General features: G+C 71.4%; 206 protein-coding genes, 1 rRNA gene, 1 pseudogene and 1 riboswitch (2 of these 209 cut by a window edge). Of the genes and pseudogenes, 62 read left to right on the top strand and 146 right to left on the bottom strand.

Annotation, left to right across the window (positions count from 1 at the left end; genetic code table 11):
• A 16S ribosomal RNA gene (locus L3i22_RS42775) occupies positions 1-124 on the bottom strand; it reaches 1,394 nt to the left of the window's first position.
• 544 nt (positions 125-668) lie between these two features.
• Positions 669-1,925, bottom strand: coding sequence for a tyrosine--tRNA ligase (tyrS, locus tag L3i22_RS42780; RefSeq protein ID WP_221323145.1), 1,257 nt, complete (start codon positions 1,923-1,925; stop codon positions 669-671).
• 60 nt (positions 1,926-1,985) lie between these two features.
• Between tyrS and L3i22_RS42785 the strand changes: the two genes are divergently transcribed.
• Both L3i22_RS42785 and L3i22_RS42790 read left to right on the top strand, forming a co-directional pair.
• Complete coding sequence (locus tag L3i22_RS42785) at positions 1,986-2,735, top strand: polyphosphate kinase 2 family protein (RefSeq protein WP_221323146.1); 750 nt, start codon at positions 1,986-1,988, stop codon at positions 2,733-2,735.
• Between the two features lie 31 nt (positions 2,736-2,766).
• The gene (locus tag L3i22_RS42790; protein ID WP_221323147.1) at positions 2,767-3,279 is read left to right on the top strand and encodes a hypothetical protein; all 513 of its coding nucleotides are present in this window, start codon (positions 2,767-2,769) and stop codon (positions 3,277-3,279) included.
• Between the two features lie 54 nt (positions 3,280-3,333).
• Here the strand turns inward: L3i22_RS42790 and ptsP are convergent, their stop codons facing one another.
• From ptsP to L3i22_RS54110, 11 genes are all read right to left on the bottom strand, one after another.
• Entirely contained in the window at positions 3,334-4,953 is a 1,620-nt protein-coding gene (gene ptsP, locus L3i22_RS42795) for a phosphoenolpyruvate--protein phosphotransferase (protein WP_221323148.1), read from the bottom strand.
• On the bottom strand, positions 4,946-5,221 hold the full coding sequence (locus L3i22_RS42800) for an HPr family phosphocarrier protein (protein ID WP_221323149.1): 276 nt from the start codon (positions 5,219-5,221) through the stop codon (positions 4,946-4,948). The genes ptsP and L3i22_RS42800 overlap by 8 nt, the downstream gene beginning before the upstream one ends.
• An 8-nt stretch (positions 5,222-5,229) precedes the next feature.
• Positions 5,230-6,270, bottom strand: coding sequence for a zinc-dependent dehydrogenase (locus L3i22_RS42805; RefSeq protein WP_221323150.1), 1,041 nt, complete (start codon positions 6,268-6,270; stop codon positions 5,230-5,232).
• Positions 6,270-6,716 (bottom strand): PTS sugar transporter subunit IIA, encoded by a 447-nt coding sequence (locus L3i22_RS42810; RefSeq protein WP_221323151.1) that lies wholly within the window; start codon positions 6,714-6,716, stop codon positions 6,270-6,272. The genes L3i22_RS42805 and L3i22_RS42810 overlap by 1 nt, the downstream gene beginning before the upstream one ends.
• The gene (locus L3i22_RS42815; protein ID WP_221323152.1) at positions 6,709-7,017 is read right to left on the bottom strand and encodes a PTS lactose transporter subunit IIB; all 309 of its coding nucleotides are present in this window, start codon (positions 7,015-7,017) and stop codon (positions 6,709-6,711) included. The genes L3i22_RS42810 and L3i22_RS42815 overlap by 8 nt, the downstream gene beginning before the upstream one ends.
• A gap of 20 nt (positions 7,018-7,037) precedes the next feature.
• Positions 7,038-8,228 carry a PTS mannitol transporter subunit IICB gene (mtlA, locus tag L3i22_RS42820; RefSeq protein ID WP_255657582.1) on the bottom strand — a complete coding sequence of 397 codons (1,191 nt, stop codon included), beginning with the start codon at positions 8,226-8,228 and terminating at the stop codon, positions 7,038-7,040.
• A gap of 152 nt (positions 8,229-8,380) precedes the next feature.
• Positions 8,381-9,322 (bottom strand): 1-phosphofructokinase, encoded by a 942-nt coding sequence (gene pfkB / locus L3i22_RS42825; RefSeq protein WP_221330421.1) that lies wholly within the window; start codon positions 9,320-9,322, stop codon positions 8,381-8,383.
• A 77-nt stretch (positions 9,323-9,399) separates the two neighbouring features.
• A complete protein-coding gene (locus tag L3i22_RS42830; protein WP_221323153.1) occupies positions 9,400-10,161 on the bottom strand; it encodes a DeoR/GlpR family DNA-binding transcription regulator in 762 nt (253 codons plus the stop codon).
• A gap of 633 nt (positions 10,162-10,794) precedes the next feature.
• Positions 10,795-11,454: a nucleoside monophosphate kinase gene (locus tag L3i22_RS42835; protein ID WP_221323154.1), complete on the bottom strand. Its 660-nt coding sequence runs from the start codon at positions 11,452-11,454 to the stop codon at positions 10,795-10,797.
• Between the two features lie 21 nt (positions 11,455-11,475).
• On the bottom strand, positions 11,476-12,132 hold the full coding sequence (locus L3i22_RS42840; RefSeq protein ID WP_221323155.1) for a hypothetical protein: 657 nt from the start codon (positions 12,130-12,132) through the stop codon (positions 11,476-11,478).
• A gap of 26 nt (positions 12,133-12,158) precedes the next feature.
• Complete coding sequence (locus L3i22_RS54110; protein WP_370644567.1) at positions 12,159-12,776, bottom strand: type II toxin-antitoxin system PemK/MazF family toxin; 618 nt, start codon at positions 12,774-12,776, stop codon at positions 12,159-12,161.
• A 101-nt stretch (positions 12,777-12,877) separates the two neighbouring features.
• On the opposite strand from L3i22_RS54110, the gene speB reads away from it, so the two are divergent.
• Positions 12,878-13,912 carry an agmatinase gene (gene speB, locus L3i22_RS42850; protein WP_221323156.1) on the top strand — a complete coding sequence of 345 codons (1,035 nt, stop codon included), beginning with the start codon at positions 12,878-12,880 and terminating at the stop codon, positions 13,910-13,912.
• On the opposite strand, the gene L3i22_RS42855 is transcribed toward speB, so the two are convergent.
• The 4 genes from L3i22_RS42855 to L3i22_RS42870 form a co-directional block, all read right to left on the bottom strand.
• The gene (locus tag L3i22_RS42855; protein WP_221323157.1) at positions 13,877-14,431 is read right to left on the bottom strand and encodes a TetR/AcrR family transcriptional regulator; all 555 of its coding nucleotides are present in this window, start codon (positions 14,429-14,431) and stop codon (positions 13,877-13,879) included. The genes speB and L3i22_RS42855 overlap by 36 nt on opposite strands.
• A gap of 12 nt (positions 14,432-14,443) precedes the next feature.
• Positions 14,444-15,211, bottom strand: a complete 768-nt coding sequence (locus L3i22_RS42860; RefSeq protein WP_221323158.1) for a CAP domain-containing protein — start codon at positions 15,209-15,211, stop codon at positions 14,444-14,446.
• Between the two features lie 117 nt (positions 15,212-15,328).
• Entirely contained in the window at positions 15,329-15,541 is a 213-nt protein-coding gene (locus L3i22_RS42865) for a DUF397 domain-containing protein (RefSeq protein ID WP_221323159.1), read from the bottom strand.
• Entirely contained in the window at positions 15,534-16,409 is an 876-nt protein-coding gene (locus L3i22_RS42870; RefSeq protein WP_221323160.1) for a helix-turn-helix transcriptional regulator, read from the bottom strand. Before L3i22_RS42870 ends, L3i22_RS42865 begins: the two co-directional genes overlap by 8 nt.
• 251 nt (positions 16,410-16,660) lie before the next feature.
• Between L3i22_RS42870 and L3i22_RS42875 the strand changes: the two genes are divergently transcribed.
• Positions 16,661-16,906 (top strand): hypothetical protein, encoded by a 246-nt coding sequence (locus tag L3i22_RS42875; protein ID WP_221323161.1) that lies wholly within the window; start codon positions 16,661-16,663, stop codon positions 16,904-16,906.
• 1 nt (position 16,907) lies between these two features.
• On the opposite strand, the gene L3i22_RS42880 is transcribed toward L3i22_RS42875, so the two are convergent.
• Positions 16,908-17,591, bottom strand: a complete 684-nt coding sequence (locus tag L3i22_RS42880; RefSeq protein ID WP_221323162.1) for a hypothetical protein — start codon at positions 17,589-17,591, stop codon at positions 16,908-16,910.
• 325 nt (positions 17,592-17,916) lie between these two features.
• The gene (locus L3i22_RS42885; protein ID WP_221323163.1) at positions 17,917-18,291 is read right to left on the bottom strand and encodes a DoxX family protein; all 375 of its coding nucleotides are present in this window, start codon (positions 18,289-18,291) and stop codon (positions 17,917-17,919) included.
• A gap of 97 nt (positions 18,292-18,388) precedes the next feature.
• Here L3i22_RS42885 and L3i22_RS42890 point away from each other — a divergent pair, with 97 nt between their 5' ends.
• Together L3i22_RS42890 and L3i22_RS42895 are read left to right on the top strand one after the other, a co-directional pair.
• Complete coding sequence (locus tag L3i22_RS42890; RefSeq protein WP_221323164.1) at positions 18,389-18,886, top strand: MarR family winged helix-turn-helix transcriptional regulator; 498 nt, start codon at positions 18,389-18,391, stop codon at positions 18,884-18,886.
• 346 nt (positions 18,887-19,232) lie between these two features.
• The gene (locus tag L3i22_RS42895) at positions 19,233-19,829 is read left to right on the top strand and encodes a DNA-3-methyladenine glycosylase (RefSeq protein ID WP_221330423.1); all 597 of its coding nucleotides are present in this window, start codon (positions 19,233-19,235) and stop codon (positions 19,827-19,829) included.
• Positions 19,830-20,313: 484 nt separating this feature from the next.
• Here the strand turns inward: L3i22_RS42895 and L3i22_RS42900 are convergent, their stop codons facing one another.
• On the bottom strand, positions 20,314-22,722 hold the full coding sequence (locus L3i22_RS42900; RefSeq protein ID WP_255657584.1) for an ATP-binding domain-containing protein: 2,409 nt from the start codon (positions 22,720-22,722) through the stop codon (positions 20,314-20,316).
• Positions 22,723-22,956: 234 nt separating this feature from the next.
• On the opposite strand from L3i22_RS42900, the gene L3i22_RS42905 reads away from it, so the two are divergent.
• Both L3i22_RS42905 and L3i22_RS42910 read left to right on the top strand, forming a co-directional pair.
• Entirely contained in the window at positions 22,957-23,466 is a 510-nt protein-coding gene (locus L3i22_RS42905; RefSeq protein WP_221323165.1) for a hypothetical protein, read from the top strand.
• 144 nt (positions 23,467-23,610) lie between these two features.
• Positions 23,611-24,462 carry a hypothetical protein gene (locus tag L3i22_RS42910; protein WP_221323166.1) on the top strand — a complete coding sequence of 284 codons (852 nt, stop codon included), beginning with the start codon at positions 23,611-23,613 and terminating at the stop codon, positions 24,460-24,462.
• 298 nt (positions 24,463-24,760) lie between these two features.
• Here the strand turns inward: L3i22_RS42910 and L3i22_RS42915 are convergent, their stop codons facing one another.
• The 5 genes from L3i22_RS42915 to L3i22_RS42935 are packed head-to-tail and all read right to left on the bottom strand — an operon-like array spanning position 24,761 to position 30,022.
• Positions 24,761-25,573 carry an ABC transporter permease gene (locus tag L3i22_RS42915; RefSeq protein WP_221323167.1) on the bottom strand — a complete coding sequence of 271 codons (813 nt, stop codon included), beginning with the start codon at positions 25,571-25,573 and terminating at the stop codon, positions 24,761-24,763.
• Positions 25,570-26,406, bottom strand: coding sequence for an ABC transporter permease (locus tag L3i22_RS42920; RefSeq protein WP_221323168.1), 837 nt, complete (start codon positions 26,404-26,406; stop codon positions 25,570-25,572). The genes L3i22_RS42915 and L3i22_RS42920 overlap by 4 nt, the downstream gene beginning before the upstream one ends.
• A 1-nt stretch (position 26,407) precedes the next feature.
• Entirely contained in the window at positions 26,408-27,589 is a 1,182-nt protein-coding gene (locus tag L3i22_RS42925; protein ID WP_221323169.1) for an ABC transporter substrate-binding protein, read from the bottom strand.
• 10 nt (positions 27,590-27,599) lie between these two features.
• Positions 27,600-28,610 (bottom strand): ABC transporter ATP-binding protein, encoded by a 1,011-nt coding sequence (locus L3i22_RS42930; RefSeq protein WP_221323170.1) that lies wholly within the window; start codon positions 28,608-28,610, stop codon positions 27,600-27,602.
• Positions 28,607-30,022, bottom strand: a complete 1,416-nt coding sequence (locus L3i22_RS42935) for an aldehyde dehydrogenase family protein (protein ID WP_255657585.1) — start codon at positions 30,020-30,022, stop codon at positions 28,607-28,609. The genes L3i22_RS42930 and L3i22_RS42935 overlap by 4 nt, the downstream gene beginning before the upstream one ends.
• Before the next feature lie 111 nt (positions 30,023-30,133).
• Here L3i22_RS42935 and L3i22_RS42940 point away from each other — a divergent pair, with 111 nt between their 5' ends.
• Complete coding sequence (locus L3i22_RS42940) at positions 30,134-31,606, top strand: PucR family transcriptional regulator (RefSeq protein WP_221323171.1); 1,473 nt, start codon at positions 30,134-30,136, stop codon at positions 31,604-31,606.
• Positions 31,607-31,650: 44 nt separating this feature from the next.
• Positions 31,651-33,243, top strand: coding sequence for a hypothetical protein (locus L3i22_RS42945; protein WP_221323172.1), 1,593 nt, complete (start codon positions 31,651-31,653; stop codon positions 33,241-33,243).
• A gap of 70 nt (positions 33,244-33,313) precedes the next feature.
• Here the strand turns inward: L3i22_RS42945 and L3i22_RS42950 are convergent, their stop codons facing one another.
• Both L3i22_RS42950 and L3i22_RS42955 read right to left on the bottom strand, forming a co-directional pair.
• Positions 33,314-33,550: a hypothetical protein gene (locus tag L3i22_RS42950; RefSeq protein ID WP_221323173.1), complete on the bottom strand. Its 237-nt coding sequence runs from the start codon at positions 33,548-33,550 to the stop codon at positions 33,314-33,316.
• A gap of 435 nt (positions 33,551-33,985) precedes the next feature.
• The gene (locus L3i22_RS42955) at positions 33,986-34,366 is read right to left on the bottom strand and encodes an STAS domain-containing protein (protein WP_221323174.1); all 381 of its coding nucleotides are present in this window, start codon (positions 34,364-34,366) and stop codon (positions 33,986-33,988) included.
• A gap of 122 nt (positions 34,367-34,488) precedes the next feature.
• Here L3i22_RS42955 and L3i22_RS42960 point away from each other — a divergent pair, with 122 nt between their 5' ends.
• A complete protein-coding gene (locus L3i22_RS42960; protein ID WP_255657586.1) occupies positions 34,489-35,499 on the top strand; it encodes a hypothetical protein in 1,011 nt (336 codons plus the stop codon).
• Here the strand turns inward: L3i22_RS42960 and L3i22_RS42965 are convergent.
• Complete coding sequence (locus tag L3i22_RS42965; protein WP_221323176.1) at positions 35,486-35,686, bottom strand: hypothetical protein; 201 nt, start codon at positions 35,684-35,686, stop codon at positions 35,486-35,488. The two genes, L3i22_RS42960 and L3i22_RS42965, sit on opposite strands and share 14 nt — an antisense overlap.
• Positions 35,687-35,762: 76 nt before the next feature.
• Here L3i22_RS42965 and L3i22_RS42970 point away from each other — a divergent pair, with 76 nt between their 5' ends.
• Genes L3i22_RS42970 through L3i22_RS42985 form a run of 4 tightly spaced genes read left to right on the top strand, consistent with a single transcriptional unit; the run spans position 35,763 to position 43,222 of the window.
• Positions 35,763-38,099: a bifunctional diguanylate cyclase/phosphodiesterase gene (locus L3i22_RS42970; RefSeq protein WP_255657587.1), complete on the top strand. Its 2,337-nt coding sequence runs from the start codon at positions 35,763-35,765 to the stop codon at positions 38,097-38,099.
• A gap of 38 nt (positions 38,100-38,137) precedes the next feature.
• Positions 38,138-39,019: a sulfite exporter TauE/SafE family protein gene (locus L3i22_RS42975; protein ID WP_221323177.1), complete on the top strand. Its 882-nt coding sequence runs from the start codon at positions 38,138-38,140 to the stop codon at positions 39,017-39,019.
• A gap of 56 nt (positions 39,020-39,075) precedes the next feature.
• Complete coding sequence (locus L3i22_RS42980; protein ID WP_221323178.1) at positions 39,076-40,794, top strand: diguanylate cyclase domain-containing protein; 1,719 nt, start codon at positions 39,076-39,078, stop codon at positions 40,792-40,794.
• Positions 40,778-43,222 (top strand): bifunctional diguanylate cyclase/phosphodiesterase, encoded by a 2,445-nt coding sequence (locus L3i22_RS42985; protein WP_221323179.1) that lies wholly within the window; start codon positions 40,778-40,780, stop codon positions 43,220-43,222. The genes L3i22_RS42980 and L3i22_RS42985 overlap by 17 nt, the downstream gene beginning before the upstream one ends.
• Here the strand turns inward: L3i22_RS42985 and L3i22_RS42990 are convergent.
• The gene (locus L3i22_RS42990; protein WP_221323180.1) at positions 43,185-43,400 is read right to left on the bottom strand and encodes a hypothetical protein; all 216 of its coding nucleotides are present in this window, start codon (positions 43,398-43,400) and stop codon (positions 43,185-43,187) included. The genes L3i22_RS42985 and L3i22_RS42990 overlap by 38 nt on opposite strands.
• A complete protein-coding gene (locus L3i22_RS42995; RefSeq protein ID WP_221323181.1) occupies positions 43,393-43,803 on the bottom strand; it encodes a hypothetical protein in 411 nt (136 codons plus the stop codon). The genes L3i22_RS42990 and L3i22_RS42995 overlap by 8 nt, the downstream gene beginning before the upstream one ends.
• A 585-nt stretch (positions 43,804-44,388) precedes the next feature.
• On the opposite strand from L3i22_RS42995, the gene L3i22_RS43000 reads away from it, so the two are divergent.
• The 3 genes from L3i22_RS43000 (at position 44,389) to L3i22_RS43010 (ending at position 46,377) form a co-directional block, all read left to right on the top strand.
• Positions 44,389-45,207: a GntR family transcriptional regulator gene (locus L3i22_RS43000; RefSeq protein WP_221323182.1), complete on the top strand. Its 819-nt coding sequence runs from the start codon at positions 44,389-44,391 to the stop codon at positions 45,205-45,207.
• Between the two features lie 113 nt (positions 45,208-45,320).
• On the top strand, positions 45,321-45,878 hold the full coding sequence (locus L3i22_RS43005) for a GNAT family N-acetyltransferase (protein ID WP_221323183.1): 558 nt from the start codon (positions 45,321-45,323) through the stop codon (positions 45,876-45,878).
• Positions 45,879-45,990: 112 nt separating this feature from the next.
• Positions 45,991-46,377: a DUF6292 family protein gene (locus L3i22_RS43010; protein WP_221323184.1), complete on the top strand. Its 387-nt coding sequence runs from the start codon at positions 45,991-45,993 to the stop codon at positions 46,375-46,377.
• Positions 46,378-46,472: 95 nt separating this feature from the next.
• Here L3i22_RS43010 and pulA read toward each other — a convergent pair whose 3' ends face one another.
• The 4 genes from pulA to L3i22_RS43030 form a co-directional block, all read right to left on the bottom strand.
• A complete protein-coding gene (gene pulA, locus L3i22_RS43015) occupies positions 46,473-51,881 on the bottom strand; it encodes a pullulanase-type alpha-1,6-glucosidase (protein WP_221323185.1) in 5,409 nt (1,802 codons plus the stop codon).
• Positions 51,882-51,944: 63 nt separating this feature from the next.
• Positions 51,945-52,790 carry a sugar ABC transporter permease gene (locus L3i22_RS43020; protein ID WP_221323186.1) on the bottom strand — a complete coding sequence of 282 codons (846 nt, stop codon included), beginning with the start codon at positions 52,788-52,790 and terminating at the stop codon, positions 51,945-51,947.
• A complete protein-coding gene (locus L3i22_RS43025; RefSeq protein WP_221323187.1) occupies positions 52,787-54,334 on the bottom strand; it encodes an ABC transporter permease subunit in 1,548 nt (515 codons plus the stop codon). The genes L3i22_RS43020 and L3i22_RS43025 overlap by 4 nt, the downstream gene beginning before the upstream one ends.
• Positions 54,334-55,593: a maltose ABC transporter substrate-binding protein gene (locus L3i22_RS43030; protein WP_221323188.1), complete on the bottom strand. Its 1,260-nt coding sequence runs from the start codon at positions 55,591-55,593 to the stop codon at positions 54,334-54,336. Before L3i22_RS43030 ends, L3i22_RS43025 begins: the two co-directional genes overlap by 1 nt.
• Positions 55,594-55,778: 185 nt before the next feature.
• Here L3i22_RS43030 and L3i22_RS43035 point away from each other — a divergent pair, with 185 nt between their 5' ends.
• Positions 55,779-56,837 (top strand): LacI family DNA-binding transcriptional regulator, encoded by a 1,059-nt coding sequence (locus tag L3i22_RS43035; protein ID WP_221323189.1) that lies wholly within the window; start codon positions 55,779-55,781, stop codon positions 56,835-56,837.
• A 334-nt stretch (positions 56,838-57,171) separates the two neighbouring features.
• Here L3i22_RS43035 and L3i22_RS43040 read toward each other — a convergent pair whose 3' ends face one another.
• Entirely contained in the window at positions 57,172-57,942 is a 771-nt protein-coding gene (locus tag L3i22_RS43040) for a hypothetical protein (RefSeq protein WP_221323190.1), read from the bottom strand.
• Between the two features lie 143 nt (positions 57,943-58,085).
• Entirely contained in the window at positions 58,086-59,144 is a 1,059-nt protein-coding gene (dapE, locus tag L3i22_RS43045) for a succinyl-diaminopimelate desuccinylase (protein ID WP_221323191.1), read from the bottom strand.
• 118 nt (positions 59,145-59,262) lie between these two features.
• On the opposite strand from dapE, the gene argH reads away from it, so the two are divergent.
• On the top strand, positions 59,263-60,693 hold the full coding sequence (argH, locus tag L3i22_RS43050) for an argininosuccinate lyase (protein ID WP_221323192.1): 1,431 nt from the start codon (positions 59,263-59,265) through the stop codon (positions 60,691-60,693).
• 10 nt (positions 60,694-60,703) lie between these two features.
• On the opposite strand, the gene L3i22_RS43055 is transcribed toward argH, so the two are convergent.
• From L3i22_RS43055 to L3i22_RS43100, 10 genes are all read right to left on the bottom strand, one after another.
• On the bottom strand, positions 60,704-61,639 hold the full coding sequence (locus tag L3i22_RS43055) for a hypothetical protein (protein ID WP_221323193.1): 936 nt from the start codon (positions 61,637-61,639) through the stop codon (positions 60,704-60,706).
• A gap of 67 nt (positions 61,640-61,706) precedes the next feature.
• Complete coding sequence (gene argG, locus L3i22_RS43060) at positions 61,707-62,945, bottom strand: argininosuccinate synthase (RefSeq protein WP_221323194.1); 1,239 nt, start codon at positions 62,943-62,945, stop codon at positions 61,707-61,709.
• On the bottom strand, positions 62,942-63,838 hold the full coding sequence (locus tag L3i22_RS43065; protein ID WP_221323195.1) for a hypothetical protein: 897 nt from the start codon (positions 63,836-63,838) through the stop codon (positions 62,942-62,944). The genes argG and L3i22_RS43065 overlap by 4 nt, the downstream gene beginning before the upstream one ends.
• Positions 63,835-64,338 (bottom strand): arginine repressor, encoded by a 504-nt coding sequence (locus tag L3i22_RS43070; protein ID WP_221323196.1) that lies wholly within the window; start codon positions 64,336-64,338, stop codon positions 63,835-63,837. The genes L3i22_RS43065 and L3i22_RS43070 overlap by 4 nt, the downstream gene beginning before the upstream one ends.
• Positions 64,335-65,267, bottom strand: a complete 933-nt coding sequence (gene argF / locus L3i22_RS43075; protein ID WP_221323197.1) for an ornithine carbamoyltransferase — start codon at positions 65,265-65,267, stop codon at positions 64,335-64,337. Before argF ends, L3i22_RS43070 begins: the two co-directional genes overlap by 4 nt.
• Positions 65,264-66,418, bottom strand: coding sequence for an acetylornithine transaminase (locus tag L3i22_RS43080; RefSeq protein WP_221323198.1), 1,155 nt, complete (start codon positions 66,416-66,418; stop codon positions 65,264-65,266). Before L3i22_RS43080 ends, argF begins: the two co-directional genes overlap by 4 nt.
• Entirely contained in the window at positions 66,415-67,281 is an 867-nt protein-coding gene (gene argB / locus L3i22_RS43085; protein ID WP_221323199.1) for an acetylglutamate kinase, read from the bottom strand. The genes L3i22_RS43080 and argB overlap by 4 nt, the downstream gene beginning before the upstream one ends.
• On the bottom strand, positions 67,278-68,447 hold the full coding sequence (argJ, locus tag L3i22_RS43090) for a bifunctional glutamate N-acetyltransferase/amino-acid acetyltransferase ArgJ (protein ID WP_221323200.1): 1,170 nt from the start codon (positions 68,445-68,447) through the stop codon (positions 67,278-67,280). The genes argB and argJ overlap by 4 nt, the downstream gene beginning before the upstream one ends.
• Positions 68,444-69,445, bottom strand: a complete 1,002-nt coding sequence (gene argC / locus L3i22_RS43095) for an N-acetyl-gamma-glutamyl-phosphate reductase (RefSeq protein WP_221323201.1) — start codon at positions 69,443-69,445, stop codon at positions 68,444-68,446. Before argC ends, argJ begins: the two co-directional genes overlap by 4 nt.
• Before the next feature lie 142 nt (positions 69,446-69,587).
• Entirely contained in the window at positions 69,588-70,610 is a 1,023-nt protein-coding gene (locus tag L3i22_RS43100) for a hypothetical protein (protein WP_221323202.1), read from the bottom strand.
• 85 nt (positions 70,611-70,695) lie between these two features.
• Here L3i22_RS43100 and L3i22_RS43105 point away from each other — a divergent pair, with 85 nt between their 5' ends.
• Positions 70,696-70,923, top strand: a complete 228-nt coding sequence (locus L3i22_RS43105) for a hypothetical protein (RefSeq protein ID WP_221323203.1) — start codon at positions 70,696-70,698, stop codon at positions 70,921-70,923.
• A 51-nt stretch (positions 70,924-70,974) separates the two neighbouring features.
• Here the strand turns inward: L3i22_RS43105 and egtD are convergent, their stop codons facing one another.
• The 4 genes from egtD to egtA are packed head-to-tail and all read right to left on the bottom strand — an operon-like array spanning position 70,975 to position 75,183.
• Positions 70,975-71,946, bottom strand: coding sequence for an L-histidine N(alpha)-methyltransferase (egtD, locus tag L3i22_RS43110; RefSeq protein WP_221323204.1), 972 nt, complete (start codon positions 71,944-71,946; stop codon positions 70,975-70,977).
• Positions 71,943-72,683, bottom strand: a complete 741-nt coding sequence (egtC, locus tag L3i22_RS43115) for an ergothioneine biosynthesis protein EgtC (RefSeq protein ID WP_221323205.1) — start codon at positions 72,681-72,683, stop codon at positions 71,943-71,945. The genes egtD and egtC overlap by 4 nt, the downstream gene beginning before the upstream one ends.
• Positions 72,683-73,972, bottom strand: a complete 1,290-nt coding sequence (gene egtB, locus L3i22_RS43120; protein ID WP_221323206.1) for an ergothioneine biosynthesis protein EgtB — start codon at positions 73,970-73,972, stop codon at positions 72,683-72,685. Before egtB ends, egtC begins: the two co-directional genes overlap by 1 nt.
• Positions 73,969-75,183 carry an ergothioneine biosynthesis glutamate--cysteine ligase EgtA gene (gene egtA, locus L3i22_RS43125; protein WP_221323207.1) on the bottom strand — a complete coding sequence of 405 codons (1,215 nt, stop codon included), beginning with the start codon at positions 75,181-75,183 and terminating at the stop codon, positions 73,969-73,971. The genes egtB and egtA overlap by 4 nt, the downstream gene beginning before the upstream one ends.
• A gap of 270 nt (positions 75,184-75,453) precedes the next feature.
• Here egtA and L3i22_RS43130 point away from each other — a divergent pair, with 270 nt between their 5' ends.
• On the top strand, positions 75,454-77,700 hold the full coding sequence (locus L3i22_RS43130; RefSeq protein WP_221323208.1) for a glycoside hydrolase family 3 N-terminal domain-containing protein: 2,247 nt from the start codon (positions 75,454-75,456) through the stop codon (positions 77,698-77,700).
• Positions 77,701-77,738: 38 nt separating this feature from the next.
• Here L3i22_RS43130 and L3i22_RS43135 read toward each other — a convergent pair whose 3' ends face one another.
• On the bottom strand, positions 77,739-78,425 hold the full coding sequence (locus L3i22_RS43135) for a GNAT family N-acetyltransferase (protein ID WP_255657591.1): 687 nt from the start codon (positions 78,423-78,425) through the stop codon (positions 77,739-77,741).
• A gap of 76 nt (positions 78,426-78,501) precedes the next feature.
• Here L3i22_RS43135 and L3i22_RS43140 point away from each other — a divergent pair, with 76 nt between their 5' ends.
• The gene (locus L3i22_RS43140; protein WP_255657592.1) at positions 78,502-79,197 is read left to right on the top strand and encodes a vancomycin high temperature exclusion protein; all 696 of its coding nucleotides are present in this window, start codon (positions 78,502-78,504) and stop codon (positions 79,195-79,197) included.
• A 215-nt stretch (positions 79,198-79,412) separates the two neighbouring features.
• Here the strand turns inward: L3i22_RS43140 and L3i22_RS43145 are convergent, their stop codons facing one another.
• Positions 79,413-80,792: an FAD-dependent monooxygenase gene (locus L3i22_RS43145; RefSeq protein WP_221323211.1), complete on the bottom strand. Its 1,380-nt coding sequence runs from the start codon at positions 80,790-80,792 to the stop codon at positions 79,413-79,415.
• A gap of 95 nt (positions 80,793-80,887) precedes the next feature.
• Here L3i22_RS43145 and L3i22_RS43150 point away from each other — a divergent pair, with 95 nt between their 5' ends.
• The 3 genes from L3i22_RS43150 to L3i22_RS43160 all read left to right on the top strand — a co-directional run bounded on the left by L3i22_RS43150 (position 80,888) and on the right by L3i22_RS43160 (position 83,766).
• Positions 80,888-81,445 carry a TetR family transcriptional regulator gene (locus L3i22_RS43150; protein WP_221323212.1) on the top strand — a complete coding sequence of 186 codons (558 nt, stop codon included), beginning with the start codon at positions 80,888-80,890 and terminating at the stop codon, positions 81,443-81,445.
• A gap of 48 nt (positions 81,446-81,493) precedes the next feature.
• Complete coding sequence (locus tag L3i22_RS43155) at positions 81,494-82,864, top strand: M20/M25/M40 family metallo-hydrolase (RefSeq protein ID WP_221323213.1); 1,371 nt, start codon at positions 81,494-81,496, stop codon at positions 82,862-82,864.
• A 155-nt stretch (positions 82,865-83,019) separates the two neighbouring features.
• A complete protein-coding gene (locus L3i22_RS43160; protein ID WP_221323214.1) occupies positions 83,020-83,766 on the top strand; it encodes a GNAT family N-acetyltransferase in 747 nt (248 codons plus the stop codon).
• On the opposite strand, the gene L3i22_RS43165 is transcribed toward L3i22_RS43160, so the two are convergent.
• Complete coding sequence (locus L3i22_RS43165) at positions 83,748-85,157, bottom strand: DUF4419 domain-containing protein (protein ID WP_221323215.1); 1,410 nt, start codon at positions 85,155-85,157, stop codon at positions 83,748-83,750. The genes L3i22_RS43160 and L3i22_RS43165 overlap by 19 nt on opposite strands.
• Before the next feature lie 23 nt (positions 85,158-85,180).
• Between L3i22_RS43165 and L3i22_RS43170 the strand changes: the two genes are divergently transcribed.
• Genes L3i22_RS43170 through L3i22_RS43185 form a run of 4 tightly spaced genes read left to right on the top strand, consistent with a single transcriptional unit; the run spans position 85,181 to position 88,724 of the window.
• Positions 85,181-85,921 (top strand): SDR family oxidoreductase, encoded by a 741-nt coding sequence (locus tag L3i22_RS43170; RefSeq protein WP_255658765.1) that lies wholly within the window; start codon positions 85,181-85,183, stop codon positions 85,919-85,921.
• Positions 85,922-85,975: 54 nt separating this feature from the next.
• A complete protein-coding gene (locus L3i22_RS43175) occupies positions 85,976-86,413 on the top strand; it encodes a MarR family winged helix-turn-helix transcriptional regulator (RefSeq protein WP_221323216.1) in 438 nt (145 codons plus the stop codon).
• Positions 86,410-88,134, top strand: coding sequence for an MFS transporter (locus tag L3i22_RS43180; protein ID WP_255657595.1), 1,725 nt, complete (start codon positions 86,410-86,412; stop codon positions 88,132-88,134). The genes L3i22_RS43175 and L3i22_RS43180 overlap by 4 nt, the downstream gene beginning before the upstream one ends.
• Positions 88,131-88,724: an isochorismatase family protein gene (locus L3i22_RS43185; protein ID WP_221323217.1), complete on the top strand. Its 594-nt coding sequence runs from the start codon at positions 88,131-88,133 to the stop codon at positions 88,722-88,724. Before L3i22_RS43180 ends, L3i22_RS43185 begins: the two co-directional genes overlap by 4 nt.
• Positions 88,725-89,311: 587 nt before the next feature.
• Here the strand turns inward: L3i22_RS43185 and pheT are convergent.
• The 9 genes from pheT to L3i22_RS43230 all read right to left on the bottom strand — a co-directional run bounded on the left by pheT (position 89,312) and on the right by L3i22_RS43230 (position 97,075).
• Positions 89,312-91,780: a phenylalanine--tRNA ligase subunit beta gene (pheT, locus tag L3i22_RS43190; RefSeq protein WP_221323218.1), complete on the bottom strand. Its 2,469-nt coding sequence runs from the start codon at positions 91,778-91,780 to the stop codon at positions 89,312-89,314.
• 4 nt (positions 91,781-91,784) lie between these two features.
• Positions 91,785-92,846, bottom strand: coding sequence for a phenylalanine--tRNA ligase subunit alpha (locus L3i22_RS43195; RefSeq protein WP_221323219.1), 1,062 nt, complete (start codon positions 92,844-92,846; stop codon positions 91,785-91,787).
• Positions 92,847-93,018: 172 nt separating this feature from the next.
• The gene (locus tag L3i22_RS43200) at positions 93,019-93,792 is read right to left on the bottom strand and encodes an RNA methyltransferase (protein ID WP_221323220.1); all 774 of its coding nucleotides are present in this window, start codon (positions 93,790-93,792) and stop codon (positions 93,019-93,021) included.
• A gap of 64 nt (positions 93,793-93,856) precedes the next feature.
• Positions 93,857-94,249, bottom strand: a complete 393-nt coding sequence (gene rplT, locus L3i22_RS43205) for a 50S ribosomal protein L20 (RefSeq protein WP_221323221.1) — start codon at positions 94,247-94,249, stop codon at positions 93,857-93,859.
• 38 nt (positions 94,250-94,287) lie between these two features.
• Positions 94,288-94,482, bottom strand: a complete 195-nt coding sequence (gene rpmI, locus L3i22_RS43210) for a 50S ribosomal protein L35 (RefSeq protein WP_221323222.1) — start codon at positions 94,480-94,482, stop codon at positions 94,288-94,290.
• A 57-nt stretch (positions 94,483-94,539) separates the two neighbouring features.
• The gene (gene infC / locus L3i22_RS43215; protein ID WP_221323223.1) at positions 94,540-95,154 is read right to left on the bottom strand and encodes a translation initiation factor IF-3; all 615 of its coding nucleotides are present in this window, start codon (positions 95,152-95,154) and stop codon (positions 94,540-94,542) included.
• A gap of 314 nt (positions 95,155-95,468) precedes the next feature.
• Positions 95,469-95,927, bottom strand: a complete 459-nt coding sequence (locus L3i22_RS43220) for a PH domain-containing protein (protein ID WP_221323224.1) — start codon at positions 95,925-95,927, stop codon at positions 95,469-95,471.
• On the bottom strand, positions 95,927-96,769 hold the full coding sequence (hisG, locus tag L3i22_RS43225) for an ATP phosphoribosyltransferase (protein WP_221323225.1): 843 nt from the start codon (positions 96,767-96,769) through the stop codon (positions 95,927-95,929). The genes L3i22_RS43220 and hisG overlap by 1 nt, the downstream gene beginning before the upstream one ends.
• A gap of 42 nt (positions 96,770-96,811) precedes the next feature.
• Positions 96,812-97,075, bottom strand: a complete 264-nt coding sequence (locus L3i22_RS43230; RefSeq protein WP_067696625.1) for a phosphoribosyl-ATP diphosphatase — start codon at positions 97,073-97,075, stop codon at positions 96,812-96,814.
• A 78-nt stretch (positions 97,076-97,153) separates the two neighbouring features.
• On the opposite strand from L3i22_RS43230, the gene L3i22_RS43235 reads away from it, so the two are divergent.
• Genes L3i22_RS43235 through L3i22_RS43245 form a run of 3 tightly spaced genes read left to right on the top strand, consistent with a single transcriptional unit; the run spans position 97,154 to position 99,602 of the window.
• Positions 97,154-98,026, top strand: coding sequence for an ABC transporter substrate-binding protein (locus L3i22_RS43235; RefSeq protein ID WP_221323226.1), 873 nt, complete (start codon positions 97,154-97,156; stop codon positions 98,024-98,026).
• Positions 98,023-98,862 carry an amino acid ABC transporter permease gene (locus tag L3i22_RS43240; RefSeq protein ID WP_221323227.1) on the top strand — a complete coding sequence of 280 codons (840 nt, stop codon included), beginning with the start codon at positions 98,023-98,025 and terminating at the stop codon, positions 98,860-98,862. Before L3i22_RS43235 ends, L3i22_RS43240 begins: the two co-directional genes overlap by 4 nt.
• Positions 98,862-99,602 (top strand): amino acid ABC transporter ATP-binding protein, encoded by a 741-nt coding sequence (locus tag L3i22_RS43245; protein ID WP_221323228.1) that lies wholly within the window; start codon positions 98,862-98,864, stop codon positions 99,600-99,602. The genes L3i22_RS43240 and L3i22_RS43245 overlap by 1 nt, the downstream gene beginning before the upstream one ends.
• A 55-nt stretch (positions 99,603-99,657) precedes the next feature.
• Here L3i22_RS43245 and L3i22_RS43250 read toward each other — a convergent pair whose 3' ends face one another.
• From L3i22_RS43250 to L3i22_RS43290, 9 genes are all read right to left on the bottom strand, one after another.
• Entirely contained in the window at positions 99,658-100,113 is a 456-nt protein-coding gene (locus L3i22_RS43250) for a hypothetical protein (protein ID WP_221323229.1), read from the bottom strand.
• An 859-nt stretch (positions 100,114-100,972) separates the two neighbouring features.
• The gene (locus L3i22_RS43255; RefSeq protein ID WP_221323230.1) at positions 100,973-101,377 is read right to left on the bottom strand and encodes a hypothetical protein; all 405 of its coding nucleotides are present in this window, start codon (positions 101,375-101,377) and stop codon (positions 100,973-100,975) included.
• Positions 101,378-101,469: 92 nt separating this feature from the next.
• Positions 101,470-101,763, bottom strand: a complete 294-nt coding sequence (locus tag L3i22_RS43260; RefSeq protein ID WP_221323231.1) for a hypothetical protein — start codon at positions 101,761-101,763, stop codon at positions 101,470-101,472.
• Between the two features lie 964 nt (positions 101,764-102,727).
• Positions 102,728-103,471, bottom strand: a complete 744-nt coding sequence (locus L3i22_RS43265; RefSeq protein ID WP_255657596.1) for a GH25 family lysozyme — start codon at positions 103,469-103,471, stop codon at positions 102,728-102,730.
• Positions 103,472-103,638: 167 nt separating this feature from the next.
• Positions 103,639-104,115, bottom strand: a complete 477-nt coding sequence (ribH, locus tag L3i22_RS43270) for a 6,7-dimethyl-8-ribityllumazine synthase (RefSeq protein WP_221323233.1) — start codon at positions 104,113-104,115, stop codon at positions 103,639-103,641.
• 46 nt (positions 104,116-104,161) lie between these two features.
• Positions 104,162-105,370 (bottom strand): bifunctional 3,4-dihydroxy-2-butanone-4-phosphate synthase/GTP cyclohydrolase II, encoded by a 1,209-nt coding sequence (locus L3i22_RS43275; protein WP_221323234.1) that lies wholly within the window; start codon positions 105,368-105,370, stop codon positions 104,162-104,164.
• Positions 105,363-105,962, bottom strand: coding sequence for a riboflavin synthase (locus L3i22_RS43280; RefSeq protein WP_221323235.1), 600 nt, complete (start codon positions 105,960-105,962; stop codon positions 105,363-105,365). The genes L3i22_RS43275 and L3i22_RS43280 overlap by 8 nt, the downstream gene beginning before the upstream one ends.
• A 3-nt stretch (positions 105,963-105,965) precedes the next feature.
• The gene (ribD, locus tag L3i22_RS43285; protein ID WP_221330429.1) at positions 105,966-107,024 is read right to left on the bottom strand and encodes a bifunctional diaminohydroxyphosphoribosylaminopyrimidine deaminase/5-amino-6-(5-phosphoribosylamino)uracil reductase RibD; all 1,059 of its coding nucleotides are present in this window, start codon (positions 107,022-107,024) and stop codon (positions 105,966-105,968) included.
• 194 nt (positions 107,025-107,218) lie between these two features.
• Positions 107,219-107,394, bottom strand: a riboswitch (FMN riboswitch).
• 61 nt (positions 107,395-107,455) lie between these two features.
• On the bottom strand, positions 107,456-108,637 hold the full coding sequence (locus tag L3i22_RS43290) for an aminotransferase class V-fold PLP-dependent enzyme (RefSeq protein WP_221323236.1): 1,182 nt from the start codon (positions 108,635-108,637) through the stop codon (positions 107,456-107,458).
• Positions 108,638-108,714: 77 nt separating this feature from the next.
• Between L3i22_RS43290 and L3i22_RS43295 the strand changes: the two genes are divergently transcribed.
• Both L3i22_RS43295 and L3i22_RS43300 read left to right on the top strand, forming a co-directional pair.
• On the top strand, positions 108,715-109,365 hold the full coding sequence (locus tag L3i22_RS43295) for a TetR/AcrR family transcriptional regulator (RefSeq protein ID WP_221323237.1): 651 nt from the start codon (positions 108,715-108,717) through the stop codon (positions 109,363-109,365).
• Positions 109,366-109,370: 5 nt separating this feature from the next.
• On the top strand, positions 109,371-110,027 hold the full coding sequence (locus tag L3i22_RS43300) for a lysophospholipid acyltransferase family protein (protein WP_370644568.1): 657 nt from the start codon (positions 109,371-109,373) through the stop codon (positions 110,025-110,027).
• Between the two features lie 464 nt (positions 110,028-110,491).
• Here L3i22_RS43300 and L3i22_RS43305 read toward each other — a convergent pair whose 3' ends face one another.
• From L3i22_RS43305 to pyrR, 21 genes are all read right to left on the bottom strand, one after another.
• Positions 110,492-111,493, bottom strand: a complete 1,002-nt coding sequence (locus L3i22_RS43305) for a response regulator (RefSeq protein ID WP_221323239.1) — start codon at positions 111,491-111,493, stop codon at positions 110,492-110,494.
• Positions 111,490-112,170, bottom strand: coding sequence for a ribulose-phosphate 3-epimerase (gene rpe / locus L3i22_RS43310; protein ID WP_221323240.1), 681 nt, complete (start codon positions 112,168-112,170; stop codon positions 111,490-111,492). The genes L3i22_RS43305 and rpe overlap by 4 nt, the downstream gene beginning before the upstream one ends.
• Positions 112,171-112,230: 60 nt before the next feature.
• Positions 112,231-112,977 carry a hypothetical protein gene (locus L3i22_RS43315; RefSeq protein ID WP_221323241.1) on the bottom strand — a complete coding sequence of 249 codons (747 nt, stop codon included), beginning with the start codon at positions 112,975-112,977 and terminating at the stop codon, positions 112,231-112,233.
• Between the two features lie 39 nt (positions 112,978-113,016).
• Positions 113,017-114,486: an RsmB/NOP family class I SAM-dependent RNA methyltransferase gene (locus tag L3i22_RS43320; protein WP_221323242.1), complete on the bottom strand. Its 1,470-nt coding sequence runs from the start codon at positions 114,484-114,486 to the stop codon at positions 113,017-113,019.
• Positions 114,483-115,409 carry a methionyl-tRNA formyltransferase gene (gene fmt / locus L3i22_RS43325; RefSeq protein ID WP_221323243.1) on the bottom strand — a complete coding sequence of 309 codons (927 nt, stop codon included), beginning with the start codon at positions 115,407-115,409 and terminating at the stop codon, positions 114,483-114,485. The genes L3i22_RS43320 and fmt overlap by 4 nt, the downstream gene beginning before the upstream one ends.
• Positions 115,410-115,413: 4 nt before the next feature.
• Positions 115,414-115,971, bottom strand: a complete 558-nt coding sequence (gene def / locus L3i22_RS43330) for a peptide deformylase (RefSeq protein WP_221323244.1) — start codon at positions 115,969-115,971, stop codon at positions 115,414-115,416.
• Between the two features lie 53 nt (positions 115,972-116,024).
• The gene (locus tag L3i22_RS43335) at positions 116,025-118,001 is read right to left on the bottom strand and encodes a primosomal protein N' (RefSeq protein ID WP_221323245.1); all 1,977 of its coding nucleotides are present in this window, start codon (positions 117,999-118,001) and stop codon (positions 116,025-116,027) included.
• A gap of 60 nt (positions 118,002-118,061) precedes the next feature.
• Entirely contained in the window at positions 118,062-118,625 is a 564-nt protein-coding gene (locus L3i22_RS43340) for a histidine phosphatase family protein (RefSeq protein ID WP_221323246.1), read from the bottom strand.
• A 566-nt stretch (positions 118,626-119,191) separates the two neighbouring features.
• Positions 119,192-120,382 (bottom strand): methionine adenosyltransferase, encoded by a 1,191-nt coding sequence (gene metK, locus L3i22_RS43345; protein WP_221323247.1) that lies wholly within the window; start codon positions 120,380-120,382, stop codon positions 119,192-119,194.
• A gap of 41 nt (positions 120,383-120,423) precedes the next feature.
• A complete protein-coding gene (gene coaBC / locus L3i22_RS43350) occupies positions 120,424-121,641 on the bottom strand; it encodes a bifunctional phosphopantothenoylcysteine decarboxylase/phosphopantothenate--cysteine ligase CoaBC (protein ID WP_221323248.1) in 1,218 nt (405 codons plus the stop codon).
• 76 nt (positions 121,642-121,717) lie between these two features.
• Entirely contained in the window at positions 121,718-121,981 is a 264-nt protein-coding gene (gene rpoZ / locus L3i22_RS43355) for a DNA-directed RNA polymerase subunit omega (protein WP_067705078.1), read from the bottom strand.
• 3 nt (positions 121,982-121,984) lie between these two features.
• Entirely contained in the window at positions 121,985-122,584 is a 600-nt protein-coding gene (gene gmk / locus L3i22_RS43360; RefSeq protein ID WP_221323249.1) for a guanylate kinase, read from the bottom strand.
• Between the two features lie 32 nt (positions 122,585-122,616).
• Entirely contained in the window at positions 122,617-122,934 is a 318-nt protein-coding gene (gene mihF / locus L3i22_RS43365; RefSeq protein ID WP_067705076.1) for an integration host factor, actinobacterial type, read from the bottom strand.
• A 174-nt stretch (positions 122,935-123,108) separates the two neighbouring features.
• Positions 123,109-123,939 (bottom strand): orotidine-5'-phosphate decarboxylase, encoded by an 831-nt coding sequence (gene pyrF / locus L3i22_RS43370; RefSeq protein WP_221323250.1) that lies wholly within the window; start codon positions 123,937-123,939, stop codon positions 123,109-123,111.
• A 21-nt stretch (positions 123,940-123,960) separates the two neighbouring features.
• The gene (locus L3i22_RS43375) at positions 123,961-125,238 is read right to left on the bottom strand and encodes an adenosylmethionine--8-amino-7-oxononanoate transaminase (protein ID WP_221323251.1); all 1,278 of its coding nucleotides are present in this window, start codon (positions 125,236-125,238) and stop codon (positions 123,961-123,963) included.
• A complete protein-coding gene (locus L3i22_RS43380) occupies positions 125,235-126,263 on the bottom strand; it encodes a quinone-dependent dihydroorotate dehydrogenase (protein WP_221323252.1) in 1,029 nt (342 codons plus the stop codon). The genes L3i22_RS43375 and L3i22_RS43380 overlap by 4 nt, the downstream gene beginning before the upstream one ends.
• The gene (gene carB / locus L3i22_RS43385; RefSeq protein ID WP_221323253.1) at positions 126,260-129,577 is read right to left on the bottom strand and encodes a carbamoyl-phosphate synthase large subunit; all 3,318 of its coding nucleotides are present in this window, start codon (positions 129,575-129,577) and stop codon (positions 126,260-126,262) included. Before carB ends, L3i22_RS43380 begins: the two co-directional genes overlap by 4 nt.
• Before the next feature lie 6 nt (positions 129,578-129,583).
• Positions 129,584-130,690, bottom strand: a complete 1,107-nt coding sequence (gene carA / locus L3i22_RS43390; protein ID WP_221323254.1) for a glutamine-hydrolyzing carbamoyl-phosphate synthase small subunit — start codon at positions 130,688-130,690, stop codon at positions 129,584-129,586.
• On the bottom strand, positions 130,687-131,958 hold the full coding sequence (locus L3i22_RS43395) for a dihydroorotase (protein WP_221323255.1): 1,272 nt from the start codon (positions 131,956-131,958) through the stop codon (positions 130,687-130,689). Before L3i22_RS43395 ends, carA begins: the two co-directional genes overlap by 4 nt.
• Positions 131,955-132,875, bottom strand: coding sequence for an aspartate carbamoyltransferase catalytic subunit (locus L3i22_RS43400; RefSeq protein ID WP_221323256.1), 921 nt, complete (start codon positions 132,873-132,875; stop codon positions 131,955-131,957). Before L3i22_RS43400 ends, L3i22_RS43395 begins: the two co-directional genes overlap by 4 nt.
• A complete protein-coding gene (gene pyrR, locus L3i22_RS43405; protein WP_370644293.1) occupies positions 132,872-133,456 on the bottom strand; it encodes a bifunctional pyr operon transcriptional regulator/uracil phosphoribosyltransferase PyrR in 585 nt (194 codons plus the stop codon). The genes L3i22_RS43400 and pyrR overlap by 4 nt, the downstream gene beginning before the upstream one ends.
• Before the next feature lie 279 nt (positions 133,457-133,735).
• Here pyrR and L3i22_RS43410 point away from each other — a divergent pair, with 279 nt between their 5' ends.
• Complete coding sequence (locus L3i22_RS43410) at positions 133,736-134,224, top strand: transcriptional regulator (RefSeq protein WP_014446326.1); 489 nt, start codon at positions 133,736-133,738, stop codon at positions 134,222-134,224.
• A 456-nt stretch (positions 134,225-134,680) separates the two neighbouring features.
• Here L3i22_RS43410 and nusB read toward each other — a convergent pair whose 3' ends face one another.
• The 14 genes from nusB to L3i22_RS43480 form a co-directional block, all read right to left on the bottom strand.
• Positions 134,681-135,115 (bottom strand): transcription antitermination factor NusB, encoded by a 435-nt coding sequence (gene nusB / locus L3i22_RS43415; RefSeq protein WP_221323258.1) that lies wholly within the window; start codon positions 135,113-135,115, stop codon positions 134,681-134,683.
• Positions 135,115-135,672 carry an elongation factor P gene (gene efp, locus L3i22_RS43420; protein WP_221323259.1) on the bottom strand — a complete coding sequence of 186 codons (558 nt, stop codon included), beginning with the start codon at positions 135,670-135,672 and terminating at the stop codon, positions 135,115-135,117. Before efp ends, nusB begins: the two co-directional genes overlap by 1 nt.
• Positions 135,673-135,758: 86 nt before the next feature.
• Positions 135,759-136,178: a type II 3-dehydroquinate dehydratase gene (aroQ, locus tag L3i22_RS43425; protein WP_221323260.1), complete on the bottom strand. Its 420-nt coding sequence runs from the start codon at positions 136,176-136,178 to the stop codon at positions 135,759-135,761.
• Positions 136,175-137,239, bottom strand: coding sequence for a 3-dehydroquinate synthase (gene aroB / locus L3i22_RS43430; RefSeq protein ID WP_370644294.1), 1,065 nt, complete (start codon positions 137,237-137,239; stop codon positions 136,175-136,177). The genes aroQ and aroB overlap by 4 nt, the downstream gene beginning before the upstream one ends.
• 74 nt (positions 137,240-137,313) lie before the next feature.
• On the bottom strand, positions 137,314-137,817 hold the full coding sequence (locus L3i22_RS43435; protein WP_221323262.1) for a shikimate kinase: 504 nt from the start codon (positions 137,815-137,817) through the stop codon (positions 137,314-137,316).
• Positions 137,817-138,995, bottom strand: a complete 1,179-nt coding sequence (aroC, locus tag L3i22_RS43440; protein WP_221323263.1) for a chorismate synthase — start codon at positions 138,993-138,995, stop codon at positions 137,817-137,819. The genes L3i22_RS43435 and aroC overlap by 1 nt, the downstream gene beginning before the upstream one ends.
• A gap of 220 nt (positions 138,996-139,215) precedes the next feature.
• Positions 139,216-140,097, bottom strand: a complete 882-nt coding sequence (locus tag L3i22_RS43445; protein ID WP_221323264.1) for a shikimate dehydrogenase — start codon at positions 140,095-140,097, stop codon at positions 139,216-139,218.
• Positions 140,098-140,113: 16 nt separating this feature from the next.
• Positions 140,114-141,304, bottom strand: a complete 1,191-nt coding sequence (gene mltG, locus L3i22_RS43450; protein WP_221323265.1) for an endolytic transglycosylase MltG — start codon at positions 141,302-141,304, stop codon at positions 140,114-140,116.
• Between the two features lie 145 nt (positions 141,305-141,449).
• Positions 141,450-142,628, bottom strand: coding sequence for an endolytic transglycosylase MltG (gene mltG, locus L3i22_RS43455; RefSeq protein WP_221323266.1), 1,179 nt, complete (start codon positions 142,626-142,628; stop codon positions 141,450-141,452).
• A complete protein-coding gene (gene ruvX / locus L3i22_RS43460; RefSeq protein WP_221323267.1) occupies positions 142,629-143,090 on the bottom strand; it encodes a Holliday junction resolvase RuvX in 462 nt (153 codons plus the stop codon).
• A gap of 226 nt (positions 143,091-143,316) precedes the next feature.
• Complete coding sequence (gene alaS, locus L3i22_RS43465) at positions 143,317-145,998, bottom strand: alanine--tRNA ligase (RefSeq protein ID WP_221323268.1); 2,682 nt, start codon at positions 145,996-145,998, stop codon at positions 143,317-143,319.
• The gene (locus tag L3i22_RS43470) at positions 145,995-146,285 is read right to left on the bottom strand and encodes a hypothetical protein (protein ID WP_221323269.1); all 291 of its coding nucleotides are present in this window, start codon (positions 146,283-146,285) and stop codon (positions 145,995-145,997) included. The genes alaS and L3i22_RS43470 overlap by 4 nt, the downstream gene beginning before the upstream one ends.
• A gap of 25 nt (positions 146,286-146,310) precedes the next feature.
• A complete protein-coding gene (locus tag L3i22_RS43475) occupies positions 146,311-146,763 on the bottom strand; it encodes a DUF948 domain-containing protein (protein WP_221323270.1) in 453 nt (150 codons plus the stop codon).
• Positions 146,764-146,843: 80 nt separating this feature from the next.
• Positions 146,844-147,749: a hypothetical protein gene (locus L3i22_RS43480; protein ID WP_255658815.1), complete on the bottom strand. Its 906-nt coding sequence runs from the start codon at positions 147,747-147,749 to the stop codon at positions 146,844-146,846.
• 1,233 nt (positions 147,750-148,982) lie between these two features.
• Here L3i22_RS43480 and L3i22_RS43485 point away from each other — a divergent pair.
• Positions 148,983-149,972, top strand: coding sequence for a hypothetical protein (locus L3i22_RS43485; RefSeq protein WP_221323271.1), 990 nt, complete (start codon positions 148,983-148,985; stop codon positions 149,970-149,972).
• Positions 149,973-151,552: 1,580 nt separating this feature from the next.
• Here the strand turns inward: L3i22_RS43485 and L3i22_RS43490 are convergent.
• From L3i22_RS43490 to L3i22_RS43505, 4 genes are all read right to left on the bottom strand, one after another.
• Positions 151,553-153,283, bottom strand: coding sequence for a replication-associated recombination protein A (locus L3i22_RS43490; RefSeq protein WP_221323272.1), 1,731 nt, complete (start codon positions 153,281-153,283; stop codon positions 151,553-151,555).
• 127 nt (positions 153,284-153,410) lie between these two features.
• Positions 153,411-153,626, bottom strand: a complete 216-nt coding sequence (locus L3i22_RS43495; RefSeq protein WP_221323273.1) for a hypothetical protein — start codon at positions 153,624-153,626, stop codon at positions 153,411-153,413.
• Positions 153,626-154,846 (bottom strand): MFS transporter, encoded by a 1,221-nt coding sequence (locus tag L3i22_RS43500; RefSeq protein ID WP_255657598.1) that lies wholly within the window; start codon positions 154,844-154,846, stop codon positions 153,626-153,628. The genes L3i22_RS43495 and L3i22_RS43500 overlap by 1 nt, the downstream gene beginning before the upstream one ends.
• A 56-nt stretch (positions 154,847-154,902) precedes the next feature.
• On the bottom strand, positions 154,903-155,505 hold the full coding sequence (locus L3i22_RS43505) for a helix-turn-helix domain-containing protein (RefSeq protein ID WP_221323275.1): 603 nt from the start codon (positions 155,503-155,505) through the stop codon (positions 154,903-154,905).
• 112 nt (positions 155,506-155,617) lie between these two features.
• On the opposite strand from L3i22_RS43505, the gene L3i22_RS43510 reads away from it, so the two are divergent.
• A complete protein-coding gene (locus L3i22_RS43510; protein ID WP_221323276.1) occupies positions 155,618-156,694 on the top strand; it encodes a questin oxidase family protein in 1,077 nt (358 codons plus the stop codon).
• 184 nt (positions 156,695-156,878) lie between these two features.
• Here L3i22_RS43510 and L3i22_RS43515 read toward each other — a convergent pair whose 3' ends face one another.
• The 5 genes from L3i22_RS43515 to L3i22_RS43535 form a co-directional block, all read right to left on the bottom strand.
• On the bottom strand, positions 156,879-157,367 hold the full coding sequence (locus L3i22_RS43515; protein ID WP_221323277.1) for a GyrI-like domain-containing protein: 489 nt from the start codon (positions 157,365-157,367) through the stop codon (positions 156,879-156,881).
• Positions 157,368-157,485: 118 nt separating this feature from the next.
• Positions 157,486-159,288 carry an aspartate--tRNA ligase gene (gene aspS / locus L3i22_RS43520; protein WP_221323278.1) on the bottom strand — a complete coding sequence of 601 codons (1,803 nt, stop codon included), beginning with the start codon at positions 159,286-159,288 and terminating at the stop codon, positions 157,486-157,488.
• 103 nt (positions 159,289-159,391) lie between these two features.
• Positions 159,392-160,510, bottom strand: coding sequence for a hypothetical protein (locus tag L3i22_RS43525; protein WP_221323279.1), 1,119 nt, complete (start codon positions 160,508-160,510; stop codon positions 159,392-159,394).
• 593 nt (positions 160,511-161,103) lie between these two features.
• Positions 161,104-161,913: a 2-phosphosulfolactate phosphatase gene (locus L3i22_RS43530; RefSeq protein ID WP_370644295.1), complete on the bottom strand. Its 810-nt coding sequence runs from the start codon at positions 161,911-161,913 to the stop codon at positions 161,104-161,106.
• 150 nt (positions 161,914-162,063) lie between these two features.
• Positions 162,064-162,408: a hypothetical protein gene (locus L3i22_RS43535; RefSeq protein WP_221323280.1), complete on the bottom strand. Its 345-nt coding sequence runs from the start codon at positions 162,406-162,408 to the stop codon at positions 162,064-162,066.
• Positions 162,409-162,700: 292 nt separating this feature from the next.
• Here L3i22_RS43535 and L3i22_RS43540 point away from each other — a divergent pair, with 292 nt between their 5' ends.
• Positions 162,701-163,231: a tetratricopeptide repeat protein gene (locus tag L3i22_RS43540; RefSeq protein WP_221323281.1), complete on the top strand. Its 531-nt coding sequence runs from the start codon at positions 162,701-162,703 to the stop codon at positions 163,229-163,231.
• Positions 163,232-163,472: 241 nt separating this feature from the next.
• Here the strand turns inward: L3i22_RS43540 and L3i22_RS43545 are convergent, their stop codons facing one another.
• On the bottom strand, positions 163,473-164,663 hold the full coding sequence (locus L3i22_RS43545; RefSeq protein WP_221323282.1) for an alanine racemase: 1,191 nt from the start codon (positions 164,661-164,663) through the stop codon (positions 163,473-163,475).
• Positions 164,660-166,300, bottom strand: a complete 1,641-nt coding sequence (locus tag L3i22_RS43550) for a beta-N-acetylhexosaminidase (RefSeq protein WP_221323283.1) — start codon at positions 166,298-166,300, stop codon at positions 164,660-164,662. Before L3i22_RS43550 ends, L3i22_RS43545 begins: the two co-directional genes overlap by 4 nt.
• A 74-nt stretch (positions 166,301-166,374) precedes the next feature.
• On the opposite strand from L3i22_RS43550, the gene L3i22_RS54490 reads away from it, so the two are divergent.
• The 11 genes and pseudogenes from L3i22_RS54490 (at position 166,375) to L3i22_RS43605 (ending at position 178,439) form a co-directional block, all read left to right on the top strand.
• A complete protein-coding gene (locus L3i22_RS54490) occupies positions 166,375-167,781 on the top strand; it encodes a helix-turn-helix domain-containing protein (protein WP_221323284.1) in 1,407 nt (468 codons plus the stop codon).
• A gap of 293 nt (positions 167,782-168,074) precedes the next feature.
• Entirely contained in the window at positions 168,075-169,217 is a 1,143-nt protein-coding gene (locus L3i22_RS43560) for an amidohydrolase/deacetylase family metallohydrolase (protein ID WP_255657599.1), read from the top strand.
• A complete protein-coding gene (locus tag L3i22_RS43565) occupies positions 169,217-169,597 on the top strand; it encodes a RidA family protein (protein WP_221323285.1) in 381 nt (126 codons plus the stop codon). Before L3i22_RS43560 ends, L3i22_RS43565 begins: the two co-directional genes overlap by 1 nt.
• 74 nt (positions 169,598-169,671) lie before the next feature.
• Positions 169,672-171,717, top strand: coding sequence for a protein kinase (locus L3i22_RS54745; protein WP_370644296.1), 2,046 nt, complete (start codon positions 169,672-169,674; stop codon positions 171,715-171,717).
• A 238-nt stretch (positions 171,718-171,955) separates the two neighbouring features.
• Positions 171,956-173,128, top strand: coding sequence for a serine/threonine-protein kinase (locus L3i22_RS43575; RefSeq protein WP_221323286.1), 1,173 nt, complete (start codon positions 171,956-171,958; stop codon positions 173,126-173,128).
• 110 nt (positions 173,129-173,238) lie between these two features.
• Entirely contained in the window at positions 173,239-173,541 is a 303-nt protein-coding gene (locus L3i22_RS43580) for an urease subunit gamma (RefSeq protein WP_221323287.1), read from the top strand.
• Positions 173,538-173,843: pseudogene (locus L3i22_RS43585) on the top strand (urease subunit beta); the annotation flags it as partial. The gene L3i22_RS43580 and the pseudogene L3i22_RS43585, both read left to right, overlap by 4 nt.
• A 107-nt stretch (positions 173,844-173,950) precedes the next feature.
• Positions 173,951-175,672: an urease subunit alpha gene (locus tag L3i22_RS43590; protein WP_221323289.1), complete on the top strand. Its 1,722-nt coding sequence runs from the start codon at positions 173,951-173,953 to the stop codon at positions 175,670-175,672.
• Positions 175,673-175,700: 28 nt separating this feature from the next.
• Entirely contained in the window at positions 175,701-176,345 is a 645-nt protein-coding gene (locus L3i22_RS43595) for an urease accessory protein UreF (RefSeq protein WP_221323290.1), read from the top strand.
• Positions 176,335-177,039 carry an urease accessory protein UreG gene (gene ureG / locus L3i22_RS43600; RefSeq protein WP_221323291.1) on the top strand — a complete coding sequence of 235 codons (705 nt, stop codon included), beginning with the start codon at positions 176,335-176,337 and terminating at the stop codon, positions 177,037-177,039. The genes L3i22_RS43595 and ureG overlap by 11 nt, the downstream gene beginning before the upstream one ends.
• Positions 177,040-177,581: 542 nt before the next feature.
• Positions 177,582-178,439, top strand: a complete 858-nt coding sequence (locus L3i22_RS43605; RefSeq protein WP_221323292.1) for an urease accessory protein UreD — start codon at positions 177,582-177,584, stop codon at positions 178,437-178,439.
• 375 nt (positions 178,440-178,814) lie between these two features.
• On the opposite strand, the gene L3i22_RS43610 is transcribed toward L3i22_RS43605, so the two are convergent.
• From L3i22_RS43610 to L3i22_RS43640, 7 genes are all read right to left on the bottom strand, one after another.
• Positions 178,815-179,720, bottom strand: coding sequence for a sigma-70 family RNA polymerase sigma factor (locus tag L3i22_RS43610; RefSeq protein ID WP_221323293.1), 906 nt, complete (start codon positions 179,718-179,720; stop codon positions 178,815-178,817).
• 206 nt (positions 179,721-179,926) lie between these two features.
• Positions 179,927-180,178 (bottom strand): hypothetical protein, encoded by a 252-nt coding sequence (locus tag L3i22_RS43615; RefSeq protein WP_221323294.1) that lies wholly within the window; start codon positions 180,176-180,178, stop codon positions 179,927-179,929.
• A gap of 285 nt (positions 180,179-180,463) precedes the next feature.
• Complete coding sequence (locus L3i22_RS43620; RefSeq protein WP_255657600.1) at positions 180,464-182,377, bottom strand: serine/threonine-protein kinase; 1,914 nt, start codon at positions 182,375-182,377, stop codon at positions 180,464-180,466.
• Positions 182,378-182,750: 373 nt separating this feature from the next.
• Positions 182,751-185,498, bottom strand: a complete 2,748-nt coding sequence (gene cphA, locus L3i22_RS43625) for a cyanophycin synthetase (RefSeq protein WP_221323296.1) — start codon at positions 185,496-185,498, stop codon at positions 182,751-182,753.
• Positions 185,389-186,276, bottom strand: coding sequence for a cyanophycinase (locus L3i22_RS43630; protein WP_221323297.1), 888 nt, complete (start codon positions 186,274-186,276; stop codon positions 185,389-185,391). Before L3i22_RS43630 ends, cphA begins: the two co-directional genes overlap by 110 nt.
• Before the next feature lie 69 nt (positions 186,277-186,345).
• The gene (locus L3i22_RS43635) at positions 186,346-187,905 is read right to left on the bottom strand and encodes an MFS transporter (RefSeq protein WP_255657601.1); all 1,560 of its coding nucleotides are present in this window, start codon (positions 187,903-187,905) and stop codon (positions 186,346-186,348) included.
• Positions 187,906-187,914: 9 nt separating this feature from the next.
• A complete protein-coding gene (locus tag L3i22_RS43640) occupies positions 187,915-188,403 on the bottom strand; it encodes a helix-turn-helix domain-containing protein (protein ID WP_221323298.1) in 489 nt (162 codons plus the stop codon).
• A 56-nt stretch (positions 188,404-188,459) separates the two neighbouring features.
• On the opposite strand from L3i22_RS43640, the gene L3i22_RS43645 reads away from it, so the two are divergent.
• The 3 genes from L3i22_RS43645 to L3i22_RS43655 all read left to right on the top strand — a co-directional run bounded on the left by L3i22_RS43645 (position 188,460) and on the right by L3i22_RS43655 (position 192,455).
• Positions 188,460-188,966, top strand: coding sequence for a PaaI family thioesterase (locus tag L3i22_RS43645; RefSeq protein ID WP_221323299.1), 507 nt, complete (start codon positions 188,460-188,462; stop codon positions 188,964-188,966).
• Between the two features lie 148 nt (positions 188,967-189,114).
• Entirely contained in the window at positions 189,115-191,886 is a 2,772-nt protein-coding gene (locus L3i22_RS43650) for an IPT/TIG domain-containing protein (RefSeq protein WP_221323300.1), read from the top strand.
• A 74-nt stretch (positions 191,887-191,960) separates the two neighbouring features.
• The gene (locus L3i22_RS43655; RefSeq protein WP_221323301.1) at positions 191,961-192,455 is read left to right on the top strand and encodes a hypothetical protein; all 495 of its coding nucleotides are present in this window, start codon (positions 191,961-191,963) and stop codon (positions 192,453-192,455) included.
• Positions 192,456-192,497: 42 nt separating this feature from the next.
• Here L3i22_RS43655 and hisS read toward each other — a convergent pair whose 3' ends face one another.
• Together hisS and L3i22_RS43665 are read right to left on the bottom strand one after the other, a co-directional pair.
• Entirely contained in the window at positions 192,498-193,811 is a 1,314-nt protein-coding gene (hisS, locus tag L3i22_RS43660) for a histidine--tRNA ligase (protein WP_221323302.1), read from the bottom strand.
• Positions 193,812-193,834: 23 nt separating this feature from the next.
• Positions 193,835-194,533 carry an MBL fold metallo-hydrolase gene (locus tag L3i22_RS43665; protein ID WP_221323303.1) on the bottom strand — a complete coding sequence of 233 codons (699 nt, stop codon included), beginning with the start codon at positions 194,531-194,533 and terminating at the stop codon, positions 193,835-193,837.
• Positions 194,534-194,692: 159 nt separating this feature from the next.
• Between L3i22_RS43665 and L3i22_RS43670 the strand changes: the two genes are divergently transcribed.
• Together L3i22_RS43670 and L3i22_RS43675 are read left to right on the top strand one after the other, a co-directional pair.
• Entirely contained in the window at positions 194,693-195,553 is an 861-nt protein-coding gene (locus L3i22_RS43670; protein ID WP_221323304.1) for a peptidylprolyl isomerase, read from the top strand.
• A 29-nt stretch (positions 195,554-195,582) separates the two neighbouring features.
• The gene (locus L3i22_RS43675) at positions 195,583-196,416 is read left to right on the top strand and encodes a peptidylprolyl isomerase (RefSeq protein WP_221330434.1); all 834 of its coding nucleotides are present in this window, start codon (positions 195,583-195,585) and stop codon (positions 196,414-196,416) included.
• Positions 196,417-196,712: 296 nt separating this feature from the next.
• Here the strand turns inward: L3i22_RS43675 and L3i22_RS43680 are convergent, their stop codons facing one another.
• The 8 genes from L3i22_RS43680 to ruvC all read right to left on the bottom strand — a co-directional run bounded on the left by L3i22_RS43680 (position 196,713) and on the right by ruvC (position 205,965).
• Positions 196,713-199,178: a bifunctional (p)ppGpp synthetase/guanosine-3',5'-bis(diphosphate) 3'-pyrophosphohydrolase gene (locus L3i22_RS43680; RefSeq protein WP_221323305.1), complete on the bottom strand. Its 2,466-nt coding sequence runs from the start codon at positions 199,176-199,178 to the stop codon at positions 196,713-196,715.
• 176 nt (positions 199,179-199,354) lie between these two features.
• Positions 199,355-199,918 carry an adenine phosphoribosyltransferase gene (locus L3i22_RS43685; RefSeq protein ID WP_221323306.1) on the bottom strand — a complete coding sequence of 188 codons (564 nt, stop codon included), beginning with the start codon at positions 199,916-199,918 and terminating at the stop codon, positions 199,355-199,357.
• Between the two features lie 66 nt (positions 199,919-199,984).
• Entirely contained in the window at positions 199,985-201,133 is a 1,149-nt protein-coding gene (gene secF / locus L3i22_RS43690) for a protein translocase subunit SecF (RefSeq protein ID WP_221323307.1), read from the bottom strand.
• Position 201,134: 1 nt separating this feature from the next.
• The gene (gene secD / locus L3i22_RS43695; protein ID WP_221323308.1) at positions 201,135-203,048 is read right to left on the bottom strand and encodes a protein translocase subunit SecD; all 1,914 of its coding nucleotides are present in this window, start codon (positions 203,046-203,048) and stop codon (positions 201,135-201,137) included.
• A gap of 165 nt (positions 203,049-203,213) precedes the next feature.
• Positions 203,214-203,627 (bottom strand): preprotein translocase subunit YajC, encoded by a 414-nt coding sequence (gene yajC / locus L3i22_RS43700; RefSeq protein WP_255657603.1) that lies wholly within the window; start codon positions 203,625-203,627, stop codon positions 203,214-203,216.
• A gap of 156 nt (positions 203,628-203,783) precedes the next feature.
• Positions 203,784-204,842, bottom strand: coding sequence for a Holliday junction branch migration DNA helicase RuvB (gene ruvB, locus L3i22_RS43705; RefSeq protein WP_221323310.1), 1,059 nt, complete (start codon positions 204,840-204,842; stop codon positions 203,784-203,786).
• Positions 204,839-205,441 (bottom strand): Holliday junction branch migration protein RuvA, encoded by a 603-nt coding sequence (gene ruvA / locus L3i22_RS43710; protein WP_221323311.1) that lies wholly within the window; start codon positions 205,439-205,441, stop codon positions 204,839-204,841. The genes ruvB and ruvA overlap by 4 nt, the downstream gene beginning before the upstream one ends.
• Positions 205,438-205,965 carry a crossover junction endodeoxyribonuclease RuvC gene (ruvC, locus tag L3i22_RS43715; protein ID WP_221323312.1) on the bottom strand — a complete coding sequence of 176 codons (528 nt, stop codon included), beginning with the start codon at positions 205,963-205,965 and terminating at the stop codon, positions 205,438-205,440. The genes ruvA and ruvC overlap by 4 nt, the downstream gene beginning before the upstream one ends.
• A gap of 97 nt (positions 205,966-206,062) precedes the next feature.
• Between ruvC and L3i22_RS43720 the strand changes: the two genes are divergently transcribed.
• Positions 206,063-206,602, top strand: coding sequence for a hypothetical protein (locus L3i22_RS43720; protein ID WP_221323313.1), 540 nt, complete (start codon positions 206,063-206,065; stop codon positions 206,600-206,602).
• A 138-nt stretch (positions 206,603-206,740) separates the two neighbouring features.
• Here the strand turns inward: L3i22_RS43720 and L3i22_RS43725 are convergent, their stop codons facing one another.
• Positions 206,741-207,496 carry a YebC/PmpR family DNA-binding transcriptional regulator gene (locus L3i22_RS43725; protein WP_221323314.1) on the bottom strand — a complete coding sequence of 252 codons (756 nt, stop codon included), beginning with the start codon at positions 207,494-207,496 and terminating at the stop codon, positions 206,741-206,743.
• Between the two features lie 15 nt (positions 207,497-207,511).
• Positions 207,512-208,117: a pyridoxal 5'-phosphate synthase glutaminase subunit PdxT gene (pdxT, locus tag L3i22_RS43730; RefSeq protein ID WP_221323315.1), complete on the bottom strand. Its 606-nt coding sequence runs from the start codon at positions 208,115-208,117 to the stop codon at positions 207,512-207,514.
• A gap of 125 nt (positions 208,118-208,242) precedes the next feature.
• Here pdxT and pdxS point away from each other — a divergent pair, with 125 nt between their 5' ends.
• Complete coding sequence (gene pdxS / locus L3i22_RS43735) at positions 208,243-209,139, top strand: pyridoxal 5'-phosphate synthase lyase subunit PdxS (protein WP_221323316.1); 897 nt, start codon at positions 208,243-208,245, stop codon at positions 209,137-209,139.
• A 662-nt stretch (positions 209,140-209,801) separates the two neighbouring features.
• On the opposite strand, the gene L3i22_RS43740 is transcribed toward pdxS, so the two are convergent.
• The 4 genes from L3i22_RS43740 to pgsA are packed head-to-tail and all read right to left on the bottom strand — an operon-like array spanning position 209,802 to position 213,009.
• Positions 209,802-210,335 carry a hypothetical protein gene (locus L3i22_RS43740; RefSeq protein ID WP_221323317.1) on the bottom strand — a complete coding sequence of 178 codons (534 nt, stop codon included), beginning with the start codon at positions 210,333-210,335 and terminating at the stop codon, positions 209,802-209,804.
• Between the two features lie 43 nt (positions 210,336-210,378).
• Positions 210,379-211,515, bottom strand: a complete 1,137-nt coding sequence (locus L3i22_RS43745; RefSeq protein ID WP_221323318.1) for a glycosyltransferase family 4 protein — start codon at positions 211,513-211,515, stop codon at positions 210,379-210,381.
• A 10-nt stretch (positions 211,516-211,525) separates the two neighbouring features.
• Positions 211,526-212,392 carry a phosphatidylinositol mannoside acyltransferase gene (locus L3i22_RS43750; RefSeq protein WP_221323319.1) on the bottom strand — a complete coding sequence of 289 codons (867 nt, stop codon included), beginning with the start codon at positions 212,390-212,392 and terminating at the stop codon, positions 211,526-211,528.
• Positions 212,389-213,009: a phosphatidylinositol phosphate synthase gene (pgsA, locus tag L3i22_RS43755; protein WP_221323320.1), complete on the bottom strand. Its 621-nt coding sequence runs from the start codon at positions 213,007-213,009 to the stop codon at positions 212,389-212,391. The genes L3i22_RS43750 and pgsA overlap by 4 nt, the downstream gene beginning before the upstream one ends.
• A 176-nt stretch (positions 213,010-213,185) precedes the next feature.
• On the opposite strand from pgsA, the gene L3i22_RS43760 reads away from it, so the two are divergent.
• Positions 213,186-215,342: an elongation factor G-like protein EF-G2 gene (locus L3i22_RS43760; RefSeq protein WP_221323321.1), complete on the top strand. Its 2,157-nt coding sequence runs from the start codon at positions 213,186-213,188 to the stop codon at positions 215,340-215,342.
• Between the two features lie 3 nt (positions 215,343-215,345).
• Here L3i22_RS43760 and L3i22_RS43765 read toward each other — a convergent pair whose 3' ends face one another.
• From L3i22_RS43765 to L3i22_RS43785, 5 genes are all read right to left on the bottom strand, one after another.
• Positions 215,346-215,843 carry an HIT domain-containing protein gene (locus tag L3i22_RS43765; RefSeq protein WP_221323322.1) on the bottom strand — a complete coding sequence of 166 codons (498 nt, stop codon included), beginning with the start codon at positions 215,841-215,843 and terminating at the stop codon, positions 215,346-215,348.
• Between the two features lie 10 nt (positions 215,844-215,853).
• Positions 215,854-217,788 carry a GGDEF domain-containing protein gene (locus tag L3i22_RS43770; RefSeq protein ID WP_221323323.1) on the bottom strand — a complete coding sequence of 645 codons (1,935 nt, stop codon included), beginning with the start codon at positions 217,786-217,788 and terminating at the stop codon, positions 215,854-215,856.
• Complete coding sequence (locus L3i22_RS43775) at positions 217,785-219,005, bottom strand: sensor domain-containing diguanylate cyclase (protein ID WP_221323324.1); 1,221 nt, start codon at positions 219,003-219,005, stop codon at positions 217,785-217,787. Before L3i22_RS43775 ends, L3i22_RS43770 begins: the two co-directional genes overlap by 4 nt.
• Before the next feature lie 77 nt (positions 219,006-219,082).
• Positions 219,083-221,080: a threonine--tRNA ligase gene (thrS, locus tag L3i22_RS43780; RefSeq protein WP_221330435.1), complete on the bottom strand. Its 1,998-nt coding sequence runs from the start codon at positions 221,078-221,080 to the stop codon at positions 219,083-219,085.
• 53 nt (positions 221,081-221,133) lie between these two features.
• A complete protein-coding gene (locus L3i22_RS43785) occupies positions 221,134-222,051 on the bottom strand; it encodes an ADP-ribosylglycohydrolase family protein (protein WP_221323325.1) in 918 nt (305 codons plus the stop codon).
• 96 nt (positions 222,052-222,147) lie between these two features.
• Between L3i22_RS43785 and L3i22_RS43790 the strand changes: the two genes are divergently transcribed.
• From L3i22_RS43790 to L3i22_RS43805, 4 genes are all read left to right on the top strand, one after another.
• Positions 222,148-222,837, top strand: a complete 690-nt coding sequence (locus tag L3i22_RS43790) for a response regulator transcription factor (protein WP_089296909.1) — start codon at positions 222,148-222,150, stop codon at positions 222,835-222,837.
• A gap of 2 nt (positions 222,838-222,839) precedes the next feature.
• Complete coding sequence (locus tag L3i22_RS43795) at positions 222,840-224,234, top strand: HAMP domain-containing sensor histidine kinase (protein WP_221323326.1); 1,395 nt, start codon at positions 222,840-222,842, stop codon at positions 224,232-224,234.
• A 339-nt stretch (positions 224,235-224,573) separates the two neighbouring features.
• On the top strand, positions 224,574-226,673 hold the full coding sequence (locus tag L3i22_RS43800) for an RICIN domain-containing protein (protein WP_255657604.1): 2,100 nt from the start codon (positions 224,574-224,576) through the stop codon (positions 226,671-226,673).
• 30 nt (positions 226,674-226,703) lie between these two features.
• Complete coding sequence (locus tag L3i22_RS43805; RefSeq protein WP_221323328.1) at positions 226,704-226,847, top strand: hypothetical protein; 144 nt, start codon at positions 226,704-226,706, stop codon at positions 226,845-226,847.
• Between the two features lie 40 nt (positions 226,848-226,887).
• Here L3i22_RS43805 and L3i22_RS43810 read toward each other — a convergent pair whose 3' ends face one another.
• Positions 226,888-227,425, bottom strand: partial view of an adenosine deaminase gene (locus tag L3i22_RS43810; RefSeq protein ID WP_221323329.1) — the 3' portion only. The gene runs 476 nt beyond the window's last position; only the last 538 of its 1,014 coding nucleotides appear in the window; its start codon lies beyond the right edge, outside the window; it ends in the stop codon at positions 226,888-226,890.

Below are 227,425 nucleotides of genomic sequence, written 5' to 3' on the forward strand. Positions count from 1 at the left end.
AGGTTACTCACGTGTTACTCACCCGTTCGCCGCTCGAGTACCCCGAAGGGCCTTTCCGCTCGACTTGCATGTGTTAAGCACGCCGCCAGCGTTCGTCCTGAGCCAGGATCAAACTCTCCAATAAAAACTTTTGGAAAAGCGTCCCGGCAACAAACAAATGTTGCCAAAGGAATCTCCCACCAGACCCGGTAAGGCCCAGCAGAATATAATGCCAATTGGCACTGGCTTTTAAAGCACCCTGTTGAGTTCTCAAAGAACAACCGCACACCGTGACTCGAACCACTTCTCCGGGGCACTCGCTCTACTTTACCCGCCATTCTCAGTTCGTCAAATCCGTGTTTCGCAACCGGATTTTCCGCACCGAAAGAACTCGCGATCGCTAGATCGCGAGATCTGGTAGGACTAGGTTTGGTAGAACATTTCCGTCAGGACGGCCGCTCCGAGCCCCTTGCGGGTCCCGGTCGCTCGCCCGTCTCCCTGGCGGCTCGGTAAACATTACCCGTCGCCCCCGGCAACTCCAAATCGGGGCGGGGCGACCACGGTCACACCCCTGGAGGCCGGAAAACCTCAGGTCAGAGGGCAAACGGCCACCCACGGCGACCGCGCAAACCCGGACAGATGAGAACGGCCCGGTCCCCCAACGAGGGACCGGGCCGCCGGGAAAAACGTCAGGCGATGAGCTCCACGCCGGCAAACGTGCGCTTGCCGCGGCGCAGGACCAGGAACTTCCCGTGCAGCAGCGCCGAAGCGGGGACGACGGCCTCACCGTCGGTGATCCGCTCGTTGTTCAGGTAGGCGCCACCCTCACCGATCGTCCGCCGCGCCTCGTTCGCGCTCGCCACCAGGCCGGCGTCCTTCAACAGGGCACCCACGGGCGGCAGCTCACCCCGTACCGAAAGCAATCCGGCCTCGGCCAGAGCGGCGCGCAAGGTGTCGGCGGACAGCTCGTCGAGCGAACCTCGCCCGAAAAGGGCCTGGCTGGCGGCGATCGCCTGGCGGGCCTCCTCCTCGCCGTGCACCAGCGCGGTCAGCTCCTCGGCCAGCGCGCGCTGCGCGAGCCGGGCCTGCGGGCGCTCGGCGGTGGCCTTCTCCAGCTCCTCCAGCTCCTCGCGGGACTTGGAGCTGAAGTACCGCAGGTACCTGCTGACGTCGCGGTCGTCGCTGTTGATCCAGAACTGGTAGAAGCTGTACGGGCTGGTCATCGTCGCGTCGAGCCAGACCGCGCCGCCCTCGGTCTTGCCGAACTTGGTGCCGTCCGCCTTGAGCACCAGCGGGGTGACGAACGCGTGCACCGGGCCGGCGCCGCGACGGCGGACGAAGTCGACCCCGGCGGTGATGTTGCCCCACTGGTCGGAGCCGCCGAACTGCAGCGTGCAGCCGTTGCGCACGTGCAGCTGGTAGAAGTCGTTCGACTGGAGCAGCTGGTAGCTGAACTCGGTGAAGCTGATCCCGCTCTCCAGCCGGTTCCGCACCACGTCGCGGGCCAGCATCTTGTTGACCGGGAAGTGCTTGCCGACGTCGCGGAGGAACTCGATGACCGAGGTCGGGCCGGTCCAGTCCAGGTTGTTGACCAGGGTGGCGGCGTTCTCCCCGGTGTAGGTGACGAACGGGGAGAGCTGCTCGCGGATGCGCTGCACCCAGCTCTCCACCACCTCCGGCGGGTTCAGCGTGCGCTCGGCGGACTCGCGCGGGTCGCCGATCTGCCCGGTCGCGCCGCCGACCAGCAGCAGCGGCTTGTGGCCGGCCTGCTGCAGCCGCATCGCGGTGCAGACCTGCATGAGGTGACCGACGTGCAGCGAGGCGGCGGTGGGGTCGAAGCCGACATAGAACGTGATCGAGCCACCGTCGAGTGCTTTGCGCAGCTCGTCGGCATCGGTCGAGTCCTGGATCAGTCCACGCCACGTCAGGTCGTCTACGAGAGTCACGCACGGATTCTCCCGCACCGCTCGGTGCGCGACACACCGGGTTTCGGGGATGCTGATCGGATGGGTCACCTGGGTAGCGCGAAGCCGCCGGTCGAGATCAGCAAGAAGAAGGCCGAGGCGCGGCTGGAAGAGGCACAGGAACGGCTGCTGCGGCTGCGGCTGCTGCTCGGCGGGCAGATCGGCGAGAAGAAGATCGGGCCGCCGCTCTGCGTGGTGTTCGAGGGGTGGGACGCGTCCGGCAAGGGCGGGGCGATCAAGCGGCTGGTGGCGCCGCTGGATCCGCGGCACGTGCGGGTGGCGCAGTTCGCCGCGCCGACCTACGACGAGAAACGCCACCACTTCCTGCAACGGTTCTGGCGGGTGCTGCCCGGGTTCGGCGGCATGGCGGTGCTGGACCGCTCCTGGTACGGGCGGGTCCTGGTGGAGCGGGTCGAGGGCTTCGCCACCGACGACCAGTGGAAGCGGGCGTACGACGAGATCAACGAGTTCGAGCGCACGCTGGCCGCCGAGGGGACGATCCTGGTCAAGTTCTGGATGCACGTCTCCGACAAGGAGCAGCTGAACCGGTTCGAGGACCGGGCGAACGATCCGTTGCGGGCCTGGAAGCTGACCGACGAGGACTGGCGGAACCGGAAGAAGCGCGGGGCCTACCAGGAGGCGATCGAGGAGATGCTGTCCCGGACCGATCAGCCGCGGGCCCGCTGGCACGTCATCCCGGGCGACGACAAGGGCTACGCCCGGTTCGCGGTGGTCGAGCAGGTCTGCGACACGGTCGAGAAGCGGCTCGCCAAGCTCGGGGTATTAGCCTGATTTGACGGCTTTTGCCCGATATCGTGACAGCATGAGTAAGTTGCTGTTGAGTCTCGCCGCTGTCGTGGTGGGTGTCGCGGGCACCGCGGGTGCCGCCATCGCGACCGAGCCGGTACCGCAGGTCACGGCCGCCTCGGCCGCCCCGGCCGCCGCCCTGCCGGCCGTGACGCCGGCCGCCGTCGTCCAGAAGGCCAAGGTCAAGCGGGCCGTCGCGGTCGTCGTCGTCCGGACCCGGTCCGGGCAGGTCGGCCAGTCGGTGTTCACCCTGGTCGGCTCGTCGTCCAAGGAGGAGGCCGACATCCTGCGGCTGGCCTCCACCCCGGCGTTCTGGTCGCTGCGGCCGAAGTACGCGCCGGCCAGCACCAAGGGCCGGTACACGTACCGGGTCGAGGCCGGTTACCAGGACAAGACCAAGAAGCGGGTGATCGTCGTCGAGGGCGCGCCCGGCACGCCGCAGGTGGCGCTGGACGTGATCCAGCGGATGACGAACCTGTCCACGCCGGACGTGTCGGTGAACTTCCCGCCCGGTTTCCCGTTCAACTGAGACCGAGACCGATCCGACGGGCTGCGGCCTCCGCCTGCGGCGGAGGCCGGCCCCTCAGCCCACCAGCTTGCGGGCCGAGGCCGCGTCCGGGGCGGCGACCGCGAGCTCCGCGAGGCGACGGCATTCGTCGTACGAGTACCGGGCCAGCGACGCCCGCACCCCCGGCAGCGCCCGCGGTGACATCGACAGGCTGCTGACGCCGAGCCCGGCGAGCACCGGGGCGAGCGCCGGGTCCGCGGCCGCCTCCCCGCACACCCCGACCGGCTTCCCGCTCGCCCGGCCCGCCGCCCCGCAGATCGCGATCAGCTGCAGCAGCGCCGGTTGCCACGGGTCGAGCAGGTCGGCCAGGTCGCCGCACATCCGGTCGGCGGCGAACGTGTACTGGCTCAGGTCGTTGGTCCCGATGCTCAGGAAGTCGACGACCCGGAGCAGGTCGGCGGCGCGCAGCGCGGCGGCCGGCACCTCGATCATCACGCCCGCCCGGGGCAGTCCCGCCTCGCGGACGGCGGCCGCGAACGACGTCGCCTCCTCGAGCGTGGACACCATCGGCGCCATCACCCAGACGTCCGCGTCGCACTCCGCCGCGGCCGCCGCGATCGCCGCGAGCTGCGTGGTCAGCACCCGCGGGCGCTGCCGGGCGATGCGCAGGCCGCGGATCCCGAGCGCCGGGTTCGGCTCGCCGTCCTGGTTCAGGAACGGCAGCGGCTTGTCGGCGCCGGCGTCCAGCGTCCGGATCACCACGCGCCGGCCGGCCATCGCGCGGAAGACGTCCCGGTACGCGCCGATCTGCTCGTCCTCGGTCGGCTCGGCGGTCCGGTCGAGGAACAGCAGCTCGGTGCGGAACAGCCCGATCCCCTCGGCGTGCGCCTGGTCGGCGGCCGGCACGTTCTTCACCGACCCGACGTTGGCCAGCAGCTTCACCGCGTGCCCGTCGGAGGTGCCACCCGGGCCGGAGACCTCCGGCAGGAGCGCGTCCTCGGCCCGCCGGACCACGAAGTCGCCGAACTCCACCTGCCCGGTCGCGCCGTCCACCTGCACCAGGGTGTGCTCCGGAATCGCCAGCACGCCCCGGCAGGCCACCACCGCGGGCAGCCCGAGCGCGCGGGCCAGGATCGCGGTGTGGCTGGTCGGGCCGCCGACCTCGGTCACCAGCGCGAGCACCTGCGTGGGGTCCAGGTCGGCGGTGTCCGCGGGGGCCAGGTCCCGGGCGGCCAGCACGTACGGGTAGCCGGGCTGCGGGACCCCCGGCATCGGCAGGCCGAGCAGCACTGCGACCGCCCGGTCCCGCAGGTCGTCCAGGTCCGCGACCCGCTCCGCGAGGTAGCCGCCGGCCTCGGCGAACATCTCCCGGAACGTGCCGAACGCGGCGTCGATCGCGTGCGGCGCGTCGGTGCCGCCCTCGACGTGCTCGCGGACCGCGTCGCGCAGCTCCTCGTCGTCGGCCATCAGCGCCTCGGCCCGCAGCACCTCGGCCACCGTCTCCTCGGCCGCGCGGGCCGCCCGCCGCTCCAGGTCCGCGACGACCTCGGCGAGCGCCGCGTAGGCCCGGGCCACCTCCGCCCCGGCGTCGGTGACCGGGCCCGGCGGGGGCAGCGCCGGCGCCGCGGCGATCCGCAACAGCGGACCGGCGGCGACCCCGGCGCACACCCCGATCCCGGTCAGACTCTCAGGCATCGTCGGCGTCCAGGTCCTTGGCGAGCAGCGCGGCCAGGCCGTCCAGGGCCTGGTCGGCGCCGTCGCCGTCGGCTTCCAGGGTCACCTCGGTGCCCTTCTTGGCGCCGAGCGCGAGCACCGACAGCATGCTCTTGGCCGGCACCGGCTTCTTCTCACCGACCCGGATGGTCACCTTCACCGGGGCTTTCGCCGCCGCCTCGACGAAGATCTTCGCGGGCCGGGCGTGCAGCCCGCTGGCGGAGCCGACGGCGACCGTACGTGTGGGCATAACGACTCCTAAGGCTCGATGGTGACCTTGATGGCCTCGCCGCGCTCGACGATGCCGAACGCCTCGATCGCCTGGTCCAGCGGCAGACGGTGGGTGATCAGGTCGGCGACCGGCACGGCGCCGGTGGCGACCAGGTCGAGCGCCTGCTTGTTGTGCGCCGGGCTGGACCCGTTCGCGCCGATGATCATCAGCTCCCGGTAGTGCACCAGGTTCGAGTCGCAGGTGATCGTCGGCTTGTCCTTGGGCAGCCCGCCGAAGAAGCTGATCCGGCCCTGCCGGGCGGCCATCTGGATGGCCTGCTCCTGCGCCTTCCCGGAGGCGGCGGCCGTGATGATCACGTCGGCGCCCCGGCCGTCGGTCAGCTTCAGCACCTCCTCGATCGGGTCGACCTCGGCGGCGCAGATCGCGGCGTCCGGCTTGACCAGGTTGGCGGCCATCTCCAGGCGCTGCCGGCTGAGCTCGACCAGGAACACCCGGGCGGCGCCGCGAGCCCGGGCCAGCCGGACGTGCAGGCAGCCGATCGGACCGGAACCGATCACCACGACGTCGTCGCCCGCGCCGACCCGGGCCAGGTTCTGCGCGTTGAGGGCGCAGGCCAGCGGCTCGGCCACCGACGCCTCGGCGAACGAGACCCCGTCCGGGATCCGGTTCAGACCATCAACCTTCAAGACCTCTTTCGGTACGACCATGAACTGCGCGAAGCCACCCTCGAAGTGGTAGCCCATCGACACCTGGTTCGGGCAGATGGTCATCCGGCCGCGCGTGCACTCGGCGCACTCACCGCACGGGATCGCGGCGATGACCTGCACCCGGTCGCCGGCGGCCCAGCCCTCGACGCCGGCGCCGACGGCGACGATCTCGCCGGCGATCTCGTGGCCCATCACCCGCGGCGGGTGGATGTGGTGGTGGCCGAACTTGGAGATCTTCACGTCGGTGCCGCAGGTGGAGCAGTTCCGGACCCGGATCTTGACCTCACCCGGGCCGGCCTCGGGCTCCGGCGCGTCCTCGAAGCGGACGTCGCCGGGAGCGTGGAATCGCACGACCTTCATCAGTTGCTGTCCTCTTCTTTCAATGCCCCGAGCAGCCGGATCACGGTCTCGGGGTCGGTGGCCTCGCGCAGTTCACGGGCCTGGTCCTCGTCGAGCAGGATCTCGGCGAGGGCGGCGAGCAGCTCGACGTGCCCGTCGCCGTTGGCGGCGATGCCGACGCACAGGGTCACCGGCTCGCCGTCCCAGTCCACCGGGTCCGGGAAGCGCAGCACCGACAGCGCGTCCCGGTTCACCAGTTCCTTGCCGCCGAGGGTGCCGTGCGGGATCGCGACACCCTCACCGACGTACGTGGAGATCGACCGCTCCCGGGCCAGCATGGTGTCGACGTAGCCGGGCTCGACCGCGCCGATGTCCACCAGGGCCTGGCCGGTGCGGCGGATCGCGTCGTCGCGGTCCGCCGCCGTCTCGGTCAGCCGGATCGCCCGGCGGTCCAGCAGCTCAGACATTGATGTCGGTGCCCTGCTGGATGGCCTTGACCACCTTGGTGACCGCGGGGTCGCCGAGGAAGACCTGGAACGGCACGATCGGCTTGCCGGGCGCGATCGAACGGGCCCGGGCGGCCAGTCCGTTGTGGCAGATCACCAGGTCGGCGTCGGCCGGGATGGAGTTCACCGGGGTGTGCTCCACGGTGACGCCGCTCTTGCCGAGCTGCTTGCGCAGGGTGCTGGCGAGCATCACGCTGCTGCCCATCCCCGCGTCACAGGCGACGACGAGCTTCTGAATGTCCTTGCCGTTGATGGTGGCCATGGCCGGACCTCCGTTTCGGATTAGGCGGTTTCGGTTTTGTCCTGCAGGACGGTCTCGGAGGAGGAGGCGGCGACGCGGTCGTCCGCGGTCGGGTGCTGGGTGCCGGCGGTCTCGGCGGCCAGGATGGCGTCGTCCGCGGCCGCCTCGTCGAGCTCCTGGTCGGACTTGAGCTTGCCGAAGCCGAGCAGGACGGAGGCGACCCCGAAGGTGACCGCGGCGGCGATCACGACGCCGAGGATCATCCCGAAGTAGCCGTCCTTCGCGGTGACCGCGAAGTAGGCGAAGATGCTGCCCGGCGCCGGGGTGGCGACCGTGCCGGTACCGGTGATCATGAAGGTGGCCACGCCGGACATGCCGCCGGCGATCATCGCGAGGATCAGGCGCGGCTTCATCAGCACATACGGGAAGTAGATCTCGTGGATGCCGCCGAGGAAGTGGATGATCATCGCGGCCGGGGCGCTGGGGCGCAGCGACTTCGGGCCGAAGAACAGGAACGCGGTGAGCAGGCCCAGACCGGGGCCGGGGTTCGACTCGATCATGAACAGGATCGACTTGCCGTGCTCCTGCACCTGCTGCACGCCGAGCGGGCCGAACACGCCGTGGTTGATGGCGTTGTTCAGGAACAGCACCTTGGCCGGCTCGACCAGGATCGAGGCGAGCGGCATCAGGCTGTGGTCGAGCAGCCAGTCGACCGCGTTGCCGGCGCCCTTGGTCAGGCCGTCGACGACCGGGCCGACGGCGAGCTTGCCGAGGATCGCGAAGCCCGCGCCGATGATGCCGGCCGAGAAGTTGTCGATCAGCATCTCGAAGCCCGGCTTGACCTTGCCGTCGATCGCGCCGTCGAACAGCTTGAGGACGTAGGCGGTGAGCGGGGCGATGATCATCGCGCCGAGGAACATCGGCACGTCCGCGCCGACCACGACGCCGAACGTGGCGATCGCGCCGACCACCGCGCCGCGCTGGCCGTGCACGATCCGGCCACCGGTGTAACCGATCAGGACCGGCAGCAGGTACTTGATCATCGGGTCGACGAGCTGCGCCAGGTTCTCGTTCGGTATCCAGCCGACCGGGATGAACAGCGCGGTGATCAGGCCCCAGGCGATCAGGGCGCCGATGTTGGGCATCACCATGCCGGCCAGATAGCCGCCGAGCTTCTGCACGGAGGCCCGGAAGCCGCCGCCGGTGACCTCGGGGGTGTACGAAGAGGCCATGAGGATCTCCATTCATTGACTGGGGTCGTGCCAATCCCCCGTACTGAAAAATCGGTTTTGTTACTGAATTTCGGTTTTGCTGCGGGTAGAGCTTCGCCGCGACCTCGCGGCCGCTGATTTTTGGATTCGGTACGTGGTGAGCAGGCGGCCGATCAGTGGGGGCTGATCGGGCGGGACGGGTCGGGGTGGGGGTCGATGCGGACAATCGTGCGGTCGACGTCCTGTGGTCGCGGCATCCGGCTGCCCGGCAGGCTGACCGCGGCCGCGCCCCACGCCAGGCCCTCGACCAGCGCCGCCTCGCCGCACGCGCCGGCCGCGAGGAACCCGGCCAGCAGCGCGTCCCCGGCGCCGACCGTGCTGCGCGGATTGGTCACCGGCGAGACGCCGGCCAGCACGCCGGACTCCTCGACCAGCACCGCGCCGTCCGCGCCGAGACTGGCCAGCACGGTCCCGGCGCCGGCCTTGCGCAGTTTCTCGCAGGCGTCCAGCACGTCGCCGAGCGTCCGCAGCTCGGTGCCGACCGCCTCGGCCAGCTCCTCCCGGTTCGGCTTGACCAGGGCGGCTCCGGCGTTGACCCCGGCGAGCAAGGCCGGGCCGCTGGAGTCGACGGCGAGCCGGGCGCCGGCCGCGACCAGCCGCTCGCAGAGCGCCGCGAACGCCGGCACCGACGGGCCCGGGGGCAGGCTGCCGCAGATCACCACCCAGTCGGCGGCTTTCGCGGCGGCCAGCACGGCGTCGCTGACCTGGTCGAACTCGGCGGTGGCGAGCACCGGGCCGGCTTCGTTGATCTTCGTGACCGTGCCGTCCGGCTCGGCCAGGGTGATGTTGGAACGGGTCCGCCCGGTGATCGGGACGGCCACCAGATCGACCCCCTCGCCCTTGAGGAGATCGACCAGCTGCTCGCCCTCGGCGCCGCCGGCCGGGACGACCGCGGTCGACCGGATGCCGTTGGCCAGCAGCGCGCGGGAGACGTTGACGCCCTTGCCGCCCGGGTCGATGTGCGAGTCCGCGGCGCGCAGGACCTGGCCGCGGACCAGCACGTCGACCTCCAGCGCGCGGTCCACGCTGGGGTTCAGGGTGACGGTGAGGATCATGCCCGGGTGGGGCGTGCCGCCGGTCATGCCCTGGTCGGGCGTGCCGGCGGTCATGCCCAGGTCGGGCGTGCCGCCGGTCATGCCTGCACCAGCCGGACGCCGGTGGCCTCGACCTCGGCGGCCAGCTCGTGGTCCAGGCCGGCGTCGGTGATCAGCAGGTCCAGCTCGGCGAGACCGCCGAACCGGGCCAGATAATCGTTGCCGATCTTGGTGTGGTCGGCGAGCAGCACCACCCGGCGGGCCGCGGCGATCATCGCCCGCTTGACCGCCGCCTCGGCCGGGTCGGGGGTGGTCATGCCGCGCTCCACGGTGCAGCCGTTGGTGCCCATGAACGCGACGTCGACATACATCTCGGACAGCGGGCGCAGCGCCCAGTCGTCCACGGTGGCCAGCGTCTTCCCGCGCACCCGGCCGCCGAGCAGCAGCACCGACAGGTTCGGCTTCACGCCCAGCATCGCGGCCAGGACCGGGGAGTTGACCACGACGGTGAGCTCCCGGTCGGCGGGCAGCAGCTGGGCCAGCCGGGCGGTGGTCGTCCCGGCATCCAGGATGATTGCGCCGTCCTCCGGGACCTCGGCCAGCGCGGCCTTCGCGATCCGCTCCTTCTCGCTGATCAGCACGGCGTCGCGGGCGGCCAGCGCGGGCTCGAAGCCGAGCCGCTCGACCGGGATCGCCCCGCCGTGCACCCGGCGCAGCACGCCGGCCCGCTCCAGCACGGTCAGGTCCCGCCGGATCGTCTCGGCCGTGACCGTGAAGCTGTCCGCCAGCGCCACCACGTCCACCCGGCCCTCGGCGCGGGCCCGCCGCACGATCTCTTGCTGCCGTTCCTCCGCGTACATCCACTCACCGCCCGCACATCAATTTGGCTTTGTCTTTGTTTACGCCCGCTTTTGCCCGAGCGCAATATGTCAAAGAGATTTCGGTCTCCTTACATCCAAACTCGTGGGCGACGAATGGAGATAGATGGGGTGATATCCCCCGCACGTGGCGTAAGCCGCGAAGGAGATCACCGATGCCCGCTTGTGTTGGTTTCCGGCACGCCCGAATGTGTTGGCTTCAGTCCGCGGCGGCCCGGGCGGCGATCGTCCCGCGGGCCGCGGCGCGCGGCCACGACCACCGCGCGCTGCGCTCCGCGGGCGGCGATCGTCGCGCGGGCTTCGACGCGCGGGGCCACGACCACCACGCGCTGGGCTCCCTCACCCGCGAGCCGAACCAGGTCCCGGCGTGCGCGACACGCGACGGCAAACGGCCGGCGCTCAGGGCTGTTGCCGGGCTCCGGGACAGCCTGAGCGGCGGCCGGGGCCGGGAGGCGCGGCCGCAGTGGCGGGGCGGGACCGGCTCGCGGGCCACCGACCCGGGCGGATGGTCGCCGGGCGGCCCGGCACCGGGGTCACCTCTCGGGCCCGGCGCCAGGGGCGCTCGGCTGCGGTTGGGGGCGGGGCGAGCCCGTACCGAAGGCTGATTTTGATCTGTCAGCGGTCCAGCGGCGGGAGGTAGGCCGGGAGGGTGAGGGTCTTGCGGATGGCGTTCTGGACCTCGTCGACCGGCGGGCGGCCGTCGACGTCGTGGACGACCTCTTTGCGCTGGAAGAGCTCGAGGACCGGCCGGGTCTTCTCGTGGTAGTCGCGCAGGCGCGCCTCGAGGGCCTCGGGGGTGTCGTCGGCGCGGGTGGTCAGCTCGTGGCCGCAGATGTCGCAGCGGCCCTCCTGCTCCGGGCGGTCGCCGATCAGGTTGTAGTCCATCCCGCAGTTCGGGCAGACGCGGCGGCTGAGCACCCGGCGGCGCACCTCGTCGTCGGGCAGCTCCAGGTGGATGACCGCGTCGATGTCGTAGCTCTCCATGAAGAACTCGGCCTGCCGGCCGTTGCGCGGGAAGCCGTCGATGATGAAGCCGTAGTTCCAGTCGTGCTGGTCCAGGCGCTCCCGGACGACCGACTCGACCAGCTCGTCACTGACCAGATCGCCGGCCGCCATGATCCGCCGGACCTGGGCGCCCATCTTCGTGTGGTTGCGGACGTGCCAGCGGAAGATGTCGCCGACGCCGATGTGGACGAGTTCGAGGTCCTGGGCGAGCAGCTGGGCCTGGGTGCCCTTGCCGCTGCCCTGAACTCCCATGATCACGTACTTGCGCATGAGCCGTGGCCTCTCGAGAGGTCAGTCCGCCGCGCCGATCCGGAGCGGGCCGGGTGCGGGACCGGTCAACGTGGTGGGATCGATGCTCCAGGCGCCGGCCACCCGGAACACGTCGCGCTCGGCGACCAGGACCGTGGACTCCTCCGGATCGAACTCGCCGGGCAGGCCGGCCTCCCGCTCGGCCGGGCCGGGCTCACCGAACCACGAGGTGACCTCGCCGGTCTGCCCGACATACCCGAACGCGCGCACGAGATCACCCTTCACCGCGCGCTGCCATCGATGCAACTCCGTTACCCGATGCGTGGCGAAGTACTGCACCTCGGTGCCGAGGGCCGCGGAGAGCCCGACGATGTCCGGGATCGGGTTCAGCAGCAGGCGGCCGAACGCCAGGATCCAGGATGTGCCGCGGGCGCCGGGCAGCGGTGGGGTCACCGCCACCCGGTCGCCGTTGAGGTGGGCCAGGTCGAGGCCGTCGCGCCAGCGGATCGGGCCCAGGTCGCGCAGTTCGAGGGCGGCTAGGACGGCTTCCGGGCCGGGCTTCGCCTCGGTCTCCGGTTCGGTCTCCGCCTGGTGCTCCGCTTCGTTCCCCGCATCGTGCTTCGCTTCGTTCGCGGAGGAGACGGCGATCGCCAGCCATGCCTGTTTGCCGCCGAAACCCGCCATGACGTCCGTATCCATGGCCCCAACGCTAACGCGTTGTCCGATTACGCCCAGCCGTAATCCCGCTGGAGCTCGGCCGCCACCCGATCGAAGCGGCCCCGGTCGAGGATCGCGCCCTCGCGGCGGATGCCGTCCTCGTGGACCTCCAGCACCCGGTCCAGGCGCAGCCAGCTCGGGCGCTGGGTGTTGTCCCAGTCGCCGGCGCCGAGCGCCATCCAGTTGCGCTGGCCGTCCCGCTCGCTCTGGCTGGACAGCATCAGGCCGAGCAGGGTGCGGTCGTCCCGGCCGACGACCAGGACCGGGCGGTCCTTGCCCTGGTTCGGGTCGTCCTCGTAGGGGACCCAGGTCCAGACGATCTCGCCGGGGTCGGCGTCGCCGTCGAGGTTCGGGGCGTAGTCGATCTTGCGGCCGCGGTCCTGGGTGGGGATGTGGCGCGGCGGGTGGGGTTTGGGCCGCTCCGCCGCGGGCTTCGGAGGCGCCGGCTTCGGGGCTGCCGGCTTCGGGGCTGCGGGCTTCGGGGGTGCCGGCTTCGGCTTGTTGGACGCGCCCGGGCGCGGGGGTGCGGCGGGCTTCGGGGGGCGCACGGTTCGGCCGGTCGACCGCGGGGTCGTGGGCTCCGCGGGCGGCGCGCCGAACAGCTTGCGCAGGAAGGAGATCAGCATTTCGAGCACCGGTGCACCTTACGGCCTGGCCGGAACTGTACGGCCATACAGTATGAAGATACAGTCCCCGCCAGCACCATCAGCCGGGAAGGATGCACAGCATGACGCGTTATGGACCGATGTTCGGGCCGGACTACACGTTCCTCGGGGTCCCCGCCTGCGACTGGCGCGAGCCGTCGTCGTACGCGGACGCCGACGTGGTGATCATCGGCGCCCCGTTCGACGGCGGCACCTCGCACCGCCCCGGCGCCCGGTTCGGCCCGCAGGTCATCCGCGGCACCGACTACCTGCCGCACGACGGCTCCCGCCCGCACCTGGCGATGCGGGTCGACGCGCTCACCGACGACCTGACCGTCAAGGACGCCGGCGACCTGGAGGTGTTCAGCGGCGAGATCGAGCGCAGCGTCCGGACCATCGAGGAGGCCGTCAGCTTCGTCGCCAAGCACGACGCGATCCCGCTGATCCTCGGCGGCGACCACACCGTGACCTGGCCGGACGTGGCCGGTGTCGCCTCCGCGCACGGTCCGGGCCGGATCTCGGTGATCCACTTCGACGCGCACGCGGACACCGGGGACATCGAGTTCGGCTCGCTCTACGGCCACGGGCAGCCGATGCGCCGCCTGATCGAGTCCGGCGCGGTCCGCGGGGACCGGTTCCTGCAGCTCGGCCTGCGCGGCTACTGGCCCGGGCCGGACGTCCTGGACTGGATGGCCGACCAGCGGATGAACTCGTTCCACATGAGCGAGATCGTCGAACGGGGGCTGGACGCGGTGCTGGACAGCGCGTTCGAGATCGCCATGGACGAGTGCGACGGGATCTTCCTGTCGGTCGACATCGACGTCTGCGACCCCGGGCACGCGCCCGGCACCGGGACCCCCGAGCCGGGTGGCTTCACCGCCCGCCAGCTGCTCGACAGCGTGTCCCGGATCTGCCACGAGCTGCCGGTGGTCGGGATGGACATCGTCGAGGTGTCGCCGCCGTTCGACCACGCGGAGATCACCGCGATGCTCGGGAACCGGGTGGTGCTCGAAGCGCTGTCCGGGATGGCGCGGCGGCGCAAGGACGGTGACGGGCCGCGGTGGAAGCGGTCGACGCCGCTGCTACAGGGCCGGGGAACGGCCGAGCAGGCGGGCTAGTCCGTCCGCCAGCAGGTCGTGGGCGGCGGCCCGGTCGATGGCCGGGTCGCCGAGGACGACCGGGAGGGCGAGGCCGTCGATCAGCGCGAGGACCTGGCGCGCGGTCCGCATCGGGTCGCCGGTGGTGATGTTCTCCGCGATCAGCCCCCGCCACCGGGTGTAGTCGTTCAGCACGTCGGCGCGGACCTCGGCATCCCGGGACGCCCAGCGCCAGCTCTCCACCCAGAGCCGCCAGGTGGTGTCGTTGCCCAGGTGGGTGGCGATCGCCAGCAGCCGCTCCCACGGGTCGGTCAAGGCTTCCAGCCGCTCGCCGACCAGCTCGAAGTCCCGCTCGGCGGCGTGCCGGAAGACCGCGATCAGCATGTCCTCGCGGGTGCCGAAGTAGTACTGCAACGTGGAGACGCCGACCCCGGTCGCGGTGCTCACGTCGGTGAACCGGGTGGCGTCGGCGCCGCGCGCCGCGACCACCTCGCCGGCCGCGGCGAGCACGTCGACCCGCTTAGCCGCTGACCGCCTCACCGGCCAGTTCTATCACCCGACGAAGTCCTGGGTCATCCAGGTGATGCCCTTGTCGTCGCGGACGATGCTCAGCCCGATCTTGGTGAAGCTCTTGCTGAGCAGGTTCTTGCGGTGCCCGTCGTTCGGCGGGGTCTCGGCCAGCATCGAGTCGGTCAGGCCGTTGGCCGCCTGGATCATGGCCGAGTCGCTGCTGCCGCTCGACCCGAAGCCGATGTTCTCCCCGGCCGAGCTCCAGTCGACGCCCTGGGCGCTGAACCGGGTGCCGATGTCGCCCTCGCCCGAGCACTGGTGGGACAGGCCGCAGCCGTCGATCATCAGTGCGTTGTGCAGGGCGGACGCCTTGGACAGGTCGGCGTCGAGCTTCAGCGCGGACAGCCCCTCGTCGGCGCGGGCGGCGTTGATGTGCGCGAGGACCTGCCCCAGGATCGACTGGTCCGTAGACCGTGCTGCCACCTTGGACGTCTCCGACTTCTTCGTCGAACCGGTGCTGGCCGTGGTGACCGAGGGCTTCGGCTTCACCGTCACCTTGGGCGACACCGAGGCCGACGGGGCGCCCGGCGTGGAGGCCGAGGCGGACGGCGCGAAGAGGCCCGCGGCCGGCGTCCCGGGCGCGTCGGGCAGGCCACCGGCGGGGACGGCGGCCAGCGGGACGTCAGCCGGCCGGGGATCGGCGGAGGCCTGCTGTCCGAGACCCATCACGATGAACCCGGCACCGAGGGCTACGGCTGCCGAACCCGCCACCAGGGTGTAACGGACACGGGAAGCAGCGTGGAGCGACACGGGTATTCACCTTTGTAAGCCGGACAGGGGACGATGCCCCTCGACTATGGGTGACCGGCCGGGCACGAAGGCGCTCGTAAAGGATTCCTTAAGGAACGGCTCACAGACTGATAAGGGTCAGCGCGAGCCGGTGTCGAACTCGCCGGCCCGGACGCCCTCGAGGAACGCGTTCCACTCCCCGCGGGAGAAGACCAGGGTCGCACCGTCCGGGTCCTTGGTGTCCCGCAGCGCCACGATCCCGGGAAGATTGCCGGCCACCTCGACGCAGTCGCCCCCGTTACCGCCGCTCCGGGTGCTCTTGTGCCAGACGGCACCGGTCAGGTCAGCCATCGCTCTCCTTGATGATCGCGCCGATCAGGTCATCGGAATCGGACTGGCTCAGCGCTGTGGCATCGAGCGCGGCCCAGATGTTCTCGTAGGTCTCGACCTCGCCGAGCTTATCCAGGTAGAGCGCGCCGGTGAGATTCTCGCAATAGATGGTGGTCGGTTCGGGCGAAGTCGTCCCGACCGCCGGGAACTCCAGCACGGTGAACTGGCCGGAGCTGGACGCCTGGTGCGGGCCGGCGGTGAACGGCACGACCCGGACGCTGACATCCGGCCCGGTGGAGACGTTGACCAGGTGGGCGAGCTGCTTCTGCATGCCCAGGGTGTCCGGCACGCCACGGCGCAGCACCCCCTCGTCGATGATCACTTCCAGCCGGGGCGCCTTGGGCCGGCTGCGGCGCAGCAGCGACTGCCGCTCCAGCCGGACAGCCACCGCGTTTTCCACCGCGGCCGGGTCGTCGCCGAGCCAGCGGCCGAAGACGAACTCCGCGTACTCCCGGGTCTGCAGCAGGCCGGGGATCACGCTCGGCGCGTACTGCCGGAGGCGGCCCGCGGCCTGCTCCATCCCGACGTAGAGCTCGAACCAGGCGGGGACGACGTCGCCGTACGCGTGCCACCAGCCCTTGGCCTTGGACTCCTGGGCCAGCCCGATCAGCACCTCGGTCATGTGGCCGGGCGCGCCGTACACCCCGCACATGGCGATCACGTCGTGCTTGCGGACCGGCACCTCGCCGTTCTCGATCCGGTACATCCGGGCGCGGGAGAACTCCAGCTCCTGCGCCGCCGCCATCAGCGAGACACCGGCCTGCTCCCGCAACTGTTTGAGCAGGCGCCCCACCTGCCGTCTCGGTACCGTCGACCCCGTCTCGGACATGCCGCGACCTCCTCCCCGTCGCACGCCGCCCCGCCTGGCGGTGTGCTGTCGCCGGCGGCCCGCCCCCGCATCGTCCCGGAGCCGCGCCACCGGCCGCGACAGCGAAGTGTCTCGAACGAGACGATCCGAACGCCTGCATCGAGACGCCGAGAATCCATTTCCGGGATTCTCGCTGTCGCGGCTTGAGCCCGAGCCTAAAGCACGCAACGCTCCAATGTGTAGCCGTCGAATCGCAGAAAGTAAGGTTCCCTATGCTCGTGCCGCGGACCGAACACGTCGGTGAGCGCCCCAAGTGGGACTGCCGGGTCTGCGGTCAGCCGTGGCCGTGCGCCACCGCCAAGGTGGAGCTCGCCGAGCAGTACCAGAGCTTTCCGCACGGGCTCGCCGTCTACCTCGGCTCGTGCATGATCGAGGCGATCGACGACTGGGCCGCCGGCAGTGGCGGCCCGCCCGCCGACCTCTACGAACGGTTCCTGGGCTGGACCGACCCGGCCTGACCTACTTGGTCACCTTCGCCTGCAGCGAGCGGTAGAGCTGGTTGTCGTCGACCGTCGTATAGAGGGTCGGATCGGAACCGGTCATCACGACCCACGGGCAGGTCTTGCCCGCGCCGTTCAGGCTGGCCTCGGCGATCTTCCGGCCGGTGGCCACCTCGTACACGGAAAGCCGGTATTTGCCGACGACCAGCGGCATCTTCGGGGTCGCCGGGAGGTCGGTCTTGCACTCCCCGACCTTGGCGCCGCCGCCGATCAGGTCCAGACACGCGACCAACTGGGCCTGCTTCGCGGCCGGGGCCCAGGCCTTCTTGCCGGCCGCGGAGCCCGAGTAGGCGTAGCGGTTCAGCGTGCGGGCCGTGCGGGTGCCCAGGTCGAGGCGCTCCTTGGCGCTGATCACGACGGGATGGGGGCCTTTGCCCTGATACTTCGGCGCGGCGGGGAAGTAGGTGTTTCCGCAGACCGCGTCGAGGTCGCCGGCCGCGCGGACCGGGTGCGTCGCCGCCTGCGGGGCGATCGGCACCGGGGCCACCGCCGAGGCCTGCGGGCCGGCGCCGGTCGGCAGATCCGCGAGCGGGATCTCCGGGGCCGCGGCGCCGCCGCCGAAGACGCCGCTGCACATCATCATCACCAGGACGACCAGGACCGCCGCGATGCCGCCGGTGGTCGCGGCGGTGCGGCGAGTCAAGAATCTCCCGATTATTTCGGTACGGAGGAAGCGCCACCTTCCGCCCGTCGAAGTCCCGGTCGCCGTCCCCGGCGCCTCGTTCGGCGCCGGCTTTGGCGCCGCTTTTGGCGTGCCGGCTGTCGCCCGGTTCGCCGCCCCCACGCCGATTTCCGACTTTTCCGGTTTTTGCGGGGCACTATTCGGAGCCGGCTCCTCAGTGCTCACCGGCTCCCCTGCCTGCGCCATCGCTCGCTCCCCAGCCCGTCCCGATGGCGGCGAACTATACCCATCGGTAACACGCTCGTCACCAGGAGCGGGCCCCCGCTTTCGGGGCGTCCGGAATGGATCAGAACGAATACGGCCCGAACCGGCCCCAAGCCACCACCGCCGACAGCACCAGCAGCACCGCGCTGGGCAGGATCGCCTGGTTCTCCTTGCGGCGGACGTGCACCACGACCGCCCCGATCATGGTGATCACCAGACCGGTCGCCGCGATCGGGACCAGCACCGGGGCGATGTCCAGCAGCGCCGGCAGCACCAGGCCGATCGCGCCGAGCACCTCCACCACCCCGATCAGCTTGACCTGGCCGTCGCTGAGATCGGCGGCCCAGCCCATGCCGGACTCGATCAGCTTCGTCTTCGGCTGCAGCGCCTTCATCGCGCCGGCGGCCAGGAAAGCGGCCGCGAGCAGGCCCGCGATGATCCACAGAACGACGTTCATGATTCCTCGTTTCACTTCAACAGTTGAGTGAAAGCTAGACCTGCTGACTTAAACATGCAAGTGATCGAGGGTTAAGCGCTTGAGCTATGCTCGGGGCATGGAGACGTCCGAGACACCATGGCTGAGCAGCGAAGAGCGCGAAGCCTGGCTGGTCCTGATGAGCCTCTTCATGCGGCTCCCGTCCGCGCTCGACACACAACTGCAACGTGACGCCGGCCTGAGCCACTTCGAATACGGGATCCTCGCCGGCCTCTCCGAGTCCCCCGAGCGGACGCTGCGGATGAGCACGCTCGCGGTGCTGGCCGAGGGGTCGCTGGCCCGGCTCTCCCAGGCGGTCGGCCGCCTGGAGAAACGCGGCTGGATCCGGCGCACCACCGACCCGGACGACGGGCGGTACACACTGGCCGTGCTCACCGACGACGGCTGGGACAAGGTGGTCGAGACCGCGCCCGGTCACGTCACCGAGGTCCGGCACCTGGTCTTCGACCAGCTCACCAAGGCGCAGATCCGGCAGCTGCGGGACATCGGACGGCGCGTGATGCGCGCTGTCGACCCGGACGACCCCTGCGGCGCCGACCGCCCCGGCCCCCGCTGACCCGACGCCGTTCCACGCCCGGGCATCCGCTGACCCCGACGCCATTCCACGCTCCGGCCTCCGCTGACACCATCCCGTTCCACGCACAGCCCCTCGCGGCCCGCGTTCGCACTCCGTGCCCGATCTTCCGCGCCGGCCATCAGGATCCGGCCGAGTTGCTCGCGTTCGGCGCTCGGCTGGGTGAGCTGCTCGCGTTCGGCGCTCGGCCGCACGAGCCGCGCGCCGGCAGGGTGCCCGTGATCGGGGTCCGGCTTCCCGGTCCGCGGCCCGGGCTGCTCGCAGCGGTCCCTGCGGACGCTCGCCTGATCGGGCCTGTGGTTGGGTGATCCGGGTGAGCTACGGATGGATGGAGCTGCCGGCCGAGGCCGTGGACGCCGCCGCGCGGGAACTGCTGGGCTGGCGGCTCACCGCGAACGGGGTGACCGTGCGGCTGACCGAGGTCGAGGCCTACAGCGGACTCGGCGCGGACCCGGCCAGCCACGCCCACCGCGGCGTCACCAACCGGAACGCGGTGATGTTCGGACCGGCCGGGCGGCTCTACGTCTACCAGATCTACGGCATGCACTTCTGCGCCAACATCGTCTGCGGCGAACCGGAGAAGGCGGCGGCCGTCCTGCTCCGGGCGGGCGAGGTGGTGGACGGCCTGGAGACGGCCCGGAACCGCCGGCCCGCGGCCCGGCGGGATGCCGATCTGGCCGCCGGGCCGGGGAAGTTGATGCAGGTACTGGCCTTGGACCGGGCGGCCAACGACACCTCCGTGGTGGACGGCACCGGGCCGGCGACGCTTACTCCGCCGGAGGGCGTGGTCGGCGCGATCGCGGCCGGTCCACGGGTCGGGGTGACCTCGGCCCACGACGTCCCGTGGCGTTTCTGGATCGCCGGGGACCCTACGGTCAGCGCCTATCGACGCCACGTCCCCAAGGCCCGCAGGGCACGGGCATAGCGCCTCCCCCGGACGCGGGCTCAGCACCACACCTCCCGCCCAGCGCGGCTCAGTACACCCCACCGGCTCAGCACGCCCCACCCCACCGGACACGGGACCGGCGCGCGCCGGGCACGGACGTCAGCGCGCCCGCGCGCCGGGCACGGACCTCAGCGCGCCCCGCCCGCCGGGCACGGACCTCAGCGCGCCCCGCCCGCCGGACACGGACGTCAGCGCGCCCGCCCGCCGGGGACGGACTCTGCGAGGCCCGCCCGCCGACGGACGCGGGCCCAGCACCGCGCCGCTCACCAGGCACCGACCCAGCACCGCCCTGGCCGCCGGGCATAGCACGTCCTGCCGGGCTTTGGGGGTTGTCCACAGTGGCGGTCTGTCCACAGGCTGCCGACGTGATCTTGCGAATTCGCTGGATAATGGCACCGAGGCGGTCAGCCCCCGGTGGGTGGGGACTTTCAGCGGCGGGGATCGGGTGGAGGTCCGGAGGGGCTCACTCCGGCAGGACGGTGAAGACGCCGAGGCGTTGGGTGGGGCGGGTCAGGGCGACATACAGGTCATTGGCGCCCCGAGGGGAGTCGGCCCGGATGCGTTCCGGGTCGACGACTATGACGGTGTCGAACTCCAAGCCCTTGGCCTGGGTGACAGTGAGCAGGACCGCGCGGTCCTCCAAATCCGGCGATGACCCCGTGGCTAATGACGGGAGGGCTTCCGCCAGGGCCGCCAGGTGTGCCGCGGGTGTGATCACCGCCAAGCGGCCCTCGCCGGTCAGGGCGATCTCCGCCGGCACGCGGGTGGTCAGCTCGGCCAGGGTCCCGACCGCCTCCCACGGGGCTTCGCCGGTGGAGCGGACCGGCCGGGGCGGGACGATCGGGGGCTCGGCGCCGGCCAGGGCCTGCTCGGTGTAGTCCATGATCTCCGCCGGGGTGCGGTAGCTGACCGTCAGCTCGGCCAGGCGCCAGCGGTCCGCGACGTAGGGGCTGAGTACGTCCGCCCAGCTCGCCGGGGCGCCGAGGGCACCGGACTGGGCCAGGTCGCCGACGATTGTCATGGAGCGGCTCGGGCAGCGGCGCATCAGCAGGCGCCAGGCCATCGGGGACAGTTCCTGGGCCTCGTCGACGATCACGTGGCCGAAGACCCAGTCGCGGTCGGCGGCGGCGCGTTCGGCGGCCGAGCGGAACTCCCGGTCGCCGAGGTGGTCGGCGAGCATGTCGGCTTCCATGATGTCGGCGATGTTCGGGATCGCGGCCTCGTCGTCGTCCTCCAGTTCATATGACTTCGAGCCGGCCGTGATGTCCAGGACCCCCTGGGCGTAGGCGAGGTGCCGTGCCTGTTCGCGGGCGGCGGCGGTCCGGGCGGCGCGGTCGTCCTCGCCGAGCAGTTCGGCCGCCTCGTCGAGCAGCGGCACGTCGGCCGGGGACCAGTCACCACCCGGCGCACGCCGGAGCAGCTCACACTCGGCCACGGTGAGCAGCGACGACACGGCACCGGGCAGCGACGAGGCGGCGGTAGGCAGCGGCGAGGCAGCACTGGGCAGCGGCGGCGCGGCGGAGAGCAGCGGCGATGCAGTGGCGGGCAGCGGGGATTCAGCAGTGGGCAGCGGCGACGCGGCGACGGGCGGCTGGGACGCGGCGGAGAGCAGGGCGGGGCGGGATCCGTACAGGTCAGTCAGTAGTTGGGTGGGGGTGAGCACCGGCCAGAGTGAGTCGATCGCCGCCCGGACCACCGGATTGGCCGCGAGGTCCGCCCTTAGGTCCGCGCGGTCGGCGTCGTCGAGCAGGTTCGGCGAGGTCAGGGCGTCGTCCTCGCCGAGCGGGTCGTCCCAGAACGGGTCGTCGCCGATCCGGTCGGCGACCTGGGCGGCGAGCGCGTCGAGCACGCCGGCGACGAAGATCGGGCGGGCCAGGTTGTGCTGGCGGCCGGAGGCGCGGGCGCGCTGCCGGGCCGGCTCGCAGTCGGTCGCGGTGAGGCGCAGCGTGTGGTGGTCGACTTCGAGTTCGAGCGGTTCCGCGGGCACGCGCTGGCGGTCCCGGACGGCGGCGGCCAGCAGGTCGGTCATCACCGCGCGGCCCTTGAGCTCGGTGACCTCCGCGGGCTCGGTGCGGCGCGCGACGATTCCCGGGTAGAGGTCGCCCGGGGTGGCCAGCCAGACGCCGGTCTCCGCGAGCGACGGCAGGACCTGGGAGATGTAGCGCAGGAAGGTGGCGTTCGGGCCGACGATCAGGACGCCGCGGACGGCGAGCTGCTCGCGGAACGTGTACAGCAGGTAGGCGGCGCGGTGCAGCGCGACCGCGGTCTTCCCGGTGCCGGGCCCGCCCTGGACGACCAGCACGCCACCGGGCTCGGCGCGGATCACCCGGTCCTGTTCGGCCTGGATGGTGGCGACGATGTCGCGCATCCGGCCGGTGCGGTTCGCGGTCAGCGCGGCGAGCAGCGCGGCCTCGCCGACCAGGGAGCGATCGGTGGCCGCGTCCAGGTCGAGAACTTCATCATCAAGTTCGACGACGGTACGGCCCCGGGTCCGGATGTACCGCCGCAACGTCACGTCGAACGGGGTGATCGCGGTCGCCACGTAGAACGGCCGGGCGGCCGGCGCGCGCCAGTCGACCAGCAGCGGCTCGTCGGTGTCGTGGATCCCGATCCGCCCGATGTGCCGGCGGGCGCCGTCGCGCAGGTCGAGCCGGCCGAAGCAGAGGCCCTCCTCGACGGCGTCGTAGCGGGCGAGGCGCTCGGCGTACGCGTAGGTCACCGCGTCCCGCTGGTAGAGCGCTCCGGGTCCGCCGCCGGACCGCAGCCGCGCCTCGTCGAGACGGTCCCGGACCTGCGCCCGGAGCTCGTCGAGACGGCGGTAGATCACGCTGAGGTGCGATTGTTCGTCGGCGAGGCTTGACAGACTTGACACCCGTACCCCCAGGGCTTATTCTGATGGTGGATTTTTCGGCTCTGGCGAGCTCAAAACACAGCAACTGCCGAGCCTAGCAGGGCGGTGCCGTTCCGGCCATGCCCGCCGACCCCGGAGGTCACGCCCGCCCAACCCGGAGGGTCATACCCGCCCGAGCTGGAGGCCATGGCCGCCGACCCCGGAAATGCCCTGAACTCGCCCGCGGCCAACGGCCGGGCACTAGCGTCTCCGGTGATGATGTCGCGTCGGGGGCTGCTGCTGTACAGCGTGCTGTGCGGGGCCGGGGTGCTGTGGGCGGGCGGGCTGATCGTCGCGCTCGCGCTGGGCCATCGCCCGGTCGACAAGGTCATCGCGGTCGGGATCGCCGCGCTGCTGACCGTGCCCGGGTTCGCCGCCGCCATCCTGTCCAACCGGCGCGGCTACCGCACCCAGCAACCCCGGCGGCTGTGGGCCCTCGCGTCCTGGGTGCCGCCGCACGTGCCGATCTGGGCGGCGGTCGCGGCCGGGCTGGCCTTCTTCGGGTTCTGGCTGGCGATCGTGCTCGCGTTCCTGACCATCAAGGGCAACCCCGAAATCCGGCCCGACGGTACGTACGTCCTGGACAAGACCACGGTGGTGGATCAGGCCACGTTCGACCGGCAGGTCGACCACCAGCAGCAGGTCTCGCTCGGCGTGCTCGGCGCGTTCGCGGTCGGCGGCACGTTCCTCTGCGCCGCCCGAGCCACCGACCACGACCCCCACTGACGAACGCGCCGCCCGAGCCACCGACCACGACCCCCACTGACGAACGCGCGGCCCGCGCCACCGCCCACGACCCCCGCCGGCAGTCGCGCCGCACGGGTGGGAGACGGGCGGTGCGGAGGCGGGTGACGGTCTACAGTCACGGGCATGCGAGGGCGGCCCATCCTTCTCACCATTGCCGCGGTCGTGCTGCTCGCCGTCGCCGGCGCGGTCGCCGTCCGGGCCGCCACCGGCCGGACCGAGCCGGTTCTGCGGCTCACCGCCACCGCCGAGCAGTGGCGGGTCCACGAGGTGAACCGGCAGCTGGCGATCGCCCTGCACAACAACGGCACCGTGCCGGTCCACGTGTCCCGGGTCGAGCCGGTCCTGCCCTCCTTCGACGGCGAGGCCGCGGCCGACACCGACGCGCTGCTGCCGGTCGGCGGGCTGCGGGTGGACGTGCCGGTGTCCTACGGGACCGGGACCTGCGCCACCACGGCGGCCGCCTCCCACGTCGTGGTCTGGGCGCGCGCCGAGGGCTCGACGGTCGTCGAGCGGCTCACCCTCCCGCTGCCGGATCCGAATCCGCTGCTCGACAAGCTTCTCAAGGCGGACTGCGCGACCCAGACGATCGACCGGGCCGTCAGCCTGAAGTTCGGCCCGTGGACCGACGCCGGGGCGGACGGCCTGCGCGGCAGCCTGGACGTGACCCGGGTCAGCGGGACGATCCAGGTGCTCGAGCTGGACGGCAACGTGATGTACGCGCTCACCCTGCCCACGAAGACACCGCTCGCCGAGGTCTCGGCCGCCACGCCGGCCGCGTCGGTGCCGCTGACCGCGAAGCCGGCGCGGTGCGACGCGCACGCGCTCGCCGAGATCAAGAAGCCGTTCGAGTTCCTGGCGACGGTCACCCTCGACGGCGGCGACAAGCTGGTCACCGCGGTCCCGGTGACCGACGCCGACAAGAAGACCCTGGACCGCATGCTCCGCCGGATCTGCAAACTGCCCCCGGCCGGCTGACCCCGCCGGTCGCGCTTCGCCGCTGGTTGCGGTCGGCTTGCCAGGCGGCGCCCGCTGCCGGTCCCGGCTGCGGCCGCCGCTCACGCTTCGCCGCCGGTCGCGGTGGCTTCGTGGGTACGTCGTGAGCCGGCGACAGCCGCGGTGGCCGGCCGGCTCACGGCGTACCTCTCAGGCAGTTGTGTTCTGGGCGAACCGCGACGTGCGGCCGCAGCCGTGAGCAACGCCGGACGCCGCCTGGCAAGCCGACCTCGACCAGCAGCGAAGCGCGAGCGGCGGCCGAAACCGCGGGATGGTCAAGTCAGGTGCGGGTGGCGGCTTCGGGGCCGGCCAGGCGCTGGGCGAGCCAGACCGGCAGGACCGAGAGGACGATCAGGATCGCGGCGACCACGTTGACGACCGGGGCCTGGTTCGGGCGGAACAGGTTGTTGAAGATCCAGATCGGGAGCGTGGTGACCCCGGGGCCGGCGGTGAACGTGGTCACGATGATCTCGTCGAAGCTGAGCGCGAAGGCCAGCAGACCGCCGGCCAGCAGGGCCGAGCGGATCAGCGGGAACGTCACGTACCGGAAGGTCTGTAAGGGTGACGCGCCCAGGTCGGCCGAGGCGTCCTCGAGGTTGGTGCCGGTGCGGCGCAGCCGCGCCAGGACGTTGTTGTAGACGGTGACCACGCAGAACGTGGCGTGCCCGACAACCACCGAGAACAGGCCCTTGCCGATGCCGAGCTCGCCCATCACCGAGCGCCACGCGCTGTCCAGCGCGATGCCGGTGACGATGCCGGGCAGCGCGATCGGCAGCACGATCAGCAGCGACACGGTGTCCCGGCCGAAGAACTGGAAGCGCTGCACCGCGAACGCGACCATGGTGCCCAGGACCAGCGCGATCGCGGTCGCGCCGAGGCCGGCCTGAACCGAGGTGACCAGGGCCTGACGGGCGCCGTCGTTCTCCCACGCGGCCGACCACCAGCGGGTGGTCCAGTCGTGCGGCGGCCAGGCGAACGTGCGGTCGCCGTTGAACGAGTTGACCAGCACCAGCATCAGCGGCACGTAGATGAAGGTCAGCCCGATCGCCATGAACAGGCGCAGCGCCCAGCGGGCCGGGGCGGACAGCGTCACAACTCCTCCAGGGCACCCGAGCGGCGAACGGCTACCAGGTAGATCACCATGATCACGACCGGGACGGTGGCGATCGCGGCGGCGAACGGCAGGTTGTTGGCCGCGCCGATGTTGGCGTAGACCAGGTTGCCGATCAGCTGGGTCTTGCCGCCGACGATCTGCACGGCGATGTAGTCGCCGAGCGACAGCGAGAACGTGAAGATCGAGCCGGCGAAGACCGACGGGATCAGGATCGGCAGCACCACCGCGCGGAACGTGCGGCCGGCCCGGGCGCCGAGGTCGGCGGAGGCCTCCAGGAGCGAGTCCGGGAGACGTTCCAGGCCGGCGTAGATCGGCAGGATCATGTACGGCAGCCACATGTAGGACAGCACCAGGATCGTCGCGAACAGCCCGTAGCCCGGGGTCGCGCCGAACACCGACTCGATCGGTCCGCCGTTGGCCAGCAGGACCCGCCAGGCGTACGCCTTGACCAGGTAGGACGCCCAGAGCGGAGTGAGGATCGCGATCACCAGCCAGTGCCGGGACCGCGGCCGGGCGACCTTGGCCATGAAGAACGCCATCGGCACGGCGAGCAGCACGCAGATCGCCGTGACCGAGGCCGCCACCCCGAGGCTGCGCAGGGTGACGTTGCGGTACACCTCCTCGGTGAGGATGGTCCGGAAGTTCGCCAGGGAGAACGTCCGGACCATCTCGCCGGTGAAGCCGTTCACCGTCCAGAAGGCCGACACCAGCAGCACCGCGAGCGCGCCGAGATACGCGACGACCAGCCACAGCAGGGGTGCGGAGAGCAGGGCCGCCAGGCGCAGGCGGGGATGCCGGTGCAGGAAACTCATCTCAGCCCTTGATCGTCGTCCAGGCCTGGGTCCAGGCCGAGTAGTCCTTGCAGGTCACGTCGGTGCGGCCGTCGACGCACTGGGCGAGCGGCGTGGTCCAGTACCAGACCTGGTCGAAGTAGGACTCGTCGTCCGCGTGGAACGTCTTGCAGTGGTTCTTGTCGGCGGTCTGCTCACACGCGAGCTTGTTCGACGGGGCCTCCCCGAACCACTCGGCGACCTGGGCGTTCGCCTTCGGCGAGACGATGTAGTTCATCCACAGGTAGCCGCAGTTCGGGTGCTTGGCCTTGGCCGCGATCATCCAGGTGTCGGACCAGCCGGTCGCGCCCTCGGTGGGCAGCACCGACTCGACCGGCGCCTTGTCGGCCTGCGCCAGGTTGACGATGACCTGCCAGGACGTACCCAGGACGGAGTTGCCGGACTTGAACGCCTGGACCTCCTTGGTGTAGTCCGACCAGTACTCGCCGATGTTCTTGTTCTGCTCCTTGAGCAGGCTGACCGCGGCGTCGAACTGCTTGTCGTCCAGCGCGTAGGGGTTCTTGATCCCCAGGTCCGGCTTGGTCTTCATCAGGTAGAGCGCGGCGTCGGCGATGTAGATCGGCGAGTCGTACGCGGTGATCTTGCCCTTGTACGGCGAGTTCGCGTCGAACACCGCGCCCCACGACGTCGGCGCCGGCGTGACCGTGTTCTTGTTGTACATCAGCACGTTCGCGCCCCGGCCGTGCGGAATGCCGTAGGCGACGCCGTCGACCGAGTTCCAGGCCTTGTTCTTCAGCCCGTCGAAGATGTCCTGGTAGTTCGCGACCAGGTCGGTGTTCACCGGCGCGACGTCCCCGCCGTAGATCAGCCGCAGCGACGCGTCGCCGGAGGCCGAGACCACGTCGTAGTCGCCGGTCTTCATCAGGGTCACCATCTCGTCCGAGGTGGCGGCGACCTTGTTGTTGACCTGGCAGCCGGTCTCCTTCTCGAACGGCGTGACCCAGTCGACGCTCTTGTCGGTGGTGCCGTCCTCGACGTAGCCGGCCCACGACACGATGTTGACCGTGCCCTCGCCGGCGCCGAGCGCCGCCAGCTTGTCGATCTTCGGGACGGTGAGGCCGCCCGGGCCGGAGCCGGTCGAGCCGCCGCCGCTGTCCCCGCACGCGGCCAGCGTGAGCACGCCCACCGCCAGTACCGCCGTCATCCATCTGCCGTTATGCCGCATCCGCGTTGTCCTTTCCGAGGGGGATTTCGATCACGTGCTCGTCAAGCCAGCTGAGCCGGACCCGCTGCCCCCGCAGCCCGGTTCGGAGCGTGCGGTTCTGCTCCACGACGACCATCCGGGCGCCGGCGTCCAGGTCCACCACGTAGCGGGTCATCGCACCCGCGTAGATCACTTCCGCGACGACGCCGTTGTGCGCGCCCTCGGTCGAGATGTCCACTTTTTCAGGACGTACTGAGAAATTTCCGTCGCGACCCACCAGCGCCTTCGCGACCTCCCCGCTGAACACGTTGGACGTGCCGACGAAGCCGGCCACGAACGCGGTCGCCGGCTTCTCGTAGACCGCGGACGGCGTGCCGACCTGCACGATCCGGCCGGCGTCGAAGACCGCGACCCGGTCGCTCATGGTCAGCGCCTCGTCCTGGTCGTGCGTCACGAAGACGAACGTGATGCCGACCTCGCGCTGGATCGCCTTCAGCTCCACCTGCATCTGCTCGCGCAGCTTGAGGTCGAGCGCGCCGAGCGGCTCGTCCAGCAGCAGCACCTTCGGCCGGTTGACCAGCGCCCGGGCCAGGGCGACGCGCTGCCGCTGGCCACCGGACATGGCGGCCGGCTTGCGCTTACCGAAGCCTTCTAGTCGGACGCTGGCCAGGGCCTGCTCGGCGCGCTCGCGACGGTCCCGCTTGCCGACCTTGCGGACCTTCAGGCCGTACTCGACGTTCTCGATCACGCTGAGGTGCGGGAACAGCGCGTAGTCCTGGAAGACCGTGTTCACGTCGCGCTCGAACGGCGCCAGCCGGGTGACGTCCCGGCCGGCCAGCTCGACCGTGCCGGCGGTGGGCAGCTCGAAGCCGGCGATCATCCGCAGCACCGTGGTCTTGCCGGAGCCGGACGGGCCGAGCATCGAGAAGAACTCGCCGTCGGCGATCTCCAGGTCGACGCCGGCCACCGCCTCCACGCTGCCGAAGGACTTGCGCAGGCCGGACAGTTTGATCGCACTCATGCGCTCACACTCACGAATCTCAGCTCGGTCATCTCGTTGATCGCGTAGGCCGGCCCCTCCCGGGTGTTGCCGGCGTCGCCGACACCCCCGTAGGGCTGCTGGTCGGCGCGGAAGGTCGGCACGTCGTTGATCAGCACGCCGCCGAACCGCAGCTCGTTCGCGGCCCGCAGGGCCGCGGCCAGGTCCGGGGTGAAGACTCCGGCCTGCAGTCGCGCTTCGCTGTCATTGGCCATCGAGATGGCTTCGCCAATTTCGCCGTACGGCGTGACCGTCACCACCGGCCCGAACACCTCCTGGCGATAGACGTCCAGGTGGCGGGCGGGATCGGCGACGACAGCCGGCGTCAGGATCGGGCCCTGCCGCTCGCCGCCGGTGACCTCCGCGCCGGCGGCCCGGGCGGCGGCCAGCCAGTCGGCGACCCGGTCGGCGGCGGCCGCGGAGATCATCGGGCCCAGTTCGGTCCGCTCGTCGAGCGGATCGCCGAGCCGCAGCGTCGCGACCGTCTCCCGCAGCAGGCCGAGCACCTCGTCGTAGACCGAGCGGTGGGCCAGCACCCGCTGGGTGGAGATGCAGACCTGCCCGGCGTACGCGAAGCCGCCGCGCCGGATCGCGGCGACCGCCCGCCGCAGGTCAGCGCCCGGCTCGATGATCACCGGGGCGTTCGAGCCCAGTTCGAGCAGCACCCGCTTGCCGGCCGCGATCCGCTGGATCCGCCGGCCCACCGGCACGCTCCCGGTGAACGACACCACGGCCGGCACCGGGTGCTCGACCAGCGGCGTGCCGGTCTCCGGCCCGGTCCCGGTCACCACCGAGATCCAGTCGCCCGGCAGCCCGGCCTCGACCAGCAGGTCGACCAGCCGGATGGCCGAGATCGGGGTCAGCTCGGCCGGTTTGAGCACGATCGGGCAGCCGGCCGCGATCGCCGGGCCCAGCTTGTGCGCCACCAGGTTGAGCGGGAAGTTGAACGGGGTGATCGCGGCGACCACGCCGGCCGGGTGCCGGACCGCGAAGCCGAGCCGGCCCGCGCCGCCCCGCGAGGCGTCCATCGGGATCAGCTCGCCGGACAGCTTGCGGGCCTCGACCGCGGAGAAGCGGAAGGTGTCCGCGGCCCGGGCCGCCTCGGCGCGGGCGTCCACGATCGGCTTGCCGGCCTCCCGGGCGATCGTGACCGCGAACTCCTCGACCCGCTCGGTCAGCGTCTCGGCGGCCCGCTCCAGCACCTCGGCCCGGGCGTGCTGCGGGAAATCCCGTCGTTCGAGCACCTTCGCGGCGGCCGCGCAGGCATCCGCCACATGGGCCGGGGTCAATGCCGGGACGCGGCCGACCGGGGCGCCGTCCCAGGGACTGCGCACCTCGATCCACTCGGCGGCGCTCACCGGGCGACCGCCGATCCGGGCCGGAACCTGCAACACTTGTGAACCTCCTGCGACGTTCCGGTCACCGTAGGGGCAGCGGAGCGTGCTGGTAAATGGACATCCGTCCAGTCCTTACGCAGACGCGTTGTGCGGCCGTACAGTCCCGCCATGACCCTGCGTCTGGCCGATGTGCTCGCCGATCCCGACCTGAGCCTGCGCCTGGTCGACGGCGCGCTGGCCGCGCTGAACCGGCCGGTCCGCTGGGTCGCGGTCACCGAGCTGGCCGACCCGCGGCCGTTCCTCAGCGGCGGCGAGCTGGTGCTGACCACCGGGCTGAGCCAGCGGTCGGCGCGGGCGCAGCGCGAGTTCGTGGCCCGGGTCGCCGAGGGCAAGGCGGCCGGGCTGGGCTTCGGGATCGGGCTGAGCCACGACAAGATCCCGGCCGGGACGCTCGCCGAGGCGCGGGTGCACGGGTTGCCGGTGCTGGAGATCCCGTACGAGACGCCGTTCATCGCGGTCGACCGGTTCGTCGCCGACCGGATCCTCGAGGAGCAGTACGGCCGGTTCGCCGACCTGCTCGACGAGCACGACACGCTGGCCAAGTCGCTGCTCTCCGGGCGCGGGCTGGGCGCGCTGATCGAGTCGCTGCACCAGATCCTGGGCGCGCCGGCGATGGTGCTCGACGTCTACGGCGGGGTGCTGGCGACCGCGCCGGAGAGCGCCGCCTGGCCGGTGGAGCAGATCCTGTTCGCGGCCCGCGGGGGCGGCACCTCCCAGGATCAGCCGGCGATCCTGCCGATCACGGTGGAGGACAGTGTGGAGGCGTACCTCTGCTGTCGCCGGCCACGGCGGTCGGCGGACGTGTTGCCGTACGCGGTCAGTCTGGTCGGTCTTGAACTTGCCCGGCGGCGCGCCGAGCTGGCCGGCAAACGGCAGCTGGCCGGGCAGGTCCTGGAGGATCTGGTCCGCGGCATCATCGGTGGCCCGGAGGCGGAGCGCCGCCTCGCGCCGTTCGGGATCCGCGCCACCGACGAGCACGCGCTGCTGGTCGCGACGGTCGCCGCGGCCGACGGGCGGCGACTGCTGACCGCTCCCCCGCTGCCCGGCGGCACCACCGCGGTCGTCGAGGACTGCCTGATCGCGGTGCTGGAGCCGGGGCAGTCGGCGCGCGACGCCGCGCAGCTGCTGCACGCCCACCTGAGCCGGCACGGCGACCCGGCCCGGGTCGGCGTCGGCGGCTGGTACACCGGGATGACCGGTCTGCGGTGGAGCTACTACGAGGCGCACGAGGCGATGACCCGCGCCCCGGGCATCAACGAGCGCGAGCAGATGAGCCTCTCCGGCCTGCTGCTGGCCAGTGAGGACGTGCCGCTGCGGGACCTGGCCCGGGACGTGCTGCGCCCGCTGCGCGACTTCGACGCCGAGCACGGCGGGGCGCTGGTCGAGACGCTGCGCGCCTATCTGGACGAGAACGGGTCGGTCGCGGCGGTCGCCGGGCGGCTGATCGTGCACCGCAACACGGTCCGGTACCGCTTGGAGCAGATCGAGCGGCTGACCGGCCGCTCGCTGACCGCCACCGCCGACCGGGTCCAGTTGTGGCTGGCGCTGTCCGCCACACGCCTGGACACCGACCGACGCTGATCCTTACGATCATCGCCTCTACTCGATTGATCACGGGGATCACGTTGCGACGACTTCCTCTGCTCGCGGCCGCCATCGCGGTGCTGCTGCCGGCCACCCTGTTGAGCACCACCGGATCGGCGTCGGCCGCCTCCGGCAAACTCACCGTCAAGACCTACGACCGGGCCGGCAAGGTCTTCAAGACCCCGGTCCGGATCATGAACAACACCACGCTGGCGACCTATTCGGCGACCAGCTTCACGGCTAAGGCCCTGCCCAAGGGCGCCTACACGGTGTTCATGGACATCAACAACACCAAGGACGGCATCGACGGGCTGGGCACCGACACGATCGGGGCGCTGATCGTCAGCGTCCCGGCGAGCTCGGTCAGCGTCACGTTCGACGCGCGCAAGGGCAAGCCGGTCAACGTCCGGCTGGACCAGAGCCCGGGCGACGGCTACACGCCGACCGTGCGGGCGGCGCTCTGCCCGGGCTACATCGGCTCGATGGCCGAGATCGACGCGTGGAACCACCCGGGACAGCTCTTCGTCATCCCGAACAGCTCGAAGCAGCTGAAGTTCGCGTACTCGGCGGTCTGGGAGAACACCGACGCCGGCAACGCGTGGATCGTGTCCGGCGGGGTCCGGACCGGGGTGCCGGCCGGGGTCAGCAGCACGGTCAAGGCGTCCTCGCTGGCCACCGTCACCGCCGTCGCCCGGCGCGGGCCGGCCGGCGGCGTCATCAACAGCATCCGGCTGTACGAGCAGGACCAGTGCCGGGCCGGGTACGGCACCGTGGCCGCCAACGGGGAGACGCCCCAGGTGGGCCGGATCCGCGCCACGCCCGGCAAGTGGACGCTGGAGGCGGAGTGGTCGGGGACCGAGACGACCGGGGATATTCCGTTCATCGGTAACGACTCGCGCAAGCTGACGCTGACCGCCGGTCAGAAGATCGGGAAGACGTTCTTCGCCTCGGCCTGGGGCCCCGGGTTCCATGTCCCGGAGATGTCCGGCAAGACGGTGAGCTTCGGCACCGACAAGATGTTCAGCGACCCGGCCGCCCCGGAGATGTTCGAGGCCAGCCAGAAGTCCCTGGTCACCCTGACCGGTAGCAAGAACGCCCTGGTCAAGCGGCAGTGGCGGACCGGCTGGGGGGACGCCGGCGACCCGCAGTTCACCGCGAAGATCACCAAGGCCGGCTGGTACATCATGCGGGTCGACGCCACCCGGTACCGGCCCGGCCTGGTCTACCCGGCCGACCTGCTCTCGCCCCGGGTCCAGGCGATCTTCCGGATGCGACTGGACCCGAAGGCGAAGCCGCGCCTGGTCGACACGCTGCTGCCGCGGCTGGTGCCGAGTGGCCTGAACCAGCTCAACCAGGGACCGGCCGGCGGCAAGACGGTCGTGCAGATCAAGCCGGAGCGCGGCACCTGGAACCCGGACGTGGCCCGCGGCACGGCGACCGTCAAGACGGTCACCCTGCAGGTGTCGTACGACGGGACGACCTGGAAGTCGATGCCGGTCAAGAAGACCGGCACGACCTGGGCGGGCACGGTCACCAACCCGGCGAGCGGGACGGTCTGGCTGCGCAGCCGGATCACCAGCACGAGCGGGGCATACGCGCAGGTCGCCATCGCCCGCGCGTACGCCGTCGGCTAGCGGGTCAGGCGGCTCGGAGGCTTGCCGGGGATCTCCGACACCCCCGGCAAGCCGGGCCTCGCGCCTGCCGTCAGCAGGCGACCTCGCTGAGCACCGTGGGGATCGGGCCGCCCATCGGCGCACCCATCGGCAGGACGGCCACCGGCTCGAGAGCCGGCTCGCCGATGGCCTGGGCAGCGGCCGTCGCGAACCCCTCGGCGGCGTCGATGGCCTCCAGCGCGATGCCGCGGCGCTCACCCAACTGGACGCACCGCGCCGCAGCCAGTTCCGCCCGTAGCGACGTCAACCTGGTGAGGCAGTCGTCCATGAGAGCCAACATCTGATCATGCATGGTGAACGCCTCCTAGCCACACACCGCGAACAGGCCGCCGCCTCACGACGACGGCCTGACGGGGTCACTTCTTCTTCTTGTTCTTCTTGTCCTTCTTCGACTTCTTCTTGTTCTTGGCCATCTCAGCCCCCCTCTGATCGGCGTGCACAGCAGGCTCGATCGTAGGCTCCGCACCGAGCCAAGGGATACCGTTTGGTCACTCGCGGTAGATCCTACGTTTACTTCTTGTTCTCCCGGTTAGCGACTTGTGAAATCTCGACACCCGGGACGCACAGCCACATCGTGGACACCCGCGATCACCTGGGAGCGCGCCCGGCGGACCCGGGAAAACCGCAGGCAGCCGTAGGAATGTGCCAAAACGCGAGCGGCCGGCCCCGAGGGGCCGGCCGGTGGATCCGTGGCAGAGGTCGGTCAGGCGAGCTCGGCGAGAGCCGCCTCGATGGCATCCCCGGTGGCGGGGGCGTAGAGGTTGTCGTCACTTCGCGGACACAGACCGGTGGCCTCCAGCGCCTGCCGGACATGACCTTCGGCATTGACCACTTCGTACCCGTGGCCGCTGCGCATCGCGCGGGTGTAGCCGACCAGCAGGACCTCGATGCACTCACTGCCGATCAGGTCCACGCCGGCCATGTCGACGACGACCCGGGCGCCACGCGACCGGCCGAACGCCTGCTTCAGCTCTTTGCGCAGGTCGGCGCTGGACTGCCGGTCGAAACAGCCGTCCAGGTGCAGGAAGACGGTCGAGCCGGTCTTGCCCGGATTGCGGTGGATCACACAGCGCACTTCGCCCATACCGTCTGGTCTACCCAAGAGATGTGTACTCACGACCAACAGCGCGATAAGACGCAATACCCGGGCCTGAGGCCTGCGTCACTGCCCGCGCCCCGGGCGACCCGGCCGTCTACCGTGTGGCGGTGGAGATCGAACCCTGGTCGGTGGTCGCCGAGCCGGAGGCGCTCGCCCTGGCCGGACCGGGGGCGACGCTGCTGACCGGCGACGGCGCGGCCTACGCGGTCGGCACGGACACGATCGTGGTGATCGCCCCGTCGGCCGACAGCGACGGCGAGATCACCCTGCCCGGCCCGTTCCCGGAGCTGATCGAGCGGCGGCTGGCCGGGGTGCTGCGGCCGGCCGTGCGCGCGTTCGCCCGCCTGCCGCAGGGCTGCCTGACGCTCGGCGTGGCCCGGTCGACCGAGCTCGGCTACCGGCGCGGGGCGCTGCACGACATCCGGCTGACCTTCGAGTCGCCGATCCCGCCCGACCTGCTCGGGCGGGTGACTCCGGGTCTGGGCTGGCTGGAACAGGTCGGGTTCGACCCGGTGAACGCGATGCGGCGGTTCATCGGGGACTGGTATGACGACGTACCTCAAATTGGGGTTTTATCTGATTTTTCGGGTCCGCCCCCGTTGCAGGAGTTCTATGCGGCGGCGGCCGGGCGGCCCGAGGTGCACGGTGTCTCCAGCGTCGTCCTCCCGCAGCCGATCGGCGGGCGCCCGGACGGCCTGCTCACCTTCGGCCATGCCGGCGACGGCATGTTCACCCTGGTCATGGAGCCCGACGAGAAAGACCCGAGGATTTGGTACGAGGGTCTGAGCGACCGCCTCCTCCCGGAACGCGAACGCCTCAGCGGCTACCTGTTGCAGGCCACCCTGGCGCGGGCCGCGATGGACGGCCCGCTCGGCGGGATGGCGTTCGTCGACCGGCCCCAGGCGCGGCGGATCATCGCTCCGCTACGCCGGGTGCCGTTGCGCCCGATGCGCTGGCCGTGCCTGTTCTCCCGGTGTTACGCCGGTCCCGGCACGATCGTGCTGATCGGCGAGGACGACACGGACTGGTTCGAGATGTACGTCGGGGTCCGCCACCCGGGGCTGCTGCGCCGGCTGCGCAAGCTGGGCCTGGACTGGGAGTCGTTCACCGACTCGTGACCAGCAGGCCGTCGCGGGCCGCGGTCAGCTCCTCGATCGCCGCGGTCAGCGAGTCCGCGCCGGGCCCGTCGTCGGCGAGATTCCGGGCGGTGGCCAGCAACCGCAGGGTGCCGGTCATGTTGGCGGTCGCGGACTCCACCCGGCGGGCCAGGTCGTCACGCAGCATCGTCAGCAGAGACTCATTCACGGGGAGCCAGATCGGCCGCTCCGGCGCCGGGCTGAAGAAACCTTCACCGTTCTTCGAAACGTCCGATGGATGGGTCATGCCCGAAGCGCACCGTGCCCTGCGCCGGATCGACCTCCCCTCGACGATGGCCGTCGGCCTGCTCGTGTTCGTGGTGGGCTGGTTCCTGATCGGCCTGGGACACGTCTGGTCGCACCCGATCGTCGGCTGGCTCCCGCTCCCGGTGATCATCGGAATCTTCGTCACCGAGTGCCACCGGCTGTTCCGCAGCACGGCCCTGGACCGGGACACCCGGCGCTTCTGGGGACGGGCCGCCCTGGCCTCGGCGGTGCTGCTCCCCGGTGTCCTCAGCAGCATGGCCGACGCGCTCGGCGGGCCGGCGCTGTCGCAGACCTTCAGCACCCGTACCGAGGTGCTGTTCGCCCTGGTCCTGGCGATCATCCTGTGGGCGCTGCTGCGGCTGCCGGCCTGGCAGCGCTCCGGCAGCGACTGGCTGCGCTTCGGTCTGGACACCACCATCGTGCTGCTCACCGGCGGCGTGCTGACCTGGCACTTCTGGCTGAGCCGGCTCGAGTTCGGCAGCTCGCCGACGACCACGCCCGCCTCGATCCTGGCGATCGTCGGGGTGGCCGTCGTCTCGCTCGTCGCGTTCCTCAAGGTCGCCTTCGCCGGGGCCGGGCGACTGGACCGCGGGTCGCTGCACCTGCTGTCGGCCGGGGTCGCGCTGGCCGCGAGCACCGGGGGCGTCGCGCCGCTGCTGGCCGACCGGCCGTATCTCAGCACGACCCTGCTCGCCGTGCCGTTCTCGCAGGTCAGCGGCGTTCTGGCGGCCCGTCGTCAGTGGCGGAACCGGAACGCGGCGCCGGTGGAACGGTCCCGGGCGCGGCGGTTCAGCGTCCTGCCGTACGTCGCGGTCGCCGCCCTCTACGCCACCGTGCTCGCCTACGAGCTGCCCCAGGGCGGCGACGAGTCGGTGATCGCGATCGCCGCGACCGTGCTGACCGTGCTGGTCGTGGTGCGCCAGATCAGCACGCTGCGGGACAACTCCCGGCTGCTGGACACCGTCGACACCAGTCTGCGGCAGCTGCGGGCGTACCAGGAGGAGCTGAATCACCAGGTCAACCATGACCCGCTGACCGGGATCACCAACCGGCCGGCGTACGCGGCCGGGCTCTCCGCCCAGCTGGCCGGCGGCGAGCCGTTCGTCGTGGTGCTGCTCGACCTGGACGACTTCAAGGTGGTCAACGACCGGCACGGGCACGAGACCGGCGACGCCCTGCTGCGCGCGATCAGCACCCGGCTGCGGCAGAGTCTGCGCCCGCGGGACATCGTGGCCCGGCTCGGCGGCGACGAGTTCACCCTGCTGCTGCCCGGGGTCGGCATGGACGAGGCGGAGGAGCTGCTGCGCGGGCTGCTGGCCACGGTGCAGCGGCCGATGATGCTCGGCGGGCGCGAGATGGCCCCGCGGATCAGCGCCGGGGTCACCCTGAGCCGGCCCGAGGACTCGCCCGAGGAGCTGCTGCGCCGCGCCGACGTGGCGATGTACGCCGCCAAGAACGCCGGCGGCGGCCGGTGGACCTGGTTCGACCCGATCATGGACTCGCGGGCGGACACCGACGCGCGGCTCGGCGCCGACCTGCGCCAGGCCATCGCCCGCGACGAGCTGTTCCTGGTCTACCAGCCGATCGTGGAGCTGCCGACCGGCCGCCTCGCCGGCCTGGAGACGCTGGTCCGCTGGCGGCACCCGGAGCACGGGCTGGTCCCGCCGGCCGACTTCATCCCGCTCGCCGAGCGCAACGGCCAGATCATCGAGGTCGGCCGGTGGATCCTGGAGCAGGCGATGCGCCGGACCGCGGCGTGGCAGCGGGAGTACGGCGACGCCGCCCCGGACAAGGTGTCGGTGAACGTGTCGGCCCGCCAGCTCAACGAACCGGGCTTCCCGGACGAGGTCGCCGCGCTGCTGGCCGCGACCGGGCTGGACCCGGCACGGCTGGTGATCGAGGTGACCGAGACCGCGGTGCTCGGCACCGGGGCCGCGCTGGAGGCGGTACGCCGGCTCGACGAACTGGGTCTCAAGATCGCGCTGGACGACTTCGGCACCGGCCAGTCGTCGCTGAGCCTGCTCGTCGACACCCCGGTCAGCTGGCTGAAGGTGGACAAGTCGTTCGTCGACGGGGTGACCACCCGGAGCCCGCAGGCGGTGATCGTGGACGGGCTGATCGGGATCACCCGAGGTCTGCGGATCCAGGCGGTGGCCGAGGGCGTGGAGACCGCTGAGCAGGCCGAACGTCTGCACGCGGCGGGGTACCGGTTCGCCCAGGGCTATCACTTCGCGCGCCCGATGCCCGACTCCGACGTGGCTCTGCTGCTGGCGGATCCCGCTCATCGGGAATCTCGACAAACTCAACTGATTTAGTAGACAAGGTGGGCGATCGTCGAGCAGAATTTCCGCCCATGGACCTGACCATGGCGCTCGCGGGACTCGGCGTCGGCATCATCGTCGGCCTGACCGGCATGGGCGGCGGCGCCCTGATGACCCCGATCCTGGTGCTCTTCTTCCACGTCAACCCGGTCGCCGCGATCGGCAGCGACCTGGCCGCGAGCGCGGTGATGAAGCCGTTCGGCGGCGCCGTGCACGCCCGCCGCGGCACGGTCAACTGGAAGCTGGTCGGCTGGCTCTGCGCCGGCAGCGTGCCCAGCGCGTTCCTCGGGGTCCTGCTGCTGCGCCTGCTCGGTGACGACGCGAGCGTCCAGCACACCGTCAAGCTCGCGCTGGGCGTGGCCCTGCTGCTGGCGGTCGGCGGCATGCTCCTCAAGGCGTGGATCAGCCGGCGCGACGCCGACGGGCCGCCGGTCGAGATCGTCGTCAAGCCGCTGCCGACGCTGCTGATCGGGATCATGGGCGGCCTGGTGGTCGGGCTCACCTCGGTCGGCTCCGGCTCACTGATCATCGTGGCGCTGCTCGCGGTCTACCCGAAGCTGCGCGCCAACGACCTGGTCGGCACCGATCTCGTGCAGGCCATCCCGCTGGTCACCGCGGCCGCCCTGGGGCACGCGCTCTTCGGCGACCTGCACCTGGACATCGCCGGCGCGGTGGTGCTCGGCTCGATCCCCGGCGTGCTGATCGGCTCCCGGATCTCCTCGCGCGCCCCCGGCGGCCTGGTCCGGTCCGCGCTGATCATCGTGTTGCTGGCCAGCTCGCTGAAGCTGTTCGACGTCGACACCACGGTGGTCGGCGTGGTGACCGGCGCCGCGGTGCTGGTGGCGATCGGGCTCGGCGTGACCAAGCCGTTCCGGCCGGCCGGGAAGACCGAGCGGGAGTCCGTCCCGGTCTGACTCATCTCCGGTCCGCCCGCGCCGATCTATCACAGGTCGGCACGGGAAAGGGACGGATGAACGTACGGCAGAAGCTCTTGAGCGGGTACCTGGTGGTGGCGCTCATGGTCGCGGCGACCGCGCTCATCGCCTGGTACACCGACCAGACCTCGGCCCGCCGCGCCGCCGCCCTGGAGGCCGCCCAGGTGGCCCGGGGGATCGGCAAGGACATCGCGTTCGGCCTGCCCGCCTACCACGTCGGCGAGCTGGAGTCCCCGCTCTACTACAGCCCCAGCGCGATGGGGAACTACCTCAAGCGGCTGCACGACTCGCAGCACCGCAGCGTGGTGGCGGTCGACTACGAGAAGTACATCATCGGCGACGCCGACCCGGACAACGTCGGCACGAAGTACACCCACGACCGGGGCGCCGAGGTCACCAAGACGATCGCGGACGGGAAGTCGCGGGTCTTCGTCGAGACCAGCCCGGACCACCCGGAGGGCATCAAGCAGGTCGTGGTGCCGATGATCGGCAGCGCGCAGACCGTGCTCGGCGCGGTCATCGTCGAGTACACCCCGCTGTACCAGCAGATGATGAACGGCGCCCGGGACGCGCAGACCGTCCTGTTCATCAGCGCGGCGATCGCGTTCGTGCTGGTCCTGCTGCTCGGCTACCTGCTGGCCAGCTCGGTGACCCGGCGGATCAGCAAGCTCACCGCGGCGGCCGGGGTGATCCGCACCGGCGACTACACGCACCGGCTGCCGGCCGGCGGCGCCGACGAGATCGCCCGGCTGGCGGTGGCCTTCAACGCGATGGCCGAGCAGCTCGACAAGTCCGCCCGGGAGATCCTGGCCAAGGAGTACACCGACAGCATCCTGGCCAACGCCGGCGAGGGCATCTGCGGGCTGGACGCCGGCGGGCGGATCGCGTTCGCGAACGCGGCCGCCGGGCGGATCACCGGGCTCGGCGTGGCCGGGCTGCTCCAGCGGGACGCCTCGGTGCTGCTCCCGGCCGGTCTGGAACCGACCCCGGGGACGACCGAAGGACGCTTGCAGCGTCCGGACCATTCGACGGTACGGATCGAATACACGATCAGTGAGATCGACAAGGCCGGCCACCGGCTGGGCGCGGTGATCGTGCTCCGCGACGTCAGCCGCCAGCGCGCGCTCGAGTTCGACCTGCGGCACCAGGCCCTGCACGACGCGCTGACCGGGCTCCCCAACCGCAAGCTGCTGATCAGCCGGCTGGAGGAGGCGCACGCCTGCGCCCGCTCCGGCGGCGAGGCGCTCGCCGTGCTCTACCTCGACCTGGACGGCTTCAAGCGGGTCAACGACAGCCTCGGCCACGACGCCGGCGACCTGCTGCTGCAGTCCGCGGCCCAGCGGCTGACCGGGGCGCTGCGCCCGCAGGACACCGTGGCCCGGCTCGGCGGCGACGAGTTCGCCGTGCTGATCGTGGGCGCCCGGCCGGACGACGTGGAGCTCCTGGCCCAGACGTGCGTGGATGCGCTGTCCCGCCCGTTCGTGCTGAACAGCCGGGAGGGCCTGGTCTCGGTGAGCGTCGGCGTGGTGCCGGACGCGAGCCGCTACGCCCGCTTCGACGAGGTGCTGCGCAACGCCGACCTGGCCATGTACGCGGCCAAGGACCAGGGCAAGAACCGCTGGCTCCGGTTCGAGGACCGGATGCACGAACGGCTGCGGAACCGGCCGGAGCTGATCGGCGCCGCGGTGATCCGGCCCGGCGCTCATCTTCCGGCCGCGGTAGCCGATCTTCATCAGGATGAACGTTCGCCGTAAGTTGCTGGCCGGCTACCTGGTGGTGGCGTGCCTCGTCGTGGCCACCGCGGCCACCGCCTGGTACACCGACATGGCCTCGGCCCGGCGGGCCGCCGCCAAGGAGGCCGCCCAGGTGGCCCGGGGCATCGGCAAGGACATCGCGCTCGGGCTGCCGGTCGACACGCCCGGCGAGCTGATCTCCCCGCTGTACTTCAACCCGAGGTCGCTGGCGAACTACATCGAGCGCCTGCACGACAGTCAGCACCGGGACGTCGTCGTGGTGGACTCCGGCAAGTACATCCTCGGCGACGCGGTGCCGGAGAATGTCGGCACGGTCTTCGACCACGACACCGGCAACCAGATCGGCAAGACCATCGACGACGGCGAGTCCCGGATCTTCGTCGAGCAGAGCGACGACTACCCGGCCGGCATCAAGCAGGTCGTGGTGCCGATGCGGGGACGCAACAACCAGATCCTCGGCGCGATCATCCTCGAGTACACCCCGCTGTACGACGGGATGCTGGCCGCCGCCCGGCAGGCCCAGTTCGTCATCCTCGGGGTCGCCGCGATCGCCTTCCTGCTGGTCCTGCTGGTCGGTCACTTCCTGGCCCGCTCGCTGACCCGGCGGATCACCTCGGTGACCACCGCGGTCGGCGTGGTCCGGACCGGCGACTTCTCGCACCGGGTGCCGACCGGGGCCGGCAACGACGAGATCGCCCGGCTGGCCGGGGCCTTCAACGAGATGGCCGAGCAGCTCGACCGGTCCGCCCGGGAGATCCTGGCCAAGGAGTACACCGACAGCATCCTGGCCAACGCCGGCGAGGGCATCTGCGGCGTGGACCGCGACGGCCGGATCACCTTCGCGAACGCGGCCGCCGGGCGGATCACCGGCCTCGGCGTGGCCGGGCTGCTCCAGCGGGAGGCCTCGGCGGTGCTGCCGGAGACCGCCGAGGACCTGGTCCCGGGCACCCGCGAGGTGTCCCTGCAACGGCCGGACGGCACCAGCGTCCGGGTCGAGTACACGACCAGCGAGATCGAGAAGGCCGGCCGCGCGATCGGCGCGGTGATCGTGCTCCGGGACGTCAGCCGGCAGCGCGCGCTCGAACACGACCTGCGGCACCAGGCCCTGCACGACGGGCTGACCGGCCTGCCCAACCGCAAGCTGCTGCTGGACCGGCTGGAGCACGCGCTCGCCCGGGCCCGGGCCACCGGCGGCCCGCTCGCGGTGTTCTACCTCGACCTGGACGGCTTCAAGCGGGTCAACGACAGCCTCGGGCACAACGCCGGCGACCTGCTGCTGCGGACCGCGGCCGAACGGCTGACCGGGGCGCTGCGCCCGCAGGACACCGTGGCCCGGCTCGGCGGCGACGAGTTCGCGGTCCTGCTGGAGGACGCCGACCCGGCGATCGTCGAGCGGCTGGCCCGGGACATCCTGGCGGTCCTGGCCCGGCCGTTCCTGATCCACAACCGGGAGGCGCTGGTCTCGGTGAGCATCGGCGTGGTGCCCGACGCGGCCGCCTACGCCGACGCCGACGAGGTGCTGCGCAACGCCGACGTGGCCATGTACGCGGCCAAGGACCAGGGCAAGAACCGCTTCCTGACCTTCGAGACCCAGATGCACGAGCAGCTGCTGAACCGGCTGGACCAGGAGTCCCGCCTGCGCGACGCGGTGCACCGGGGCGAGCTGCGGCTGCACCTGCAACCGGTGGTCGGCGTCCCGGCCGGGCAGATGGCCGGGGCCGAGGCGCTGGTCCGCTGGCAGGACCCGGAGCAGGGGCTACGGATGCCCGGCTCGTTCATCCCGCTGGCCGAGGAGACCGGCGCGATCGTCGACATCGACCGCTGGATGCTGCTGGAGGCGTGCCGCGCGGTCAAGCAGTGGCAGGACGACGACCCGGCGACCGCGCCGGCCTGGGTCAGCGTCAACCTCTCCGCCGCGCACCTGGAGGTGCCGGACCTGACCGACCAGGTGGCCTACGCCCTGACGGCCACCGGGCTCCCGGCGAACTGCCTGGTCCTGGAGCTGACCGAGACGATCCTGATGCGCGACCTGGCGGTGACCTCGGTCCGGCTGGAGGAACTGCGCGCGCTCGGCGTGAAGATCGCCATCGACGACTTCGGCACCGGCTACTCGTCCCTGGGCTACCTGCGGGACATCCCGGTGGACGTGCTCAAGATCGACCGCTCGTTCATCGACGGGATGGCCGGCAACGGCCGCCAGCAGGAGCTGGTCAACGCGGTGATCCAGCTCGGCCACACGCTCGGGCTGCGGGTCGTCGCCGAGGGCATCGAGGACGCGTCCCAGCTGGACCTGCTGACCGTGATGGGCTGCAAGTTCGCCCAGGGTTACCACCTGGGCCGCCCGGAGCCCGCCGAGGATCTGCACAACCGGCTCACCATCGCGGCCGACCTCATCGCCGCCGGCCCCGGGACACCTGAAACGCGATGAGGGTCAGCGCGGACGCGATGGTCAGCGTGGCCGCGATGACGGAGAGCGCGTCGCGACCCAGGCTGACCACCACGGCCGCGACCGACACCAGCGCGGTCATCACGAGCAGGACGACCGCGACCACGGGCCGGTGGGTCCCGTCGTGCTCCTCCGGCGGCCGCCGGCCGGGTTCAGCCATAGATCGTCACCCCGGTCGCCACGGCGCTGAGCAGGACCAGGCTCGCCACCCCGTTGGCGGACCAGATCCACAGCCAGCCCTTGATCCTGGCCTGCGAGTCGTAGGCGAAGGACCGTAGGCCGAAGGGCATCACGCTGAACCCGAAGAAGAGGGCGACGAACGCGACCACCGCCTGCCCGAGCGGCACGTCCTTACCGGTGTCCCGGGCCGCCGCGACCACCGAGCCGACCAGCGCGAAGGTGGCGGCGACCACCCAGTCGGTCCACCACAGGGCGTCTTCCCGCTCGAGACCGTGACGCCGGCCGGGCCGGGGCGTCCGGGAGATCAGTTTCAGCCACACCTGCAGGATCGCCGTGCCGGCGGCAACCGCTGCGGTGATCAGGAAGACGCGCAGAGGAACCACCTCCGGCCGACCGACGCAGCTCGATGTTCGTCGATCGTCGCAGACCGATCGCGCGGAGTCGATCCTTCGTCCGGATGTCGCCCCGGACCGAGTCGGTTCTCCGACAGCGGGGTCAGCTGGGCCAGACGGCAGCGGGGTCAGCAGGGCCAGACGGCACGAACGAAAACCGCCGCGGACGTCAGCAACATCGCGGCGGAGAGCATCAGCCAGATCAGCCACGTTCGCCGTCGGCAGACCGGGCAGACGTCGCCCTGGCCAGCGCTGGGATGAGTCATGACCGGGGGTCCCTTCCTCGGCGCTGAAGTGCTTCGGTGCTCGGCGTCGGCCGGGCGGCAAGCTCCGGGCCCGGGTCGCGGCTCGGAATCGGGCAGTAGCCCGATGGCTCAACAGGATGAAACTGTTAGGTCAACCGGCTAGTATCGTCTGGGTGAGCCCCTCTATACCACTCATCCCAACCTCCCCAACATCAACGATAGTACCCGCCTGCGACACACACGTAAACGGCTTAGGCCCTAACATCCCAGCCATGTGCCTGATACCTTCCCTTGGACTCATCCCAACCTCTCACGGGGCAGGAGGACACTGATGGCCGACCCGATGTATCGACAGATCGCCGAGGAGCTCCGGCGGCAGATCGAGAGCGGCGAGCTCGAGCCGGGCGTCAAGCTGCCCACCGAGCTGCAACTGCGCGAGTTGTTCGACAACGCCTCCCGCAACACGGTCCGCGACGCGATCCGCTCCCTGCTCACCCAGGGCCTGGTGACCACCCGCCCGGGCCAGGGCACCTTCGTGGCGCACCGGATCGAGCCGTTCCAGATCACTCTCTCCCGCGACACCGACACCGGTCTCGGCGGCGGCGAGGGCATCGCCTACCGGTCGGCCGCCCTGGCCCAGCAGCGCAAGCCCGAGGCGAGCACGCCCGAGGTGAAGATCCAGGCCGCCGACGAGGTCCCCGCCCGGGAGCTGCGGGTCCCGGCCGGCACCTCGCTCATCTGCCGGCACCAGGTGCTGCGCATCGACAAGAAGCCGTGGTCGATGCAGACCTCGTTCTACCCGATCGAGTTCGCGGCGAAGGCTCCGCTGCTGATCCAGGCGGTCGACATCGAGCAGGGCACGGTGCGCTACGTGGCCGAGACGCTCGGCTTCGAACAGGTCGGCTATCAGGACCAGGTGAGCGCCCGCCCGCCGAACTCGGGCGAGGTCTCCTTCTTCAAGCTGCCGGAGGCCGGCGTCGTGGTGATCGAGACGATCCGGACCGCGTACGAACGGTCGGGCCAGCCGATCCGCTGCACGGTCACGGTCTGGCCCGCCGACCGGAACCGTCTGGTCTACAACATCGGTGAGGTGCCGAAGGAAATCGCGTCCCCGCCGCCGTCGAACGATCCCGGAAACGGCGCCGGCTGACCGCGGAGCGTCCCCCTCGGACCGTCCCACCCTCCACTCTCCCGTCACCGGCCGGTCCCCCGCCCGCCGCCGCCGGCGTCGCGGATTCCGACCGTCAGAAACGAAACGGAGCTATGACCCCTCTATTCGCCGAACCGCGCCGGGCGGTCACCGACTCGCCGATGGCCCCACGCCTGGCCGGTCCCACCGACCTCCCGGCGATCGTCGACCTGATCGACGAGGCGTCGAGCTGGCTCGCCACCAAGGGCACCGACCAGTGGGCCCGGCCCTGGCCGTCCCCGGCCGGGCGGGACGCCCGGATCCGCCAGGGCCTGCGGGACCGGGCGACCTGGATCATCCGGGAGGGGGACTTCGCCGCCGCCACGGTCACCGTGCAGCGGACCGGCGCCGGCTTCCTCTGGACCCCGGAGGAACTGGCGCAGCCGGCCGTGTACGTGCACCGGCTGATCGTGGCCCGCAAGTACGCCGGCCAGGGCCTCGGCGCGGCGCTGGTCGACTGGGCGAGCGAGTCGGCGGCCCGTTCCTACGGCGCCCGATGCACCCGGATCGACGTGTGGACGACCAATACCGCGCTGCACGGCTATTACAAGAACATCGGCTTCGACTTCGTTCGCTACGCCAATGTTCCGGGCTATCCGTCGAGCGCGTTGTTCGAGCGTACGACGCCCTGAGGGCGGAAATTTACATCGATGTATCTGGAATTCAGCATGCGTCCTCAACGACCGTTAAGTCGTTTCGGATACGCGCGGTGACCTGATCAATCTTTTGGGTGAGAATCCACCCATGGATGACAACCTCACCCCGAGCGCGCACCCACATCCGTGGCTGGACATGCTGCGGCCCTACATCACCGACACGGTGCACGGGCTGGCCGCCGCCGGATACCACGTCCAGGACAGCTGGCTGGATCCTCGTGACCCACGGGACGCGACGATCCGGCTGGCCGGCGGCACCGCGTTGGTGTGGGACGAGGAGACCGGCTGGCGGCGCGGGCGCTTCGTGAGCGGCGCCCCCGGCCGGCGCACCGAGCTCGACGGCGTCGAGTGGCTGGCCGGCGGGCTCGTCCCGGATCCGCGCGGCGTCGCACACCTCGGCGGGCACGCCCGGGCGCCGCGGTATCGCGGCTGGCGGGACGTGCGCGACGGCCTGGACGACCACCTGCGCCGGTAGGACGCCCGGGCCGGACGGATCGGGGCGGCGGCGGAACCGAGCCGGCCCCGCCCTCCCGGGCTGAACGGGTGAGCGGGGCCGGTGTCCGGGGATCGTCAGTTCTGGACGAACACCGAGACGGTACGCGGTGGAACCGTGAACGTGCCGGTCGCCGCGGCGAACGACGCCGTGCGGACCAGCGGATCGGCCGACGACTGCTGGACCGGGTGCAGGGCGATCCGCGCCCCGGCCAGCGCCGGCACCGTCTGGGTGGTGGCCGCCGCCGTGGAGTTGAAGATCACCGTGACCGACTTCCACCGGCCGTCGAGGCCGCGGGCGTCCAGCGTCATCGTGATCACGCCGGGCGTCTCGTCCCTGCCGGAGAGCGGGAACGCCACCCGCTGCTGCACCTGCTTCGCGGTGGCCAGGCCGAAGACCGGCGAGGACGTCCGGATCCGGAGCAGTTCCTGGTACCGGGTGTCGGCCAGGGTGACCGCGGCGCAGTCCGCCTTGAGGGCCGGGTCGGCGAGCAGCGGCTTGGCGTACGGCCACTTCGACTCGTTGTCCGCCGCGGGCGGCAGCCCCTTGCCGAAGCCGTTGCCCTTGGCGCAGTCCCACTCGATCTCGTTGAACCAGTCCCCCGAGTTGAACGAGTTGCGGTCCAGCGACTTCGAGCGCAGCCGCTCGCTGCCGGCCGCCACGAAGCCGACGCCCTGGCCGAGCACGGTGGTGGCGAGCGCCACCGACTGCGATCGGGCCCGGTCGGCGGCCGTGGTCGCCGGCGGCAGCTTGTAGGCGAGCGCGTCGTACAGGATCTCGTTGTCGTGCGCGTCGACGTAGGTGATCGCCTCGTCCGGCGCGGCGGTGTAGCCGGCCGGCGCGCCGTTGTAGTCGATCTCCTTGCCCTTGGTCGTAACACCGGCCGAGGAGGTGAACGTGTAGTCCGCAAGGTTGCCGGTCAGACCGACTTTGATCAGGTCCTGGTAGTGCAGCAGCCGGGCCCGTTGCGAAGCCGCGTCCCCGTTCGCCGGGTCGCCGTTCGGCTGGTCCGCGAGGCCCGAGCCGAAGCCCTGGATCCGCGGGTTCTCGTCGAACGGGCCGCCGCCGCGGACCGCGTCCCGGAGCCGGTCGTTGAACGTGCCGATCCCGGTGCCGGCCATGTTCGCCTGGGTGGCCTGGACGAAGCGGGCGTTGTTCGCCACCTCGCCGAAGTTCCAGCCCTCGCCGTAGACGTAGATGTTCTTCCCGTCCACGCCGTCGCGCTTGAGGGTGAGCCTGTCCAGCGCCTTGCGGACGGCCAGGATGTTCGCCTTCGGGTGGTGGCCCATCAGGTCGAACCGGAACCCGTCGACCTTGTACTCCTTGGCCCAGGTGACGATCGAGTCGACGACCAGCTTGCCCATCATCGCGTTCTCCGGCGCGGTGTTGGCGCAGCAGGTCGAGTTGGCCACCGTGCCGTCGGCGAGCAGCCGCTGGTAGTAGCCCGGCACGATCTGGTCGAGCACCGACTTGTCGTCGACCCCGGCGGCCGAGGTGTGGTTGTAGACGACGTCCATCACCACGCGCAGGCCGGCGTTGTTGACCCCGGCGACCATCGAGCGGAACTCCCTGGTGCGGTTGTCCGGGTCGACGGCGTAGCCGCCCTCCGGGACCGTGTAGTGCAGCGGGTCGTAGCCCCAGTTGTAGCCGTCCCGGTCGGCGACCGCCCCGACGCAGGCCTGCTGCTGATCGGAATCGGGCGGCAGGGACGCCAGGTCACAGGCGGGCTGGGCCTGGTCGGCGCGCTTCTCCGGGATCGTCGCGAAGTCGAACACCGGCAGCAGGTGCAGGTGCGTGACTCCGGACCTACCGAGATCCGCGAGGTGCTTCATGCCGGCGGCGTTCTTCTCGGTGAAGGCGGCGTAGGTGCCCCGCTCGGCGGCCGGGACCGAGGTGTCGGCGATGGAGAAATCCCGTACCGAAAGCTCCTGAATTTGAATCTTGGCCGGCGCGGTAGCGGCGGGTTTGCGCAGGTTGTTCCAGCCGGCCGGGGCCAGCGCCGGGTCGTCCAGGGAGACGAACCGGCTGAGCTTCGAATCGGTCGACAGGGCGACCGAGTACGGATCGGTCACCGACCCGGTGACGATCTTGTCGACGGACGGCTGCCAGGCGGTGACCCGGAACTTGTAGTACTTGCCGTAGTCACCCCGGGGAACCGCCAGTGACCACACCCCGGTCCGGTTGTCCCTGGTCATCGGCTTGAGCACGGCGCTGGACCCGACCGCGTCGTAGACCTCCAGCTCGACGCCGCGCGCGGTCGGCGCCCAGACCGAGACCCGGCCGTTGCTGTAGCCCAGATCGGAATCGGTCGCCGCCGAGTAGACGTCGTCGAGCACGCCGGCCGTCTGCACCCCGGTCGCCGCGAGCAGCTTCCCGGCCGCGTCCCGCTCGGTGACCACGACCTGGCCACGCAGGATGTCCGGCACGTTCCCCGAGGAGAGCTTGAACGCCCCGTACTGCCAGAGGTGGGGGAATTTCGCTCGTTGTGCCTCGGTGAGACCGTTGCGTCGCGAGCTGAGCCGGACCGACTGATAGGAACCGGTCAGCTCGCCGCCGGTCACGCCGATCCCGCCGGTCGGCGACCAGACCAGGTCGTAGACCTTGCCGTCGGTGCCGGCGCCGACCTCCTGCAGGGTGGTGCCGGTGCCGGTCTGCCACGCGATCGTCGACCGGTCCAGCCAGACCGCGGACTCCTTGGTCAGGTCGGTCGACCCGCCCCCGGCGGCCGTCTTCACCAGCGGCAACAGCCGCGTCTCCTGCCCGGCGAGCAGCCACACCTCGTGCCCCGCCGAGGCAAAGTCGAGCCGCTGATCGGTGGGCAGGTCCTTGGCGTCGCCGTTGTGGATGATGTAGCTCAGCCCGGCGGCGCCGTCGGCCAGCGGCACCTCGAAGACCGCGCCGAAGGAGTCGATCCGGGTCGGCTTGAGCGGACTTCCCCAGTCGGTGCCGGTCGCCGCGCCGTCCCAGACGTGCAGCCCCCAGCCGTCGTAGTTGCCGTCCGCCCGGCGCCAGTGGATGACCGCTTTCGACTGGTCCTGCGTCACCGCCGGCGGGGTGGTGTAGATCGCCGGGTCGCCCTGCTTGAGCCACACCTCCGGGTTCTTGGCGGGGTCGAGCGAGCGGTCGGCGTCGGTGTCCTTCACGCCGTCCTTGCTGACCACGATGAAGCCCATGCTCTTGGCGTTCGGCGCGAGCTTGACGTAGGCGAAGCGCCCGTAGGCGTCCTCACCGGCGAACGGCTGCCCGGCGGGCCAGGTGGTCGACATCGACGGGTCGACGTCACCCCAGGTGTAGAGGCCGTAGTCGGCGTAGCCGCCGGCCGGGCGCTGGTAGTGCACGATCGCGTAGCCGGCCGTGGACGCCGCGACCGGGGTGCCGACCGTGATGTTCGTCGTCGAGGACGCGAGCCGCCCCCTGCTGTCCCGCACCACTGCTTTGTACTTCACCGGCGTGCCGCCGGCCAGCCCGTCCAGGTCGTGATAGATCCGGTAGGGCGCCTTGTCGGCGGTGCCGAGCAGCTGCCACCGGCCGGTGCCGACCTGCGCCGCGAAGGTCACCGTGGCCAGCGGGTCGCCGGTGGTCTCGGCGGTCAGCTCGGTCCGGGTCGCCACCGAGGCGCCCGCGGCCGGCTTCAGGCTCACGGTCGGTGCGGCTGACGCCGCCGGAACACCGGAACCCGCTTTCAGTACGACGGTGGACAGCCCCGGCACGGTGATCGTGACCTTGCCGGTCGCGTCCGCGGTGACCGCGCCGGCGCCGCCGTAGACGCCGGTGAACGTGGCCCCCGGCGACGAGGTGGCGAAGCTGACCGTCTGGGTGGTGGTGGCGTTGTTCGCCGCGACCACGTACTCGGCCCGCTTCGACGGGTCGGTCCGGGACACCGCGAAGACGCTCCCGGACGCGTACCGGGTGGTCTGCACGCCGTCGACCAGCGCCGGGTTCGCCTTGCGCAGCTTCGCCAGCGACGAGATCGCCCGGTAGAGCGGGTGCGCGGGGTTGTAGTTGTCGACCGCGTGGGTGCGGTCGGTGCCGATCAGGTCGTCGTCCAGGTAGTCCGCCGTCTTGCTGGCGAACATGTCCTGGCGAGCGTCCTTGTCGCCGCCCGGGCCGGTGAAGCCCTGCTCGTCGCCGGAGTAGACGACCGGCTGGCCACGGGTCAGGAACATCAGCTCGTGCGCCAGCTGGTCGCGCTTGAGCTGGGTGTCCGCGGTCGCGGTGGACGCGATGAACGAGCCGATCCGGCCCATGTCGTGGTTGCCGAGGAAGGTCGGCAGCCGCTCCGCGCTCGTGGTCGGCGTCGTGTAGAGGTCGTCCTTGGCGTACACGTCGGACAGCGCGGTGGCGTTGCCGGCGCCGGTGACGAACGCCTGCGCCGCGGCCTGGAACGAGAAGTCCAGCGTGGCGGGGAGCTCACCCTGCCGTACGTAGGTGGATTCGATCTCCTGATCGGCGCTGTAGACCTCGCCGAACATGAAGAAGTCCTTCTTGCCCGCCTGGTCGGCGGCCTTCTTGATGCCCTGCGAGAACTGCGGCCAGAAGTCCAGGTCGGTGTGCTTGACCGTGTCCAGGCGGTAGCCGTCGATACCGGTCGAGCCGATCCAGTCGGCGTAGATCTTCGTCATGCCCTGGACCACCTCGGGACGCTCGGTCCACAGGTCGTCGAGGCCGTAGAAGTCGCCGTACTCGCTGTTCTCCCCGGAGAACGTGGAGTCGCCGCGGTTGTGGTACATGTTCACGTCGTTCAGCCAGGCCGGGACCTTGACCTTACTGTCCGATTTGCTGGCGAAGACCGGCGTGTACGGGAAGCTGGTGGCATCCGTGGCGGGGAAGCTCGACGACTTCGCGTAGTTCCGGTCCTCGAAGGGCTGACCCTCGGTGTCCGTGTACGGCGAGGCGGTCTTGTCGACGTACGAATACTTGTTTTCCTGGTATTTGATGACGTCAGCGGTGTGGTTGACGATGATGTCCAGGAAGATCTTCAGGCCCCGCCGGTGCGCGAGCTTGACCAGCCGCTTCAGGTCCGCGTTCGTCCCGAAGTGCGGGTCCACCTGGGTGAAGTCGGTGATCCAGTACCCGTGGTAGCCGGCCGAGACGTCCGCCCCGGTGCCCTGCACGGGATTGTTCTTGAAGACCGGGGCGAGCCAGATCGCGGTCGTACCCAGGCCCTGGATGTAGTCGAGTTTGTCGATCACGCCCTGGAGGTCGCCACCGTGGTAGAAGCCCTTGTCGGTGGGGTCGTACCCGGTCGACAACCGGTCCCCGGTGAGGCCACCCTTGTCGTTGGACGTGTCGCCGTTGGCGAACCGGTCCGGCAGGACGAAGTAGTACTGCTCCTCGGTCCCGGTCTGCCGGTCGGCGCCCCAGTTCGCGATGGCCGCGGCGCTGGGTTCCGGCGGAGCCGCGGCGACCGGCGAGGCCGGCACCGCGATCAGTGGGAGGAGCAGGCTGAGCAGCGCGGTTCCCCACCGCGTTTTACTCGATGCCACGGTGCACCCTTTCGATGGACATCTCGCAGGCAGATTGAGTGTCGTGAATTCCTGTCGATCTGGCTATCCCTTGACCGCGCCCGCGCTGAGGCCCTCCACGATGTAGCGCTGCAGGTAGAGGAAGACGCCGACGGTCGGGATCGCGGTCAGCAGCGTGCCGGCACAGAAGATCCCGAAGTTCACGTTCCGGTCCGAGCCCTGGACCAGGCCGTAGAGGCCGACCGCCAGGGTCTTCGACGCGCCGTCCCGGAGGAACAGGTTGGCCAGCAGGAACTCGTTGATCGTGCCGATGAAGGCGAGCAGGCCGGCCACCGCGATGATCGGCGAGACCAGCGGCAGCAGGATCTTGAAGAAGATCCCGGTGTGCGAGGCGCCGTCGACGGTCGCCGACTCGTCCAGCTCCTTCGGCACCGTGTCGAAGAAGCCCTTCATCAGCCAGGTGTTCACGCCGAGCGCGCCGCCGAGGTAGAGCAGGATCATGCCCCACCAGGTGTTGAAGCCGATCCCGGGCCACAGATCGGTGATCGTCGAGAAGATCAGGAACAGCGCGACGACCGCCAGGAACTGCGGAAACATCTGGATCAAGAGCAGGAACAGCAATCCGGTACGGCGTCCCGCGAACCGCCGCCGGCTGAACGCGAACGCGGCAAGCGCGGACAGGAAGATCGACAGCACGCTGGCCAGGCCGGCGATCATGATCGAGTTCAGGAACCAGTGCGGGAAGTCGGTGTCCCGGAACAGCCGGGTGAAGTTGTCCAGCGACGCCCCGCTCGGGATCAGCGTGCTCGACGACAGCGTGCCGAGCGGGTTGAGCGCCGCCGACAGCACGAACAGGATCGGCCCGATCGAGAAGAGCACGGCGAGGATCGCGACCAGATGCCGCCAACCAGTGTCCTTGAACCACTTCATGAATAGACCTCTTCCTGGGCGCGGGTGCGTCGGAAGCTCACCGCGGAGACCACGGCCACGATCAGGAAGATGAAGATCGAGATGGCCGCGGCGAAGCCGTACTGGGCGCCGGATCCGCCGAAGGCCAGCCGGTACGTGTACGTGATCAGCAGGTCGGTGGCGCCCGCGTTCGGGTTGTCGGCCGGGAACGGGCCGCCCTCGGTGGTCAGGTAGATCGCGTTGAAGTTGTTGAAGTTGAACGCGAACGACGAGATCAGCAGCGGGGTCAGCGCGACCAGCAGCAGCGGCAGCTTGACCGCGCGGAACGACTGGAACGGCCCGGCCCCGTCCACCCGGGTGGCGTCGGTGAGCTCGGCCGGGATCGCCTGCAGCGCCCCGGTGGTCACCAGGAACATGTACGGATAGCCGAGCCAGAGCTGCACCAGCAGCACCGCCAGCTGCGCGGTGATCGGCGTGCCCAGCCAGTCGACGTGGGTCCCGAACACACTGTTGATCAGGCCGAAATCGGTGTTGAACAGGTCGCGCCAGATCAGCAGCATCGCGAACGACGGCATCGCGTACGGCAGGACCATCAGGATCCGGTAGAGCCCGCGGAACCGCATCCGGGTGGACTGCAGCGCGATCGCGCAGAACATGCCGAGCAGGAAGGTGCCGCCGGTCGACCCGATCGCGAACAGGAAGTCCCAGATCAGCGTGCCCAGGAACGACGACGCGATGGTGTCGTCGGTGAGCACCCGGGTGAAGTTCGCCAGCCCGACGCCGACCTTCCAGCCCTGGGCCAGCCGCTCGCCGTCGGCCGCGACGAACGCGCCGATCGAGTCGTCGGCCGTCCACACCTTGCCGGTGGTGGAGTCCCGGATGCTGTCCGAGGCGAAATCAAAGGCACGAACAGCTTTTCCTTCGTACGCCCGGGACAGGCCCGACGACCGGATGGCGCCCGTCGCGGTGGGCACCGCGAAGTCGGTGATCTCCTTGCTCCGGGCGCTCGCCTGACCGGCGGTGAGCACCGTATAGCCGGACGGCGGAACCCCGTCGGCCGGCTTCAGCCCGCCGGCGTCCCCGATCGACACCTGCCCGGTCTTCGGGTCGGTGATCAGGAACGCCAGCGCGTCCCCCTTGGCGAGGATCTTGAGCTGGTACTCGGTGGAGCCGGGCACCCGGGTGACCGAGGCGGTCTGGATCGCGGTGATCGCCTCGGCCTTGGTGCCCCGGTGCCCGTCGCCGAAGTTCGTGAACGCCGTGCTCGCCGTGTAGAGCACCGGGAAGATCTGGAACACGACCAGGAAGATCGTGCCCGGCACCAGGTACTTCGCCGGGACGTGCCGCGGCGTGACGTACAGGTACAGCAGGCCGGCGGTGGCCGCGACCAGCAGCCCCAGGCCCGCCCAGTGCCCGCCGTCGGCCAGCGGGAACGCGGCCCAGACCGCGATCGCGACGACCAGTCCGAGCAGCAGGATCCGGATTCCCTGGCCCAGGACCGAGGTGGTCTTCTCCTCGGGGGCGGGAAGGGCCCGCGTGGCGGGCCCTTCGAGCAACGTCGTCATTACTTGGTGATCGCGGCCGAGATGGTCTTGGCCGCGGCGTCGACGGTCGACTGGGCGTCGGCGCCACCGATCACGGCGGCCTCGGCCTTGCCGAACGGCTCCCAGACGGCGGCCATCTCGGGGATCGCCGGCAGCGGGACGGCGTTCTTGCCGGCGTCGGCCCACTTGGCCACGTCCGGGTCGGTCGCCTTGACCTGGTCCAGGGCGCTGGTCAGCGCCGGCGGACGCGGGTCGGCCTGGTAGAGCGCGACGGCCAGCTCCGGGGTGGTCACGTAGTTGGTGACGAACTCCTGGGCGAGCGCCTTGTTCTTGCCCTTCGACGCCACGTAGAAGGTCTGCACGCCGAGGAACGGGGTGGCCTCCTTGCCGCCCTTGAACCCGGGGACGGCGGTGATGTCGTACTTGATGCCGGCCTTCTTGGCGTCCGCGGTCGCCCACGGGCCGGAGACCAGGAACGCGCACTTCTTGCCGGTGAACGTGGCCACCGCGTTGTCCGGGGAGATCGAGCGCTTGAGGGCGCCGTCACCCTTCTCGCCCAGCGCGCGCAGCTTCTCGAACGCGGCGACCGAGCCCGGCTTGCCGACGCCGAGGTCCTTGGCGTCGTAGTCGCCGCTCGGGGTGGTGCCGAACAGGTAGCCGCCGGCCGAGGCGTACAGCGGGTAGGCGTGGTACGCGTCGCCGGTCGGGCCGGACTGCAGGCAGAGGATCTCCGAGACCTTCTTCTCCGCCTTCAGCTTCTTGCCCGCCGCGACCAGGTCCTCCATCGTGGCCGGCGCGTCCGGGGCGAGGTCGGTGTTGCGGATCAGGCCGATGTTCTCGGTCGCGTACGGCACGCCGTACGTCTGGCTGTTGAAGGTGACCGCCTTCAGCGCGCCGGCCTGCAGGCCGGTCTTCTGCGCGTCGGTCAGCTGCACCGGGTCGATGGCGCCGTTCTGCACCAGGTTGCCGATCCAGTCGTGCGCGCCGACCATCACGTCCGGGCCGCTGCCCTGCTGGGAGGCGGTGAGGAAGGTGGTCTGCTGGTCCTTGGAGATCGCCTGGATCTTGACGGTGACGCCGTTCTCCTGGCCGAACTTGTCGGCGAACGGCTTGAGGGCGGCCGAGCGCTTGTCGTCGGCCCAGATCACGAGCTCGCCGGTCGCTGCTTGCGCGCTCGGGTTGCCGCTCGCTTTGGTGTCGTCCTTGCTGTCGCCACAGGCGGCGACGCCGATCAGGCACAGCATGCTGGCCGCGATGGCTCCGGCGGTGCGGATGCGCATGGCAAAGCTCCCGTTCTCATACGGATTCAGTGCTGCAAAAGGGGTGATCCGGGCGGAGACATAGCTCAGCGCCCACAAGATCGGTAAGGTGTCGTCCTTGTTGCGGGGACGTTAGCAAGCTCTTGCAGTCAATGGAAGGGCTTGCAGAGCGCTGACCGGAAACGGCGCGGCACTACAGTGGCAACATGCGTGCACGGATGGCGGACATCGCCCGTCAAGCCCAGGTCAGCGAGGCGACGGTCTCTCGCGTCATCAACGACCGCCCCGGTGTCTCCCCGGAAACCAGGCAGGCGGTGCTGACCGCCCTCGACGTGCTCGGCTACGAGCGCCCCGAGCGGCTGCGCAAACGCAGCGCCGGGCTGGTCGGCCTGGTGGTGCCCGAGCTGGACAACCCGATCTTCCCGGCGTTCGCGCAGGTCATCGAGTCGACGCTGGCCCAGCAGGGGTACACGCCGGTGCTCTGCACCCAGTCCCCCGGCGGCGTCACCGAGGACGAGTACGTGGAGATGCTCCTCGATCGCCAGGTCTCCGGCATCGTCTTCGTCTCCGGCCTGCACGCCGACACCACCATGGACGTCGAGCGCTACCACCGGCTGATCGGCCGTCCGCTGCCGATCGTGCTGGTCAACGGGCACACCGCCGGCATCGACGCCCCGTTCGTCTCGTGCGACGAGCAGATGGCCGGTGACCTGGCCGTCGGGCACCTGGCCTCGCTCGGCCACCGGCGGATCGGGATGATCTCCGGCCCGCACCGGTTCAGCCCCGTGCAGCGCAAACTCGCCGGCTACCGGGCCGCCATGCAGCGCGAACTCGGCGTTCCGGCGGCCGACGCGGACGACCTGGTCGAGCTCACGCTGTTCGGCGTCGAGGGTGGCGAGGTCGCCGCCGAACGACTGCTGAACAAGGGCGTCACCGGGATCATCTGCGGCTCGGACCTGATGGCGCTCGGCGCGATCCGGGCGGCGCGGCGGCGCGGGATGAACGTGCCGACCGAGGTGTCGATCATCGGGTTCGACGACTCGCCGCTGATGGCGTTCACCGATCCGCCGCTGACGACGCTGCGCCAGCCGGTCGCGGCGATGGCGGTGGCGGCGGTGCGGTCGTTGGTGGATGACATCAACGGGCACGGTTCGCCCAGGTCGGAGTACCTTTTCCGGCCGGAGCTGGTGGTTCGGAACTCGACCGCGATGGCGCCGGCGCGGCGCGCTTCGACGGCCAGCGCGGCGGCCGCCTCGGTCGCCTGACGAGCGACTCGCGGGCGCCTCGCGGGCGGCCTGCGGGTGCCCTGTCGCCGGCCGCTGGAAGAAACTTGCTGCAACTTCTTGCATGATCTGCGAGAGAAAGACGCGATCGGGTGCGGGAGAGCGTGTTCTTGGACTCCTTCGCGCAGGCGGCGTCAGCGCAGGTCATGCGGGGAGAGCCGGAAATCTTCCGGGATCGGGCGACGTTTTCGGGCAGGAACCGCAAGGGCATGCGGGGTACTTGCAAGGCCGGGTGAGCGCAACCAGCGGCGGCCATCACTCTTCGCGACTTTTCCTGTGTGACCCGTGCCACTTTTGCTGGGTGGTGGTACCCGCTCTATTGAGGCGCGGGTGGCTCCGGGTTGTCGTGCAGGACCCGCTGGACGACCGCGTAGACCTGCTCCGGGGTGAGGTAGTAGCGCTGGGCGATGGCGTTGACGTCGTGGCCGTCGGCGTATTCGGCGACGATCGCGTCCTCGTTGGGGAACGGCTGCGGCGCGTATCCCTGCGGCGGGTAGCCCGGCGGCTGGTAGCCCGGCGGCGCATATCCGGGCGGGGCATATCCGGGCGGGGCATATCCCGGCGGGGCATATCCCGGCGGCGGGTAGCCCTGCGGCGGATAACTCTGCGGCGGGTAGGGACCCGGAGCCGGGGGCGGCGGGGCGTAACCCGGCTGCGGCGGCGCGTAGGGGTCCGGGGCAGGCGGCGGTGCGGCGTAGCCGGGCTGCGGCGGCGCGTAGGGGTCCGGGGCAGGCGGCGGTGCGGCGTAGCCGGGCTGCGGCGGCGCGTAGGGATCCGGAGCCGGAGGCGGTGGGGCGTAGCCGGGCTGCGGCGGGTAGGCGCCCGGTGCGGGCGGGGGCGCGTAATAGCCCGGCGGCGGATAGCCGGGCGGCGCGCCATGACCAGCCGGGGGCGGGCCGTACCCGGCGGGCGGCGGACCGTACCCGGGCTGGGGCGCGGGCGGGCCGGGCGGACCGACCTCGCCCTGCACGACCGCGTAGACCTGGGCCACGGTCAGCCCGTAGCGCGCGGCGATCGCTTCCACGTCGTGACCGTCGCCGAACTCGGCGACGATGCGGTCCGCCCAGCTCGGCTCGGCCTCGGTCATATTCGCCAAACTACCCGTCGCGCGCCACCCGCCACACCGAAGAAGGCGGGGCTGCCCCTGGGCGGACGAACGGGCGTTGTCCGCCGCGCCGGAAGGGGGCCGGGCTACCGCCGTACCGAAGAAAAAAGCGCAAGCGAAGCCGCTCAGCTCAGCCAGGTCGTCAGATTGCGCAGAGCCACCCGAATCTCCGGAACCGGCACGAACTCCCCGTCCGTGTGGGCGAGCAGCGGGTCCCCGGGCCCGTAGTTCACCGCCGGAATCCCGAGCGAGGCGAACCGGGACACGTCCGTCCACCCCAGCTTGGCCTGCGGCTCCCGCCCGACCAGCTCGACGAACTCCTTGGCGGCGGGCCGGTCGAGGCCGGGCCGGGCGCCGGGCGCGCGGTCGGTCACCTCGAGCTCGAAGCCGGCGAAGACCTCGCGCAGGTGGGCCTCGGCCTGGTCGGTGTCCCGGTCCGGCGCGAAACGGTAGTTGACGAAGATCGTGCAAAGATCCGGGATGACGTTGCCGGCGATCCCGCCCTCGATCTTCACCGCGTTCAGGCCCTCGTGGTACTGCAGACCGTCGACGATCGGCTGCCGGGGCACGTAGGCGCGCAGCACGTCGAGGACACCCCCGGCGCTGTGGATGGCGTTGCTGCCGCGCCAGGAGCGGGCGGCGTGCGCGGCGACCCCGGGCACGGTGATCTTGACGCGCATGGTGCCCTGGCAGCCGCCCTCGACGGTGCCGTCGGACGGCTCGCCGAGGATCGCGAAGTCACCGGTCAGCCACTCCGGATGGTTGCGGACGAGCCGGCCGAGGCCGTTGAGCGCGGCGGCCACCTCCTCGTGGTCGTAGAAGACGTAGGTGACGTCGTAACGCGGCTCGGTCAGCACGGCGGCGAGCTGGAGCATGACGGCGACGCCGGCCTTCATGTCGACGGTGCCGCGGCCGCGCAGCAGGTCCCCCTCCTCGACGACCGGCAGGTTGTTCGCGATCGGGACGGTGTCCAGGTGGCCGGCGAGCACGACCCGGGTGGGGCGGCCCAGCGCGGTCCGGGCGACCACGGCGTCACCGTCGCGCAGCACCTCCAGGTGGGCGAACCCGCGCAGCGCGCTCTCCACGGCGTCGGCGAGCCGCTTCTCGTCGCCGCTGACCGACGGGATGTCACAGAGGGTGCGGGTGAGGGCGACCACGTCGCCGGTGAGATCGAGATCAGCCATGATGTAATATTATCAGAACCAAAGCATTATTATGCGTACGGCCTCGGGACCCGTTGCCGCCCATGTGGCGACGATAGGGTCGGCGGGGCAGCGCAACATGACCGATTGAGGAGTAGGTGTGCCGGAGAGTGACGAGCCGACCCGGCTCTGGGGTGCCCGTTTCGCCGGTGGCCCGGCGGAGGCCCTGGCCCGGCTGAGCGTCAGCGTCCAGTTCGACTGGCGTCTGGCGCCGTACGACCTGCTCGCCTCCCGCGCGCACGCCCGAGTGCTGGCGAACGCGGGCCTGCTGAACGCGGACGAGCTGGGCCGGATGCTGGCGGCGCTGGATGATCTGGAGTCGGCCTGCGCCACCGGCGAGTTCCGCCCGACGATCGAGGACGAGGACGTCCACACCGCCCTGGAGCGCGGCCTGCTGGAGCGCCTCGGCGCGCTCGGCGGCAAGCTGCGCGCCGGCCGGTCCCGCAACGACCAGGTCGCCACCGACCTGCGGCTCTACCTGCGCGACCACGCCCGCGGGGTGGCCGTCTCGCTGATCGAGCTGGCCGACGCGATCACCGAGCAGGCCGCCCGGAACGTGGACACCCCGGCACCCGGGATGACCCACCTGCAGCACGCCCAGCCGGTCAGTTTCGGTCACTGGCTGCTGGCCCACGTGCAGCCGCTGCTGCGCGATCTGGAGCGCCTGCGGGACTGGGACGTGCGGACCGCGATCAGCCCGCTCGGCTCCGGCGCGCTGGCCGGCTCGTCGCTGCCGCTGGACCCGGCCGCCGTCGCCAAGGAGCTGGGCTTCTCCGCCCCCGCGCCGAACTCGATGGACGCCGTGGCGGACCGGGACTTCGTCGCCGAGTTCCTGTTCATCACCGCGCTGATCGGCGTGCACCTGTCCCGCCTCGGCGAGGAGATCGTCCTCTGGACCTCCACCGAGTTCGGCTGGGTGGAGCTGGACGACGCGTTCGCCACCGGCTCGTCGATCATGCCGCAGAAGAAGAACGCGGACATCGCCGAGCTGGCCCGGGGCAAGAGCGGCCGGCTCATCGGCGGCCTGGTCACGGTGCTGACCATGCTCAAGGGGCTGCCGCTCACCTACGACCGGGACATGCAGGAGGACAAGGAGCCGGCCTTCGACGCGGTCGACACCCTGGAGCTGCTGCTGCCCGCGCTGGCCGGGATGGTCTCCACGATGACGGTCCGGGTGGACCGGCTCGCGGCCGCCGCCCCGGTCGGCTTCTCGCTGGCCACCGAGGTCGCCGACTGGCTGGTCCGGCGCGGCGTCCCGTTCCGCGACGCGCACGAGATCACCGGCAAGCTGGTGGCGCTGTGCTCGGCGCGCGAGTGCGAGCTGGAGGACCTCACCGACGAGGACCTGACCACGGTCAGCGACCACCTGGACCCGTCGGTCCGTGAGGTCCTCTCGGTCGCCTCGGCCCTCGCGGCCCGGACGACGCCGGGCTCGACCGGCCCGGGCCCGGTCCGTGAGCAGCTGGCCACGGTCCAGCACAAGCTCGACAACTGGCGCCAGTGGGCGGTGGAGAAGGTCGTCCCCCGCTAGGCGATCCCGCTCACCGGGCCAGCACCTGGCTGGTCCGGTGGGCCAGCTCGTCCAGCTCCGGGGAGCTCCCCCGCACGCCGCGGACCAGCTCGACCGCTTCCAGCAGGTATTCCAGGGCGACGACCTGCTCGTCGTACGGCTCGTCGTCCTCGAACTGGTCGAGCAGCAGCGCGAAGTCGGCCAGCATCGCCTCGGCCCGGTCGGCGGCCCGGTCGGGGTAACCGCCGCGCTGGATGGCTCGGGCCGACTCGACCATCGCCCGGCCGACGAAGACGTAGGACTGGCCCAGCAGCCCGGTGGCGATCCGCCCGGCCAGGCCGAACGCGCGCTCCTCGTTCCCCGGGTCGGGCAGCGCGCCGAACGCCGCGGCGATCTGCCGGGCGGCCGCGACCAGCACGACGCCGTCGGTCCACTCCGGGGTGCCCTCCGGCGCGCAAGGCAGATGTCCCAGCCCGGCGATCCGGGCCTCGGCCGTGACCGAGATCGCCGTCGCCGCGGCCACCAGGGAGCCCGGCTCCGGGGACGCGAGCGCCAGGCGCGTGGCCTCGACGGCCACCGCGACGTCCTCGGGCGGGTGCGGGGCCTCGCCACGGGCGGCCCGTTCCAGCAGGGCCACCGCGGCCGCCCGCTCCTCGGCGGACGGGCCGACCGGCTCGTCGTCGACCGGAAGGCCGAGTTCGAGCTGGTAGGACGTCCAGGCCAGCGGGTCCTTGTCGCGGTCCGGCTCATTCTCCGGGAGGCCGGACGAGGCGCGGACGACGCCGCCCTGGACCCGGTCCATCGCGAGCCGCGCGTCGTCGAACGGCAGCGCGAACCGCTCGGTCAGCACGGTCAGGACGTCGCGCCGGCTGGTTCCCCCGGCGTCGGCCGTGCGCAGGAACAGCACGAGCTCGCGCATCGTCGTCCCGCGGGCCAGGCGCACGGACATGTCATCGGTCCACTCCACCCGGTAGAGGATGCCCGACCGGCGCGCCCACCGCGAACGGGGGCGCGCCCGGGCGAACCGCGGGAGGTCAGTCGGCCGGGTGGCCGGCGATCCGGGCGATGGTGCCGGGCATCGCGTACATGTGCGCGAACGCCCGCGCCTCCTCGCCGGTCCAGGCCGACGAGCCGTGGCCGTAGACCACGCCCTGCCGGGTCGCGGCGTCCAGCAGGCTGTACGGGCTCCGGCTGCCCAGCAGCACGATGTTGCCCTTGTGCAGCCGGACCCGCACGGTCCCGGAGACCCGGGTCTGGCTGGAATCCAGGAACGCCCGGAAGTCGTCCATGATCGGGTCGAAGTAGACGGCCTCGTGGAGCAGGTCGCCGTAGGTGTTCCCGAGCGTCGCCTTGGTCGCCTGCTGGCGGTTCGACAGCACGAGCTTCTCCAGCTCGCGGTGGGCCGCGATGAGGATCAGCATGCCGGGCGCCTCGAAGCCGACCCGGGCCAGGTTGCCGACCATCGTGGAGCCCATGTGGATGCCGCGGCCCACGCCGTGCTCGCCGCCGAGGACGTTGAGCGCGGAGAGGATCCCGTAGTTCGGGGCGTCGGCCGGCACGAGGGGCTCGCCGCCGTCCAGCGTCGCCGCGATGACCTGCCCCTTCTCGAACGTCAGCTGCAGCTCGACGCCGCGGTCCGGGGCGTCGGCGATCGACTTCGTGTACGTCCAGGCGTCCTCGGGAAGATAATCCCAGCTCCCGTACGTCTCCTCGCCGCCGATCGAGGTCCCGATCAGCCCCTCGTTGATCGAGTACTTCTTGACCTTCTCGCTGACCGCGAAGCCCCGGGCACGCAGGAACTCCGCCTCCTCCTCGCGGACCAGGCGCTCGTCCCGGACCGGGGTGATGATCTCCAGGTGCGGGGCGAGCGCGCGGATCACCGCGTCGTAGCGGACGTGGTCGGCGCCGGCGCCGGTCGAGCCGTGCGCGATCCCGTCCGCGCCGACCCGCAGCGCGACCTCGACGACCTTCTCCGCCTGGATCAGGCGTTCCGCGCCGACGCACGACGGGTAGGCGCCGTTGCGCAGGTAGTTCGCCTTGATCGCGTAGGTGACGACGCGGTCGTACAGCTCGGCGCGCGCGTCGACCACGTGGTGCTCGAGCGCGCCCAGCTCGGCGGCGCGGGCCGCGACGGTCTCCGCCTCGCCGCTGTGCAGGCCGCCGGTGTCGATGTTGGCGGTCACCACGTCCCAGCCCTTCTCGCGGAAGTCCACGAGGGCGTACGAGGTGTCCAACCCACCGGAGAAGGCGAGAACGATCTTGCGCTTGGTCATCGGGACAGTTCCTTCTCGAGAATCGGCACGTACGTCTTCCCGTCCCGGACGACGTGACCGGGCGGCAGGACGTGGAACTCGCTCCGGCCGGCCTCGATCGCCCGCTGCATCGCCTGCTGGCGGTCGTAGTCGAACGGGTCGAGCAGGAACGTCGGCTCCGGGTTCAGGAAACCGGCCGGGAGCGTCAGGTCGGACTGGTAGACGAACGAGCCGGGCGAGGTGTGGAACGGCACGGTCGCGACCAGCACCTTCAGCGCGCCGAACTCGGTGTGCACCTTGAGGGCGCTGTTGTCGTACTGGGTGACGCCGTCGAGCTTCTGCGCCCGGTACGCGGACAGGGCGAGCGCCTTGGCGGCCTTGCCCAGCCCGACCGCCGGCATCAGCGACCAGAGCGACCAGCCGACCCAGCGGCCCGGCTCGGCCGACGGGGCGGCGCAGTAGCCGCCGACCGGGACCGGCCCGGTGTACCCGCTGGCCCGCATGTCGTCCTGGACCTTGCGCAGCAGCTGCTTGACGTCGGTGTCGAAGCGGAACGTGGACCGCTCCACCATCGCCGCGAACTCGTCCTGCGGCAGGCTGGCGATCAGCGCGGCGGCCGGCATCAGGATCAGGTCGACCATCACCCACTGCGGCATCGGGATGCCCCGGTCGCCGAACGCGATGCCGTTGATCACGTTGAACAGGTTCAGGAACTCCCGGCACGACCAGTCGGCCTCGGTGGTGGCGGTGAAGTCCAGCCAGTTCAGCTTGTGGCCGTACGGCGTCTCGTTCAGGTGCGGGCGGACCGTCTCGTTGGAGGCGAGGAAGAACTCCACGCCGAGCCCGGCCAGCTTGCCGGTGTGGTCGGCGAAGTCCGGGAACCGGCTCTCCACCGAGGGCGGGAAGATGGTCATCGGTCCTCCAGGATGTTGGTGTCCGCCCGACTCCAGGTGTCGAGCTTGGCGGCCAGGGCGGCGCCCGACTCGGGCCCGTTGTCCCGGGCCACGACCAGGATCGTGTCGTCGCCGGCGATGGTCCCGACCACGTCCGAGAGCCCGGACCGGTCGAGCGCGCTGGCCAGGAACTGGGCCGCTCCGGGCGGGGTGCGCAGGACCGCGATGTTGCCGCTCGAGTCGACGCCGGTGAGCAGCTCCTTGAGCAGCCGGATCAGCCGGGCCGGACCCTGGCCGGTGGTCTCGCGCAACGGGCGCTTGCCGTCCTCCGGGATCAGGTAGGCGCCGCTGACCTTGACCGCGTTCAGCTCCTCCAGGTCGCGGGAGAGCGTGGCCTGGGTGACCTGCACGCCCTCGGCGGCGAGCAGGTCGGCCAGCTCGGTCTGCGAGTGCACGGTGCGGCTCCGGATCAGCTCGACGATCCGGGCGTGCCGCCCCGCGCGGGTAACCGGCGAACTCACTTCTCTTTTACCGCCAGCAACCAGGCCAGCAGGGCCTTCTGGGCGTGCAGGCGGTTCTCGGCCTCGTCGAAGACGGCGCTCTGCGGGCCGTCCATCACCTCGTCGGTGATCTCCTCGCCGCGGTGCGCGGGCAGGCAGTGCAGCACGATCGCGTCCGGCGACGCGACGTCCAGCAGCGCGCCGTTGATCTGGTACGGCCGGAACGGGGTGAGCCGGTCCTTCCCGTCCCCCTCCTGCCCCATCGACGTCCAGGTGTCGGTGGCGATCACGTGCGCGCCGTCGGCGGCCTCCCGCGGGTCGCGCAGCAGCTCGACCGAGCCGCCGGTCCACGCCGCGATCTCGGCGGCCCGGCCGACCACGGCCGGGTCCGGGTCGAACCCGGAGGGACCGGACACCCGCACGTGCATTCCGGCGGTCGCGCCGGCCAGCAGGTAGGAGTGCGCCATGTTGTTGGCGGCGTCACCGACGTACGCAAGGATCCTGCCCTTGGTCTTTCCGAATCTCTCCCGGACGGTCAGCAGGTCGGCGAGCAGCTGGCAGGGGTGATAGCCGTCGGAGAGCGCGTTGATCACCGGCACGTCCACGCCGGAGGCCAGCTCGGCGAGCCGCTCGTCCTCGTAGGTGCGGTAGACCATGGCGCTGACGTACCGGGAGACGACCCGCCCGGCGTCGGCCAGGCTCTCGCCGCGGCCGAAGTGGGTGTTCTGGGTGTCCACGATGATCGGCTGGCCGCCCAGCTCGGCGATGCCGGCCTCGAACGACAGCCGGGTGCGCAGGCTGGCCTTGTCGAAGAAGACCGCGACCGAGCGCGGGCCGGCCAGCGGCGTGAAGCCGAACCGGTTCGCCTTCATCTCGGCGGCCAGGTCGAGGACGTCGGACTGCTCCTGCGGGGTCAGGTCGTCGTCGCGGAGGAAGTGGCGCAGGGTCACCGGATACCGTCCAGGGCTGCGATCAGGGCGTCGGCCTGATCGGCGGAGATGATCAGGGGCGGGGCGATCCGGATCACGTCCGGTTTCGCGGCGTTGACCAGGAAGCCCGCGTCGCGCAGCTGAGCCGCGATCTCGGCGGCGTTCTCCTGGTTCAGCACGATGCCGAGGAGCAGGCCGGCGCCGCGGACGTGCTTGACGAACGGGTGGTTCAGGCCCTCGATCCCCCGGCGGAGCTGCTCGCCGACCCGCTTGACGTGGTCGAGCAGGCCCTCGCCGGCGATCGTCCGGACGACCGCGAGACCGGCCGCGCAGGACACCGGGTTGCCGGCGAACGTGCTGCCGTGCATGCCCGGCCGCAGCAGCTCGGCGGCCCGGCCGAAGGCGATGCAGGCGCCCAGCGGCAGGCCGCCGCCGAGGCCCTTGGCCAGGGTCACGATGTCCGGCTCGACGCCCTCGCTCTGGTGGTGGAACCAGTGCCCGGTGCGTCCGATGCCGGTCTGGATCTCGTCGAGGACGAGCAGCGCGCCCGACTTTTCGGTTATCTCGCGTGCGGCGGCCAGATATCCGGGCGGCGGCACCACGACACCGTTCTCGCCCTGGATCGGCTCCAGGATCACCATCGCGGTCTCACCTGTCACGGCGTTCCGCAGCGCCTCGACGTCACCGAACTCGACGTGCGTGACGTCCCCGGGCAACGGCCGGAAGGGATCCTGCTTCGCGGGTTGGCCGGTCAGCGCCAGCGCCCCCATGGTCCGGCCGTGGAAGGCGCCCTCGGTGGCGACCACGTGGGTGCGCCCGGTGAGCCGGGAGATCTTGAAGGCGGCCTCGTTGGCCTCCGCGCCGGAGTTGCAGAAGAGCACCCGGCCGGGCCGCCCGGCGAGCGCGAGCAGCAGCTCGGCCAGGGCGATCGACGGCTCGGAGACGAAGAAGTTGGAGACGTGGCCCAACTGCTGGATCTGGGTGGTGACGGCGGCGACCACGGCCGGGTGGGCGTGGCCGAGGGCGTTGACCGCGATGCCGCCGAGGAAGTCGACGTACTGCTTGCCGTCCTCCGCCGTGAGCACCGCGCCCTCGCCCTTGACCAGGCCGATCGCCGGCGTGCCGTAGTTGTTCATCATGCTCTGCGACCAGCGCTCGGAAAGCGTGCTCATGACGGGACCACCATCGTTCCGATTCCTTCTTCCGTGAAGACCTCGAGCAACGTCGAGTGGGCGACCCGGCCGTCGACGACGTGCGCCGACGGGACCCCGCCGCGCACCGCGCGCAGGCACGCCTCCATCTTGGGCACCATCCCGGACTCCAGGGACGGCAGCAGCTTCGCCAGCGCGTCCGCGTCGATCTCGCGGGTCAGCGACGAGGTGTCCGGCCAGTTCGTGTAGAGGCCGGGGACGTCGGTCAGCACGACCAGCTTGCGGGCGCCGAGCGCGACCGCGAGCGCCGAGGCGGCGGTGTCCGCGTTCACGTTGTGCGTCACGCCGTCGGCGTCCGGGGCGACCGAGGCGATCACCGGGATCCGGCCGGCCGCGATCAGGTCGTCGACCGCCGACGTGTCCACCCGGTCGACGTCGCCGACCAGGCCGATGTCGACCTCCGCGCCGTCGATCGTGGCGCCGCGCCGGACCGCGGTGAACAGCCGGGCGTCCTCCCCGGAGAGGCCGACCGCGTGCGGGCCGTGCTGGTTGATCAGGCCGACCAGCTCGCGACCGACCTGGCCGGTCAGCACCATCCGGACGATCTCCATCGTCTCCGGGGTGGTGACCCGCAGGCCGCCGCGGAACTCCGACTCGATGCCGACGCGCTTGAGCATCCGGCTGATCTGCGGTCCGCCACCGTGCACGACCACCGGCTTGATCCCGACGTGCCGCAGGAAGACCATGTCGGCGGCGAACGCCTCCTGGAGCGTCGCGTCGATCATGGCGTTGCCGCCGAACTTGATCACGATCGTGGCGCCGTGGAAGCGCTCCAGCCACGGAAGCGCCTCGATCAGGATTTCCGCCTTTTTATGCGCTTTCACGAGGAGTATGCCGAATTCTCGTGGACGTAGGCATGGGACAGGTCGGTGGTCCAGATGGTCGCGCTCATCTCGCCCTCGCGCAGGTTGATCGTCACCCGCACGTCTCGCTGCGAGAGATCGACCTTCGCCCGGTCCTCCGCGGCGGCGCCGTTCTTGCACACCCACACACCGTTGATCGCCACGTCGATCCGGTCCGGCTCGAAGGCGGCCGTGGTGGTGCCGACCGCGGCCAGGATCCGCCCCCAGTTCGGGTCGTTGCCGAAGAACGCGGTCTTGACCAGGTTGTTCCCGGCGACCGTGCGGCCCACCTGGACGGCGTCGGCCTCGCTGGCCGCGCCGGCCACCTCGATCGCGATGTGCTTGGTGGCGCCCTCGGCGTCGGCGATCAGCTGCTGGGCCAGGTCGTGGCAGACCTCGGTGACCGCGGCGGTCAGCTCGGCGAGCGTCGGCTGCCGGTCCGAGGCGCCGCTGGCCATCAGCAGCACGGTGTCGTTGGTCGACATGCAGCCGTCGGCGTCGATCCGGTCGAAGGTGACCCGGGTGGCCGCGCGCAACGCCGCGTCCAGCGTCTCGTTGTCCGCCGAGGCGTCCGTGGTGATCACCACGAGCATGGTGGCCAGGGCCGGGGCGAGCATGCCGGCGCCCTTCGCGATGCCGCCGACCGACCAGCCCTCGCGCTGGGCGACCGCGTTCTTGGCCACCGTGTCGGTGGTCATGATCGCCTCGGCGGCCCTCGGCCCACCGTCCGCGGCGAGCGCCTTGACCGCGGCGTTCACCCCCGGGAGCAGCTTGCCCATCGGGAGCAGCTCACCGATCAGGCCGGTGGAGCAGACCGCGATGTCACCGGGGCCGATCATCAGCTTCTTGGTCGAGCGGAGCACCGAGGCGGTGTGCTCGGCGGTGCTGTGCGTGTCCCGGAAGCCCTGCGAGCCGGTGCAGGCGTTGGCCCCGCCGGAGTTCAGCACGACCGCGCGGACCACGCCGCCCTTGAGCACCTGCTGGCTCCAGAGCACCGGCGCGGCCTTGACCCGGTTGCCGGTGAAGACGGCGGCGGCGGTGTAGTCGGGGCCGTCGTTGACGACCAGGGCGACATCGGGGTTTCCGCTGGCCTTGAGCCCGGCGGCGACGCCGGAAGCCTTGAAGCCCTTGGGGTGGGTGACGGTCACGGTGCGACTCCGTAGACGCTGAGGCCGGTCGTCTCCGGCAGGCCGAACATGATGTTGGCGTTCTGCACCGCCTGGCCGGCGGCGCCCTTGCCCAGGTTGTCGAGGGCGCTGACGACGATGATCCGGCCCGAGTCCACATCGACCGTGGCCTGCAGGTGGCACGAGTTGGAACCGGAGGTGGCCGCGGTGTGCGGCCACTGGCCCTCGGGCAGGACATGGATGAACGGCTCGTCCGCGTAGGCCGCCTGGAGCGCCTCGCGCGGGTCACCGCCGTTGCGCCGCTTCGCCGTGATCGTCGCCAGGATGCCGCGCGGCATCGGCGCCAGGATCGGCGTCATCGACAGCGACGCGGCCCCGGTGGCCTGCTTGATCTCGGCGACGTGCTGGTGCTGACCCACCTTGTACGGCGACAGGTCGCCCATGATCTCGCTGGCCAGCAGGTTCACCTTGGCGTTGCGGCCGGCGCCGGAGGTGCCGGAGCTGGCCACCACCACGACGTCCGCCGGGTCGGCGACGCCGGAGGCGATCAGCGGAGCCAGCGCGATGATGATCGTGGCCGCATAACAACCCGTGTTCGCCACCCGGTCGGAGACCTGGATCGCGGGCCGGGCGCCGGGCAGCTCGGGCAGCCCGTAGGTCCAGGTGCCGGCGTGGCCGCCACCGTAATACCGGGTCCACTGCTCGGCGCTCGCCAGCCGGAAGTCGGCGCCCAGGTCGACCACCTTGACCCCGGCCGGCAGCTGCGCGGCGACGGCCCCCGACTGCCCGTGCGGCAGCGCGAGAAAGACCAGGTCAGCGTCGCCCAGCGTGGCGGCGTCGGTGGTGCCGAGCGTCAGGTCCAGCCCGGTCAGTTGCGGATGGACGGACGTCACGTGCTGGCCGGCCTGACTGTGCGCGGTCGCCGCGATCAGGTCGAACTCGGGGTGCCCGGCGAGCAGGCGCAGCAGCTCGCCGCCCGCATACCCACTTGCTCCGGCGACTGCGACCCGGACTCCCATAAGAAAACCTTCCTCCGCATGACTATGCAAAGAACCGTATCAACTCACATTGCCGGCGGCAACCATGGCGTGCCCGGAGTCACGATCGCGCCTGAACGCGCGTCGCACCGGATAAATACTGATTTAAGCCCCGCGCGGACCTTCAGCGCGCGCGCTGCGCCCACTCACTCCACAGGGCGAGCCAGTGCTCCCCGGCCCGCATGACCGCCTCGGCCATCGGACGCGGCGCCGCCTGCCGGGTCCCCTCCCGTTCCCGCCAGGCCTCCTGCGCCGCCCGGCTGGGCACCTCCACCGACAACCCGGTCGCGAACAGCAGCGTCTCGCTGATCGCCCGCTCCCGCAGCCGGTCGTCCTCCCGGAACCAGGAGGCGCCCGACTGCAGGCTGGTGAGCTGCGTCAACAGGCTCTGCACGGCCTCCTCGGCGGCCTCCTCGGACTGGCCGGACAGCTCGGCCTGACGCTGGATCGCGGACCGCCAGACGGCCGGCCAGGACGCCGGCCGGCGCGGCGCCGGGCCGCCCTCGTCCAGCCAGACGAGCTGCTCACGGGCGCTGAGCAGGACCATGTGCACCAGCCGGCGATGCGGTTCGCCGCCGGGATCGACCGGCTCCCGGGACAGCTCGGCCTGCGGCCATCGCTGCGGCATCAGTGGTGCGTCCAGCATCTCCGCGACGACGGCGTCCGGCAGGCCGGCGAGGCGCGGTTCAAAGGCTTTCCGGTACCCGACCACGACCACCTCGAGCTCGCCGAACGCCCCGCCGTCGAACGCCGCCCAGGCCGCCCACCAGTCCTCGCCGGCGTGCAGCACGCGCGCGGTCAGCTCCCGCCCGTCCACGACGAGCGTCGCCCGCGACTCGCCCCAGGCGACGTCGGCGAACCGCACCCCGGCGCCCCGCAGGTGATGACGGAGCGTCTCGCGCAGGTCCGGCGTCGACCGGATCGTCCCGGCCCAGCGGGCGGTCTCGACACTCATCCACGACGCGTCCGGCTCGCCGTACTCGACGGCGACCGTGACCAGCAGATCGTCCGAGGTCTCCCAGCTGCTGAACCGGCCGCCCACGGCGCCCGGCACCCCGAGCACCGGCAGCCGTCCCTCGGCGAGCCCGCGCCGGAGCTCGGCACGGAGGTCCCGCCAGCCGGGTCGCCGGGGCGCGTCGAACCTCATACTCCCCATCCCATCACGGATGATGCGAGGCATGTCACCCCCTGACGATCCCCCATCCGGCGGCCGGAGCGGGTAAGCCGGACGCATGACCGACAACACCCTCACCGCGCTGCGGACGGCCGCCCTCGCCTACGCCGAAGCGGTGCGCGCCACCCAGCGGTTCTTCGACCGGGTCGTGGACGCCGACGACCCGTCCGTGCTGGCGGAGTACGCGAGCCTCGCCGAGCAGGAGAAGATCGCCGCGGAGAATCGGCTCGACGCCCTCGAGGCCGCCGGCATCGCCGTCCCCAGCATCGACAACAGCCCGGAATGACCGGATCCGGCGGGGAGCCGGCCCGCGGTGGGCGGCTCCCCGCCGTACCCCTCAGATCGGGTCGGCCTGGGCCAGCGTCAGGCTGAACCAATCCCGCGGGTCGGACCACCAGTGCCGGAGGGCGAAGCCCGACGCGGCGAGTTCCGCGGCCAGGCCCGCCCGGCGGAATTTCGCGGAGATCTCGGTCCGGATCTCCTCGCCTTCGGCGAATTCCAGATCCAGATCAAGATCATTGATGCGTACGGCCTGAGCCCGCACCGACCGCAACCGCATCTCGATCCATTCGCGCTCCGGGTCCCAGACCGCCACGTGCTCGAAGGCCAGCGGATCAAAATCGGCCCGCAGCTCCCGGTTGATCACGTGCAGCACGTTCCGGTTGAACTCGGCGGTGACCCCGGCCGCGTCGTCGTAGGCCGGCACCAGCGTCCCCGGGTCCTTCACCAGGTCGGCCCCGAGCAGCAGCCACTCCCCCGGGTGCAGCGCGGCCCGCAGCTCGCCGAGGAACGCGGCCCGCTCGGCCGGCACCAGGTTCCCGATCGTGCCGCCCAGGAAGGCCACCACCCGGTTGTCCCCGTCGGGCAGATGCCGCAGGTGGCGGGTCATGTCGCCGACCACGCCGGTGATGCTCAGCCCGGGGTAGGCGAGGCCGAGCGCGTCGACCGCCTCGACCAGGGCGGATTCGGACACGTCGAGCGGGACGAAGGAGCCGAGCGTGCCCCGGCCGAGCATCGCGTCGAGCAGCAGCCGGGTCTTCTCCGACGAGCCGGAGCCGAGCTCGACCAGCGTCTTCGCCTCGGTGAGCCGGGCGATCTCCGGGGCGTGTTCGGTCAGGATGGCGCGCTCGGTGCGGGTCGGGTAGTACTCCGGCAGCCGGGTGATGTCCTCGAAGAGCCGGCTGCCGCGGGCGTCGTAGAACCACTTCGGGGGCAGCCGTCTCGGGGTGGCCGACAACCCCTCGCGCACGTCCGCGCGCAGGGATCGGGCCAGGTCACGCTCGTCGAGGTGCTTCTCCAGCGAGGTCATAGATCTCCCATGGTCAGATCGGACACGGTGGCGGTCAGCAGGCTCCGGTCGGGCACCGCCCGCCACCCCGGGTGGTCGTCCAGAGGCTCGGAGGCGACCAGTACGGAATCGGTCAGCACCCTGATCGAGAGCGCGTGACCGACGGTGCTGGCGATGATCCGCTCGCCGTCGGTGAGGAGCAGGTTGAGCCGCGAGTCGGGCGATATCTCGGAGATGTCGGAGATCAGCGAGGCGACCGCGTCCTCAGCGGTCTTGCCCGCCCGCAACCGATGCCGGAAAAGCGCGAACAGTGCCGCCGAATCGGTCGGCGCCTCCAGGGTCAGCAGATCCTCGACCGGCAGCTCGGCGGCCGGCCCGGCCAGCGCGCCCGGGTAGCCCCGCACCACCCCGTTGTGACTGAACAGCCAGCGATCGTGGCGAAAGGGCGCGGCCGCCGTCTCGATCACCGGCATCCCGACGGTGGCCGATCGGACCGCGGCCAGGATCGCCGTCGAGGAGGTGACGGCCGCGATCCCGGGCAGGGCGGCGTCGGTCCAGAGCGGCATCGCGCTCCGATACCGGATCGGCTGATCAGCGTCGGCCGCATACCACCCGACGCCGAAGCCGTCCGCGTTGATCGTCCCGCCGCCGCGCATGTCCCGCGGCGCCCAGGCCTGGTGGGCCAGCCCGTGCGCCGGCTCGAACAGCAGCGCCGCCAGCGGCACGGGCGGGCCCAGATAGGCCAGGTGGCGGCACATCAGACGAGCTCCCGGACGCAGCGGAAGCCGCTGAAGATCTGCCGCCGGATCGGGTGGTCCCAGTTGCGGAACGTCCCGCGGACGGCGGCCGGGTCGGTGCCGAACGAGCCGCCGCGCAGCACCTTGTAGTCGCCGCCGAAGAAGACCTCGGAGTACTCCGCGTACGGGAACACCCGGAACCCCGGGTAGCCGTACCAGTCGCTGGAGGTCCACTCCCAGACGTCGCCGATCAGCTGGTGCACGCCGAGCGGCGACGCGCCCGCCGGGTACGCCCCGACCGGCGCCGGGGACAGGTGCCGCTGTCCCAGGTTGGCGTGCTCCGGGCCGGGCGGGTCGTCGCCCCACGGGTAGCGCCGGGAGCGGCCGGTCTCCGGGTCCCAGCGGGCCGCCTTCTCCCACTCGGCCTCGGTGGGCAGGCGCTTGCCGGCCCAGGCCGCGTACGCCTCGGCCTCGAAGTAGCTGACGTGCACGACCGGCTCGTCGGAGCGGATCGGGTCGACCCGCCCGAACCGCCGGTAGTGCCAGGCCCCGCCGTCGGCGAACCAGTGCATCGGCGCGGTCAGCCCGGCCGCGTTCCGGTGCGCCCAGCCCTTCGGCGACCACCAGCGGGGATCGTCGTAGCCCCCGGCGTCGATGAAGGCCGCGTAGGCGGCGTTGGTCACCGGTGCCACGTCGATCAGGAACGCCGGCACGTCGACCGCGTGCGCGGGCCGCTCGTTGTCCAGGGCCCACGGGTCGGTGTCGGTGCCCATCGTGAACGGCCCGCCCGGGATCAGCACCTCACCGCGGATCCGCCGGTTGCCCGGCGGCGGAGGCGGCGCGGAGAGCACCGGCGCGCCGGTGCGCAACTGGTGGGTGGCGAGCATCGTCTCGTCGTGCTGCTGCTCGTGCTGCACGATCATCCCGAACGCGAAACCGCCGTTGACCAGCGGCCGCTCGTCCAGCCGCACCTGGTCCAGCACGTCCAGCGCCTTGTCCCGGACCTGCGCGAGATATTTGCGCGCCTGGGCCGGGTCGAGCAGCGGCAGCGCCGGCCGGTCGCTGCGGGCGTGCTTGAACGCGTCGTAGAGGTGGTCGATGTCCGGCCGGAGCGGCTCCCGGCCGCCGACGTCCCGGACCAGCCAGAGCTCCTCCTGGCTGCCGACGTGGGCCAGGTCCCAGACCAGCGGCGACATCAGCGGGGAGTGCTGCCGGATCAGGTCGTCCTCGTCGACCGCGTCGGTGAGCAGGGCGGTGCGCGCCCGGCTCCGCTCGAGCTCCGCCGCGATCAGGTTCTTGTCGGAGGTCATCGGGGGGTTCCTTCCACGCGGGGCGGCGTCGGCAGCCGCCGGGAGATCCCGGCGAAAACGGTTTCCCGTACGGAGTCGGCCAGCCCCGTCCGGTCGAAGTTCCGGCAGGCCAGCTCGGTCAGCCCGGCCGCCGCGGCCCGGATCACCGGGTCGCCGAGCCCGTCGCGGGCGGCCGCCTCCCAGCGGTCCGCGGCCGGGGCGGCGATCCGCCGGGCCTGCGCGGTGATCGCGTCGTCGGCCAGCAGCGCGGCGACCACCGCGACCGGGGCGATCCACTCCTCGCCCGGCTGGGTGTCCAGGTACCGCACCTCGAGGTAGCCGCGCGGCCGGACCGGCGGGAACAGCGTGTTGAGGTGGTAGTCGAGGTCGGCCACGGTCGGCGGCCGGCCGATCGGGCCGGGGTCGGCGATCCACTCCGCGAAGGTGAGGCCGGGCGGCGCGGCCCAGTCGTCGCCGTCGCGGCGGACGCAGAGCAGCGGGGCGTCCAGCGCGTACCCGGCCCAGCCCTTCGCCGGGTCGCCACCGCCGTTGAGCGCCGGGGCGGTGCGGCGGGGGTCGATGCCGTACCAGGCGGCCATCCGGGCGGAGGCCCAGCCGGTGTCCCGGCCGGCGTGCCGGCGCGAGTTCGCGAACAGGGCCAGCAGCGCCGGGCCGATCTCGTGCAGCGCCGCCCAGCGGGTGGCGACCGACTCCGGCTCGCCGGCGTCCAGGCAGACCTGCAGGCCGGCGGTGCTGCCCATCATGGTCCGCCCGCTCCGGTCGAAGGCGTGCTCCATGGCGGTGTAGCGCGGGGTGTCGAGGATGCGGCGGGGCGCCCGGTGCGGGTCGATGCCGCGGTCCCCCAGCTCGATCCCGCTCCGGCCGAGCAGCTCGGCGAGGTAGGCGTGATCGGCGGTGACGGCGGCGTGCAGGCCGGCCAGTGATTCCGCCGGAGCGGAGGAGATCTCGACCTGACCGCCGGGCTCGGCGGTGACCGTGCCACCGGCGGGCAGCGGTCGTGGGTCCGGGTTGCCGAGGCTGGCGGGCGCGTGCCCGCCGAGTGCGGCTCTCAGCTCCTCGGGCCGCAGGTACGCGGTCGGGTCGCCGGTGCGATGGGTGGTCCATTCCAACTCGGCCCCGATCCATCGGGGTGGGCCGGTCTTGAAGCAGATGCCCTCGATGTGTTCGATGGCCTCGGCGGTGCTGGTCAGCACCCGTTCGATCGAGCTCATGTGTCCCCTCGCGGTGTCGGATGATCACGTAGAGTGATCGAAGTACTCCGATCCGTACGATCCTCTGGCGACCCTACCCGGATCTCCGCCGATCCGCCGCTCCGGTTCACCCCGGTTTCCGGATGTTTCCCGTATCGTCAGCCGACCGTCCGGGGGATCTAAAAGTTCCGGAACCGGGGCGGGGTGCCGGAACCGGTTCCGGACTGGAAGACTCCGTGACGTTCGTGTTTGGGAGACCGTGCTTCGCGGTCATGACGACCGGAGGCTGGCATGCCCGCAGACTTCCCCTATCTCGACCCCGCTCTCGACGTGGAATCGCGCGTCGACGACCTGCTCAGGCGCATGACGCTGCCCGAGAAGGTGGGGCAGATGCTGCAGTTGGACGCCCGGCAGGACCTGGCTGAGATCATTCAGGACAAACTGGCCGGATCCATCCTGCACACCTCGCCGGCGAAGTTGATCGAGGCGAGTGAGCTACTGGGCCGTACGCGACTGAAAATTCCGCTCCTCACCGCGGAAGACTGCATCCACGGGCACTCGTTCTGGCCGGGTGCCACGATTTTCCCAACCCAGCTCGGCATGGCCGCCTCCTGGGACCCTGACCTGCTGGAACGCGTCGCCCGGGCGACCGCGGTCGAGGTGTCGGCGACCGGCATCCACCAGACCTTCTCACCTGTGCTGTGCATCACCCGGGATCTGCGCTGGGGCCGGGTCGACGAGACCTTCGGCGAGGACCCGCTGCTGATCAGCGACCTGGGCGCGGCCATGATCCGGGGCTACCAGGGCGACGGTCTGACCGACCCGACCGGCATCCTGGCCACCGCCAAGCACTTCGCCGGCTACTCCGAGACGGTGGGCGGGCGCGACGCCAGCGAGGCCGACATCAGCCGCCGAAAGTTGCGGTCCTGGTTCCTGCCGCCGTTCGAGCGGGCCGCCAAGGAGGGCTGCCAGGTCTTCATGCTCGGCTACCAGTCGATGGACGGCGTGCCGATCACCGCGAACAAGTGGCTGCTCAACGAGGTCCTCAAGGGCGAGTGGGGCTTCACCGGCACGCTCGTCACCGACTGGGACAACGTCGGCCGGATGGTCTGGGAACAGAAGGTCTGCGCCGACTACGCGGAGGCCGCCGCGGTGGCCGTCAAGGCCGGGAACGACCTGATCATGACGACCCCGGGCTTCTTCGACGGGGCGCAGGAGGCGATCGAACGGGGCCTCCTGACCGAGGCGGACATCGATTCCGCCGTACGGCGAATTCTGCGGTTGAAGTTTGAATTGGGCCTTTTCGAGAACCCACGGACGCCGGACGCCGCACGGCAGCGCGAGGTCATCGGCTGCGCCGAGCACACCGAGCTCAACCTCGAGGTGGCCCGCCGCTCGCTGGTGCTGCTGAGCAACGACGGCACCCTGCCGCTCGACGCCGCGGTCGCCGGCCGCCGGATCGCGGTGCTCGGGCCGAACGCCGACGACGTCTCCGCGCAGCTCGGCGACTGGGCCGGCAACTCCGGCCAGGTCGGCTGGATGCCGGACGGGCACCCGCGCGAGCTGACCACCACTGTGCTGGAGGGCATCCGGGCGACCGTGCCGGCCGGCTGGGAGGTCGTCCACGAGCGCGGCGCCGACATCGAGCGCCTGGTGCCGGACCCGGAGGGCGACACGTTCCCGGACGGCCAGCCCCGCCCGCACATCTCCGAGTCCGCCCCGGTCGACCCGGCGCGGATCGCGGCGGCGGCCCGGCTCGCGGCGGACTCCGACTACGCGGTCGTGGTCGTCGGCGACACCGTCAACCTGACCGGCGAGGGCTGCTCGACCGCCACCCTGGAGCTGCTCGGCGGGCAGATCGCGCTGCTCGACGCGGTCGCCGCCACCGGCACGCCGACGATCGTGGTGCTGGTCAACTCCAAGCCGCTGTCCCTGCCGCCGTCGGCGCTCGGCGCGGCCGCGATCATCCAGGCGTTCAACCCCGGCATGCGCGGCGGCCAGGCGCTCGCCGAGCTGCTGCTCGGCTTCATCGAGCCGAGCGGCCGCCTGCCGATCTCCGCCGCGCGGCACGCCGGGCAGCAGCCGGTCTACTACAACCAGCTGCGCGGCCAGCACGGCACGCGGTACGCGGACCTGACCCAGGACCCGCTGTTCGCGTTCGGCGAGGGGCTCAGCTACACCACGGTGGTCTACGACGGGCTGGCCATCGGCGAGCCGGACGTGCCGGCCGACGGGATCGTCCGGGCGACCGTGCGGCTGTCGAACACCGGGACGCGGCCGGCGCTGGAGACCGTGCAGGCCTACGTGAGCGACCTGGTCACGAGCGTGACCTGGGCACACCGGGAGCTGAAGGGCTACCGGCAGGTGACCGTGCCGCCGGGCGAGAGCGTGACGGTGGAGATCGAGATCCCGGCCGCGGACTGCACGCTGGTCACCGCGGACGGCCACCGCGTCGTCGAGGCCGGCGACTTCGAACTGCTCGTCGGCCCCAACTCGCGCCTGTCCGCGCTGCAGTCGGCGAAGTTCCGGATCAGCTAGTTCTTACCGGACCAGGGCCCATCTCGGCCCTGGTCCGGTTATTTCTGGCGGGCTGCGGCCACTCGGCGAATCGCAAAACCCAATTTGCGGTACGTCGCCACGGCCGCCGTGTTCGAGTAGTCCGCCAGCAGGGCCACCCGCTCGCGGCCGGCCAGCAGCTCGTCGGCGGCGAACGCGCACAGGGTCGCCGCCAGGCCCCGCCCGCGCGCGTCCGGCCGGGTGGTCACCCCGGCCAGGAAGCCGATCTCGTCGGTCGACCAGGCGTCGGCGGCCACCGCGATCAGGCGCCCGTCGACGTCCCGGAGGCCGGCCCAGCGGCGCACGCCGGGCGCCCCCGGCCGGGCGTAGGAGTCCGGAAACGACTCCTCGAGCAGCGCCGAGACCTCGGGCCACTCGCGCTCCCCCAGCCAATACGGCCCGTCCTGTCCCCCACCGACCGGCTCGGTCGCCTCCATCCAGGCAAAATGGGCGCTCACCTCCAGCTCCGGCAGGCGGGCCACCACCGCGGCGACCAGGTCCTCCGGCCCGAACGGCCGGAACGTCGGGCCGACCGCCGGCATCAGCTCCCGGAGCAGGCCGGCCAGCGCGTCCGGGTCGCCGCTCAGCACCAGCCGGTCCCAGTGCGCCAGATCCGCGCAGGCCACCACGGTCGCGTCCGGCCGGTGCCAGACGCGGGCGCCCTCGGCCGCCGCCGCCCACCGGACGAACAGATCTTGTGCAGACACCCGCCCATGCTGCCCTGCCCCGGTCGGCACGGATCCGGGAGGTCCGGCTTTGCCGAGGTCTGCCAGAGTGGGCCGCGTGCCAAAGATCTCGCTCGCCCGGCTCCGCGGGTCCCGCCTGCTCCGCCGCCTGATCGTCGCCGGCGGCCTCGGCGTCGTCCTCGGCATCGTCACGGTCGCGGCCAGCAACCTGTGGGTGCTCCGGGAGTCGTCCGGCCAGATCTACTCGGTGGCGGACGTGCCCGACGCGCCGGTCGCCCTGGTCCTCGGCGCGCAGGTGGACCCGGGCGGGGTGCCGTCCGCGTTCCTGGCCGCGCGGCTGGACCTGGCCCGCGACCTCTACCAGACCGGCAAGGTCAAGGCGATCCTGGTCTCCGGCGACCACGCGCAGTGGTCCTACGACGAGCCCGGCGCGATGATGAACTACCTGGTCGCCCGCGGTGTGCCCGCCGAGCGGATCGTGATGGACCACGCCGGCTTCGACACCTACGACTCGTGCTCCCGCGCCTACAAGATCTTCGGGGTCCGGCAGGCGATCGTGGTCAGCCAGTCCTTCCACGTGCCCCGGGCGGTGGCGCTCTGCCGCGAGATGGGCATCGAGACCACCGGCGTCGGCGACGACACGGCCCGGTTGTACAAGCCGCTGTGGTTCCGCGGCCAGGTCCGGGAGTGGGCGGCCGCGGTCAAGGCCGCCTGGGACGTGACCACCCACCGCGACCCGGTCTTCCTCGGCCCCCACGAAACCGGCGTGGAAACCGCCGTCGCCCACGCCTGACCACCCACCCGCGCCGCCGCCCGCGCTGCCCTGCCCTGCGGCCCGGACCGCGAGCAGCGCGCGGGTCACGGCCCCGGCTGGCGCTCAGGGCTGCCTCGGCATGCTCGAAACAACCCTGGACACCAGCCGGAGGCGGGCGGCGGGGCCGCGGGGCGGGCAGCTCAGGCGGGCGGCTCGGGCGGGCGGGCAGCTCGGGCCGGCGGTGCGTGGGGTGGTCAGGCCGCGCTGGGGCCCAGGTGCTGGGTGAGGGCGGACCGGGCTTCGGCGGCGGGGCCCTGCCAGGCGACGTAACCGTCGGGGCGGATCAGCGACGCCTTCGGGGAGATGCGCTCCGGGGTGGCGACTTCGAGGCGTACGTCGTACCCGGAAATGTTTTGATCTTGGGTTAGAAGAACGTGTCGGCCCTGGCGAAGGGTCTCGTAGAGGCGGGATCCGCCGCGCAGCGGGACGTCGGCGGCGCGCGGCGCGGACGGGTAGTCGATGCCGACGCCGGAGAGGATGCCGGCCGCGCGGTGCATCACCGGCGGCAGTGACATCAGGGCGGAGCCGACCGCGTTGCGGGTGCCACGGCCCGCCGCCGAGCGGATCATCGCCATCCGGATCAGCGCGCCGCTGCTGCGCAGCACGAGTTTGCCGACCGGGTGGCGTTCGGCCTGGTAGGAGTCGAGGAGACCGGCCGGGGCCCAGCCCTGGACGGCGGCGGCGAGCTTCCAGCCCAGGTTCGCGGCGTCCTGAATGCCGGTGTTCATGCCCTGGCCGCCGGCCGGGGAGTGGACGTGCGCGGCGTCGCCGGCCAGGAAGACGTTGCCGGTCCGGTACGACGGGACCTGCCGCTCGTCGCTGTGGAAACGCGACATCCAGCGGCTCTCGACGATGCCGAAGTCGGTGCCGAGCGCGCGCCGGGTGACGTCCCGGATCTCGTCGAGCGTGATCGGCTCGCCGTCGCCGACCTGGTGGCGACGGTCCCACGCGAAGATCCGGTGCCAGCCGTCGCCGAACGGGGCGACGAACGCGAACGCGTCGCCGACCGCGTTGACCGCGAGCGCGTCCTCCGGCGGGGTGGCCAGGCGCACGTCGGCGAGCATGATCGAGGTCAGCACCGAGTGGCCGGGGAACGGCTGGCCGATCGCCTCGCGGACCGCGCTGCGCACGCCGTCGGCGCCGACGATCCAGTCCGCGGTGACCGGCTCCGCGTCGGCGAACCGCAGGGTGCCGCCGTCGATCCCGGTCAGCTCGGCACCGCGGACGAGCTGCGCGCCGGCCTTGATCGCCCGCTCCTCGAGCAACCGCTCGACGTTGTACTGCGGGGTGATCAGCAGGAACGGGAAGCGGGACGGCAGCTCGCCGAGGTCCACCCGGATCCGGTCGAAGAGCCGCAGCCGGGAGACCTTGGCACCGGTCCCGATCAGCTCGTCGGCGAGGCCGCGGGCGTCGAGCACCTCGAGCGTCCGGGCGTGCACGCCGAACGCCCGGGTCAGGTTGGACCCGCCCGCCCGGCGCTCGAAAACGGTCACCTCGACGCCGGCCCGGGCCAGGTCACCGGCGAGGAGCAGGCCGGTCGGGCCGGCTCCGACGATCGCCACGGTGGTATGCATGAGCTCTCCTGTCAACACTTGTTGGCCAACGCTTGTTGACAACAGTAGAACCATGCCGATGCGAGTGTCAACGCTTGTTGGCATACATTGGGCCGATGACCGCACCACGTCGCTCCGACGCCACCCGGGCCGCGATCCTGACCGCCGCACGCGAGCGGTTCGCCGCCGACGGCTTCGAGCGGGCCACCATCCGGTCCATCGCCGCCGACGCGCGGATCGACCCGTCCCTGGTGATGCGCTACTACGGCAACAAGGAAAAGCTGTTCGCCGCGGCCGCCGAGTTCGACCTGCGCCTGCCCGACCTGGACGGCGTGCCCCCGGAGGAGTACGGCACCGCCCTCGTCGAACACTTCCTGGACCGCTGGGCCGGCGACGAGAAACTGCTGGCGCTGCTGCGCTCCGGGGTCACCCACCCGGCCGCCGCCGAGCGGATGCGGGACATCTTCGCCGCCCAGGTCGGCCCGGTCGCCGCCCGCCTCGCGCCGGACCCGACGACCGCCGCGACCCGGGCCGGGCTGATCGCCACCCAGATGCTCGGGTTCGCGCTCTGCCGGTTCGTGTTGTGCCTGCCCCCGGTCGTCGAGCTGGACCGGGCGGCCGCGATCGCCTGGCTCGGCCCGACCGTGCAGCGCTACCTGCACGGCACCATCTGACATTGACGAACGTGGACATCTCGTCCAGAGTGGACCAGAGTATGAGGCATGACGAGACGGCGCGCCCTCCTCACCGCCGCGGTCGCGGCTCCCCTGGCCGCGCCGGCGCGGGCCGCGCAGGCGGCCGGCCCGCGCCGGCGCCTGCCGGATGCCGGCCTCCGGGCCGTGTTGCGCGAGATCAACCCCGAGAAGATCGAGGCGACGGTACGTCGTCTGGCCGCCTTCGGGACCCGGCACACGCTCTCCGCCCAGGACGACCCGCTCCGCGGCATCGGTGCCGCCCGCGACTGGATCAATGAACAGTTCCGGACGTACGCCGCGGCCTCGCACGGCCGGATGACCGTCGAGCTGCAGTCGTTCACCCAGCCGGTCTCCCCGCGCGTGCCCACCCCCACGGTCATCACCAACGTGATCGCCACCCTGCGCGGCAGCGTCACCCCGGAGCGGATCTACGTGGTCACCGGCCACTACGACTCGCGGGCCACCGACGTGCTGGACTTCACCAGCGACGCGCCCGGGGCGGACGACGACGCGTCCGGGGTCGCCGTGGTCCTGGAGCTGGCCCGGGTCCTGGCCACCCGCGAGCCCGAGGCGACCCTGGTGTTCGCCGCCGTGGCCGGCGAGGAGCAGGGACTCTACGGCTCCGACCACATGGCCCAGGGGTACCGGGACGCCGGCGCGGACATCCAGGCGATGTTCAGCAACGACATCGTCGGCACCGGGGACGCGCACGACGGCAGCCGGCCCGAGCCGCGCAGCGTCCGGCTCTTCGTCGAGGGCGTGCCGACCGCCGAGACCGCCGCCGAGGCGGCCACCCGGCGCAGCGTCGGCGGGGAGAACGACGGGGCGTCCCGGCAGCTCGGCCGCTTCGTCGACGAGGTCGCCTCGAACCCGCAGACCGGCATGGACGTCCGGGTCGTCTGGCGCCGCGACCGCTACCTGCGCGGCAGCGACCACGTGTCGTTCCTGCTGCGCGGCTACCCGGCGGCCCGCTTCACCGAGCCGCGGGAGAACTTCGCCCACGAGCACCAGAACGTCCAGGTCGTCGACGGTGTGCAGTACGGCGACCTGGTCGAGTTCTGCGACTTCGGCTACATCGCCCGGGTCGCCCGGGTGAACGCCGCCACGCTCTGGAGCCTGGCGAACGCCCCCGGCACCCCGAAGAACGTCGTGATCGACACCACCCTGCTGACCAACGAGACGACCCTGCGCTGGACCGTCGGCACCGAGCCCGACCTGGCCGGCTACGAGATCCTCTGGCGCGAGACGACCGCCGCCGACTGGACCCACGCGGTGACCGTCGGCAAGGTCGGCACGGCCACGATCGACATTTCCAAGGACAACGTGCAATTCGGCGTACGGGCGGTGGACACTTCCGGACATCGAAGCCCGGCGGCCGCGCCGAAGCCGTCGACCTGATAGATTCCACGGGCGATCCACGCAGACGGCGTGCGATCCACGAGTGCTCGAAAGAGTGAAGCCAGTGATTCCCGCGGCCCAAGCGGCCTGAGCCGCTGACACCTGCCCTCGCTTCAGTTCTCTCTTTCTCGAGCCCTCGAAAGGGTCATTTCACCATGGATCTGCGCATTCAGCGCGCCGTTGTCGCCAACCTGCGTACCCGCCCGAACGCCGTCGAAGCCGGCCCGTTCGTGCTCGGCCTGGACAACGGGACCGACAGTCCGCACATCAACTACGCCACGCCGATCCCCGGCACCGAGATCACCGCGGACGACGTCCGCGCCCTGGTCGAGGCGTTCGGCGCCCGGCCGCCGCGCCTGGAGTACGTCGTCAGCTGCGCTCCCGAGCTGGAGAAGCTGCTGCTCGACGCCGGTTTCGCGGTCGAGGCCCGGAACGAGTACCTGACCTGCCTGCCCACCACGATCGCGGCGCCGCCGGTCCCGGACGGCTTCGAGCTGTTCGCGCCGGAGACCGACGACGAGATCGCCGGCGTGATCACCGTGCAGAACGCGGCGTTCGGCTCCCCCGACCCGGCCGGGCCGGGCGACGTCGAACGGCAGCGCCGCGTCCGTAGCAGGGGCGGCGTGTTCATCGGCGCCCGCACCGCCGACGGCAGGTACGCCGGTGGTGGCGGCACGGTCGTGCCCAGCGACGGGATCTGCGAGATCGGCGGCATCGCGGTCGGCACGGACCACCGCCGGCACGGCCTGGGCGGCGCGATCACCGCCGAGATCGCCGGGCGGCTGTTCGGCGCCGGGGTCGACGTGGCCTGGCTGGAGGCCGGCGGCGACGACTCGTGGCGGGTCTACGAGCGGGTCGGCTTCCGCCCGTCCGGCCAGCGGCTCTACATCGCCAAGTACTGACTCAGTGATCCGCTGTCCAACTGAGTGATGTCCCCGCCGGCGTCCAGGGCCCCATCGAGCAGTCCCGCCAGGGACTGCCCGTAGACCCGGAGGCCGGCGGGGCCGTCCACCAACTCCGGACCGGACCAGGAAGCGATCGTCCAGTAGTTGCGGTCGCTCCCGAACCTGGCGACCACGGATACGAACCGGCCGTCGCCCAGGTCGAAGATCGGGGCGATCCACCAGTCGCCCTCGAGTTCGGTGATGTCGCCGAACGGTTGCAGCCGCCAGGCGCCGTCGAGCAGGACGCCCGAGCCGAAACGGCCGTAGAGCGCGACGAGCACCGGGGCGCCGACCCATGGCAGATGCTCCGCGGGGCCGTCCATCCGGCCCTCCCGCTCCAGCCGGTCCAGCACGTCGTCGAGCTCGGGCCCGCCGCGGGTGAGGTAGCAGCCCACGACCGGCCGCAGGGAACCGTCGGCGTCCTGGGCGACCGCGAGCACCCCGGCGTTCAGGGCGAGCAGCGTCTGCTCGCCGGTGACCAGGTTCTCGTAGAGCACCTTCACCCGGGACAGGGTGGCGGCCGCGGCGTCGGTCACGATGCCGGGCTCGGTCATGTCGTCGATCGGCCGGTCCAGCAGCGGGTTCGGGTGGTCCTCGTCGCCCAGGTACGGATAGAACCGGCCGATCCAGCCGGGCGCCGTGTTGCCGCCGGACGCCCTGCGCAACTTCAGGATCCGCTGCCAGAACTCCCGGTCCGCGTCGCCCTCGGCGGCCCGGACGAACTGGTCGGCGATCGGGGCCAGCGAGCGGCACCACTTCTCCAGGCCCAGGTCCATCGCGGCGAGGTGGTCCACCCGCGCGCGGATCACCCGCCAGTCCGCGGCCGTCCCGGTCAGCGTGACCGACGGGATGCCGCAGAGCGTCTCGACGCGGTAGGCGAAGTACGGCGACCAGGCGTCCATCAGCACCACCCGGCCGGCCATCCGGTCGACCGCGGAACTGGTCGAGAAGTCGAGCGCGAACACGTCGCCGAACGCGGCCGGGAGCAGTTGCTCGAACGCGGCCACCACCTCCGGCCAGACCGGCGCGCCGGGGACCCGGACGGTCAGCAACTCACGGCCCTGGTGGCCGACCAGGCGGTCGCGGAGCTCGTCGGCGTGCACGCGGATGTGCCGGGCGACGCCCTGCAGGACGGTCAGCCAGACCGCGTCCGGGGACAGGGTCAGCGGGCGATGGTCGGTGAACGCCCGCGCGACCGCACCGAGCAGCGGGTGGACGCCGTCCGGCGGCAGCACCGGCAGGTCCGGGTCGCCGGCGGTCCACAGGGCGTCCGGGTGCAGGCGGCCGAGCGGCCGGGTGGGCAGGGGGTCGGCGGCCGGGGTCACGGCGTCGGCCGGGAAGCTGATCACGGGCCTATGGTGGCAGCGTGACGATGATCGGCGCAGCCCTGGTGACCGGTGCGTCCCGAGGACTCGGGGCGCACATCGCGCGGCGGCTCGCGGCCGACGGCTGGCCGGTGGCGGTGAACTTCCGGTCCGACGCGGACGGGGCCGCGCGGGTCGTGGCGGACATCGTGGCGGGCGGGGGCCGGGCGATCGCGGCCCGGGCGGACGTGACGTCGGAGGACGACGTACGGCAGATGGCTCTTGACGTTGAATCTCGTCTCGGGCCGATCCGGGTCGTGGTGGCGAACGCGACCGGGCCGCAGCCGACCCGGCCCGCGGCGGAGGTCAGCTGGCGGGATCACCTGGACCAGCTGGAGTTCTTCGTGAAGAGCCCGACGTTGCTGCTGCGGGCCGTGCTGCCGGGGATGCGGGAGCTGGGTGGCGGGCGGTTCATCCACATCGGGTCGGAATCGCTGGAGCTGGCGTTCCCGGGGGCGTCCGCCTACAACGCGGCCAAGGGGGCGCAGCTCGCCCTGGCCCGGACGTGGGCCCGTGAGCTGGGCGTCTTCGACATCACGGTGAACGTGGTCGCGCCCGGGTGGATCCCGGTCGAGCGGCACGGGGAGGTGACCGCGGAGAACGCCGCGGGATACGTCGCGGCGGTTCCGCTGGGGCGGATGGGAACGCCGCGGGACGTGGCGGACGTGGTCGCGTTCGTGGCGTCGGACGCGTCCCGATTCGTCACCGGTGAGCAGATCACCGTGAACGGCGGCCGCGCGATCGGCTGAGATTTCTTCAGTCTGGACTGGTCAGTTTTAGCTGAAGGAATTACCGTTGGCGGCATGAGCGAGATTCCCGCGTCCGCGAGCCGGGCCGCCGGCGAGATCCGGGTGGTGTTCAGCCGGCTGCGCCGCCGCCTGCGCGAGGTGGCCGCCCTCGGCGACCTCACCCCGTCGCAGACGTCCGTGCTCAGCCGCATCGAGCGGGGTGGCCCGGCCTCGATGAGCGACCTGGCCGCCGCCGAGCGGGTCCGCCCGCAGTCGATGGCGGCGATCCTGACCGCGATCGGTGAGCACGGGCTGATCCAGCGCTCCCCCGACCCGACCGACGGGCGGCGCCAGCTGGTCTCGCTGACCGAGAGCGGGCGCGAGGCGATCGCCGGGTCCCGGCGGCAGCGGGAGGAGTGGCTGGCCCGGGCGCTCGCCGATCACTTCACCGAGACCGAGCGGCAGACGTTGCTCTCGGCGATGGCGTTGATGGACAAGCTGGCGGAGCTGTGACCGGCCCGTCCGCCGTCCGCCCCGGCACGGGCGACCTGGCCGCGGGTCGGGACGAGCCGCCGGCCGCGGGTCGTGGCGAGTCATCGGCCACGGGCCGGGGTGAGTCCCCGGCCGCGAGCCGTGGCGAGTCCCCGGCCGCGAGCCGTGGCGAGTCCCCGGCCGCGAGCCGTGGCGAGTCCCCGGCCGCGGGCCGGGGTGGGTTCAATCGGCGGCTGATCACGCCGATGGTGCTCGGGTCGATTCTGAACCCGGTCAACTCGTCGATGCTGGCCGTGGCGCTGGTGCCGATCGGGATCGCGTTCGGGGCGCCGCCGGCCGAGACCGCGTGGCTCGTCTCCGGGCTGTACCTGGCGACCGCGACCGGGCAGCCGGTCGTCGGCCGGCTGGTCGACCGGTTCGGGGCGCGCCGCTTGCACCTGCTCGGGTCGGCCGTGGTCGGGCTCGCCGGGCTGCTCGGGGCGCTCGCGCCGAGCCTGGGCGTGCTGATCCTCGCGCGGGTGCTGCTCGGCCTGGGCACCTGCGCCGGCTACCCGGCGGCGATGTACCTGATCCGCGGCGAGGCGCGGCGCACCGGCGTGGACAGTCCCGGCTCGGTGCTGACCATGCTGTCGGTCTCCGCGCAGACCATCGTGGTGATCGGCCCGACCCTCGGCGGCCTGCTGATCGGCGCCGGCGGGTGGCGCACGGTCTTCGCGATCAACATTCCGATCGCGGTGGCCACGTTCGTGCTCGGCTACATCTACCTGCCGCGGAACCGGCCCGCGCCGTCCCAGGCGTCGTTCGACATTCCCGGGATCGGGCTGTTCGCGGGCATGCTCACGGCACTGATGCTGTTCCTGATGGCGCCGTCGGTGGCCGACCTGTGGATGCTGGCGCTGGCCGTCGCGGCGGGGGTGGGCTTCGCCGTACGGGAGATGCGGGTCTCGGATCCTTTCATCGACCTCCGGGTCTTCGGTGGGAACGTGCCGCTCATCGCCACGTATGTGCGGGCGCTGCTGGCGCAGACCATCGCGTACGCGGTGATCTACGGCTTCACCCAGTGGCTGGAGGCGGGCCGGGGCCTGAGCCCGTCGCACGCCGGCCTGATCCTGCTGCCGATGTCGCTGGTCGCGATCGGGGTCTCCACGGCGACCGGCCGGCGCGCCGGGTTCCGGGCGAAGCTGCTGGTCGGCACGGTCGCACAGCTCGTCGCCGCCGGGCTGATGCTGGTCCTGAACGGCGCCAGTCCGATCTGGATCATCATCGTGATCTCGCTGATCTGCGGTCTCCCGCAGGGGCTGCACAGCCTGGCGAACCAGAACGCCGTCTACTACCAGGCCGACCCGGCCCGGATGGGTGCGTCGGCGGGCCTGTTGCGCACGTTCAGTTACCTCGGCGCGATGGTGGCGTCGGCCGCCTACGGCGCCTTCTTCCGCGACGGCGCCGGAACGGCCGGCCTCCACGAGGTAGCCGTGTTCTTGATCGTGGTCGCCACCCTCCTCCTGATCCTGATCATCGCCGACCGTTCCCTGACCCGGCTCAGCGCGGAAAGCTCCCGCAATTCCAGCAGCTCCCGCCGCAGCGCCGAGGAATCCAGCAGCCCCGACGCCACGGACAGCCCCGACGCCTCGGCCAACTCCCGCGCCACGGGCGACCCCCGCGCCGCCGACAGCTCCGGCGCCGCTGTGAGCGAGCGCGGAAACAACGATGCCAGCACCGAAGCGAAAGGCTCCCCAGCATGACCGTCACCGCCATCGACCCGAAGACCGCGCTGGTCGTGATCGACCTGCAGCACTCGATCGTCACCCGCCCGGTCACCCCGGTGCCGGCCGCCGACGTGGTCGCCCGCACGGCCGAGCTCGCCGCGGCCTTCCGCGAACGGAACCTGCCGGTCGTCCTGGTCCGGGTCGCCTTCGCCCCGGACGGCGCCGACGCCCCGCCCGGCCGCGTCCAGGCGGTCCGCCCGCCGTCGGCCACCCCGCCCCCGCCGAACGCCGGCGAGATCGTCGACGAGATCCGCGGCGCGAACGACATCATCGTCACGAAGCGCAACTGGGGCGCCTTCCACGGCACCGACCTCGACCTGCACCTGCGCCGCCGCGGCGTCACCCAGATCGTCCTGACCGGCATCGCCACCAGCATCGGCGTCGAGTCGACCGCCCGGGCCGCGCACGAGCACGGATATCACGTCACGCCGGCCTCCGACGCCATGTCCGACCTCAGCCCGGAAGCCCACCAGAACAGTCTCGACCGCATCTTTCCCCGCCTCGGTGAAGTCGCCACCACCGCCGAGATCCTCGACGTCCTCGCGAAAACGTACCCCTTGGACTGAGGCCTTCGGCGGTTGTCCACACTGGCGCTCTGTCCACAGGCCACCCACCTGATCTTGCGGTTTTCCGGCAGGATTGTCGGTGTGGAGGTCAGCCCCCTGGTGGGTGGGGACTCGCTCCGGCAGGGGGCTCGCTCCGGCAAGGGGCTCGCTCCGGCAAGGGACTTGCTCCGGCAGGGGGCTGGCGACTGCCTGCCGACGGCGAGGGCTCGCCGCGCTGGAGAGCATGGAGTCGGCGGGCCGCCGCCCACGACCGGCCGGCGGGCGCAGCCCGCCACAAGTCGACGGGCGCCAGCCGCGACTAGCCAGCGGGCGCCACAGGGCACGAGCCGACGGGTGCCGACGGGCATGAGCTGACGGGGTGTCGCAGGGCACGAGCTGCGGGCCGTTGCCGGGTGAGCCGGGCACGAGCTGCGGGCCGCTGCCGGGTGAGCCGGGCACGAGCTGCGGGCCGCTGCCGGGCGGGCCGGGCCGCTGAGGGGCGCTTAGGGAGGCGCGGGGAGGCGTGGCTCGGGGACCGGGCCTACCGCCGTACGGGAAAGGAAAAGCCCGCGGCCGGAAGCCGCGGGCTCACCTGGAGAAACACCCGGTCAGGCGCCGCGCAGCGTAGCTCCGAAGCGGCCGGCCGTGACCGCGACCGCCGCGTCGCGGGCGGCGATGGTCTCCTCGGACGTGAGGGTGCGGTCCGGGGCGCGGAACGTCAGCTTGTAGGCCAGCGACCGCTTGCCCTCGCCGAGCTGGGCGGACTCGTACACGTCGAAGAGGGTGACCGATTCCAGCAGCTCGCCGGCGCCCGAGGCGAGGGCGGTGCGGACCTCTTCGGCCGGGATCGTCGCGTCCAGGATCAGGGCGACGTCGATCAGGGCCGGCGGGAACGTGGAGATCCGCACGGCGTCGACGACCGGGGCGTCCGGGAGGGCGTCCAGGTCGATCTCCATCGCGCTGGTGCGCTTGGGGAGCTCCAGCGTGGAGATCACCGCCGGGTGCAGCTCGCCGGCGTGGCCGACGACCTTGCCGTCGACGACGATCTCGGCGCAGCGGCCCGGGTGCCACGGGGCGAGCTCCGCCGCGCGGACCGTGACCCGGGCGTCCGGGACGCCCGCGGCGCTGATCGCGACGCGGGCCGCCTCGACGGCGTCCGCCCAGGTCGCGGTGCGGCCCGCGCCCCACCAGCCGGCCGGCTCGACGTCACCGGACAGGACCGCGGCGAGGTGCCACGGCTGCTCGGGGACGATCGTGTTGGCCTGCGCCCACTCCTCGGCGGTCGGGCGCCGGTCGACGCCCAGCACCTGCGGCGCGGACGCGGTCAGGCGCGGCAGGAACACCGTGCCGGCCTCGAAGAGGGCGACGTCCCGCCGGCCGCGGCCGAGGTTGCGTTTGAGGGTGCCGAGCAGCGGGCCGAGCAGGCTGGTCCGCAGGTACGGCTCCTCCTCGGAGAGCGGGTTGGTCAGCCGCACCGTGCTGCGCCGCGGGTCGTCCGCGGGCAGTCCGAGCTGGTCGGCGGCGGTCGGCGCGACGAACGGGTAGGACAGCACCTCGACGTACCCGTTCTCGGCCAGCGCCCGGCCGACCGACCGGCGACGACGCTGGCCGGGGGTGAGGCCGTTGCTGGCGCCGGTGGGCGGCAGCACGCTGGGGATGTCGTTGTAGCCGCCGAGCCGGGCCACCTCTTCGACCAGGTCGATCGGGGTGAGCAGGTCGGGCCGCCAGCTCGGCGGGACGACGTCGCTGCCGGCGACCGTGCAGCCGACCGCGGTGAGCAGCTCGGCGATCCGGTCCGGTCCGTAGGGCAGGCCGATGATCCGGGACGGCAGCTCGGCCGGCAGGTGGATCACGGTGGGTTTCGGGACGTTGTCGATGTCGAGAACCAGCTCGTCGGGCGTGCCGCCGGCGTGTTCGGTGAGGATCTCGACGGCCCGCTGCAGGGCGACCAGCGGAAGCTGCGGGTCGACACCGCGTTCCCAGCGCTTGGCGGCCTCGCTGAACAGCTTGTGGCGGCGGGCGGTGCGCCCGACCATCACCGGGTCCCAGTGCGCGGCCTCCAGCAGGACGTTCACCGTGCCCTGCTGCCATTCGCTGGTCTCGCCGCCCATCACCGCGGCCAGCGAGATCGGCCCGGTCTCGTCGCAGATCACCATGTCCTCGGCGTCGAGCACGCGCGCGACACCGTCCAGGGTGGTCAGCTTCTCGCCCGGGTGGGCGCGGCGCACGATCAGGCCGCCGCGCAGCCGGTCCAGGTCGAAGACGTGCATCGGCTGGCCGAGTTCGAGCATCAGATAGTTGGTGATGTCGACCGGCAGGGAGATGGCGCGGATGCCGGCCGCGATCAGCCGGCGCTGCATCCACTCGGGCGATGCGGCGGACGGGTCGATGCCGCGGACGACCCGCGCCGCGAACCGGTCACATCCGACTTTGTCCTGAACTTCGACAGGATAGGGAGACTTGTCGGTCGGCTGCGTCGCCGGGCCCGCGCCGGGGTCGGTGAAGCGCACGCCGAAGTGGGTGGCCAGTTCCCGGGCCATGCCGCGGACGCTCATCTCGTACCCACGGTCGGGGGTGATCTCGACGTCGACCAGCACGTCGTTCAGCCCGACCACGGGGCGCGCGTCGGTGCCCGGGGCGGGCGCGTCCGCGGGGAGCACAATGATGCCGTCGTGATCGTTGGAGATCCCGAGTTCGGCGGCGGAGCAGATCATGCCGTGCGAGTTGCGGCCGTACGTCTTGCGCGCACCGATCTTGAACCCGCCCGGCAGTTCCCCGCCGGGCAGGATGACCACGACGAGGTCGCCCTCGGCGAAGTTCCGGGCCCCGCAGACGATCTCCTGCGGCACGTCGCGCCCGACGTCCACGGTGGTGAAACGGATCGGCTTCTTGAAGCCGGTCAGCTCCTCGATGGTCAGCACCCGGCCGACGACCAGGTCGCCCTGGATCGTGGCGGCCTGGTCGACGATCGACTCGACCTCCATGCCGAGGTTGGTCAGCGCCTGGTCGAGCCGCTCGGCGGTGAGGTCCGCGGGCAGCTCGACGTACTCGCGCAGCCACGACAGTGACGTCAACATCTCGTCAGGACTCCATTCCGAAGTTCGTGGTGAACCGCACGTCGCCCTCGACCATGTCGTGCATGTCGGAGACGCCGTTGCGGAACATCAGGGTCCGCTCGACACCCATGCCGAAGGCGAACCCGGAGTACGTGGCCGGGTCGATGCCGCAGGCGATCAGCACCCGCGGGTTGACCATGCCGCAGCCGCCCCACTCGACCCAGCGCGGGCCGTCGCGGTGCTGCGCGAACCAGACGTCGAACTCGGCGGACGGCTCGGTGAACGGGAAGTAGTGCGGCCGCCAGCGGGTCCGCGCGTCCGGCCCGAACATCGCCTTGGCGAAGTGGTCCAGGGTGCCGCGCAGGTGGGCCATCGTGATGCCCTCGTCGATGACCAGGCCCTCGATCTGGTGGAAGACCGGGCTGTGGGTGGCGTCCAGCTCGTCGGTCCGGTACGCCCGGCCGGGGCTGACGACGTGGATCGGCGGCGTCCGGGTGAGCATGGTGCGCACCTGACCGGGCGACGTGTGGGTGCGCATCACCAGGCCCGGCAGGTCCACGAAGAACGTGTCGGAGGCGCCGCGGACCGGATTGTCCGGACCGATGTTGAGCGCGTCGAAGTTGGCCCACTCCAACTCCAGCTGGGGACCGTCGACGATGTCGTAGCCCATGCCGAGGAAGACGTCGGCCATGTGGTCCATCAGCGTGGTCAGCGGGTGGCGCGCGCCGCGCGGGCGGCGGTTCCACGGCAGGGTGACGTCGACCCGCTCCTCGACCAGCACCCGGGCGGCGCGGTCGGCCTCGAGCTCGGCCTGGCGGGCGTCGTAGGCGCCCTGCACGCCCTGGCGGGCGATGTTGACGCGCTTGCCGGCGTCGGACTTCGCGGCCGGTGGCAGCGAGCCGATCTCCCGGCGCGCGAGCGACACCGGCGAGCGGTCGCCGAGGTGCGCGGGCTTCAGCGCGGCGAGCGCGTCGAGGTCGGCGGCCTGCGCGAACGCCTTCTCGGCGTCGGTGACGGCGGCCTCGAGCGACTCGGGCGCCAGCAGGACGGCCTGCTTCGGATCATACGGATCGTTGCGGTAGGACATAGTCTGGCGAACTCCCTAACACCGGATAAGCCATCGGGCAGTGTACGGAGGCACGGCTGAGCCGCAGCCCGCCGGTCACCGGGAGTCGCGCGAATGTGTCAGATCCGGCGCCCGCGACCAGCGGGCCGGATAAACAGCTCCCTCAGACCTGACATGGCGGCCAGTCTACCTCTCAGCGTTGGGCGCGAGCACTCGCATAAAGGCAGACGGCGGCCGCGGCGGCCAGGTTGAGACTCTCCGCGCCGCCGTAGATCGGCACCCGAACCCGGCGGTCCGCGCTCCTCAGCAGCTCCGGGGAGAGGCCGTGCGCCTCGGAGCCGAACAGCCAGGCGGTCGGCGCGGCCAGCTGACCGCCGTCGAGCAGCGAGTCCACGTCGTCCTCGCCGGTGCCGCTGGTGGCCAGCACCTGCAGGCCGGTGTCCTGGAGCAGGTCGAGCACGTCCAGGGGGGCGCGGACGACGTCCACGTGGAACAGGGAGCCGGCGGACGCCCGTACACACTTGCCGTTGTAAGGATCGACGGCATCGCCGGCGAAGATCACCGCGCCGGCGCCGGCGGCGTCGGCGGTGCGCAGGATGGTCCCGGCGTTGCCGGGGTCCCGGATCTCGGCGACCACCGCGACCAGCTGCGGCCGCTTGGCCAGCGCCTCGCCGATCGGCACGTCCACCTGCTCGCAGAGCGCGACCAGGCCCTGCGGGTGCACGGTCTCGGTGAGCGCTTCGAGGGCGTCGTCGGTGACCGGCGAGACCTCGGGCGCCTGCGCGGTCAGCTCGGCGTGCCGGTCCAGGCCGGCCGGGGTGCCGAACAGCTCCAGCACCACGCCGGCGGCGAGCGCCTCACGGACGGCCTGCGGCCCCTCGGCGAGGAAACGGCGCGCCTGGTCCCGGTCCCGGCGACGCTGCAGGCGCCGGGCGGCGACGATTCTCGGGGTACGCGGTGTGTACATCTGCTCCGTTTTCGGAAATGGAAACGCCCCCCGATCGCTCGGGGGGCGTCCTGTGGAACGAGACTCAGGCAGCCTGAGCGGCAGCGCCGCCGGTGCCCTCGGCCGCGACAGCCGCGCGGGCGATCTCGACGATGCCGGCGAAGGCAGCCGCGTCGTTGACCGCGAGGTCGGCCAGGATCTTCCGGTCGACCTCGACCTCGGCCAGCTTCAGACCCTGGATGAGGCGGTTGTAGGTCATGCCGTTGGACCGGGCCGCCGCGTTGATGCGGGTGATCCAGAGCTGACGGAAGTCGCCCTTGCGGTCACGGCGGTCACGGTACGAGTACTGCATCGAGTGCAGCACCTGCTCCTTGGCCTTGCGGTACAGCCGGGAGCGCTGACCGCGGTAACCACTCGCGGTCTCGAGCAGGGTGCGGCGCTTCTTCTGGGCGTTTACCGCCCGCTTGACGCGTGCCATTTCAAGTACTCCTTACAGGGGAACGTGTGAGGCGCGCGTCAGCGGCCCAGAAGCTTCTTCACTCGCGGCACGTCGACCTTGGCCACCGCGACAGTGCCGGTCATCCGGCGGGTAACGTGGGAGGACTTGTGCTCCAGCAGGTGGCGCTTGCCGGTCAGCTCACGCACGATCTTGCCCTTGCCGGTGACCTTCACCCGCTTACCCATGCCGGTGTGGCTCTTCATCTTCGGCACTTAAAACGCCTCTTTCTGATCTTTCCCCACGACCAGGGGGACACGGGGAAAAGCTGACTACTGTGCGGTGGTCTCGGCAGATTCGGCCGGCGGAACCTCGGTACCGTCGCCGTCGCCCTCACGCGGTTCCCGGGCGGGCTTGGCCCCGGCCGCGGTAGCGGCGACCGCGGCGGCCTTCGTGGCCCGGTGCGGTGCCAGCACCATGATCATGTTTCGGCCGTCCTGCTTCGGACTGGCCTCCACGAAGCCGAGCTCAGAGATCTCCTCGCTGAGCCGGCGGAGAAGCCGGAAACCCAGTTCGGGGCGGCTCTGCTCACGGCCGCGGAACATGATCGTCACCTTGACCTTGTCGCCCGCCTTGAGGAACCGCACCACGTGACCCTTTTTGGTCTCGTAGTCGTGCGGGTCGATCTTCGGCCGGAGCTTCATTTCCTTGATGACGGTCTGCTGCTGGTTGCGCCGCGCTTCGCGGGCCTTCAGTGCGCTCTCGTACTTGAACTTGCCGAAGTCCATGAGCTTGCACACCGGCGGCCGCGCCATCGGAGCAACCTCGACCAGGTCCAGATCGACATCCGCGGCCAGCTGGAGCGCGCGCTCGACCGGCACGATGCCGACCTGCTCACCCTCCGGACCGACCAGACGGACCTCTCGTGCCCGGATCTGTTCGTTCACGCGTGGTTCGACGCTGATGGGGCCTCCTCAGAACGTACCTATATCTGCCAATGTCGGTCGGCCCCGAGTCACCGTTCCCCGCAGACGGCGGGAACGGCCGGGAAAGCAGAAGGCCTCGGCGCGCACCGAATCAGTGCATGCCAAGGCCCGCTCGACCGGTCATCGGCGTCCAAAGGGAGGACGCGCCCCGAACAGGAAATATTCCCCGTACGGATGACCGGACCCAGTCACGCAGGTGACTCGGGTGGGAACCAGCGGGCTCCTCTTTCGCGTCCCGCTTTTACGCAGGACGTGGTCGACTGCCCGCCAGTCTATCAGCCCGTTTGCGAGGCCGTATGCAGGGCTCGAAGAGCCCGCACCCCGTCCACCGCGTAGTCCTTGTCGACCGCCTGCAGCGCGTGGATCGACACCTGCTCGTCGTCGAGCAGCTCCAGCTGCGCCCACGGCGAGTTCCGGTCGAACCGCACCGCCCGGACCACGTTCCACGGCAGGTCGTAGCCGCCGACCACGTTGCGCACGTGCACGCCCTGGTCGTCGGCGGCCACCCGGGGCCGGCAGAACGCCAGGATGCCGAGGCCGAACAGGACGCCCAGCCCGATCATCGCGGCCTGGTCACCCCGCTGGAAGCTGCCCGAGCCGACCTGGCCGGCGTTCTCGAACCCGGCCTGGCCGTGCAGCCCGAAACTGAGCACGGTGAAGAACACGACCACGACGGCCGCCAGCGAACCGGCCACCCAGCGGATCTTCTGCGGTCTGAAGCTCACGTCAGTCATCACAACCTACAGTTCGCGATATCCGTCACCAGAATGGCACGCGCGCCCAGTTCGTACAGCTCGTCCATCACCTTGTGCACCTGGCTGCGCTGGACCATCGCCTGCACGGCGACCCAGCCCTCGCGGTGCAGCGGGGAGACGGTCGGCGACTCGATGCCCGGGGTCAGCGCGGTGGCCTGGTCCAGCAGGTCGGCCCGGACGTCGTAGGCGAGCATCACGAAGTTGCGGGCGACCAGCACCCCGTTGAGCCGGCGCAGCAGCTGGGCGCCGCCGGCCGGGGGCTCGGCCAGCCGTCCGATCAGGATCGCCGACGAGCGCATCAGCGGCTCGCCGAGCGTGACCAGGCCGGCCTGGCGCAGCGTCGCGCCGGTCTCCACGACGTCGGCGATCAGATCGGCGACCCCGAGGCGGACCGCGTTCTCCACCGCGCCGTCGAGGCGGACCACCTCCGCCTTCAGCTCGTGCTCGGCCAGGTAGCCGCTGACCAGGCCGGGGAACGCGGTGGCGATCCGCTTCCCACCGAGCTGGTCCACCGACGACAACGTGCCGGCCGGGACGGCCCAGCGGAACGTGGCGCCGGCGAAGTTCAGGTCGAGCAGCTCGGTGGCCGGGACGCCGGAGTCGACCAGCAGGTCACGGCCGGTGATGCCGAGATCCAGATCACCCGAGCCGACGTACGTCGCGATGTCGCGCGGCCGCAGGTAGAAGAACTCGACGTTGTTGGCTTCGTCACGGCAGGCCAGGTCTTTGGGGTCGGTGCGCTGCCGGTAGCCGGCGTCCTTCAGCATCTGCGAGGCGGGCGCGGACAGGGTGCCCTTGTTCGGAATGGCGATACGCAGCATTGACGTGCTCCTTCGTTCTCGACGGACGGATCGGGGCGCACGTCAGAGATGTCGGTACACGTCCTTGAGCTCGAGACCGGTGGCGATCATCAGGACTTGTGCCTGGTAGAGCAGCTGCGAGATCTCCTCGGCAGCCCGCTCCGGGCCCTCGTGCTCGGCGGCCATCCAGGACTCGGCCGCCTCCTCGACGACCTTCTTCCCGATGAAGTGGACTCCGCGTTCGAGCGCGGCGACCGTGCCCGAACCGGGGGTCTGTTCCGCCGCCTTGCGCTGCAACTCGGCGAACAGTTCTTCGAACGTCTTCACGGGAGACGATTGTTGCAGCTCATTACGGTCCGACTACGAACGGCCCCAGCCCATGGGACGTTCTTTTAAGCTCCCGGCATGGTCAGTCGTCTCACCCCTCTCCTCATCGGCGGCGCCGTACTGGCGCTCGCCTCCGTCACGGCCTGTTCCCCGGTCGAGGACGACACCACCACGTCCGCATCCCCGTCGGCGTCCGTCGACGCCTGCCCGTCCGGCGCGCTCACCGGCACCGTCACCCCCGGCAAGCTCACGATCGGCACCGACAACCCGGCGTACGAGCCGTGGTTCAAGGACAACAAGCCGGACAACGGCCAGGGCTTCGAGTCCGCGATCGCGTACCAGGTCGCGCAGCGGCTCGGCTACACCAAGGAGCAGGTGGCCTGGACGTCCGTGACGTTCAACAACGCCATCGCCCCCGGGCCCAAGACGTTCGACTTCGACATCAACCAGTTCTCCATCACCGACGAGCGCAAGCAGGCCGTCGACTTCTCCTCGCCGTACTACCTGGTCCGGCAGACCGTCATCACCACCAAGGGCTCCAAGATCGCGAACGCCAAGACGCTCGCCGAGCTGTCCGGCGCGAAGCTCGGCGCCCAGGTCGGCACGACCAGCTACCAGGCGGTCACCGACATCATCAAGCCGACCGCCAAGCCGTCGGTGTTCAACAGCAACGACGACGCCAAGGCGGCGCTGGAGAACGGCACCGTCGACGGCATCGTGGTCGACCTGCCGACCGCGTTCTACATGACCGGGGCCGAGCTGAAGGACGGCGTGATCGTCGGCCAGCTGCCCCAGGTCGGCGTGCCCGAGCAGTTCGGCCTGGTGCTGGACAAGGGCTCCAAGCTGACCGGCTGCGTCAGCGGCGCCGTCGACCAGCTGCGCCAGGACGGCAGCCTCGCGGTTCAGGAGAAGACCTGGCTGTCCGACGGCGGAGCGCCTGAGCTCCAGTGACCTACGCGCCAAGTGCGCGGCAGCGCGAGCGGATCGTCTTTCATCGCCGGCAGGCGATCCGCTCCGTCCTGCTCGCCGCCCTCTCCACCGCCGTCGTCGGCGTCCTGATCGTCGTCGGGATCACCGGCTCGCCCGGATGGCCCCGGGTCAAGCAGTCGTTCCTCAACGTCGACGTCGCCACCAAGTACCTGCCGGACATCCTCGACGGGTTCTGGCTCAACATCCAGCTGTTCCTGGTCTGCGCGCCGCTGGCGCTGCTGCTCGGGCTGGCCATGGCGGTGCTGCGCACGCTGCGCGGGCCGGTCTTCTTCCCGGTCCGCGCGATCGCCACCGGATACACCTACATGTTCCGCGGCCTGCCGCTGATCATCACGATCTACCTGTTCGCGTTCGGCCTGCCCGGGCTGCGGCTGCAGGGCACCCCGGACGTGCTGGTGCTCGGCGGGGCGGCGATCGTCATCACCTACGGCTCGTACCTGGCCGAGGTGTTCCGGGCCGGCATCGAGTCGGTGCACCCCAGCCAGGTCGCCGCGGCTCGCTCGCTGGGGCTCAGCTACCGGCAGGCGATGCGTCACGTGGTGCTGCCGCAGGCGGTTCGCCGGGTCGCCCCGCCGCTGCTCAACGACGTGGTGTCGATGCAGAAGGACGTCGGCCTGATCTCGCTGGCCGGTCCGATCGACGCGATCCGGTCCGCTCAGATCGGCCAGGCCGGGAGCGCGAACTTCACGCCGTACGTCGTCGCCGCAGTGCTTTTCATTCTTTTGGCTCTGCCGTTGATCGTGATCACCGACCGGGTGACGCTGCGGGCCGCCCGAACCCAGAACGCGGGGTCGTGATGCTGCTCTCCTGTACCGACGTGCGCAAGACGTTCGGGGACCGCGTCGTCCTCGACGGCCTCGGCCTGGAGGTCGGCGAACACGAGGTGGTCGCGCTGATCGGGGCGTCCGGCTCGGGCAAGTCGACGCTGCTGAGGTGCGTGAACCTGCTCACCGAGATCGACGACGGCACGATCCGCCTCGACGGCGAAGAGATCACCGACCCCAAGATCAACCCCGATTTGGTACGTCGGAAGATCGGTCTCGTCTTCCAGAGTTACAACCTGTTCCCGCACATGACCGTCCTGGACAACATCACCCTCGCGCCGACCCGGGTACACAAGCGGGCCGCCGCCGAAGCCCGGGAGAACGCGATGACCTGGCTGGAGCGGGTCGGGCTGACGGACAAGGCCAAGGCCTACCCGGACGGCCTCTCCGGCGGCCAGCAGCAGCGCGTGGCGATCGTCCGCGCACTGGTCAACAGCCCCCGGCTGCTGCTGCTCGACGAGGTGACGTCAGCCCTCGACCCGGAGCTGGTCGGCGAGGTGCTCACGATGATCCGTGACCTCAAGGGCGAGGGCATGACCATGGTGCTGGCCACCCACGAGATGGGCTTCGCCAAGCAGGTCGCCGACCGCGTCGCGTTCCTCGACAACGGCCGCGTCCTCGAACAGGGGCCGCCCGAGCAGGTGCTGGGCGACCCCACCGAAGCACGCACGCGTCAGTTCCTGTCCCGCATCATCGAGGCGGGACGTCTCTGAGCCAAAGACGACCCAGCGGCGCGGTGACCGGATTCGAGGCCCGCGCCGTAGCTCCTCAATCCCGGTTCTTGAGCTGCTCGTTCCACTGTCGCGCTGTTATTCGGGTGTCTTCGTCGGCAGAACACGCCGCGGCGGCGATCACTTTCTTCCGCATCTTGACGAGGCCGACCTTGTCCAGCAGCTCAATCAATCCCCAATAGTCGGCGGCCTCCCTCGAGCCATCTTCGAGAAACCCGACCACGATTGGCGTCAAGGCCTTTTCAGAGGCGGCCGGCTCCAGTCTCGCGATCATTTGGCGGACCTTGCCGCTGCGATAGTCGAGCCCGAGCGCCAACTCTAAGAGCTGCGGGACGAGCGCCAACACGACGTCCGGCCTCGTCATATCGAACTCGTCGAGAACCTGGAGAGCGGCGTCCCGCCCCGCCGGAGTTGGGTAGGCGAAGGTCAGCGCTTCGCGCAGCGGGGGTGTCGGATCGCCTTCGAACAGTCGTGACCGAGCCTCGAGATACATCCGACGAGCCTGCAGCAGATCTTCCTAGTCGTCTGTCATGGCAGCTGGATCGCCTCCCATGGCACGCCCTTGATCAGCTTTGTGAACTTCGAGAACGACATCGTCTCAGTTGCGCGGATGGTGATGTGACCCTCCGGAATGCCATCTATTCCGCCGTCTCGGGCATAGGTCAAGCCCTTCGGGAGACTATCCATCAGCTCCAGGGCGATCCATCAGCTCCAGGGCGATTCGGAGGAGGTTCCTAGCCGCCCCACGAAGGCTCCCACCGAGGTTCTTCGCACTTCGGCCGATGGCGCCGGCTGCTCTTCCTGCGCTGCCGAGGAATCCGCTGGCTTTGCTGGCAACAGCGCCGCAGGCGCCCTTGAGCCCCGATCCCACCGTTGGACCGAATCCGGCAGTGCCCCACCGATTGCGGCGCCGATGCCGACATCGACGGCGAGGTCCCAGCCGCGTTCGCCGTCCATCCATCCGGCGACGAACGATGAGGCGGCACCCGCCAGCCGAGGATGGGCTGCCGGCGGTGCAGCCACCGCAGGCCTTGGCCAGGACCTCGGTCCCGGTGACCAGGCCGACGATGTTCTTGGCCTTGTTTACCGGACGTGTCGCTGACGCAGGTGCCGTACTGCGCGTCCACCGGCACGGTGTGCGTGTAGCTGCGCTCCAGGACGCCGAACATGTCGCGGGTGGTGTCGTCGGCGTACGCGTTGTCGGTCTGGGTGTACCGGTACGACGGCGTGCCGCCGCCGGCGATCCGCTGCCGGGTGTACGTCTCCACCGGCGAGATCCAGTTGTACCGGGCAGTTTCTGGCCCGAATCATCGAAGCCGGCCGGCTTTAGCGACCTGGAATGGCCTGAGCCGTCAGATCATTCCAGGTTCACTGCTCCCATAAGCCCGATCCCAAGCCCGGATCCAGTAATCGGCGCGCTCCACGAGCGCCGGGAAACGCGCGGCAATCCCGGCCATCAGTGACACGATCTCGGCACGAGAATCTGCGGGGAACACGTCCTCGACCCAGAGCGCGACAGCCACGCGATATTCGTCGTCACCCCGCAGCCAGCGGCGCAACACGGGAACAACGTTCGCATCGTCATCCAGATCCCAGGAGAGCTTCGCGAACACCTCTGCCAATGCCTCAGGAGGCAGGTCGGGAAGGCGACGGTCCACCAGGAAATTCGATACGTCCTCGACATTGATCACGACGTCCTCCGGAAGGTCCAGGAAGAAGCTTATCCGGGTTGATGGCCCCTCCGTCGTTCGCTTCATTACTCCAAACATGTGCGCAGAAAGCAGAGGGTTTCTTCCTCCAAAATCTCAAACCCCTGGCAGGCCAGCCCTTCAGCGACACGCACATGTACCTACTGACAAGATTGGAGGTTGCGCCTCGCATCGGCAATTTTCTTTATCAGATCTGAAAGCTCTTCAGGAACATATTCTTCAATGTCAACCGCAATCTCCTCCACGAGAAGGACAGCATCGACAACATCTTCGATGCGAGTGCTTTCGTTCACGACGCCAAGTGCCGCCATAGGCGAACCCAGCGATGACTCGACACGCCCCGGGAGCGAATCGAAGAACACCGAGTCATCGGCGCAAACTATGTCAGCAAAGCGCTGGACAGCCTTCCGGAAAGCAACTTCACTCTCATTCACTACTACTCTCCCAAAGCTTCCAACGATCAATTACTCGCAAACAACAGATGAATCACCGTCATTTCAAGTGCTTGATATCCCGACTGCCCAGACGCGCGGCGCAGAGGGCGGCCGGGAACCGAACGTGGTTGCGCTTGAGGCCACGGTCGGGCACGGAGGCATCACCGTCACCCCGCTGACGAATATTTGCCGCAATCCCATTGCACCAATAGAAACAATGTGTGTTTTGGGTCGCCATCCACTGCCGTCCCACTGCCTAGCCGACATCGCAATTCGCTGACGACCATGGCCGCATACGTCAACGCAGGCACAGAAAGCTCTTCCTGGCGCTCCCCTACCTCCACAAAGATATTTCCTGCTTTGCTCGCTACCACACTGGCAACAATAGCTGCTTCAAAACCGGAGCAGGCATTACGAAACTATCCAAACCATCTAGAGACGGCGCAGTAACGGTCCATCTCCGAAACCACCAGTCGCCACGGTTGGCCGGAATGGGCCGCGGGCTGACGCGAACGGTTTTCGCCGCCTCAATATAAACGTTAGCATCGGGATTCGACACATAAACACCGTCATCGGGGCTCGGCATATCGCCTTACTCTCGCCAAAATAGACCTCCATTCACCCAAGAGGCAGCACCCTTCTTAAGGGCCTCGTTCATCGAAGGATGCGCCTCTGGCTTGAAGCAGGACTCACACGGAAGCGTATTATGTACGAGCGACTTATTGACTTCAAGTGTCCGCCCGGCCGGCGCAGGTCGGCCAGGCCGGGAGCGCGAACTTCACGCCGTACGTCGTCGTCGCACTGCTTTTCATTCTTTTGACCCTGCCCTTGATCGTGATCACCGACCGGGTGACGCGCGTTGCTCGACAACGGCCGCGTCCCCGAACAGGGGCCGCCCGAGCAGGTGCTGGGCGACCCCGTCGAAGCGCTCAGCGTGCCTTTGGGGACAGCCGGCCTTTGCGGATCAGCACGGCCCGCCGCAGGCCATCACGCGCAGGCGGTCGGCCGGGCCGTTCCAGACGTCCTGGTCGCCGGGGAACGGCGTCTGCTTGTCCGACCACTGCCAGAACGAGTAGGTGGACCAGCCGGCCGGCACCGAGCTCGGTTTCCGGACGCCGAACTCGGCCAGCCACAGCGGGCTGGTCGAGCCGAACGCCGTGCTCCGCCCGGTGCAGGTGTTCCACCAGTTCGTCCGGGTGTAGATCACCGGCCGGCGTCCGGTCCGGGCCTGGTAGCGGTTGCTGAAGTCGCGGATCCAGTTGACCATGGGCGTGCCGCGCATCCCGTAGCACTGGTCGGGCCGACCCGGGTAGCCCTCCAGATCCACCGCGCCGGGCAGGGTCCGGCCGTCCCGGCTCCAGCCCCCACCGTGATCGACGAAGAAGTCGGCCTGGCGGGCGCCCCCACTCGTGGGGCTCGGAATGGCGAAGTGATAGGCGCCGCGGATCAATCCGGCCTGGTAGGCCCCGTTGTACTGACGGGCGAAGTTCGGATTGGTCCGGCTGCTGAGGCCCTCGGTCGCCTTCACATAGGCGAACCGGCCACCCTGCTGGAAGACGCGAGGCCAGAAATTGTCGCCCGACTGCCAGCCGGAGACGTCCAGACCCGGTGGGCCGGCCGGTGCGGCGAGAGCGGGCACCGCCGGGAACAGGGTGACACCGGCGGCGAGAGCGACGAGGGCGGCGTGGAGACGGCGGATCGATCGCATGGTTCTCCCCATCGAGAGTTCATCGGGTGATTCCGCCGGCCGGGTCGGATGCCGATGACGCTATCCCGGGAAAAATGTGAGACCAGATCCCTACTTCGTACGGATTACCCGTTCTGAACGAGAAAGGGCCGATCATCCGTACGATGATCGGCCCTTACCGGAACTTCTCAGTACTTCTGGACCTCGCGGATGGCGAGCGCCGCGTCCAGGACGGCGACCGTGCTCTGCCAGCCCTTGTCCTCGATCGAGTCCTCCAGGCCGGCCCGGTCGCGGGCCTGCCCGAGGCTGTGCACGGTGAGCACGCCGTGCGCGACCGGGGTCTCCGCGTCCAGCGCGACCCGGGTCAGGCCGGCCGTGACCGCGTCGCACACGTACTCGAAGTGCTGGGTCTCGCCCTTGATCACGACGCCGAGCGCGACCACCGCGTCGCACTTCTTCGCCAGCGCCTGAGCGACCACCGGCAGCTCCACCGAGCCGGCCACCCGGGCCACGATGACGTCGGTCACGCCGCACGCCTCGGCGGCCGCCGTGGCCCGCGAGATCATGTGGTCGACCAGGTCGTTGTGCCAGCGCGAACCGACGATGCCGAGCCGCAGCCCGGCCGCGTCGACGGGCTGGGTGTGTGGATCACCGAAGCCGGCCATCAGAGTCCCCCTTTGTCGTCATCATCGTCTTCCGAACCGGTCCCGGTCAGCCCAACGCCTCGAACAGGTGGCCCATCCGGTCCCGCTTGGTCCGCAGGTAGCGCACGTTCTCCGGGTGCAGGCGAACCGGCAGCGCCTCGCGGCCGGTGACCCGCAGGCCGTAGCCCTCCAAGCCGGCCCGCTTCGCCGGGTTGTTGGTGAGCAGGCGCATCGAGCGGACGCCCAGGTCGTACAGGATCTGGGCGCCGATGCCGTAGTCCCGCGCGTCGGCCGGCAGGCCGAGTTCCAGGTTCGCGTCGACGGTGTCGAAGCCGCGGTCCTGCAACTGGTACGCCTGCAGCTTGTGCAGCAGGCCGATCCCCCGGCCCTCGTGCCCGCGCATGTAGAGCACCACGCCCCGGCCGGCCGCGGCCACCCGCTCCAGCGCGGCGTCCAGCTGCGGGCCGCAGTCGCAGCGACGGGAGCCGAAGACATCCCCGGTCAGGCACTCGGAGTGCACCCGGACCAGCACATCCTCCCCGTCCGAGAGGTCGCCGTAGACCAGCGCGACGTGCTCGCCGTGGTCCGCCTCGGTGCGGTAGCCGACCGCGGTGAAGACGCCGTGCTCGGTCGGCATGGTGGTCTCCACCACCCGCTCGACCTGCTTGCCGTCCTTCTCCCGCAGGTAGGCGACCAGGTCGGCGATGGTGACCAGGACCAGGTCGTGCTCGATCGCGAACTTCTCCAGGTCGGGGCGGCGCTGCATGGTGCCGTCGTCGTTGACCATCTCGCAGAGCGCGCCGGACGGGCTGCACCCGGCCAGCACGGCCAGGTCGATCGCGGCCTCGGTGTGCCCGGGGCGGCGCAGCACCCCGCCGGCCTTGGCGCGCAGCGGCACGACGTGCCCGGGACGCGACAGGTCGGCGGGCTGGGTGGTGGCCGAGCCGAGCAGGCTGATCGTCCGGGCGCGGTCGGCGGCCGAGATGCCGGTGCTCACACCGTGCCGGGCGTCGACGGCCACGGCGTACGCGGTGCCCTTCTTGTCCTGGTTGGTGTGGTACATCGGGGGCAGGTCCAGCCGGTCGGCCTCCGACTCGGTGATCGCCACGCAGATGTAACCCGAGGTGTAGCGGACCATGAAGGCCACCATCTCGGGCGTGGCGTGCTCCGCGGCGAAGATGAGGTCGCCCTCGTTCTCCCGGTCCTCGTCGTCCACCACGATCACCGGCCGACCGGCCTTGATCTCGGCGATCGCGCGCTCGATGCTCTCAGACATTGCGGCTCCCCAGCATCTTCTCGACGTACTTGGCGATCACGTCGACCTCGAGGTTGACCGGTTCGCCGATGGCCTTGCTGCCCAGCACCGTGTGCTTGGAGGTGGCCGGGATCATCCCGACCGAGAACGTGTCGTCGGTGACCGCCATGACGGTCAGCGACACCCCGTCCACCGTGATCGAACCCTTCTCCACGACATATCGGGCCAGATCGGCGGGGAGTGAGAAGGTCACCACCTCCCACTGATCGGCCGGCTCGCGGCCGACCACCTTCGCCACCCCGTCCACGTGGCCCTGCACCAGGTGACCGCCGAGGCGGCTGCCCAGGGCGGCGGCCCGCTCCAGGTTGACGTTGCTGCCGACGGTCAGCGCGCCCAGCGAGGAGCGGCGCAGCGTCTCACCCATCACGTCGGCGGTGAACACCCCGTCGACGTTGTCGATGACGGTGAGACAGACGCCGTTGACGGAGATCGAGTCGCCATCGCCCGCGTCCGAGGTGACCAGTGGCCCCCGGACGGCGATGACGGCGGAGTCCTCGGCGCCCTCGGTGAGACGGACGATCTCCCCGAGTTCTTCGACGATGCCGGTGAACATTCCTCAGTTCTCCTTAGCGGGACGCAACGAAGCGGTGAAGCGCAGGTCGCCCCCGATCTGCGCGATGTCGGTGAAGTCGAGCTCCAGGGCGTCGGCGATGGTGCCGATCCCCGCGTCGACCAGGGCGGGACGGCCGGCGCCGAGCAGTTTCGGCGCGACGTAGCCGATCACCCGGTCGACCAGGCCGGCCGCGAGGAACGCGCCGGCCAGCGTCGGGCCGCCCTCCAGCAGGACGTTGCGGATGCCCCGCGCGTAGAGCTCGGTGAGCACGGCGTTCAGGTCGACCCGGCCGTCCGGCCCCTGACCGGCCTCGGCCGCGGTGACGATCCAGGTGGGTGCGGCGGCGTCACGGACGCGGGCGTTCTCCGGGGTACGCCCCCGCGAGTCGACGACCACCCGCAGCGGCTGCTTGATCGCGAGCGACCCGTCCCGCAGGTCCCGGACGGTGAGCTGCGGGTCGTCGGCGAGCACCGTGCCGACGCCGGCCACGATCGCGTCCACCGTGCTGCGCAGCTCGTGCACGTCGAAGCGGGACTCGGCCGAGCTGACCCACTGGCTCGTCCCGTCCGCGGCGGCCGAGCGACCGTCCAGCGTGGCGGCGAACTTCCAGGTCACGAACGGTCGGGCCCGGCGCACGGCGGTCAGCCAGGCGATGTTGCCCAGCTCCGCCTCGGCGCGGCGCACCCCGGTCTCGACCTGGAGGCCGGCCGCGCGCAGGGTGGCGGCGCCGCCGGAGGCCACCGGGTTCGGATCGTCGACGGCGATCACCACCCGGCGCAGGCCGGCCTGGATCAGCGCCTCCGAGCACGGGCCGGTGCGGCCGGTGTGGTTGCAGGGTTCGAGGGTGACCACGCAGACCCCGCCGCGGGCCCGCTCGCCGGCCTGGGCGAGCGCGACGATCTCGGCGTGCGGGCCGCCCGCGTAGGCGTGGAAGCCCTCGCCGACGATCTCGCCGTCGGCGCTGAGCAGCAGGCAGCCGACCACCGGGTTCGGGCTGGTCGTGCCGAGGCCACGGCCGGCCTGCGCGATCGCGCGGCGCATCGCCTCGTCCTCGGTCACCATCGGCGTGCCGTCCTCTCGCGTGGTGCGCCACGCGAGGGAAACGCGCGGCCGGTTCACGCGCGACGAGCTTGAGGGGAGAAACGCCAGGAATCGGACACGGAGGGCACGCTTCGCGCACCCGGCTGGATGCGGCCCTCACATACCGAGGACGCACCCCGGATGCACCCCTGTCGAGGGCACACCCGTCCGATTCCGCGCGCTGTCTCCCATCCGGACTGTCTGACCGGGCTTACGCCTGATCAACCGTCGGCCCTGGAGTCTCACCAGGTCCACCGGCCGCCGTTGGTGCAGCGTCCGGGTCGCGGGCTTACCGCTGCTCACGCAGCAGATCACCGCCGGTTCGGAATTTCACCGAGTCCCGCCAGCGCGTGGTGGGTTACCCCCGAGTCTTGCACGCGATTCCGGTTTTGCCACCCCACGCGTCAGGGATCTCACAACGGCTTACCGACCATCGCTCCGACCAGGGCCGCGGCGTGCTCGACCTCGTCCTCGGTGTTGTAGTAGTGCGGCGAGAAGCGGATCAGCGGCGGCGGGTTCCGGTCCTCGGTGTCGAACTGCTGGTGTCCCGGGACGGTCACGGTCACGTTCACGCCGGAGGCCGCCAGCCGGGCCACCACCTGCTCGGACTCCACCCCCTCGACGGTCGCGGTGACGATCGCGCACTGCCGGCTGCCGAGGTCGTGGAGGGTCACGCCCGGCAGGTCCTCGAGCACCCCGCGCATCCGGTCGCCGAGCTCCGCGTTGCGCTTGCCGATCTCGTCCAGCCCCAGGTTGAGCGCCTGATCGACGGCCGCGCCCAGGCCGAGCACCGCGGCGTAGTTCATCTCCCAGGTGGCGAACCGCTGCGCGCCGGGCACCCAGTCGAAGCCGCGCGCACCGTCCCAGTCCGCCGACTCGATCTCCACGACGTGCGGGTCGAGCCGCTCCAGGATCCCGTCGCGCACCCAGAGGAAGCCGGTGCCGCGCGGCCCGCGCAGGAACTTGCGCCCGGTGCCGCAGAGGAAGTCGCAGCCGATCTCGGCGACGTCGACCGGGAACTGGCCGGCCGACTGGGTGGCGTCCAGCAGGTAGGGCACGCCGGCGGCGCGGGCCACCCGGCCGATCGCGGCGGCCGGGTTGACCAGGCCACCCGCGGTCGGCACGTGGGTCACCCCGATCAGCCGGGTGCGCTCGTCGATCAGCTCGGCGAGCGCGTGCGTGTCGAGCTGGCCGTGCTCGTCGTTCGGCACCACCACGATCTCGGCGCCCACCCGACGGGCCGCCTGCAGGTAGGCGAGCACGTTGCTGCCGTACTCGTTGCGGCCGGTCAGCACCCGGTCGCCGGCCTTCAGCGGCACCGAGTAGAACGCGGCCTGCCAGGCATGTGTCGCGTTGTCGAAGAGCGCGATCTCGTCGGCCCGGCCGCCGAGCAGCTCGGCCAGCCCGGCGTAGACCGCGGCGACCCGGCCCGCCGTCGCGCCGGCCGCCTCGTAGCCGCCGATCTCGGCCTCCAGCCGCAGATGCTCGACGACCGTGTCCAGGGTGGCCTGCGACATCAGGCCCGCGCCCGCGTTGTTCAGGTGGATCCGGTGCCGGCAACCGGGGGTGCCGGCCCGAAGCGCGTCGACGTCCATGCCCCCGAGAATTTCAGACCGGCGGCCTCCGCGCACCTGCCGTAGACAGTGTCTACGCGCTCTGATAGACACTGTCTATGCCCGCTGACGACGCCTTACGTGATCGGCTGGTGCGCGTCGGGGCTGCATTGCTACGCACGGAAAGTCCCGGCGCGCTCTCACTGCGTGAGATAGCCCGTCGCGCCGGCGTCTCGCACGGAGCGCCGCGCCGCTACTTCCCGACCCACCTGTCGCTGCTCTCGGCGATCGCCCGCTCCGGCTTCGCCGACCTCTCCGACCAGGTGCGGACCGCCCTGCGGGCCGGCCCGGAAGACCCCCGAACAAAGATCAAGACAATTGCTTTCCTGTACGTACGGTTCGCCGCCGGCAACCGCGGCATGTTCGAACTGATGTTCCGCCACGATCTGCTGTCCAGCGGTGGCGAACTGGGCCTGCGGGACGCGTCCCTCCCGCTCTTCCGTCTGCTGACCGAGCTGGTCGCGGCCGCCCGCCCGCAAGCCGCCGCCGAGCCGGCCGAGCCGGTCCCCGCGGCCCACCCGCAGACCGCCGCCGAGCCGCTCCCCGCGGCACCCGCCGAGGTGACCGCCGCGGCGATCTGGGGCACCCTGCACGGCATCGCCGAGCTGTGGAACTGGGGCTCGCTGACCCTGGCCACCGCCGCCACCGACCCGGCCCCGTTCATCGACGCCACCCTGACCGCCCACCTCGGCCCGGAAGGTCCGCCATGACACGCATGCCGCCCCTCTACGCGGGTGCCCACCGCACGCTCGGCGCGCTCCTGCGCGGCCTCTGGCCCACCACGGTGACCGGCCTGGAGAACATTCCCGGCGACTCCGGCGCGATCCTGTGCCCGAACCACCACGCCATCGCCGACCAGCTCTTCCTGGGCGTCAACACGCCGCGGCACGTCGCGTTCTGGGCCAAGGCGGAATACTTCCGCTCCCCCGGCGCCCGCGGCAACCTCACGCGACGGGTCGTCACCGGGATGGGGGCGATCCCGGTCGAGCGGGGCGGCGGGCGGGCGGTGCTCTCCGCGTTCGACGCGGCGGTACCGATCCTGAAGGCGGGCGGCCTGGTCGCGGTCTTCCCGGAGGGCACCCGGTCACCGGACGGCCGCCTCTACCGCGGCCGCACCGGCGCGGTCCGCCTCGCCGCCCAGGCCGGCGTCCCGGTCGTCCCGGTCGGCATCACCGGCACCGACCACATCCGCCCGGCCGGCCGGCGCTTCCCCCGACGCCACCCGGTCACCCTGACCTTCGCCCCGCCGATCCCGGTCAAGGTCGAGTCCGCGGCGGACGCCCGCCGCCTCACCGACGACCTGATCGCCGCCATCCAGTCACTGACCGCCCAGGAATACGTCCCGTCCTACGCCCCACCCCGCACGCCCTGAACCAGCCGGACCCGCGCCACCCCGCACGCCCTGAACCAGCCGAACCCGCGCCACCCCGCACGCCCTGAACCAGCCGAACCCGCGCCACCCCGCACGCCCTGAACCAGCCGAACCCGCGCCACCCCGCACGCCCTGAACCAGCCGGGCCCGCGACCCGCGCCGCGGCCCGGGCCCGCGCAGCGCTCGCGGTCCCGGCTGGTCTTCAGGGTTGTTCCGGGGCGCCGGAGGCAGCCCTCAGCGCCAGCCGGGAGCGGGACACGCGGCTGAACCTCGACCCGGCAGCCGGCTTGCGCGGGTCCTTTTAAACCGCGCCCACCCACGGACGTCGCCCTTTCGGGTCTCGTGTTCTGGGCGCCCCGCGCCCTTGCGAGGCCCGGAAGGGTCCCCGCGGGAGCGACGATCAGTTATCGGCCGCAGCCGAGGCAATGAAGAATTTGAAGTTGATCTTCGGTTTCCGGGAAAGGCTATTCGGTTTCGCGGCGGCGGTCGATCGCGACGTACGAGCCCGGCTGGGACTTCGCGACCTTTTTCATCTCCGAGGCGACCGCGATGACCGTTCGCGGATCGACGAACTGCCGGCCGCCCCCGGTCGCCTGCGCCACCCCGATGGAGAGTGTGACCAGGGCGGCACGCTGCTTGTTGCCGCGACGGTCGGGCACCTCGATGTAGCCGCGCTGCGCGTCCTTCTGGTCGTAGAGCCGGTCGGCCGCGGACTCGAAATCGGTCACCATGCTCTTGGTCAGCGGGAGCACCTGGTCCGGATGGCAGATGAAGACGAAGTCGTCGCCGCCGATGTGACCGAGGAAGATCGACGGCTTTCCGGTCGAGGCGCTGGCCCGTTGCAGGCTCCGCGCCATTGCGGTGATGAATTCGTCGCCGCGGTCGAAACCGTAAACGTCATTGACGCTCTTGAATCTGTCGATGTCGATGTAGCCGACCGAGTAATCGCCGCCGTTCTTGATCCGGTCGGCGATCTCGCGGCGCACCCGCGCGTTGCCGGGCAGGCCGGTCAGCGGCGAGACCTCGCGGAACTCCTTGTTGCGCCGCAGCGTGGTGGAGACCCGGGCGATCAGCTCGGCGGTGTCGAACGGCTTGGTCAGGTAGTCGTCGGCGCCGCTGGTCAGGCCGACCACCTTGTCGCCGGTCATGCTCTTGGCGGTCAGCATGATCACCGGCAGCGCGGAGGTCAGCGGGTCGGCGCGCAGCTCGCGGATCAGCTCGACCCCGTCCATCCGGGGCATCATCCAGTCGACGACGGCCAGGTCCGGCCGGTGCGTCTCCATCAGGCCGAGCGCCTCCTGCCCGTCCCGGGCGCGGATCACCTCGAAGCCGTGCACCTTGAGGTTGAACTCGACGAAGCTCGCGATGTCCTGATCGTCGTCGACGACCAGGATGAGATCGGGTCGTTGCTCCTCGGCGTCGGACCCGAAGTCGTCGACCGCGGGCCCCGGCTCGGCGTTACTCACATCGAGATCCCCATGCGCTCGGCGGCCAGTGCCCGAAGCTTACGCACCGCCTCGGCGGGATCGGCAGCCCCATAGACGGCGGTGCCCGCCACGAACGCGTCGGCACCGGCCGCGGCGGCCTGCTCGATGGTGTCCGCGGCGATCCCGCCGTCCACCTCGATGCGGACGTCCAGGTTCCCGACGGACACGCGTCGGCGCACGTCACGCACCTTTTCCAGCATCTCCGGCATGAACTTCTGCCCACCGAAGCCGGCCTTGATCGTCATGATCAGCACGGTGTCCAGATAGGGCAACAACTCCAGGTACGGCTCCACGGGCGTGTCCCGGTCGATCGCCAGGCCGGCCTTGGCCCCGGCCGCCCGCAGCGACTTGGCCAGCCCGACCGGGTCGTCACAGGCCTCGGCGTGGAACGTCACGTTGTACGCCCCGGCCTCGGCATAGGCCGGCGCCCAGCGCTCCGGGTCGGTGATCATCAGGTGCACGTCGAACGGGATCGTGGTCGCCTTGCGCAGGCTCTGCACGATCGGCAGGCCGAGCGTGAGGTTCGGCACGAAGTGGTTGTCCATGACATCCACGTGCACCCAGTCGGCCGCCCCCTCGATGGCCCGCACTTCCTCACCGAGCCGGGAGAAGTCGGAGGCGAGGATGCTCGGCGCGATGATCGGCGATGACGTCACCGCTGAAGTGTAAAACCTCGGGCGGAACGCGTCGGCAGGCCTGTGGACAACGGCCGGTGCTCAGTGCTCCGGACGGCGTTCCACCCAGCCGAGCTCGGCAGCCGCACGTCCCAGCTCCCGGGAGACCGTGCCCCACGCGCCGGGCGGCGGCTCGACCGGCTCGGCCGGAGCCAGCCAGTGCGAGACGAACACCCCGGTCCGCCACTCCTCGACCACCGCTTCGGGGAAGAGATCCGGGATCGGTCCCATCCGGCTCCGGGCCCGGTCCGCGAGGTAGAAGTCGGGCGGAGTCATCGTCTCCACCCTGGCGAGCCGGGAGGGGACGGGCACCGCCTCCTCCTCCTCTACCGACGCGTAGAGCGGATCCAGTCCGTCGCAGAGCCCGCGCAGGACGGCCAGCGCCCGGGCCCGGTACCGGACCGCTTCCGCCCGGTCCTCGTCGTCCCAGTAGTCGGGGTAGCTGTAGGGCCCGAGGAACGTCATGACCGCGACGGGATGCCCACCCGCCGGGTCGGCACGGCCGAAACTGACCGCGAGCGTGCCCAGGTCCTCGATCGACATGCCGACCCGGTACTGCCGCTCGCCGGGCGCCGTCACGGGCCAGTCCGAGAGCCGGAGCGGCAGGTCGGTGACGTACTCGAAGGGAGGCGGCTCGGCGGGACCCGCCCACGCCGACCCGGTGTACGACGCGCCGAGGTCGTGCAGCGCCCGGCAGGTCTTCGCCAGCGCCTCGTCGTCGGACAGCCGATCCAGGAACAGGCCGACGACGAGGAACGGCGAATCAGGCTGGATGTCGCCCCCGGTCACGGAATCACGCCGGGCGGCCCCGTCCTTCGAGCAACACGATCAGCTGGTGCGCCGCAGCACGGCCAGGAACATCGCGTCCGTGCCGTGCCGGTGCGGCCACAGCTGCACCGTCGGGCCGGCGCCCAGCCCCGGCATGCCCGGCGGCAGCAGCGGGCGGGCGTCGACGAAGTCCACCTCGACGCCGCTGCGACGGGCGCCCTCGCTCACCGTCACCTGGGTCTCCACCATGTGCGGGGAGCACGTCACGTACGCCACCACGCCGCCCGGCCGGACCGCCCGCAACGCCGCCACCAGCAGCTCCCGCTGGAGCCGGGTGAGCGGGGGCAGGTCGGCCGGCGTCCGGCGCCAGCGGGACTCCGGGCGGCGGCGCAGCGAGCCCAGGCCGGTGCACGGCGCGTCGACCAGGACCCGGTCGAACGCCTCCTCCGGCAGGTCCGGGTCGCGGCCCACCGAGCGGCCGTCCATCGGGAAGACCGTCACCGGCATGCCCTCGGTGGCCTGCTCGACCAGGCGGGCCCGGTGCTCGGCGACCTCGACCGCGGTCACCTCGGCGCCGCGGCCGGCGGCGATCGCGCCCATCAGGCCGGTCTTGCCGCCCGGGCCGGCGCACAGGTCCAGCCAGCGGGTGTCGCGGCCCTCGATCGGGGCGGCCAGCAGCGCCGCCGCGACCAGCTGGGAGCCCTCGTCCTGGACGTGGGCGCGGCCGTCCCGGATGGCGGCCAGGTCACGCGGGGCGCCGCCGTTCAGGTACACCGCGTACGGCGAGAACGCCCCCGGGGTGCCGTCGACCTCGTCGGCCAGATCGACCGCGTCGACCCGGCCCGGGCGCGCGCACAGGTGCACGGCCGGCGGCTGGTTGTCCTCGATCAGCAGCCGGGCGGTCTCGTCCAGGTCGCCGCCGAGCGCCTCGCTGAACGCGCGGACGATCCACTGCGGGTGGTGGTGCATGACCGCGAGGTTGCCGACCGGGTCGGACTCGTAGCCCGGGGCGACCCGTTCCAGCCACGCCTCCAGCGGGGTCTCGGAGATCGTGCGCATCACCGCGTTCGCGAAGCCGGCGGCGCCGGGCGCGACCGAGCGGACCAGGTCGACGGTCTGGTTGACCGCGGCGTGCGACGGCACCCGGGTGTAGAGCAGCTGGTAGGCGCCGAGCCGCAGGGCGTCGCGGGCCGGCGGGTCGATCCGGGCCACCTCGCGGCCGGCGGCCGCGGCGACGATCAGGTCGAGGGTGCCGAGGGCCCGCAGCGTCCCGTAGGTCAGCTCGGTGGCGAACGCCGCGTCCCGCCCGGACAGGCCCATCCCGCTGAGGATGTCGCCGAGGACCAGGTTCGCGTACGCGTCGTCCCGGTGCACCGCGGCGATCGTCTCGTACGCCGCCTGACGTGCCGGGTCGGACGGCGGCCGGCCGGCCCGCGGCGCCCGCCCGCTGCGGTCGTCCCGCGAGTGTCCCGGCCCGGACGGCCGTCGCGGGCCGGCGCCGTGCGGCCGTGAAGCCCTGTGCTCAGTCACGCGAGCTTCTCCCCTGCTTCAATTCGCAATCCGCGCGCCCAGTCGGCCGCGGCCATCGGTTTCTTGCCCGCCGCGCGGACCTCGCCCAGCTGCACCGGGGTGGTGGCCGTGCCGGCCAGCACCTGGGTGCGCTCCACCCGCAGCTCGCCCGGCTGCAGGTGCGGTGCGTTGGCGATCGGCCGGACCGGGCCCAGCTTGAGCCGGTCGTCGCGCAGCGTCGTCCACGCGCCCGGCGCCGGCGTGCACGCCCGGATCCGCCGGTCGACCGCGAACGCCGGGTCGGTCCAGCGGACCCGCGCGTCCTCGGCGGTGAGTTTCGGGGCCAGGCTGATCCCGTCGTGCGGCTGCGGGTGCGCCCGGGCGGTGCCCGCCTCGATCGCGTCGAGCACCGCGACGAGCAGGCCGGCGCCCTCGTGGGCGAGCCGTTCCAGCAGGTCCCCGGAGGTGTCGTTGAACCGGATCTGGTCGGTGACGGTGCCGTAGACCGGACCGGTGTCCAGCCCGGCCTCCAGCTCGAAGACGCTGGCCCCGGTCACCTCGTCGCCGTGCAGGACGGCGTGCTGCACCGGCGCCGCGCCGCGCCAGGCGGGCAGCAGCGAGAAGTGCAGGTTCACCCAGCCGTGCGTCGGGATCTCCAGCGCGGTGGGCGGCACCAGCGCGCCGTACGCCACCACCGGCACACAGTCCGGCGCGAGCTCGCGCAGCCGCTGCTGGAACTCGGGCTCGCGCGGCCGTTCCGGGGTGAGCACCTCGATGCCGCGCTCGTCGGCCCACGCGCCGGCGGGCGAGCGGAGCAGGCGGCGGCCCCGGCCGGCCGGGGCGTCCGGACGGGTCACCACGGCGACCAGCTCGTGCCCGGACGCGGCGATCGCGTCCAGGCTGGGCAGCGCCACCTCGGGCGTGCCGGCGAAGATCAGGCGCATCGGATCACCGGCCCAGGCCGAAGATGCCCCGGCTGTGCGGGCTCTCCTTGATCGTCGGGGGCTTGGCGGCGTCGTACCACTCGGCGGAGCGGATCTGCTTCATCGCGTCCTTGCGGGCCGCGGAGTCCAGCCGGTCCAGGAAGAGCACGCCGTCCAGGTGGTCGGTCTCGTGCTGCACGCAGCGGGCCATCAGGCCGGTGCCGACCAGCTGGATCGGGTCGCCGTGCTCGTTGAAGCCGTTCGCCACCACGTTCTGCCGGCGCTTGGTGTCGATGTAGATGCCGGGGATGGAGAGGCAGCCCTCCGGGCCGTCCTGCTCCTCCTCGTCCGGGAACGAGAGCACCGGGTTGACGATGTGCCCGACCACGTCGTCGACGTCGAAGGTGAACACGCGCAGACCGACGCCGAGCTGCGGGGCGGCCAGGCCGGCGCCGCCCTCGTCCAGCATCGTGTCGGTCAGGTCCTTGACCAGTTTGCGCAGTTCCTTGTCGAAGTCGACGACCGTGTCGGCCTCAGTGCGCAGCACCGGGTCACCGAAGAGACGGATGGGCTGGACGGTCACTCGGCGGAACTCCTAGTGCTGTGGGAAAAACGGCTGCCGAACAGTCTACGGACCTAGAACAGTTCGGCCGGGTCCACCTGCACGCGGACCGCGACGGCGGCCTTGCGGGCACTGCGCACCCCGGCCGCCACGTGCAGCGCGTGGGCCAGGGCGGGCAGCTGGGACCGGGAGACCCGCAGCAGCATCCGCTCCTGCTCGTCGCCGGCCGGGACCGGGCCGAGCTGCTCGGTCCCCTCGGGCAGGTCGGCGATCGTCAGCAGCTCGCTGACGGCCGGGGCCGGACCGGTGACGCTGGCCATCCGGGCGGCCGGCGGGAAGCCCAACTCGCGGCGTTCGGCCAGCTCACGGGCGGCGAACCAGCCCGGGTCCCAGCGCAGCAGGGCCTGCACCGGGGCGAGCGAGCCGTCCGCCACCACGATCACCTTGCCGCCGTCGGGCCCCGACCGGGCCAGCGCCGATGCGTTCAGCCAGCGGCGCATGGTCTCCTCGGCGGCCCGCAGGTCGGCCCGGCTGAGCAGCGCCCAGGTGTCCAGCAGGAGCACCGCGCCGAAGCCGCCCTCGGCCACCGGCTCGGCGCCCGGGGTGGCCACGACGATGGATGCCGCACCGGGAACCGTGTCCAAGATCTCGTCCCGCCCGGAGGTGCGCACCGGCACCCCGGGGAACGCCCGCCCCAGCTCCTCGGCGGTGCGCCGGGCGCCGACCACCGACGCGCGCAGCCGCTGCCCACCACAGGCGGGGCAGGCGTAGGCCGGGAAGTTCCGCCCGCACCAGTGGCAGACCGGCACGTCCCGCGCGCCGTGCAGGCCGAGCGGACCGGAGCACTCCGGGCAGCGCGCCGGGGTGCGGCACTCGGCGCAGGCCACCGACGGCAGGTAGCCCCGGCGCGGCACCTGGACCAGCACCGGGTGGCCGGCCTGCAGCGCCTGCTTGGCGGTCAGCCAGGCCAGGCTGGGCAGCCGGGCGGTGGTCGCGGCGGCGTCCCGCGCGAGCTGCGAGTCGTCGCCGGTCGGGGAGATCGCGGGCTGGCGGCGCCGCAGGACGGCCCGCTCGGCGACGATCTCCCGGGCCCAGCCGGTCTCCAGCAGCAGCTGCGCCTCACCCGTCCGGGCGAAGCCGCCGACCAGGGCCGCGCAGTCGGCCAGCCGGGCCCGGGTGAGCAGCACGTCACGAGCGTGCGGGTACGGCGAGCGGGGCTCGGCGTGCAGGTCGTCGCCGTCGTCCCAGATCACCACCAGGCCGATGCCGGCGACCGGGGCCCACATCCCGGCGCGGGTGCCGGCCACCACCTGAACCTGGTGCCGGCTGGCGGCGAGGAACCGCCGATAGCGCTCGGCCGGACCGAGCGCCGCGTTCAGCGCGACGTGCCGGCCGGGGCCGAGCACCTCGCCGAGCGCCTTGTCGACCCGGTCGAGGTCACGCGCGTCGGCGACGACGATCACCACGCCGCGCCCGCCGGCGACCGTCGCCGCGGCCGCCTCGGCGATCCGGATCGGCCAGGTCTCCCCCGGCAGCGCCGACCAGACGGCCCGCGCGGGACGCCCTTCCGCCAGCGCCTTCAGGAAGGGCGGGCCGGCCGGATAGGAATCCCAGCCGCCGGCGGCCGGCTCGGCCGGGGCCGCGGCCGGCTCGGGGGCGGCGGTCTCCTGCGCCTCGACCCGCGCGTGCCGGGGCGGGACGGCCAGGCGCAGCACGTCGGCGAGACTGCCCGCGTAGCGATCGGCGACCGCCCGGGCCAGCCGCGCGACCTCCGGGTCGAGGACCCGCTCGGCGGCGACCACCTTCTCCAGATAGGCCAGCTTGCCCTGGTGCTCGGAGGCCTCGGCGCGCTCCAGCAGGAACCCGCTGACCAGCTGCCCGGCGAACCGCACCTTGACCCGCACCCCGGGCTGGGCGGCCTCGTCGTCGGTGCTGGGGACCAGGTAGTCGAACGGGCGATCCAGGTGCGGCAGCTGGACGTCGACACACACCCGGGCCACCGGCAGACGCTCCGCCGGCTCCCGCTCCGCTCGCACACCCTTGGTCACCATCGCCGAACATTCTGCCCGCCCCCACCGACATTTCCGGACCGGGCAGAACGCGGCGGCGGATCAGTGTGCGAGACAGCTCACTTTCTCGTTCCGCAGATCGATCTCGACGATGTCCGGGAAGCGCAGACCGGCCCAGAACCGCGCCGGGTCCGGCTCCAGCTGATACCGGCTCGCCATCCACACCGTGGGCGCCAGCCCGTGCGTCCCGAGCACCAGCGTCTGCCCGCGCTCGGCGGCCGCCGCCGCGTGCCGCACCACGGCCGCGCCGAACCGCTCGATCACCGCGTCCCGCGGCTCCCAGCCGTCCGGGCACTCGCCACCGGCGTAGGCCAGCGCCGCGCCCCGGTAGTCGTCGTCGGTGAGCCAGACGTGCGGCCGGTGGACCTCGCTGAGATCGTCATCGGTCACCACCCGCTGCGCGCCGGCGATCTCCTGCATCGTCTGCGCGGCCTTGGGCTCGCTGCTGGCCACGTAGTAGGCCGGATGGTGCACATGGAGCCGGATCAGACGAGCCGCGACCCGGCTCTCCTGGTCGAGTTGCCACTGCTCGGCCGGCACGTCCGGATCGACCGCGGGCATCGCGTGCCGGACCAGGAACAGCCGTTCACCTTGGACAGCCGTCATCGCGACAGAGTATCCGCCAGAACCTCCGAAGACCCTCATGCGAACAATCACGCAAAACCCACCCGCGTGGATCATGCGATCGCCCGATCGAGGGCCGCCCGCCGCCCCGGCTTGCGCTCCGGCCCGCGCCTGGGCTGCCCCGCTGCCGCTCACGGTCCCGGCCGCCGCCCGCTGCCCCGGCCCGGTTGCGGTTGGCTTGCCAGGCGGCACCCGCCGTTGCTCCCGGCTGCGGCCGCACGTCACGGTTCCCCAAAACACAACTGCCTGAGAGGTACGCCGTGAGCCAGCTGGTCACCCCGGCTGCCTCAACCCCTCGAAGCAGCCCTGAACACCAGCCGGGGGCTTGCGCCGACCGCGGACCGCGCCCCACGACGTACCCACGAAGCCACCGCAACCAGCAGCGCAGCGCGAGCGGCGGCCGCGACCGTGAGCAACGACGGGCGCCGCCTGGTAAGCCAGCCGCAACCAGCAGCGCAGCGCGAGCGGGCCGACCGCCGGACCGGGCGGACCGGGGAACGGCGAGAGCCGGCGCCCACCACGGGGCGCCGGCTCTCGTCAGAAGTGGATCAGGAAGCGGCGTTCTTCAGGTCCTGCGCGCGGTCGGTGCTCTCCCAGCGCAGGTCCGGCAGCTCCCGGCCGAAGTGGCCGTACGCCGCGGTCTGCTGGTAGATCGGCCGGAGCAGGTCCAGGTCGCGGATGATCGCGGCCGGGCGCAGGTCGAAGACCTCCTTGATGGCCTTCTCGATCCGCTCGACCGGCACGTTCTCGGTGCCGAAGGTCTCCACGAACAGGCTGACCGGGTGGGCCTTGCCGATCGCGTAGGCGACCTGGGTCTCGCAGCGCTCGGCCAGGCCGGCCGCGACCACGTTCTTGGCGACCCAGCGCATCGCGTACGCCGCGGACCGGTCGACCTTGGACGGGTCCTTGCCGGAGAACGCGCCGCCGCCGTGCCGGGCGTACCCGCCGTAGGTGTCGACGATGATCTTGCGGCCGGTGAGGCCGGCGTCGCCCATCGGGCCGCCGATCTCGAAGCGGCCGGTCGGGTTGACCAGCAGCCGGTAGTTCTCGGTGTCGAGGTCCAGGCCGGCCAGCTCGGGGGCGATCACGTGGTCGCGGATGTCCGGGGTCAGCAGCGACTCGAGGGAGATGTCGGCGGCGTGCTGGGTGGAGACCACGACGGTGTCCAGGCGGACCGGGCGCAGCCCGTCGTACTCGATGGTGACCTGGGTCTTGCCGTCCGGGCGCAGGTACGGAATCGTGCCGTCCTTGCGCGCGGCGGACAGCCGGCGGGCCAGGCGGTGCGCCAGCGCGATCGGCAGCGGCATCAGCTCGGGCGTCTCCGAGCAGGCGAAGCCGAACATCATGCCCTGGTCGCCGGCGCCCTGCTGGTCCAGGATGTGCTCGGAGTCACCCTCGCGCAGCTCGATGGCACTGTCCACGCCCTGGGCGATGTCCGGCGACTGGGAGCCGATTGAGACGCTCACGCCGCAGGACGCGCCGTCGAACCCCTTCTTCGACGAGTCGTAGCCGATCTTCAGGATCGTGTCGCGCACGATGCTGGGGATGTCGGCGTAGGCCTGGGTGGTGACCTCGCCCGCCACGTGCACCTGGCCGGTGGTGATGAGGGTCTCGACCGCGACACGGCTGCGCGGGTCCTGCGCGAGCAGGGCGTCGAGAATCCCGTCGCTGATCTGGTCAGCAATCTTGTCCGGGTGGCCTTCCGTGACCGACTCGGAAGTGAAAAGGCGGCGTGCCACGGTGCTCCTCAGTGTCGAATACAGGTAACGCGGAAGTGTAGTCAGAGCGGCCGACCGTCGCCGACCTGGGCATCCAGCCGGTCCACGACGTGGTCGAAGATCCTACCCGCCACATCGTCTTTGGAGAGTTCGTCGAGGGCGTCGGTGAGGCCGTCCGCGCCCAGCACAGTGACGGTGTTGCGGTCCTGGCCGAAGACCCGGTCGACGCCCACCTCGTTGACCACGATCAGGTCTGCCCGCTTTCGCGCCATTTTCCCGCGGGCGTGCTCGATCGCGTCGTGCGTCTCCGCGGCGAACGCCACGAGCAGCTGGCCGGGGCGCTTGGCGGCGCCCAGTTCGGCGGCGATGTCCGGGTTCGTGACCAGGGCGATCGGCTCCGGCGTACCGTCGTCGGATTTTTTGATCTTCTGTTCGGCGACCGTCGCGGGCCGGAAGTCGGCGGGCGCGGCGGCCATCACCACGACGTCCGCGGCGGCGAACGCCTCGACGGTGGCCTTGCGCAGTTCCTCGGTGGTGCCCACCCGGATCAGGTCGGCGCCGGCCGGGTCGGGCAGCGTCACGTTCGCGGCGATCAGCGTCACCCGGGCGCCCCGGGCGAGCGCGGCGCGGGCCAGCGCGTACCCCTGCTTGCCGGACGACCGGTTGCCGAGGAACCGCACCGGATCGAGTGGTTCCCGGGTCCCGCCCGCGGTCACCACGACGTGCCGACCCTCAAGATCTTTTTTAAGACCACTCCTGAGTACGGCCATCGCGTACTCGAAGATGGCCGACGGCTCCGGAAGCCGGCCCTTGCCGGTGTCCTTGCCGGTCAGCCGGCCGACCGCGGGCTCGATCACGATCGCGCCCCGGGAGCGCAGCGTCGCCACGTTGGCCCGGGTCGCCGGGTTCTCCCACATCTCGGTGTGCATCGCCGGCGCGTAGACGACCGGGCACGTCGCGGTCAGCAGCGTGTTGGTGAGCAGGTCGTCGGCGATCCCGTGGGCGGCCTTGGCCAGGATGTCCGCGGTGGCCGGCGCGACCACGACGAGCTCGGCGGCGCGGCCGATCCGCACGTGCGGGACCTCGTGCGCGTCGTCCCAGACCTCGGTGGCGACCGGGCGGCCGGAGAGCGCGGCCCAGGTCGGCTCGCCGACGAACTTCAGCGCCGAGGCGGTCGGCACCACGCGCACGCCGTGCCCCGACTCGGTGAACAGCCGCAGCAGCTCACAGGCCTTGTACGCGGCGATCCCGCCGCACACCCCCAGGACGACCTCGGTCACCGCTTCTCACCTCGGATAACAGACGATCCCGCGCCCAGGAGCTGGACACGGGACCGGCACTTCGACAAACAGACGATCAGGGATGGTCGGTGGGCTCGGCCGTCAGCAGGCCGGCGTTGATCTCCCGCATCGCGATGGAGAGCGGCTTCTCCTGCGGCGTGGTCTCGACCAGCGGCCCCACATACTCCAGCAGGCCCTCGCCGAGCTGGCTGTAGTAGGCGTTGACCTGGCGGGCGCGCTTGGCCGCGAAGATCACCAGCGAGTACTTCGACGAGGTCTTGTCGAGCAGCTCGTCGATCGGCGGGTTGGTGATGCCTTCGGGGTTCGCGACAGTTCCCACTTTTCAGAATTCCTTAATGCTAGCTGGCGCTAAGAATGACGAACCGAGCAAGCCTACCAGCTCATCCGCGGCACGCTCGACGAAGTCGTTCACCACGGTGTAATCGAACTCGGCCTCGGCGGCCAACTCCTCGTCGGCGTGGGCCAGGCGACGGCGGATCGTCTCCTCGTCGTCGGTGCCCCGGCCGATCAGCCGGCGCTGCAGCTCCTCCTTGCTCGGCGGAGCCAGGAAGACCAGCTGGGCGTCCGGCGTGGTGGCTCGCACCTGACGGGCGCCCTGCAGGTCGATCTTCAACAAAACGGGCCGGCCCTGTTGGAGCCAGCCCTCGACCTGCGCGCGGGGGGTGCCGTAGAGGTTTCCCGCGAATTCCGCCCACTCCAGCAGCTGTCCGCCGTCGATCAGCCGCTGGAAATCGGACCGGTTTACGAAGTGATAGTGCTCGCCGTCGGTCTCGTAGTCGCGTTTCTTGCGTGTCGTGACCGACACCGACAACCGGATCCAAGGCGAGCGCGCCCGGATCAGCTCGATCACGCTGTCCTTTCCGACCCCGGAGGGGCCGGAAAGGACGGTGAGGCGTGCTGCCGGGCGCGCGTCGTCATCCATGCTCACGGCTCATTACTACACGAGCCGGTGAGTCAGTTCGCAGCGAACTCCCCCAGGAGGGCCTTACGCTGCTGGTCGCCGAGACCCCGGAGCCGGCGGCTCTCGGCGATCTTCAGCTTCTCCATGATCTGGGTCGCACGGATCTTGCCGATGCCCGGCAGCGCCTGAAGCACGGCCGAGACCTTCAGCTTGCCGACGACCTCGTCGCCCTCCGCGCGGTCAAGCACGGCGGCGAGGGTGGTCTTGCCGGACTTGAGCTGTTCCTTGAGCTCAGCCCGAGCCTTGCGAACTTCCGCGGCCTTTTCCAGCGCGGCAGCGCGCTGCTCGGGGCTCAGTGACGGGAGCGGCACCAGTTCTCCTCAGGTCCCTATCGCGACGGTAGGTCAATACCGTCGCTTCTGTGAAACGTGGTGTGCCAGGGAACCAAAGGGGCATGTGGTTCCCGGCGCCGGGAAAACTAGCGGGCATCGGCGCGTTCGGCAACGTGGGGGTACCCCGGCGCCCGGCCCGTTACGCAGGCGGTTTCACCCGAGGGCGGCTCGGCACTCGTCCAGAACGCGGTCCGCGGCGGCCCGCAGACCGGCGATCTCCGGGCCTCCGGAGAGAACTTCGCGTGAGTACGACGGCAACACGTTGTGCAGGCTGTCACCGAAGACGGAACGCAGGTCATCGGGGGTTCCGCCCTGGGCTCCGAGCCCCGGAGCGAGCAGCGGGCCGTTGACGCCGGAAAGGTCGTGGCCGGTCTTTCCGATCGTCGCGCCGACCACCAGGCCGAAACTTCCGAGAGGGCTCATACCCGCGTTGAGCTGGGAAATCTCGTCGATCACGGTCTGCGCGACGGTCTTCCCACCAGGGCCGACGGCATGCTGGACCGAAGCGCCTTCCGGGTTGGAAGTCAGTGCGAGAACGAAAATTCCGGCGCCCGTCTCGGTCGCGAGATCGAATGCCGGCCGCAGCGAACCGACCCCGAGATAGGGACTCACAGTAATCGCGTCGGCGCGGAGAGTACTGGCCGGATTCAGATACGCGGAGGCGTACGCGGCCATCGTCGAGCCGATGTCGCCACGTTTCACATCGAGCAGGACAAGCGCCCCGGCCTCGCGAGACTGTCGGATAGTTGACTCAAGAATCGCGACGCCACGTGACCCAAATCTCTCAAAAAACGCGGACTGCGGCTTCAGTACAGCCACCCGATCGGCCAGCGCCTCGACCACCGTACGGGCGAAGCGTTCCAGGCCGGCGACATCGTCGGTAAGGCCCCAGCGGGCGAGCAGTCCGGCATGCGGATCGATCCCGACGCACAGCGGTCCGCGTTGGTCGACGGCGGCGTGCAGCCGCTCTCCGAAGGTCTCCATGGCTCAAACAACCCTTCCGTGTCAGCTGGCCGCCACCGCGGCGGCGATCCCCGCGGTAATGCGGGCCACGTCCGTCTCGTCGGTCACATAGGGCGGCATCGTGTAGATCAGGTCCCGGAACGGGCGCAACCAGACGCCGCGGGCGACCGCGGCCGCCGTCGCCCGGGGCACGTCCACGTCGTGATCGAGCTGGATCACGCCGATCGCGCCCAGGACGCGGACGTCAGCGACGCCCGGGGCCCCGCGAAGTGGCTCCAGACCGTCTTTGAGACCGATTTCGATCATCCGTACGCGATCCGCCCACCCGCCGTCGCGCAGCAGCCCCAGGGAGGCGTTGGCGACCGCGCAGGCGAGCGGGTTGCCCATGAACGTCGGCCCGTGCATCAGGCCGCCGCCCTCGCCCGCCGAGATCGCGGTGGCCACCGCGGGCGTGCAGAGCGTCGCGGCCAGCGTCAGGTAGCCACCGGTGAGCGCCTTGCCCAGGCACAGGATGTCCGGGCTGACCCCGGCGTGCTCGGCCGCGAACAGACGCCCGGTCCGGCCGAAGCCGGTGGCGATCTCGTCGAAGATCAGGAAGATCCCGTACTCGGCGGTGACCTCGCGCAGCACCCGCAGGTACTCCGGGTCGTGGAAGCGCATCCCGCCGGCGCCCTGCACCACCGGTTCGACGATCACGGCGGCGAGCTCACCCTCGTACCGGGAAATGATCTTGCGAAGTTCCTCGGCGTAAGCCGGGTCGAAGTCGGCCGGTGGTGGACCGGCGAAGACCTGTGCGGGCAGGACCCCGGTCCAGAGCGCGTGCATCCCGCCCTCGGGATCGCAGACGCTCATCGGGTGGAAGGTGTCCCCGTGGTATCCGCCGCGCCAGGTCGCCAGCCGCTGCCGGCCCGGCCGGCCCAGCGCCCGCTGGGCCTGCAGCGCCATCTTGATCGCCACCTCGACGCCGATCGACCCGGAGTCGCAGAGGAAGACGTGCTCCAGGCCGGGCGGGGTGATCTCGACGAGGGTGGCGGCCAGCTCGATCGCCGGCTGGTGGGTGAGGCCGCCGAACATCACGTGGCTCATCCGGCCGGCCTGGTCGGCCAGGGCCGCGTCGAGCACCGGGTGCCGGTAGCCGTGCACGGCCGCCCACCAGGAGGACATCCCGTCCACCAGGTCCCGGCCGTCGGCCAGGCGCAGCCGGACCCCGGCCGCGCTCTCGACCAGGTAGGGGTCGCTGCGGCCGGGCATCGGACCGTACGGGTGCCAGACGTGCGCCCGGTCGAGCGCCAGGAGGTCGTCGCGCCCGGCCGGGGTCATCGCGCCGCGTGCGTCCGGGACGGGCGGGCCCCCTGAGCGACCGCCTTGACCAGGTCCGGGCCCTTGTAGATGAACCCGGAGTAGAGCTGGACCAGGGTGGCCCCGGCGTCCAGGATCCGCGAGGCGTCGTCGGCCGACATGATCCCGCCGACCCCGATCACCGGCAGCCGGCCGCCGGTCTCGTCGTGGACGAACTTGACGACCGCGCGGGCCCGCTCGGTGAGCGGCGCGCCGGAGAGCCCGCCGGTCTCGGCGGCCAGGTGGTGGTCGCCCGGGGCCAGGCCGTCCCGGGCCAGCGTGGTGTTGGTCGCGATCAGGCCGGCCGCGCCCTGCTCCAGGCAGACCTCCAGGAGCTCGGCGATGGCCGGCTCGGTCAGGTCCGGAGCGATCTTCACCAGCACCGGGACATCGCCGCTGAGCGCCTTCAGCAGCGTGGTCAGGAAGTCCCGGTCCTGCAGGCTGCGCAGGCCGGGCGTGTTCGGCGAGGACACGTTGATCGCGATGTAGTCCGCGTACGGGTGCAGCAGCCGGTACGACTCCAGGTAGTCCTCGACCGCCTCGTCCAGCGGGGTGACCTTGGACTTGCCCAGCGAGATCCCGAGCGGGACCCCGATCGGGCCCAACTCGTCCAGGCGCTCGGCCAGGGCCGCCGCGCCGGCGTTGTTGAAGCCCATCCGGTTGATGATCGCGTCGCTGTCCCGGAGCCGGAACAGGCGCGGCTTCTCGTTGCCCGGCTGCGGCTTCGCGGTGACCGTGCCCACCTCGACGAAGCCGAACCCGAGGGCCGGCCAGGCGGGCAGCGCCAGGCCGTTCTTGTCCATCCCGGCGGCCAGGCCGACCCGGTTCGGGAAGCGGACGCCGAACGCCTCGACCGGGGCGGAGAAGGCGTAGCGGCGGCGCATCACCTCACGGGCGGCCGGCGGCATCGAGGCGAGCCGGTGCAGGGTCCACTCGTGCGCGCTCTCGGCGTCGCCGCCGCCCAGCCGGAACAGGACCGGCCGGACGGCGCTGCGGAAAAGGTTCATGCGCGATCGCTTCGGAGCATCTTGTGCAGGTCCTGCAGGGGCCGGACGGTGAGGTCGCCGCGCATCAGGGCCTCGATGCCCATCACCGCGGCGGCCGCGCCCGGCACCGTCGTGATGCACGGGATGTCGGCGGTGACCGCGGCGCTGCGGATCTCGTAACCGTCCTGGCGGGCGCTGGCGCCGGACCCGGACGGGGTGTTGATGATCAGGGCGATCTCGCCGGCCAGGATCAGCTCGACGGCGTTCTTGCCCGGGCTCTCGTAGTGCTTCGGGACGACCTCGCAGTCGACGCCGTACCGGCTGAGCACCTCGCCGGTGCCGGCCGTGGTGACGATCGTGAAGCCCAGGTCGGCGAGTCGCTTGACCGGGAAGATCATCGACCGCTTGTCCCGGTTCGACACCGACACGAAGATCTTGCCGCTGGTCGGCAGCGAGCCGTACGCCGCGGCCTGCGACTTGGCGAACGCCTGGCCGAACCCGGTGTCGATGCCCATCACCTCGCCGGTCGACTTCATCTCCGGGCTGAGCAGGCTGTCCACGTTGTTGCCGGCCAGCGTGCGGAACCGCTTGAACGGCAGCACCGCCTCCTTGATCGCGATCGGCGCGCCGGCCGGGACCGACCCGCCGTCCCGGTCGGTGATCAGGACGCCCTCGGCCCGCAGCTCGGCGATGGTGGCGCCGAGCATGATCCGGGCGGCCGCCTTGGCCAGCTGCACGCCGGTCGCCTTGGAGACGAACGGGACGGTCCGGGACGCGCGCGGGTTGGCCTCCAGCACGTAGAGCGTCTCGTCCTTGAGCGCGTACTGCACGTTCATCAGGCCGCGCACGCCGATGCCCCGGGCCAGCGACTCGGTGTAGCGGCGCACCTCGGCCAGGTGCGAGGCGGCGAGCGTGATCGGCGGCAGCGAGCAGGCCGAGTCGCCGGAGTGGATGCCGGCCTCCTCGATGTGCTCCATCACGCCGCCGATGTAGACCTCGCCGGTGGCGTCGCAGAGCGCGTCCACGTCGATCTCGACGGCGTCGTCCAGGAACCGGTCGACCAGCACCGGGTGGTCCGGGGAGATCTCGGTGGCCCGCTCGATGTAGCCCTTCAGGGTGGGCTCGTCGTAGACGATCTCCATGCCCCGGCCGCCCAGCACGTAGGACGGGCGGACCAGGACCGGGTAGCCGATCGTGTCGGCGATCGCCTTGGCCTCACTGAACGAGGTGGCGGTGCCGTGCTCGGGCGAGCGCAGGTCGTGCTCGGCGAGCAGGGTGCCGAACAGGCCGCGGTCCTCGGCGAGGTCGATCGACTCGGGCGAGGTGCCGACGATCGGGACGCCGGCCGTCTTCAGCCGGTTCGCCAGGCCGAGCGGGGTCTGGCCACCGAGCTGCACGATCACGCCGACCACGCCGGGGCCGCCGGCCGCCTTACCGGAGGTGTCCTCGGCGTGGAACACCTCGATGACGTCCTCGAACGTGAGCGGCTCGAAGTAGAGCCGGTCCGCGGTGTCGTAGTCGGTGGAGACGGTCTCCGGGTTGCAGTTGACCATCACGGTCTCGAGATCAACACCCCGGAGCGCCTGTACGGCGTGCACGCAGGAGTAGTCGAACTCGATGCCCTGCCCGATCCGGTTCGGGCCGGAGCCCAGGATCAGCACCTTGGGCCGGTCGCTCGGGGCGACCTCGGTCTCCTCGTCGTAGGACGAGTAGTGGTACGGCGTGTTCGCCGCGAACTCGGCCGCGCAGGTGTCCACGGTCTTGTAGACCGGGCGGACCGCCAGCCGGTGCCGCAGCGCCCGCACCCCGTCCTCGCCGGCCAGCTCCGGCCGCAGCGCGGCGAGCTGCTTGTCGGAGAGCCCGGACCGCTTCGCCACCCGCAGCAGTTCCTCGTCGAGGACCGGTGCGGCCAGGATCTCGGCGCGCAGGTCGATCAGGGCCTGGATCTCGTCCAGGAACCACGGGTCGATCCGGCCGCTGGCCTCGTGCACCTGCTCGATCGTCGCGCCCCGCCGCAGCGCCCGCTCGACCGTGTAGAGCCGGCCGTCGTGCGGGATCCGCAGCTGGGCCAGCAGCTCCTCGACCGTCTCGTCGGGGTCCGGAGTGGTCCAGAAGCCGGCGGCCTTGGTCTCCATCGAGCGCATCGCCTTGTTCAGCGCCTCGGCGAAGTTGCGGCCCAGGCTCATCGCCTCACCGACCGACTTCATCGTGGTGGTGAGCTCCTTGTCCGCGCCCGGGAACTTCTCGAACGCGAACCGCGGGATCTTCACGACCACGTAGTCCAGCGCCGGCTCGAACGCGGCCGGGGTCTTCAGCGTGATGTCGTTCGGGATCTCGTCGAGCGTGTAGCCGATGGCCAGCTTCGCGGCGATCTTGGCGATCGGGAAGCCGGTGGCCTTCGACGCCAGCGCCGAGGAGCGGGAGACCCGGGGGTTCATCTCGATCACGATCATCCGGCCGTCGTCCGGGTTGATCGCGAACTGGATGTTGCAGCCGCCGGTGTCCACGCCGACCTCGCGGAGCACCGCGATACCCAGGTCGCGCATCTTCTGGTACTCGCGGTCGGTGAGCGTCATGGCCGGGGCGACGGTGACGCTGTCGCCGGTGTGCACGCCCATCGGGTCGATGTTCTCGATCGAGCAGACCACCACGACGTTGTCGTGCTTGTCGCGCATCAGCTCGAGCTCGTACTCCTTCCAGCCGAGCACGCTCTCCTCGATCAGCACCTCGGTGACCGGGGAGGCGGCCAGGCCGGCGCCGGCGATCAGGGCCAGGTCCTCGTCGGTGTGCGCCATCCCGGAGCCCAGGCCGCCCATGGTGAACGACGGGCGGATGACGACCGGCAGGCCGATCTCGGCGACGGTCGCGCGGACCTCGTCCATCGAGTGGCAGACCCGCGAGCGCGGCGTCTCGCCGCCGGCCTTCGCCACGACCTCTTTGAACAGCTGCCGGTCCTCACCCTTGCGGATGGCCTCGACCTTGGCGCCGATCAGCTCGACGCCGTACTTCTCCAGCACGCCGCTCTCGTGCAGGGCGATCGCGGTGTTCAGCGCGGTCTGGCCGCCCAGGGTCGGCAGGATCGCGTCCGGGCGCTCCTTGGCGATGACCAGCTCGACGAACTCCGGGGTGATCGGCTCGACGTAGGTGGCGTCGGCGAACTCCGGGTCGGTCATGATCGTGGCCGGGTTCGAGTTGACCAGCGAGACGCGCAGCCCCTCGGCCCGCAGCACCCGGCACGCCTGGGTGCCGGAGTAGTCGAACTCGCAGGCCTGGCCGATGACGATCGGGCCGGACCCGATCACCATCACGTGCTTGAGATCCTCACGCTTCGGCACTGTTTCTCAGCCCTTCTTCTCGACGAGCTCGACGAACCTGTCGAACAGGTAGTCGGCGTCGTGCGGGCCGGCGGCGGCCTCGGGGTGGTACTGGACGGTGAAGGCGGGCACCTCGATGCCCCGGAGCCCTTCGACCACGTTGTCGTTGAGGCAGACGTGCGAGACCTCGACGCCACCGAACTCGGTGTCGACGACCGCGTCCAGCGGGGCGTTGACCGCGAAGCCGTGGTTGTGGCTGGTCACCTCGACCTTGCCGGTGGTCTTGTCGAGCACCGGCTGGTTGATGCCGCGGTGGCCGTAGCCGAGCTTGTAGGTGCCGAAGCCGAGCGCGCGCCCGAGGATCTGACTGCCGAAGCAGATCCCGAACAGCGGGACCTGGCGGCGCATCACCTCCCGGGCGAGCGCGACCGGGCCGTCCGCGGTGGCCGGGTCGCCCGGGCCGGGCGAGAAGAACACCGCGTCCGGGCTCACCGCCAGCAGGTCCTCGATCGACGAGCTCGCCGGGAAGACGTGCGTGGTCACGCCGCGGGCGGCCAGCCGCCGGGAGACGTTGCGCTTGATGCCCAGGTCCAGCGCGGCGACCGTGTAGCGGTGCTCGCCCTCGGCCGCGACGGTGTACCGCTCGCCGGTGGTGACCTGCGCGGAGAGGTCGGCGCCGAGCATCTGCGGCTGGGCCTTGACCCGGTCCCGCAGCTCCGCCGCGGTGATCCCCAGCGAGGAGATGCCGACCCGCATCGCGCCCCGCTCGCGCAGGTGACGGGTCAGGGCGCGGGTGTCGATGCCGCTGATGCCGACGACGCCCTCGGCGGCCAGGCGCTCGCCCAGGTCACCGGTGGCGCGCCAGTTCGACGGGCGGCGGGCCGGGTCGCGGACCACGTAGCCGGAGACCCAGATCCGGTCCGACTCGTCGTCCTCGTCGTTGACGCCGGTGTTGCCGATCTGCGGCGCGGTCTGCACCACGACCTGCTTGTGGAACGACGGGTCGGTCAGCACTTCCTGGTAGCCGGTCATGCCGGTGGTGAACACCGCCTCGCCGAACGTCTCCCCCACGGCGCCGTACGCCGTGCCGGAGAAGCTCCGCCCGTCCTCCAGGACCAGAATCGCCTTGGTCACTTGACTGCCTTCCCGTCCAGCACTGTTGCCTCTCCCCGCAGGAAGGTCGCGACGATGCGACCGGGCAGGGTCATACCCGCGTACGGGGTGTTGCGGCTGCGGCTCGCCAGCGCGACCGGGTCGACGACCCAGCTCGCCTTCGGGTCCACCAGCGTGAGGTTCGCCGGCGTACCGGCCTTGGTCAGGTCGCCGCCGTGTCCGGCCAGCCCGGCGATGCGGGCCGGCGCGATCGACATCCGGTCGGCGATCAGGTCCCACCGCTCACCGAAGACGCTGAGCACGATCGGGAGCGCGGTCTCCAGGCCGAGCATGCCGGGGCGGGCGTACGACCATTCGCACTCCTTGTCCTGCACGGCGTGCGGGGCGTGGTCGGTGGCGACCACGTCGATCACGCCGTCCAGGAGCGCCTGGCGCAGGGCGGTGACGTCCTTCGCCGTACGCAAGGGTGGGTTGACCTTGAAGACCGGGTCGTAACCGCTGGCCAGTTCGTCGGTCAGGATCAGGTGGTGCGGGGTGACCTCGGCGGTGACCCGCACGCCGCGGGCCTTGGCCTGGCGCAGCACCTCGACCGAGCCGGCCGTGGAGACGTGGCAGACGTGCAGGCGGCTGCCGACGTGCTCGGCGAGCAGCACGTCCCGCGCGATGATCGCCTCCTCGGCGACCGCCGGCCAGCCGGTCAGGCCGAGCCGGGTGCTGACCTCGCCCTCGTGCATCTGCGCGCCCTCGGTGAGCCGGGGCTCCTCGGCGTGCTGGGCGATCACGCCGTCGAACGCCTTCACGTATTCCAGGGCGCGGCGCATCAGCTTCGGGTCGGCGACGCAGAAGCCGTCGTCGGAGAAGATCCGCACGTTCGCGGCGGAGCTGGCCATCGCGCCCAGCTCGGCCATCTGCTTGCCGGCCAGGCCGACCGTGACCGCGCCGATCGGCTGCACGTCGACCAGCCCGGCCTCCCGGCCCAGGCGCCAGACCTGCTCGACCACGCCGGCGGTGTCGGCGACCGGCGAGGTGTTCGCCATCGCGCAGACCGCGGTGTAGCCGCCCAGGGCCGCCGAGCGCGAGCCGGTCTCCACCGTCTCGGCGTCCTCGCGGCCGGGTTCGCGCAGGTGGGTGTGCACGTCGACGAGGCCCGGCAGCGCGACCAGGCCGGTCGCGTCGATCACCGTGGCGGACTGGCCGGCCGGTTTGTCGGAGATAACGCCATCTTCGATGACGAGGTCGGTCGGCGCGGCGCCGAGGACCGAGACGCCCTTGAGCAGGTACGCCATCACTTGCCTCCCAGGAGCAGGTAGAGGACGGCCATCCGGACGCTGACGCCGTTGGCGACCTGTTCGACGATCGTGGAGCGGGGGGAGTCGGCCACCTCGGGCGCGATCTCCATCCCGCGGTTCATCGGGCCGGGGTGCATGACGATCGCGTGACCCGGCATCTTCTGGAGCCGGGGCACGTCGAGCCCGTAGCGGCGGCTGTACTCCCGCGCCGACGGGAAGTAGGAGTCCTGCATCCGCTCGGTCTGGACGCGGAGCATCATCACCACGTCGCTGTCCGGCAGGACGCTGTCCAGGTCGTAGCTGACCTGCGTCTTCTCGGACAGCGCGGCGGCGACGTCGAGCGGGATCAGGGTCGGCGGGCCGACCACGGTGACCTGCGCGCCGAGCGTGGTCAGCAGCAGCACGTTGGAGCGGGCCACCCGGCTGTGCAGCACGTCGCCGACGATCGCGACCCGGAGGCCGTCGAGACGGCCCAGGCGGGAGCGCATCGTGTACGCGTCGAGCAGCGCCTGCGTCGGGTGCTCGTGGGTGCCGTCGCCGGCGTTCACCACCGAGCCCTCCACCCAGTTCGCCAGGCGGTGCGGCGCGCCGCTGGCCGAGTGCCGGATCACCACGGCGTCGGCGCCCATCGCCTGCAGGGTCAGCGCGGTGTCCTTCAGGCTCTCGCCCTTGGAGACGCTGGAACCCTTGGCGGAAAAGTTGATCACGTCGGCGGAAAGGCGCTTGGCGGCCGCCTCGAAGGAGATCCGGGTGCGGGTGGAGTCCTCGTAGAAGAGGTTGACCACGGTACGGCCGCGCAGCGCGGGCAGCTTCTTCACCTCGCGGCCGGAGAGCGCGGCCATCTCGCCGGCGGTGTCCAGGATCAGCGTGGCGGTCTCGGCGTCCAGATCCGCGGCGGAGCGCAGGTGCTTGATCATTGGAGGCCTCCGATCAGTCGCACCTCGTCGGCGCCGTCGACCTCGGTGACGGCGACCTTGACGCTCTCGCTCAGCGCGGTCGGGATGTTCTTGCCGACGTAGTCGGCGCGGATCGGCAACTGCCGGTGACCGCGGTCGACCAGCACCGCGAGCTGCACCGAGCTGGGCCGGCCGAGGTCCTTCAGCGCGTCCAGCGCGGCGCGCACCGAGCGGCCGGAGAAGAGCACGTCGTCGACCAGGATCACCCGCAGGCCGTCGATGCCGCCGGGCGGCAGCTCGGTCTTGCCGAGCGCGCGGGTCGCCTTCAGGCGCAGGTCGTCGCGGTAGAGCGTGATGTCGACCGAGCCGACCGGGACCTCGACGCCCTCGAAGGCGTGGATCCGGGCGGCGAGGCGATGGGCGAGGGGGACACCGCGGGTCGGGATACCGAGAAGCACGGTGCCGGTGGCGCCGGAGGTCTTCTCCAGGATCTGATGCGCGATGCGGTCGACGACCCGGGACAGGTCGGATCCCGCAAGAATGATCTTGCTGGGCGCGTCTGCGCGTGGCTGTGCCACGGCGGACCTCCTTCCCCGCCTCACTGGACGGGTCGTTAAAGGACGTCTGAGCGGGCGGTTTCCCGCCCGATGGCTGACGCTACGTTACCAGTGGATAAAGCGGTGACCAGGGTGACCTGCCCGACCCGCAGACAAAGCGGACAAATCCAGCAGTTAGGGATACAGCCGGTAACTTTGGTGCGGCCCGCACGACTCATCGGTAACCAACACTTGACCGGCGGTCGCAAACTCCGTACCGTCACGCAGCGTAGCGATCCGTGAGGAAGAACCCTCCGGGCCGAGCACAGTACTGGGAGTGTCCGAATGCCGTCTGAGTACGCGAAGTCGCTGGGCGCTCGCCTGCGCTCCATTCGCCAACAGCAGGGCCTGTCCCTGCAGGGCGTCGAAGAGAAGTCCAACGGTCGATGGAAAGCCGTTGTGGTCGGCTCCTACGAGCGTGGTGACCGTGCGGTCACCGTGTCTCGCCTGGCCGAACTGGCCGACTTCTACCGTGTTCCCGTCTCCGAGCTGCTGCCCGACGGCAGTGGCATCCGTCTCGAGGCGACCAACAAGATCGTCCTGGACCTCGAGAAGCTGTACGACACCACCGGTGAGGACCTCGCCTACGTGGCGCGGTACGCCCGGGCAATTCAGCAGCAGCGTGGCGACTACAACGGCCGGGTCCTCTCGATCCGCGCCGATGACCTGCGCGCCCTTGCCATCGTCTACGACATCTCGCCGTCCGGCTTGATCGAGCGACTGACTGAGCAGGGCGTTCTGGTGGCCGACCCCCGGGCGTTCTTCGCCAGCTGACATCGGCTGCACCACCGGCTGATACTGCTATCCGAAAGAAGAGCCCGCGTCGGCCCCCCAAGATCGACGCGGGCTTACTTCATGCCCGAAACAGGCTCACCCGGCCGGATCCCGGCGCGGCTTCCGGATCAGCGCCGGCCGGAGCCGACTGGCTCGGCGGAGCGTGAGTTCTCTCCGTACCAAATCGAATTTTTTCAGGTTTTGAAACCACAAACGGCCCGGACCGAAGCGGTCCAGGCCGTTTTACGTGTTTCCGAGGCTTTCCGCACGTGGCGAACGCGGCAATCAGGTCGTTTCAGCACCTGGTGCACGCAGCCGGCCGCACGACCAGAGCCGCACACCCCCGAAACCGCACGTCCCGAGAGGTGCTCGTGCCAAAACGTGAGACGATCCCACTTTTTCGTCACCCGGCGAACCGGCCGTTTCAGCGCGTGACCACGCGGCGAAACGGCTGGCTCAGCGCGTGGCGAACGCGGCGATCCGGTCCAGCAGACCGTTGAGGAAGCGCGGGCTGTCGTCGGTCGACATCTCCTTCGCCAGCTCCACCGCCTCGGTGATCGCCACCGGATCGTCCACCTCGGGCTCGAACAGCAGCTCGTAGACGGCGATCCGGGCCAGGTTCCGGTCGACCGCGGGCATGCGGTCGATCGTCCAGCCCTCGGCGTAGCTCGCGATCAGCTCGTCGATCCGGTCCAGATTCTTGGCGACGCCCTCGATCAGGGTGACCGCGTAGGCCAGGTGCTCGGGGTGCGGCTTGGCGATCCGGTCCAGATACGTGACCAGCACCTGGCTCGGGGGCAGATTACGAAGGTCAGCCTCGAAAAGGACGTCCAGCGCCCGCTTGCGCGCCTTGCGGCGTGCCAGCCGTTCCTTCTTCGGACCTTCCGCCATCAGCTGCGGCCGAGGTAGCGGCCGTCGCGGGTGTCGATCTTGACCTTCTCACCGGTGGTGATGAAGAGCGGAACCTGAACCGTGGCGCCGGTCTCCACGGTCGCCGGCTTGGTGCCGCCGGTCGAACGGTCACCCTGCAGGCCCGGCTCGGTGTAGGTGATCTCCAGGAACACGCTGGTCGGCAGCTCGATGTAGAGCGGCACACCCTCGTGCAGAGCGACCGTGGCCTCGGCCTCGGCGAGCAGGTAGTTCGCGTTGTCACCGACGGTGGCGGTGGAGACCGGGATCTGCTCGAACGTGTCCAGGTCCATGAAGACGAAGTCTTCGCCGTCCTTGTACAGGTACTGCATCGTGCGCTTGTCCACGGTCGCGGTTTCGACCTTGGTGCCCGCGTTGAAGGTCTTGTCGACGACCTTGCCGGACAACACGTGCTTCAGCGTGGTCCGCACGAAGGCGGGACCCTTACCGGGCTTGACGTGCTGGAACTCAACGACGGACCACAGCTCCTTGTCGAGGTTGAGAACCAGGCCGTTCTTCAGGTCGTTGGTGGAAGCCATGTCCTGCCTTGATCTTGACGCGAATCGTTGACCGGACTACTTTACCGGCGTTTACCTGGTGAGAGCGAATCGGGTATCCGTGCTCTTTAGCGTGCAATGTGCTCCAGAGCCAGCCGGTAGCCGTCGAACCCGAGACCGACGATCACACCGGTCGCGACGCCCGAGATCACCGAATGATGGCGGAACTCCTCACGCGTGTGGATGTTCGAGATGTGCACCTCGACCAGCTTTCCGCTGAGCATGGCACAGGCGTCCCGTACGGCGATGTTGTAGTGCGTCCACGCGCCGGCGTTCAGCACCACGTCGGCGCCCTCGTCGGCGGCCCGGTGCAGCCAGCCGATCATCTCGTGCTCGGCGTTGGTCTGTTTCACCTCGACGGTGACACCCAGGTCCTCCGCCGTGGTCTGGCACAGGTCCACCAGGTCGGCGTAGGTGGCGCTGCCGTAGACGTCCGGCTCCCGGGTGCCCAGCCGGTTCAGGTTCGGCCCGTTCAACACGTAGATCATCGCGCCACCTCGGCATAGGCCCGCCGCAGCAGGTCGTCGTCCGGCCCGGCCAGGATGCCCGGCTTCGCCAGGCCGTCCAGAACCACGAACCGCAAGGTCGCGGCCCGCGTCTTCTTGTCGACGCGCATCCCGCTCAGCAGATCGGACCAGGCGCTTTCCGGGTACGACGTGGGCAGGTCCAGCATGTCGAGCACCGCCCGGTGGCGGGCCGCGGTCCCGTCGTCCAGCCGCCCCGACAGCCGCCCCAGCTCAGCGGCGAAGATCATGCCGACCGCGACCGCGTGCCCGTGCTTCCAGGTGTACTTCTCCCGGCGCTCGATCGCGTGCCCCAGCGTGTGCCCGTAGTTCAGGATCTCCCGCAGCCCGGACTCCCGCAGGTCCACCCCGACCACGTCGGCCTTCACCTGGATCTTGCGCTCGATCAGCTCGCGCAGCACGTCCCCGCGCGGGTCCAGGGCCGCCTCGGGGTCCGCCTCGACCAGCTCCAGGATCCGCGGGTCGGCGATGAACCCGCCCTTGACCACCTCGGCCAGCCCGGCCGCGATGTCCTCGCGCGGCAGCGTGTCCAGCGCGTCCAGGTCGCAGAGCACGCCGGCGGGCGGGTGGAACGCGCCGACCAGGTTCTTGCCGGCCGCGATGTTCACCGCCGTCTTGCCACCGACGGCGGCGTCGACCATGCCGGCGACCGACGTGGACACCGGGATCCAGCGGACACCCCGCAGCCAGGCGGCGGCAACGTACCCGGCGAGGTCCGTGGTGGCTCCGCCACCGACACCCACGACCACATCGGTACGGGTGAAGCCGGCGGCACCCAGCTCGTCCCAGCACCGGGCGGCGACCTCGACGGTCTTACCCTGCTCGGCGTCCGGGACCTCGATCGTCGTCACCCGCCGGTCACCGACCGCGGCGGCCACCGCCGCGGCCCGCTCCCGCAGCGTCGGCGGATGGATCACGGCGACCCGCGCCGCGCCGTCCAGCAGCGCCGGAAGCTCGTCGAACAGGCCGCGGCCGACGATCACGTCGTACGGACGGTCACCCTTTACCGGAATTCGCGTAACCACGGCCGTCACCCTATCCGTGCGTCGCGCACCCGTTGCTGTGGGTGCCACGCCTTCCCGTTGCGTGGAGCGGGCGCTCAGGCGCTCAGGAGGGCGGCGACCTCGGGGGCGATCTCCGTGGGCTCGCGGCCGTCGGTGATCACCGTGTGGGTGGCGACCTCCAGGTAGAGGGGGCGGCGCTGCTCCAGGAGGAACTTCAGGGTGGCTCGCGGGTTGATCGCCAGCAGCGGGCGGCCGGCGCCCAGGCCGACGCGTTTGAGGGCGTCGGTGAGCTCGACCGACAGGTAGACGACCGTGTGGTCGGCGAGGAGCTTGCGGGTGGTGTCGTCGAGGATCGCGCCGCCGCCCAGGGCCAGGACGCCGTCGAAGGTGGCCAGCGTGGTCGCGACGACCTCGCGTTCCAGCGTGCGGAACGCGGCCTCGCCCTCGTCGACGAAGATTTCCGGGATCGGCCGGCCGGCCCGCTCCTCGATGATCGCGTCGGTGTCGGCGAACGGCAGGCCCAGCGACGCGGCGACCGCCGCGCCGATCGTGGTCTTGCCCGCGCCCATCACGCCGACGATGACGGCTGCCGGAGCCATCAGCGGATCACCAGGTTTTCCAGGTACGACGCCAGGTTGCGGCGGATCTCCGGCACCGAGTCGCCACCGAACTTCTCGGTCGCCGCCTCGGCCAGCACCAGGGCGACCATCGCCTCGGCGACGACCGCGCCGGCCGGAACCGCGCAGACGTCGGAGCGCTGGTTGATCGCCGTGGTGGCCTCGCCGGTGACGATGTCGACCGTCTGCAGGGCCCGGTTCAGCGACGAGATCGGCTTGAGCGCGGCGCGCACCCGCAGCGGCTCACCGTTGGTGATGCCGCCCTCCAGGCCGCCGGCCCGGTCGGTGACCCGCCGGACGCCGGCCGCCGTCGGGATGATCTCGTCGTGGGCGACCGAACCCCGCGAACGGGCCTGGGTGAAGCCGTCGCCGATCTCCACGCCCTTGACCGACTGGATCGACATCAGGGCGGTGGCGAGGCGGGCGTCGAGCTTGCGGTCCCACTGCACGTGCGAGCCCAGGCCCGGCGGAACGTGGTAGGCCAGCACCTCGACGATGCCGCCGAGCGTGTCCGCGTCCTTCTTCGCCGCGTCGACCTCGGCGACCATCCGGGCGCTGGCCTCGGGGTCGAGGCAGCGCAGCGGGTCGGCGTCGATCCGGTCGAAGTCGTCCGGGGTCGGGATCAGGCCGGCCTTCGCGGCGACCGAGCCGAGCTCGATCACGTGCGAGACGATCTCGATGCCCAGGGCCTGCCGGATCAGGTGCTTGGCGACCACGCCGACGGCGACCCGGGCGGCGGTCTCCCGGGCGCTGGCGCGCTCCAGGATCGGCCGGGCGTCGGTGTGCCCGTACTTCTGCATGCCGGCCAGGTCGGCGTGCCCGGGCCGCGGACGGGTCAGCGGCTCGTTGCGCGACTGGGCGGCGAGGATATCCGGGTCGACCGGGTCGGCCGACATCACCGTCTCCCACTTCGGCCACTCCGTGTTACCCACCCGGATCGCGACCGGGCTGCCCAGTGTGAGGCCGTGCCGGACGCCGCCGATGAACTCGACCTCGTCCTGCTCGAACTTCATCCGGGCGCCGCGTCCGTAACCCAGACGGCGGCGCACGAGGTCACGGGTGATGTCCGCGCTCGTCACCTCCACCCCGGCGGGAACACCCTCCAGCAGCGCGACCAGAGCCGGGCCGTGCGATTCACCTGCGGTAAGCCAGCGCAACACGGTTCACAGTCTGGCACGGCACGAATGCGGTCCGGCAGGTGGTACGGCGCATCCCGACCATCGGACACCCGACTCGGTTTTCGGAACCGCAACCACCCGCGGACGTCGCCCTGGAGGGCCTCGCGTTCTGGGCGCGCCAGCGCCCTGCGAGGCCCGGAAGGGTCCCCGCGGGAGCGACGATCAGTTATTGGCCGCAGCCGAGGCAATGATGAACTTGATCTTATGAATTCCGGTTCTTGACGGCCTCGTCGAGAGCGGCCCGCATGGCCTCCTCCGGCGCCTCGGGGACGCCGGTGAACTGCTCGAACTGGCTCAGGGCCTGGGCCAGCAGCAGGTCCAGCCCGGAGACGACGGCCAGGCCGGCCGCGGTCGCCGACGCCGCGAGGGGGGTCGGCCACGGGTCGTAGATCGCGTCGAAGAGCACCGTCCCGGGGCGCCAGACGACCTCGGCGGCGAGGTGGTCGGCGGCGCCCTTGGGGACCGTGGAGATCACCGCGTCGGTGTCGAACGCGGCCGCGGCGCCGGACCAGGGCAGGCTCTCCATCTTCAGGCCGAGCGCGGCGGCGACCGGCTCCAGCTCGGCGCACGCCTCGGGGCGGCGGGTGACCACGGTGACCGACTCGGCGCCCAGTTCGGCGGCGGCGGCCAGAGCGGCGCGGGCGGTCCCGCCGCCGCCGAGCACGGTGACCCGCGGCGGGGCCTCCTTGACCGCGTGCCGGCCGGTGCCGCCGCCGAGGCCGGCCTCGCGCAGCACCCGGACCATGCCGGGGATGTCGGTGTTGTCGGCGTGCCAGCCGCCGTCGGCCTGCCGGACCAGCGTGTTGGCGACGCCGGCGGCGATCGCGACCGGGCTGGCCGAGCCGGCCAGCCGGAGCGCGGCCTCCTTGAGCGGCATGGTCACCGACAGGCCGGCCCACTCCGGGCCGAGGCCGGCGACCAGGTCGGGCAGGGCCGACTCGGCGCACTCGATCGCCTCGTAGTCCCAGCCGGTGAGCCCGGCGGCCGCGAACCCGGCCCGGTGGATCACCGGGGAGAGCGAGTGGGCGATCGGCTGGCCGAGAACGGCTGCCCGCCGAGGGCTGGTGGTCTGCACGACGTGCATTCTACGAACGCCGGGCTCAGCAGAGTGGGATGCCGTTCTGACAGGCGAGTAGCCGATTCTTGTCATGGTCGGCCGGGGTCTTGCCGTAGGCCATCGTGCCCTTGGTGTCGATGCTGATGAAGAAGTAGTACGGGAAGTTGTTGGTCGGGCTCATCGCGCCCTTCAGCGCGGCCTTTCCGGGGTTGCCGATCGGGCCGGGCGGCAGGCCCGGCTTGTCGTGGGTGTTGTACGGATTCTTCGGGTTGTGCAGTTCCGCGTTGGTCAGATGCTCCGACGCCTTGGTGCCCTTGCCGGTGATCCGCAGCCAGTAGTTGACGGTGCTGTCCAGCCCCAGGCAGTGGCAGTCGAAATTGCCGTAGGCCCGGTTGTAGACGACCCGGGACACCTTCGGCATGTCCACGTCCTTGAGCGCCTCGGCCTGCGCGATCGACGCGACGATCAGCGCCTGGTACGGCGTGATCCCACCGCGCGTCTTCTGCACCGTGGAGACGAACTCCATCTGCTCCATCTCGGCGTTGAAGTTCGCGATGATCACCTTGAGCACGCCGGTCGCGTCCGCCTTGGGCGGCAGCTCGTAGGTCGCCGGGAACAGGAAGCCCTCGATGTCGGTCTTGTCGGCCTTCTTGCCGTCGCTGCGGGTGAACCAGGAGTCGTCGAGCCCGAGCGCGGCCGGGTCCTTCGCGGCCTTCTCGAAGTCCGCCACCGGGATCTTGGTGGCCTCCGACAGTTTCTGGAACGTCTGCTGGTAGGTCAGGCCCTCCGCCAGGGTGACCTTGGTGACCCACCGGCTGGCCGGGTCGAGCAGCGCGGCGACCGCGTCGCTCGCCTTCATCTCGACCTTGAGTTTGTACCACCCGACCTGGATGTTCTTGCTGCGCGTGTTGTCCTTGGCGGCGCTGACGAACGCGTCCACCGAGGCGACGACCTTCTGGTTGTACAGCGTGGTGCCGATGTCGGTGGCCGACTCACCGGTCTTGACCTCGACGATCGCCTCGGCGCCGCCGGGACCGGGATAGTCGTCGTCGACGAAGAATCCCTTCACCTTGCTGTACGCGAACCAGCCGCCACCGGCCACCAGGCCGAGCAGGACCAGGCTGAGGAAGAACGCGATGGTGGAGCGGCCGGCCCGAGCCCGATTCCGGGTCCGTGGCTCGCCCTCGGTCGCCTGTTGCTCTTCCTCCAGTACCGAATCCAGGTCGTCGAGCATTTCCGCCTCCGCTGCGGGTCCAGCATGTCAAGCCCCCGGCTGGAACTACGTGGCGAAGAGTGCCACGGATCGACCGTCGGCGCTACCTCACACCGGTGGCCGATAGGTTTTCACCCACCGGCCACCGATCTGGCACACATCGAGGTCAGCAGATCGGAATACCGTTCTTGCAGGCCTTCTGAATGTTCGCCTCGTGCTCGGCGTTGGTCTTGCCGTACGCCATCGCGCCCTTTTGGTCGACTGTCACAAAGAAGTAGTAATCGCTCTTCGGGGCAGTAATGGCACCCTTCAGGGCGACCTCGCCGGGGCTGCTGATCGGGCCGATCGCCATGCCCTTGACGTCGTAGTTGTACGGGTTCTTCGGGTCGTGCAACTCGGTCGTGAGCAGCTTCTCCGACGACTTCGCGTCCTTGCCGCTGATCCGCAGCCAGTAGTTGACCGTGCTGTCCAGCTGCAGGCAGCTGCACGGGAAGTTGCCGGTGTACGCCCGGTTGTAGAGCACCCGCGCGACCGGTCCCATGTCCTGCGGGAGCAACGCCTCGACCTGCGCGATCGACGCGGCGACCAGCGCTTCGTACGGCGAGATCTGGAACTTCGCCGACTGGTTGACGAAGTCCAGCTTCTCCATCTCGGCGTTGAAGTGCTCGATGATGATCTTCAGGACGTCGGCGGCCTTGGCGTCCTTGGGGAACTCGTAGGTCGCCGGGTAGAGGAAGCCCTCGATGTCGGTGGGGTTGACCTTCTTGCCGTCGCGGCGCTTGAACCAGAGCGCCGGCACCCCGAGCTTCGCCGGGCTCTTCGCGGCCGTCTTGAAGTCGGCGACCGGGATGCCGGTCGCCTTCGACAGCCGGTCGAAGATCTGCAGCGAGATGATGCCCTCGGGAATGGTGACCTTGTTGACGTTCTTGTTCTTCAGATCCAGCAGCATGGACAGCGCGTCGGCCGCCTTCATCTCCTTCTTCAGGAGATACGATCCGACCTGGACATCCTTGCTCTTCGGGTTGTCCTTGGCGGCCTCGACGAACGCCGCGGCGCTCTTCACCACACCGGCTTTGTAGAGGGTGTTGGCGATGTCGGTCGCGGTGTTGCCGGACGCCACCTCGACGGCGACCTCACCGGTGCCGGGCCCGGCGTAGTCCGCGGCGCTGAAGAAGCCCTTCACCTTGCCGTAACCGACATAGCCGGCACCCGCGAGACCGCCGAGCAGCAGAAGGACCAGGGTCAGGGCCATCAAGGTCCGGCCCCCACCCTCCTTCTTGCGGTGTTTCCAGCGGCCTCGATCCTCCGCGCCCTCGAACGCCAAATCCAGGTCGTCGTCGCTCAATTAAGTCTGCCTCCGCTGCGCGTCCAGCCAGCCCTGCAGGATCTCCACGGCGGCCGCTTGATCCACGACCGCACGTTGCCGACGCCCTCGAACGCCCCGCTCGCTCAGCCTACGACTGGCGACGACGGTCGACATCCGCTCGTCGGAGAGCACGATCGGCCGCGGCGCGATAACCGCGCCGAGCCGTTGCACGTACGCCCGGACGTGGCCGGCCGCCACGCCCTCCCGCCCGTTGAGCGCGACCGGGAGGCCCACGACGACCTCAACGGCCTCGAGCTCCTCCGCGAGCCGGGCCAGCTCGGCCATGTCGGCGGGAACCTTGTCCTCGCCGGCCTGCTGATCCCGTGCCACGGTCACGACCGGGCTGGCCAGGATGCCGTCCGGATCGCACTTGGCGACCCCCACGCGCACCTGTCCGACGTCCACCCCGAGGCGCACCCCCCGAGTGAAGCCGTGCGTCACGCTCTCTCCCCGCACACCAGCAAGCCGCGTCTCCTTTGTCCCCGAACAGGCTCTTTGGCAATCAGCAAACCATTATCGACGTACGCCGATGACAGGTCCCCGATCGCGGGCAAAGCTTAACCGCTACCGCCCCCGATACAACGGCCCCCTGTGCCACCGCTGGGAATTCTCAAGGAAAAGGAAAGGATCCGTCGCACTGGGCGACGGATCCATTACCAGGCAATTCTCAGGGGGCGTCGGTGATCGCCTTCTCGATGGCCACCAGCAGACCCGCCGCCTCGCTCGCCGGGAGCCCGCCGCCCTGCGCCAGGTCGGCGTTGCCGCCACCCCGGCCGGAGAGCGCACCCTTGACCAGGTCGGCCGCCGACAGGCCGCGACCCTTCGCGGCCGCGTTGATCGCCACGATCAGCGACGCCTTGCCACCCGAACGGGCGGTCACCGCGACCACCGCCGGGCGGGCCGGGTCGAACTTGCCGCGGATGTCCTGGGCCAGCGTGCGCACGTCGTTGCCGGCCGCGCCCTCCGGCGCCTCGGTGCCGACGAACGCCACGCCGCGCAGGTCCTTCGCCTGGTCGACCAGCGCGCCCGCGCCGGCCAGCACCATCTGCGCCCGCAGCTTCTCCAGCTCCTTCTCCGCGTCGCGCAGCGCCGTGACGGTCTGCTCGACCCGGTCGGCGACCTGGTCGCCGGGGACCCGGAACAGGTCGGCCAGGCGGGACACCAGCAGGTGCTCCTTGGCCAGGAAGCCAAACGCGTCGATGCCGACCAGCGCCTCGACCCGGCGCACGCCGGAGCCGATCGACTGCTCGGTGAGAATCTTCACCAGGCCGAGCTGGCCGGAGCGCGACACGTGGGTGCCACCGCACAGCTCCCGGGCGTAGTCACCGACCTCGACGACGCGGACCTCGTCGCCGTACTTCTCGCCGAAGAGCGCCATCGCGCCGAGCCGGCGCGCCTCCTCCTGCGAGGTGGTGAACGCGGTCACCTCGAGGTCGCGCAGCAGCACCTCGTTGATCTGCTGCTCGACGTCGAAGAGCACCGACGGGTTGACCGCGCCCGGGGTGTGGAAGTCGAACCGCAGCCGGCCCGGCGCGTTCAGCGAGCCCGCCTGGGTCGCCGACTCGCCGAGGAAGTTCCGCATGGTCTGGTGGACCAGGTGGGTCGCGGTGTGCGAACGCGAGATCGCCTTGCGGCGGGTCACGTCGATCTCCGCCAGGCCGGACTCGCCCGCGCGCACCTCGCCGCGGATCACCCGGGCCTTGTGCACGATCAGGCCGGGGATCGGCTGCTGCACGTCGACGACCTCGAGCTGACCGCCGCCCACCTTGATCACGCCGGTGTCGGCCTGCTGGCCGCCGCCCTCCGCGTAGAACGGGGTGGTGTCCAGCACCAGCTCGACGAAGTCACCCTCGCCGGCCACCTCGATCCGGCCCTGCTCGCCGATCAGCGCGCGGACCCGGGACTCGCGGGTGACCTCCTGGTACCCGGTGAACTCGATCTTGCCGCCGGCGTCGAGCGCCGACCGGTACGCCGAGAGGTCCGCGTGGCCGGTCTTGCGCGCCTTCGCGTCCGCCTTCGCCCGGTTCCGCTGGTCGGCCATCAGCCGGCGGAAGCCGTCCTGGTCGACCTGCAGGCCCTGCTCCTGCGCGATCTCCAGGGTCAGGTCGATCGGGAAACCGTACGTGTCGTGCAGCTGGAACGCCTTGTCCCCGGCGAGCTGCTTGCCGCCGCCCGCCTTGGCCTCGGTGATCGCGGTGTCCAGGATCGTGGTGCCCGCCTTCAGCGTGGAGAGGAACGCGTCCTCCTCCGCGTAGGCGTACGTCGAGATCCGCCCGAACTCCTCGGCCAGCTCCGGGTACGACGGGGACATGCAGTCCCGCGCGATCGGCAGCAGGATCGGCAGCGCCGGCTCCTGCCAGCCGAGCAGGCGGATCGCCCGGATCGCCCGGCGCATGATCCGGCGCAGCACGTAGCCCCGGCCGTCGTTCGCCGGCACCACGCCGTCGCCGATCAGCATCAGCGCGGTACGCACGTGGTCGGCGATCACCCGCAGGCGGACGTCGTCGGGGTGCGACTCACCCGCGACGTGGCCGGAGTGCGCGCCGTACTTCTTGCCGGTCAGCTCGGCGGCGCGGGCCAGGATCGGCCGGACCTCGTCGATCTCGTACAGGTTGTCGACGCCCTGCAGGATCGAGGAGATCCGCTCCAGGCCCATGCCGGTGTCGATGTTCTGCTTGGGGAGAGCGCCGACGATGGTGAAGTCCTCCTTCGACTTCACGTCCTTGATCTCGTACTGCATGAAGACCAGGTTCCAGTACTCCATGAACCGGTCCTCGTCGACCTCGGGGCCGCCGTCCCTGCCGTACTCCGGGCCACGGTCGTAGAACAGCTCCGAGCACGGACCGGCCGGCCCGGGGATGCCCATCGACCAGTAGTTGTCCTTCTTGCCGCGGCGCACGATGTGCGCCTCGGGCACGCCGATCTTGCGCCAGAGCGCGAACGCCTCGTCGTCGTCCAGGTACACCGTCGGCCAGATGCGCGCCGGGTCCAGCCCGAAACCGCCGTCGGCCACCGACTTCGTCGACAGCTCCCAGGCGAGGTTGATCGCGCCTTCCTTGAAGTAGTCGCCGAACGAGAAGTTGCCGTTCATCTGGAAGAACGTGCCGTGCCGGCTGGTCTTGCCGACCTCGTCGATGTCCGGCGTCCGGATGCATTTCTGCACGCTCACCGCGCGGTTGAACGCGGGCGTCTGCTGCCCCAGGAAATACGGGACGAACTGCACCATACCGGCGTTGATGAACAGCAGGTTCGGGTCGTCGATGGCCGGCAGCGGGGCACTCGGGACCACCGTGTGCCCGTTGGCCTCGAAATGCGCCAGAAAGCGCCGCTTGACTTCCGCCGTCTTCATCGAATTCCCTCCTGCGAACCGGGCTGCTCGTCCTCGCGCAGCTCGGCAAACTTGTCCTCGTACAGGACCCCCTCGGCGAACGCCTCGTGGATCTGTTCCTCCCGCTCGGCCATGCCGTCGCGGACGTCTTCCACGAAGCTACGCACCGACTCGACGAGCCCGCCAGCGGATTGCGAGAGCGAGGTGGCGATACCGGTGGGGGTGAACTCCTCGGCCTTCTGCGTGAGCTTGCGCACCACGATGGCGCCGACCGCCAGGCCGACACCCAGCCAGAGCAGGCGTTTCATGACAACGTTCCCCTCTTCGGGTAGCTCAGCGACTGGCCCGGCGGCGGCGCTGCTTGATCTCGGTGCGCACCTCGCGGTCCTCCTCGGCGGCCCGGCGGGCATTCGTGGCCTTGCGCAGGCCGTACCCGAACGAGGCGACCTTGACCAGCGGGTTGGCCGCGGCCGCGGAGACCACGGTGACCAGGTTGGCGACGTTCGCGGTGATGTTCTGCGCGTGCTCGGTCATCGTGTCGACCTTGGCCAGCTGCAGGTTCACGCCGTCCAAAGAGACCTGGACCTGGCCGAGCGTGGTGTTCACGTTCTCCACCGTGGTGTTCACGTTGCCGAGCAACGGACCGGTGCGGTCGACCACCTCGTTGATCCCGCGGGTGGCGGCGTCGATCGTGCGGCCCAGCTTCAGGATCGGGAAGGCGAGCACGATGACGAGCATCAGGAAGGCGCCCGCCGCGATCAGACCAGCGATTTCTCCGGCGTCCATATAGCGCGTCTCCTCTTCGGGTGGTCACGGATTCGGCGGGGACAACGTGCAGACCCTACCGTCCGTGACCACCGCTCGCTTCACGACGCCTGGGGTGTCGGCGCCAAGAGCGGATCGTCCTCGTTCAGCACCGGATCGGGCGTCTGGCCGACCGGCCCCGGACGGGTGTCGGGCTTCCCGCGCTCGTCGGCGATCCGGCTCCGCACCTTGATGCTGACCGTCGATCCCTCGCACTTGCCGGTGCCGGTCACCCCCGCCTCGGCCGCGTCCGAACCAGCCGCCGGAACCACGTCCTGCGCCACCTGGTCGACCGCGCAACCGGGCAGCCCGACGGCCAGGTCCAGAGTGAACTCGTCCCGCGTCCAGCAGGTGTAGGTGCCCTCGTCGGCCTTCACCGGCGACTCCGGGCAGTCCCCGACCTTCCACGGCGCCCAGCCGGCGTCCGTGAGCGCCTTCGTGTACGCCTCGGTGGTCTCCTTGAACGGCCGCTCGGAATCGGCGGTCCGCTCCCGGAACCGGCACTCCAGGAAGCACCAGCGGCTGCCGCTGTTCTTGTCGTCCGTCTGCTGCGCGGCCCACGACGGCACGCTCAGCGCGTCGAGCGACGCGAAGACCGGGTCGCTGCTGATCGCCCGCAGCCCGAAGAACGCCGGCAGCAGCAACAACACGACCGCGGCCAGGGTGGACAGCGTGATCAGCCGCAGGCGGCGCTGCGTCCGCAGCTTCTCGCGAAGACCACCCGCGGCCTCCGCTTCGGCCTCGGTCAGCGGCGCGCTCGCGGTCGCATTCCCATTTCGGGGTACGGCGGAAGCCCCGCCCGCGGGTTTCGGGCCGCCCGCGCCGGATCGGGACACGGCGATCGTGCCGGTTCCGTGGCCGTCGGAGGAGGTCTTGCCGAACGCGTTGCCGTTGCCGGCCCCGAACCCGTTGTCCTTCACCCCGCCGAAGCCGTTGTCCTTCACGCCCCCGAAGCCGTTGTCCTTCACAGCTCCCGGCGCGCGGCCGGCGGGGGTGCCGTTCGCGGGTCCGTTGCCTTGGCCGTTCTCGAAGTCCAGGTCGTTTCCGCCGCCCGGCGCGTTTCCGCCCGGGCCGTTTCCGCCCGGCGCGTTTCCGCCCGGCGCGTTTCCGCGGCCCGGCACGGATGCGGTGCCCGGCACCGAGGCCGTTCCCGCGCCCCGGCCGACGACCGCCGCGGATCCGGGCACCGAGGCGGCTCCGGCGCTCCGGACCACACCGTTCCCCGGTACGGCGGCACGGTTGGTCCCGGGCACGGCGACGGAGGCCGCGCCACGTGGCCCGTTCGCCTCGGGATCGCCCGGCATGGGCACGGCGGCCGCGCCACGTCCCGGTCCACCGGCGTCCGGTCCGCTACCCGGAACCGAGGCCGCACCGCGACGCGGCGGACCGCTGGGTCCACCGGCCTCGGGGCCGTTCCCGGGCACCGCCGCGGCGCCCCGGCGCGGAATACCGTTCGGTCCACCGGCCTCCGGGTCGCCCGGTCCGGGCACCGGCACGGAAGCCGCGCCGCGCCCCGGCCCGCTCGGGCCGCCGGGTCCATTCGGACCACCGGGTCCACCGGGGCCGCTCGGCCCACCAGGGCCACCGGGGCCACCAGGGCCACCGGGTCCGTTCGGGCGGCCGGGGCCGGCCGGGCGTCCGGGACCGTTCGGACCGTTGGGTCCATTCGGGCCGTTCGGGCCACCGGGGCCGCCCGGGCCATTCGGACCGCCGGGGCCGTTTCCGGGCACGCGTGCGGAACCGCCCGGTCCGTTCCCGGGTACCCGTGCGGAGCCGCTGCCCGGTCCACCCGGTCCACCCGGTCCACCCGGTCCGGGTACCGATGCCGCGCCCGCGACACCGGCCCGCGCCGCACCGGCCACCGGCGCGCCACCGCGAGCCGGCCCGCCACCGCGCGGCCCGGGCGCCGGCGAGACCGGCCCGCCGTCCATCCCGCGCCGCGGGCCACCGGCACCGGCCGGGAAGCCCTGACTCTGATCCGGCCCACCCGCACCCGCGGGGAAGCCCTGGCTCTGATCCGGCCCGCGCCGGCCGGGCGGGAAGCCCTGGTCCGGTCCGCGGCCGTCACCCGGGTTCGGCTCCTGCTCGGCCCGCCGGCGACGACCCCGTGAGGTCGGCTCCGGAGAACCCGTCCCCGCCGGGAAGCCCTGGCTCTGATCGGGACCGCCCGCCCCGGCTCGGAAGCCCTGGCTCTGGTCCGGATGGCCCAGGCCGGCCCGGAAGCCCTGGCTCTGATCCGGGTGACCCATACCGGCCGGGAAACCCTGGCTCTGATCCGGGTGACCCATACCGGCCGGGAAGCCCTGGCTCTGATCCGGATGGCCCATGCCCGCCGGGAAACCCTGGCTGTGCTGCGGGCCACCGGCACCGGCCGGGAAGCTCTGACTCTGGTCGGGATCCGGCCCCCGGCGCGGGCCACGCCCCTGGCCACCCTGGCCGCCCGGCCCACCCTGGCCGCCCGGCCCACCCTGGCCGCCCGGCCCACCCTGGCCGCCCGGCCCACCCTGGCCGCGGCGACCGCCACGACCGGGTTCGCCGGCCGCGTGGGCTGCCTGCTCGGCGCCCGGCCCGCCGGCCAGGTCGGCGAACGACCCGTCGGCCGGGCCACCACGTGCGCCCTGCGGCTCGCCGCGCCCACGGCGCCCCGGACCCGGCTGACCGGGAACCACCGCACCGGTCTGGCCGCCTTCCAGGGCCCGCCGGTCGGCGGTGAAGCCGTCCTCGTCCGGCTGCAGCTGGCCGGTGCGCGGGGCGGGCCGCTGAATGACGCCGGAGGTGCTCTCCGCCATCGCGCCGGCGCGCCCGGGCACCGCCGGGGAACGCTTCCCCTGACGCCCCGGCACCACCGGCGGCGCCACCGCCGCCGAAGCCCGGATCGGTCGCCCGTCCCCGGGCCCGATCCGCCGTGGCCCGGGAACTCCCGGCCCACCCGCGCCCTCCGCCACATCCTGCCCCGGAACGCCTTGCACGGGAACGCCCGGTCCAGGCGCGCCCCGCCCAGGACCGCCCTGCCCGGGCACCCCTCGTCCGGGAACGCCCTGCCCAGGACCGCCACGTCCGGGCGCACCCGGCCCGGGAACGCCCTGCCCGGGAACCCCGGCGGCGCCCGCCGCACCGATCGCCTCGTGGCGCCCGGTGCCCTGCTCACGTGGCCCGGGAGCCGCCCGGCGCCCGGCCGGCCCGTCCGGTGACAGCCCGAACCGGTCCTCCGGCTGCGCGTGCGCCCCGGAGATCGGCCGGGCCGAACCGCCCCGCGTCCCGTCCGGGCCACCACGCGCGTGCGCCGGCCCGTCGGGTGCCGCGTGCGAGGCCGGCGCGCCGGAGATCGGGCGCGGGCCACGGCCGGTGAAGCCCCCGTCGGGGGCGGCGTGCGAGGTCGGCGCGCCCGACACCGGGCGCGGGCCACGAGCGCCGTAGGTGCCGTCGGGCGCGGCGTGCGACCCGTCCTGGGCGCCGTCCGGCTCGGGGCGGGCCCGGCGGCCGCGGCCACGGCCGGCGCGGTCCCCCGGCTCGGCCGGGAAGTCGTCGCGTCCCCGGGAGCGACGGCCGGCGCCGTCCGCACCACCGGGGAGCGGGCCGGTCTGATAGACGCTCGGCGGCACCGGGTCGGTCTGGTAGACGCTCGGCGGGACGGTGTCGCCCTGGAAGCCACCGGCCGGCGGGATCGGCCCGGTCTGGTAGACGGCGGGCGGGATCGGCCCGGACTGCTGCGCGTCGACACGGGCCGACGCGGCATCCGGACGGAACCGGTCGCGGGCCGGGGCGGCCGGCGAGGTCGGGCGCACGCCGGGCGAGACCGGGTTCACCCCGGGCGCCGCGGGGCGTCCGCCGGGGACCTCCGGCGCGTTGCCGGAGCGCGGAACAGCCGGATCCGGATAGCCCGGACGGCCGGCGCCCGGCTCACCACGACCGGCGGGCGAGACCGGCACGCCGGGCCCGCCACGCCGGGCGGACGGCGGCACCGACCCGGGCGAAACCGGGCCGGCCGCGCCGGGAACACCTCGCTGACCAGGTGAAACGGGACCAGCGGCGCCCGGGCCGGGCCCCCCGCGCTGACCTGGCGGAACCGCACCCGGCGGCATCTGCCCAGGCCGGCCGGGCATCTGACCCTGCCCCATCTGACCGGGCGGCATCTGACCGGGGGCCTGCTGCCCACCCGGCATCGGGCCACCACGCTGACCGGGCGGAACCGCTCCGGGCGGCATCTGGCCCGGCGGCATCTGGCCCGGCGGCATCTGGCCCTGCGGCCCAGGACCCTGCGGCCCCGGACCCGGCCGGCCACCGGGCGGCATCTGACCCTGCACCGGACCGGGCTGCCCCGGACCACCGGGACCCGGACCACCACGCTGACCGGGCGGAACCGGCCCCGATCGCGGTCCGGGCGGCACCGGCGCACCGGCCGGCCCGGGACGCCGAGCCGGCGGAGCCTGCCCGGGCCCAGCCATGCCGGGAGCCGGAGCCGGAGCGGGGCCGCCCACGGGCTCCTCCGCCTCGAAACCGCCGCCGAAGACCGGGCCACCCTCGGCCGGACCCTCGTCCGGCCCGGGCGCCCTGCGGCCGGACTTGCTGGTCCGGCCCTCGCCGGGCGCCGTGCCGGGCCCGATCGCGGCGGCCTCCTGCTTCGCGGTACGCAGGTCGTCGAGCCAGCCGGTCTCCTCGCGCGGGATCACGATCGGCTCGACCGGCTGCTCAGGGCGACCACGCCCGAAGCGACGGCCCTTCTTGCCGCCCTGCCCGGCCTCGTCGTCGGGCCGTTCGGCACCGCGCGGTGTCACGGCTGTTCCTTCCCGGCGGCATCGCCGCGCTCGTCCGACCGTTGCTCGTCACTGCCGGGTTCCGGCCCGGCCGCCGCCGCACCCGTTCCCGTCGCCGGCGGGTCCGCCGGCCCACCAGGTCCGCTCTCGTCCGCTTCATCTGCCGCGAGCGCGGCCCCCGGAGCACCGGAACCCTCGTCCGCGTCACCGGAACCCTCGCCCGCCGAGGCGGGGCCCGCTGTTTCCACATCGCCCGCTTCCGGACCGTCCGCCGGGGCGGGCGGGCCCGAAACGGAGGCCGCCGACGACTGTGACGCATCCGGGGCCGGAGCACCACCCGCCGCGCGGACCGCACTGCCCGCCGAAGCGCCACGGGGCCCGAGACCCCGCACGATCCGGCGCAGGCGCGGTACCCGTTCGCCGACGGCGCGCTCGGCCCCGTGCTCGGTCGGCCGATAGTAGTCGGTGCCGACCAGATCGTCCGGGACGTACTGCTGCCGGACGACACCCTTCGGGTCGTCGTGCGGGTACCGATAGCCGCGACCGTGACCAAGGCCACGCGCGCCGGAGTAGTGCGCGTCGCGCAGATGCGCCGGAACCGCCCCGACCCGACCGGCCCGCACGTCGGCCATCGCCTCGCCGATCGCCGTGGTGACGCTGTTCGACTTGGGGGCGGTGGCCATGTGCACGACCGCCTGGGCCAGGTTGAGCTGGGCCTCGGGCATGCCGATCAGCTGCACCGCCTGGGCCGCCGCGGTCGCCACCAGCAGCGCCTGCGGGTCGGCCATCCCGACGTCCTCGCTCGAGAAGATCACGATGCGCCGGGCGATGAACCGCGGATCCTCGCCGGCCACGATCATCCGGGCCAGGTAGTGCAGCGCGGCGTCCGGATCACTGCCGCGCATGCTCTTGATGAACGCGCTGATGATGTCGTAGTGCGCGTCGCCGTCCCGGTCGTAACGGACCGCCGCCACGTCGACCGCGCGCTCGGCGGTGGCCAGGTCGATCTCCTTGGCGCCCTGCGCCAGGGCGGAACCGGCCGCCGCCTCCAGCGCCGTCAACGCTTTGCGGACATCGCCGCCGGCAAGCCGTACCAAATGGTCTTCTGCCTGGTCGGTAAGAGTGACCGCGCCGCCCAGGCCGCGTTGGTCGGCGACCGCGCGGCGGATCAGGGCGCGGACGTCGTCCTCCTCGAGGGCCTGCAGGGTCAGCAGGACGCAGCGGGAGAGCAGGGGCGAGATCACCGAGAAGTACGGATTCTCGGTCGTCGCCGCGAGCAGCGTGACCGTCCGGTCCTCGACCGCGGCGAGCAGCGAGTCCTGCTGGGTCTTGCTGAAGCGGTGCACCTCGTCGATGAAGAGCACGGTCGGCGGACCGCCGCGACGGCGATCGTTGCGCGCCGTGTCGATCACCGCGCGCACGTCCTTGACCCCGGCGGTCAGCGCGGACATCGCGATGAACTTGCGGTCGGTGGCGTGCGCGACCAGGTGCGCGATGGTGGTCTTGCCGGTGCCCGGGGGACCCCAGAGGATCACCGACATCGGGCTGGAACCGGTCACCAGCTGCCGCAACGGGGCGCCGGGGGCGAGCAGGTGCTGCTGGCCGACCAGCTCGTCGAGGCCGGCCGGGCGCATGCGGACGGGCAGCGGCGCGTCGGCCGCGGGCGTGCCGAAGCCGGCCGCCGGAGCGGCGTGCTGAGGCGCCGACAGCTCCGGCTGCGCGAGGGAGAAGAGCCCGTCCGTTTCCATCGCAACCGACAGTACCGGCCTTCCGAGGCCGAGCCGAAATGCGACCTCGCGACCTGTGGACAAGCTCCGGCCCGCGAACGCATCGCTACTCAGCGTGCGCGCGCGGGCCGATCCGGAGCGCGGAAAATCAGCCGCGGCCCGGGCGACGGCCGTAGAAGCGGCGGCCGGTGCCGGTGCCACTGCGCGGGCCGCTGCCCACGCCGGCGAGGTAGAGGGCGATCAGCAGCAGGCCGAGCGAGGCCATGGTCGAGAAGTTGAACAGGTCGGGCGCACCGAAGTTGGTGTTGAGCAGGTCGGCGAGCAGATAGATACCGAAAACGACAGCAGCCGCGATAGCGAGCATCAGATTCCTCCGGGGGTGAGAGCCGATGTGGAACTGATACCCGCGTCGATGGGTTCCCGAAACTTGGGTTTCACCAGATAGAGCGGTGCGGCCGCGGCGAGCACCACGGCGCCGGTCACGATCGCCGCGCTGACGCTGACACTCTGTGCGAGCGAGGTCAGCAGGATCGCGCCGACCGCGAAGCCGGGCTGCCCCACCATCGAGTTGAGCGAGAGCAGACTCGTCCGGTACTCCCCCTCGGCCTGCCGGTGCAGCAGCGCGTTGTGCACCGGGCTGGACGCGCCGTGCACCGTGTAGGTCAGCAGGAAACCGGTGATCACCCCGGCCGGGCCGGCCAGCAGTCCCATCGCGACGATCGTCAGTCCCTGCAGGATCCGCAGCGTGAATCCGGTCCAGGGAGCGCCGATCCTACGGATGAGCATCGGGATCAGGGCCGCGCCGGCCGCCGAGACCGCCCACGCCACCGAGCTGACCGGGCCCATCAGCGCGGCCGCACCCGCCTTGTCCGCGAGGACCTCGCTGAGCCGGATCGGCATCAGCTTCTCGAAGGTGACCATGCCGAAGCTCCACAGCAGCTCGACCGAGATCAGCGCGAGCACCACCCGGGACCGCCGGGCCAGCCCCAGCGCGGCGCCGATCGCCACCGGCACGCCGCGGATCGAGGTGACCAGGGCGGTCAGGCCGCGGGCCGGGCGCTCCTCGGTCATCAGCAGCGCCACCGCCAGCGTGCTCACCGCGCTCAGGCCGAGTGCGACGACCAGCGGCACGGTCAGCGCGCTCAGCGGACCGACCGGGCCGAGCCAGATCAGGCCGCCGCTGAGCAGCGCGCCGACGGCGATGGCGAGGCTCAGCGCGACCACGCCGTGGCTCAGGCCGGTCTCGATGTCGGCGTCCCGCTCCACGGCCAGCGACTCGTCGACGAACCAGGAGTCGAGCGGCCCGCTGTCCAGCGCCCGGTAGATGCCCTGCAGGAACCAGGCCGCGGCGAACAGCGGGACCGAGCCGGCCACGATCATCACGCTCAGCGAGACCAGATTGACCGCGCCGGCGATCAGCAGCACGGGCCGACGGCCCAGCGCGTCGGCCAGCCCGCCGGTGGGCAACTCCAGGACCAGGACGGTGAGTCCCTGGACCGCGGCGACCAGACCGGCCTGCGCGATGGTGAGCCCCCGGTCCAGCGGCAGCAGCGCGGTCAGCGGAATGGTCAGCCCTACCGGCAACCACCGAAGCGAGATCAAGAGCAAATACCGAAACCGAATTTGCCGTACGGCCATGGTCATGCCCCGTCCTCCCCATTCCCCTCGGAGCCCTCGACGCGCGGCAGACCGGCCACCCACAGGTGGACCGATCGCGCGTCCGGACCGGGCCCGTCCACGCCGAGTCGCCGATAGCGGTCGACGACGTCCTCGATCTCGCGCAGCATGGCCCGGGTCTGATCCGAGCCCAGGTGGAGCAGGTAGTCGGAGATCTCGGCGGTCTCCCGCCAGGCCTCGGTCTCCTGCGGGATCGCCTGCCGCCAGCTCTGCGCCTGCGCGACGAAGAGGTTGACCTGCTGTGTCTCCAGCCACTCGACGGCCGCGGTGGCCTCCGGATCGCCCTCGTAATAGCTGCGCCGGAAGCTGGACATGTCGTGCGCCGCCCGCCACCAGCGCTGCCGCCCCGAGCCCGGCCGCTCCTCCTCGAGGACCAGGCCGACCTCGGCCAGCTGGCGCAGGTGATAGCTGGTCGCGCCGGTGTTGGTGCCCAGCGCGGCGGCGAGGCTGGTGGCGGTGGCCGGACCGGTGCGCCGGAGCTGGCCGAGCAGCCGCAGCCGCAGCGGCTGGGCGAGCGCGCGGATCTGTGGCCCGCTGAGGTGTACCTGCACGATGTCGTCGGCCATGCATACACAATATCTGTGCACAGCAATTGTGCAAGTTGCTTGTGCATGCGCTCTGACCAGGCGATTTATCGGACTTGACGTGAAGTCAGGTTCAAGTAGCAAGCTCGTGAGCATGGGAAACGACACGCTCGACGAAGCTCTCCTCCGCCTCCACGACACCGGGCCGGAGTTCGACGGCTGGCTGTCCAACCACGCGCCGATGGCCGCCGAGGCGCTCATCCGGAACGGGCACGCCGGCGACGTACACCACTGGATCGACGACTACCTGGACCGGCTCGAGGAAGCGCCACGCGGCATCGCCCCGATCGACGCGGGCGACTGGCGGGAACCGCTCGGGGATCCCGGCCGTACCGGAGACTGGTTGGTCTTCTTCGATCGCGAGATCCGGACCGGGCCGTGGCGCGACACGCTCGCCACCTGGTGGCCACGGCTGCTGCCGGGAATCGCCGCCGGCGCCACCCACGGGGTGATCAGGGTCGGTCACGCGGTCCGGTCACTGCTGGAGCAGGAGACCCCGGCCCGGGTCGCCGAGCTGGGGCAGGGGCTGGCTTACTGGGCGGCGCGCTGGCAGCCGATGACACCGGCCGGGCAGGGGCCCTATCGCGGCGCCGACCCGCGGAGCGCGCTCGACGCCGTCCCGCGCGTCCCCGACCAGCGGCTCGGCATCCGGAACCGGCTGGCCCAGCTGGCGGAGCTGGCCGCCTGGCCGGAGGCGGCCGGGGCGGTGCCCGGGGCGGGTTCGGAGGCGGATCGGCTGCGGGGGATCGTGGCGGCTGCGGTGGGGCGGCATCTTCGCTACGGGCATGGGAGTCCGGTGATGATGGTGCACGCTTCGACGGCTCCGGCGGCGGTGCTGCGGGCGTTGCCGGCGCTGCCGGTCGCGTTGCACGGGCCGAGTCTGGCGGCGGGCTGGGCGGCCGCGGCCGCGGTGACCGCGGCTTACTCGCCGGCCGAGCCTGTCCCGGGGCGGTTCGCCGACTCTGGCTTGGGCCCCGCCCCCGCCCCCGCCGCCACCTCCGATGCTGCCCCGCCGCTCGATCCCGACGAGGTCTTCGACCACGCCGCGACCTCGGGCGATGCGCACGCCATCAAGTTCGCCGACACCGCGGTCGAGGCATGGCGGTTCGCCGGCGATCCCGACCTGCTGCGGGCCGCCGTCCACGCCACCACCCTGATCGGCCCCGCCTGATCCGGGACACCCCACCTCGGCCACGCCCAGCCGCGGCCACGCCTCGCCTCGGCCACGCCCACCGCGGCCACCGCACGCGGCCACCGCACGCGAGCGCCGTCCCGGAGCCTGTCGACCGGCTCCGGCCGTACCGAATAATTGTTGTCAGTGACCACAGCGGACCCGCCGCCGGACCGCGGCCCGGTCAGTCCGCGAGCTTGAAGAGCAGCACCGTCTCCCACTTGTGCATGTCCGGCTGCTCGACCGGGTTGGTCATCAGGATCTCGAGGCGGGCGTTCCACCGCTCCCCCGTCAGGGTCGGTGTCATGTCCCAGGTCAGGCCGTTGTGCTGGCCCCAGTCCAGCAGCCGCGCGGTGATCCCCATCAGCTGGTCGGGGTGGCCGACGTGGCTGACCGTCGCGTAGCGACCGGCGGGCAGGACGTCCATGAAGTCGGGTGGCTCGACCGGGACCCGGCCGGCGACCGGGATGCCGGCCTCGACGACCATCTCCGCCGCCATGTCGATCATGCGGTAGCGGAAGAACGGCGCGCCGGTGACCTGGACTCCGCGCTGCGCGAGGCCGGAGAACATGGTGGGCAGGTGGTCGGCGACACGGGCGAACTCGGTCATGGTGATCGATTCACGGCGGCCGACATACAGCTGCTCGGCGCATTGGACGATGCTCGGCTTCACGCGGACCAGTCTCACAGGATCGGCGGGGCCGCGCACGCCCGGTGACGGAGACCTGTGGATTGTGGATAACGCACGGCCCCGGCGGGAAGCTCCCGCCGGGGCCGTGACCAGCCGTTTGTCAGTTAGAGCGCTCGACCGGGGCGGCCTGGCCGTCGGTGCCGGGCGTGCCCGCGGTGGCCTTCGGCTTGGCGTCGACGCCGGCCTCGAGGCGCTGCTGCGCGGTGATCGGCGTGGGCGCGCCGGTCAGCGGGTCGAAGCCGCCGCGGCTCTTCGGGAACGAGATGACCTCGCGGATCGAGTCGAACCCGCCGAGCAGCATGCAGGTCCGGTCCCAGCCCAGGGCGATGCCGGCGTGCGGCGGCGGGCCGTACTTGAACGCCTCGAGCAGGAAGCCGAACTTGTCCTGCGCCTCGTCCGGGGTGATGCCGAGCAGGTCGAAGACCCGGCTCTGCACGTCGCCGCGGTGGATACGGACGCTGCCGCCGCCGATCTCGTTGCCGTTGACCACGATGTCGTACGCGTACGCCAGCGCCTTGTCCGGAGCGGACTCGAAGTTGTCCAGCCACTCGTCGTTCGGTGAGGTGAACGGGTGGTGGACCGCGGTCCAGCCGCCCTCGTCGGTCTTCTCGAACATCGGCGCGTCGACGACCCAGCAGAACGCCCAGGCCGACTCGTCGATCAGCTTGGCCCGCTTGGCGATCTCGATCCGGGCCGCGCCGAGCAGCTCCTGCGCGTCCCGTCGCTCGTTCGCGGCGGCGAAGAAGACCGCGTCACCCGGCTTCGCGCCGACCGCGTCGGCCAGGCCGGACAGGTGTTCGGGCGACAGGTTCTTCGCGACCGGGCCCTTCGGCTCGCCGGTCTCGGCGTCGAGGACGACGTAGGCCAGGCCGCGGGCGCCGCGCGCCTTCGCCCAGTCCTGCCAGCCGTCCAGCTCCTTGCGGGTCTGCGCGGCGCCACCCGGCATGACGACGGCGCCGACGTAGCCACCGGCGTCGATCGCGCCGGCGAACACCCGGAACGCGGTGCCGCGGAGGTAGTCGGTGAGCTCGACCAGCTCGACGCCGTACCGAAGATCGGGTTTGTCGGATCCGTAGCGGTTCATCGCGTCGGTCCAGGTGATCCGCGGAATCGGGAGCTGGACCTGGTAGTCGGCGAGCTCGCTCCAGAGCTTCGAGACGATCTCCTCGCCGAGCGCGATGATGTCGTCCTGCGTCACGAACGACATCTCGATGTCGAGCTGGGTGAACTCCGGCTGCCGGTCGGCGCGGAAGTCCTCGTCGCGGTAGCAGCGGGCGATCTGGTAATACCGCTCCATGCCGGCGACCATCAGCAGCTGCTTGAACAGCTGCGGGGACTGGGGCAGCGCGTACCACGCACCGGGCTGCAGGCGGACCGGGACCAGGAAGTCCCGCGCGCCCTCGGGCGTCGACCGGGTCAGGGTCGGCGTCTCGATCTCGTTGAAGTCGTGGGCGTGCAGCACCTCACGGGCGATCTGGTTCGCCCGGCTGCGCAGGCGCAGCGCCTTCGACGGGCCGGAACGGCGCAGGTCGAGGTAGCGGTACTTGAGGCGGATGTCGTCGGAGGCGGTGACCGCGTCGTCGATCGGCAGCGGCAGCGGGGCCGCCTCGGAGAGCACGGTCAGCTCGCTGGCGACGACCTCGATCGCGCCGGTGGCCAGCTCCGGGTTCTCGTTGCCGTCCGGGCGGGCGTTGACCTCGCCGACGACCTTCACGCAGAACTCGTTGCGCAGCGCGTGCGCGTCCTCCTCACGGAAGACCACCTGCACCACGCCGGAGGCGTCCCGCAGGTCGACGAAGATGACACCGCCGTGGTCCCGCCGACGGGCCACCCAACCGGCGAGCGTCACCGTCGTGCCGGCGTCAGTGGCACGCAGAGTGCCGGCTTCATGGGTCCTGATCACGGAAACGTCTCCTAACCGAGTTTCGCGGGGCGCACCCGACATTCTGTCAGGGCCGCCCCGCGCCACGTGCCACGGGCCGGGCCGGGCTCGATTCCCGGCCGTACTACCGGGCCAGCCAGGAGGTGGCGCGCAGCCCCGCGGTCCCGGTCGGGCCGACCTCGGTGATCTCCACGAGCACCAGCTTCGCCGGGTCCGAGGCGGTCAGCACACACAGCGCGGAACCCTTCTTGACCGGCACTTCCGCCCCCGGCCCGAGCGGTCCGTTGCGGATCGACCGCTGGCAGTCGTCGGCGTCCAGGTTCGCGGTCGGCACGCTGCTGCCCGCGGCCGCGCCGGGGCCGAGCGACAGCCGTGCCGGGACGTTTCCGCACTTGCTGTCGTAGCGCAGGTCTGCGACCTGCTGGGCAGACCCGGCGCGAGGTTCGTCGAGGTCGAGGTAGGCGATCGCGGCGCAGCCTACGCGGATGTCAAGAGCTTCCTTGGCGTACGTCACGGGCAGGCCCGTCGTCGCTTTCGCCCCCGCCGAGCGGGGCCGTTGGGGCTCCTGCGATCCGGCCCCCCGCGCGTCACCCGATCCCCCAACCGGCTGACCGGCCCCGTCCGCACCCGGTTGAGCGCCCGCTTCGGCGCCTTGCCGGCCGGCCGGGTCGGCGCTCAACCGGTGGCCCATGTCGGCGCCCGGCCGGTAGACCAGGAAGGCGACCGCCCCGGTCCCGCCCAGCGCGAGAAGGCTGATCGTGAGCGCGGTGAGAGCGAGTTTCCGACCCGGCGGTTTGGCATTCTTCGAGTCCGTCGCATAGCCGGCGGCCGATGAGGTCGCGAGCGATGAAATCGCGGCTGTCGGGGTCGCGGGTGTCGGCTCGTTCACGACCTTGTCCCCTGCTTCCTTCTCCCCTGCCTCCGCAGTCGCCGCCCGCCCACCTGCTTGCGCGGTCGCTGCTTTGTCCCCTGCGTGCGCGGTCGCCGTCTTCTCCCCTGTCTCCGCGCTGACGAGCGGAGGCACACCGATCCGCGACAGCACGCTCATGCCTGCCGGGGCGCCGGCCGCTGCCTGCGCACCCATCTGCGGCGGGGCGTCGGTCGCCGTTACTCGACGTGGCACGCCCTCCACCAGCGGTTCCGTCGGCGGCGCGCTGTTGGCCGGCACGTCCTTGGCCGGCGCCATCGGGCGCATCACGTTCGCCGGTGACGGGGTGCCGGCTTGCGCCACCGGCGACGGCACGTCCGGAGGCAGCTGGTGGCGGATCGGCCGCGGGGCCGGTCGCTGATGCGGGGTCCCGTCGACGGTCTTCCGTTCGGGAATGCCGGCGTGAGCGCCGAAGACACCCTCGACATCCGGCGAGGTGCGCGACCGCACGACGACCGGCGCCTCCCCGACGAACCGCTCCCGTGTCCCCGGCTCCCTCGCTCCAGCCCCTCGCGTCCCGGCGTCCCTGCGCTGGCCCCGCCTGGGCTCCGTGCTCCTAGGCTCCGGACTCCTGGGCTCCGGACTCCTCGGTTCCGGGCTCCTGGGCTCCGGGCTCCTCGGTTCCGGCCGAGCCGCCTCTTCTGCCGCGTTCTTCTCCCGCCCGGCCGGTTCTCGCGCGCTGTTCTCACCCGCGTCGCCCGATGTCCCCGGGACGGTCCGGGAACCCGGCGCGGCCTCCCCTTCTCCGTCGCGCCGATCGTCCTGATCGGCACCACCGGCATCGGGGGCGTAGCTGGCAGCTCGAAAAACCGGCATATAGGACTCCAGCGACTAAAGGGTGGAAACTCCCCAAGACGCTAGTAGCCCATGATCGCTTCGCAACATCCCCCAGCGAGGCGACTCACCCGTCAGGGACGTACACCCCGATACCAGCCGTCCTGCAGCACCGGCACCACCTCGGCCGAATCAACCTCACCCGCGAGCGCAACATCCGCCCCGAAGCCGATGGCCGCCAGCTCCCGCCCCGAGGAACAGGCCGCAAGCGCCTCAGGAATCCGTCCCGCCACCGCCCGATACGCCGCCACCGCCATCTCCCCCTCCGGCGACAACGCGTCGAACCCGTCGAGGAACGCTCCCGCACCCCACAGGTCCTCCACCGCCGGCCGCAACCCACCGTCGGGCCATCGCTCGCCCGCCGCAACCACGGCAACCGTCCCGTCGCCCAACCGCGCCCGAACCCACGCCCGGGCCGCCCCGACATTCCGAAGGCTGACCCCGATCACCGTGGTACCGGCCCCCGCGAACCGAGCGGAGATCGCCGACCCGTTCGGCGACGGCAGCACGAGCCGGTCGATCTGCCGCCCCGAAGCCACCCGCCGAAGCACCGCCGGCGACAGGCTGATCTCGTCCGGCCCGGCCACCGAGCGCCCCACCGCCAGCTCGGCCCGGTGCCGCTCCGCAACGCCGGCCGCACTCCCGTCCCGCCACGGGTAGGGCATCACCGCGATCCCGTTCTCCACCGCGACGCTCAACGTGGTCGTGAACGAAAGCACGTCCACCACCACCACAAACACGGCCCCAGCCGCAATCTCGTCAGCGCCGCCCGGCCCCCACTCGAACCGCCCCCGATACGCCCCTTGGCCAAACACACCCATCGGCCAATCCCTCCCCGCGCCAGGACCGACATGCGCCACACCACCAGCAACCCCGGCCTCCACCGATCGCCCAGCCTCCACCGATCGCCCGGCCTCCACCGATCGCCCAGCCTCCACCGATCGCCCAGCTTCCACCGATCGCCCGGCCTCCACCGATCGCCCAGCTTCCACCGATCACGCGGTCATCAGCGCGTCAACCGGCTGCCGCGCCGCTCACCGGAACTCACGGACGACCTCGATCGTGCCGACGATGTGGTCGTTGAACTCCTCAAGCTCTTCCGCCGGCACCCAGAGCTCGAGAATCGTGTCCCCACCGGCCTGCCGTACCGGATACCGAGCCGCGAACTCCGCGTCCACCTCGAACCGCGTCACGAACCCCACCCCGGACGCGGGCACGTTCCAGTCCCGGGCGATCCGCACCGCATAGTCCTCGTTGAGCACCGGATAGAAGATCGGCTGGTCCGGCAGCCGCGCCGGCCAGCGCCGCCAGCCCGAGGCCCGCACCAACTCAAGCTCCGCCGGCCCGGTAGGCCGCCACAACGTCAATGTCTCCACCATGCCGCGCAGTCTTCCAAGATCACCCCACCCCCGTCGCCCCGTTTACCTCCCCAACCCGCCGAGCCCCCACACCGCCCTACGCGCGCGCCCACACCTGCGGCTTCACCAAGGCTCGCGCCCCACCACTCCCACGCCCCACAACACCCACCCGCCGCGCCCGCCCACCCGCCGCGCCCCCAAGCCCCGCCGTGCGGCGGCCAGGCCCGACGCGCCGTGCCCGCACGCCGCCACGCCCACCACACTCCGCACCCCGGGCCGGAGGCCGCGGGCCCCCGCGTGCGAGGCTCCTCCCGTGACCACACCGGGCTGGGAAGAGCGACTGGCCGCCCTCTGGGCATCGATCGACGAGCGGGATGTCGCCGACTTCCGGCAGGCGATCGCCGACCTCGCCGCGGAGCTGCCGCCCGGTGACCCCGACGCCACCTTCGAGCGGGCCGCCGCCTTCGACTCCACCGGCAGTTCGGACCTCGCCGTACCGCTCTACCAGGAAGCCCTCGCCGCCGGGCTGACCGGTGAACGCCGCCGCCGAGCGGTAATCCAGATGTCCAGCTCGCTGCGCAACCTGGGCCGCTCGCCGGAGAGCGTCACCCTCCTCACCGCCGAACTCGCCACCACCTCCGACCACCTGGACGACGCGGTGAAGACCGTGCTCGCCCTGGCCCTGACCGACGTGGGCCGGGAACGCGAGGCCGTCGCTCTCGCGGTCGGCGCCCTCGCCCGCCACCTGCCGCGGTACCAGCGCTCCATGGCGAACTACGCCCGCCTCCTGGTCGAACCGGACCCGGCCCCGGACTCCTCGTCCCCGGACTCCCCGGCAGCCTGACCCGCGCTCAGCTCAGCAGCCGAACTCGCCGACGCCGCGACACAGGCGCAGCGCGCAGAGACCGATGCGCAGAGACCGATGCGCGGAGACCGGACTTGCTGACGCGCGACCCAGGCTCCGGCGTAGAGACCGGACTCGCCGAAGTCCCACCCGCGCCCGGCCGAGAAAACGGCTCGCCCGATGGCCTGACCAGCACCGGCTAAGGAACCCAGCTCGGCCGGCGGCCGGGCCGCGACCCAGGTCAGAAATACGTGTGGAGCACGTCCACCACCCGCCGTTCCTCGTCCACCACCGGGATGTCCCGCCACTTGTCGAACGCCGTGCACGGGTGCGAGATCCCGAATCGCACCAGGTCACCCGGCACGACTTCGAACCCGTCGGCCACCTCCAGATAGGTGTGGTGGTCGTTGAGCCGGGTCACCCGCAGCCCGTCGGCCGGCCCGGTCGATCCGTCCACCCGCCGGACCTCCCTCGGCACCGGCAGCCCCTCGTCGAACGGGGCGTCCCGCTTGCCCATCCCGGCCAGCGCCAACCCGGGCTCCGGCACGGACAGCACCTGCGCCCAGATCTCCAGCGCCGCGTCCAGCGGCCCCTCCTCGGGAACCCGGACGAACGGTGTCCGCTCCCGGTAGAACCCGTCGTCGTGGGTGACCGAGGCACCGCTGCGCAGGACGAGCCGCGCCTGCTGCCCCAACCCGGCGAGACGGTCGGCGACCCGGTCGAACCACGCGCTGCCGCCGGCCGAGACCAGAGGCTGCTCCGGTAGCAGCCCGGCCGCCGACAGCCGCTCGAACGCTGCGGCCAGCAGATCCAGGTAAGCGTCCACGCCCGCCTGGTCGGTGAGCTGCCCCTCGTATCCGGTCAGGCCGACCAGCTCGACCCCGGGCGCGGCAACGGCCGCCCGGGCGACCTCCTCCAGCTGGTCGAGGGTGCGGACACCGGTTCGCCCGCCGGGGTGGCCCAGCTCGACGAGCACCCGGGCATGCCCGGCTGCGGCCGCCGCGCGGACCCCCGCAAGGGAATCGATCTGGAAAATGACCTCCCACCCGGCCCTGCTCTCGGCCGCGAGCCAGCTCAGCGCGGTGGGATCGAGCACCTGGTTGGCGATCAGCACCCGCTCCACCCCGAGCCGCCGCAGCACCAGCGCCTGGTTGGCGGTGGCCACGGTCAGCCCCCAGGCCCCGGCGCGCAGTTGAGCCTCGATCAGGCCGGGCGCCATGGTCGTCTTGGCGTGCGGGGCGAAGTCGAACCCGTGCCGGCGGCACCAGGCCGCCATGATCGCGATGTTCGCCTCCACCGCCGCGCGGCGCACCACCATCAGTGGCCAGGTGAAACCACCGTCGAAGAGGCTCGGCCGCTCCGCCGCGATCTGCTCGGGTGTCCGTGCGCCGTGCGGCAGCCAGAACCCCTTGCTGCGCCAGTCGATCGTCATTCCCGGCCTCCTTCCGGCACGTGGTCCAGGTCGGCGGTCATCTCGCGCAATTCCGCAAGACGATCATCGAGCGTACGAGGGTTACCCGGCGCATCGAGCCGCGAGTCCCACGGCCGTGGCCCGGTCGGCGGCCGGTAGTTGACCCCGAGCGCGTCGAGCCGCTCCAGATGGGTCGGCAGCCGTGCGGAGAAGTCGTCGAAGTCCCGCTCGGGCGGCCCCCAGACGGTCTCGGCGAACGCGCACAGCCGGGGAAAAGCCTGGTAGTCCACGCGGCGCGCGGACTCCATGTGCTCGGTCCAGAGGTTCGCCTGCCCGCCGAGCACCAGACCCGCCTCGGCGTCGGTGAGACCGGCCGGGACCGGGTCGAAGGCGTGGACGTCGGCAAGGGTGAGCCGGGTGCCCACCGGGGTCGGCTCGGCCGGGTCGTCGGACTGGCGATAGTCCAGGTAGACCGAGGTGTCCGGGCAGGACACCACGGCGTGGCCGGCGCGTGCCGCGTACGCCGCGGGCTCGGCGCCCCGCCAGGCGGCGATCACCGCCCCGGGCGGCGCTCCGCCGGCAAGGATCTCGTCCCAGCCGAACACCCGGCGGCCGCGGCCGGCGAGATGCTCGGCCATCCGCGCGGTGAACCAGGACTGCAGCCGCTCCGGGCCGGCCAGCCCTTCCTCCTTGATGCGGGTCTGTGCGATCGGGCTGTCCCGCCACTCATCGGCCGGGCACTCGTCGCCGCCGATCCCGATCAGGTCGCCGGGGAAGATGTCGCAGAGGTGGTCGAGGACGGCGCGGCAGAAGTCGAGCGCCTCGGGCCCCAGGTTGAGCACGTGTGTCGAGATGCCCCAAGCGGTGCGGACCGGGCCGGCGTAGCCGTTGCCGAGCTCCGGATATGCCGCGACCGCGGCCTGCATGTGGCCGGGCATGTCGACCTCGGGCACGACGGTGACGTGCCGGTCGGCGGCATAGGCCACGATCTCGCGCAGGTCGTCGGCGGAGTAGTAACCGCCGTGCGGCCGGCCGTCGAAGCGCTCGTGCTGCCGGGCGCCGAGCATGGTGGACGGCCGCCAAGCGCCGACCGACGTGAGTCGCGGCCGGCCGGGCACCTCGAACCGCCACCCCTGGTCGTCGGTCAGATGCAGGTGCAGCACGTTGAGTTTGTGGAACGCGATCAGGTCGATCATGCGCAGCACGTCGGCGACCGGCATGAAGTGCCGTGCGACGTCGAGCAGCACGCCTCGCCAGCCGAAGCGCGGCGCGTCCCGGACCGTGCCGGCGGAAACCGGCCAGGGGCCACCGCGCAGCTGCGCGCGACGTAGCGTGGCCGGGGGAAGCAACTGTCGCAGGGTCTGCGCGCCGTAGAAGACGCCGGCCGCGGAGCCGCCCCGGATCTCGACGCCGGTGGCGGCGACGACCAGCTCATATTCCTCGGCGGCCAGCGACGGGTCCGCCCGCAGGTGGATGCCGCCGGGGCCGGCCGGCAGGTGGCAGCCGGTGGCCGGGCCCAGCGTGCCGCGGAGCCAGGCGGCCACGCCGGCCAGACCGGGGCCGGTGTCGAGGGTGGTCGCCGGGTCGAGGCGAAAGGTGCCGAGGCCGCGCACGGCTCGACCGGGCCGAGGAATAATGTTCGTAAGTGGCTCGCTCATCGTGCCTCCTTGACCTGCCGGGCGTTCTCCTGCACGATACAACGATCCACATACGAACCACCAGAGGAGGAGCGATGTCCATCGGGATCGTGGTCCACTCCGGTCAGCGGGGCCGCTTCGCCGAGGCGGCGCGCACGCTGACCGGCGTCTCCTTCGCCTGGGCGGTCTACGAGCAGGAGGACGAGATCCGCGACCGGGTCGGCGAGCTGCTGGCCACTGGCACGCTGGACGGTCTGCTGCTCGGCCTGGTCCCGCACGCGCGAGCGGCCGACCTGTTGCCGCCCGGCCTGCCCGTCGTGATCACCCGCTCCGCCGCGCTCGACCTGGCGCTGGCCTGGGCGCGCGCCCGCGGCAACGGCTGGCCGGCCACCCCGGTGAGCATCGACACCTTCCCCGGCGAGACCGTCACCGAGGTCGCGGCGGCGCTCGGCCTCGACCGGGCCGCGATCGCCACCCTGCCGTTCCGGCCGGAGCAACCCATCGCCGAGGTGGTGGCCTTCCACCGCGAGCGGCTGGACCGCACCGGCGCGCCCTATGTGATCACCGCGCGCACCGGGGTCGCCGCCGCACTCGACGGGCGGACCGCCGTGCTCCCGGCGCTGGCCACGCCCGGCACGATCCGCGCCGACCTGCATGACCTGGTCTCCCGGGTGCGTCATCAGCAGGCCGATGAGCAGCGATTCGCCGCCGCGGTGTTCCGGGCGCCGGCGCCGGGCGTCCGGGAGGCGTTGCGGGAGATGCTGTCCGGGCTGCCCGAGCTCGCTGACGCCTGGATCGACGAGCACGGCCCGCGCGAGGTGATCGCCTTCGCTCCGGCCGTCGTCTTCGAGACGCTGACCCGGCACTGGGTGAGTCTTCCGCTCGGCGAGACGACCGGCTTCCACGGCGCCACGACCGGCCCAGCCGGGCAGAACGCGGCAGGGCAAAGCACGCCAGGACAGAACGCGGCAGGGCAAAGCGCGCCAGGACAGAGCGCGCCAGGACAGAGCGCGGCAGGGCAGAGCGCGGCAGGGCAGAGCGCGGCGGTCGGGTTCGGCATCGGGGCCTCCGCGCGCAGCAGTGTGGCGCTGGCCGAGCAGGCGGCGGATCGCGCCGAGCGGGACGGCACCACCGCCGGCTACCTGATCACCGAGGACGGTGTGATGATCGGCCCGATCGGCGCGGCCGGCCCACCGCTGGCCTATACCTACCGGGAGCACGGCGGCCTGGAGGAGCTGGCTGTCCGGGCCGGGCTGAGCGCCGCCACGATGTCCCGGCTCGCCGCCCTCGAACGCTCGCTGGCCGGGCGTCCGATCACGCCCGGGGAGCTGGCCCGGGCACTCGGGATCACCGATCCGAGCGGGCGCCGCCTGATCCGCAAGCTCGGCGAGGCCGGGCTGGTCGCCGCGGAGGGCAGCGCCCAGCCCCATCACAAGGGCCGGCCCACCCGTCTCTACCGGCTGGCGATCCAGGCCGCCCTGGCCGTGGACGGTGAGCGATGACCTTCGACCTGCTCCTGATCGGCGGCACGCTGCTGGGCATCGCCGAGCCACCGCCACCGTCGGCAGCCGCACCGTCGGCAGCCGCACCGTCGGCAGCCGCACCGTCGGCAGCCGCCGCGCCATCCCGATCCGTGCCAGCCGCAGGCGCGCCATCCGCGACCGCGCCATCAGCAGGCGCACCATCGGCGGGCGCGGGATCAGCAGGCGCGAGATCAGCCGGCGCGAGATCGGCGGGCGCGGGAGGTGTCGGGTTTGTCGGGGACGTCGGGATCCGCGACGGGCGGATCGCCGCGGTGGGCCCCGGCCTGCCCCGTGACGCCCGCCGGATCGTGGACGTCACCGGCCGGCTGGTCACGCCGGGGCTGATCGACGTGCACACCCACGTCGGGCCGGGCTACTGGGGCATCGACCCGGATCCGGTGGCCTGGCACTCCGGGGTGACCACCTGGGTCGACGCCGGCTCGGCCGGGGCGTACACGCTGGACGGCCTGCGGCGGGTCGCGGCCACCGCGACCGTCCGGGTGCCCGCGCTGCTGAACATCTCCGCGATCGGCCTGGCCGGGCGCACCGGTGAGAGCCGTGACCTGGCCAACTGCGACGTCGCGCTGGCGATCGACACGATCCAGGCGAACCGGGAGCTGATCCGCGGCGTCAAGGTGCGCATCGACCGGGAGACCGTTGGCGACAACCGGGTCGAGCCGCTGCGCCGGGGCCTGGCCGCCGCGGATGCCTGCGGGGTGCCGGTGATGGTCCACATCGGGACCACGCCGCCCGCGCTCGACGACGTGCTCGACCTGCTACGGCCGGGTGACATCGTGACGCACTGCGCGAGCGGGATCGCCGCGCCGCTGGGTCCGGCGGTTCATGCCGCGGTCGGGCGCGGGGTCCGCCTGGACATCGGGCACGGGTCCGGCGGGTTCGCCTTCGACGTGCTCGAGGCGCAGCTGGGCGCGGGCCTGCGGCCGTACACGATCTCCACCGACCTGCACGCCCGGTCGCTCCAGGGGCCGGCCTTCGACCTGCCCACCACGATGGCGAAGCTGCTCGCCGCCGGCGTTCCGCTGCCTGAGGTGGTCGCGGCGGTCACCGTCAACCCCGCGCGGCTGCTCGGCCTGCCGGGCGGGACGCTCACCGTCGGCGCGCCCGCCGACATCGCGGTCTTCGAGGTGCGTGCGGGGGAGTTCCCGGTCGCCGACGCGCACCGGCAGGTCCGGATGTCGCCGGTCCGGCTGGTCAACGAGGTGACCTACGTGGGCGGGACACCGCTCGCCCCGCGGCTGCCCGCCCCGCCGCCGCCGTGGATCCCGCTCACCGACACCCAGCGCGCCGCCCTGGACGGCCGGGCGCGCCAGATCCGTGACCTGCTCGCCACGCCCCTGGTGGGGGTGGACGGGCTGGCCGAACAGTTCCCGCGACACCAACCGAGGAGTTCCTGATGCCCAAGCGCGCTGTGATCACCGACAAGGCCGCGCCCGCCGGCGGTCCGTACTCGCATGCCGTCGTGGCCGGCGACACCATCTACCTGGCCGGCGCCGTCCCTGCCCGGCCGGACGGCACCTGGGTGACCGGGACCTTCGCCGAGCAGGCCCACGCCGCCTTCAAGAACCTGGCCGCGGTCGCCGAGGCGGCCGGGGCCAGCCTGGACGACGCCGTCCGGGTCGGTGTCTACCTGCGGGACTTCGGCGACTTCGCCGAGATGAACGAGATCTACCCGGAGTACATCAAGGGCGAGCACAAGCCGGTCCGGACCACCCTGCCGGTCCCGCTGGTCGGCTTCGACATCGAGATCGACGCCATTCTCTACGTCGGAGAGTGATCCGCAGGGCCGGAAGCGGTCCGGAACCACGGGAAGGGGGATAGCCGGCGACGGTCCTGGGTAGAGGAACACGCATGCCTAAACCCGGAGAACTGCTCGGCGGACGGTACCGACTGGACGACCGTATCGCGGCCGGTGGCATGGGCGAGGTGTGGTCGGCGACCGACACCGTGCTGGGCCGCCCGGTCGCGGTGAAGACGTTGCTGGGCGGGCACGGGACCGACCCCGGCTTCCTGCGTCGGTTCCGGCACGAGGCACGGACGATGGCCGCCCTGCGGCATCCGGGCGTGGTCGCGGTGTACGACTTCGGGGACACCGAGGACAGCGCCTACCTGGTGATGGCACGGGTCGACGGGCAAGCGCTGAACCGGGTGATCGCCGACCGCGGGCAGCTCTCCGTTCCCGAGACGATGTCGATCGTGGCGCAGGCCGGCCGGGCGCTGCAGGCGGCGCACGAGGCCGGCGTGGTGCATCGGGACGTCAAGCCCGGCAACCTGATCATCGAGCCGGACGGGACGGTGGTGCTGGTCGACTTCGGGGTGGCGCGTTCGGCGAACTCGGTCACCCTGACCGGGGCGCGCGAGGTGGTGGGCACGGCTCTCTACATCGCGCCCGAGCAGGTGTCCAAGCGGACCACCGGGCCGGCGGCGGACATCTACGCGCTCGGCGGGGTGGCGTACCACTGCCTCACCGGGCATCCGCCGTTCCTCGGGGACAACCCGCTGGCGGTGGCGTTGCAGCACGTCACGGACGAGCCGCCGCCGCTGTCGCGGGACGTGCCGCGGGCGGTGCGGGATCTGGTCGGTATCGCGCTGGCGAAGCAGCCGGAGGAGCGGTTCCCGTCCGCGGCGGCGATGGCCACCGCGGCGGAGGCCGCTGTCGCGGAGAGCGCCGGCCTGCCGGCCACGAGCGCCACGCTGACCGGCCTCGCGGCCAGCGCCGGCACGCTCACCGGCGGCCAGGGCACCGCCGACAGCTTCGGGAGGACGGGCGATCCCAGGACCGCCGACGGCCTGAACCGAGCCGAGACCGCCGGCACAGCAGGCGCGGGCACAGCAGGCGCGGGCACGGACCGGGATGCGGCTGCTCAGGCGGCGGACCGGGATGTGGCTGGTCACGGGGTGGACCGGAATGCGGCTACTCAAGCGGTGGCTGCTGGGGCGGCGGGGGCGTTTGCCGGGCGGGCCATGGTTGGGCGGCCGCGGTTTGACGAGGCGCTGCCGACTGGGCCGGTTCAGGACGGCAACACCATGGCGGATGGCGGTTTCGCGGCGCTCGGTGCGGCTGCGGGGGCGGGATACCAGCCGGGTGTCCGGGGCGCTGACCAGGACGCGAACAACCCGGCGCCATCAAATCCGAACATCCCGGCGCAATCAGGCGTAGACGGTCCGGCGCGATCGGGCGTGGACGGTCCGGCGCGATCGGGCGTGGACGGTCCGGCGCGATCGGGCGTGGATGGCGCGGCGCGATCAGGCGTGGACGGTCCGGCGCGATCGGGCGTGGGTGGCGCGGCGCGATCAGGCGTGGACGGTCCGGCGCGATCGAACGCGAATGGCTCGGGGCAGTCCGGCCGGGTGACGACGATCGAGGGGCCGGGGCCGGGGCCGCGGACTTCTGCGCCGGCGGGTGGTCCGGCTCGGGTGGCCGGTGGTGTGGGGGATGAGCGGCGGAAACGGGTCCTGCTTGCGGCTGCGGCGGCGGTGTTGGTGCTCCTCGGGCTGGGGGCTGTCATGGCGCTCGCGGACCCGTTCGGCATGTTCGGGAACGATCCCGTGAACGGCACCTCGCCCGGACCTGGGGCGTCGTCGAGCGCGGTCTCCACCAGCCCGACCCCGAAGTCGACCAATCGGGGCGGCGGCACCACCGGCAAGCCGCAGAAGACGGCGACGTCCGCGCCGCGGAGCAGCGCGGCCACGACTCCCACCGGTCAGCCCGCCGAGACCCCGACGACCGGCGCGACGACGACCGCTCCGACCACGGAGCCGACCACCGTCGATCCGACCGAGACCTCCGGCGGCGACGACGGAGGCGACAACGGGGGCACCGACGCCGGCGCGGCCAACGGGGGAAGCGGGGGCGGCAACGAGGACACCAGCGACTCCGGCAGTAGTCAGAACTGACCCCGAAGGCAACAGCCGGAGCCGACCTCGAAGGCGACAACCAAAGCTGACGCCGAAGGCAGCAACCGGAGCCGATCTCGAAGGCAGCAAACAAAGCTGACCCCTACGGCACCGACCGGAGCCGAGGACGACTGCAACCGGGGCAGCGGAGGGCAGCGGCCGGAGCTGACGAAGGAAGCGGCCGGAGGCGGGCCCGGAAGATCGATCGACGTTGATAGCGCGGCATAGGCTGAGGCTTATGCCGGAGCCCGGGGAGACCCTCAACGGCCGCTACCGGCTGGACAACCTCATCGCCACCGGCGGCATGGGTCAGGTCTGGCAGGCCACCGACACCGTCCTGGGTCGCCCGGTCGCGGTGAAGACGCTGCTGGTCGAGCGGTCCGGCGACCCGAGTTTCCAGCAGCGGTTCGAGCACGAGGCCCGGGCGATGGCCGCGCTGCGGCATCCGGGCGTCGCGGCGGTCCACGACTACGGCACCACCGGTGACGGCTCCTACCTGGTGATGGCCCGGATCGACGGCGTGCCGCTGGACCTTCGGATCGCCGAGCTCGGCCGGCTCGCCCCGGACGTGACGATGACGCTTGTGGCGCAGGTCGCCGCCGCGTTGCAGGCGGTGCACCGGGCCGGGATCGTGCACCGCGACGTCACCCCCGGCAACCTGATCCTGGAGCCGGACGGCAACGTGGTCCTGGTCGACTTCGGCGTGGCCCGTTCGGCACTCTCGGTCACGCTCACCGGCGCACGCAACGTGATCGGCACGGCCAGCTACATGGCCCCGGAGCAGGTCGCCAAGCAGACCGTCGGCCCGCCCGCCGACCTGTACGCGCTGGGTGCCGTCGCCTATCACTGCCTGGCCGGCCATCCCCCGTTCGAGGGCGGTGACGCGGTCTCGATCGCGCTGCGTCACGTCACCGACGAGCCGCCACCACTGCCCGCCGATGTGCCGTCCCCGGTTCGCGCGCTGGTCGCCCGGGCCCTGTCGAAGGATCCGGCGGACCGCCACCCGTCGGCTGCCGCGATGGCGTCCGCTGCGGCGGGCGCGCTTGAGACCGTACCCAAATCGCGGTTTCCGGTTTTGAAGATCTTGGCTTTTCTCGTCGCCACGGTGACCGCCGCCGCGGCGATCGTCCTGGTCAACGACCCGCTCGGGTGGTTCCTGGAGGTGCCCGGCGCGACGCTCCCGGCGTCCGCGGAGGCGTCGCCGAGCCCCAGCCCGGCCCCCACGCCGACCCCGGCCCCGAGAACAACGGCGACCCGGGAGAACCCGCCGCCCCAGACTCCGCGCCGCACGCGTCCACGCAGTTCCCCGTCCAGTGAGGCGAGCCCGAGCGAGTCGCCGTCGGCGAGCCCGGCCGAGAGCACCGGCGGTTCCGGCGAGCCGTCCCCGGCTGCGGCCCGCGTGGGCGACTGATCCATGTTTTGATCACTGTGTCGTCACGCGTCATAACTGAGAAACACGGAACGGTTACACGCAGGAAACTTCCAAATGCAAGCATCTCCGGGCGCACCCAGGAGGTCCCTTTGTTCCTCAGCCAGCACGAGCAGGACCGACTGCTCATCCACGTGGCTGCCGACGTCGCCCAGAAGCGGCGTGACCGTGGGCTCAAACTGAACTATCCCGAGGCCACCGCGATCATCACCGCCTTCCTGCTGGAGGGCGCCCGCGACGGCCGCAGCGTCGTGGAGCTGATGGACGCCGGGCGCCGCGTGCTGACCCGCGACGACGTGCTGGAGGGGGTGCCCGAGATGCTCGCCGAGGTGCAGGTCGAGGCCACCTTCCCGGACGGCACGAAGCTGGTCACCGTCCACGGGCCGATCTCATGATCCCCGGCGAGGTCTTCTTCGGCGCCGGCGAGATCGAGATCAACACCGGCAGATCAACAACAGAATTGACGGTACGGAACACCGGCGACCGCCCGGTCCAGGTCGGCTCGCACTTCCACTTCGCCGAGTCGAACGCGGCCCTGGAGTTCGACCGCACCGCCGCCTGGGGTCACCGGCTCGGCATCCCGGCCGGCACCTCGGTCCGCTTCGAGCCGGGCATGCCGCGCGACATCGTGCTGGTCCCGCTCGCCGGCAACCGGATCGTGCCGGGCCTGCGCGGCCTGGCCGGCGGCCCGCTCGACACCCGGCCGCCGGCGCTCGACCCGGACCCGGCCGACATCGAACCCGCCGGCTCGCTCGACGAGGACACCGGCGAGGCCCAGCCCAACGGCGACGACGGGAGTCCCCGGTGACCACCTCGCTGGACCGCGCACGGTACGCGGCGCTCTACGGACCGACCGCCGGCGACCGGATCCGGCTCGCCGACACGAACCTGCTCCTCGAGATCGAGGAGGACCGCAGCGCCGGCCCGCACGCCGGTGACGAGGTGGTCTTCGGCGGCGGCAAGGTGATCCGCGAGTCGATGGGCCAGTCCCGGGCGACCCGCGCCGAGGGCACCCCGGACACGGTGATCACCGGCGCGGTCGTCGTCGACCACTGGGGCATCGTCAAGGCCGACATCGGGATCCGGGACGGCCGGATCGTCGCGATCGGCAAGGCCGGCAACCCGGACACCATGAACGGCGTGCACCCCGACCTGGTGATCGGCGCGAGCACCGAGATCATCGCGGGCAACGGCAAGATCCTGACGGCCGGGGCGATCGACAGCCACGTGCACCTGATCAGCCCGACGATCCTGGACACCGCGATCGCGTCCGGCATCACCACGATCATCGGCGGGGGCACCGGACCGGCCGAGGGCACCAAGGCGACCACGGTCACGCCGAACGCGTGGCACCTGGCCCGGATGCTCGAGGCGATCGACACGTACCCGATCAATGTCCTGCTGCTCGGCAAGGGCAACACCATGTCGGCCGAGTCGATGTGGGAGCAGCTGCGGGGCGGCGCCGGCGGCTTCAAGCTGCACGAGGACTGGGGCACCACCCCGGCCGTGATCGACGCGTGCCTGAAGGTCTGCGACGCGTCCGGCGTCCAGGCGGCGATCCACACCGACACGCTGAACGAGGCCGGGTTCGTCGAGGAGACCATCCGGGCGATCGGCGGGCGATCGATCCACGCCTATCACACCGAGGGCGCCGGCGGCGGGCACGCGCCGGACATCATCACCGTGGCCTCGCACCCCAACGTGCTGCCGTCGTCGACGAACCCGACCCGGCCGTACACGAAGAACACCCTGGCCGAGCACCTCGACATGCTGATGGTCTGCCACCACCTGAACTCGGCCGTGCCGGAGGACCTGGCCTTCGCGGAGAGCCGGATCCGGCCGTCCACGATGGCGGCCGAGGACCTGCTGCACGACCTTGGGGCGATCTCGATGATCGGCTCGGACTCGCAGGCGATGGGCCGGGTCGGCGAGGTGATCCTGCGGACCTGGCAGACCGCGCACGTGATGAAGGCCCGCCGGGGCGCGCTTTCCGGCGACGGCCAGGCCGACAACAACCGGATCAAGAGGTACGTCGCCAAGTACACGATCTGCCCGGCCATCGCGCACGGCATGTCGGCCCAGGTCGGCTCGGTCGAGGCGGGCAAGCTCGCGGACCTGGTGCTGTGGGACCCGGCGTTCTTCGGCGTACGTCCGTCGCTGGTGATCAAGGGCGGCATGATCGCCTACGCGCAGATGGGCGACGCGAACGCCTCGATCCCCACGCCGCAGCCGATGCTCCCCCGGCCGATGTTCGGCTCCTACGGTGTCGTCCCGGCGCAGACCTCGGTCGCGTTCGTCGCCCCGGCCGCCATCGACGCACTGCTCAGCGACCGGATCGGGGTCAAGCGCGCCCTGGTCCCGGTCGGGGACACCCGGTCGGTCGGCAAGGCCGACATGCCGCTGAACGGCGCGATGCCCCGGATCGACGTCAAGGCCGACACCTTCGAGGTACGGATCGACGGCGAGACCGTCGAACCGGACCCGGTCACCGAACTGCCCATGGCCCAGCGGTACTTCCTGTTCTGATGGGCACGTTCCTGATGGGCATTCCTCGATGAGCCTTGCCACGCTCCTGCTGCTCGCCGACGGCCGGCTGCCGTCCGGCGGGCACGCGCACTCGGCCGGCCTGGAGGCCCAGGTCTCCGCCGGCCGGGTGCGGACCGTCGAGGACCTGGACGGCTTCCTCCGCGGCAAGCTGGCGACCGGCGCGCTCGTCAACGCGGCGTTCGCGGCGGCGGCCTGCCGGTCCCCCGGCACCTTCGCGGCCCTCGACGCCGGGCTCGACGCCCGCACACCGTCCCCGGCGCTGCGGAAAGCCTCGCGGGCGCAGGGCCGGGCGCTGCTCCGCGCCGGCCGGGCGATGTGGCCGGTCGCCGCCATCGGCCGGGAACCCCACCAGCCCGTCGCGCTCGGCGCGCTCGCCTCAGCCGCCGGACTCACCCCGGCCCAGACCGCGGTGGCGGCGGCCCACGGCACGATCACCGGCCCGGCCAGCGCCGCGGTCCGGCTCCTCGGACTTGATCCGTACGCGGTGCACGCGCTCCTCGCGCGGCTCGCACCCGAATGTGACCGGATCGCGGAACTCGCCGCGACCCGGTCCGGCGACCCGGTCGACGAACTGCCGGCCGCGGGCGCTCCACTGCTCGACATCGGCGCCGAGCACCACGCCACCTGGGAGGTGCGTCTCTTTGCATCCTGAACTGCACGAACACGGCCCCGATGAGGTTCCGCACAGCCACCCCGACCCCGGGGTCGACCCGCACGCCCCGCTCACCGCCGGCCCGCGCGCCCTGCGCATCGGCATCGGCGGACCGGTCGGCTCCGGCAAGACCGCCCTGGTCGCGGCGCTGTGCCGGGCTCTCGGCGAGGAACTGCGGCTGGCGGTCGTGACCAACGACATCTACACCACCGAGGACGCCGACTTCCTGCTCCGCAACGGCGTCCTGCCGGCCGAACGGATCCGCGCCGTCGAGACCGGCTGCTGCCCGCACACCGCGATCCGCGACGACATCTCGGCGAACCTGGACGCGGTCGAGGACCTGGAAGCCTCCCTCGGGCCGCTGGACCTGGTCCTGGTCGAGAGCGGTGGCGACAATTTGACGGCCACCTTCAGCAAAGGGCTGATCGACCAGCAGATCTTCGTGGTCGACGTGTCCGGGGGCGACAAGGTTCCGCGCAAGGGCGGGCCGGGCGTCACCGCGGCCGACCTGCTGGTGATCAACAAGACCGATCTGGCGCCGATGGTGGGGGCGGATCTGTCGGTGATGGAGCGGGACGCCAAGGCTCGTCGTCATGAGCTGCCGACGGTGTTCCTGTCGCTGGCGGAGGACAAGGCGGCCAGTCCGGTGGCCGCGTGGATCCGCGGGCTGATCGCGGCGCGCGTGCCGGCCTGAGAGGGGCGGCGTCCGGCTGCGGCCGCCGTCTGCTTTCGGCCGCCGCCTGCTCTCGGCCGCCGCCTGCTCTCGGCCGCCGCCAGGTCATGGCGACCGTCCGGTCGCGGACCAGCCACGGCCGCAGCCACCGTCCGGTCACGGCTGCGGCCCGGCTGCGGCCCGGCGCCAGCCGTCGCGGCTGGTGCGGGCCCTTTGAACGCGACGCATCCCCAGGCCCGGAAGCCGTCGCTGGATCTTGGAAAGTCGCGTGTGCATGGCCTTCCAAGATCCAGCACCCAAGATCAAGACCACCACACAACCCACCCACCCAAGGGGGGCGGCCCTTTGCTCATTGTCTCAAGGAAGGGCGGCGGGGCGCTGGTCCCCTGTGGATAACCCGCTGCTGTGGACAACCGCAACGAACCGCACGGATGGAGCTATCGTCGTGAAGGCAGAGGCACGGATCGGCCGTGACGGCGGCGCCACGGGCCGGTTGGAGCCGTCGTGAAGGCAGAGGCACGGATCGGCCGGGACGGCGGCGCCACGGGCCGGCCGGGGTCGTCATGAAGGCCGAGGCACGGATCGTCGCGGAGACCGACGGGCGCGGGGGCACCCGGCTGGCCGTTCTGCGCGGGCAGTCGCCGCTGTTGCTGCGGCGCACCGGGCCGCGGACCACCGGTGGCGTCACCGTGCATCTCGTCGGCGGCGCGGCGGGGCCGTTGCGCGGGGACGAGCTGCGGCTGGACATCGAGGTCGGCCCCGGCGCCTGGCTGGAGCTGCTCAGCGTGGCCGCGCAGCTCGCGCTGCCGGGCCGGCCGGCGCCCGCGTCGCGGCTGACGATCACGGCTACGGTCGCGGCGGGCGGCACGCTGCGGTGGATCCCGGAGCCGCTGATCGCCGCCGCCGGGTGTGACCACGTCGCGGTCACCCGGGTCGCCGTCGAGGCCGGTGGGTCACTGTTGTGGCGCGACGACCTGGTCTGCGGTCGGCACGGGGAGACCTCCGGCGACTTCGTCGCTGACACCCTTGTTCGGTACGACGGGAGCGCGCTCTACCGTCACGAACTCGCCGTGGGCCCGCGCGCCCCGGGCTGGACCGGCGCCGCGGTCCTGGGCAGCGCCCGCGCCATCGGCACCGTCATAACCGCCGGCCCGGACTCCGCAATCCGGGCAGACCTCGGTCCGGACTCCGCAATCCGGGCAGACCTCGGTCAACAGACCGCGGTACGGGGGAACGCCGGGCCGGCGACCGTGACGACGCCGACCGTGGCGGTCATGCCGTTGGCCGGCCCAGGGTTGCTGGCCACCGCCGTCGGTGCGGACATTCGCGAGGTCCGGGCCGCGCTCGACCCGTTCTGCGCGGCTCACGTGACTGCCCAGCGCCCGACGAACGCTCAGCCGAGGATCCCGGCCGCCGCCTGAGCCACCCAGCAGAACAGCTCGCGCGCCGACCAAGACCGTGCCAGCAACGGCGGGGTGGAGCGAGGCGCGCCGACCAAGACCGTGCCCGCGGCGGCGGGGTGGAGCGAGGCGCGCCGACCAAGACCGTGCCCGCGGCGGCGGGGTGGAGCGAGGCGCGCCGACCAAGACCATGCCCGCGGCGGCGGGCCGTGCGCGTGCCCCGCGGGGCGGTGCCGGGCGGGGCGCGCGCCGGGGATGGCCGGGCCGGCGGCGGGGTGGCGGCGGCGGGGTGGAATGGGGGCCTGGGCAAGGGCGGGCGCGGGGCTCCGGCCGTACCCAAGCGGGCTTTTGATCGTGAAGTTGAAGGGCGGCCCGAAGGCCGCCCCCCACCACGAATCAGGCAGCGACGGCGATCGGTACGCCGTGGCTGTCGGTCAGGGCCAGCCGCGTGTGCAGATTGCCCTGTTGCTGCACCTTCGCGAAGTACTCGGTGCGGCGTCGTTGCAAACATCCCTTGCGGGTCCGGGGCCCGCCGGCCGCGACGGTCAGCAGCTCCGGTGCGAGCGAGCTGTTCAGGCCCTCCCGCAGCAACCGGAGTGCCTCGGTACGCAGCTGGGAGATCCGTGACTCGGTCACGCCGAGCCGGGCCGCCACCTCGCTGAGCGGCTGTTCCTGCAGGAACGATTCCTCCACGACCTGACGCAGCCGTTCGGGCAGTGCCTGGATGGCCTGATGCAGATAGCCCAGGCGCTCCCGCTTGAGCAGCAGATCCTCCGGTCCCTCGGACAGCTCCGGCACCATCTCCTCGGCCGCCCCGGTGGGGAAGCCCTGAAGGCTCAGCAGAGACGCCTTCTGCACGTCATCCTCGACACTCGCCAGTTCGGACACCCTGATTCCGAGCATCTCCGCGACCTCGGCGTCACTGGGGGTGCGACCGAGTGCGGCGGTGAGCTCCTGCCGAGCGGTGGCGGCCCGCCGGGCCCTGGCCCGCACCGACCGACTCGCCCAGTCCTGGCCACGCAGCTCGTCGAGCAGCGCGCCACGGATCCGGACGGCGGCGAAGCGGTGGAAGGGAATGCCGCGGGTCACGTCGAAGGAGCGAGCCGCTCCGAGCAACGCCGCGAATCCGGCTGAAGAGAGGTCGTCCGAGTGGACGTGGCCGGGCACCCGGTTGAGCAATTCCCGGACCAGGTGGCCAACCATCGGCATGTGCTCGCGGATCAGGTCCTCGATGTCGCGCGCCGAGGGCGCGTCGTGAATGATGCTGCCGATGGTGGCGGGGAGTTGAGTCGTGGCGGTCACGTAGTCCTCCTCGCTCGTACGAACCGGCTGGTGAAGCCGGCTGACGAGAAGAACAGTGGTCGCTGTTGGGTGCAGGGGCGGCGGAAATCGGTTGCTTTTGTGGAGTTTTTTCACATAAAGCCTCAGGTCGACAGGCGCCCGGGCCCGGAAAACACGACGACCCGCCTGACCCTCAGGTCACGCGGATCGTCTTCTTCTTCAGGGGATCAGTGCAGAACCGGGGCGTGCATCTGCACGACCTCGTCCAGCTCCGTCTGCACCCAGCGCATCCGGCGGACCGCGACATCGGGGTGGTCACCGAACTCGGTGGCCACGCCGGCGGCGCATCCGTCACTGCCGTACTGAAGGATCATCGTGGTGATCGCGTCCTCCAGCGTGGCTCGGGTCGGGTCCTCGGACGGTTGCAGGCACGAGACGAACAGTGCCTCGGCGGCCAGATCCTTCACAGTGCTGATCATTTGTCGAACTCCCCGTTGCGACGACCTGCTTGGTTGTCCGGCCTGCGCTCGCGGACACCGAGTCCATCATCTCCGCGAGGAGCTTGCCGATCGGCAGCCACGCCGTGCGAAAGTTCCGCAATCCCGGCTGACTTCCCGGGGGCGGATGGAAGCAGAGCGCCTGTCGTTCCCGTCTTCACCGTAACGCGGCGAACACCTGATCAACCTCTGGTTTTCCCGCGCAGTGTCTGATGTACCCGGCGCCGGGGCCGGCAATCGTCTCCGGCCCCGGTGAAGATCCGGCGATCAGCAGTCGACTTCCTCTTCGCAGCCGATGACCGACGTGCCCGGCGCGGGCGGCGCCGGCGGATCCGTGGTCGCCGTCGTGGTGGGCGGCGTCGTGGTCGGCTCGGTGGTCGGCGGGTTCGGCTCCACGCTCTTGGACGGCGTCGCCGACGTGGTGGTGCCGGTGGACGGCGTCGCCGAGGTGTTCGTGCCGGTGCTCGGGGTGGTCGTCCCGATGGTCGGCGTCCCGCTGGTGGGCGTGATGTGCACGATGCCGCTCGGGTCGACCGAGATGCCCGGCGCCGGGGACTCCGACGCGGGCGCGCCGAGCCGGGTGGTGCCGTCGGAGAGCTGCTCGACCGGGCGGGACGGCTCGCCGGGCTCGCTCGACACGTACGCCTGGCAGGTCTTGCCGTTGAGCTGGAAGAGCATCGGCGCGGCGTTGCTCTTCGCGAACCGGCCGGTGATCTCCAGCGTGGTGTTCTCCTGCGGCTTGAGCACGGCCGCCGAGGCGACGGTGACCGCCCGCTTGTTCTGGGTCAGGTCGATCTTGCCGGCGCCGGAGAGGGTCTGGTCGCCCGGCATGAGGAACCAGAGCTTCCAGTCGTCGACCGGCTGGTCGCCCCGGTTGGCGAGCGTCACCTGGGCCTTGAACCGGTTGTTGCTCTGCGCCCAGACCGCGTAGCTGACGATGCAGTTGCCGGCCGCCGGGACCACGCTGGGACCCGGCAGGGGCGTGTTGGCCGAGGCGTCCTCGCCGTTCGGCGGGGCGGCCAGGCTCCAGCCGTAGGTCGCGCCGCTGAGCAGCAGGATGGTGCCGAGCACGATCAGGCCGCGCCGGGTCCGCACCTGCTTGCGGTTGCGCCCCGGGGGACGGTTGTCGGCCGGGGCGGACGCGGCGGCGGCCGGGCCGCCGGCGCCCGGGCGCAGCTGCGGGCCCCGGTTGCCCGGCGACTCCAGCTCGTGCGGGGCCGGCGAGAAGGCCGCGGCGGCCGCGCCCATCCCCGCGTACGGGTAACCGGACGGCAGGATCGTGGTGTCCTCGCCGCTGTCGCCCCAGTCCGCCTGATAGCCGCCGGACGAGGCCATCGGCGCGCCCGCCGCGATCGCGGCCAGCACGTGCGCGACCTCGGCGGTCGGCGGCCGGTCCGCCGGGCGCTTCTCCAGGCAGCGGCCGACCAGGGCGTCCACCTCGCGGGGCAGGCCCTCGACCGGCGGGAGCGGCTCGGGCTCCACGTACTGATGCGCCCGCAGCAGGGCGGTGGTGGTGCCCACGTCCCACGGGAGCTGACCGATCAGCATCCGGTAGATCAGCAGGCCGACCGCGTAGACGTCGGTGGCCGGGCTGACCTGGCCGCCCTCCAGTCGCTCGGGCGCCAGGTAGGCCGGGGTGCCGAGCAGGCTGCCGTCCGGGTCGGTGTCGTTCTCCCCGATCAGGGCGGAGATGCCGAAGTCGACCACCTTCGCCCCGGACTGGGTGAGCATCACGTTGGCCGGGGTGACGTCGCGGTGCACGATCCCGCGGGCGTGCGCCGCGGCCAGGGCGGCCGCCACGTCGGCGCTGATCCGGACCGCCGCGTTCCACGGCATGGTGCGGACCCGGGCCAGCACGGCCGCCAGCGACTCGCCGTCGACCAGTTCCATCACGACGTACGGCACCGGTTCGCCGTCGACCGTGGTGGCCTCGCCGTAGTCGTACACGTTGGTGATGTGTGGGTGGCTCAGCCGCGCCGCAGCCTGTGCCTCCGCTCGCAGTCGTCGCCGGAACGAGGGATCGGCGCTGGTGGACGGGGGCAGGACCTTGACCGCGACCTGACGCCCCAGCACTTCGTCGAACCCTCGCCAAACCACAGACATCCCGCCGGCGCCGAGGCGCTCCACCAGCCGATATCGGCCGGCGAGCAGACCCGAACCGGGCAGGTCCGTCGTGCTCATGTGCCCCCACATGCGCGCTTCGAGGAAAACGCCGGACCGCACCGCCATGCCGCCCGACGCCGGGCGAGTCGGGCCCACCAAACGGATCCCGAGCATCCCCCATCGACGGCGTGGATGTTAGTACCTATAAGGCGTTAGTTCGAGCCGCCCACCATGCGATCTACCAGGCAATAATTACCGTCGGTGGGATCAGCCGAGCGGCGTGTACACCTGGCCGAACGGGCAGGAAAGCGCTTTCTGTTAAGAATCTGTCACGCAGCGCCACGAGCCGACAAGGGGATTGCCCGCTTCGTCGGAACTTGCGGTTTCAACTATCGGGTCACTCCACGGTGGAGATATGCACGATCGGTCAATCGATCGCTACGCAGAGAGATCAAGAATGTCCATGATCTGTCACACTGCTTGACGCCAACGGGGCACTTGCCGTGAGGTTCCGGGCAATTTGCGGTGTGGCGCGGATCGCCGGGGTGCGCGGAACCACCGGATGCGCGCCGGCCGGGATCGCGCCCAGCTCGGCGAGGAACGCCCGCATCGGCCCCCACTTCTCGTAGTTCACCAGCAGCACCTCGCCCGGCGCCGTCATCCCCAGCGCGGCCGTCACCGCCTCCCGGTAGCCGTCCGCGCGGACCGCCCGGATCTGCGGCCGGCGAGCCCGCATCTCGCGCTCCACCAGGGCGGACACCTCCCCGGCCGGACGCCACCCGGAGTCCCGGTCGTCGTAGAGCACGGCCCGGGTCAGCCCGTCCGCCAGGATCTGGGCGGACGCGGCGAGCAGGTCGTCACGACGGTCGGCGGGCAGCGTCACGGCGGCCACGCAGCGGTTCGCGCCCCAGAGCCGGTGCAGCGTGCGCAGGGTGGCGGCGAGCGCGGCCGGGTTGTGCGCGTAGTCCAGGAAGATCGAGACGTCGCCCAGGCGCAGCAGCGTGCCCCGGCCCGGGTTGTCCACGCCGGGGTCGAACTCGGCGAGCCGGGACACCACGGTGTCCGGGCGGGCGCCCAGGGCCCGGGCCGCGGCGATCGCGGCGAGGGCGTTCGCGGTGGCGTGCGGGGCGGCGCCGCCGTACGCCCCGGGCACCTCGGCCAGCCGCAGCAGCGGCGTCCGCCGGGCGCCGGTGGCCTGAACCAGCCAGCCGTCGTCGAGGACGTACGCCGTACCGCCCCGCCCGAGGTGCTCGGTCAGCACCGGATTGGCCGGGTCGAGCCCGAACCACACCAGTCGTTTCCGGTCAGCCCGGACCCGGGGCCGGGTGGCGAGCGTGCGCACCCACGGGTCGTCGGCGTTCAGGACCAGGGTGCCGCCGTCCCGGACCCGCTCGGCGACCACCGCCTTGACGTGCGCCAGGTCCTCGATCGAGTCGAGCCCGTCCTGGCCGAGGTGCTCGGCGGTGATGTTGGTGATCACGCCGACGTCGGTCCAGTCGTAGCCGAGCCCGCGCCGCAGCAGCCCGCCGCGCGCCGTCTCCAGCACCGCCACGTCGACCTGCGGGTCGCCGAGCACCTGCTGCGCCGAGCGCGGGCCGGTCGCGTCGGCCAGGTGGATCGGGCGGCCGTCCACGTACACGCCGTCGGTGGTGGCCGTGCCGACCCGCCGGCCGGCGCCGCCGAGCAGGTGCGCGATCAGCCGGGTCACGGTGGTCTTGCCGTTCGTGCCGGTGACCGCGACGGCCGGGATCCGCCCGTCCGAGCCGCCGGGGAACATCGCCCGCACGATCGCGTCGCCCACGTCCCGGGCCCGGCCGCGCACCGGGGCCAGGTGCATCCGCAGCCCGGGGACCGCGTTCACCTCGATCACCCCGCTCGACGGGTCCTCCTCGCCGGTCGGCGGCAGCGCCGCGGCGATGTCCGGCAGCCGCAGGTCGATCCCGGCGATGTCCAGCCCGACCAGCGCGACCACCCGCTGGCACAGCCGGGTCACGTCCGGGTGCACCTGGTCGGTGACGTCCCGGCTGGTCCCGCCGGTGGAGAGGTTCGCGCAGTCGCGCAGCCAGACGGTCGTACCGGCGGCCGGCACCTCATCCGCGGCGCAGCCGGCGGTCCGCAGCGCCGCGTCGTCGAGGGTGATCCGGGTCAGCACCCGGGAGTGCCCCGCGCCGCGCCGGGGATCCGCGTTGACCCGGGTGACCAGCTCGGCGAGCGTGGCCCGGCCGTCGCCGACGACGTGCGCGGCGATCCGCTCGGCGGCCGCCACCACCTCGCCGGCCACCATCAGCACCCGGTAGTCCCGGCCGGCCAGCTGCCGCTCGACCACCACGTCGCCGCCGGCCTCGGTGAACGCCCGCTCGACCGCCTCCGGCGTGCTCAGCCCGAGCATCACGTGCCGGCCCTGCCGCCCGTGCCGGGGCTTCACCACGACCGGGGCGCCCAGCTCGCGCAGCAGCCGGACGGCCTCCTCCGCGGTGCCCGCCGCGCCCCCGCCGGCCACCGGGATGCCGGCCTCGCCGAGCAGGCTGCGGGTGACGTGCTTGTCGCCGGCGATGTCGATGCCGACACCGCTGGTCCGGTCGGTCATCGCGGCCCAGGCCATCCGCCGGCGGGTGCCCCAGCCGAGCCGGACCAGGCTCAGGTCGTCGAAGCGCTCGACCGGGATGCCGCGCCGCCGGGCCGCCGCGATGATCGCCCGGGTGCTCGGGCCGGTCGCCTCCCGCTCGGCGAACGCCGCCAGCTCGGCGAGCCGCTCCACCGGCGCGCCGATCTGCCCGCCGTGCACGGCCAGCACCAGGTCGACCGCGGCCCGCAGCAGCTCCCCCGGCACCCGGGAGGCCGGCGACTCGTCGACCGGGCACTCCACGATCACGTCGTAGAGCCCGGGCTCGCCGGTCGCGACGGTCCGCCCGAAGCTCACGTCCCGGCCGATCAGCTGGGACAGCTCCAGGCACACGTGCTCGGTGACGTGCCCGAAGTAGGTGCCGCCGCGCAGCCGGCTGACGAACCCGCCCGGCGCGCCGGCCGCGCAGTGGTGCTCGGCCAGCCCGGGCAGCGCGCGCAGCAGCCGCTCGGTGAACCCGGTGACGTCAGCGGTCTCCTGCCCGGTCAGCTCCGCCAGCCGGAGCCGGGCCACCACCGCCGGCCGGGACAGGTACACATTCGGTCCGCGCAGGCGGCGCAGGCTCTCGATCTTCATGGGCGTGGTCCCCGATCCCCGGCCGGCGGCCGGTGAGGTGAAAGGTGTGCCCGGCCGGCAGCACGTGGATCCGGGCCCCGGCCAGCGCGATCGGGCCGCTCCGCGGGACCCGGATGTCGGTGGCGGCGCCGGCGTCGACGACCGTGACCGCGCCGCTGCCGAGGACCTCGAACCGGTCGCCGTCGGTCAGGATCGCGGTGTCCTCGTCGATGCCCAGGCCGAGCTCGTGCGGATAGCGCGCGACCGCGCTGAGCAGCCGATTCAGCCGCCCGCGCTGGGCGAAGTGCTGATCGATCAGCACACCCGGAAGAAATTCCAGACCAGGACCGGTGCGTACGGCGTCAGCCGTCACGCCCGGCGCGTCCCCGCCGACGATCATCGTGGCCGACATCATCGCGGCGCCCGCACTGGTCCCGCCGAGCAGCACGGCGCCGCCGGACACCAGCTCCTGCAGCAGCGAGTCGACCGCCGTACCGCCCAGCACGGAGGTGATCCGCTGCTGGTCGCCGCCGGTGAAGAAGACCCCGCTGGCCTCGCGCAGCACGGCCGCCGACGCCGGGTCGTTGGCCTCGGCGCGGGTGGTCAGGCGCAGCGCGCGGACCGAGCCGGCGCCCAGCGCGGTGAACGTGTCGACGTAGTGCGTCTCGGTGTTCTCCGGCGCTCCGCTGGCGGTCGCGATCACCACGATCCGGGCGGACGCGGCACCGGCCAGCTCCACGAACCGGACGAGCAACGCCGGCCCGGCGGCGCCTCCGATGATCAGTAGCCGGGCGTCCACCGTGCCTCCTCAGCGGGACCCGTACCGGGCCCCTGTTGAGGTTAATCGGAACAAAACCGAAACATCCGGCTAATCGGAATGCTTGGCGGGCAGCAGGTGACGGACCGCCGGCGGGCCCTCGGCGAGCGCGACCGCCCGCTCCTCGGACACCTCGTCGTCGCCGGTCAGCCGGCCCTCGTGCTGGCGCAGATGCTCCGCCCAGGTGGGCACCAGGTAGACCTCGACGAACTCGGCCGGATCGGCGCCGTCCTGGAACAGACCCCACCGGATCGCGCCGGTCCGCTGCCGCGAGCCGCGGAGGTCGTCCATCGCGCGCACGAACGCCACCGTGTTCGCGGCCGGGACCCGGTACGTCGCGGAGACCAGGATCGGGCCCTCGTCCAGGTGCGGCTGCAGGAGCAGGTGCGGCTCGGCCCAGTAGACGGCCGGGGTGTGGTCCTCGTCCTCGTGGGTGTGGACCGGCCACACCCGTACCGTCAAGGTGCCCGCCAGCATCAGTGCCGCCGCCAGCCCGAAGGTCTGCCGCAGGCCGACGGCCTCGGCGGACTGTCCCCAGGCCAGCGCGCCGAGCGCCTGCCCACCGGCGAAGACCAGCTGGTAGATGGCCAGCGCCCGGGCCCGGACCCAGTTCGGCAGGTTGAGCTGCATCGCCACGTTCATCCGGGAGACCAGCATCATCCAGGCCAGGCCGGCCACCACCAGGACCGGCGTGACCACGAAGCGGTTCGGCACCAGCGCGATCACCAGCAGCGCGAGACCATAGGCGGCACCGGTCACGGCGATCATCTGATTGGTCCGCAGCAGCTTCCGGGCCCGGGGCATCAGCAGCGCCCCGGCGATCGCGCCGACCCCGAGCGCGGCCAGCAGCGTGCCGTAGCCGCCCGCGCCCATCCCCAGCTCCCGGCTCGCGACCAGCGGCAACAGGCCCCAGACCACGCTGCCGGGCAGCACGAACAGCAGCACCCGGCCGAGGACCCGGCGGATCACCGGCGAGTACCGGACGTACCGGCCGCCGGCCCGCAGCGCGGACGTGAAGTGCTCCGGACGGCTCGCCGGGGTTCGCCGCGGACGCTTCCAGCGCAGCAGCGCCACCGCGAAGACCAGGAACGACAGCGCGTTCAGGCCGAAGACGACGGCCGAGCCGAAGTGCGCCACGAGCAGGCCGGCCAGCGCCGGACCGGCGGACCGCGCGAGGTTGGTGTTGACCGCGCCGAGCGCGGACGCGGACGGCAGCTGATCGTGCGGCACGACCTCCGGGATCACCGCCTGCCACGACGGCAGGGTCAGCGCCTGCCCGCAGCCGAGCAGGAACGTAAAGATCAACAGCACGCCGGGGGAGGCTTCCCCCAGGGCGGTCAGCGCGGTCAGGGCCGCTGCGATCAGAAACAGACTGAGCTGTACGGCGAGAAGCAGTCGCCGCCGGTCGAGGGCGTCCGCGACCGTCCCGGCGGGCAGGGCGAACAGCAGCACCGGCAGCGTGGTGGCCGTCTGCACCAGGCTGACCCAGGTCGCCGCGTCCGGCTCGGACACGACCAGCCACTGGGCGCCGACGGTCTGCATCCAGGTGCCGATGTTGCTGGCCAGCACCCCGATCCACAACGCCCGGAAGACCGGATCACTTCTCAGCACCAGCAGAATCTAGCCACGCCGATGTGCCCCCGGACCGGGGCGGGGCAGCACGTCGCGGTGGCCGGTCACCTCGTGGCTCTCGGCGCAGTGCAGCTCGGCGTGCAGCTCCGCCCCGCAGTCCCAATGGACGAACTGGATCGGCGGCCCGGCCGGGTCGGCCAGGTAGCGGTTGCCCCAGCCGGCCAGGGCGATCATCACCGGATAGAGGTCGAACCCCTTCTCGGTCAGCCGGTACTCGTGACGCACCCGGGCGCCCGGCTCCCGATACGGCTCCCGGCGCAGCACCCCGGCCCGGACCAGCGCGGACAGCCGATTCGTCAGCACCTGCCGGGGGATCCGGGTGCGTACCCGCATGTCCTCGAAACGGCGGATCCCGGAGAAGATCTCGCGCAGCACCACCATCGTCCACTTCTCGCCGAGGATCTCCATCGCCCGCGAGATGGTGCAGTTGTCCACGTCCCAGTCGAGGGCTTCCGGCGGTGTGACATGCGCGACCATGCGCTCCAAGCTAGGTCTCGTAGACAGACGCAGCAAGCCTGTGCCAGCCTGGGTCCATGACGCAGACTCAGGCGCGCGAGCGTACGTTCACCTGGACCGACCCGGCCGAGCACGCCAAGCTCTTCGTCGAGCGCAGCGGCCTGGACGTGCTGCGCGCGATGGCGGCCGGCGAGATCCCGCCCCCGCCGATCATGCAGCTCATCTCCGGTGACCGCCTCCAGGTCGAGCCGGGCAGCGTCACCATCACGCTCACCCCGCAGGAGTTCCACTACAACCCGATCGGCACCGTGCACGGCGGGGTCATCGCCACCCTGCTCGACACCGCCGCCGCCTGCTCGGTCCAGACCACCCTGCCGGCCGGCATCGGCTACACCAGCATGGACCTGAACGTGAAGTTCCTGCGCCCGGTCACCATCGACACCGGCCTGATCACCTGCACCGGGACCGTCCTGCAGCAGGGCCGCCGCACCGCGCTGGCCGAGGCCCGGCTGACCGACGCCCGCGGCAAACTGATCGCCCACGCCACCTCGACCTGCCTGATCTTCGAGCTCCCCACCGCCTGACCACCCGCCGCCTCCGAGCGGACTCGTTCGGCTCCAGCCGCAGGCCCCGGTCCTGCATGATGACGCCGATGGAGACCGACTTGTAGAGGATGGCGATGAAATGTCTGTCTTATCCCAAGGGATCCTACGAGATCACCGGCGGAGGTGGGTGGTAGCCGGCACCGCCACGCTGCTGACCACCGGGTACGCCGTCGGCCTCGGCTCCGCCGCACAGGCGGCCGCCGGGTGCACGACCACCACTCCCGCGCTGAGCGTGCAGGCGACCTGCACCGTCCCGGGCACCGAGACGATCATGGTGCCGGTCGGGGCGCTCGTGGTCGGGTTGCAGGTCACCGGCGCCGGTGGCGGCGGCGGCCGGTCCGGCTCCTACTGGGGCAACGGCGGCAAGGGCGCGGTCGTCTCCGGCTGGGCCACGCTGCCCGTCGGTGCGGACCACCTCGGCATCGCCGTGGGCGCGGGTGGCGCGGCGGGCGTGCCGTCCGGCGGCCTCGGCGGGGCCGGCGGCGGTGGCGGCTCGGCCGTCTTCGTCTACGACGCCATGAACGTCCTGCTCGGGACCCTGGTCATCGCCGGGGCCGGCGGCGGCGGGGCCGGCGTCGACACGAACAGCCTGTCCTACGGCGGCGGCGGCAACGCGGGGGTTGCCGGCACCGACGCCGGATATCCGGGTTACTACCTGGTCGGCGGCGGCGGCGCCGGAGCCGCCAACGGCACCGGTGGCGCGGCCGGAACCGGGACGACGGCGGGCGCCGCCGGCGGGTCGGCGGCGCCCGGCACGGTCGCGGCCGGTGGCGCGGGCGGCGTGATCGGCTCACGGCGAGGCGGGGACGGCGGCGGCGGTTACTCCGGCGGCGGTGGCGGCGGCGCCGACACGCGGGTCAGCGGCATCCAGTACATCGGGGCCGGCGGAGGCGGCGGCTCGACGTACATCGACCCCACCGCGATGCCGGCCGCCACCAGCACCCTGGCCGGCAACAGCCCGGCCGCCGGCTCCGGCGGCAACGGCTATCCCCTCTCCGCGCCGATCAGCGCGGTGGCCGGCGGTGACGGCGCGGTCAGCATGACCTTCGCGCTCACCATTCCGCCGGGCATCACCTCGGTGGCACCGACCTCCGGCACGCTGACCGGGGGCGGCACGCTGACGATCACCGGCACCAACCTCACCGGGACGACCACCGTCACGGTCGGTGGCGCCCCGTGCGGCTCGGTCGTCGTGGTCTCCCCCACGTCGGTCACCTGCACCCTCCCGCCCGGCAGCGCCGGCGCGGCCGACGTGGTGGTCACCTCGCCCAACGGCACGGACACCAAGACCGGCGCGTACACCTATCTCGCGACGCCCACGGTCACGTCGGTGTCGCCGGTGGGCGGCCCGCTGGTCGGTGGCGGCACCCTGACGATCACCGGCACCGGCCTCACCGGGACCAGCGCCGTCTCGATCGGCGGCGCCCCGTGCACCTCGGTCGTCGTGGTCTCCCCCACGTCGGTCACCTGCGTCATCCCGCCCGGCATCGCCGGCGCGGTCAACGTCGTGGCCACCGCGCCCGGTGGCACCGCCACCCGGCTGGCCGGGTACACGTACTACGGTCTGCCGTCGATCACCACGGTGCTGCCGGTCTCCGGCCCGCTGACCGGTGGCGGCCAGATGACGGTCACCGGCACCAACCTCACCGGGACCAGCGCGATCAGCGTCGGCGGCAACCCCTGCACGTCGGTGACCGTGGTGTCGCCCACGCAGGCCACCTGCACGATCCCGGCCGGCGGCGGCCTCGGCCCGGTGAACGTCGTGCTCACCACACCGGGCGGCGCCGACACCGAGGTGGCCGCGCACACCTATCTCCCGGCGCCGACGATCACCTCGATCTCACCGGCGTCCGGGGACGTCGCCGGGGGCGGAGTGCTCACCATCACCGGCACCAACCTCACCGGCGCGAGCGCGGTCACGATGGGCGGACCCGCCTGCACCTCGGTGACCGTCCTGTCGCCGACCCAGGCCACCTGCACCATCCCGGCCAGCATCAATACCGGCCCGGTCGAGGTCGTGATCAGCACGCTGGGCGGGAGCAGCACGCTGCTCAACTCGTACACCTACACCGGGTCGCCGGTGGTCACGCCGTCACCGTCGCCGAGCGTGAGCCCGTCACCGACCCCGTCGTCGAGCCCGACGGTCTCGCCGTCGCCCAGCACCACCCCGCCGTCGCCCACCAGCAGCCCGACCCCGACGTCGAGTCCGTCGACACCGCCGCCGGCCACCGACGACGACGTGCACCTGAAGCTCGCGCTCGAGCTGAAGGTCGACGCACCCCTGGCCGGCGCCGAGGCGAGCCTCAGCGGCGGCGGGCTGATGGCCTCGTCCACCTACGTGCTGACGATGCACTCGGACCCGGTGCAGGTCGCCTCCGGCACGACCGACGGCAACGGTGACTTCACCGCGGTCATCACCATGCCGAAGAAGGCCTGTGTCACCGGCGGCCTGCACGAGCTCGTGCTCAGCGGCACCACGCCGAGCGGCAAGACCGTGCAGGACAGCAACTTCGTCGTGCTCAACGACACCTGCGCGGTGAAGGGCGTCAGCAAGAGCAAGCCGAAGAACAACACGGTGCAGCTGCGGACGTTCATCTTCCCGTACCTCTCCGCCGAGCTGCGCCCGAACGCCAAGCGCGTGCTGCGGGACCTGGCGAGCTCGGTCCGGGGCGCGAAGCAGCTGACGATCACCGGCTACACCCAGACGGGTCAGCAGTCCAAGCCCGCCCGGAAGTTCAACAAGCAGCTCGCTCTGCGCCGGGCCAAGGCGGTCCGCGCCTACCTGCAGAAACTGAAGGTGACCGCGCCGATCAGGGTGGTCGGCGCCGGTGGCGTGAACCCGGTCGACAAGAAGAACCAGTACAAGAACCGGCGGGTGACCATCACCGTCCGGTACTGATCAGCCGTTTTCCGAGCGGGCTCCCGGGTGACCGGGGGCCCGCTCGCGTTGCCGGGCCGGGCTAGGCTCGCGCCGTGAAACGGGGTGTGCAGGTCTCGATCGGACTCGCGGTGCTGGCCCTGCTCGCGTGCGGTGTCCCGCTGGCCCTGCAGGAGAAGGAGCAGGACCTCTGCGGGGATCAGATCGCCGAGGTCAACGAGACCGTCTACACCGCGCACCGATGGACCGCGAAGGACCTGCCCGGCATCGGTGACTATCCCGAGGTGCACTACCGGGTGGCGATCACCGGGGGGCCGTGCGACCGGGGCGCGCCCGCCTCGCCCGACAAGGCGTATCAGGGGGTGATCCGGCTCCGGCCGGAGGACGCCGCGGCGCTCGGCGCCGATTACGACTGGACGCCGGTCGCGGCGCCGGACATCCGGCCGGACCTGGCGGCGTTCGTGCCGGCCGGGTCCGCGTGGCGGCACAGCGCGCGGTATGCCGAGGCGAAGGCGGCCGGGCCGCTGCGCGGGGACCTGTATCTCAGCGCGGACGGGTCGACCGCGTACTTCGAGCTGCGAACCGGCTGAGCGCGTCCCGCCCGGGGGCGGGACGCGCTTACCGCCGTACCCTCACATCGCAGTGACCACCGGGAACATGTCGCCGGGCGGCGGAGCCCAGGTGGCCGCGGACGCCTCGGTCTGTTCCCCGGACCGGATGTCCTTGACCGTGTCCGGCGAGCCCGGGAACCAGACGTAGGGGATCCCGCGCCGGTCCGCGAACTGGATCTGCTTGCCGAACTTCGCCGCGGTCGGCGCCACCTCGGTCGGAATGCCGCGTTTGCGCAGCTCAGCGGCGATCCGGATGCACTCGGCGCGCTGCTCCTCGGCCGGCACCGCGACCAGCACGGCGGTCGGCACCGAGCGGGACACCGACAGCGCGTTGTGCCCGAAGAGCAGGCCGAGCATCCGGGACACGCCGATCGAGATGCCGACGCCGGGGAAGCGGGTGTTGCCGACCGACGCGAGCGTCTCGTAGCGGCCACCGGAGCAGATCGAGCCGAACCGCTCGTACCCCTGCAATTGGGTCTCGTAGACCGTGCCGGTGTAGTAATCGAGACCACGGGCGATCTTCAGCTCGGCGCGGATCAGCCCCGGCGCGTGCTCGTTGGCCGCCTCGACCACCTGCAGCAGCTCGCCGAGCCCCTCGTCGAGGAGCGGGTCGCTGACGCCGAGGGCCCGGACCGCGTCCACGAACGAGCCGTCCGTGGTGGAGATCCCGGCCAGGGCGAGACACGCCGCGGCCTGCGCGTCGGTCGCGCCCGCGGTCTCGACCAGGAGCGCGGCCACCTTCTCCGGCCCGATCTTGTCGAGCTTGTCGACGGTCCGCAGCACCTGGGCGGTGTCCTCGAGGCCGAGCCCGCGGTAGAAGCCCTCGCAGACCTTCCGGTTGTTGACCAGGATGGTCGCCGACGGGATCGGCAGCGACCGGAACACGTCGCCGATGACCAGCGGCATCTCGGTGTCGAAGTGGAACGGCAGGGTGTCCTGGTTGACCACGTCGATGTCGGCCTGGAGGAACTCGCGGTAGCGGCCCTCCTGCGGCCGCTCGCCGCGCCACACCTTCTGGATCTGGTAGCGCCGGAAGGGGAAGACCAATTTGCCGTGATTTTCCACGACAAATCGAGCAAAAGGCACCGTCAGGTCGAAGTGCAGGCCCAGCTGATCTTCCCGGGACGGGGTGCCGGCCGCGTCCTGCAGCCGGTGCAGCAGATAGACCTCTTTGGACGTCTCACCCTTGGCGAGCAGCGTCTCCAGCGGCTCGACCGCCCGGGTCTCGAGCGGGGCGAACCCGTACAGCTCGAAGGTGGATCGGATCTTGTCCAGCACGGACTGCTCGATCATGCGCTGGGGCGGCAGCCACTCAGGGAAGCCGGAAATAGGCACTGTCTCTCCTGAAGAACAAACGATCAGAGGAAGCGGCCGGGCGCCGCGATCAGCTCCCGCAGGTACGGGTTCGACGCGCGCTCACGGCCGATGGTGGTGGCCGGGCCGTGGCCGGGCAGCACGACGGTGTCGTCGGCGAGCGGGAGGATCTTGCCCCGCAGCGAGGACATCATCGTCGGGGTGCTGCCACCCGGCAGGTCGGTGCGCCCGATCGAGCCCGCGAAGAGCACGTCCCCGGAGAGACAGAGCTCCTCCGCGTCCCAGGAGGAGCCCTCGCCCGGCAGGCGGAACAGCACCGACCCGCCGGTATGGCCGGGTGCATGATCGACGGTGATCTTCAAGCCGATCAGGTCAAGAACGGCACCATCCGTCAATTCCGAGACGTCGTCGGGTTCCGAATACTCCATCCGGCCGCCGAACAACGCATTCAGATCGGCGCTCAGCCCCTTCGACGGATCGGCGAGCATCTCTCGATCGTCGGGGTGCACGTACGCCGTGATGCCGCGCGCCCCGCAGACCGGCGCGACGGAGAACGTGTGGTCCAGGTGACCATGCGTGAGCAGCACCGCGGCCGGGGACAGCCGGTGCTGCGCGAGCACCTCGTCCAACTGGTCGAGCACGCCGATGCCCGGGTCGACCACCAGACACTGCTCGCCCGGACCCGCGGCCACCACATAACAGTTGGTGCCGAAGGCCTGCGCCGGAAAGCTGGCGACGAGCACTGGCCGGTCCCCCTCACAGAAAAGCCACCGAAAAAGAGGTGCGAATCGTAACGAGCCTAGCGGGGCAGCCGCACACCACTTTCTCAGGAGGTACCCGTACACTCTCCCGAGCGTGTGGCGTGCCGCACCCCTTGACATAAACCGGGAAGGACAGCGTTAGTGGCTCCCAGCAAGGACCGGCAGCGCAAGCTCGCGCGCGCGAAATTCGATCGCCAGATGGCCAAACGAGCCATCCGGGAGCGCAAGCGACGCCGTGTCCTGGCGGGCGTCGGCGCCGCCCTCGCGGTGGTGCTGGTCGCGGTCGGTGGCGCGTGGATCGGCGGAGCGTTCGACTCCACCGACAACACCAAGCCCGAGGCCGCCGACATCTGCCTGTGGTCGCCGCTGGACGCGTCCACCAACTCGGCCCTGAAAGAGGTGGGCACACCGCCCACCAAGGACCTTCCGGAGACCGGCACCGAGGCCATGACGGTCACCACGAACGTGGGCGGCCCGATCACGGCGATGCTGGACATCGCGAGCGCGCCGTGCGCCGCGGCCAGCTTCTCGTACCTGGCCGGCAAGAAGTTCTTCGACAACACCGACTGCCACGAGATCCTCGACATCGGCGCGGTGCACTGTGGCGACCCGAGCGGCTCCAACCAGGGCGGCCCGACGTACAGCTACTACGACGAGAACACCCCGGTCCAGCCGCAACCGTCGGCCAGCAGCGGCACCACGGCAACCACCCCGGTGCTGTACCCCAAGGGCACCGTCGCCACGTTCGGTCAGCCGGCCGGCAGCAACGGCAGCCAGTTCCTGATCTTCTTCAAGGACTACGCTCCGACCACCGCGCCCATCTACTCGATCGTGGGCCAGGTGACCGGCGGGCTGGACACGCTGGCCGCGATCGGCAAGATTCCGACGGTGGCCGACGACGCCGGGGACAAGGTCAAGCCCAAGGAGAAGATCACCATCAAGAGCCTGACCGTCGCCGCTGACACTGTCGCGGCAGATCCCTCGGCGAGCGCGCAGTCGTGAGCACGGAAGAGACCAGCAGGAGGAACGACGTGTCGTCGATCAAGGACCGGCAGCGCGCGGCGGCGCGAGCCCGGCTGGAGAAGGAGATGGCCGAGCGGGCCGCGTCGGCACGCAGCCGTCGCCGCCGTCAGGCGATCATCGGGTCGGCGGTCGCCGTGGTGGTGGTCGCCACCGCAGCCGTGCTGATCGTCAACGCCCTCAAGAAGGACGACAAGAAGACGACCGCCGGCAGCAGCGCCACCGCGGCCGGCACCGTCGCCTGCACCTGGACCCCCGCCGACGCGAGCGCGGGCGGCAAGATCAAGGATGTCGGGACCCCGCCTGCCAGCGTGCCGAACACCGGCACCAGCGTGCTGACCCTGGACACCAACCTCGGCCCGATCGAGGCGACGATCGACCTCAGCAAGGCGCCGTGCACCGGGGCCAGCTACAAGTACCTGGCGTCGAAGAAGTTCCTCGACAACACCAAGTGCCACCGGCTGGTCAACGAGGCCAGCTTCAAGGTCCTGCAGTGCGGCGACCCGTTCGCCACCGGCAAGGGCTACCGCGAGACCGACGGCACCGGCGGCCCCAGCTACACCATGGCCGAGGAGAACCTGCCGACCGACACGAACAACCCGTACCCCGCGGGCTCGATCGCGATGGCGAACACCGGCCAGCCCGGCTCCACCGGCAGCCAGTTCTTCATCTGCTCGGAGGACACCCAGCTCTCCGCGAACTACACGCTCCTCGGCAAGATCACCAAGGGCCTCGACCTGGTCCAGGGCGTGGTCAAGGCCGGCGACGACGGCGCGTTCAAGGCCTCGGCCGGCGGCGGCCACCCGAAGAAGGAACTCGACATCAAAACCATGACGGTTTCCTGACCTCAAGCTCTGCGGAAAGGGGCGGCCCGCTTCGGGTCGCCCTTTTTCTTTTCGGTACGGACCTCGGAGCCCCCTGGCAGCCCCACGTCGCAAGGCCGCTGCCCATCAGGTCCGCCCCGGCGACTCGCGCATTCGTGGCCACTCACCCTCGCTAGGCCGCCCCTGCCGCAGGCCCGGCCGCGCCACCCGCTCCCGCGGGCCGGCCGATGCGTTCATGAACGAGCGCCGCTCGAGAAACTCGGGCGGCGCTCGTGTCGTCTTCCGGCCGGGCGAGGTTGGGCCGGTTTCGGGCCGGGTCAGGCGCCGGAGGTCACCCGGTAGGCGTCGAAGACGCCGTCGACCTTGCGGACCGCCGCGACCAGGTGCCCGAGATGCTTCGGATCGGCCATCTCGAACGTGAACCGGCTGACCGCCACCCGGTCCCGCGTCGTGGTCACCGTCGCGGACAGGATGTTCACCCGCTCCTCGGAGAGCACCCGGGTCACGTCGGCCAGCAGCTTGTGCCGGTCGAGCGCCTCCACCTGGATGGCGACCAGGAACGTCGACGCGGAGGTCGGCTTCCAGCTCACCTCGACGACGCGTTCCTGCTGCTCGCGCAGGTCCTCGGCGTTGGCGCAGTCCTCCCGGTGCACGCTGACGCCACCGGAACGGGTGACGAAACCGAACACCGCGTCCCCCGGCACCGGCGTGCAGCAGCGGGCCAGCTTCACCCAGACGTCCGAGACGCCCTTCACCACCACGCCCGGATCCTGCGCGGTGCTGCGGTTGCGCGGCGGGCGGGTCGCGACGGCGGTCTCGGCGATGTCCTCGACCGCGCCCTCCTCGCCACCGAAGCCGGCGACGAGCTTGGCGACCACGGACTGGGCCGAGACGGTGCTCTCCCCCACCGCGGCGTAGAGCGAGGTGACGTCGGGCAGGTGCAGGTCGCGCGCGATGGTCGTCAGGTTCTCGCTGGTCAGCATGCGCTGCAGGGGCAGGCCCTGCTTGCGCATCGCCTTGACGATCGCGTCCTTGCCGTCCTCGATCGCCTCTTCGCGGCGCTCCTTGTTGAAGAACTGCCGGATCTTCGTCCGCGCCCGGGGGCTCTTGACGAAGCCGAGCCAGTCCTGCGTGGGGCCGGCGGTGCTGGACTTGGACGTGAAGATCTCGATCACGTCGCCGTTGGAGAGCGTCGACTCCAGCGGGACCAGCTTGCCGTTCACCCGGGCGCCGATGCACTTGTGCCCGACCTCGGTGTGCACCGCGTACGCGAAGTCGACCGGCGTGGAGCCGGTCGGCAACGGGATCACGTCACCCTTGGGCGTGAAGACATACACCTCCTGGCTGGAGAGGTCGAAGCGCAGCGCGTCCAGGAACTCGGACGGGTCGCTCGCCTCCCGCTGCCAGTCGAGCAGCTGCCGCAGCCAGGTCATCTCGTCGATGTGGGCCGGCGGGCCGACGATCGTCGCGCCCTTCTGCTCCTTGTACTTCCAGTGCGCGGCGATGCCGAACTCGGCCGTGCGGTGCATCGCGAACGTCCGGATCTGCATCTCGACCGGCTTGCCGGTCGGACCGATCACGGTCGTGTGCAGCGACTGGTACATGTTGAACTTCGGCATCGCGATGTAGTCCTTGAACCGGCCCGGCACCGGCTGCCAGTTCGCGTGGATGACGCCCAGCGCGGCGTAGCAGTCGCGGACCGTGTCGACCAGGATGCGGACGCCGACCAGGTCGTAGATGTCGTTGAAGTCCCGGCCCCGGACGATCATCTTCTGATAGATCGAGTAGAGGTGCTTCGGGCGGCCGGTGGTCTCGGCCTTGATCTTCGCCGACTTGAGGTCGAGGCTGACCCGGTTCGTCACCTGGCGCAGCAGCGCCTCGCGCTGCGGCTGGTGCTCCCCGATCAGGCGGTTGATCTCCTCGAACCGCTTCGGGAACAGGGTCCCGAAGGCCAGGTCCTCGAGCTCCCACTTGATCGTGTTCATACCCAGCCGGTGGGCCAGCGGGGCCAGGATCTCCAGCGTCTCCTTGGCCTTCTGCTCCTGCTTGGCGCGGGGCAGGAAGGTCAGGGTGCGCATGTTGTGCAGCCGGTCGGCCAGCTTGATCACCAGGACGCGCGGGTCCTTGGCCATCGCGACGACCATCTTGCGGATCGTCTCGGCCTTCGCCGCGTCGCCGAGTTTCACCCGATCGAGTTTCGTCACGCCGTCGACCAGCAGCGCCACCTCGGCGCCGAAGTCGTTGCGCATCTGCTCGAGGCCGTAGTCGGTGTCCTCGATCGTGTCGTGCAGCAGGGCGGCCACCAGCGTGGTGGTGTCCATGCCCAGGTTGGCCAGGATCGTCGCGACCGCGAGCGGGTGCGTGATGTAGGGGTCGCCGGACTTCCGGTACTGCCCGGAGTGCCAGCGGGCGGCGACGTCGAACGCCTTCTGCAGCTGGCGCACGTCACCCTTGGGGTGGCTGGCCCGGTGCGTGGCGATCAGCGGCTCGAGCACCTCGCTGACCTGCGTGCTCTGCCAGGGGGCGTTGAACCGGGCCAGCCGGGCCCGCACTCGCCGCCCGGTGGGCGCGCTGGCGAAGCCGAAGCCGGTGGTCTCACCGGTCGCGGATGGTGGGGCGGGCTCGAGCTCAGCGGAAACCGCGGGCGCCGCCCCGTTTCCGTTGGCAGAGGTCTTCTCGTCCGGTCGGGGCTGGTCAGCGGGCGTGACCTCGCCCGCGCCGGTCCGCGAATTCTGGGTCGGTTGCACCGTGCCCTCCGCCGGAGGAACGACGTCGCTGGACACCGGCCTCCTCATCACCTGCGCCAAGTTGTCGCGATCAGCACCGGGAACTCCCGGCACCGGTCACTTCCAGGGGTGGCCCTCTGGAACGACCATCCTACCCGCACCACGATGGCGATTGGCTCGGCCGAACCAGCGGAATCAGCCGGCCCGGCCGGGCGAAGAGCAGCGAAGCCGGATCAAACGGTCAACAGCGCGTGCACCGTACGTGGTCCCAGCTTCGCCCGTCCGTCCAGGAAACCCAGCTCCAGCAGCACCGAGAAGCCGGACAGCGTGCCCCCGGCCCGCTCCACCAGGTCCATCGCCGCGGCCGCCGTGCCACCGGTGGCGAGCACGTCGTCGACCACCAGGACGCGCTGTCCCGCGATGAACGCGTCCTCGTGCACCTCGAGGGTGGCCTCGCCGTATTCCAGCGCGTACGAGGCGGACAGGGCCTTGCGCGGCAGCTTGCCGGCCTTGCGGATGGGCACCACGCCGGTGCCGGTCGCGTACGCGATCGCCGCCGCCACCACGAACCCGCGCGCCTCGACACCCGCCACCACGTCGAACGAGCCGGCCCCGTGGTGCGCCACGATCCCGTCGATCACCTGCCGGAACACCGCGCCGTCGGCGAACAGCGGCATCAGGTCCTTGAAGACCACGCCGGCCTTCGGGAAGTCCGGCACGTCGACGCTGGCGCCGGCCACCAGGGCGGCCAGTTCCGGGCCGCTGTCGCCGGTCACGGGGGCATTCTCGCTAGTCACGGCGGACAGCCTAAAGGCCCGCCACCGCTGGTGCGGTGACGGGCCTTCGGAGAGTGCTCTTTACCGCTACCGCTTGGTGCCGGGGCGGTTGCCGTTACGCCGGGCCTGCGGGCGGGCGCCCGGGCGCGGGGTGGTGCTGCCGGCCATCGCCGGGACGTCCGAGTCGGCGGCGTTCACCGGGCGGACCCGGTCACCCTTGGCGACGTCGTCCGACCGGTTGGTCCGCCGGGCCAGCACCCGGGCGTTGTGCGCCTTGATCTTCGGCTCCCGGTCCTTCAGCGCGCTGAGCACCGGCGCCGCGAACAGGATCGAGGAGAGCACGCCGAAGCCCATGCCGACGAAGAGCACCAGGCCGAGGTCCTTCAGGGTGCCCGCGCCGAGCAGGCCGGCGCCGATGAAGAGCAGGCCGCCGACCGGCAGCAGCGCCACCAGACCGGTGTTCAGCGAGCGCATCAGGGTCTGGTTGACCGCCAGGTTGGTGGCCTCGGAGTAGGTCCGGGTGCTGCCCGCGGTAATACCGCGGGTGTTCTCCTGGACCTTGTCGAAGACCACGACCACGTCGTACAGCGAGTAGCCGAGAATCGTCAGGAAGCCGATCACCGTGGACGGCGTCACCTCGAAGCCGACCAGGGAGTACACCCCGGCCGTCATCACCAGGTCGAACAGCAGCGAGGCGAGCGCCGCCACGGCCATCCGCACCTCGAACCGGATGATCAGGTACGCCACCACCAGCACCAGGAAGATGATCAGACCGATCACCGCCTGCTTGGTGACCTGACCGCCCCAGGCCGCCGAGACCTGGTTGTCACTGATCTTGGTGGCGTCCAGCCCGAGGTCCTTGACCAGGCTGGCCTTGGCGCCCTCCGCCTCGCTGGTGGTGAGCGCCGAGGCGCGCACCGTGTAGCTGGCGTCCTTGCCCTCGCCGACCTGCTGGGTGGTGCTGATCGAGGCGTCCGGGTTGGCCTGCTGAACGGCCTTCTCGACGGCGTTGGAGACCTCGTCCTGGGTCAGCGTCTTGCCACCGGCCGCGGCCGGCACGCTGAACGAGGTGCCCCCGGAGAACTCGATGCCGAGCTCGAACTGCTTGATCACGAAGCTGCCGATCGAGATCAGCACCAGCGCGGCCGCGATCGTGAACCACATCTTCCGGCGGCCCACGATGTCGATGTTGGCTTCACCCGCGTAGAGGCGGGACGCGAGACCTTGACGGGCCATTTCAGGCCTCCTTCACACGCGAGGAGACGGGCTCCTCGGTCGAATTGCGGCGCAGGACCCGGCCGAGGCCACTGACCCGCGGCGACAGGAACGCCTTGGTGTTGGCGAACATGGTCATGATCGGGTGCCGGAAGAGGAACACCACGAGCAGGTCGAGGACGGTGGAGAGCCCCATCGCGAACGCGAAGCCCTGCACCGCGCCGATCGAGACGATGTACAGCACGACCGCACACATGATGGTGATCGTGTTGGCCGAGATGATCGTCCGCCGGGCCCGGTGCCAGGCACGTGGCACCGCGCTGCGGGCTGTCCGGCCCTCGTGGATCTCGTCCTTGAGCCGTTCGAAGTAGATGACGAACGAGTCCGCCGCGATACCCAGCGACACGATGAACCCGGCGATACCCGCCAGGGTCAGCGTGTACCCCATGGTACGGCCGAGGAAGACCAGCGCGCCGAAGGTGAGCAGGGCGGAGAGCCCCAGACTCAGGATGATGACCGAGCCGAGCAGCCGGTAGTAGAAGAACGCGTAGAGCGCCACCAGGGCCAGGCCGATCGCGGCGGCGAGCAGGCCCGCCTCGAGCTGCTGCAGGCCGAGCGTCGCGGAGACGGTCTGCATCGGGCCGGCCGAGAAGGTCACCGGGATCGCGCCGAACTTCAGCTGGTCGGCCAGCTGCTTCGCGGTGGTCACGGTGAAGCTGCCGGTGATCTGCGAGGAGCCGGTCAGCACGGCCTGGATCTGCGGCGCCGACAGGATCTCCTTGTCCAGCACGACCGCGACCGCACAGTGGTCGGCCGAGCCGTAGAGCGCCTGGACGGCGGTGAAGCAGGGGTCACTGGAGGTCGCGTTGAACGCCACCCGGGTCAGGTCGGCCCACTTCTTCTGGCCCTCGCTCTTGAAGTCGAGCGAGACGACCCACTGGCCGTTCTGCTGGTCGAGCTGCGGGCTGGCGCTGGAGATGTCGTCACCGACCACCTTCGCCTGGTCCATCAGCACCTTGGCCTGGCCGCTGTAGCACGCGACGACCTGGTCCTCGGCCTTGTCGATCGAGCCGTTCGGCCGCTTGTCGAGCTGGTCGCAGCTGATCGTCGGCACGTACATCTGCATGTTCGTGCTCAGCACGGCCACCTCGGCCGGGGTGAGCGCGTTGAACGGCTTGTAGACCAGGCCGGCCTTCGGGTCGGTGGTCAGGTCGACCGGGGCGGTCAGCTTGTCGGCCTGGGCCCACAGCTTCGCGCCGATCTTCTTCTCCACCGCGGCACGCTGCTCCTGCACGCTCGCCGAGACCGGAGCCGGAGCCGCGGTCGGGGTGGCGGCCGGGGCCGCGGCCGACGGGGCCACGCTCGGGGCGACCGACGGGGTGGCGCTCGGCACCGCCTCGCCACCGCCCTGGCCACCGGTCGACGGGCTGGCGACCACCGACGGGGCGCTCGCGCCGGTCGACGGGGCGACCGAGCCGGACGGGTTGGCCGACGGGGCAGCGCCGCTCGCGGACGCGCTGGGCGCCGGCGAGGCCGGGTTCAGCGCGCTGGCGGAGATGTCCATGGTCGTGCCGATCAGCAGCCGGAAGCGCATGTTCGCGGCGTTGCCGAGGTCCTTGAGCTGGTCGTCGGCCTTACCGGCGAGCGAGACCACGATCGTGTTGTTGCCCTGGACGACCACCTCGGCCTCGGAGACGCCGAGGGCGTTCACGCGGTTCGCGATGATCTGGCGGGCCTGGTCCATGGCCTCCTTGGTCGGCGCGCCGCCGGCCTGGGTGGCGATGTAGGTCGCCTGCGTGCCGCCGACCAGGTCGAGACCCAGCTTCGGCTTCAGGCGGTTGGTGAAGCTGCCACTGGCTCCACCCGCGAAGAAGACCAGCAGATACAGGACGACGAAGATCAGGCCGAGCACGCCGAGTTGGCGTCCAGGATGCATCTGTCCCTGTGGTGGTCGTGCCACGGCGTTAGGTCTCCCTGTTTTCGGCCGCGCGACCCGCGCGGCACTCTCGATCGGTGGCCGGCCGTCGGACGGTCGGGCGGCGGCCGGGACGGACCGGACCCGCCGGCAGGGACGCCGCGGGCCGGTCCAGGATGGATCTTGTCAGTCCTTCTTGCGAACGTCGACGACCGGGTTCGGCGGCTCCTCGGTGAGGGTGTCCGTGCTGGTCACGGTCTCGTCCTCGGCTGCCTCGAGATCGTCGGCGTCCTCGGCGGACCCGGCGACCGGCTCGTCGGCACGGGTGACCACCTTGGCGATCGCCGGACGGGCGAAGCGCACCTGAACGTCCGGCGCGATCTCCAGCAGCACCACGTCGTCCTCGACGCTCACCACGGTGCCGTGCAGGCCGCCGATGGTGACGATCGTGTCGCCGGCGCCGAGCTTGTTCTGCAGTTCCATCGCCTCACGGCGCCGCTTCTGCTGCGGCCGCATCACCAGGAAATAAAACACACCGAGGATGAGGATGAAGGGCAGGAACAGGCTCAGTGAACCACCACCGCCTGCGGACTGGGCCACGCTGTACACGAGAAGAAAGCCTTCCGTAGGCCACCGGACCCTCTGTCGAGGCGTGCCGGGGCGTCAAAACATCCGGGTTGAAGCGGGGGCGAGTCTAATCGGTCAACCTGGAGACTACGAATGCGGCACACGTCACGTTCACATCACGAGGGATATTTATGTATCTCGTGCGAACAGGTCCCCCTGAAACACCCCGGACCTGCCGTCCTGGGGTGGAGTGCGGCCGAGATGCGCCCAGCCCGCCTCGGTGGCGACCCGGCCCCGCGGGGTACGCGCGAGCAGCCCGGCCCGCACCAGGAACGGCTCACACACCTCTTCCACGGTGTCGGACTGCTCACCGACGGCAACTGCAAGAGTGGACAAACCGACCGGCCCACCCTTGAACGAGTCGATCAGCGCCCGCAGCACGGCCCGGTCCAGCCGGTCCAGGCCGAGCGCGTCGACGTCGTAGACCTGCAGCGCCGCCCGGGCGATCGCCAGGGTGACCACGCCGTCCCCGCGCACCTCGGCGTAGTCCCGCACCCGGCGCAGCAGCCGGTTGGCGATCCGCGGCGTGCCCCGGGACCGGCCGGCGATCTCGGAGGCGCCCTCCGGCGTGATCGGCACCCCGAGGATCCGCGCCGAGCGGTGCAGCAGCGCGTCCAGGTCGGCGGGTGAGTAGAAGTCCAGGTGCGCGACGAAGCCGAACCGGTCGCGCATCGGCCCGCTCAGCAGGCCGGCCCGGGTGGTCGCGCCGACCAGCGTGAACGGCTCCACGTCCAGCGGGATCGCGGTGGCGCCGGGCCCCTTGCCGACCACCACGTCGACCCGGAAGTCCTCCATCGCGCTGTAGAGCAGCTCCTCGGCCGGCTTGGCGATCCGGTGGATCTCGTCGATGAAGAGCACGTCGCCCTCGGAGAGGCCGGTCAGGATCGCGGCCAGGTCGCCGGAGCGCTCGATCACCGGGCCGCTGGTGGTCCGGATCGCGGTGCCCAGCTCGGCGGCGACGATGTTGGCCAGGGTGGTCTTGCCCAGCCCCGGCGGGCCGGAGAGCAGGATGTGGTCCGGCGGCGTGCCCCGGCCCATCGACGCCTTGAGCAGCAGTTCCAGCTGGTCGCGGACCCGGTGCTGGGCGATGAAGTCGGCCAGCCGGCGCGGCCGGACGCTCGCCTCGGCGTCCAGCTCGGTGTCCTCGACCAGCGGCGAGACCAGGTCGTCGCCCTCGAACGAGCTCATCGGGTCTTGCCCAGCAGCCGGATCGCCTGGCGCAGCAGCACCGGCACCGGCGGCACCTCGCCGTCGATCGACTCGGTGATCACGGCGACCGCCTGATCGGCCTGCGTGGCGCTCCAGCCGAGCGCGACGACACCCTGGCGGACCTGCTCCTGCCAGCCGCCGGCCAGCACGCTCGTGCCGCCGCCGTCCCCGAACCCGATCGGGCCGATCTTGTCCTTCAGCTCGACGATCATCTTCTCGGCGCCGCGCTTGCCGATCCCCGGGACCTGCGTCAGGGCGGCGATGTCACCGCCGCCGAGCGCACGGCGTACGGCATCGGGTTGATGCACCGCGAGCACCGCCTGGGCGATCCGCGGGCCGACGCCGTTCGCGGTGAGAAGCAGCTCGAAGAGCTGCCGTTCGTCGTCGTCGGCGAAACCGTAGAGGGTGAGCGAGTCCTCCCGGACGATCAGCGTGGTGGCCAGCCGCGCCTCGGTGCCGGTGCGCAGCGAGGCGAGCGTGTTCGGCGTGCAGAACACGCGCATGCCGACACCGCCGACCTCGACCACGGCGCTGTCCAGGAGGATCGCGGTGACCACACCGCGCACGCTGGCGATCATCGGCTGCTCCTGCGGGCGGCGGCGATCGCCGCGGCTTGGATCTTCGCGCGGGTGCCCCCGCGCCAGATGTGACAGATGGCGATAGCGAGCGCGTCCGCCGCGTCGGCCGGCTTCGGCGGGGCGTCCAGCCGCAGCAGCCGGGTGACCATGGCGGTGACCTGCGCCTTGTCCGCGGTGCCGGAGCCGGTGACGGCGGCCTTCACCTCGCTCGGAGTGTAGGTCTGCACCGGCAGCCCGGCCCGCGACCCGGCCAGGATCGCGACCGCGCTGGCCTGCGCCGTGCCCATCACCGAATGCGTGTTGTGCTGCGCGAACACCCGCTCGACGGCCACGCTCTCGGGCTGGTGCCGGGCGACCAGCTCGGCCAGGCTCCGGTCCAGATGCAGCAGGCGCAGGGCGATGTCCTCGTCCGGATCACTGCGGACCACGTGGTAGTCGATCAACGTGCCCGGGCGGCCGGGCACGCCCTCGACCACGCCGACGCCGCACCGGGTGAGACCCGGATCGATGCCGAGCACGCGCATCACGGCCTCCCCTCACGTACGTGTGTTCGACACCCTAATACGCGGCCCTCTTGCGCCCGCCGCCGACACGCCTCGACGATGGGCGAGGGAGGCCGGCATGTACCTCATTCCGCCCATGGACGACGATCCACCACCGGACTTCGTCGTCGCCGTCGCCGCGCACGAGGGTGAGCTGCGGCCCGAGGCGCTGCGCCTGACCGGCGGCGACCCGGCCGGCCACGAGATCTACCAGGAGGCACTGGTCGACCTGGCCGGGCACTGGCGCCGCGTGCGCTTGCTCAGCCGCGTCACGCACACCGACGAGGCGGGCGGCTACCTGCGCAAACGCATCCTGCGACGGACCAAGGCGTGGCGCGACGACCAGCTCTATCCGGTCGAGGTCCGGGTGCTTCGCACCCCGGAGAGACAGTTGGTCCAGGTCGGCGGCCCGGGCGCGAGCATCGCTCTCCGCAAGGCCGCGATCATCGAGGGTACGGCGCGGGCCGGTCTCCTGACCCTGGCCGACGCGACCGTGGCCTGGTGTCACGCCTGGCGGCGCGCCGAGCACCGCCGCGTCGCCCGCCTGATCATCGGCGGCCTCGCCCTGGTCATCGCCATGATCCAGTCGATGACCTGGCTGGCCTCGGGCGGGAGCTGAACGCCCGGCCGGGGCCGCACACCTGGCCGCGCCGAACCACGGCCGGGGCCGCACACCTGGCCGGGCCGAACCACGGCCGGGGCTGGACACGCGGCGGGCCGGCCCGCCAGCGGCGGACCGGCCCGGTGAGCCGTCGGTTCACTCAGCTTCGAGCTTGGCCATGACCTCGTCGGAGACGTCGAAGTTGGCGTAGATCTCCTGCACGTCGTCGCAGTCCTCGAGCGCGTCGATCAGCTTGAGCACCTTGCGGGCGGCGTCCTCGTCCACCTCGACCGTCATGGTCGGGATCAGCGGGGACTCGGCCGAGTCGTAGTCGATGCCGGCGTCCTGCAGCGCGGTGCGCACCGCGACCACGTCGGTCGGCTCGCTGACCACCTCGAACGTGTCGCCCAGGTCGTTGATCTCCTCGGCGCCGGCCTCCAGCACCGCGAGCATGATGTCGTCCTCGGTCAGCCCGCCCTTCGGAACGATCACCACGCCCCGGCGGTTGAACAGGTAGGACACCGAACCCGCGTCGGCGAACGTGCCGTGGTTACGGGTCAGCCGGGTGCGCACCTCGGTGGCCGCGCGGTTCCGGTTGTCGGTCAGGCACTCGATCAGCAGGGCGACGCCGTTCGGGCCGTACCCCTCGTACATGATCGTCTGCCAGTCGGCGCCGCCGGCCTCCAGGCCGGAGCCGCGCTTGACCGCGTTGTTGATGTTGTCGTTCGGAACCGACGACTTCTTCGCCTTCTGGATGGCGTCGTAGAGCGTGGGGTTACCGGACGGGTCGCCGCCACCGGTCCGGGCCGCGACCTCGATGTTCTTGATCAGCTTGGCGAACATCTTGCCGCGCTTGGCGTCGACGACAGCCTTCTTGTGCTTGGTCGTCGCCCACTTGGAGTGGCCGGACATGCGTAACCTCCGTGTCTACCGTGCGGGTGCGGCCTGGCGGACCATCTCGACGAAGTACCGGTGGACACGAAGGTCGCCGGTCAGCTCCGGGTGGAATGCCGTGGCGAGCAGGTTCCCCTGCCGAACGGCGACAATCCTACCGTCGGCGGCGCCGGAAGCTACGCGGCCCAGCACCCGCACGTCGGGGCCGATCTGCTCGACCCACGGGGCCCGGATGAAGACCGCGTGGAACTCGCCGTCCTCGATGCCTTCGATCTCCACGGGCGCCTCGAACGAGTCCACCTGCCGGCCGAACGCGTTGCGCCGGACGGTCATCTCGATCCCCTGGAACGTCTCCTGATCGGGACGGCCGTCCAGCACCGTGGTCGCCAGCATGATCATGCCGGCGCACGAACCGTACACCGGCATGCCGTCCGCGATCCGCTTCCGCACCGGGTCGAGCAGTCCGAAGGTGATCGCCAGGTTGCTCATCGTGGTGGACTCGCCGCCCGGGATCACCAGCGCGTCGACATCGGCCAGTTCCTCCGGCCGGCGCACCGGCCGGGCCAGCACGTCCGACTCGGCCAGGGCGGACAGGTGTTCACGCACGTCGCCCTGCAGGGCCAGCACTCCGATGTTCACGCCGTCAACTCTAGGACGCCGTTTCCGCGGGGCTAATGCAGGCCACCGGGGGGTCGATTGGCTATCGAGGGGTCCACGCACCGCTTCGTAGCATCGCCTTACCGAACATTCGCACGAGGAGTCGTATGTCTGAGAACCAGCCCGCCGTCGGAACCGCCCGCGTCAAGCGCGGCATGGCGGAGATGCTCAAGGGCGGCGTGATCATGGACGTCGTCACCCCCGAGCAGGCGAAGATCGCCGAGAACGCCGGCGCCGTGGCCGTCATGGCGCTGGAGCGCGTCCCGGCCGACATCCGGGCCCAGGGCGGCGTGTCCCGGATGTCCGACCCCGACATGATCGACGGCATCATCAACGCCGTCTCGATCCCGGTCATGGCCAAGGCCCGGATCGGACACTTCGTCGAGGCCCAGGTGCTGATGTCGCTGGGCGTCGACTACATCGACGAGTCCGAGGTGCTGACCCCGGCCGACTACGCCAACCACATCGACAAGTGGCAGTTCACCGTGCCGTTCGTGTGCGGCGCCACCAACCTGGGCGAGGCGCTGCGCCGGATCACCGAGGGCGCCGCGATGATCCGCTCCAAGGGCGAGGCCGGCACCGGCGACGTGTCGAACGCGACCACCCACATGCGCAAGATCCGGGGCGAGCTGCGCCGCCTGCAGACCCTGGCGGAGGACGAGCTGTACGTCGCCGCCAAGGAGCTCCAGGCGCCGTACGAGCTGGTCAAGGAGGTTGCCGCGGCGGGCAAGCTGCCGGTCGTGCTGTTCACCGCGGGCGGCATCGCCACCCCGGCCGACGCCGCGATGATGATGCAGCTGGGCGCCGAGGGCGTGTTCGTCGGCTCGGGCATCTTCAAGTCCGGCAACCCGGAGCAGCGGGCCGCCGCGATCGTCAAGGCCGTCACGTTCCACGACGACCCGGACGTGATCGCCAAGGTGTCGCGCGGGCTGGGCGAGGCGATGGTCGGCATCAACGTCGACGAGATCCCCCAGCCGCACCGGCTCGCCGAGCGCGGCTGGTAGTCAGCTCACTCGAGATGGGCCGTCCCCGGCGGGCGGCCCATCCGCATGCCGGGAGCCGTGAGCACAACCGGCCTGACACAACCCTGAGCACCACAACCCTGAACACCGGCCAAGCCACACCGGCTGGCAACAGCGGCCGCCCCACAGCCCCTTACCGCCGCCAGCACCAGCCGAGCACGCCAAGCCGGCAACAGCGGCTGCCCCCGGCCCCTTTACGGCCGGCAGCACCAGCCGAGTGCGTTGAGCTGGCAACAGCGGCTGTCCCCCGGCCCCCTTACAGCCGTCAGCACCAGCCGAGTGCGTTGAGCTGGCGCTGACGGCTGATCTCCGGCCGTTTGCCGACCGTGAGTGCCAGCCGGGTGGCCGGGCGGTGAGGGCTGATGGGCGGGCGGCCACGGCGCGCCGCAAGCGGCGGCAGCAACGGCGACCGGAGGCGAAGGGCGCCTGGCAAGCCCGCCGGGCCCGCGCCAGCCCCTCCAGAAAACCTACTTTGTGATTCTAAAGTCCTTTTTACGCGCTTAAAAGAGACTTAAGAGATTTCTTCCCCGCAGAGAGCAGGACCCGCCCTCCCAAAGGGGGGCCACCGCCTCTGCCGTAATTGTCGCGCGTTTTCGGGGGGCGTTTCTCGGGGGCTGTGGACAAAGCCGCGGTGTGGATAACGTTTACATGGCCTGAGCAGGCAATGGGGTCTCCGGGGACGACGCCGGGATCGGCAACGGGGGCATCACCGGCTCGACGATGTCGAAGTAACGGGGCCGCGCATACCGCCCCGGCAACCGCAGCACCCGGACGAACTTGCGGCGGCGCGCGGTCAGCGCGTCCCGCACCAGGTCGGTGTGCACCTGGCGGGCCAGCACCACCCGCCGGCTGCTGACGATCAGCGTGCGGGCCGCCGTGTCGAGCGGGTCCAGGGCGATGCCCTGCAACTGGCGGGTGAGGTCGTTCTCCGCGGATTCGCGCTCGTCCGGCTCGGCGTCCAGGGCCAGCCGGGCGGCGGCGTAGAGCTCGACCGACTCCAGGTGCTCGGCGACGACCGCGGCGGCCGCGGCGCGGCGCAGCAGGTGGGCGTCGAGGGCGCGTTCGGCGGACTGGGCGCGGGCGTGCACCCGCTCGACCCGCTGGGCGGTCCAGCCGAGGTACGCCGAGAAGATCGCGGCCAGCACGACGACACCCACCACCCACCACATGCGGGGCATCGTAGTGCCGGATTGTGTCGGACCGGCACCTGCCCCGAGCCGATCAGGCCCCGTCGTCGTCGAAGACGCGCCCGTCGGTCGCCTCGATCGCCGTGGTGTAGACCTCGAGAACCCGGGCGGCCACACTCGGCCAGTCGAACGTCCGGACCGCCTGACGGGCGCAGGAGGCCAGGTCAGCCCGCCGGGCCGGGTCGTCGAGCAGCTCACCCAGCAGCGCGGTGAGCGCGGCCTGGTCGCCGGTCGGGAACAGCGCGCCGGCCCGGCCGCCGTCCAATACCCGACGGAACGCGTCCAGGTCGCTGGCGGCGATCGCGGCGCCGGCCGCCATCGCCTCGGTGAGGATCATGCCGAAGCTCTCGCCGCCGGTGTTCGGGGCGACGTAGACGTCGACGCTGCGCAGCATGCGGGCCTTGTCCGCCTCACTGACCAGGCCCAGGAACTCGACCCGGGAGTGCAGTTCGCGCGGGATCTCGTCGAACAGGTCGTCCCGGTCGCCCGGGCCGGCCACGAGCAGGCGCAGGCCGGGCCGCTCGGCGGCGAGCGTGACGAACGCCGTACGGACAAGTGGGAAGCCCTTGCGGGACTCGGTGAAACGGCCGAGGAAACCGAGAGCACCGCCTTCGCCGGGCCATCCCGGCAATGGCGCAGCCAAGGCGAATTTCCGCACCGCGACCCCGTTGGGGATCTCCACCGCGCCGCCGCCGAGGTGTTCCACCTGCACCTTGCGGGCCAGTTCGCTGACCGCGATCCGCGCGGTGATCTTCTCCATCACCGGCTGGAGGAAGTTCTGCGCGATGGCCAGCGTGCGGGAGCGGGTCATCGCGGTGTGGAACGTGGCGACCACCGGGCCGCGCGCGGAGAGCACCGCGAGCAGCGACAGGCTGGGCGTGAGCGGCTCGTGCACGTGCAGCACGTCGAACTCGCCGCGGGCCAGCCAGCGCCGGACGCGGGCAGTGGAGACCGGGCCGAAGGCGATCCGGGCCACCGACCCGTTGTACGGCAGCGGCACCGCCCGCCCGGCCGGCACCAGGTAGGCCGGCAGTTCCGCGTCCTCGTCGGCGGGGGCCAGCACGCTCACGTGGTGACCGAGTTCGATCAGCGCCTCGGCCAGGTCCATGATGTGGTTCTGGACCCCGCCGGGGACGTCGAACGAGTACGGCGAGACGATCCCGATCCGCACGCCCCGCACCCTAGATCCACAGCTTCTGGAGCATGTGCCAGTCCTGCGGGTGTTCCCTGATCCCGGCCTCGAACGCGGTCGCCATCTGCTGCACGGTCACCTTGACCCGCTCGTCGAGCGGCCCCTCGGCCGGCGGGGTGATCTTCCGGAGCCGGGCTTCGACCCGGTGCTCGGAGTACCAGCAGTCGACCGCGTAGATCGGGGCGCCGGTGCGGATGGCGAGGATCGCCGGGCCGGCCGGCATCCGGGTGCGGCCGCCGAAGAACTCCACCTCGACGCCGCCGCGGGACAGGTCCCGGTCGGCGAGCAGCGGGACGACCCAGCCCTTCTGCAGGTGCTCGGTCAGCACCTCCAGGGGTGGGCGGTCGCCGCCGGTGAGCGACAACACCCGCATGCCCAGGCTCTCGCGGTAGTCCAGGAACTTCTTCGCGACCGCCTCGGGTTTGAGCCGCTCGGCGACGGTGATCATCGGCCAGTCGTGGGAGACCACCCAGGCCGCCGCCGCGTCCCAGTTGGCCACGTGCGGCAGGGCCAGGACCAGGCCGTTGCCCTCGGCGATGGCGCTCTTCATCTGGTCGTAGGAGGCGTCTTCCATGTGGAAGCCGGCCGCGTTCTGCTCGCGGGTCCGGGTCGGGAGGCGGAACGCCTCCATCCAGTACCGCGCGTACGACCGCAGCCCGTCCCGGACCAGCGTCTCCGGCATGTCCGCGCCCACCACCTGCTGGTAGTTGCGCCGCAGCCGCTGGGTGCCCGGGCCGTTCCGCTTCCACGCGCGGTCGGCCGCCCCGGTGAACAGCGCCTCGGCGACCGGTTGCGGCAGGGCGCGGACCAGCCGCCAGCCGGCGGTGTAGCCGAGCGTGATCAGCCGGTCCTTCACTCGGCCGCGACCTTCGGCTCGGTCCGGGCCGCGTGGATCAGCCGCTGGAAGACGGTGACCAGGGAGAGCGCGGCGAGCACCCAGAGCGCCGCGGGCAGACCCCAGTCCAGGCCGGCCGCGCCGAGCAGGCCGCCGACCCCGACGATGAGCAGGCGTTCGAGCCGCTCGGCGAGGCCGACGTCGGCGTTCAGGCCGAGGCTCTGGGCCCGGGCCTTCACGTACGACACGACCTGGCCGGCGACGAGGCTGATCAGCGCGGCGATGGTTCCGCCGTACGGATTGCCCTGTCCGGCCATGTAGTAGACGACGGCACCGAAGACCGCACCGTCCGCGAGGCGGTCCATGGAGGAGTCGAGGAGTGCCCCGAATTTCCCGGTACCGCCGCGCATGCGGGCCATCGTGCCGTCGAGTGCGTCGGTGAGCGCGAAGGCGGTTACGATCACGGTGCCCGCCAGGAGTTTTCCTTGGGCGCCGAAATAGGAACCGATGAGCACTCCGACGGTGCCCGCGACGGTGACGGCGTTGGGTGTAACGCCGATCTTGAGCAGGAAACGTGCGACCGGGTTGACGCCGTACGAGACGACGGCACGGGCCGTTACTTGAACGATCTTTGCCATGGCCGTCCCACCATAACGGCGTGCGCCCGGTCACGGTACGGCTCGCCCCCCGGTTGGCCGGAACGTCACCATCGGAGCACCTATGGTGCCCATCGGTCCTTGCGACCGAGACATCCCCGGGTGTGGGATTTAACCAACAGCGGCGTAACAACCCGGAAACGACAGGAGCGCTCGGCATGGCGCAGAAGACATCGGAGAAGGGGCTCACCGGCGCGGCCGCGCCGGTGGTGACAGAGCCCGGCAGAGTTCGCAACGTGGTGCTGGTGGGTCACTCCGGCGCCGGGAAGACCACGCTGGTGGAGGCGCTGCTCGCGGCCACCGGCACGATCCCCCGGACCGGCACGGTGACGGACGGCACCACGGTCACCGACAACGATCCGGCCGCGGTCCGGCAGCAACGCTCGGTGGCGCTGTCCTGCGCCCCGCTCGTGCACCAGGACGTGAAGGTCAACCTGCTGGACACCCCCGGCTACGCCGACTTCGTCGGTGAGCTGCGGGCCGGGCTGCGCGCGGCGGACGCGGCGCTGTTCGTGATCTCGGCAGTGGACGGCGTGGACGAGGCGACCGTCGGGCTCTGGGAGGAGTGCGCCGCGGTCGGCATGCCGCGCGCGGTGGCGATCACCCGGCTGGACCATCCCCGCGCCGACTACGAGCAGGCGCTGCAGGACTGCCAGGACGCGTTCGGCGAGAACGTGATGCCGATCTACCAGCCGATGCTCGGCGACGACGGCCAGTCCGTGGTCGGCCTGATCGGCCTGGTCACGCTGCGGGTGCTGGACTACTCGCAGGGCTATCCGCCGCGGACCGGCGAGGCCGAGCAGGCGCATCTGAACCCGATCGCCGACGACCGGAACCAGCTCATCGAGGGGATCATCGCGGAGAGCGAGGACGAGACCCTGATGGACCGGTACATCGCCGGCGAGCTGATCTCCACCGACGCCCTGATCCCGGACCTGGAGACGGCGGTCGCCCGGGGCAATTTCTACCCGGTCATCCCGGTCTGCGCGGGCACCGGCGTCGGCCTGGACGCGCTGCTCGACGGCCTGGTCAACGCCGGCCCGTCGCCGCTGGAGCACGATCTGCCGGTGGTCACCGGGGTGGACGGCACGCCGCGCCCGCCGCTGACCTGCGACCCGGACGGCCCGCTGGTCGCCGAGGTGGTCCGCACCACGATCGACCGGCACGTCGGCCGGGTGTCGCTGGTCCGGGTGTTCTCCGGCACGCTGCGGCCGGACCAGACGCTGCACGTCTCCGGGCACGGCCTGGCCGAGCGCGGCCACCCGGACCACGACGCGGACGAGCGGGTGGCGCACGTCTACACCCCGCTCGGCGCGACGCTGCGCGAGGTGGGCGCCTGCGTGGCCGGCGACATCTGCGCGATCACCAAGTCGGGCAGCGCGGAGACCGGCGACACGCTCTCCGGCAAGGACGACCCGATGCTGATGGCGCCGTGGTCGATGCCGGAGCCGATGCTGCCGATCGCGGTGGTCGCCAAGACCCGCTCGGACGAGGACGCGCTGGCCAAGAACCTGGGCCGGCTGGTCGCCGGCGACCCGGCGTTACGGCTGGACCGGAACGCCGACACCCACCAGCTGGTGCTGTGGACGATGGGCGAGTCGCACGCGGACGTGGTCCTGGACCGCCTCCGGGCCGGCGGGGTCGAGCTGGACACCGAGCCGGTCAAGGTGTCGCTGCGGGAGACCTTCGGCGCGCCGGCGAAGGGGCACGGCCGGCACGTCAAGCAGTCCGGCGGCCACGGGCAGTACGCGGTCTGCGACATCGAGATCGAGCCGCTCCCCCGCGGCAGCGGCTTCGAGTTCGTCGACAAGGTGGTCGGCGGCGCGGTGCCGCACAACTACATCCCGTCGGTGGAGAAGGGCGTCCGCGCGCAGTTGGAGAAGGGCATCGTGGCCGGTTACCCGGTCGTCGACCTGAAGGTCACGCTCTACGACGGCAAGGCGCACAGCGTGGACTCCTCGGACGCGGCGTTCCAGACCGCCGGCGCGATCGCGCTGCGCGAGGCGGCCGGCGTGGGGCAGATGACGCTCCTGGAGCCGGTCGACGAGATCGTGGTGCGGGTGCCGGACACGTACGTCGGCGCGGTGATGAGCGACCTGTCCGGGCGTCGCGGGCGGCCGCTCGGCTCGGACACCGAGGAGTCCGGCGGGCACAGCCTGGTCCGGGCCGAGGTGCCGGCGATCGAGCTGGTCCGGTACGCCGTCGAGCTGCGCGCGCTGTCCTCCGGGTCGGGCACGTTCTCCCGGTCGTACCTGCGTCACGAGCCGATGCCCCCGCACCTCGCCGAGCAGGTCAAGAAGGAGCACACCCGGTAACGGTCAGGCCGGCCACGCCTTGGCCAGCATCAGCCGGGTCTCGGCGAGCAGCTGCGGCAGGATCTTGGTCTGGCCGATCACCGGCATGAAGTTCGCATCGCCGCCCCACCGTGGCACCACGTGCTGGTGCAGGTGGGCGGCGATCCCGGCGCCGGCCACGGCGCCCTGGTTCATGCCGAGGTTGAAGCCGTGCGGGCGGCTGACCGCGCGGATCACCCGCATCGCCGTCCGGGTGAAGGCGGCCGTCTCGACCGTCTCCTCCTCGGTCAGGTCGGTGTAGTCCGCGACGTGCCGGTACGGGCACACCATCAGGTGGCCCGGGTTGTACGGATACAGGTTCAGCACCGCGAAGACCGTCACCCCGCGCGCCACCACCAGGGTGTCCGACTCGGGCAGGTCCGGGGCCTGGCACAACGGGCAACCGGCGGGCGCGTTCTCCCCGGTGATGTACGGCATCCGGTGCGGCGTCCAGAGCCGCTCCAACCCGTCCGTGGCGTCCATCCTCCGCATCCTAGGCGGTGGTCGCCCCGAGATCATGTACGTGATATCGGCCGGTGCCACCCCGCTTGGCCACGTACATCGCGGCGTCGGCGTCGCGCAGCACGTCGTCGGCGCCCTGGCCGGGCCCGGACAGGGCGATCCCGATGCTGGCCGGGGTCCGCAGCACGTGCCCGTCCACCACCATCGTCTCGTCCAGCGCCTGGACCACCCGCTCGGCGATCACCCGGGCGCCGGCCGGCTCGTTCAGGTCCTCGGCCAGGATGACGAACTCGTCGCCGCCGAGCCGGGCCACCGTGTCCTCGGTGCGCACGCAGGTCCGCAGCCGGTCGGCGACGATCCGCAGCACCCCGTCCCCGACGTCGTGGCCGTACGTGTCGTTCACCGGCTTGAACCCGTTGAGGTCGAGCAGCAGCACCCCGACCCGCCGGTCGGTGCGCTTGGCCCGGGCCAGCGAGCCGGTCAGCCGGTCCCAGAGCAGCGCCCGGTTGCCCAGCCCGGTGAGCATGTCGTGCATCGCCCGCCGGGTCAGCTCGGCGGTCAGCGCCACGCTGTCCAGCGCCAGCGACACCTGGGTGCGCAGCGTCCGCAGCGACGTGACCACGTCCTCCGGCAGCTCGTCCTCGGCCCCGACCAGCAGGATGCCGAAGAACCGCGCGCCGTTGAGCAGCGGCAGCAGCATCACCGGGCGGTCGCCGAGGGCGTCCATCCCGGTCAGGCCGAGCGCGGCCAGCGTGCGCCCGGCGATCACCTCGCCGCTCGCCAGCCGGACCAGCAGGCTGGCCGGCACCGCCTCGCCGGGGAGCCGGAACCCGGCCACCGTCTCCGCGCCGGACCCGGCCGCGTGCAGCACGCTCCAGACGTCCGGGTCCTCCGGAGTCACGCTGACGATCACGGTCCGCGCGCCGGGGCAGCCGTCGACCAGCGCCGCCGCGGCGGCCGCCGCCAGCCGCTGCACCTCGTTCGCGTCGTTGGTGGTGAGCAGGCCGGTGCCGAGGTCGTTGAGGATCTGCTCGCGGGTCATCGCCTGGCGCAGCGCGCCCAGGCCGGCGTCCAGCCGGACCAGCAGGCGGCTGTTGTCCCGCAGCGCGATCACCTGCCGGGTCACCACCAGGCCGGTGAGCAGGATGGAACCGGCGACGACCGGCCAGTACCGGGCGGTCAGGCCGTGCAGCAGCGCGCCGAGCAGCAGCGCGCAGGCCGCGCCGACCGCGAGGTAGGGCACCAGGCTGGACGGCCGCTGCTCGGTCACCGGCTCCTCGGGCCGGCCGCCCTGGACCGCGCGCAGCTGCGTCCGCCCGGCCGCGATGATCAGCCCGGCGAACAGGAGCCAGGTCGCCAGCGTCCAGTGCTGCCGGTCCTCGGCGAGGACCCGCTGGCCGACCGAGACGAGCATGCTGCAGAACGCGGCCAGGCCGGAGAGCACCAGCGTGCGCCGGCTCACCTCGACCGGCCCGCCGAGCACCAGGCGGGCGATCGCGAAGAGCACGACCAGCAGGCCACCCGTCTTGATCATCACGACCGCCGGGACGAAGCCGCCGTGGCCCAGCACGTGCGGGTAGATCACGAAGTACCAGACGAAGAGCATCCCGGCGATCTGGACGACCGCCATGTCCAGGGCCAGCCGGGCGTTGCTGGCCGACCAGCGGGCCCGGATCGGCACGGCCAGCAGCCCGCCGAGCACCAGCAGCATCACCGTCACGTCGCCGATCCACACCATCGGGCTCGGCGACGGGTAGTCGTGGTTCCCGGTGATCAGCATGTAGGCCAGCGCCCAGCCGGTGGTCGCGGTCATCGCCGTCCAGGCCAGCGCGGTGATCGTGGCGTAGCGACGGGCTCCCCGCGCGACGGCCAGGCGGGCGCCCCGCCAGCAGAGCCAGGCGGCGATCCCGGAGAGCACCGGCGCGACCAGCCGGAAGCCGGTGATCTCGGCGGTCCACCAGGTCATGACAGCACCGCGGCGTGCAGGTGGAATCGCCCGTCGCCCTGCCGCTTGGCCACGTACATCGCGGCGTCGGCGGCCCGCAGCACGTCGTCCGGGCCGTTGCCCTGGGTGGAGAGCGCGATGCCGACGCTGGCCGGGGTACGCAGCAGGTGCCCGTCCAGGACCACCGGCTCGTTCAGCGCCTCGATGATCCGCTCGGCGACCACCAGCACGTCCTGCGGCTCGCGCAGGTCCTCGGCGACCACCACGAACTCGTCGCCGCCCAGCCGGGCCACCATGTCCTCGGTGCGCACGCACGTGCGCAGCCGGTCGGCGACCACCTTGAGCAGCATGTCCCCGGCGTCGTGGCCGTACGTGTCGTTCACCGCCTTGAACCCGTTCAGGTCCAGCAGCAGCACCCCGACCGGGCGGGCGGTCCGCCGGGAGCGGGCCAGCGCTCCGGTCAGCCGGTCCCGCAGCAGCGCCCGGTTGCCGAGCCCGGTGAGCATGTCGTACATCGCGCGCCGGATCAGCTCGGCGGTCAGCGCCACGCTCTCCAGCGCCAGCGACACCTGGCTGCGCAGCGTGTGCAGGGCCTTCACCACGTCGTCCGGCAGCGCCTCGTCGGTGGCGACGGTGAGCAGTCCGAAGAAGCGCTCCCCGTTGACCAGCGGCAGCACCATCAGCGGCCGGCCGCCGACGCGTTCCAGGCCGGGCAGGCCGAGGCCGGACCAGCCCGCGTCGTCGGCCAGCGCCTCCCCGGCGGCCAGCCGGGTGACCAGCGAGGCCGGGACGACCGCGCCCGGCACCTCGACCCCGATCAGCGCCTCGGCGTCGTGCCCGGCGGCCCGCGCGACGATCCAGGCGTCCCGGTCCGGGGCGGCGACGACGATCGCGGTACGCACGTTCCCGCATCCGGCCAGCACCGCGGTGGCGGCGTCGGCGGCGAGCCGGTGCACGTGGGCCGCGTCGGTGGCGCCGAGCATCGCGGTGCCCAGCTCGCTCAGCACGTGTTCGCGGGCCATCGCCCCGCTGAGCGCCGCCATGCTGGCGTCGAGCCGGAGCACCAGCTGGTCGTGGCGTCGCCAGCCGGCCCAGGCCAGCGCGGCCACCAGGCTGGAGAAGAGCGGGTAGCCGAGCGCCGGCAGGGGGAGCAGGCCGATGCCGAGCACATGCAGCACCAGGCAGGCGACCGCCAGGGCATACCCGGTCAGCGCCAGTCTCGGCGTCCGGAACCGCATGTGCACCCCGCTCCCGCCGCCGCACCGCACGGAGGCGTATCCGCCGTCAGTTCGGTCGGCGGGAGCCGGAGTTGAGGTCAGGCCGCGCTGGGCCCGGTGTTAACTCGGGAGCGAACCACCTCGACGACGTGCGCGACGGCCTCGTCGATGGTCACGCCGTTGCGCTGCGAGCCGTCCCGGTAGCGGAACGACACGGTCCCGCCGTTGACGTCGTCGTCGCCGGCGATCGCCATGAACGGGATCTTCTGCTGCTGCGCGGTGCGGATCTTCTTCTGCATCCGGTCGGTGGAGTAGTCCACCTCGGCCCGGATGCCCGCCTTCTTCAGCTTGGCCACGAACTCGGCCAGGTAGTCGGCGTGGTCGTCGCGGATCGGGATGCCGACCACCTGCACCGGCGCCAGCCAGGCCGGGAACGCGCCGGCGTAGTGCTCGACCAGCACGCCGAAGAACCGCTCGATCGAGCCGAACTTCGCCGAGTGGATCATCACCGGCTCCTGCCGGGTGCCGTCGGCCGCCTGGTACTCCAGGCCGAAGCCGGCCGGCTGGTTGAAGTCGTACTGAATGGTGGACATCTGCCAGGTCCGGCCGATCGCGTCCTTGCACTGAATGCTGATCTTCGGGCCGTAGAACGCCGCGCCGCCCGGGTCGAGCACCAGCTCCAGGCCGGACTCGGTGGCCGCGTCCTCCAGGACCTTGGTGGCCTTCGCCCACTGCTCGTCCGAGCCGATGAACTTGTCGCTCTTCGGGTCCCGGGTCGACAGCTCCAGGTAGTAGTCGTCCAGGCCGAAGTCGTCGAGCAGCGAGCGGACGAAGTTCAGCAGGTGCTTGATCTCGTCCGGGGCCTGCTCGGCGGTGACGTAGGAGTGCGAGTCGTCCTGGGTCAGGCCGCGCACCCGGGTCAGGCCGTGCACCACGCCGGACTTCTCGTAGCGGTAGACCGTGCCGAACTCGAACAGCCGCATCGGCAGCTCACGGTAGGACCGCCCGCGCGACCTGAAGATCAGGTTGTGCATCGGGCAGTTCATCGCCTTGAGGTAGTAGTTCGCCCCCTCCAGCTCCATCGGGGGGAACATGGTGTCCTTGTAGTAGGGCAGGTGTCCCGAGGTGTGGAACAGCCCTTCCTTGGTGATGTGCGGGGTGCCGACGTACTGGAAGCCCTCTTCGATGTGGCGGGCGCGGACGTAGTCCTCCATCTCGCGCTTGATCACGCCACCCTTCGGGTGGAAGACCACCAGACCCGACCCGATTTCATCGGGGAAGGAGAAGAGATCCAGCTCGCTGCCCAACTTGCGGTGGTCCCGGCGCTCGGCTTCGGCAAGACGATTGAGGTACGCCTTGAGCTCGTCCCGCGACGGCCACGCCGTACCGTAAATCCTCTGAAGTTGGGGGTTCTTCTCGGAACCGCGCCAGTAGGCGGCGGCCGAGCGCATCAGCTTGAACGCCGGGATCAGCCGGGTCGACGGCAGGTGCGGCCCGCGGCAGAGGTCGCCCCAGACCCGCTCGCCGTCCTTGTTCAGGTTGTCGTAGTGGGTGAGCTCGCCGGCGCCGACCGCGGCGGCCTCCTCGTCCACGTCACCCTTGATGTCGACCAGCTCGAGCTTGAACGGCTCGCCCTTGAGCTCGGCCTTCGCCTCGTCGAGCGAGGAGTACTCCCGGCGGCGGAACGTCTGGCCGGCCTTGACGATGTCCTGCATCCGCTTCTCGAGCTTCGTCAGGTCCTCGGGCTGGAACGGCTTCTCGACGTCGAAGTCGTAGTAGAAGCCGTCCCGGATCGGCGGGCCGATGCCCAGCTTGGCCTCCGGGAACACGTCCTGCACGGCCTGCGCGAGCACGTGCGCGGTCGAGTGCCGCAGCACGTCCAGACCGTCCGGCTCGTCGATGTGGACCGGGGTGACCTCGGTGTCGGCGGCCGGCGCCCAGGCCAGGTCGCGCAGCCGGCCGTCGGCCTCCCGGACCACGACGATCGCCCGCGGTCCGTTGGCCGGAAGCCCGGCGGCGGCCACCGCGTCGGCCGCCGTAGTCCCGGCCGGGACGACTAGTGGGTCGGCCGCGACGGGTGTACGGGGTGCAGACACGGTGATCTCCATTCAGAAAGTGACTTGTGGTCCTGATGCTATCCGCCTGCGGATTACTCTCCGCTCGCGGCGGCCAGCCACGCCGGGAGCGGTTCCCGGGCGGCGAGCCAGTCCTCCGGGATCCCCTCGATCCCGGTGTACGCCGCCACCACTCCCCCGGCGATCGCCGCGGTGGTGTCCACGTCCCCGCCGGCGACCACGCACGCCGCCACCGCGGCCGGGAAGTCCTCGAGATAGCGGTCCGCCACCCAGAGCGCGAACGGCACGGTGTCCTGCGCGGTCGCCTGCCCGCCGCTGCCCAGCCGCTCGGCCGCCTCCGCCAGCGACCCGGTCAGCCCGGCCGCCGTGGTCAGCCCGTCGTGGACCACGCCCGGCGCGGTGTGCGCCGCCACCGCCAGCAGCAGCTGGCCGGGGTCCGGCTTGTGCCCGTTGAGCCGGGACGCGGCGGCGAACGCGGCGGCCACCGACACCGCCACCCCGCCGGCGATCCCCTCCGGATGCGCGTGGGTCACCTCGGCGGCGCGGACGCCCTGGAGCGCCGCGTGCGGGAGCGAGTCGGCGTGCCAGGCCCCGAGCGGCGCCGCGCGCATGGCCGCCCCGTTGCCGCACGAGCCCTGCCCGTTGAACGCCGCCGCCGCGGCGATCGGCCACGGCAGGCCCTCCCGGATCTGGCGGAGCATCACCACCGCGCCCGGCCCGTACCCTCGATACGGCTCGAAGACGGCGCCCAGCCGGTCGGCGAAGGCGTCCCGGTCGAAGTCGCCCTCGTCCAGGGTGGCGACCAGGCAGCAGGCCTGTTCGGTGTCGTCGGTCCAGTCCCACAGCGGGGCCGGAGTGCGGGCTTCGAGGAGGTCGGCGGGCTTGTTGCCGGGCACGAAGTACTGGGCGCCGAGCGCGTCGCCGACACTGAGGCCGGCCAGGCTGTCCAGGGCCAGCGCGAGGCGCGTACCGGGGAAAAGAGTGAATGACATCGGTACTTCGGATCGTATTCCATCACTGAGGGTCATCAAAACATCTCACTCCATGACCCTTTAGGTTCTGCCCGCCGAAGACAGTACGGTCTTCGCATGGCCACGGTGTTGCTCGTCGAGGACGACCATGTCGTGCGCGGCGCCATGCTCCGTTCGCTAGCCGACCGGGGGCACGCCGTGCACGCCGTCGGCACCGCTCTGGAGGCGCTCCGGCGGGTCGCCGCGGAGACGCCCGACCTGGTCGTTCTCGACCTCGGGCTGCCCGATCTGGACGGTTCGGACGCGCTGCGCATGCTGCGTGGCATCACCGATGTGCCGATCATCATCGCCACCGCGCGCGACGACGAGCAGACCGTCGTGCGCCTGCTGCGGGCCGGCGCCGACGACTACATGGTCAAGCCGTTCACCGGCGCCCACCTGGACGCGCGAATAGCCACCGTGTTGCGCCGGGTCGGCCGCGCCAGCCGCGCCGCCCAGCCCGCCGTCCACGAGGTCGGCGAGCTCCGGGTCGACGTGGGCGAGCGCAGCGCCACCCTGGGCGACCAGTCGCTGGCGCTGACCCGCAAGGAATTCGACCTGCTGGCGTACCTGGCGGCCCGTCCGGGCCGGGTGGTTTCCCGTCGTGAGCTGTTGGAGGAGGTATGGCGGCAGCCCTCGGTCGGCGAGGACCAGACCATCGACGTGCATTTGTACTGGCTCCGCCGGAAACTGGGCGAGTCCGCGGCGAAGCCCCGCTACCTGCGCACCGTGCGGGGGGTCGGATTCCGGTTGGTGGCTCCGGACTGAGGTTGCGGCTGGCGTACACGACCGCCGCCACCACCGCCGTCGCCGCCCTGGTGTTCCTCGTGCCGCTGGGCTGGGGCCTGCGCTCCGACCACCGTGAGGAGGCGCTCGCCGCCGCCGAACGGGAGACCGCCACGGTCGCCGGCGCCCTCGTCGCCGGGGCCGGCGAGAAGGGCGTGGCCGCCGCGGTCGCAGCGGCCGGCAACCCGATCGTGCACACCCCAGGCCTCGCGCCCACCGCCGGCGGCCGGGCCAGCGCCGTCGAGATCGACAAGGCCGCCTCGACCGCCGGGGCCAGCCTCGTCGACGTCGACGGCGGCATGATGCGGCTGGAGCCGGTCACCGCGAACGGCAGGTCCTTCGTGATCGAGGCGTTCGTGCCGGACGGTGAGCTCGGGGCGAACACGGCGCGTGACTGGTGGCTGCTGCTCGGACTGGCCGTAGTGCTGGTCGGCGGCTCGGTGATCGTGGTGGACCGGCTCGCCCGGGGCGCCGTCGACTCGGCGAACAACCTGGTCGAGGCGGCGCTCGCGGTCGGCGACGGGGACCTGGGCGTGCGCATACACCCCTCCGGGCCGCGCGAGCTGGCCGAGGCGGGGTACGCGTTCAACCGGATGGCCGACCGCCTGATCTCGGCCCGCACCGACGAGCGGGAACTGGTCGCCGACCTGTCGCACCGGCTGCGCACGCCGCTGACCGCGCTGCGCCTGGACGCCGAGGCCCTCGACCCGGACGACACCCAGATCATCGACCTCACCGCGGACGAGGTGGACCGCCGGCGCGGCATCCGGCGCATCCGGCAGGCCATCACCACGCTGGAGGACGAGGTCAACTCCCTGATCAACACCACCCGCCAGGCGGTCGCCGCGCAGGTGGCGGCGACACCGGAGGAGGGTCTCTGCGACGCCAGCGAGGTGGTCCGGGAACGCATGACGTTCTGGTCCGCGCTCGCCGAGGACCAGGACCGGCAGTACCGGGTGAACGGCGCGCACGTGCGGATCCCGGTGCCGGTGCCGCGCGCCGAGCTGGCCGCGGCGCTCGACGCGGTGCTCGGCAACGTGTTCCGCTACACCCCGCAGGGCACCGCGTTCGAGGTGGTGCTCTCCCGCCGGGAAGGCTGGGTGGCGCTGCGCGTGGACGACGCCGGCCCGGGCATCCCGGACCCGGAGAAGGCGATGCGCCGCGGCCAGAGCCAGCAGGGCTCGACCGGCCTCGGCCTGGACATCGCCCGCCGGATGACCCAGTCCACCGGCGGCTCGGTCAGCCTGGACCGGGCCTCGCTGGGCGGCGCGAGCGTGGTCATGCTGATCGCGGACGCCGAGGCCACCCCGAAGACACCCAGCCGCTTCGGACTCGTCGGCCGTGGTGGCCGCGGGCGCCGTGGTCAGCAGACACAGTGAAACGCAAGCCCTCTCCCCCGTACGGAACAGAAGTTGCTTAGATCTGTTTTAAGAGTGTTCCCCTGGCTCGCCCGGACTGGCAGTGTTCGCTCCGATCCCATCCGGTTCCCCGGCCCGCTCACCGCACGTCCCCATCGCCGCGGCCGGCGGAGCCCCGGCGCGGTGGGTGGGGGGCACCCCATGGCCCCCGCCCACCGCGCACCAGCACGGCCTGCACGACAGATCCGACAAGGAGACGCTTTGTCCGCGCATCGCCGGTCAGCGTTCCGCGGGTCGCCCATCGGGCGGCGCCGTGCCGGGGATGGCCAGCAGGCGAAGCCACGCTCCGTCACCGGCCGGATGCTTCCGGTCGTGCTCGGGCTGGCGCTGCTCGGGGTCGGCGGCGTGGTCGGCCCCAGCGTGATCGGCGCCTCCTCGAAGGACGACCCGGGCCGGTTCGAGCTCACCGCGCTGCCCAAGGACGCTCCCGACCAGGGCCTGGTCTACGAGGGACTGAAGCCGGCCGCCTCGAACGCGCTCTGCTCCGGCTCCTACCTGCTCTTCGACGAGACCTGCACGCACGGGCCGGACCGCGCGCCCACCGGGCTGTCGGTCCGTAGGGACGTCGACCCGGTCACCGCGGCCACCCAGCTGCCCGACTCGGTCCGCACGATCCAGACCTCGGACGTCCCGTCGGACGCGGAGATCGCCCGGGACCTGGGCGGCAGCGCGCTCACCAAGGACGCCCCGGCCCTGCTCGCCGACCCGGCGCCGGGCAACGCCGACTTCGTGCTCGGCCCGGCCGGCGTGGCCTGCGCCGACGACGGGCAGAGCGGCAAGCGGGTGCAGCTGCTCTACCTGTACGCGGCCGGCACCGCCACCCGCTACAACACGTACGTCAACTCGTTCCGCACCTGGGCGGCCGGCGTCGACACGATCTTCGACGCCAGCGCCGGTGAGACCGGCGGGTCCCGGCACGTGCGGTACGTGACCACCCCGGAGTGCACCGTCTCGGTCTCCGAGGTGGAGCTGCCGGCCGGCTCGCTCGACTCGTTCGCGGCGACCACCAAGGCGCTGGGCAACCTCGGCTACAACCGGGCCGACCGCAAGTACCTGATGTTCTCCGACGCGAACGTCTACTGCGGCATCGGCACGTACGTCGACGACAAGCGCCCCGGCCGCACCAACCGCAACAACGCCGGCCCGTCCTACGCCCGGGTCGACTCCGGCTGCTGGAGCTCGGTGATGGCCGCGCACGAGCTGACCCACGTGCTCGGCGCGGTGCTCAACGGCGCCCCGAACGGGACCGGCGCGGGCGGCTGCACCGACGACTACGACCTGCTCTGCGGCCCGGACCGGGCGGGCAGGGCGGAACGCCAGGCCTGCCCGAAGTCGCACGAGGTGCGGCTGGACTGCGGCCACGACGACTACTTCAACACCAACCCGAAGCCGGGCAGCTACCTGGACACCCACTGGAACGTGGCGCTCAGCGACTTCCTGCTGCGCAGCGACGGTGGCGACGACATCCCGGACGTGCCCGGCGCGGTCACCCCGGACCCGGCGCAGAGCGCCGCGGAGCCGCCCGCCCAGCCGGGTGCCGCGCCCAGCGGAGCGGTCCCGTCGGCGAGTGCCGGCACCGGCTCGGCCGCCCCGAGCGGCACGCCGAGCGCGTCCGGCTCGGCGGTGCCCGGCGCCAGCGCCGGCGCCGGCCTGGACACCGAGCCGGCCGCCTACCAGGCCGAGTCGGGCACCGGGGACCAGGACGCCGGGGCGCCCTCGTCGGGCGACTCCCAGGACGTCCTGGAGATCCGCGACGCGACGAGCATGGCGGTCCGGCTGACCTGGAGCGCCGCGTCCGACAACGCGACCTACGAGGTCTCGGTGGACGGCAAGCCGGTGGCGACCACGAAGGCGACCCGGGCCCGGCTGATCGGGCTGAAGCCGGACGCCACGTACCAGGTGGAGATCAAGAGCAAGACCGGCGGCTACCACGCGAAGGGCGCGGCCAAGACCGCGCCGGCCGCCCGGCCGGTGCAGAACTCCTGGTTCGTGCTGACCAACTCGCTCACCGGCGGCGCCGCCGACCTCTACGCGGCCCGCGCGGCGGACGGCACCCCGGCCACCCTGAGCTCGGCCGACGGCGGCAACCAGCAGCAGTGGCAGCTCGCCCCGGCGGCGGAGGCCGACAACACGTACACGCTGATCTCCCGGGCCAGCGGCAAGTGCCTGATGCCGCTGGGCGGGACGCCGGTGGCCGGCGCGCCCCTGGTCCAGGGCGACTGTTCGAGCCCCGGCACCCGCTGGCGGCTGCAGGCCTCCGCGTTCGGCTTCACACTGCGCAGCGAGACCGGCAACCTGGCGGTCGGCGTCGGCGAGCAGCGCTTCGGCTGGCACCGGGTGCTGGCCCTCGAACCGGACCTCGGCCAGCGGCACCAGAGCTGGACCGCGGTACCCAGCTAGGCCCCCCATCCCCCAGACAGGAGAGCAGCGATGCGCGATGTGCTGAGCGAGCCGGCGACCGAGGAGGAACCCCCGGCGCGCTTCAACCGCCGGCGGCTGATCCGCTGGCTGACCATCCTCACCATCGGCACCGTGGCGATGCTCGCCCTCTGGCAGGACCCGCTCTACCCGTGATCGGGGCGCCTCCTGGCCGGGGAGGCACCCCGGGCGGCGGTCAGCCGGCGTAGGCGTCGATCTCGGCGAGCAGCGTGGTCTTGCCGGCCGCGGGCAGGAAGCTGTGCCGGACCGCGCTGCGGGCCAGGTCCGCCACGCCGGCGGTGTCCAGGCCGAGCAGGTCGGCGGCGACCGCGTACTCGTTCTCCAGCGTGGTCCCGAACATCGGCGGGTCGTCGGAGTTCACGGTGACCGGCACCCCGGCCGCCACCAGCTTCCCGATCGGGTGCTCGGCCAGGTCGGCCACCGCCCGGGTACGCAGGTTCGAGGTCGGGCACACCTCCAGGGCGATCTGGTGCTCGGCCAGGTACGCCAGCAGCCGCTCGTCCTGAGCCGCCGCGATCCCGTGACCGATCCGCTCCGCCCCGAGCTCCCGGATCGCGTCCCAGATCGTCTCCGGCCCGGTGGTCTCCCCGGCGTGCGGCACGCTGTGCAGACCGGCGGCCCGGGCCTTGTCGAACCAGGGCTTGAACTGCGGCCGCGGCACCCCGATCTCCGGCCCGCCCAGGCCGAAACTGATCAGCCCGTCCGGCTGCTCG

Source organism: Actinoplanes sp. L3-i22 (assembly GCF_019704555.1).
Taxonomy (GTDB): Bacteria; Actinomycetota; Actinomycetes; order Mycobacteriales; family Micromonosporaceae; genus Actinoplanes.

Excerpts from the sequence above, each read along its gene's own strand:
- L3i22_RS42785 (WP_221323146.1), top strand. The coding sequence starts at position 1,986 with ATGGGTCACCTGGGTAGCGCGAAGCCGCCGGTCGAGATCAGCAAGAAG.
- L3i22_RS42790 (WP_221323147.1), top strand. The coding sequence starts at position 2,767 with ATGAGTAAGTTGCTGTTGAGTCTCGCCGCTGTCGTGGTGGGTGTCGCG.
- ptsP (WP_221323148.1), bottom strand. The coding sequence starts at position 4,953 with ATGCCTGAGAGTCTGACCGGGATCGGGGTGTGCGCCGGGGTCGCCGCC.
- L3i22_RS42800 (WP_221323149.1), bottom strand. The coding sequence starts at position 5,221 with ATGCCCACACGTACGGTCGCCGTCGGCTCCGCCAGCGGGCTGCACGCC.
- L3i22_RS42805 (WP_221323150.1), bottom strand. The coding sequence starts at position 6,270 with ATGAAGGTCGTGCGATTCCACGCTCCCGGCGACGTCCGCTTCGAGGAC.
- L3i22_RS42810 (WP_221323151.1), bottom strand. The coding sequence starts at position 6,716 with ATGTCTGAGCTGCTGGACCGCCGGGCGATCCGGCTGACCGAGACGGCG.
- L3i22_RS42815 (WP_221323152.1), bottom strand. The coding sequence starts at position 7,017 with ATGGCCACCATCAACGGCAAGGACATTCAGAAGCTCGTCGTCGCCTGT.
- mtlA (WP_255657582.1), bottom strand. The coding sequence starts at position 8,228 with ATGGCCTCTTCGTACACCCCCGAGGTCACCGGCGGCGGCTTCCGGGCC.
- pfkB (WP_221330421.1), bottom strand. The coding sequence starts at position 9,322 with ATGATCCTCACCGTCACCCTGAACCCCAGCGTGGACCGCGCGCTGGAG.
- L3i22_RS42830 (WP_221323153.1), bottom strand. The coding sequence starts at position 10,161 with ATGTACGCGGAGGAACGGCAGCAAGAGATCGTGCGGCGGGCCCGCGCC.
- L3i22_RS42835 (WP_221323154.1), bottom strand. The coding sequence starts at position 11,454 with ATGCGCAAGTACGTGATCATGGGAGTTCAGGGCAGCGGCAAGGGCACC.
- L3i22_RS42840 (WP_221323155.1), bottom strand. The coding sequence starts at position 12,132 with ATGGATACGGACGTCATGGCGGGTTTCGGCGGCAAACAGGCATGGCTG.
- L3i22_RS54110 (WP_370644567.1), bottom strand. The coding sequence starts at position 12,776 with ATGCTGATCTCCTTCCTGCGCAAGCTGTTCGGCGCGCCGCCCGCGGAG.
- speB (WP_221323156.1), top strand. The coding sequence starts at position 12,878 with ATGACGCGTTATGGACCGATGTTCGGGCCGGACTACACGTTCCTCGGG.
- L3i22_RS42865 (WP_221323159.1), bottom strand. The coding sequence starts at position 15,541 with ATGGCTGACCTGACCGGTGCCGTCTGGCACAAGAGCACCCGGAGCGGC.
- L3i22_RS42870 (WP_221323160.1), bottom strand. The coding sequence starts at position 16,409 with ATGTCCGAGACGGGGTCGACGGTACCGAGACGGCAGGTGGGGCGCCTG.
- L3i22_RS42875 (WP_221323161.1), top strand. The coding sequence starts at position 16,661 with ATGCTCGTGCCGCGGACCGAACACGTCGGTGAGCGCCCCAAGTGGGAC.
- L3i22_RS42885 (WP_221323163.1), bottom strand. The coding sequence starts at position 18,291 with ATGAACGTCGTTCTGTGGATCATCGCGGGCCTGCTCGCGGCCGCTTTC.
- L3i22_RS42890 (WP_221323164.1), top strand. The coding sequence starts at position 18,389 with ATGGAGACGTCCGAGACACCATGGCTGAGCAGCGAAGAGCGCGAAGCC.
- L3i22_RS42895 (WP_221330423.1), top strand. The coding sequence starts at position 19,233 with ATGGAGCTGCCGGCCGAGGCCGTGGACGCCGCCGCGCGGGAACTGCTG.
- L3i22_RS42905 (WP_221323165.1), top strand. The coding sequence starts at position 22,957 with ATGATGTCGCGTCGGGGGCTGCTGCTGTACAGCGTGCTGTGCGGGGCC.
- L3i22_RS42910 (WP_221323166.1), top strand. The coding sequence starts at position 23,611 with ATGCGAGGGCGGCCCATCCTTCTCACCATTGCCGCGGTCGTGCTGCTC.
- L3i22_RS42920 (WP_221323168.1), bottom strand. The coding sequence starts at position 26,406 with ATGAGTTTCCTGCACCGGCATCCCCGCCTGCGCCTGGCGGCCCTGCTC.
- L3i22_RS42925 (WP_221323169.1), bottom strand. The coding sequence starts at position 27,589 with ATGACGGCGGTACTGGCGGTGGGCGTGCTCACGCTGGCCGCGTGCGGG.
- L3i22_RS42930 (WP_221323170.1), bottom strand. The coding sequence starts at position 28,610 with ATGAGTGCGATCAAACTGTCCGGCCTGCGCAAGTCCTTCGGCAGCGTG.
- L3i22_RS42940 (WP_221323171.1), top strand. The coding sequence starts at position 30,134 with ATGACCCTGCGTCTGGCCGATGTGCTCGCCGATCCCGACCTGAGCCTG.
- L3i22_RS42950 (WP_221323173.1), bottom strand. The coding sequence starts at position 33,550 with ATGGACGACTGCCTCACCAGGTTGACGTCGCTACGGGCGGAACTGGCT.
- L3i22_RS42955 (WP_221323174.1), bottom strand. The coding sequence starts at position 34,366 with ATGGGCGAAGTGCGCTGTGTGATCCACCGCAATCCGGGCAAGACCGGC.
- L3i22_RS42970 (WP_255657587.1), top strand. The coding sequence starts at position 35,763 with ATGCCCGAAGCGCACCGTGCCCTGCGCCGGATCGACCTCCCCTCGACG.
- L3i22_RS42975 (WP_221323177.1), top strand. The coding sequence starts at position 38,138 with ATGGACCTGACCATGGCGCTCGCGGGACTCGGCGTCGGCATCATCGTC.
- L3i22_RS42980 (WP_221323178.1), top strand. The coding sequence starts at position 39,076 with ATGAACGTACGGCAGAAGCTCTTGAGCGGGTACCTGGTGGTGGCGCTC.
- L3i22_RS42985 (WP_221323179.1), top strand. The coding sequence starts at position 40,778 with ATGAACGTTCGCCGTAAGTTGCTGGCCGGCTACCTGGTGGTGGCGTGC.
- L3i22_RS42990 (WP_221323180.1), bottom strand. The coding sequence starts at position 43,400 with ATGGCTGAACCCGGCCGGCGGCCGCCGGAGGAGCACGACGGGACCCAC.
- L3i22_RS43000 (WP_221323182.1), top strand. The coding sequence starts at position 44,389 with ATGGCCGACCCGATGTATCGACAGATCGCCGAGGAGCTCCGGCGGCAG.
- L3i22_RS43005 (WP_221323183.1), top strand. The coding sequence starts at position 45,321 with ATGACCCCTCTATTCGCCGAACCGCGCCGGGCGGTCACCGACTCGCCG.
- L3i22_RS43010 (WP_221323184.1), top strand. The coding sequence starts at position 45,991 with ATGGATGACAACCTCACCCCGAGCGCGCACCCACATCCGTGGCTGGAC.
- L3i22_RS43020 (WP_221323186.1), bottom strand. The coding sequence starts at position 52,790 with ATGAAGTGGTTCAAGGACACTGGTTGGCGGCATCTGGTCGCGATCCTC.
- L3i22_RS43025 (WP_221323187.1), bottom strand. The coding sequence starts at position 54,334 with ATGACGACGTTGCTCGAAGGGCCCGCCACGCGGGCCCTTCCCGCCCCC.
- L3i22_RS43030 (WP_221323188.1), bottom strand. The coding sequence starts at position 55,593 with ATGCGCATCCGCACCGCCGGAGCCATCGCGGCCAGCATGCTGTGCCTG.
- L3i22_RS43035 (WP_221323189.1), top strand. The coding sequence starts at position 55,779 with ATGCGTGCACGGATGGCGGACATCGCCCGTCAAGCCCAGGTCAGCGAG.
- L3i22_RS43040 (WP_221323190.1), bottom strand. The coding sequence starts at position 57,942 with ATGACCGAGGCCGAGCCGAGCTGGGCGGACCGCATCGTCGCCGAGTTC.
- dapE (WP_221323191.1), bottom strand. The coding sequence starts at position 59,144 with ATGGCTGATCTCGATCTCACCGGCGACGTGGTCGCCCTCACCCGCACC.
- argG (WP_221323194.1), bottom strand. The coding sequence starts at position 62,945 with ATGACCAAGCGCAAGATCGTTCTCGCCTTCTCCGGTGGGTTGGACACC.
- L3i22_RS43065 (WP_221323195.1), bottom strand. The coding sequence starts at position 63,838 with ATGACCATCTTCCCGCCCTCGGTGGAGAGCCGGTTCCCGGACTTCGCC.
- L3i22_RS43080 (WP_221323198.1), bottom strand. The coding sequence starts at position 66,418 with ATGAGCACGCTTTCCGAGCGCTGGTCGCAGAGCATGATGAACAACTAC.
- argC (WP_221323201.1), bottom strand. The coding sequence starts at position 69,445 with ATGGGAGTCCGGGTCGCAGTCGCCGGAGCAAGTGGGTATGCGGGCGGC.
- L3i22_RS43100 (WP_221323202.1), bottom strand. The coding sequence starts at position 70,610 with ATGAGGTTCGACGCGCCCCGGCGACCCGGCTGGCGGGACCTCCGTGCC.
- L3i22_RS43105 (WP_221323203.1), top strand. The coding sequence starts at position 70,696 with ATGACCGACAACACCCTCACCGCGCTGCGGACGGCCGCCCTCGCCTAC.
- egtD (WP_221323204.1), bottom strand. The coding sequence starts at position 71,946 with ATGACCTCGCTGGAGAAGCACCTCGACGAGCGTGACCTGGCCCGATCC.
- egtC (WP_221323205.1), bottom strand. The coding sequence starts at position 72,683 with ATGTGCCGCCACCTGGCCTATCTGGGCCCGCCCGTGCCGCTGGCGGCG.
- egtB (WP_221323206.1), bottom strand. The coding sequence starts at position 73,972 with ATGACCTCCGACAAGAACCTGATCGCGGCGGAGCTCGAGCGGAGCCGG.
- egtA (WP_221323207.1), bottom strand. The coding sequence starts at position 75,183 with ATGAGCTCGATCGAACGGGTGCTGACCAGCACCGCCGAGGCCATCGAA.
- L3i22_RS43130 (WP_221323208.1), top strand. The coding sequence starts at position 75,454 with ATGCCCGCAGACTTCCCCTATCTCGACCCCGCTCTCGACGTGGAATCG.
- L3i22_RS43145 (WP_221323211.1), bottom strand. The coding sequence starts at position 80,792 with ATGCATACCACCGTGGCGATCGTCGGAGCCGGCCCGACCGGCCTGCTC.
- L3i22_RS43150 (WP_221323212.1), top strand. The coding sequence starts at position 80,888 with ATGACCGCACCACGTCGCTCCGACGCCACCCGGGCCGCGATCCTGACC.
- L3i22_RS43155 (WP_221323213.1), top strand. The coding sequence starts at position 81,494 with ATGACGAGACGGCGCGCCCTCCTCACCGCCGCGGTCGCGGCTCCCCTG.
- L3i22_RS43160 (WP_221323214.1), top strand. The coding sequence starts at position 83,020 with ATGGATCTGCGCATTCAGCGCGCCGTTGTCGCCAACCTGCGTACCCGC.
- L3i22_RS43170 (WP_255658765.1), top strand. The coding sequence starts at position 85,181 with ATGATCGGCGCAGCCCTGGTGACCGGTGCGTCCCGAGGACTCGGGGCG.
- L3i22_RS43175 (WP_221323216.1), top strand. The coding sequence starts at position 85,976 with ATGAGCGAGATTCCCGCGTCCGCGAGCCGGGCCGCCGGCGAGATCCGG.
- L3i22_RS43185 (WP_221323217.1), top strand. The coding sequence starts at position 88,131 with ATGACCGTCACCGCCATCGACCCGAAGACCGCGCTGGTCGTGATCGAC.
- pheT (WP_221323218.1), bottom strand. The coding sequence starts at position 91,780 with ATGTTGACGTCACTGTCGTGGCTGCGCGAGTACGTCGAGCTGCCCGCG.
- L3i22_RS43195 (WP_221323219.1), bottom strand. The coding sequence starts at position 92,846 with ATGTCCTACCGCAACGATCCGTATGATCCGAAGCAGGCCGTCCTGCTG.
- L3i22_RS43200 (WP_221323220.1), bottom strand. The coding sequence starts at position 93,792 with ATGTACACACCGCGTACCCCGAGAATCGTCGCCGCCCGGCGCCTGCAG.
- rplT (WP_221323221.1), bottom strand. The coding sequence starts at position 94,249 with ATGGCACGCGTCAAGCGGGCGGTAAACGCCCAGAAGAAGCGCCGCACC.
- L3i22_RS43220 (WP_221323224.1), bottom strand. The coding sequence starts at position 95,927 with ATGACTGACGTGAGCTTCAGACCGCAGAAGATCCGCTGGGTGGCCGGT.
- hisG (WP_221323225.1), bottom strand. The coding sequence starts at position 96,769 with ATGCTGCGTATCGCCATTCCGAACAAGGGCACCCTGTCCGCGCCCGCC.
- L3i22_RS43235 (WP_221323226.1), top strand. The coding sequence starts at position 97,154 with ATGGTCAGTCGTCTCACCCCTCTCCTCATCGGCGGCGCCGTACTGGCG.
- L3i22_RS43245 (WP_221323228.1), top strand. The coding sequence starts at position 98,862 with ATGCTGCTCTCCTGTACCGACGTGCGCAAGACGTTCGGGGACCGCGTC.
- L3i22_RS43250 (WP_221323229.1), bottom strand. The coding sequence starts at position 100,113 with ATGTATCTCGAGGCTCGGTCACGACTGTTCGAAGGCGATCCGACACCC.
- L3i22_RS43255 (WP_221323230.1), bottom strand. The coding sequence starts at position 101,377 with ATGAAGCGAACGACGGAGGGGCCATCAACCCGGATAAGCTTCTTCCTG.
- L3i22_RS43265 (WP_255657596.1), bottom strand. The coding sequence starts at position 103,471 with ATGCGATCGATCCGCCGTCTCCACGCCGCCCTCGTCGCTCTCGCCGCC.
- ribH (WP_221323233.1), bottom strand. The coding sequence starts at position 104,115 with ATGGCCGGCTTCGGTGATCCACACACCCAGCCCGTCGACGCGGCCGGG.
- L3i22_RS43275 (WP_221323234.1), bottom strand. The coding sequence starts at position 105,370 with ATGTCTGAGAGCATCGAGCGCGCGATCGCCGAGATCAAGGCCGGTCGG.
- L3i22_RS43280 (WP_221323235.1), bottom strand. The coding sequence starts at position 105,962 with ATGTTCACCGGCATCGTCGAAGAACTCGGGGAGATCGTCCGTCTCACC.
- ribD (WP_221330429.1), bottom strand. The coding sequence starts at position 107,024 with ATGGTGACCGAGGACGAGGCGATGCGCCGCGCGATCGCGCAGGCCGGC.
- L3i22_RS43290 (WP_221323236.1), bottom strand. The coding sequence starts at position 108,637 with ATGGACGTCGACGCGCTTCGGGCCGGCACCCCCGGTTGCCGGCACCGG.
- L3i22_RS43295 (WP_221323237.1), top strand. The coding sequence starts at position 108,715 with ATGCCCGCTGACGACGCCTTACGTGATCGGCTGGTGCGCGTCGGGGCT.
- L3i22_RS43300 (WP_370644568.1), top strand. The coding sequence starts at position 109,371 with ATGCCGCCCCTCTACGCGGGTGCCCACCGCACGCTCGGCGCGCTCCTG.
- fmt (WP_221323243.1), bottom strand. The coding sequence starts at position 115,409 with ATGCGCCTGATCTTCGCCGGCACGCCCGAGGTGGCGCTGCCCAGCCTG.
- L3i22_RS43335 (WP_221323245.1), bottom strand. The coding sequence starts at position 118,001 with ATGGTGACCAAGGGTGTGCGAGCGGAGCGGGAGCCGGCGGAGCGTCTG.
- L3i22_RS43340 (WP_221323246.1), bottom strand. The coding sequence starts at position 118,625 with ATGACGGCTGTCCAAGGTGAACGGCTGTTCCTGGTCCGGCACGCGATG.
- gmk (WP_221323249.1), bottom strand. The coding sequence starts at position 122,584 with ATGGATGACGACGCGCGCCCGGCAGCACGCCTCACCGTCCTTTCCGGC.
- pyrF (WP_221323250.1), bottom strand. The coding sequence starts at position 123,939 with ATGGAGACCTTCGGAGAGCGGCTGCACGCCGCCGTCGACCAACGCGGA.
- L3i22_RS43375 (WP_221323251.1), bottom strand. The coding sequence starts at position 125,238 with ATGACCCCGGCCGGGCGCGACGACCTCCTGGCGCTCGACCGGGCGCAC.
- L3i22_RS43380 (WP_221323252.1), bottom strand. The coding sequence starts at position 126,263 with ATGAACCTTTTCCGCAGCGCCGTCCGGCCGGTCCTGTTCCGGCTGGGC.
- L3i22_RS43400 (WP_221323256.1), bottom strand. The coding sequence starts at position 132,875 with ATGATCAAGCACCTGCGCTCCGCCGCGGATCTGGACGCCGAGACCGCC.
- L3i22_RS43410 (WP_014446326.1), top strand. The coding sequence starts at position 133,736 with ATGCCGTCTGAGTACGCGAAGTCGCTGGGCGCTCGCCTGCGCTCCATT.
- nusB (WP_221323258.1), bottom strand. The coding sequence starts at position 135,115 with ATGGCGGAAGGTCCGAAGAAGGAACGGCTGGCACGCCGCAAGGCGCGC.
- efp (WP_221323259.1), bottom strand. The coding sequence starts at position 135,672 with ATGGCTTCCACCAACGACCTGAAGAACGGCCTGGTTCTCAACCTCGAC.
- aroQ (WP_221323260.1), bottom strand. The coding sequence starts at position 136,178 with ATGATCTACGTGTTGAACGGGCCGAACCTGAACCGGCTGGGCACCCGG.
- L3i22_RS43435 (WP_221323262.1), bottom strand. The coding sequence starts at position 137,817 with ATGGCTCCGGCAGCCGTCATCGTCGGCGTGATGGGCGCGGGCAAGACC.
- L3i22_RS43445 (WP_221323264.1), bottom strand. The coding sequence starts at position 140,097 with ATGCACGTCGTGCAGACCACCAGCCCTCGGCGGGCAGCCGTTCTCGGC.
- mltG (WP_221323265.1), bottom strand. The coding sequence starts at position 141,304 with ATGCTCGACGACCTGGATTCGGTACTGGAGGAAGAGCAACAGGCGACC.
- alaS (WP_221323268.1), bottom strand. The coding sequence starts at position 145,998 with ATGAAGACGGCGGAAGTCAAGCGGCGCTTTCTGGCGCATTTCGAGGCC.
- L3i22_RS43470 (WP_221323269.1), bottom strand. The coding sequence starts at position 146,285 with ATGAAACGCCTGCTCTGGCTGGGTGTCGGCCTGGCGGTCGGCGCCATC.
- L3i22_RS43475 (WP_221323270.1), bottom strand. The coding sequence starts at position 146,763 with ATGGACGCCGGAGAAATCGCTGGTCTGATCGCGGCGGGCGCCTTCCTG.
- L3i22_RS43485 (WP_221323271.1), top strand. The coding sequence starts at position 148,983 with ATGGCCCAGGCCGGCCCGGAAGCCCTGGCTCTGATCCGGGTGACCCAT.
- L3i22_RS43490 (WP_221323272.1), bottom strand. The coding sequence starts at position 153,283 with ATGGAAACGGACGGGCTCTTCTCCCTCGCGCAGCCGGAGCTGTCGGCG.
- L3i22_RS43495 (WP_221323273.1), bottom strand. The coding sequence starts at position 153,626 with ATGCTCGCTATCGCGGCTGCTGTCGTTTTCGGTATCTATCTGCTCGCC.
- L3i22_RS43505 (WP_221323275.1), bottom strand. The coding sequence starts at position 155,505 with ATGGCCGACGACATCGTGCAGGTACACCTCAGCGGGCCACAGATCCGC.
- L3i22_RS43510 (WP_221323276.1), top strand. The coding sequence starts at position 155,618 with ATGGGAAACGACACGCTCGACGAAGCTCTCCTCCGCCTCCACGACACC.
- L3i22_RS43535 (WP_221323280.1), bottom strand. The coding sequence starts at position 162,408 with ATGGTGGAGACATTGACGTTGTGGCGGCCTACCGGGCCGGCGGAGCTT.
- L3i22_RS43545 (WP_221323282.1), bottom strand. The coding sequence starts at position 164,663 with ATGACGATCGACTGGCGCAGCAAGGGGTTCTGGCTGCCGCACGGCGCA.
- L3i22_RS43550 (WP_221323283.1), bottom strand. The coding sequence starts at position 166,300 with ATGAGCGAGCCACTTACGAACATTATTCCTCGGCCCGGTCGAGCCGTG.
- L3i22_RS54490 (WP_221323284.1), top strand. The coding sequence starts at position 166,375 with ATGTCCATCGGGATCGTGGTCCACTCCGGTCAGCGGGGCCGCTTCGCC.
- L3i22_RS43565 (WP_221323285.1), top strand. The coding sequence starts at position 169,217 with ATGCCCAAGCGCGCTGTGATCACCGACAAGGCCGCGCCCGCCGGCGGT.
- L3i22_RS54745 (WP_370644296.1), top strand. The coding sequence starts at position 169,672 with ATGCCTAAACCCGGAGAACTGCTCGGCGGACGGTACCGACTGGACGAC.
- L3i22_RS43575 (WP_221323286.1), top strand. The coding sequence starts at position 171,956 with ATGCCGGAGCCCGGGGAGACCCTCAACGGCCGCTACCGGCTGGACAAC.
- L3i22_RS43595 (WP_221323290.1), top strand. The coding sequence starts at position 175,701 with ATGAGCCTTGCCACGCTCCTGCTGCTCGCCGACGGCCGGCTGCCGTCC.
- L3i22_RS43605 (WP_221323292.1), top strand. The coding sequence starts at position 177,582 with ATGAAGGCCGAGGCACGGATCGTCGCGGAGACCGACGGGCGCGGGGGC.
- L3i22_RS43615 (WP_221323294.1), bottom strand. The coding sequence starts at position 180,178 with ATGATCAGCACTGTGAAGGATCTGGCCGCCGAGGCACTGTTCGTCTCG.
- L3i22_RS43620 (WP_255657600.1), bottom strand. The coding sequence starts at position 182,377 with ATGAGCACGACGGACCTGCCCGGTTCGGGTCTGCTCGCCGGCCGATAT.
- cphA (WP_221323296.1), bottom strand. The coding sequence starts at position 185,498 with ATGAAGATCGAGAGCCTGCGCCGCCTGCGCGGACCGAATGTGTACCTG.
- L3i22_RS43640 (WP_221323298.1), bottom strand. The coding sequence starts at position 188,403 with ATGGTCGCGCATGTCACACCGCCGGAAGCCCTCGACTGGGACGTGGAC.
- L3i22_RS43645 (WP_221323299.1), top strand. The coding sequence starts at position 188,460 with ATGACGCAGACTCAGGCGCGCGAGCGTACGTTCACCTGGACCGACCCG.
- secF (WP_221323307.1), bottom strand. The coding sequence starts at position 201,133 with ATGGCCCGTCAAGGTCTCGCGTCCCGCCTCTACGCGGGTGAAGCCAAC.
- secD (WP_221323308.1), bottom strand. The coding sequence starts at position 203,048 with ATGCATCCTGGACGCCAACTCGGCGTGCTCGGCCTGATCTTCGTCGTC.
- ruvB (WP_221323310.1), bottom strand. The coding sequence starts at position 204,842 with ATGAGCTCGTTCGAGGGCGACGACCTGGTCTCGCCGCTGGTCGAGGAC.
- ruvA (WP_221323311.1), bottom strand. The coding sequence starts at position 205,441 with ATGATCGCCAGCGTGCGCGGTGTGGTCACCGCGATCCTCCTGGACAGC.
- ruvC (WP_221323312.1), bottom strand. The coding sequence starts at position 205,965 with ATGCGCGTGCTCGGCATCGATCCGGGTCTCACCCGGTGCGGCGTCGGC.
- L3i22_RS43720 (WP_221323313.1), top strand. The coding sequence starts at position 206,063 with ATGTACCTCATTCCGCCCATGGACGACGATCCACCACCGGACTTCGTC.
- L3i22_RS43725 (WP_221323314.1), bottom strand. The coding sequence starts at position 207,496 with ATGTCCGGCCACTCCAAGTGGGCGACGACCAAGCACAAGAAGGCTGTC.
- pdxS (WP_221323316.1), top strand. The coding sequence starts at position 208,243 with ATGTCTGAGAACCAGCCCGCCGTCGGAACCGCCCGCGTCAAGCGCGGC.
- L3i22_RS43740 (WP_221323317.1), bottom strand. The coding sequence starts at position 210,335 with ATGCCCCGCATGTGGTGGGTGGTGGGTGTCGTCGTGCTGGCCGCGATC.
- pgsA (WP_221323320.1), bottom strand. The coding sequence starts at position 213,009 with ATGGCAAAGATCGTTCAAGTAACGGCCCGTGCCGTCGTCTCGTACGGC.
- L3i22_RS43760 (WP_221323321.1), top strand. The coding sequence starts at position 213,186 with ATGGCGCAGAAGACATCGGAGAAGGGGCTCACCGGCGCGGCCGCGCCG.
- L3i22_RS43765 (WP_221323322.1), bottom strand. The coding sequence starts at position 215,843 with ATGGACGCCACGGACGGGTTGGAGCGGCTCTGGACGCCGCACCGGATG.
- L3i22_RS43770 (WP_221323323.1), bottom strand. The coding sequence starts at position 217,788 with ATGACCTGGTGGACCGCCGAGATCACCGGCTTCCGGCTGGTCGCGCCG.
- L3i22_RS43775 (WP_221323324.1), bottom strand. The coding sequence starts at position 219,005 with ATGCGGTTCCGGACGCCGAGACTGGCGCTGACCGGGTATGCCCTGGCG.
- L3i22_RS43785 (WP_221323325.1), bottom strand. The coding sequence starts at position 222,051 with ATGTCATTCACTCTTTTCCCCGGTACGCGCCTCGCGCTGGCCCTGGAC.
- L3i22_RS43790 (WP_089296909.1), top strand. The coding sequence starts at position 222,148 with ATGGCCACGGTGTTGCTCGTCGAGGACGACCATGTCGTGCGCGGCGCC.
- L3i22_RS43800 (WP_255657604.1), top strand. The coding sequence starts at position 224,574 with ATGCTTCCGGTCGTGCTCGGGCTGGCGCTGCTCGGGGTCGGCGGCGTG.
- L3i22_RS43805 (WP_221323328.1), top strand. The coding sequence starts at position 226,704 with ATGCGCGATGTGCTGAGCGAGCCGGCGACCGAGGAGGAACCCCCGGCG.